The following is a 180,784-nucleotide window of genomic DNA, read 5'->3' on the forward strand; positions in this document are numbered from 1 at the left end:
AGCTCCAGCATCTCCTCAATCGCTTCCGCCGGCACCCGACGCGTCGAAAGCTTGCCCAAGCGCCGATCCAGCAACCCTGCTTCCCCAGCCTCTTCGTACCGGTCGCGGTAGCGTCGGAATTGCCGCTCCGACATGCCAAGCAACTCCCCTGCCTCCATCATCGAAAGATCGCCGCCATTCCAGCGGCTCAATACGTCCCGAAACTTTTGCATTCTCCGGTCCTGTAGCCATGCCGTCCGCTTCATCCCCAGCCTCCATCCGCTGGCGATAAAACCGGACAACTCACGTGCTACCTAATCCGGACAACTCATCTGCTAACGACACCCCCGTCGACTTCCTCTTGGCAATGGGCCGGCCGGCTTGTATAGAGCCCGCCACTCCCAATCCAACCAGACAAGGACGACCCAATGGCGCTCGAACGCACCTTTTCCATGATCAAGCCGGACGCAACGCGGCGCAATCTCACCGGCGCCATCACCAAGATGCTGGAAGATGCCGGTCTGCGCGTCATCGCTTCGCGCCGCGTTTGGATGAGCCGCCGTGAGGCGGAAGGTTTTTACGCCGTCCACAAGGATCGTCCGTTCTTCGGCGAGCTGGTGGAATTCATGTCGTCGGCGCCGACGATCGTGCAGGTGCTGGAAGGCGAGAACGCCATTGCCAGGAACCGTGAGGTGATGGGCGCCACCAACCCGGCCAACGCCGCCGAAGGCACCATCCGCAAGGTGCATGCGCTGTCGATCGGCGAGAATTCGGTGCACGGTTCGGACGCGCCGGAAACCGCCGCGCAGGAGATCAAGTACTGGTTCTCCGACACCGAGATCGTCGGCTGAGCCGACCCTGGCATTGTGACCGAAAAAGGCCGGCGGATTGCCGGCCTTTTTCATTGAAACGGATCGATCCGGCACTGCCGTTGAACCCTTGCCCGCGCTAAAGTCGGTCAGGCACAGGGAGCCGGCGAAGCATGACCAGCACCATTCCCGGCTTCTTCCAGGGCACCGAGATGCCATCGAGCGGCTGGTGGGAGGTGCTGTGGCCCGACCCCGGTGCCGTGCTTTCGTCAACGGGACTGAAGCCGGGCATGGAGGTGGCCGACCTCTGCTGTGGCGACGGCTGGTTTACGTTGCCCATCGCCAGGGTCGCCCGCCATGTCGTCGGCATCGATATCGATACCGACCTGCTCGACGTCACCCGTCGCCGGCTCAATGAAAACGGCACGAGGAATTTCGATCTCGTAGCGGGCGATGCCTATGAACTCGCGAGCCTGATATCCCGCCCCGTCGATTTCATCTTCATGGCAAACGCCTTCCACGGCGTGCCGGACCGGCCACGGCTGGCGCGAGCCGTTAGCGAAGCGCTCGTCCCTGCCGGACGCTTTGTTGTCGACAACTGGCATCAGCAGCCGCGTGAACAAACCAGGGTGCTCGGCGAGCCCCGCGGACCGAAGACCGAATTGAGGATATCGCCGGAACAGACCATCACGGCCGTCGAGGCGGCCGGCCTCAAATTCATCGAGCTGGTCGAGGTGCCGCCCTACCATTATGGCGCCGTGTTCGAAAAAGTGGGCGGCTGACCTCCGTCGACAGCCGTTTCATGGCATCAGCTCGCGGCGCTGAAACGCAGGATCTCGCGGCCGTTCCCGTCGGCCATGGTCAACTTGCCGGCATCGACTTTATACGAAGCCGCCTTTGCCAGAGCCTCGAACAGCGCCTTTTCCTCCGCCATCACCTCGGGCGCGCAGGCCTTGTAGGTCGAGCCGATGTCGCTGATCGCGATCTTCTGGCCATCGAGGTTGGCGGTGGCAAAATAGCTGTTGCAGGGACCGTTGCCGCCGGCCTTGCCTGCTTCACTCACTCGGAATGTCGCTTGCGGCGCGGTGATGGCTACGCCGTCGACATAGTCGAGCAGCCAAAGCTGATCGAGAACGGAAGCAGTGGGCTCGGGGCTTGGCGTCACCATCTTGAGCATGATGGTTTGCGGCGCATCGGTCAGCGGATCGACTTGATGGCGCTCATCCGAGATGAACAGGAGCCTGTCGCCGACGGTGATGCGGGCCTGCAACGCATAGGTCATCCGCCGCTGGATCCGGGACGGATCGAATTTGACCGCAAAGCTGATCGGCACCTGGCCTGCCGGCGTCAGCTTCTGTTCGCCGACGATTTTGGCGGGCGCGTCGGCCAACGAGACATCGGCAAGCTGGACCGAGAGCACGGCATTGGGCGGCAAGGCGATGCGCTCGCGGTAGGTCACCTCGCCTTTCAGGGCTTTTTCGGCGGCCACGGAGAGTTCCGGCACGGCCAGTATACCGACGACCAGAGGCACGAAACCGAAGACGAAGAACTCCGCTATCCTGTCCAGCACGACCATCTCCCTTCCCCGGGCTGGCCACAGCCCAGGCTGACCAACAGCGAATTGGCCAAAGGATTGCGGTCAATGCGTGGCTGATGCAAAATTATTCGGACGGTGGCCTTTTCCAGCGCCCTGCCGCCTGCTCGTCTTTCTCCTTGGCCTCGACCCAGCCGCCATCGGAGCCGTCGGCATGATGCTCCTTTTTCCAGAAGGGAGCCTGCGACTTCAGATAATCCATGAGGAAATTCGCCGCCTCGAACGCGGCTTGCCGATGCACGGAGGCCGCCACCACCAGCACGATGTTCTCGCCTGGCCGGATCTTGCCATGACGGTGGATGGCGGTGATGCCCTGCAGCGGCCAGCGCAGAACCGCTTCGGCCGCGATGCGAGTGATTTCGGCCTCGGCCATGCCCGGATAATGCTCGAGCTCAAGGGCCGAAAGCGTTCCCTGTTCGTCGCGGCACAGGCCTGAGAAGGTGACCACTGCGCCGATGTCGGCGCGGCCTCGCGTCAGGCTGGCGATTTCGGCGGCAACGTCAAAATCTCGGCGCTGAACGCGCACGACGGGTACGACCGCGCCGGCCATCTCAGCCCCCGGTCATCGGCGGAAACAGCGCGATCTCGCGCGCGCCTGCTATCTTCTCGCCGTGCTCGACATGTTCCTGGTTGATGGCGACGCGGATCACGTCGGGATATTGCAGCGCATGCTCGTATTCCTCGCCGCGCGACTTCAGCCAGCGCAACAGGTCCGCGACCGTCTCGACGCCATGCGGCAAGTCCACGTCTTCGTCCGGCTTGCCGATTCGCTCCCGCACCCAGGCGAAGTAGATGAGCTTCGTCATCCTATTCGTCCATGATGTGCTTGAGGCCGGCACGGAAATAGTCATAGCCGGTGTAAAGCGTAACCAGGGCGGCGATCCACAACAGCACCAGGCCGGTCTGTGTGGTCAGCGGAAAAATCTTGTCGCCGGCCGGACCGGCGAGCAGGAAGGCGATGGCGACCATCTGGATCGTGGTCTTCCATTTGGCAAGCTGCGTCACCGGCACGGAGACCTTGAGCGCCGCCAGATATTCGCGCAGGCCCGAAACCAGGATTTCGCGGCACAGGATGATGATCGCCGCCCACAGCGACCAGCCGGCAATGCCGGCATGGCGGTCGGTGTCAGCGGCAAGCAGCAGCAGGCATGTCGCGACCAGCAGCTTGTCGGCAATGGGGTCGAGCATCTTGCCGATGTTCGAGGTCTGCTTCCAGGCGCGGGCGAAATAGCCGTCGAAATAGTCGGTGATGGACGCCAGCAGGAAAATGATCAGCGCCGACCAGCGGGCGAAGTCGCTCGACTTCAGATGCCCCTCGAGGAAGAAGCACAGCACCACCAGCGGCACCGCGATAATGCGGGCGTAGGTGAGGATGTTCGGGAGGTTGAACGCGCGCTGAGCCATATCCGGGGGAACTCTTTCTGCCTGCGTACTCAAATCAGAAGCTGATGTAGGGGGTCAACAGGCCAAAATCGATTGGCCAGCAAAAATAGGCCAATCTTGTCATCTCGCGGGCTACGCCGCGCCGCTCCTTGCTTCGCCCGGGAGCCGACGGTCGCTTTCGGGCGACATGCATCAGTTCTCGTGAAAATGGTTGTAAACCAGTCTGGCCACCTGCTCGGAAATGCCGTCGACCTTTACCAGGTCCTCGATTGCCGCGCGACCGACCGCCTTGGCGGTGCCGAAATGCATCAGCAGCGCCCGTTTGCGGCTGGGGCCGATGCCGCCGATCTCGTCGAGCGGGCTCTTGACCATCTCCTTCTTGCGGCGGGCCCGGTGCGAGCCGATGGCGAAACGGTGAACCTCGTCGCGTAGGCGCTGGACAAAATAGAGCACCGGGTCGCGTACCGGCAGCGAAAACGAGTCCCTGCCCTTGACGAAGAAGCGCTCGCGGCCCGCGTCGCGGTCCTGGCCCTTGGCGATGCCGATGGCCACGACCCGGTCCTCGATGCCGAGATCGGCGAGGATCTTGCGCACGGCGCTCATCTGGCCCTGGCCGCCATCGATCAGGATGACGTCGGGCCAGGCAGGGAAGCCGCCCGACATGTCGCCCTCATCGCTGTCCGCCTCGCCTGCCGCGGCATCATTGGGTGTCACATCGCCATGCTCCTTGAGCAATCGTGAAAACCGCCGCTCCATCACTTCGCGCATCATGCCGAAATCGTCGCCGGGCGTGATCTCGGTCGAGCGGATATTGAATTTCCGGTACTGGTTCTTCACAAAACCTTCCGGCCCGGCGACGACCATGGCGCCGACGGCGTTGGTGCCCATGATGTGCGAATTGTCGTAGACCTCGATGCGCACCGGCGGCTTTTCGAGCCCGAAGGTCTCGGCGAAGCCGGCGAGCAACCTGGCCTGCGTCGAGGTTTCGGCCAGCCGACGGCCGAGCGCCTCGCGGGCATTTTGCAACGCGTTGTCGGTCAGGTCCTTCTTCTCGCCGCGCTGCGGCACCGAGATCAACACCTTGCGGCCGGCGCGGGTCGAGAGCGCCTCGGCCAACAGTTCCTGGTCCTCCACGGCGTGCGACAGCAGAACGGCGCGCGGCGTCGGCTTGTCGTCATAGAACTGCGCCAGGAACGAGCCCAGCACCTCGGCCCCTTCCAGCGCCGGATCGGCCTTCGGAAAATAGGCGCGGTTGCCCCAGTTCTGGCCGGTGCGGAAGAAGAACACCTGGATGCAGACCTGGCCGCCCTCCTGATGGATTGCGAAGACATCGGCCTCGTCGACGGTCTGCGGATTGATGCCCTGGTGGCTCTGCACGTGCGAGAGTGCCGCCAGCCGGTCTCGATAGATGGCGGCGCGCTCGAAATCGAGGTCTTGCGAGGCCTGCTGCATGGCGGCCGAAATCTCGGTCTTCACCTTCTGGCTGCGGCCGGAAAGAAAATCCTTCGCCTCGGCAACCAGCTCGGCATAGTCGCTATGCGAAATCTCGCCGGTGCACGGACCGGCGCAGCGCTTGATCTGATAGAGCAGGCAAGGCCGCGTGCGGTTCTCGTAGAAGGAGTTGGTGCAACTCCTCAGGAGGAAGGCGCGCTGCAAGGAATTGATGGTGCGGCCGACCGCGCCCGCGGAAGCGAAGGGGCCGAAATAATCACCTTTGCGCGAACGCGCGCCGCGATGCTTGTAGATGCCGGGCGAGACATGGTCGCCGGTCAAGAGGATGTAGGGAAACGACTTGTCGTCGCGCATCAGCACGTTGAAACGTGGCCGCAGCCGCTTGATGAGGTTGGCCTCCAACAGCAGCGCCTCGATCTCGGTGCGGGTGACGACGAACTCCATCGTCGCGGTCTCGCGCACCATGCGGCCGATGCGGTTGGTGTGGAAGCGGCCTTGCGCGTAATTGGTGACGCGCTTCTTCAGGCTGCGGGCCTTGCCGACATAGAGCACGTCGCCATTGGCATTCATCATGCGGTAGACGCCCGGCGCATTGGGCAGCCGCTTGACCAGCGTCTGGATCACTTCGGCGCCGACCATGCCGTCGGCATCGCCGGCATGCGGCGTCCAGTCGATGGCGGTGAAGGCGACGTCCGGGCCGGCCGGTTCGACGATCTCCTCCGCCGCCTCGTCCTCGAGGTCGATTTCGGGTGGCAGATCGTCGGCGCCGCCACGCATCTTGTGTTTCTGCTCTGCGGGACTCATTCCGTCATGCCTGTCACATCAGGTGTGCGCCATGCAAGATGCTGGCCGCCATCAAGCGCGATCATCTGCCCGGTAACCGAGCGGGCTTCCCAGAGATAGCGGATTGTGGCGCCGAATTCCGGCAATTGCGGGCCGCGTTTCAAAATGAGACCGGCGAGTTGCGCGGCAAAGTCACTGTCGTCCTGGTGCGCGTTCTTCAAGGTCGGGCCAGGACCGATGGCGTTGACGCGGATGCGCGGGCCGAGCGCCTGCGCCATCATCTGGGTTGCCGTCCACAAGGCGGACTTCGACAGCGCATAGGAGAAGTAGCGCGGCGTCGGCCGCCAGACACGCTGGTCGATCATGTTGACGATCAGCCCCTCCTGCCCGTCCGGCAGGGCCCGGGCAAAGTTCTGCGTCAACAGTGCCGGGGTCTTCACATGAATGGCGAAGTGGCGGTCCCAGCCCTGCCAGTCGAAATCAAGAACCGAATCGTCCTCGAACAGCGAAGCGTTGTTGACCAGCAGCGAGATCGGCCCGAGCGCGGCTTCGGCGCGGCCGACCAGGTCGCCGACCTCGGCCATATCGGTCAGATCGGCGGCGACGACGGCGGCGTGGCCGCCGGCGCGGTTGATCCGCTGGGCAAGCGCATCCGCGTCGTCGCGCGAGCGGTTGCAGTGAATGGCGACGGCAAAACCGTGGGCGGCGAGATCCTCGACAATCGCGCTACCGATCCGTTTTGCCCCGCCCGTCACCAGCGCCGCGGTGGCTTTGCTCATCTGTTGTCAATCCTCGGTTTCGGCGCGAAGGAGGGCGCCGGCAAAATATGGCCCGCCACCCGTTAAATGGCGTTCGCAGCTGCGGCAACATTGTGGCGAAACGGCCGGTTCGGCATCTCGAGCCGGCCGGCAATGAGCCGGCCTCAACACAATATAGGGGGCTGGACTCCTTGCACCAAGCCACCTGCGGTGCAGCACGGCCAATCTGCTGACATTTCGCTGTTGCGAAGATGCAACGCCAAATTTCTGCCTCATTCGCGCCGGGGAATGACCCAAGTTCAGGTTCGCTTCAGCCGTATTTCGACACGACATTTGGAACCGACGAACGCCAGATCCGTTTCACCCCCCGGACGGGTTGATGGGCGATCGTAAGAACAAGCCTGTGTCCTGTGGCTTAAGGAGTAAACAACAATGCAAGCCAATCTCAAATTCGCACGGCCGCTGGCCGTAGCGCTCGGGCTCTTCGCCCTCGGTGGAACTGCCTATGCCGCCGATGTGGTCCAGGAAGAGCCGCCGGCGCCTGCCCCGGTCGCCGAACTGCCCGTCGCGTCCTGGGCCGGCCCCTATGCCGGTCTTAATCTTGGCTATGGCTTCAGCGGCCGTACCAAGGAAAAGGATTTCGACGTTGAAACCGATACCAAGGGCTTCATCGGCAGCGTCTTCGGCGGCTATCAGTGGCAGCAGGAGAACTTCGTCTACGGCGGTGAAGCCGAACTCGGCTACAACGGCGTCAAGGGCGACGACAATGGCATCGATTCCAAGGCCGGCTTCGAAGGCTCGCTGCGTGCCCGTCTCGGCTACGCTGTGACCCCGGAAATCCTGCTCTACGGCACCGGTGGTCTCGCCGGCAGGAGCCTGAAGGTGGAGGACAGCGTCCTCGGCGCCAGCGACCGCGCCACCATGATCGGCTGGACCGCCGGTCTTGGTACCGACATCAAGCTGACCGACAATGTGTTCGGCCGCGTCGAATACCGCTACACCGACTTCGGCAGCAAGGACTTCGATGGCATTGGCAAGGTCAAGGCCACCGACAACCGCGTCACCTTCGGCGTCGGTATGAAGTTCTAAGTCGTTCAAGCCACGACACGAAGAAGCCGGGCCTTGCGCCCGGCTTTTTTATTGTCGGCCGCTCACGCGGGAACGCAGGGTTTCAGGTCAGGGAATTTCTCATCGAAGCGCGCGGCCCAGCGGACCAGCCGGTTGCGGCCTTTTTCCCATTTCCCGGCGAAACGCAGCGCCAGGTAGCCAAGGCAGGCGCGCAGCGCCATCTGGCCGGCGGTGATCTTCTTCGGCAGTTTCGGCGGATTGGCGTTGAGTAGATCGAGCGCGGCGGTGATCTTCGCCCACTGGCGATCGAGCCAGGGCTGGTAGACCATCTCCTCGGGCCGCGTGCGGCGCTCATAAACCATCGACAGCGCACAGTCGCAGATGCCGTCCGCCAACGCTTCCAGCACTTCCGCTTCCAGCCGCTTGTCGGGATTGCGCGGAAACAGCGCGCTCTTCGACATCCGGTTGAGCTGCTGGGTGATGGCTCGGCTGTCGTGGATCGAGCGGCCGTCGTCGAGCACCAGCACGGGGATCTTGCCCAGCGGATTGGCGCCGATCAGTTCGGCCGGCTTGTCTTCGGTTTTGACAGGCGCCAGGTCGACCGCGATGCCGGCATAAAGGGCCGCCATTCGTACCTTGGAACTATAGGGGGACGTGGAGGCGTAAAGCAGCTTCGGCATGATCGGGTTCCTGTTGGCAGCCCGTCACTGTTGACCGGGCGCCCTTCCCCGCGCAACAGCCAGAAGCGGAAAAACCAGCCGCCAGCAGCCGGCGACCACTCCTGCATGCCCTGGTCTCTTGTACGCCTTGATCAGGATGCGCCACATGGTGACGGCGGCAACACTCCGACAGGCCGGACAAGACCAACGATCGTTCCGCCGCCGCACGATAGCGCGCAACAAAAAGCCCACCGGACTTCGCCCTGCGGCGAAGTCCTGGGAGCTGCGAAAGATATCTGACGTCCGCCCCTCTCGTTGCGCCCCAATGCCAGAGCAGAGGGCGCGAGGCCTCAACGGCACCTGCCCTCATTTCTGCCGACACGGTCCCCGGCGCGAAGAAACGTGACTACTTCTTCGCGGCCTTCACTGGCGCTGCTTTCTTGGCGGCTGGCGCCGCCTTCTTCACCGGTGCCGAAGACTTCGCCGCGGCAGCCTTGGCCGGAGCCTTGGCAGGGGCTGCCTTCTTGGCAGCGGGCTTGGTCGCGGCCTTGGCAGCCGGCTTCCTGGCCGGAGCGGCTTTCTTTGCCGGAGCGGCCTTCTTGGCCGGTGCAGCCTTCTTTGCGGATGCGGCGCTGGCCTTGGCGGGCGCTGCCTTCTTCGCCGCCGGTTTCGCGGCGGCCTTGGCTGCCGGCTTCTTGGCCGGTGCCGCCTTTGCCTTCGGCGCTGCCGCCTTCGGCTTGGCAGCGGGTGCTGCTTTCTTGACCGCGGTCGCGGCTTTCGCCGCCGCCGCTTTTACAGGTGCTTTCTTTGCCGGTGCCTTGGATGCCGGCGCTTTTGATGACTGCTTAGCCATGCGATGCCCCTTGCGTTATGCCGACGACCGTTAATGGCCCGGCGTGTCATGCTTATCTGACTCGCGCCTCGCTAGCCAGCGAAGCAATGATATGATTTTCTCAGCTTAAATTTTCGTTGCGATCGACACATGATCACACTCATCATCGCAAAAATATGGCGTTATCTTCCGATATCGCCAGCAATTTGGCATCGACATTCTCGATGCGCTGCGTGGGCGCGCCTGCCATGAAGCTGCAAAGATCAGGAAGCAGCTTCGCGCATTGATCTTCGGCCGCGAATATCATGAGCTGCGGCTTATAGAGAATGATCATCTTTTGCAGGCGACCGGTCCCTTCGGATTACAAGTGCAATGCGATGCGCCGATCTGGCGATCACCTTGTCAAGCCTGGCTTCATCACTGAATTGACAGATTACTCTGCATGCCAGAGTATTCTGACAAGTGTGTTCGATGTCTTTCACAAAGGCGAATGGTTAGTACTGCCCGAGCTGCAGAGCCGTAGGGTGACAGCTCAAGGTCCGCAGCATTGGAGCCAATTGATGAGTGCCGACGACATCATCCATCAGAGTACGCGTCTCAGGATCATGGCCGCCCTGAACACGCTGGAAAGACGCGAGGCGCTGGAGTTCACGCAGCTGAAGGCTATGATCGAAACCACCGACGGAAATCTCGGCGCGCATCTCGACACGCTGGCCAAAGCGGGCTACGTCGATGTTGAAAAGCTTTTCGTCGGGCGGCGGCCGCGGACACGGATCAGAGCAACGACGATCGGGCGGCGCGCTTTTCGCGGTCACGTTGCCTTTCTTCGAAAGATCATCGGTGAAGCCGAGGCGACGCGAGGCAGGAAATAGCACTGCGATTGGCAAACATTGTCGGCGCGTGCCGCGCGGCACATATTTTCGTCAGGGCCGATACCCCGAGTCGCAGAAAAGGCCCGCGGCTTAGGCCGCAGGCACCAACGAAATCGACTGGAAACCGCCCGCTAGCGCAGGATGCGGCAGCGGCCGTTGTAGACCATCCAGCGGTCGAAGCCCGAGACGCAGAATTCGACATTGTCGCCGATCGAGGCAAAGCCCTGGCCTTCCTCGATCAGGTACCAGATGGCGCGGTCGCGGCCATCCGACAGGGCGACCGTGGCGCCGCAATAGCGACGGCCGATCGGCCATTCCTCGCTGGCCGGCAAGTAGCGGTGCTGGTGGATGCGGTGGAAATCGGTGATCGCGACATCCGGCAGGTGCGGGACGTGCCGCACCTGATAGGAGAAGCGGCTGGTGATCTTGTTCAGCACCCAGGCTTCGCCGCAAATGCCGCTGTCCTCGTCAGAATAGACGGCAAGATCGGCGGCTTGCGCCGCCTGGGTGAAGCCAAGCGATGTGCCAAACGGCGTGCAGAGCGAGATCAGGGCGGCAAGGGCGGAGCGGGCGAAGCGAGTCATGGCAGCCTCTCAAGGTCGATTGCGCGCACTGTGCGGGATTCGCCGGGCGGCGGTCAAGCGATTGCATTGACAATGGTTTCCAGGGCGTGGCCGCCGGCCATCAGCCGGGGCGCGCCGCCAGCAGCAGCCCGCCGATAACGGCGATGTTGACCAGGAAGGCGGACCTCAGCGCCTGCCTTTCCGGCCCGTGATGGCGCCAGAAGGGCAGGACGAGCAGATTCGCCGCCACCGTGAACAGGATGAGCGCGCCGGCGGCATAGGGCACCGCGGCGCCGATGGCGAGGCAGAAGCCGGCCACCAAATCCAGCGGAGCGGAGCCGGGCCGGCCGCAGACCCGCTTTAACTGTTTGTCTTGGCGCATCTGTAAGGACGCCGCTCGCAGCCTGCATCCCGCTGCTACTCCCCTGCCAGCCAGTTCAGCGTCCAGTGCGCCGGCTTTTCCAAGACCAGCAATTTGTGCAGGGCCGGCAGGAGAATGCGCAATTCACCTTCCAGCGTGAAAGGCGGGTTGGCCACGACCAGGCCGCTGCCGTCGAGGCTGGGCTCTTGCGACGCGGGCCGGATTTCGAATTCGATGTCGAGCAATTTCGGAACGCCGGTTTCCTTCAGTGCCTTGCGGAAGCCAATCACCGCCTTGCGGTCCTTGATCGGATACCACAGCGCATAGATGCCGCCCGGCCAGCGCTTGTGCGCCTTCGCCAGCCCGTCGACGAGGCGGCCGAACTCGCCCTCTTCCTCGAATGGCGGATCGATCAGCACCAGTCCGCGCTTTTCCTTCGGCGGCAGGTGTGCGCCGAGCGCCAGCCAGCCGTCGAGCTCGATCACCCTTGTCTGGAAATCGCCGGCGAATTCCGTCTTCAGCTTCGCGACATCCTTCGGGTGCAGCTCGATCGCCGATAGCCGGTCCTGCTTACGCAGAAGGTGCCGCGCGACCAGCGGCGAGCCCGGATATTTTTTCAATGGACCGTCTGCGTTGCACGCACGCACCGCGTCGAGATAGGGCGCGAGCAGCATTGCGGCCTGGGCTTCGGGCGCGGCATCGACCAGCCGGCCGATGCCGCCTTGCCATTCGCCGGTCTTCTGCGCCTCGGGCGAGGACAGATCGTAGCGGCCGATGCCTGCATGAGTGTCGATGACGCGGAACGCCTTGTCCTTCTGCTTCAGATATTCAAGCAGCCGCGTCAGCACGACGTGCTTGAGGACGTCGGCAAAATTTCCGGCGTGATAGGCGTGGCGATAGTTCATGTGGAACCCCTGCCCCAACGTGGCGGCGGTGGCTGTGAATTCGGATTTTGCGGCCGGCCGCCGGCAGAACGCAAGGACAGCAGGAAGCCGATCAAGCCGATCGCCATCAGCGCGAAGCCAACCGGTCGCGCACGGCTGTCGGTCTCGCCCACACCGGAGCGCAAGACAAGATCGACCGCGCGTATCGGGATGTCGTCGGCGTCGCCGGGACCGACGGTGAAGACATAGGGGCCGGGGCCGACGGTCCGGATCACGCCAGCCTCATCGCGGAAGATCTTGTCGGGCAGTTGCGGGCTCGCCTGACGCGGATTGTCGGAATGATTGAACTGAAGCGTCGAGGCAAGCACCGTGCGGCCGCCGGAGGCGGCTGTCAGCGTCAGCACCGTGCGCTGCTGCGAAACGATGCGCTCGGCCCTCGCGGTCAAGTCGACCAGCACCCTGACCGGCGCATCGCGCGCGGCAAGCGGCACTGTGACCTGCCTGAAGCGGCCGCCCTCATAGACCCGCCAGCTGCCGATCTGGTGACCGGAGAAATTAGTCATCGCCCATGGATAGATGGCGCCGACGCCGATGCCGGCGAGCAGGATCAACAGGAACAGAAAGCGCATTCAGGGAATCACCTTGTAATCGGACGTTGCCGGACAATTAGGCTGCATTGGCGCTGTCGCGCAGGCGCTCCATTTCGTCCAATAGCATGTCGAGGCCGAGTTCGAATGTCTTGTCGAAACCGCCGGTGTCGAAATAGGTCCCGGCCGCCATGACACTGGGGAAATCCTTCGCCAGTTGCTCGTCGTCGACGGTGGTCACCGCCGACGGGCCCTTGGCGTAGCCCGCGGTCTCGTCGAGGATCGCGCCCATGAGATAATAGCTGGCGGTGCGAAACAGCCTGGCGCTGAGTTCCGGGCCGAAACCGCCAGCCTCGAACAGGCCGATGACGCCGTTCAGCATCGCAAGGCAAGGCGGCGAATTCATCCGGTAGACGACAAGGAATGGCGCAAAGGCCGGGTGCTCCCTCGCAACACGGCGAAACTCATGCATGACCATCCGAATCCTGTCGCGCCACGGCATGCTGTCGTCGGGGATAACCATCCCGCTGACCTGGCGATCGACCAACGCCTCATAGAGGTGCGCTTGCGAGGGGAAGTGATGATAAATGCTCATCGCCTCGCAGCCGAGCACGGCGGCGAGCTTGCGCATCGAAAAACCGGAAAGGCCCTCCTTCTCGATCACCTCGAAAGCGGCATCCTCGATCATCTCGCGGGACAGCCGTCCGCGTGCTCGCTTTTTTTTGATCGATGAGTCCATGGCCGCGCTTGACAACTTACAGCGTAAGGTTCATTTTTCACTTCACCTTACACAGTAAGGCTAACAAAGACCAGAGGAGGAAAACATGTCACACCATCGCATTGCCAAATCCGTGCATTCGTCCCTCCATCGTGCGTTGGCTCTAACCGCCGTGGCCTGCGTCCTCGCCGCGGCCCCTGCCTATGCCGACGACTACGATGCAACCATAAAGGACATCCAGTCGACCATGGGCGGCGTGCCGAGCTTTGTGAAGCAACTTCCCAAAGCCGGTCTGCCCGGCGCCTGGGCCGAGGTCAAGGCCATCGAACTCAGCGACAAGACGGCGCTGCCGCCAAAGGTAAAGTCATTGATCTCGCTGGCAGTGGCGGCGCAGATCCCGTGCAACTACTGCATCTGGTCGGACACGCAAAACGCCAAGCGCGCCGGCGCTACCGATGAGGAAATCCAGGAGGCGGTGGCGATGGCGGCGCTGACCCGCCATTGGAGCACCATCTTCAATGGCATGCAGGTCGATTTCGACACGTTCAAGAAGGAAATGGGCGGGCAGTGAAACGACACCCGCGGTGGTCCGCGCCTGCGGGCCACCGCAGAACTGCCCTCATCCGACAGCCATCATCTTCGCCTTCGATTGTCATCCAGCGGGAAATGCCGCATTGAAAGTGCAATCGCAAAGCATGGACGAGGCCGCAAATGGCGCCGGTCAAGGTCGACCCCGACAAGGTGCACGAATTCGAGGACGCCGAGAGCTTTTATACTTGGCTCGGTGAACATCATGACAGGGAAACCGAGGTCTGGATCACAATCCACAAGACCGGCTCGGGACTGAAGTCGATCTCGGCAAAGGAGGCGATCGAGGTCGTGCTGTGCTGGGGCTGGATCGACGCGGTGCGCAAGGGGCTCGACGACAAGAGCTTCCTGCAGCGTTACACGCCGAGGACGAAGAAAAGCATCTGGAGCCAGATCAACATCGACAATGTCGCCCGGCTAATCGACGACGGCCGGATGACGCGGCATGGGCTCGCCGAGGTCGAAGCCGCCAAGGCCGATGGCCGCTGGGCGCGTGCCTATGCCAGCGGCAAGGACATGAAAATTCCCGATGACCTGCAGGCCGCGATCAATGCCGAGCCAGAGGCTCGGCAAATGCTCGAAAAACTCAGCGCGCAGAACCGCTTCGCGCTCGCCTTCCGTATCCACAACATGAAGACGGAAGCCGGGCGCAGGAAGAAGATCGAGACTTTTGTCGAGATGCTCAAGCGCGGCGAGACGATCCATCCGCAGGGGAAGAAATAAGGCTGCTCATGTACGAGCGACAGGTTTCTTCCGGCTCGATGATCGCGACCCCACATACCAGCAGGGTAGCGATCAGCCACCGGTGACGTCCCTTAGGCTTTGCGCTCCCAGCGGCGGTCGGGCGTCTGCTGCCAATACGTCACCGCGTGGCCGGCGTCTTTCATCGTCTTCCAGTGCCCGCGGGCGGCCTCGACCTGGGCCGCATCGTGGCCGTCGAACAGGAACACGGCGCGCTCGTAGCCGCCAAGGTCCGGCGGCGCAGCGCCGTCCACCAGGAAGCGTATCTGCGCCGCGTTCGGGTTGCCTTCGCCGGTGGTCAAAAGGATCGGCTGTTCAGCGGGATGAGCTTCGCGATCAGTGGCGTGCGCGAGGAAGGAATCGTCACGGAACGTCCACAGATGCTGGTCGAGCGCGTCGCGCCGCTCCTCGGTGCCTGTCTGCACCACGGCGCGCCAGCCGCGATCGACGCTGCGCTCAAGTAGGCCGGGCAGCGCATCCTCCAGCGTCGATTCGGTCAGGTGATAAAACAGCACGTCGGCCATGGGTCCCGATCAGCTCTCGTAGTGGTCGCGCACGAGCCGGTCGAGCAGCCGCACGCCAAAGCCGGAACCCCAGGACTGGTTGATTTCGTTCGACAGCGCCCCCATGGCGGTGCCTGCGATGTCGAGATGCGCCCAGGGCGTGTCCTTGACGAAGCGCTGCAAGAACTGCGCGGCGATGATGGCGCCGCCATAGCGGCCGCCGATGTTTTTCATATCGGCATTCTTGGAATCGATCAGCTTGTCATATTCAGGACCGAGCGGCATGCGCCACAGCCGCTCCTGCGTCGACTGCCCGGCTGTCGCCAGGCGTTCCGCCAGTTCGTCATTGTTGGAGAACAGGCCGGCATAGTGCTGGCCGAGCGCGACCATGATCGCGCCGGTCAACGTCGCCAGATTGACCATGAACTTCGGCTGGAAGCGGTCATTGCAGTACCAGAGCGCATCGGCCAGCACCAGGCGCCCCTCCGCATCGGTGTTGAGCACCTCGATGGTCTGGCCCGACATCGAGGTAACGATGTCGCCGGGACGCTGCGCATGGCCGTCGACGGCGTTTTCCACAAGCCCGATGATGCCGACGACATTGGCCTTCGCCTTGCGGCCAGCGAGCGCATGCATCAGTCCGGTCACCGCCGCGGCCCCGCCCATGTCGCCCTTCATGTCCTCCATGCCAGATGCCGGTTTCATCGAATTGCCGCCGGTGTCGAAGGTGACGCCCTTGCCGATGAAGGCGACCGGGCTGTCCTTGGCCTTGCCGCCGTTCCACTGCATGACGGCCATGCGGGCGCCGCGCGGCGAGCCTTGCGCAACGCCGAGCAGCGACCCCATGCCGAGTTTCTTCATTTCCTTCTCGGCCAGTATCTCGACCTTGACGCCGAGGGCCTCCAGTTCCTTGGCGCGGGCGGCAAACTCGACCGGTCCCAGGACGTTTGCCGGCTCGTTGACGAGGTCACGTGCCAAAAGCACGCCGTCGATCACAGCCTCGGTCTCGGCGAAGGCCTTCTTCGCACCCGCCGGATCGGCGGTGTGGATGGTTATCTTGGCCGGCTTTTTCGGCTCGGCCTTGTCGCCTTGGCCATCGTCCTTGTCTTTCCTGGTCTTGTACTTGTCGAAGGAATAGCTGCGCAGAAGAATACCCGCGGCAAGGCTGGCCGCCTGCGCACCGCTTGACGAGGCGCCGACCACGTCGAGCACCACCGCCACGTCCGTCGCCTTGCGTAGCGACCCCGCGATGGTGCCTCCAAGCTTCGTCCAGGCGTATTCGTCGAGCCCGGATACCTTGCCGGCGCCGATCGCGACCAGCCTGTCGAGCGAGCTTGCCTGTGGCGTCAGCACTTCCACCACGCTGGCGAACTTGGCCGTGAATTCGGCCACAGGGAAGGCCCGTTCCAGCGTCTTGCCGGGATCATACGCCGCGGCGGTTTCGCTCAGGCCGCCATCATCCGCCGCCAGCACGAAGACCGTCCCCTTCCTGTTCGCGGCGGTCTGCGGCGCAGCGAATTTTGCGAAGGCGATCGAGGGTCTCTGGTTCATCATGTCCTGCTTTCGGGGAATGCGCGGCTCGCGCGAAGCGGTTGGAAGCGATCCGCGACATTTGGTCGTTTTCCGGCATTTGGCAAGACTTTGCCAAACGTGCTCCCCATATGGCACATGAATCAACGGCGATTCGTCGCGGCACGGCTCCGCTTTTTGGCCGCAACCTGTTGTTAACCATCGATGTTCGCCCTTTCTTATCCAATCCCGCCGACACTCCGGCCCAACGTGGCGCGCGATGTGGGACGGGAACCGGATCGTCTGCCTGACAGAGCCCGACGCAGCCAGTTGTGCGGGCGTCGCCGGACGGCTACCCTTATCCGGTGGCATGATGCCGTTCGAGAAAATTGAGAAAAGCCTTCATGAAGGTCGTTGAACGCTACATCATGCGCCGCGCTTTCGTGGTTTTTATTGCAGCGCTGGCCTGGACGCTGGCCATTGTCTGGACGACGCAGGTGCTGGCCAAGATCGACCTCGTCACCGACAGCGGCCAGTCGGCGCTGACCTTCTTCGAGGTTGCGGCCCTCATTCTTCCCTCGATCATTCCGATCGTGGTGCCCTTCGCGCTCGTGGTGGCGGTTGCCCAGACGCTCAGCGTCATGAATTCGGATTCGGAGCTCGCCGTCGTCAACGCAGCGGGCGCCTCGCGCTGGACCATCGTGCGGCCGATCATGATTCTCGCGGCCGCGGCCAGCGTCTTTTCCTTCGCCGTCGACAACGGCATCGACCCTTACGCGCGCCAGAAGAACCGGATGCTGGTGGCGGAGTCACGCGCGGATCTTCTGTCGCTGATCATCCAGGAGGGCACATTCCGCAAGATCGATGATGGGCTGTTCCTGCAGATAGGCGAGCGGCTTCCCGACAACCGGCTGGGCGGCATCTTCGTCGCGGATTCGCGCGAGGAAGGCGTCAACCTCGTCTACTATGCCAAGACGGGCAGCATCATCGAACGCGGCGGCGAAAAGGTGCTGATGATGAATGACGGCGTCATCCATCGAAAGACACTGACCGGCGACCTCTCGGTCATCCGCTTCACCTCCTATGCCTTCGACATGTCGGCCTTCATGGCGGCAGCGTCGGAGGTGACGCTGATGCCAAAAGACCAGACGACCCAGTACCTGCTCAACCCGAGTGCCAACGACAAGGTCTACCAGCAGCGCCCGAACGAATACCGGGCGGAGGTCGACCAGCGGTTCTCGGAATGGCTCTATTCCATGGTTTTCGCCTTGATCGCACTCGCGGTCGCCGGAGACGCACGCTCGCATCGCGAGGCGCGCGTCAATCCGCTGATCACGGCCATCGCGATATCGCTGTTCGTGCGCTGGCTGGGCTTCTTCGCCGCCAGCAAGGCCGACGAGGTCCCGCAATATGCGTATATGGTCTACGGCGTGCCCATCGTGTCGTCGGCGGTGGCAATTTGGTTCATCGCATCCAACCGGACGATGGAACTGCCAGTGGCCTGGGCAGATTGGCTGACGAATCTCGCCAGCCGGATGGCTGACGCCTGGAATGCCGTCAAGCTGCGCCTGTCCAGGCGCAGCGCCTCGGGCCAGAGGGTCAGCTGATGGGCTGGACGCTGGGACGCTACTTCTTCTTCCGCTATGTCACGATCACCGTGTGGTTCTTCATCGGCCTGCTTGCGCTGGTGTTCCTGATCGATTTCACCGAGCTTTCCGGCCGCACGACCGGCCTGCCCGGCTTCACCTATGGAACGGCGCTGGCCATTTCCGGACTCAGGATGCCGATGATCATGCTGCAGACCGTGCCGTTTGTCGGTCTCTTCTCGGCGATGGCGACGCTGGTCTCGCTCAACCGCAGGTATGAACTGGTCATAGCGCGCTCAGCCGGCGTTTCGGCCTGGCAGTTCCTTTTGCCGTGCTGCATCGGAGCGCTGTTGTTCGGCGTCCTGTCGGTCGGTCTCATCAACCCGCTCGCAGCGCACGCCTTCTCCTGGTCCGAACAGATCGAAACCCAGTTGCGCTCGGGCAAGTCGAATACGGTGTCGGCCGACGCCGCGCCCTGGATCCGGCAGAAAACCAGCTCCGGAGACACCATCATCGGAGCGCGCGCCATCCTCAACCAAGGCCTGGAGATGGCTGACGCTGTCTTTTTCATCCTCGACCCGCAAGGCGATATCGTCGAGCGCAAGGATGCCGCGCGCGCCTACCTGCGGGACGGCTACTGGGAATTGCAGGACGTTAAGACCTTCAGGAACGGCACCATCCAGCCTGCGGCAAACGATCGCGTGCCAACCAATCTGAAGCCCGAATTCGTGCAGGAGCGGCTGGCGCGCCCGGAGACCATTCCATTCTACGATCTGCCGGGAAAAATCGAGGTTGCCCGTTCCTTCGGCCTCAAGGCAAATGCCTTCGCCATGCAGTTCGATTCGCTGGTGGCGTTGCCGTTCCTGCTCGTCGCCATGACGCTGATTGCGGCAACAGTTTCAATGCGATTTGCGAGGATGGGGCAATCGGCAACGATGATTCTGGGTGGCGTCGTTGCCGGGTTTCTGCTTTATGTCGTTTCGGTGCTGGTGAAGGCATTCGGCGTGGCGGGGTTCGTGCCGACTGTCGTAGCTGCCTGGGTGCCGGTCGTGGTAGCTATGTTCTTCGGGGTGACTTTCCTGCTATACAAGGAAGACGGCTAGTGAGGGAGGCCTTTTTGCCCAGTAACAGGCAGGCCGGTTTGGCGCGCCTTTATGCGGCGACCGCCTTGGCATGCCTGTTTGCATGCGCGGTTCCGCTGCCTGCGATCGCGCAGGATGTCGGCGACATGGCGACCAAGGTGCCGTCCGGCTCGCAGATGCTGCTGGCGGCCGATACGCTGGTCTATAACAACGACAATCAGACCGTGACCGCCGTCGGCGGCGTGCAGATCGACTATGGCGGCAACCGACTTGTCGCGCAGAAGGTCGAGTACAACCGCAACACCAAGCGCATGGTCGCAAGCGGCAATGTCGAGGTGATCAACAGCGACGGCACCAAGATCAATTCGGATCATATCGACATCACCGACGACTTCGCCGACGGTTTCGTCAACGCGCTCCGCGTCGAAACCATCGACAAGGCCTATTTCGCCGCCGAAAGCGCCGAACGCATGGGCGGCGTGCTGACCACCTTCCACAATGGCGTCTACACTGCCTGCGAACCGTGCGAGGACAAGCCCGACAAGGCGCCGACCTGGCGTGTGAAGGCCAGGAAGATCATCTGGAACGGCGAAAAGAAGACGGTCCGCTTCGAGAACGCGAATTTCGAATTCTTCGGCTTCCCGCTAGCCTACCTGCCGGCGTTCGAGATCGCCGACCCGACGGTGAAGCGCAAGAGCGGCTTCCTGATCCCCGGCATCGTCTTCAAAAGCGATCTGGGCGTGGGGGTGAAGGTCCCCTATTATTTCGCGCTCTCGCCGACCTACGACCTGACCGTCACCGGCACCGGCTTTACCAAGCAGGGCTTTCTCGGTGAGGCCGAGTGGCGCCAGCGCTTCAACAATGGCGAATACAGCCTGAAGATCGCGGGGATTCAGCAGCGAGACCCCGACGCCTTCATCGACGCCGCCGGCCGCAATATCGATTCGGGCGAGGCTGGCGATCCCAACAAATTCCGCGGCATGATGGGCACACAAGGCCAGTTCGCCATCAATTCGCGCTGGAATTTCGGCTGGGACGTGCTGCTGCAGACCGACAAGAACTTCTCGAATACCTACGCCATCGACAAATACAACGGGTACGTTCACCAGTCGTCGGTTTACCTGACGGGGCTCGACGGCCGTAATTATTTCGACCTGCGCGCCATGCATTTCGAGGTGCAGGAAAACACGCTCGACAGCAGCATCGCTGCGCGAAGCGGCCAGCAGCCCTGGGTGCTGCCCTCGCTTGACTATGCCTACATTCCGGATACATCGGTCGCAGGCGGCCAGCTGTCGTTCAACGTCAATTCGCGCGTCATCCGCCGCGATGACCTCGACGAGACCTATTTCACTCCCTACTTCCCCCCTTCAGGCACCCAACGTGTGCGCGGCATCGAGGGCGAATCCGGCCGGCTCACCGCCCAAGCCGAATGGAAGCGGTCATTTGTCACCGATGACGGGTTGGTGCTGACACCCTTGCTGGCGCTGCAGGGCGACGTCGACTATGTCAACGCGTCATCAGCTTCACTCGCAGCCGTCAACCAGATGGCGACGAATTTGGGCGAGCAGGATGACATGCGCTCGTCTTTCGCCCGCTATATGGCAACCGCCGGACTCGAGATGAGCTGGCCGCTGCTGTTTTCGATGGCCAGCGGCTCCAGTCATGTGTTCGAGCCGATGGCGCAGGTCTTCCTGCGCCCGAACGAACAATATGTCGGCGGCCTTGCCGTCCCGAACGAAGATGCGCAGAGCATGGTTTTCGACGCGAGCACCCTGTTCGAGCGCGACAAGTTCTCCGGCTATGACCGCATCGAAGGCGGCTCGCGCGCCAATGTGGGCCTTCGCTATTCCGGTTCCTACATCAACGGCTGGGGCACCAACGCCATCTTCGGCCAGTCCTACCAGATCGGCGGCGAGAACTCCTTCGACGCGCCGGACCTGGTCAATGTCGGCGCCTATTCGGGCCTCGAAAACACCAAGTCGGACTATGTCGGCCTGTTTGGCGTCAGCAGCCCGAACGGGTTCGCCGCCTCGGTCAGCGGCCGTTTCGACGAGCAGAGCTTCGAGGTTCGCCGCGCCGAGGTAAAGGCCGCCTATTCCGGCCTACCGGTGTCGCTGAGCGCCAAATACGCCTTCATCCAGGCTCAGCCGCTCTATGGCTTCACCACCGACCGCCACGAGGTCACGCTCGGCGCGTCCACGCATCTTGCCGAGAACTGGCGCGTGTTCGGGACGGGAACCTATGACCTCGAGGAAAGCCTGCTGGTCAAGGACGGGGTCGGTTTCGCCTACAATGATTCCTGCTTCACCTATCTGATGACGTACTCGCAGTCGCGCGACCTGAACACCAGGGAGGTGACGCAGAGCATCGGCTTCAACCTGTCGTTCCGCACCCTCGGCGATTTCGGATCGTCGAGCAGCGCCTTCGATACCACCCAGTAGCCCGCGACATCGTTTCGCCGCATAGGGCTGGCAGGGACTTCACAAACCCCGAAGAAGGATGAAGTTGGGCGGGACCGGGATAGAATTGGGATGTTTGCGATGAGGAAATACCTCTTTTCAGCAGGGTTGGCGCTGCTTGTGGCGGCGACATCCGTGTCGATGACCGTCATCACGCCGCCGGCTTTCGCCAGCGAGATCAAGTACGTCGTCAACGACATACCGATCACCAGCGGCGACATCGCGCATCGCGCCGCCTTCCTCAAGCTGCAGCGCAAGAAGGGCGACGCCGGCCAGGAAATGATCGATCAGACCTTGCGCATGGCCGAAGCCAGACGGCTTGGGATTCACATCAGCGACGCGCAGGTCGAGGCCGCGTACCAGCGCTTTGCCTCGAGCAACAAGATGCAGCTCAGCCAGCTCGACGGCGTCATGGAAAAGTCTGGAGTCAGCAAGGGCCATTTCAAGGAGTTCATCCGCGCCCAGATGGCCTGGAATCAGGCCTTGAGCGCGCGGTACCGTTCCGGCGAGGGCGGCAGCGTGACCGAGCAGGACGCCGTCAGGCGCATGCTCGACAAGGGCGGCTCCAAGCCGAGCGCCACTGAATACATGCTCCAGCAGGTCATCTTCGTCGTGCCGGCCGCCGAACGCAGCGCGACGCTGGGCAAGCGCAAGCGCGAAGCCGACGCCATGCGTGCCCGCTTCAACGGCTGCAACACGACGCGCCAGTTCGCCAAGGGCCTGATCGACGTCACGGTTCGCGATCTCGGCCGGGTGCTGGCGCCGCAACTGCCGCCGGACTGGGCCGAGCAGATCAAGGCCACCAAGGTTGGCGGCGCCACGCCTACCCGCCAAACGGAGCGCGGTGTCGAGTTCATCGGCATCTGTTCGTCGCGCGAGGTGTCCGACGACAAGGTCGCCCAGATGGTGTTCCAGAGCGAAGGCTCCAACGACAAGGCGGCCGACGATCTCAGCAAGAAATATGTCGACGAGCTGAAGGCAAAAGCCCGCATCGTCAAGCGCTGAGGTGGAAAGGGCGATGCGCGCGCTGGCGTTGAGCGTCGGCGATCCATCCGGCATTGGGCCGGAAATCGCGATTGCCGCGTTTCTGGCGCGTACAGCCGCAGCCCTTCCGCCCTTCTATCTCCTCGCCGATCCCGCGCTGATCGCCTCGCGGGCGCGCCGCCTCGGCGTTTCGCTGCCTATCGAGGAAACGACGCCAGCGCAGGCAACCGAGGTCTTTGGCCACGCACTGCCGGTCGTTACGCTGGCTGCCCGCTTCATCGACAGCCCCGGCCAGCCGGACCCGACCAATGCGGCGGGCATCATCGAAGCGATCGATCGGGCGGTGGCCGCCAGCCTCGCCGGCGACGCCGCGGCCGTCGTCACCTGCCCGATCGCCAAGAAGCCGCTCTACGACGCCGGCTTCCGCTTTCCCGGCCACACCGAATATCTGGCGTATCTGGCGGCGCGCCACAGCGGCGTGGAAGCGATGCCGGTGATGATGCTGGCAGGCCCCGACCTGCGCACCGTTCCCGTCACCATTCACATCGCGCTGGCCGAAGTGCCGAAGGCGCTGACCACAGACCTGATCCTCGCTACGACGCGGGTCACCGCCGCCGACCTCAGGGACCGCTTTGGCATCGCCAACCCACGGCTCGCCATCGCCGGCCTCAACCCGCATGCGGGCGAGGATGGCTCCATGGGCCTGGAGGACCAGCGCATCATCCGACCGGCAATCGAGATCCTGCGAGCCGAAGGCATCGACGCGTTCGGGCCGTTGCCCGCGGATACCTTGTTCCATGCCCGGGCCCGGGCCGGCTACGACGTGGCGCTGTGCATGTATCACGACCAGGCGCTGATACCGGCCAAGGCGCTGGCCTTCGACGAAGCGGTCAACGTCACGCTCGGCCTGCCCTTCATCCGCACGTCGCCCGACCACGGCACCGCCTTCGATATCGCCGGCAAGGGCATCGCCCGGCCCGACAGCCTGATGGCGGCGCTGCGGCTTGCACGGCAGCTGGCCGACACCGACGCCAAATTTGTCACGCAATGAGGCTCAACTCATGAGCATGGATGGGCTGCCGCCGCTGCGCGAGGTCATCGAGCGCCACGGTTTGCAGGCAAAGAAGGCACTGGGCCAGAATTTTCTGTTCGACCTCAACCTGACCGGCAAGATAGCGCGCGCCGCCGGCAGCCTGGCGGAGACGACCGTAATCGAGGTCGGCCCCGGCCCTGGCGGGTTGACAAGGGCCCTGCTTTTCAACGGCGCGCGCAAGGTCGTCGCCATCGAGCGCGACGAACGCTGCCTGGCGGCCCTCGCCGAGATATCGGCCCATTATCCCGGTCGGCTGGAGGTCGTTTCCGGCGACGCTCTGAAGATCGACTTCCCGACGCTTGCCGCGACCGCCGGTGACGGCGGGCCGATCAGGATCGTGGCCAACCTGCCCTACAATATCGGCACGGAACTGCTGGTCCGCTGGCTGACCGTCGCGGAGTGGCCTCCCTTCTATGCCTCGATGACCCTGATGTTCCAGCGCGAGGTGGCCCAGCGTATCGTCGCCGCGCCTGGCAGCGAGGCCTATGGCAGGCTCGGCGTGCTGGCGGGGTGGCGCACGCAGGCCAGGATAGCGTTCGACGTGCCGCCCCAGGCGTTCACACCGCCGCCCAAGGTGACCTCCTCCGTCGTGCATCTCGAGCCGCGCGCGACACCGCTATGCGCCGACGTGAAAAAACTCGGCCGCGTCACGGAAGCCGCCTTCGGCCAGCGCCGAAAGATGCTGCGGCAGAGCGTTAAGAGCCTCGGCGGCGAGGCCCTGCTCGAACGCGCCGGGATCGACCCGACCCGGCGCGCCGAGACGCTCGATGTCGAGGAGTTCGTGCGGCTGACCAATGCGGTGTAATGCCGCCGGCCGTGGAAGCGCAGCGCAATCCGATCCTTGTCGGGCGCATGCTTCGAACTACACGCCCAACACCGCCTTAACGCGCTCGTGCGTGTAGGGCAGGTCATAAATGCGTTTTCCCGCCGCATGGCGGAAGGCGTTGGCGATCGCGCCGGCGGTCGGGCCTTGCGCTGCTTCCGCGACGCCGAGATAGGGCGTGCCGGGATTGTCGACGACATGCACTTCCACGCTGTCGGGAACGGCGCTGAAGCGCAGGATCGGATAGGCCGACCAATCCGCGCTCAGGATGCGGGTGTCGTCGAAATGGACGGCCTCGTAGAGCGTCCAGCTCATTGACTGCAGGATTCCGCCTTCGGTCTGGTTGACGATCGAATCCGGCGCCACCGCTTCGCCGCAGTCGACTGCCGAGACCACATGCGAGATGGCGATGGCACCGCTGTCGCGATCGACCTCCGCTTCAAGCGCGACCGCGAGATAGGCGGCGTGGTTCTTGTACTTGGCGAAGGCGAACCCCCGGCCGCGGCCCTCCGGCATAGGATCATTGCTCCAGCCGAATTTTTGCGCCGCAACCTCGATCACCTTCCTGGCGCGCGGGTCCTTCATGTGCCTCAGCCGGTATTCCACGGGGTCGGCGCCGGCCGCGAGGGCCAGCTCGTCCATGAAGCTTTCGATCGAGAAGACGTTGCAGTAGGCGCCGAGACCGCGCAGGGACGAGACGCGCACCGGCATGTCGGCGACGAAATGCCAGTTCACCCGCTGGTTCGGCACATCGTATAGCGGGATGGCGTTGCGGTCGCCATTGCCGAGCGGCGAGATCTGCAGCTTGGCCGGATCGGGCGGGAAATGCTTCGCCACCAGCCGGCCGGCGATCAGCGAACCTGCCGTTCCCGGCCGCGTGCCGTGACTGTTGCTCCACAGATCATAGTGCCAGTTGACGATCTTGCCGCCGGCGTCGAGCGTTGCGCTGGCGCGCGTCAGCATGCCAGGGCCATAGGGCTCCCACAAATGCTCCTGATCGCGCATCCACTGCACGCGCACCGGCGTGCCGGGCAGCGCCTGCGCGATCAGCGCGGCGTCGGCCGCCGCGTCGTCGGCGCCATTGTGGCCGTAGCAGCCTGATCCCTCGGTGTGGATGCAGCGCACCTTTTCCGGTCCGACGCCGAGCATCTCGGCGATCGCCTTGCGGTCTGGATAAACGCCTTGAGTGTGCGTCCACACCGTGATGAGACCCTTGTCCGACAGGGCAACGGCAGCGGAGGGGCCGATCGACCCATGCATCTGGTAGGCGCGGGTGAACTGCGCCTGCAGCGTCTTTGCGCCGGCTGCCGTGTCCGCGCCGACCGAAGTCACGGTGCCGACCTCGGCGACCGAGCGTTCGAGGAAGGCGGGGATATTGTCCTGGTCCGGCAAGGCCGGCTGCTCCTGCCACTTCGCCTTGGCGGCCATGGCGCGCATGGCCTGGACCGCCTGGAATTCCTGCCTGGCCACCACGGCCAGGAAGTCGCCGTCGCGGATCACCGCCACCACGCCCGGCATCGTCTTGATGGCGGCCTCGTCGACGCTGACGAGCTTGGCCAAATAGCTTGGTGGGCGAACGACGCGGGCATGCACCATGCCGGGAAGCCGCATGTCCTGGACGTAGGCCTCGCCGCCCGTCACCTTTGCCGGAATATCGACGCGGGCGAACGGCTTGCCGATCGCGTGATAGCTGTCCGGCGATTTCAGCGCCGTGTCGGCCGATGCGTCCACATGCAGCAAATCCGCTACCACGAGTTCGCCATAGCCCACGGACTTCCCGTCCGGCCCGGCGATCCTGCCGCTTGCCGCCTTGAGCTGGTCGGCCGGAACACCGAGCTTCTCGCTGGCCTTGGCGACCAGGATCTGGCGCACCTGCGCCGAGGCGTAGCGTATGGCGGTGCCGCTGTTCTGGATCGTCTGGCTGCCGGCGGTATAGCCCTCGTTCGGCGTCAGCGCGGTATCGGCGGTGATGAGCTTGATGGCCGCCGGCTCGACCTCCAGTTCTTCGGCGGCGATCTGGCGCAGCGACGTCCTGGTGCCTTGGCCGAGCTCGGCCTTGCCGGTGAAGACGGTGATCGAACCGTCGGCATCCAACCTGATCCAGGCGTCGAGCGAGGGGGTATCGGCAAGGCTGCCCGGCAGTTTCTTGGCCGGGGCCGGCGTCGCGGGCGTCTGTGCCGAGGGCGCCGCCTCCTGAGCCTGCACGGGAATGGTGAAGGACACGACCAGCGCGCCGGTCCCGGCGAGAAAGCCGCGTCGTGTCAGGTCGGGAAAGGTCGGCGCGTTCATCATGCCCTCCCTGCGGCCGCGGCCGGCGCGAGGCCGGCCGATTTCGATTTCATCAGGTCGCGCGCGCGACTCACTGCCCGCAGGATGCGCATATGCGTGCCACAGCGGCAGAGGTTGGGCTCCAGCGCCTGCCTGATATCGGCCTCACCGGCATCGGGTTTGGCCTCGAGCAGCGCTTGCGCCCGCATCATCATGCCGGCGATGCAATAACCGCATTGCGCCGCCTGCTCCTCGATGAACGCTTTCTGCATCGGACCCGGGTTCTCGATCGTGCCCAAGCCCTCGACGGTCTTGACCTCGCGGCCCTCCACCAGCATCGCTGGCGTCAGGCAGGAGAAGACGGGCTTGCCGTCCACCATCACCGTGCAGGCGCCGCATTGGCCAAGGCCGCAGCCGAACTTGGCGCCGTTCAGCTTCAAATCGTTGCGCAGCACGTAAAGCAGCGGCGTCGCGGGATCGACGTCGACGTGGTGGGAGATGCCGTTGACGTTGAGATTGATCATCTGTCCTTCGCTCCTACATTGTCCGGGCCGCGCTCGATGCCGTCCGAGGGCCGGACGCTGACTTGGTATTTTCCGCTCCTGGTGTCGGCGATCCTGGCGGCCGCATCCTGCCAGGCCGGCTTGCCGGCAAAGGCATCCCGCAGATAGGCCAGCAGGTTATTCACCTGGTCGTCCTTCAGCGTCGCTGCGAATCCCGGCATGATGGCGCTCGGGCGCCCACTCGCCGCCGGCAGGCCAAACAGCACCGTGTTGATGACGTTCTGCGGATCTGGCGCGTTGACCGCGCTCGACAGATGGAAATTGATACCGCCGAAAGGCGGCGGACGGCTGCCGTCGTGGCAGGTGGCGCATGCCGCCTGGTAGATGACGGCTCCACGCGCCGCCGGCGTATCGGCGGATGTCGGCGCCACGCCGGCGGTCGACGCCGGGTCGGCCGCGGCGCGGCCGCGGATGGCCCGCGCGGCGGCCGTCCGTTCGGCGGATGGTTCGCCCATGAGCGACATGACGTAAGTGGCCATGGCGTCGATGTCGGCATCGGGAAGCCGGCCGAGATTGCCCGTCACTTCGCCCATCGGGCCATTGGCGACGCCGTGGTCGGCATGCCAGCCTTGCCTGAGATAGGCAAACAGGCTGTCATGCGTCCACGGTATCGGCGCCGGTGAAGTGCCCTCGAGCGCAAAGGCCGTCCAGCCTTCGGCCTCGCCGCCGGCCATGTGCGACCCCTTCTCTTCCGCGCCGAACCGATTGCGCGGCGTGTGGCAGGCGCCGCAATGACCGAGCCCATCGACCAGATAGGCGCCGCGGTTCCACTGCGTGCTTTGCGACGCATCGTTTTGATAGGCGCCCCTGTCGAAGAACAGCAGCTTCCAGCCGGCCAGCACCAGGCGCATATCGAGCGGGAAAGGCAACTCGTTCGGAGGCGGCGGGTTGTTCACCGGCTGGCGCGTCATCAGATAGGCGTAGAGCGCGCGGTTGTCCTCATCGGAGACACGCGTGAAATGATCGAATGGGAAGGCCGGGTAGAGATGCCTGCCCTCGCGGTCGACGCCTTCGCGCATGGCGCGGTTGAAGGCTGCCTGCGACCAACGGCCTATGCCGGTCTGCGGATCTGGCGTGATGTTGGTCGAATAGATGGTGCCGAACGGCGTCGGCACGGCGAGCCCGCCGGCATAGGACTTTTCACCGGGCCTGGTGTGGCAGGAGGTGCAATTGCCGACCGAGGCCAGCACAGCGCCTTTCTCGATCAACGCCGGGTCGAACGACGATCGTTGCGGCGGCTCGACAGGATCGATTGCCGGCTTCCAGGCATAGGCGAAAAATCCGGCGCCGCAGACAATGATGATGGCAAGAACGCCCAGCCAGAAGCGTTTCAAGATCTGCTCTCCCTCATGGCGGTACGCTGAAACGCTGCCGCCCCGGCCGTTACCGGCGCCGCGGACGCGTTCGTGCGGGAGAAACTAGGGGCGCTGCCCTCTTCGTCAATTGTCTGATTTATGGCGCCGAAAAGCGCATCTTGCAGGCGCGACCTGCCCGGGCACATCGTTTGGTGCTGCCGGCCTTCGGCTTGTCCGCCGGCCCATCTTCGTGGGCAAAGGAAAGGCTAGCTCGTCTTCTCGTCCAAAAGTCCCGAGACGAAGTCGAACAAGCCGGGCCGACGATCGCGCCGCAACCGCTCGGCGACAACGATGCCGCGCACTTCGGCGAAGGCGCGATCGAGATCATCGTTGACGATGACGAAATCATACTCCTTCCAGTGCTCGATCTCGTTGCGCGCGTTCTTCAGCCGCGTCTCGATCACCGCTTCCTGATCCTCGGCGCGGCGCTTCAGCCTTGCCTTCAACTCCTTCATCGACGGCGGCAGGATGAAGATCGAGACGATGTCGGCGCGCATCTTCTCCTTGAGCTGCTGGGCGCCTTGCCAATCGATGTCGAACAGCATGTCGCGCCCTTGAGCGAGCGCAAGTTCCGCCGGTTCGCGCGGTGTCGCGTAGCAATTGCCATGCACCTCCGCCCATTCGAGCAGGGCGTCCGAATCGCGCAGCCGCTCGAACTCGCGCATGGTGCGGAAATGATAGTGAACGCCTTCGATCTCCGAGCCGCGGCGCGGCCTGGTGGTGACGGAGACCGACAGTTCGAGGCTGGAATCGCTCTCCAGAAGGTTGCGCGCAATTGTCGACTTGCCGGCGCCCGACGGCGACGACAGCACGAGCATCAGGCCCCGGCGGCGAATGCGGGACCCTAAATCCCTGGCGACCATCGGCTACTCCAGATTCTGGACCTGTTCACGGAACTGATCGACCACGGCCTTCAGTTCCAGTCCAATGGCGGTGACCGCGGCAGCGTTCGACTTTGAGCACAGCGTATTCGATTCGCGGTTAAATTCCTGTGCCAGAAAATCGAGCTTGCGTCCGATGGCGCCGCCGCCGGAAAGCAATGCACGACCGGACGTCACATGCGTCTTCAAGCGGTCGATCTCCTCGCGAATATCGGCCTTGGTGGCGAGGAAGGCGGCTTCCTGGTGCAAGCGGCCGACATCGAGGTTGGCCGAAGCATCCATCAAGAGCCGCACCTGTTCGGCGAGGCGCTCGCGGATGGCCGCCGGTTCGCGCGACGGATCCGCTTCAGCGCCCAGCGTCAGCGCCTCGATGGCGTCGATGTGGCCCAGCAGAAGCGTGCGAAGTGCCGCGCCCTCACCCTGGCGGGACCGCTCCAGCCCCTCCAGCGCCACCTCGAGTGCCGCCATGACGGCGTTGTCGAGCGCCGTGCGCACATCCTCGGTTTCGGTGGTCTCGGGAATATCGAGCACGCCGCGCAGCGACAACAATCCGTCGGCGGTCGCAGGAGCAACACCAAATTGTTCCGCGATCCGCTTGGCGAGCCCGGCCAGGTCCTTGAGGAAGGCCTCGTTGACAACGGGCTGGGACTGCATTCCGGCGGCGCGCGTGATGGTCAGCGTCGCCTGAAAATTGCCGCGCGCGAAACGTTTCTGAAGCGTCTGCCTGATGGCCGGCTCCAGCCGCTCGAAGCCCTGCGGCAGCCGCAGCCGCACCTCGACGCTCTTGCCGTTGACGGATTTGACCTCCCAGGCAATCGAGGTGCCGTCATGCTCGGCGACAGCACGCGCAAACCCGGTCATGCTCTGCAAATTCATGGTGCCTGCATACCCCCTGGCGCGTATTACGGATACTGCTTGATCCGGCCTCGCGCACCTTCAGAAAGCCGAAATGCCCGCCTGCCAATCGGCTTACGAGGCGCCCCGATAAATCCAAACGCTCCTGTCTTCAACCGATAGCGTGGACGAGCTGGAAAAACCGTGCGCCGCTACTGGGCCGCCCCCGCGTCGCCGTCAATGGGCGCGTCGGTCTGCCCCTCCACCTTGGCATCAGCCTTGGCCGCGTCGTCGACTTGCTTCTTCTGCTGGGCTCGATAGCGCGCAACGTTCTCATTGTGCTCGTTAAGCGTGGCGGCGAAGACGTGTCCGCCAGTGCCGTCGGCAACGAAATAGAGGTCGTCGGTCTTTGATGGATTGGCTACCGCCTCCAGCGCCGCGCGGCCGGGATTGGCGATAGGGGTCGGCGGCAGGCCGTTGATCACATAGGTGTTGTAGGGCGTCGGCTTCTGGATGTCCGACTGATAGATCGGCCGGTCGGCGGGTTTGCCCTTGCCGCCGAACAGACCGTAGATGATGGTCGGATCGGATTGCAGGCGCATGCCCTTGGCCAGCCGGTTCAGGAAGACCGCGGCGACGCGCGAGCGCTCATCGCCCTTGCCTGTTTCCTTCTCGACTATCGAGGCCAGCGTGACGAACTCGTCAATGCTGGCGAGCGGCAGGTCGGCGGCGCGCCGCTGCCAGACCTCCTCCACCAGCTTCTTCTGGTCGGCCAGCAGCTTGTCGATCATCTGCTGGCGCGTGGCGCCGCGCGTGAAGCGCAGCGTATCGGTGGCGAGACTGCCCTCTGGAGGCACGGTGGCCGGCATGTCGCCGCTCAAGGCGGGCTCGCCTGCGATGCGCGCCAGCGCCTGCTCGACTGTCAGCCCTTCGGGAATGGTCAGCGAGTACATGACCGACTTGCCGCTCTTCAGCAATTCCATGATGTCGCGCATGGACGCCCGGGGCTTGATCTCGTATTCGCCGGCCTTCAGCGCCGAATCATTGCCGAAGGCCCTAACGCCAAGACGGAATATGCGGGCGTCGCTGATCAGGCCGCGCCGCTCGAGCTGGTCGGCGATATCCTGGACGCCGGTGTTCGGCTTGACCAGGAAGGTGTCGCCATTGGCCGATGGGCCGGGCTCGGTGAATTCCTGCTTGCCGAAGTAAAGCGCGATACCCGCCGCCAGAACCATCAGCATCACCAAGGAGATGACGAAGTTCATGAACACGACGACCTGACTGCGCGAAGCACGCGAGCGCTTCGGCGGCGGCGTGCCGGCCTCCGGCCGCAAGGCTTCGGCGGCTGTCTTCGGTACGATCGGCCCCGATGTCGCCTGCCCTTGCCCGAACTCTCCGTTGCCGGCCGGATTTGTGTTCATTTCGCCCTACCGTTTGATCTCTCAACGAATCCCCTGCGGCAGAGTAGGGGCGAATATGGCAAAATTGACGACACGCCGAAGCGCCGTCCGGCAGGCGGACGGTCAGCCATTGTAGCGCTGGAAGACCAGTGAAGCGTTGGTGCCGCCGAAGCCGAAGGAATTGGACAACGCCACGTCGATCTGGCGGGCACGCGGCTTGTTCGGCACCAGGTCGATCGCGGTCTCACGCTCCGGATTGTCAAGGTTGATGGTCGCCGGCGCGATGTTGTCGCGGATGGCGAGGATCGAAAAGATCGCTTCGGCAGCCCCTGCCGCGCCGAGGAGATGGCCGATCGACGACTTGGTCGACGACATCGAAATCTTCGATGCGGCATTGCCGACCAGCCGCTCGACAGCGCCGAGCTCGATCGTGTCGGCCATGGTCGAAGTGCCGTGCGCGTTGATGTAATCGACATCGGCGGGCGTCAGCTTTGCCCGGTTCAACGCCGCCGTCATGCAACGGAATGCGCCGTCGCCATCTTCAGCCGGTGCGGTGATGTGATAGGCGTCGCCGGTCAGGCCGTAGCCGGTCACTTCCGCATAGATCTTCGCGCCGCGCGCCTTGGCATGCTCGAGTTCCTCAAGCACGACGACGCCGGCGCCCTCGCCCATGACGAAGCCGTCGCGATCGCGGTCATAGGGCCGCGAAGCCGTTTGCGGCGCGTCGTTGCGCTCGGTCGACAGCGCACGGCAGGCAGCGAAGCCAGCGATCGACAGTCGCGTCACCGGCGCTTCCGCGCCGCCGGCGACCATGACGTCGGCATCGCCCCAGATGATCAGCCGGGCAGCATCGCCAATCGCATGCGCGCCGGTCGAGCAAGCGGTGACGACGGCATGGTTGGGACCTTTCAGCCCATGCCGGATCGAAACCTGGCCGGAGACGAGATTGATGATCTGGCCGGGGATGAAGAAGGGGCTGATGCGGCGCGGGCCGCGCTCCTTCAGGATCATCGCGTTCTCGGCGATGCCTTCGATGCCGCCAATGCCCGAACCGATCAGAACGCCGGTGGCGCACTGCTCGGCATGGGTCTTCGGCTGCCAGCCGGAATCCTTCAGCGCCTCGTCGGCGGCTGCGATCCCGTACAGGATGAAGTCGCCGATCTTGCGCAGTTCCTTCGGCTCGAGCACCGCCTCGGGATTGAAGGTGGCGTTGCTGCCGTCACCACGCGGAACGACATGGGCGATCTTGCAGGCAAGATCCTCCACCTCGAACTCGGTGATGCGCTTGGCGGCGCTGCGGCCGATCAGAAGTTCCTTCCAGCTGTGCTCGAAGCCCATGCCGAACGGCGACAGCAACCCAAGGCCCGTGACGACGACACGCCTCATCGCAGGTCCTCCCCGGTGATGACTGCGGAAAGCGTCAGGCCGAAGCCTTGTCGATGTACTTCACGGCATCGCCCACCGTCAGGATGGTTTCAGCCGCGTCATCGGGGATCTCGACGCCGAATTCTTCTTCAAACGCCATGACGAGTTCGACCGTGTCGAGACTGTCGGCGCCCAGATCGTCGATGAAGCTCGCCTGCTCCGTCACCTTGTCGGCATCGACGCCCAGGTGCTCGATGACAATCTTCTTGACGCGCTCTGCGGTGTCACTCATTTGGGGCATCCTCGTCTTTTGGTTGTCTGTCTTCGTTAGCGGGCGGAATGCCGCTAATCAAGCTGAAAGATGGTCCCGCCGGAAACGCAATGGCCGCAGACCGGTTTTTGCCCGAACCGCCGGGTTGCGGGCCGCATTACACGAAAAATCGTGGGCGTCCAAGCCGAAATGGTCGCTTTTCACAGCCCGCCCAGGCGTTGCCTGTCGCCGTCTCAAAGCCACCGCGAATGCCCGGGCCCGGCCCGAAATGCATGCTTTGGCCGACCCGATCAGATCATCGCCATGCCGCCGTTCACATGGATGGTTTGGCCGGTGACGTAGCCGGCCTCGTTGGAGGCAAGATAAGCGACGGCGGACGCCACTTCGGCGCTGGTGCCCATGCGGCGCGTCGGGATAGCGGCCATGATCGCCTCCTTCTGCTTGTCGTTGAGCTTGTCGGTCATCGCCGATTCGATGAAGCCCGGGGCGACACAGTTGACGGTTATGCTGCGGGTGGCGATCTCCTGCGCCAGCGATTTGGAAAAGCCGATCATGCCGGCCTTGGAGGCGCAGTAGTTGGTCTGGCCGGGATTGCCGGTGACGCCGACCACCGAGGTAATGTTGATGATGCGGCCGTGGCGACGGCGCATCATCGGATGGGTCAGCTCACGCGTCAGCCTGAACACGGCCGTCAGATTGACTTCGAGCACGCTGTCCCAGTCGGCGTCCGACATCCGCACGAACAGCCCGTCCTTGGTGATGCCGGCATTGTTGACCAGGATGTCGACGCCCTCGAGATCGGCCTCCGCTTTCTGGCCGAGCGCCTTGACCTCATCGCGGTTCGACAGGTCGGCCGGAAACAGCTTCACCCGGTCGCCCAGGTCGGCGGCCAGCGCCTCCAGTCTCTCGACGCGCGTGCCGTGCAGGCCGACGATGGCGCCTTGCGCATGCAGCACCCTGGCGATCGCCTCGCCGATGCCTCCCGACGCGCCGGTGACAAGTGCCTTGCGGCCGGTCAGTTCGAACATGTGTTTTCCTCTTTGGTTTCGGAAGCTCAGCGAGCAACCTTATCTGTATACGTCTCGCGGGTATCCGATTGCCATCACCAACGGAATATCTTCAGCGATACAAGCCGCGCCATCAAATTCACACGCGGCGCCTCACCCGAGCGCCGCCAGTGCGGTTTCGACCTCGGCCGCGGAACCGACCGATGCCGTGGCGATTTCGCGGTTGATGCGCCGGGCCAGCCCTGAAAGCACTTTTCCCGCGCCGACTTCATAGAGCGTGGTGACGCCGTTCGCGCCGAACCACTCCACCGTCTCGCGCCAGCGCACGCGGCCGATCACCTGTTCGAACAGACGGCGCGCAATGATTTCGGGATCGCTGGTCGGAGTGACCGTGACATTGGAGACGAGCGGCACGACAGGCGCGTTCTTGGTTACCCCGGCCAGCGCCTCGCGCATGATCTCGGCGGCGGGCGCCATCAGCGCCGAATGGAAGGGCGCGGAGACCTGCAGCATCAGCGCTCGCTTGGCGCCTTTTTCCGTGCACAGTTTGGCAGCCAGTTCGACCGCTGCCTTGGCGCCGGAAATCACCAGCTGGCCACCGCCATTGTCGTTGGCGATCTGGCAGACCGATCCTTTGGCAGCCTCGGCGCAGGCGGCTTCGACATCGGCCTGCTCCAGTCCGATGATCGCCGCCATGGCGCCTTCGCCGGCGGGCACCGCCGCTTGCATGGCATTGCCGCGGATGCGCAGCAGCCTGGCGGCATCGGCAACCGAGACGAAGCCGGCGGCGGCAAGCGCCGAATATTCGCCCAGCGAATGGCCGGCGACGTAGGTAATCTTGTCCTTCAGCGAGAAGCCGCCCGCTTCCAAGGCCCTGATCGCGGCCAGCGATACGGCCATCAGCGCCGGCTGCGCGTTGGCGGTGAGCGTCAGCGTCTCTTCCGGCCCTTCCCAGATCAGCTTCGACAGGTTTTCGCCGAGCGCGTCGTCGACTTCGCTAAAAACCCTACGCGCCTCGGGGAAGGCATCGGCGAGGTCCTTGCCCATGCCGACAGCCTGGCTGCCTTGTCCCGGAAAGGTGAATGCAACGGCCATGTGTGGGCTCCCAAAGCTCGGTTCTGCTTGCCTGATACACGAATTTTCCTGCCTCTGACGCAACGCGGCCTGCCAAGTCAAGCCCGGTTCGACCCGGCCCCTTGGCAGCTTTGCCGGCCGAGTGCCTGTTCCAAAAGGCTTTTTGGCGATCACTCCTGATGAAAACCGCTCACGAATCGTTTGCTGGCTCTTCTTATTTCCGCCACAGGCGCTAGCTTTGCGTGACAATTCCATGACAATCGAGTGACGGGTCTGTCGCTGGGTGGGGAAGTTAAAGTGGCTAGGATTTCGAAAGGCGCAGGCAAAGCCGCGCCACAGTTTCTGGAAGACGATCCTTCCACCGGCTACCTGCCGGGACGGAAGTGGCCGACCATACGCTATGGGCTGACCAGCCTGCTGATCGCGGCCGTCCTGGTGTTCGCCATCGAATTGATCGTGCGCGGCGACTTCGCCGGCACGGTTTCCTTCTTCCTGCAGCCGCTCAAGCCGGGCTGGACCACGATCGTGGTGTTCGCACTGGTTCTGGTCGGCCTCGATGCCGTTTTCGGCCGCAGCTATCAAAGCCTGATGATCGTCGCGCCGCTGACGCTCTCGCTGGCTTTCATCGGTCATCAGAAATCGCATTATCTCGGCGATCCCCTCTACCCGACCGATTTCCTCTACTCCCGCCAGATCGTGGCGCTGCTGCCGCTTCTGGTGCGTGACCGCCCGATGACTGCGCTTGCCATGGTTGTCGGCATCGTCGCCGGCCTGTCGCTGCTCATCTATGGCTGGCGGGTCTGGCGTCGAAAGGTGCCGATACTCAGCCGCAAGGGCCGTCTCGCCCGGCTGACGCTGGCGGTGCCGCTGCTCGCCTTCTTCGTCTCGATCATGGACTATGCCACCTTCTCGTGGACCCGGGACCGGCTGCAGATCATCCCGATCATGTGGGACCAGAAGGAAAATTACGCCTCCAACGGCTTTGCGCTCGCCTTCGCGCTGAACGTGCCGATGGCGCATGTCTCGGCGCCGCCAGGCTATTCGGAAAAGGCGATCGCGGCCATCGACAGGCCGCAGGTGACCGCCTCGGTGCCCCAGGAAAAGCCCGACATCATCGTCGTCATGAGCGAATCCTTCTGGGATCCGACCAAGCTGCCCGGGGTCACCATCACGCCCGATCCGATCCCCAATGTGCGGGCGCTGCGTTCGGGCTCCATGTTCTCACCCGAATTCGGCGGCATGACCGCCAATATCGAGTTCGAAGCACTGACCGGCTTCTCCAACGCCTTCCTGCCGGCCGGCAGCATCCCCTACCAGCAATATGTGCGCACGCCGACGCCGTCGCTGGCGACCTTCCTGAAGAGGGAGGGCTACAGGGCGCGCGCCATCCATCCGGGCACCAACTGGTTCTGGAACCGCGGCGCGGTCTATGCCGATTTCGGCTTCGACGACTTCAGATCGGAAGAGACGTTGCCGCCGATGCAAAAGCGCGGGCCGCTGGCATCCGACGCGGCGATGACGGACGAGATCATCAGCGAGGCCGATGCCAGCGATGCCCCGGTGTTCTTCTTTGCCGTCAGCCTGCAGAACCACGGCCCTTACGAGCCGAACCGCTACTACAACCCGACCCACACCGTGCAGGCGCCGATCAGCCAATGGGCGCGTGAATCGCTGCTGAGTTACACCGAGGGCTCGGCCGACGCGGACCGCGGTCTCGAACGCCTGATCGAATGGGCAAAGAAACGCTCTCGCCCCACCGTCATCGCCTTCTTCGGCGACCATCTGCCGCCGCTTGGGCCGGTCTATGTAGAGACCGGGTTCATGAAGGACAATGTCGCGCCGCGCAAGGAGGCTTCCGCCGAGGCGGCGCTGGAGCATCATCAGACGCCACTGGTCATCTGGTCGAACCGCACAGGCCCTGCCAAGGACATGGGCGCCGTCAGCCCCGCCTTCCTGCCCTATCACATCCTGAAAACGGCCGGCATCACCCACCCCTACTATACCGGCTTCCTGGGCGAGATGCGCGAACGCTACCGCGTGGTCGACCGCAATCTGCTGCTGACGCCGGCGGGAGAAGCCACGCCCGATTGGGCGCGGCAAAAGCAGATCGACCCGGCGATCCGCGACTTCCGGCTGCTGCAATACGACATGATGTTCGGCAAACGCCACGCGGCGCCCGACTTCTTCCCCGAAACGGTGGACAAGGTCGTCGCCCATATGAGCTGAAATTCGCGGCATCCTTCCAGGATGCCGCCCAGCGGGGTCGAGCGTTCAATTCGTCAGTTGCAATTTCGAGAATTTGTTGGCGATCTGCTGGAACACGTTCGGCAATTTGTTTGGATCGTTGACGGCGTAGTAGTCGCTGGGATCCGAGGCGCAGGCGCTGTAAAGCGTGCGGTTGGCGGCGGTATCGGATTGCAGCACCATCGTGTAGATTTCGGCGCCCTGCTTCTTCAACTGCGTGCAGACGCTTTTGGTCCATCCGTCGACATTGCGCGCGGCGGTGGTCTGATTGTCCGATCCAAGCCGACCGGCAGCGCCATAGGTTGAGCCCGCGAGAAAACCATAGGACGTGTAGTCTGACTTGGTCGTCTCGTTGCTGGCGCCGTAGACGACATTCTCGCCGTCGGTGAGCAACATGACGATCTTGCTCACCCCAGGCGTCTTCCAAGGCGTACCCTCGGCGTATGGCGCACCCGGCGACAACACCCGCTGGCCCCAGGCCAGGCCCTCGGAAACATTGGTGCCGGACCCCGCCCATGCAAGCATCTTGGCGGCCTCGTTGCGAAGTTTTGTAAAGTCTTCGGTCAAGGGGACGATTGGCGAGGGGCAGGACCGGTTTGGCCCCACCGTCAATTGCAAGGCGTTTGGATCGTTTGTGACCGCGGTGGCAATGGCGGTGTTCTGCGGCGCCACATATTTGGCGACTGTTTCAAGATCACCCCGCAAAAGCCCGGCAGCACTTCCAAGCAAGCCGCTCAGGTCTATTCCGAGAATATTCAGTCCGCCATTCCGAGCAAGTTTGGCCTCATCAGGGGCGTCGTCGATAAAGGAATTGTTGTAGTGATAGGCATCGTTTGAATAGCCGCTGGAAGGTCTCGTCCCCTTTCCCGGACTGTCCGGCGCGAAATAAGGCACGAACAGAGTGTCAGGGTAACGTGGATCAGGCGGCGTATCGGCGATATTAAGGACACCAGGCCGCGCCTCGACGCAGCCTTTCCAACCCGTATCCTCCCCCTTGCCGTCCTTCCACCCCGTCAATTTGGCGGCAGAGGCCGGATCTTTCATCAACTGCCTGAACAGCGCCATATGATTGGGACGCTTGTCGTTGATGACGGGGAAATTGATTCCATTGGTGGATGACTTGCCGTCCATGTCGATCCAGGACGGGTCGAACCCGTCGCCGTTGACATTGACAGCCGTGACGAAGGGTACCAGCGCCACGCGGACCTTGCGCGTCGGTGATTGCGCCGCTTCCAGATATTTGAGCAGATTGTCCGTCGCTGTCTTGAGGGCAGCAATTTTGGCGCCGGCCATCGAGCCGGTGTTGTCCAGAACCAGCACGACTTCGAGCTGGTTGTTCGATTCGACCGCCGAGGCATCGACCACGATGTGCCTGCTCTCACCGAGCAGGAAGGCGAAGTTCAAATCGACGTCAGCCGAGGCGACGGCCTTCGTCTTGACGAAGTTGACGCCCCTGTCGACCGTCAACGTGGCCCGCGCATTTGTGAGTTCGCCATGTCCGGCTACGTTGGCCTGGAAATAGCGGTTGAAGGCGTCGGTGCGGGTGATGTCCAGATCGCCGAGATGCGAGGAGGCGAGATTTGCCGCGTCGAGCGCATTCTGCAGGTTGCTCTTGGCCCGCATGATGGTGGAGACATCGGCTGCGAAGGCCACCGCCGACAGGATGGCCGGCAAGCCGATCCCGAGCAAAAGCGCGAAGTTGCCGCTTTTCGAGCGCCAGAATTTCTTGAGAAGCATCCTTACCCCCGGAAATGCCTAGCCCGTTGCTGACAGCGGGATGCCGCTTTTTGCGCCAGACATGATGAATCGGCGGTTGATGCCGGGGCCGCAACCCCATACAACCTGTCATGGTGGTTAAGGCCTGGTTTCCGGGAACCACGGAGTCCTATCGCCGCACATGCCGGTTTTCCGGCCCTGCGACATCCGGGATTGCCGCCTGCTCTTGCCTTCCACGTGAATTGCTATATAGACGCCGCCAATCTGCCGGTCCCAGCTGGGGGCTGAACGGAGGGCCGGAGGTTTTCGAAAACCTTCGCGTGAAGCCAGAAGCGCTTCCGCCTCCCGTGTCTCCGCTCTCGACCGTCTCGTCATGCTCCTTTCTTCCCGCTCCTGGCGGGTCAGAGAAGTTGCAGAGGCTTTTGCCGCCGGGAACCGGGAGAGAAACGAAGAAAGGCGAAAAGACATAATGGCTCTTTACGAACATGTGTTTCTTGCCCGGCAGGACCTCTCGCAGCAGCAGGTCGATGCGCTTGTCGAACAGTACAAGGGCGTCATCTCCGCCAATGGCGGGTCCGTCGGCCGGGTCGAGAACTGGGGACTGAAGTCCCTCACCTACCGGGTCAACAAGAACCGGAAGGCATACTACACGCTGATGGATCTTGACTGCCCGCCGGCAGCGCTCAACGAAATGGAGCGCCAGATGGGCCTGTCCGAGGACGTGCTGCGTTTCCTGACCATCAAGGTCGATGCGCATGAGGAAGGTCCCTCCGCCATGATGCAGAAGCGCGAAGAGCGCTCGGAACGCGGCGGCTTCGGCGACCGCGACCGCGGCGACCGTGGTCCGCGCTCGTTCGGCGACCGTGATCGCGGCGATCGTCCGCCACGCAGCTTCGGCGGCGACGCTGGTGGCGATCGTGGTCCGCGCCGTCCGCGCGAAGGCTTTGAAGGGGGTGCAGAATAATGGTCGACATTAACCAGATCCCGACCCGGCGCCCGTTCCATCGCCGCCGCAAGACCTGCCCGTTCTCGGGCGCCAACGCGCCCAAGATCGATTACAAGGACGTGCGCCTCCTGCAGCGCTACATTTCCGAGCGCGGCAAGATCGTGCCGTCGCGCATCACCGCCGTCAGCCAGAAGAAGCAGCGCGAGCTCGCCAAGGCGATCAAGCGCGCCCGCTTCCTCGGCCTGCTGCCCTACGTGGTTCGCTAATCCTTGACGCGGGCGGCTCCGCCGCCCGCTTCTCTTCCACGGCGACGGGCGCCGCTGGGTTGCGCATCAAATCCCGAGTTGAGGCCAAAAGCCTCTAACTGCCGCGACAGGCAGGACAGCGACACCGGCGGCAACGCCCTTTTGCTTCCTGACCTGTTCCAAAGAATTTCGCACCGATCCCGTGATTGGCGCCCTAACCAAAAGGAACAAAACCATGGAAGTCATTCTTCTCGAACGCGTTTCCCGCCTCGGCCAAATGGGCGACACCGTCAAGGTCAAGGACGGCTTTGCCCGCAATTTCCTGTTGCCGCAGGGCAAGGCGCTGCGCGCCAACGAAGCCAACAAGAAGAAGTTCGAAGGCCAGCGCGCGCAGCTCGAAGCCCGCAACCTCGAGCGGAAGTCCGAAGCCTCGCAGGTCGCCGAACAGCTCGACGGCAAGAGCTTCATCGCCGTTCGCTCGGCCGGCGAGACCGGCCAGCTCTACGGCTCGGTGTCGACGCGCGATATCGCCGACCTGCTGACGGCAGAGGGCTTTTCGGTCAACCGCAACCAGATCCAGCTCAACCAGCCGATCAAGACCATCGGCGTGACCAATGTGGCGATCGCGCTGCATCCGGAAGTCGAGGTCACGATCACGCTCAACATCGCCCGCACGGCCGACGAAGCCGAGCGGCAGGCCAAGGGCGAGACGCTGACCACCGCCGAGGCCATCTATGGCGAGGACATCAACGACAATGCCCGGCCGGAGAACTTCTTCGACCCGAACGCCGAGTTCGAGGGCGGCGAAGAGAACGCCTGACATCGGCGCGGCGCGCCTGCCGGCGCGCCGCATTCGGCTTCGGCCTCAATCAGTTCAATCAGACTGGCAGCTCCAATCAGACTGGCAGTTCAAGCCAGACTGGACCAATGCCCGGGTTCACCACCTGGGCATTTTTGTGCCAAAAGGAACTTTTCGAAACCCTATATATTGATGCAGAGTAGGACAGCCTGTCTGACCGAGAGGGGACATTTGGGTCATGAATATTCTGTTGAAACGCGTTCTCGACCGCCTGGTGCGCACAGGCAATCTCAAGGTGACCGGCCCACAGGGCACGACATTCGTGTTCGGTGACGGCAGCGGCGAGCCGGTGCATCTGCACATCAAGACCAGGCACGCCGAGCGCGCCATTACCTTCGATCCGATGCTGGCCGTGCCGGAAGCCTACATGGATGGCGAACTCGACATCCTCGAGGGCGGCGTCCTTGGCCTGATGCGCATCGCTTTCCAGAACATGGGCAGCGGCGGCATCGACGCGACGTGGTCGAAAGCCATCGAAGGCCTGCGCCACGCTTTCCGCCGCCTGCAGCAGATCAACACCGCGTCGCGTTCGCGCCGCAACGTGCAGCGCCACTATGATCTGTCGGGTGACCTTTACCGGCTCTTCCTCGATGAGGACATGCAGTATTCCTGCGCCTATTTCGAGCAGCCGGACATGACGCTGGACGAGGCGCAGGCAGCCAAGAAGCGCCACATCGCCGCCAAGCTCAGGCTGAAGGCCGGGCAGACGGTGCTCGACATCGGCTCCGGCTGGGGCGGGCTAGGCCTCTACCTTGCCAAGGCCTTCGACGTCGACGTACAGGGCGTGACACTGTCGACCGAGCAGCACGGCGTCGCCACCGACCGGGCGCATGCCCAGGGCCTGGAAAACCACGTTCACTTCGAGCTGAAGGATTACCGCGAACTCAACGAACGCTTCGACCGCATCGTTTCGGTCGGCATGTTCGAACATGTCGGGGTCAATCACTACCGCACTTTCTTCGACAAGAGCGCGACGTTGCTGAAGCCTGATGGCGTCATGCTCCTGCACACGATCGGCCGCTCCGGCGTGCCGTGGGCGACCAGCGCCTTCATCCGCAAATACATCTTCCCGGGCGGCTACATTCCCGCGCTTTCCGAAGTCATGCCGGCGATCGAGAAGTCAGGCCTCGTCGTCACGGACATCGAAATCCTGCGGCTCCATTATGCCGACACGTTGAAGCATTGGGGCCAGCGCTTCGCCGCCAACCGCGACAAGGCCAAGGCGATCTATGACGAACGCTTCTGCCGCATGTGGGAATTCTATCTGGCAGCCTCGGAAGCCGCCTTCCGCTGGCAGGATCTGGTCATCTTCCAGATCCAGCTTGCCAGGAAGAACGACACCCTGCCGATGGCGCGCGACTATATGGTCAAATGTGAAAAGGCGCTCGAAATGCGCGACATGGGCCATCGCGAAGCGGCTCCGGTCGAAGAGGCCGCCAAGCCCGCCCGGCGCCGCAAGGTGGCGGAATAGGAACAGACCGCTTTGCCGCATTGGCGCTTGCCATTCCCGGCTCGTGCCCTGAAAAAGGCCTCGTGATCGTCGCGAGGCCTTTTTCATGACCTACCTCCTCTATGCAGCCGCGGCGCTCGCCGAGATCGCTGGCTGTTTTTCGGTGTGGGCGTGGTGGCGGCTGGAGAAATCGCCGCTGTGGCTGCTGCCAGGTTTCGTTTCGCTCGTTCTCTTCGCCTGGCTTCTGGCCCTGGTCGACACCAGCGCGGCCGGCCGCGCCTATGCCGCCTATGGCGGCATCTACATCGCGGCGTCGCTGGCCTGGCTTTGGTTGGTGGAAAGCGTGCGTCCCGACCGGTGGGACCTTGCGGGGGCGGCGCTCTGCATAGTGGGCGCCTCTGTCATCCTGCTCGCACCACGAGGGGCATGAGCCGTGGAACTGCCTGCCCCGCTTCGACAGGCTGTCGATCGTGCCCTCGAAAACGTGCCGCTGCCGGTGCTCAGGCAGGCGGCGAAAACCCTGTCGGACCGTTACCGCGCCGAGATGCGCGACGGTCGCCTGCATATGGCGCAGGATATGGCGGTCAAGGCTTATCTGGCGACGCGGCTGCCGGCGACCTATGCCGCCGTCCGCGCCAGTCTCGACGCGGTGAACGAAGCGCAGCCGGAATTCGCGCCGGAAACCCTGCTCGATGTCGGCGCCGGCCCGGGCACGGTGCTTTGGGCGACGGCGGACCTGTGGCCCGGTCTTCAACAGGCGGTTTTGCTGGAAGCCAGTGCTGCGGTGCGCAAGGTCGGCGAGGCGCTTGCCGCCGATGCGATCGCTGCCCGGATCGCCTGGCAGGCCGGCGACGTGACCATCGACCTTGACGGTTTGCAGCCGGCGGACCTGATCACCTGCGCCTATGTGCTGGACGAGATCGCACCGGCATCCCTGCCCAAAATGGTCGATCGGCTGTGGCAGCTCACGACAGACACGCTGCTGATCGTGGAGCCGGGCACGCCGGCGGGCTGGCAGCGTGTTCTCGCGGTTCGCCGGCAACTGATAGAAGCGGGCGCGCATGTGCTGGCACCTTGCCCGCACGAAGCCCCCTGCCCGCTCATCGCGCCCGACTGGTGCCACTTTTCGCGGCGCGTCGCCCGCTCGCGCCTGCACCGGCTGGCCAAGGACGCCGAAGTGCCATGGGAGGACGAGAAGTTCATCTATGTCGCGGCTTCGAGGCAGCCGGCGCCAGTCCGCGCGGCGCGGGTGATCGCGCCACCGAAAACCGGCTCGGGCAAGGCGGCGCTCAAGCTTTGCCGGCCGGACGGCAGTGCCGGAGAGACGCTTTTCAGCAAGCGTGACGGTGAACTGTTCAAGGCGGCACGGCGGTCGGACTGGGGCGATGTGCTCGATACAGCGTAGGGATTCGGGTGACGATCGTTCTTGCTTTGTTCCAAACCGTTGCGTAGAATCAGCACCTTGTCGAGTCAATCGGAATCAGGGCACGGGAATACTGTCCTGTGGACGGTTTTTTGTTTCTGTGAACAGTGGGCATCAAATCTGCTTGGGTGATAACTGTTGCAGATAAGTCAGCACTCAATTTTCCGATTCTGATATCGAGAGACCGGGATCGAAATCGGGGACATCATGGCAGAGGCAGCGCGGAAATTCGGCGTGGCGGAGCAACCGCTCTATCGCGAGGCGCCGAACAACATCGAGGCGGAACAGGCGCTGCTCGGCGCGATCCTGGTCAACAACGATGCCTTCTATCGCGTCTCCGACTTCCTGAAGGCCAGCCACTTTTACGAACCCCTGCATCGCAAGATCTTCGAGATCGCGGCAGAGCTCATTCGCATGGGCAAGGTGGCGACGCCGATCACGCTGAAGACCTTCCTGCCGGCCGACGAGAAGGTCGGCGACATGACGGTGGCACAATATGTCGTGCGCCTGGCGGTCGAAGCCGTCACGGTCGTCAACGCCGCAGATTACGGCCGCGCCATCTATGACCTTGCGACGCGTCGCGCCCTGATCACCGTCGGCGAGGACATGGTCAACATCGCCTATGACGCGCCGGTCGACATGTCGCCGTCCGAGCAGATCGAGGATGCCGAACGGCGCCTGTTCGAGCTGGCCGAAACCGGACGCTATGACGGCGGCTTCGAGAGCTTCACCGACGCGGTCAAGACCGCGGTCGACATGGCCAACGCCGCCTACATGCGCGACGGCCACCTGTCGGGGCTGGCCACCGGCATGCGCGACCTCGACCGCCGCATGGGCGGCCTGCAATCGTCCGATCTGATCGTCCTTGCCGGCCGTCCGGGCATGGGCAAGACGTCGCTCGCCACCAACATCGCTTTCAACGTCGCCGAGGCCTATGTGCCGGCGCAGCAGGCCGACGGGTCGTTCAAGGCGGCGAATGGCGGTGTCGTCGGCTTCTTCTCGCTCGAAATGTCGTCGGAGCAGCTCGCGACCCGTATCATCTCCGAACAGACGGAAATTTCCTCGTCGAAGATCCGCCGCGGCGAGATTACCGAAATGGACTTCGAAAAGCTGGTCGCCTGTTCGCAGACCATGCAGAAGATTCCGCTGTTCATCGACCAGACCGGCGGCATCTCGATCGCCCAGCTCTCGGCCCGCGCCCGGCGCCTGAAGCGCCAGCGCGGCCTCGACCTCATCGTCATCGACTATATCCAGCTGATGCAGGGCTCCAGCGCCAGGGCCTCGCAGAACCGCGTGCAGGAAATCACCGAGATCACCACGGGCCTCAAGGCACTGGCCAAGGAGCTCGCGGTGCCGATCATCGCGCTGTCGCAGCTCTCGCGCCAGGTTGAAAGCCGCGACGACAAGCGCCCGCAGCTCTCGGACTTGCGCGAATCCGGCTCGATCGAGCAGGACGCCGACGTCGTGATCTTCGTCTACCGCGAGGAATACTACCTCAAGAACCGCGAGCCGAAGCTCGGCACCGACGAGTACATCAAGTGGGAAAACGAGATGAACGAGATGCGCGGCAAGGCCGAGGTGATCGTGGCCAAGCAGCGTCACGGACCGACGGGCACGGTCACGCTAGCCTTCCACGGCGAATTTACCCGCTTCTCGGATCTGGCGGAGGAACATCATATCGCGGAAAGGTTTGAGTAGCTTTTTTGACTCACCGTCACGCTCCGTCACACCCCCCTCTGTCCCGCCCACCTATCCAGCATCGGCGATCCCGAAGCAGGCCTCGCTAATGGCTAAATCCCGCGTCCAGTTCATCTGCCAGAACTGCGGATCGGTGCATCAGCGCTGGGCCGGCAAATGCGACGCCTGCGGCGAATGGAACACGCTGGTCGAGGAAGGTACGTCCGGCGGCATCGGTTCCGGGCCGGCCAATACGCGCAACGCCCGCAAGGGCCGCGCGGTGGTGCTGACCACGCTTTCCGGCGATATCGAGGACGCGCCGCGCATCGTGTCGGGCATCGGTGAGCTCGACCGCGCCACGGGCGGCGGCTTCGTGCGCGGCTCGGCGCTGCTGGTCGGCGGCGATCCCGGTATCGGCAAGTCGACGCTGCTCACCCAGGCTGCTGCTGCCCTTGCCTCGAGGGGCCACCGCATCGTCTATGTCTCGGGTGAGGAGGCGGTCGCCCAGATCAGGCTGCGCGCGCAGCGCCTCGGCGTCGCTTCCTCGCCGGTCGAGCTCGCGGCCGAGACCAATGTCGAGGATATTCTTGCCACCATCGCCGACGGCAAGCGGCCGGACCTGGTGATTCTCGATTCCATCCAGACGCTGTGGACCGACCTCGCCGATTCGGCGCCCGGCACCGTTACCCAGGTGCGTGCCGCCGCCCAGGCGATGATCCGCTATGCTAAATCCACAGGCGCTGCGATCGTGCTTGTCGGCCATGTCACCAAGGAAGGCCAGATCGCCGGCCCGCGCGTCGTCGAGCACATGGTCGACGCCGTGCTCTATTTCGAAGGCGAAGGCGGACATCACTACCGTATCCTGCGCACCGTCAAGAACCGTTTCGGCCCGACCGACGAGATCGGCGTCTTCGAAATGTCGGACAAGGGCCTGCGCGAGGTTGCCAATCCTTCCGAGCTGTTCCTCGGCGAGCGCCATGCGAAATCGCCGGGAGCGGCGGTTTTCGCCGGCATGGAGGGCACAAGGCCGGTGCTGGTCGAAATCCAGGCGCTGGTCGCGTCCTCCTCGCTCGGCACGCCACGCCGCGCCGTCGTTGGCTGGGACGGCGCCCGGCTGTCGATGATCCTGGCGGTGCTCGAGGCACATTGCGGCGTGCGCTTCGGCCAACAGGACGTCTATCTGAACGTAGCCGGCGGCTACCGCATTTCCGAGCCCGCGGCCGATGTGGCGGTGGCGGCCGCACTGGTTTCGTCGCTCACCGGTCTTGCCCTTCCCGCCGATTGCGTCTATTTCGGCGAAATCAGCCTTTCTGGCGCCGTGAGGCCGGTTGCGCATGCGCAGCAGCGTCTCAAGGAGGCCGAAAAGCTGGGTTTCGCAAGCGCGGTTCTGCCCTTGGGCAGCGAGGAACTTGCCGGAGGAATCGGGGCCGGCGCTTTCCAGCCCACCGAGCTCGCCGACCTCGTGGCGCGCATAGCCGGCTCACGGCGCAGCCGCGCCAACGACGAAGAATGACGGGCTCACCTGGTGGTGAGCGACAGGGAGTGGGGCGACAAAGATGCCGATAACGCTGCTTGACGGAATTCTCGTCGGCTTCACCCTGGTCTCGGCGATGCTCGCCATGGTTCGCGGCTTTTCACGCGAGGTCCTGTCCATCGTGTCCTGGGCGGCGGCGGCCGCGGCGGCATTCTTTTTCTACAAGCCCGTCCTGCCCTATCTGAAGCCCTACATCGACAATGAAAAGATCGCCATGGCGGCCTCCGCCGGCGTCGTCTTCATCATCGCTTTGATCGTCGTCAGCGTCATCACCATGAAGCTCGCCGACTGGATCATCGATTCCCGCATCGGCGCGCTCGACCGCACGCTCGGCTTCCTCTATGGCGCCGCCCGCGGCATTCTGGTGGTCGCCGTGGCCCTGCTGTTCTTCAATTGGCTGGCCGGCGCCAAGGCACCGGCCTGGGTCACGGAAGCCAAGTCGCGGCCGCTGCTGGAGCAGATCGGCGCCAAGCTCGAAAGCCTGCTGCCTGAGGATCCGGAAAACGCCATCCTCAAGAAGCTCAATCCGAATCAGCCGGCCGCCGAAACGCCCGCCGCACCGGACGCACCGGCGACGGATGCCCCGGCGGGAGGGGACGATGCCAATGCGCCGGCTCCTGACGACAGCGATGCCGGAACGCCTCCCGCGGACAACGCGCCGGCCAATCCGGCCCCGGCGGCGCCGGCGAATTGATGAGTGATCGGGCGCCGCAGAACAGGCGCCCGAGACTGGCGGTGATCGTGAACCATCGCCGGGCGCGTTGCTTTTACGGCGCTGTCGCCTTATATGGCGATTTTAGCGGAGCTTGAGCCCCATGGCAGACGCAGACCACGTGCTTTCCGCGGAAGCTGACGATCACTTCCACGACGAATGCGGCGTGTTCGGCATTTTCGGCCGGCAGGACGCGGCGGCCATCGTCACGCTCGGCCTGCACGCGCTGCAGCATCGCGGCCAGGAAGCGGCCGGCATCGTCTCCTACGACGGCTCCCAGTTCCATGTCGAACGCCATGTCGGCCTGATCGGCGACACCTTCACCAAGCAGCGCGTCATCGACAGCCTGCAAGGCAATCGCGCCATCGGCCACACGCGCTACGCCACGACCGGCGGGGCCGGCATGCGCAACATCCAGCCCTTCTTCGCCGAACTGGCCGATGGCGGTTTTGCCGTGGCCCATAACGGCAATCTGACCAACGCCATGACCGTGCAGCGCGCGCTGCAGAAGCAAGGCGCGATCTTCTCCTCGACCTCCGACACCGAGACGCTTCTGCACCTCGTCGCCACCAGCAAGGAGCGCGATCTCAACTCGCGCTTCATCGATGCGGTGCGCCAGGTCGAGGGCGCCTTTTCGCTGGTGGCGATGACGGCCAAGAAGATGATCGGTTGCCGTGACCCGCTCGGCATCCGCCCGCTGGTACTGGGTGACCTCGACGGTGCCTGGATCCTGGCCTCCGAAACCTGCGCGCTGGACATCATCGGCGCGCGTTTCGTGCGCGACCTGAAGCCAGGCGAGATGGTCGTCGTTACCTCCAAGGGCATCGAGAGCCTGTTCCCGTTCGAGCCGCAGAAGACCCGCTTCTGCATTTTCGAATATGTCTATTTCGCACGCCCGGACTCTTCGGTCGAAGGCCGCAACGTCTACGAGGTGCGCAAGCGCATCGGCGCGGAACTCGCGCAGGAAAATCCCGTCGAGGCCGACATCGTCGTGCCGGTGCCGGATTCCGGCACGCCGGCGGCAATCGGCTTTTCGCAAGCCGCGGGCATCCCCTTCGAGCTCGGCATCATCCGCAACCACTATGTCGGCCGCACCTTCATCCAGCCCGGCGATTCGATCCGCCACATGGGCGTCAAGCTGAAGCACAACGCCAACCGCCGCATGATCGAGGGCAAGCGCGTCGTGCTGGTCGACGATTCCATCGTGCGCGGCACCACCAGCCAGAAGATCGTGCAGATGGTGCGAGACGCCGGCGCCAAGGAAGTGCATATGCGCATCGCCTCGCCGCCGACCAGCGCCTCCTGCTTCTACGGCGTCGATACGCCGGAAAAATCGAAGCTTTTGGCATCACGTATGTCGATCGAGGAGATGGCCGAATTCATCCGCGTCGATTCGCTCGGCTTCCTGTCGATCGACGGACTCTATCGCGCCGTCGGCGAGGCCAACCGCGACAACGAGCAGCCGCAATTCTGCGACGCCTGCTTCACCGGCCAGTATCCGACCCGCCTGCTCGACTTCGAAGGCCACGACAATGTGCGCACGCTGTCGCTGCTGGCGACGAGCGGCGCATAGGATTGCCGCACTGCCAGTTGCCATAGCCATATTTCCGGAATCTATCGCATGACCTTCGACCTTTCCGGCCGCGTTGCGGTCGTCACCGGCGCCTCGCGCGGCATCGGTTACTTCATCGCCAGGGAACTGGCTGCCGCCGGCGCCCACGTCATTGCCGTGGCGCGCACCGTGGGCGGGCTGGAAGAACTCGACGACCAGATCAAGGCCGAGCGCGCCAAAACCGGCAAGGGCGAAGCGACGCTGGTGCCGCTCGACCTTGCCGACATGGTCGGCATCGACCGCCTGGGCGGCGCCATCCATGAGCGGTGGGGCAAGCTCGACATTCTCGTCGCCAATGCGGGCGTGCTCGGCGTGATCTCGCCGATCGGCCATGTCGAGGCGAAAACCTTCGAGAAGGTGATGACCATCAACGTCACCTCGACCTGGCGGCTGATCCGCTCGGTCGACCCACTGCTGCGGCTCTCCGACGCCGGCCGGGCCATCATCCTGTCGTCCAACGCTGCTCACTCGGCGCGCGCCTTCTGGGCGCCCTACGCGGCTTCCAAGGCGGCGGTCGAGACGATGATGCGCTCCTGGGCACATGAGACGCAGAGCCTGCCGTTGCGCGTCAATGCCGCCGACCCCGGCGCCACCCGTACCGTGATGCGCGCGCAAGCCGTGCCCGGCGAGGACCCGGAAACGCTGCCGCATCCTTCCGAGATCGCCAAACGCATCGTGCCGCTGGCAAGCCCTGACCTGAAAGAGACAGGACTGATCTTCCAGGCCAAGCACAACCGTTTCGTCGCCTACCGACAGCCGGAATAGCCGCATCTTTTTTGTCGGAAGAATTCGGCTCCGGGCGGCGTTCCTCGAATGTACATTCGAAGCTCAAACCCGGAGGACCGACATGCGCAGACTTATTCTCATCGCCGCCACCGCCACTATCTCCGCCTTGGCCGCCGGCACAGCCTTGTCACAAGATGCCAAGATGAGTTTCTTCGTCACCAGCGTCGGCTCGGGCAAGGGGGCCGACCTCGGCGGCCTGAAGGGCGCCGACGCGCATTGCGCCTCGCTGGCGGAAGCAGCCGGCGTCACCAGCAAGACCTGGGCCGCATATCTGTCGACCAGCACCGAGGATGCGCGCGACCGCATCGGCAAGGGACCGTGGGTGAATGCCAAGGGCGTCAAGATAGCCGACGACGTCGCCTCGCTGCACGGCGATGCCAACGGCATCACCAAGCAGACGGCGCTCAACGAAAAAGGCGAGATGGTGAACGGCCGCGGCGACACGCCGAACCGCCACGACATGCTGACCGGCTCGAAGCCCGACGGCACCAGGATCGCCGACCAGACCTGCGGTGACTGGACCCTGAGCGGCGCGGAAGGCGCTGCCATGATGGGCCATCACGACCGCACCGGGCTCGACGATTCGGCTGCCGCCAAATCCTGGAACTCTTCGCATGCTTCGCGCGGCGGCTGCGGCCAGGAGGCGCTGAAAGGCACCGGCGGCGACGGCTTGTTCTATTGTTTCGCAACGAATTGACCAGACCCCGCCCGCCCGCTACATCACGCGGCTGTGATGTGGCGGCGGAAAGCTGAGTCGCGGTCATGCTTTCGTCATTTCCGCAGAGTTGATAGGATCGCATAGATTCCCACAACAAGCCCGGCTGGGCAGAGCAAGGAAATTCCCATGGCTTCGAGCGTAGCGTTGGTCTGGTACCTAGTAATCGCCGGCCCGCAAGGCGGCATGGTCGTGTTGCCCAGCACGTTCGACAAGCGCGAACAATGCACCGCCGCCATCACCGAATACCAGAAGCAGCCGGCTCCGACCGGCTGGTCGCTGCAATGCGTGCCGAGCGCGTCACCCTTCACCGACGAGGGCGACGCGGAGGAACCGGCAGCGCAGTAAGGCGCGGTGCGGCGTCAGCGCCGTGCGCTGACCGTCAGTTCCGGCTTCTGGTTGATGGTCTGGAACACCACGCAATAGCGTTCGGTCAGTTTCAGCAAGGAATCGATGCGCTCCTGCGGCTCATCGGTGTCGAGACTGAAATTCAGCCTGATGGCGCGAAAACCGACCGGCGCATCCTTGGCAACGCCAAGCGTGCCGCGAAAATCAAGGTCGCCTTCGGCCTCGACCGTGGCGGCGCCGAGCTTGAATTCGAGCGCCGTCGCCACCGCCTTGAGCGTCACGCCGGCGCAGGCCACAAGTGCCTCCAGCAGCATGTCGCCCGAGCAAAGCTCGAGCCCCGAGCCGCCGGTTGCGGGATGCAGACCGGCAATCGCGAGAGCCCTGCCCGTCTCGACCTTGCAGGCGATCGACTGGTCATCGAGACTGCCTCTGGCCCTGAGCGTGATGAGCGCGCGCGAAGCATCATCGCGATAGGTCTCTTTCAGCGGCGCCTGCATGGCCTTCAGTGCGGTGGCGTCCATTTCGCTGCCCCTTTCGACGATCGTTTCTGGCGCTGGCATGCGTCAACCCACCGAGATTTGACCCGATCACACCGGAAAGCAAACATAATCATCGCGTTGGGACACAGGCGCGCAATCACTATCCCAAATGGACATTGACGGACGAGGTCTCAAAGACCGTCTGAGCCGTGCGAGTGCCGTCGTCCCATTTTCTGGTGACTGACTCGGGTCAACAAGGGCTGGCGATGGGCAGTCGGGTGTGCCAACGGTTTCTCCTGATAGGAATTTTTTCTTGACAGGGTGAAGGCAGCTATGGTACATTTCTGGTTATGGTGCTGAGTTGCGCCAGGAACCCGCCGTACAGGCGGTTTTTTTCATTCAATGCTCTCTCAATAGCGCGTCGAGAAGGCTTGCACGGAACCCGCTGACCCGGATTCGTTGCTTGATGGCGGGCGATCCGTCTTCAGCCGGACAAGCCTTTCCTTTGACTTCGATCGCATCGGCTATAGCTATGCGACAAGCGTTCTCGCGGAGGCGTCATGCCGTTCAAGTTGAAACTGATCTCTCTCATCCTGCTGATGCTTGCTGCCTTCGCACAGCCTGTCCTGGCTGAAACGCCGGAGAGGCCGGCGCCGACCGGCGGTGTGCTGTCGCTGCTGCCGCCGCCGCAGGTCACCAGCCATTCGATCACGGTTGCCGGACGCAAGCTGGACTATCAGGCCAAGACCGGCACGCTGTCGCTGCTTTCAGGCAAGGCCGACGTCACGGCGGAGATCTTTTATGTCGCCTATACGCTGCGGCCACCGGCTGACGCGGCAAAAACGGCACCACGCCCCATTACCTTCGTCTTCAATGGCGGCCCCGGGGCGGCTTCCGCCTATCTGCATCTCGGTGCGCTCGGTCCGCGCATCATCACGACCGGAGCCGATGGCGAATTCCTGCCGCCGCCGCAAAAGATCATCGACAATCCGGACAGCTGGCTCGACATGACCGACCTCGTCTTTGTCGATCCGGTCGGCACCGGCTACAGCCGCGAGGCTCCCGGGCAGAACACCCACGACTTCTGGGGCGTCAACCAGGACGCCAGCTCGATCGGCGCCTTCATCCGGCTCTATCTGGCGCAGAACGGCCGCAGCAGCTCGCCGCTTTTCCTGGCCGGAGAAAGCTATGGCGGGTTTCGCGCGGCGCTGCTCGCCAGGACTTTGCAGGAAGATGTCGGCCTTAGCCCGAGCGGCATCGTGCTGATCTCGCCGGCGCTGGAATTCATGCTGGTGCAACCCGACGAATTCGAGCCGCTGCACTGGGCTCTCGAACTCCCCTCGCTGGCGTCGGTGCGGCTCAGTGCCGACGGCGTTACCGGCGAGGCGCTGCGGGCGCAGTTGGCCGCGGTCGAGCGCTATGCGCTTGGCGACTACCTCACGGCGCTGGCCAGCGGGCTGGAGCAAGGCGGGCGGCTGGCGAGCCAGCGGGTGGCCGAGATCACCGGCCTGCCCCTCGACCTCGTGCAGCGGAATTTCGCGCGTATACCGACCAGCCTTTTCGCGAGGGAGTTTGCCCGCTCGAAAAGCAAGGTGCTCAGCCCCTATGACGCCATGATCGGCACGGCCGACATCGCTCCTGAAAGCGCTCGCACCGCCGGACCCGATCCGGTGCTCGACCGCAGCGTTCCAGCATTGACCTCGGCTTTTGTCGGCTATGCCCGGGACGAATTGAACTACCACACCGATGTCAGCTACCGGCTGCTCAATGGCGAGATCAGCCGCAATTGGGACTACGGCACATCGCGGCAAGGCTATGCCGGCGTGATGAACGATCTGCAGCGGGCGCGCTCGCTCAATCCCGCGCTCGGCGTCGTCATCGTCAACGGCTACACCGACCTCGTCACGCCCTATCTGGCATCTCGCTATCTGGTGAACCAGGTACCGACGCTCGCCGGTGCAAAGCCCATCCGCGTCGATGTGCTGGACGGAGGACACATGATGTATTTCAGGCCGGACGGAAGGCGGGCGCTCAAGGCAGCGGCGGCGGAGCTTTACCAAGCGACGCAGTAAGCGTCGCTTGGTAGCACCGGAGTGACGGGCAGTCCGCGATACGCTGGCGGGACAGTTCGCTCCTCTGTCCTCCAGGCAAAGGAGCCGCGAAGGACATCGCAGTTCATCTTGGCCGCCGGCTGCCTTCAACCGGCCTGCGGCGCCGAAGCGATCTCACACCCGTGGCTGTGACTTCACATGGGCAATGTAGCCGCGCACGTCGCTGGCCGGGTCTGCATAGGCCTTGCCGAGCTTCTTCTCCATCGCGGCCATGTAGTCGCTGGCCCATTCGGGCAGGGCATAGTCGATGACGGCGAGAAATTCGAGTGTCGCCGCCAGGCGGATATCGGCGATAGACGGGTTCTTGCCTCCAATGAAGGGCTTGCCGTCCCTGAAGAAGGAGTGGAACACCTCCAGCGGTTCGGAGATGGCGGCGATCGCCGCCTTCTGCGCCTCGGCCTTCCTGTCGGGATGAGCGTCGCTGTGGCCGACCTCTCCGGCGTATTGCGGGAAACCGAGCGCCGGATAGGTGGCGCGCGCCACATAGGGATAGAGCGTGCCGATCAGGTAGAACATGGCGCTGTCGATCATCGCCCGCTTGGCAGGCGCCTTGGGGTAGAATTTCTCCAGCCCGTGCTTGTTGGCGAGATACTGCATGATGGCGCAGCTTTCCCAAAGCACCCCTCGCGGCAGGCCCTTGTCCTCGATCATCGGAGTCAGATGGGCCGGGTTGCGCGCCATGAATTCGGGCGAACGCGTGCTGCCCCAGGCGTCGGCCTCGGCATGGTCCAGCCCGGCGGCGCGGGCAAACACCCGAACCGTCATGTTGTTGACGCTCGGCTTCAGCATGCTGATCATCAGGGCGGGTTTCTTCGCCGACTTCCCCTTGGTCCTGGACGCGGCTTTGCCGGCGGTTGCTGCTTTTGACGTCGCCTTGGCCGAAGGCTTTGCCGATATTTTTGGTGCCGGCTTGGTTGAAGCTTTTGCTGCTGGTTTTGCCATAGCCTTTGGTGTGCCCTTAGCTGCCGGCTTCCTCGCACCCTTCGTCGCTGTCTTTGCCATGTGTTCCTCCCTTTGCTTATTCAAAAATCAATACGGATTGCGCGGCGTCCTGTCGGCCGACAAACTCGCGCGCGAGCGCTCGACCAGCGCCTGGATGGCGTCGGCCAGATGCGCCTCGGCGATGTTGTAGTCGCCACGCGCGACGCGGAGCTTGTGCGCTTCCATCAGCACGTCGGCATGGCCAAAGCCGGCCGGCGGCTCGAAACGGTAGGAAGCAAGTTCGATCAGCAGGCCAAGCGGATCCTCGAAATAGATCGAATCCATGAAGCCGCGGTCCTTGACGCCACTGTGCTTGATGGCGCGCTCGTCAAGCCGGGCGACCGCCTGCAGGAAGGTCACGCGCGACACGGCAAAGGCGATGTGGTGGACGCAGCCGGTATCGGTCGGGGTGCGGCGCTTTGCCGGCGTGCGGGTCTCGTCGGTAAAGATGGTGATCAGCCGCCCGTCGCCCGGATCGAAATAGAGATGGCTTTCGGCTGCCTTGTCGAGGTTGGGTTGCTCGAAAATGAAAGGCATGCCCAGCACGCCTTCCCAGAAATCGATCGATGTCTGGCGACCGGCGCCGACCAGCGTGATGTGATGGACGCCTTGCGATTGCAGTTTCTGCATTGCGTTCTCCCCCTGATGTCGGCGTTTCGATATCCGTAAGTGCCAGCTGTCAGGCCCACCGCGCATGATGCGAATGGCGTCTCTTATGCGAGCGCTGGCTTCCTGATCCGCACCGTTCCCTTGGCTCGCCGAACCTTACGCGCCGGCTTTGTGAGACGATGCTAAACCAATCAGTCGCGCCGCGCCAGAAGCCGCATCGGGATCGGCCCTGCCCCAACGCAAGCACGGCGCTGGAGCAGCGCCATGCAAGGTTTCGCCCCTATAGCTGGCGGGAGCGGAGCCGACAGGGGCCGGAGCCGTTTTCACACAAGGCCGCTTGTCGCATGGCCGATGTCGCCATTCTCGAAACACGCGAAAGGGTTCTCGCCGGTATCCTCCTGACCGGCGCCGCCTATTTGCTTTTTTCGACGCAGGACGCTTCGATCAAGCTGCTGGTAGCCGGCATGAGTGTCTGGCAGATCCTGTTCTTCCGCAGCATCACCATACTGACCGCCTGCGCGGCGATCGGCGGACGGCATCTCTATGCGGAGACGGCGCGGTCGCCGATCGTGTGGCCGATGCTGTTGCGCAGCGTCTTCACCCTGGCGGCGTGGCTTTGTTATTACAATGCCGCGCGCAGCCTGCAGCTCGCCGAACTGACCACCGTCTATTACGCGGCCCCGATCATCGTCATCGTGCTTTCGGTGGTGATGCTTGGCGAAAAGTGCCCATGCTACGCTGGCTGGCGGTGGCGATCGGCTTCGCCGGCGTCTTTGTCGCCTGCGACCCTGCCCATCTCGGCCTGTCCGTGCCGGTGCTGCTGGTGCTGGCCGCCGCTTTCCTGTGGGGCGTCGCCATCGTGCTGTTGCGCAAGACAGCACTTGCCGAGCGCTCGATGATCCAGCTCATGCTCAACAATTTCTATTTCCTGATATTCTCGGCGGTGCCCGCGCTGGTTTGGTGGCAGACGCCCGGCTGGAGCGAGCTGCTTCTGCTTGCCAGCGTCGGCGCGCTCGGCGGCTTGGCGCAGTATCTTCTCTTCGAAGGCATGAAACGGACGCCGGCCTCGATCATCGCGCCGCTGGAATACACTTCGCTGTTGTGGGCCTTCGCGCTCGGCTTCGCCATCTGGGGCGACGTGCCGCGTCGCGAAGTGTTTTTCGGCGCTGCTCTCATCATCACCGCAGGGCTGCTGATCGTCGGCGGCGAGCATTTCCGCAAACGGCTGTGACGGGCCAGATTTCTGACACTACGATGTCAGGACAGAACCACGTAAATTGGCTTTCATGACCGATGTAGCAGCCGCCACCGACACCGCAGAACGGACACTTGGCATCATCCTGGTGTCGTCGTCGGCGGCGGTGTTCGGATTGACCGGCGTGCTGACCAAATCGATCCATGCCGATCCGCTGACCATCACCTGCTGGCGCGGTTTCGTCGGCTCGATCCTGATCAGCCTCTATGTGCTGTGGCGCCGCCACCGCTCCGGCAACCGCGAAACGCTGCGGCTCGGCTGGCGCGGCTGGCTGCTGGCGGTGGAAGGCGCGCTGGCCAGCATCGCCTTCATCTGCGCCTTCAAATTCACCTTCGTCGCCAATGTCACGGTCATCTACGCGACGTCGCCTTTCATTGCCGCGCTGCTCGCCTTCCTGCTGGTGCGCGAACCCTTCCGCCTGCAGACGATGTTAGCCGCCGCCCTCTCGCTTTGCGGCGTCGCGGTCATGGTCTGGTCGAGCTTCGGCACTGGCAATCTGTTCGGAGACGGGCTGGCGCTGCTGATGACGATCGGCAGCGCGCTCTACATGATCATGGTGCGCGCCTTCCGCGACACGCCGGCGGTCTGGGCAGGCGCGGTCTCGGCCCTGCTGTTGTTCATACTCGGCTGGTTCGTCACCGACCCGCTTGCCGTCTCGGCAAGGGATGCCGTGCTGCTCGTCGCCTTCGGCTCGAGCTTCGCACTCTCCTCGATCCTGTGGACGGAAGGCGCGCGGCTCATCCCGGCGGCTGAATCCGGCCTGCTCGGCTCTGCCGAAGTGCCGTTCGCGATCCTGTTTGCGTTCCTTTTCCTGGCCGAGATACCGCCCATGGCCAGCATGATCGGCGGCGCGATCGTGCTTTGCGCGGTCTTTGCCCATGCCGGCCGCGACTGGCTGTCGGCAAAGCAGCAACAAGCGCCAGGGCCGTTGTGAAAGCCGAGCCAAAAAAAATTTGCGCAGTCACGGAACCATCATCCCGTTCAGGCATTGTTGAGCCGACGGACCACCCCCCGAGTCCCCCCAAACCCCTCGGTCCGTCCTACTCCAAGCCGACCGCAAGGTCGGCTTTTTCTTTGGCCCGCGCGGGACGACAGGCGGCCGTCAGCCAAAAAGTCCTGGCACAGCCAGGCCGGTGCCGAGCAGTGCGGCCAGATCCCGCGCCGGGTTCTCGGCATCGGCGCGCAGCCGGATGGCGAATTCGGCAACGGGCACGGGCGGCAGGTCGAACGTGCGCGGTGCTTCGACGATGCCGGAATGGGCAAAGCGCGCGGTGCGCAGCGTCAGCGCAATGCCGGCCTTGACCGCCGTGCGCAGGCCGGCCAAGCTCGCGCTGCTGGCCGCGATGCGATAGCGCCGGCCGGCCGAATCGAGCGCCGAGATCGCCGCTTCGCGGAAGCCGCAATGCGGATCGAGCAGCGCAAGCGGCAATTCGTCCTGTCGCGCAGCCAGCCCTTTTTGCGAACAGAGCCACATCATCGGCTCGCGCAACATGCCGATTTCGTCCGGCGTCGCCGCCTGCCGCATAACGACCGCCAGATCCAGGCTACCGCCCTGAAGGGCTTGCGCCAGCTCGGCGGAGCGGCCGACGCGCAGCTCGATCCTGACACGCGGATGGCTTTCGGCGAAAGCACGCAGCAGATCGGGCAAGCCGCTGTCGGCGAAATCCTGCGTCGTGCCGATCGCGATGCGTCCGTCGGCCTTTGCGCCCTTCAGGCCGAGCCAGGCTTCACGATGCGCTGCAAGGATACGCCGGGCATGGCCGACAAGCTCCTCACCGGTCGGCGTCAGGCTGCGGCCCCTGCCCTGCGGTGCCAGCAGCGGTTCGCCGACAGCCTCTTCCAGCCGCTGCATCTGCGCCGTCACAGCCGACGGTGAACGGCCGACGATAGAGGCCGCCTGCGCCAGCGAGCCGCCGTCGGCGAAGGCGAGGAATGTCCTCAAGAGGTCGGGATCGAGCGTTTTCATAATTCGATATTATCGAAGTATTCTCTGAAAACAATTCGATTTTCATGTTTCCTGGTTGGTGACAGAGTTGCGTCATCGGCTGACAGAGGCCGCCAGAACCAAGGAGAAGGACAATGCCCATCATCAACGTCAGCGTCACCGGGAAGCCCGACGCGACGCTGTCCGCCAGGATCGCCAAGGAGGCGACCGAACTCACCGCCACGCACCTTCGCAAGGATCCGACCATAACGGCGGTTGCCGTCTCTTATCTCGATCCGCAGCACTGGTTCGCCGGCGGCACGTCGCTGGCCGAGCATGGGACCAATACGTTCTGGCTCGACATCAAGGTGGTCGACGGCACCAACACCAAGCTCGAGCTGGAAGCCTATCTCAAGGCGATCTTCGCCGCCTTCGGGCGCCTGCTCGGGTCCGTGCACGAAGAAAGCTACGCCTTCGTCCACGAAGTGCCGGCCGCCGCCTACGGTTTTGGCGGCAAAACGCAGGAATTCCGCTTCATCAGCGGGAGACTGAAGGCGGCGTAAAGGATGCCGCTTTTGCCTTCCCTTCGTGAGAGGCGGCAAGAGGCCCTTGCGCATTGACCTTGCCCGCACATCGTCTAGGTTCTTGCCGAAGCGGCCGCAGAGCCGAGGTGCAAGGAACGTTGGGAGAGACGCGGCATGATCCTGACACTGGCGCTGCTTGCGGGTCTGGTCGTGGCCTGGCTGCTGATCGGGGTAGTGGAAAAGTTCCGCCTCGGCCTGAGCTTTGCCCAGGCGCTGCTCTACGTGCCGTTCAAGCTCGCCTACCGGATCAGCGACAGCCGCATCGCAATCGCGCGCGATGCGGCGGCGCCAGTCATCTATGTCATCTCACATCAGTCGCACTTCGAACCGGCGCTGATGCTGTCGCTGCTGCCTGACGACACGCTGCACATCCTCGACGGAGCCTCGGCCAGGGCACCATGGCTGGAGCCGTGGCGCGAGCTTGGCCGCACCATCGCCTTCAACGCCGAACACGTCTTCGTCAGCCGCAGGCTGGTGCGCGTGCTGAAGGGCAAGGGCCGGCTTGCCGTCTACCTGCCGGACGCGGTCGAGCCCGACGTCAAGTCGTTCCGGCTGTTTCGCGCTGTCACCCGCATCGCCATGCAGGCCGATGCCCGCATCGTGCCGATCTTCGTCGGCGGCGCCCGCGACCTTCCGGTCTCGTTGACGCCGGCCAGCATCGTGCCCCGGCGCTGGTTCCCGCGCCTGTCGATCAGCGCATTGGAACCAATGACCATCGCCGAGCTGGTGGCGCGCATTCGCGAGCAGGCCTCGAACACCAACGCGCTGTTCGACCGCTTCGCCGAGGCGCGCTTCGCAGCCGCCGATCTCGATCGCGGCCTGTTCTTGGCCATGCGTGATGCCGCAACCAGGGTCGGCGCATCCCATCCGATCATCGAGGACGTCGTCTCGGGCGCGCTCAGCTATCGAAAACTGTTCATCGGCGCGCGCGTGCTGGGCAGGCGTTTCGAGGCGGTGACGGCGCCCGGCGAAGCGGTCGGCCTGCTCCTGCCCAACGCCAATGGCGTGGTGCTGTCCTTGGTCGGGCTGCTCTCGGCCGGGCGGGTGGCCGCGATGATCAACTACACCGCTGGTCCGGCCAGCGTCACCGCCGCCATCCGCACGGCGGTGATCCGCACGGTCGTCTCCTCCCGCGCCTTCATCGAGAAGGCCGACCTCGGCGATATCGTGACGGCGGTCGAAAAGGGCGGCGCGAAATTTCTCTGGCTGGAGGATACACGCGCAAGCGTGACGGCGCTGGAAAAGCTTACCGCCGCCTTGCTGTGGCGCTGGCCGCTGCAGCGCCAGGACGCAGCCAAACCCGCGGTCATCCTGTTCACCTCCGGTTCGGAAGGCACGCCGAAGGCGGTGGTGCTGTCGCACAAGAACCTTTACGCCAACGCCATGCAGGCGGAAGCCCGTATCACCATCTCGCCGGCCGATATCCTGCTCAACGTATTGCCTGTGTTCCACTCCTTCGGGCTGACGGGCGGCACCATCCTGCCGCTGGTTACAGGCGTAAAGCTGTTCCTTTACCCTTCGCCTCTCCATTACAAGATCATCCCCGAGATCGCCCGTAAGGTGAAGCCGACGGTCATGTTCGGCACCGACACTTTCCTCGCCAATTACGCGCGCACCGCCAAGGACGGCGATTTTTCCAGCCTGCGCTTCGTCGTCGCCGGCGCCGAAGCGGTGAAGCCGGAAACCCGCCGCACCTATCGCGAGCGTTTCCAGGCCGAGATCATCGAAGGCTTTGGGCTGACCGAGGCCGCGCCCGTGGTTGCCGTCAACACCGCCATCCATAGCCGCGACGGCACCGTCGGGCGGCTGCTGCCGGCCATCCGCATGAAGCTCGAACCCGTCGACGGCATCGATGGCGCCGGCCGTCTGTGGCTCGACGGCCCGAATATGATGATGGGCTACATGACCGCCGACCGACCGGGCGAATTGCAGCGGCTCGAGGGCTGGCACGACACCGGCGACATCGTCTCGGTCGACCGCGAGGGCTTCATCACCATTCGCGGCCGGGCCAAGCGTTTCGCCAAGATCGCCGGCGAGATGGTGTCGCTGGGTGCGGTCGAGATGCTGGTGCAGTCGCTGTGGCCGGAAGAGCGCCATGCCGCCGTGGCGGTGCCCGACAAACGGCGCGGCGAGCGCATCGTGCTGGTGACCACCGCCGACGATGCGAGTGCCGAGGAACTGCGCCAATTCGGCAAGAAGGCCGGGGCGGCCGAACTGATGGTGCCCAACGACATCGTCAAGGTGGAAGAGATCCCGGCGCTGGGCTCGGGCAAGACCGACTACGTGTCGGCCCGCAGACTGGCCATCGATCGTCTGGGGCTGAGTGCGGCGGCGTAGGCGAACGGCCTGAAGGGTCGTCTCGCCTAAATCGCAGGGCCCGGGCGCAAAGCGCTGGCCTTCAATGCACCCTCTGTCGCCTTCAAAGAGGGATAACAGCGTTATCCTATATCCGAAGGCGGCACCTGCTCGCCTTCCAGCCTGGCGCGCTTCGAATAGGCACGCACGCTGAACGGCAGGAAGAGGAGATAACCGGCGACGGAGGCCGTCAGCGTGTACCAGGGATAGGTCATCAAGAGCAGGATGTAGAGCACGACCCCCAGGATGACCGGCAATACCTTGTCACCCGGCACCTTGACGCTCTTACCCGAATAGACCGGCAAACGGCTGACCAGCAGGAAGGCGACCAGTACGGTGAAGCCGGTGGCGATGAAGGCGGCCGGGCGGCCGGGCTCCAGCCCAAGCCGCAGGAAATACAGATAAAGCGGCAGCATCACCAGCACGGCGCCCGCCGGCGCCGGTACCCCAACGAAATATTCGGTCTGCCATGCCGGCCGCTCGGCCTTTTCCTCGTCAAGAACATTGAAGCGGGCGAGCCGCATGCCGCAGGCGATGGTGAACAAAAGGGCGGCAATCCAACCCGGCGATCCCGCGCGGTCGAGCAGGAAAGCGTAAAGCACCAGCGCGGGCGCGACGCCGAAATTGACGATGTCGGCCAGCGAATCCATCTGCGCGCCGAATTTCGACGTTGCCTTCAGCATTCGCGCCAACCGGCCGTCTATGCCGTCGAGGAACGCGGCGAGCAGCACCATGACCACCGCGGGCTCGAAGCGGTTCTCGAAAGCGAAGCGGATGCCGGACAAGCCGGCACAGATGGCGAGCACCGTAACCAGATTGGGCAGCACCATGCGCATCGGGATTTCGCGGATGCGCGGGCCGCCGCTGGCATGCGCCTCGAATTTCTTGAACGGCGCGCCCACCGGTCAGGAGATCCGCACGAGAGGCGTGGCGGCGATACCGCCGAATTCCGCCAGCACCGTTTCGCCGGCGACGGCCGTCTGGCCGACGGCCACCCGTGGGGTCGCCGCCTCCGGCAGGAAGACATCGACGCGCGAACCGAAGCGGATCAGGCCGAAACGCTCGCCGATGGCGATCGAGCCGCCGGTCTCGGCCCAGCAGACGATGCGCCGCGCCACGAGGCCGGCGATCTGCACCGCCGCGACGGTGCCGTTGGGGCTGTCGATGACCAGCCCGTTGCGCTCGTTCTCGGTGCTTGCCTTGTCGAGTTCGGCATTGAGGAATTTTCCGGGCCGATGCTCGATGCGGGAAATCTTGCCGCGCACCGGGGCGCGGTTCACGTGGCAGGAAAAGACGTTCATGAACACCGATATCCGGGTCATTTCGGTATTGCCGAGGCCAAGCTCGCGCGGCGGCACGGCCGGGCCGACCGCCGAGATGACGCCGTCGGCGGGGCTCACCACCAGACGGTCGTCGACCGGCGTCACCCGCTCGGGATCGCGGAAGAAATAGGCGCACCAGGCGGTGAGGATGAGCCCGATCCAGAACAGGATCGAGGAGAAATAGCCGAGGAAAAGCGTGCCCGCGCCGAACGCGGCGATGAACGGATAGCCCTCGCGATGGATCGGTACGAACGCGTTCTTGACCGTATCGACAAGGCTCATGGGATGGGGCAGTCCCTGTTTCAGGTCCGGCCTCAATAACCGAAACACCCTCTGCCCGCAACGCGACAATGGGAAAGGAGGGTGGACGAGCTAGCCCGCAGCAGCGGAACGATCAAAGTGCTCGGCGAGTTCCGGGATTGTAGCGTCGGCAAGCTTTTCGTTATCTTTGCCACGCAAGAGCACACTACCATTCCACGAAGACAGCAAGAGGAAGGCCCGGTCAGACGCCAACACCACCCAGTTCACGACCACGCCTTCCGCCGTTTGCACGATTGAGTTCGCTGAAACGATGGCGTCCGTCGGGTCGAATCCGGCTTTGCGCAGTAGAAGGTCGACAGCAGCCGGGGCATGATACTGCTCAGCCAATTCGACAACCATTTTGATTTCCGAGCCTTCAGCGTGGCCAAGTCGGTTGCCTACTCGCGGAGCGATGGCTCCCAAAGAATTCTCACCCGGGCGTATGACCGGTGGGTCTTCCGCCGCGATGTATTCGTAGATATCGGCGTGCGTCTCAGTTGCAACGCATAGCCGAGGCTCCTTCGCACTGGTACGCAGTTGGAAAACCATCTGCATCTCACCCCCGACATCCAGCATTCTTGCCATGCCAAAGCCCAATCTGACCTCAGGCGGAGACACCTTGGCGCAGGCGAGACCGGCCCCAACGTCGCGCCAGCCGATCATCTGGCGCACCAGCTTGCTAATCGAACGATGAAGAAGCCTGGCTTCGCGTTGCGGGTTGGCCATCACCAGACCGTGTATAACATCGCTGTAATCGTCATCTTCGACAATCTGTAGATCAGGCCACGAGACGATCCAGCGCGCCAAGAAACCCTGCATCGGTGCAGCCTCATCTGCGTGGTAGAACTCACCGTCAAGCGCATCCAGAAAATCGTCGCAACCACCCTCGAAGCCCGTTTGTTCGGCCGCCTCATCGGGATGCTCGGCAATCCAGGAGGACATCTTTTCCAAAGTCGCCAATTGGCCGCTCGCACCGCTAGCAGCGAGTCCAACTCGGGCGTTCGTAATCATGGCGTTGGTTTCCTCTGCGCCATTGTAGATGAATTGACTGTGCCCGCCATTCTTCACCTCAGCCGAGTACGAGTTTGCGTGGGAAACCTGCATCGCCCTCGGGCTGATCTCCGGATATCGGTAGAGCCCTTCATAAGTCATGGTTTGGATGAAAATCTCAACGGCGAAGACGAGCTCCGAGGGGCTATCGATTGCCTGTTCTACTGTTGAACGGCGCACAAAAACCGGCAGCGGCAGCCTGACCTGTGGCCACCTGGCAGCATTCGACGCGAGTTTTTCAGACGTTTTTCTGGACTTGCGAAAGAAAAATCCGAACATCGAAAATGCTTTCATAGACCGCAAAGCAACCGCGGCTGGTTGTTCCCGAGGTGACAATATCACCTGTTCTTAGATTTGAAAGAGACCCAGGTATGTGCAGATTTGGCGGGGTCACCATCGCGCAGTAGCCTTTTAGAATTGTCGGCCGCCATGTCGGCAAGCCATACGCTCGCCCGTCCTTGGCAGGACAGTGCCCCGCGACGCCTTCGGAACGGTGACGTGGGTCACGCAGCCAAGGAGCCAGCCAATGTCATCCGTTGCCGAGAACGCCAAGATTATCGCCAAGGGCCTCGCTTTCGGGGAATCGCCGCGTTGGCATGAGGGACGCCTGTGGCTCTGCAACTGGGGTACCGGAGAGATCGTCGCCGTGAGCGACGAGGGCAAGAGCAGGGTGATGCTCACCGTGCCAGCGGTCCTGCCCTACTCCATCGACTGGCTGCCGGATGGCAGGTTGCTCGTGATTTCAGGCCGCGAAGGCCTGCTGCTAAGGCAGGAGGTGGATGGCAGGCTCGTCACCCATGCCGATCTGCGCGACCTTTCGAAAAGCCCCTGGAACGAGATCGTCGTCGATGGGCGCGGCAATATCTATGTCAATGGCGGCGGCCCGGCGCCGGCACCCGGCCAGCATTTCGGCCCGGGCACGATCGTGCTGATCACGCCGGACGGGACGGCCATGCAAGTGGCTGGGAATATCGCGTTTGCCAATGGCATGGCTGTGACCCCGGACAACAGGACGCTGATCATTGCCGAGTCCCACTCCAACCGGCTGACCGCCTTCGACATAGCCGCCGACGGCACTCTGGCTAATCGGCGGGTGTGGGCCGATGTCGACGGCTATCCCGATGGCATCTGCCTAGATGCCGAAGGGACGGTCTGGTACGCGGATGTTCCCAACAAGCGCTGTGCGCAGGTACGCGAAGGCGGTGAGCTGCTGCAGACCGTGACCGCCGATCGCGGCTGCTTCGCCTGCATGCTGGGCGGTGTCGACGGCAGGGCGCTGTTCATCACCGCAGCCGAGTGGCGCGGCTTCGACCACATGTCGAGCGACGCCCGCACTGGTCAGGTGCTGGGCGTCGCTGTTTCCTCGCCTGGCGCGGGATGGCCGTCTTACATTTCGGGCACACGCTGATTGGCGAAAGCGACGGAGATAGCCAACGCCGCTACGACAGCTCCGACGTGCGCCTGCGCACCACCACACCCAGTTCGTCGCTTTCGCGGGCGATGCGCAGACGCTCCTCGGCTTCGGTCGCCTCGCGCTGGCGGTCCCACATCGAGGCGTAAAGCCCGTGCTTGCGCATCAGATCGGCATGTGTACCGCGTTCGGCGATCTGGCCGTCCTTGAGCACGATGATTTCGTCGGCCGTGATCACCGTCGACAGCCGGTGGGCGATGACGATGGTGGTGCGGCCCCGGCTGACCAGGTCGAGCGCGGCCTGGATTTCCTGTTCGGTATGGCTGTCCAGCGCCGAAGTCGCCTCATCGAGCATCAGGATTGGCGGCGCCTTGAGGATGGTGCGGGCAATCGCCACGCGCTGCTTCTCGCCGCCGGAAAGCTTCAGCCCGCGCTCGCCGACCATCGAGCGGTAACCCTCGGGCAGCCGCTCGATGAAGGGGCCGATCTGGGCGAGTTCGGCCGCCTTGCGCACCTCCTCCTCGCTGGCGCCGATGCGGCCGTAGCGGATGTTGTAGGCGATGGTGTCGTTGAACAGCACGGTGTCCTGAGGCACCATGCCGATCGCCGCGCGCAGGCTCTCCTGCGTCACCTCCCTGACATCCTGGCCGTCGATCAGCACCTGGCCCGACTGGATGTCGTAGAAGCGGAACAGCAGCCGCGAGATGGTCGACTTGCCCGCGCCCGAAGGACCGACGATGGCGACGGTCTTGCCGGCCGGCACCTCGAAGCTGATGCCTTTCAGGATCTTGCGGTTCGGGTCGTAGGAGAAATGCACGTCACGGAATTCGACCTTGCCGGCCTCGATCGCGAGCGGCCTGGCATCAGATTTGTCGACGATCTCCTGCGGCACGTCGAGCAGGTCGAACATCTGCTCGATATCGGTGAGGCCCTGGCGAATCTCGCGGTAGATGAAGCCGATGAAATTGAGCGGCACCGAGAGCTGCATCAGCATGGCGTTGATGAAGACGAAATCACCGACGGTCTGCGTGCCACGTTGCACTTCGAGCGCGGACATGCACATCACGATGACCGTGCCCAGCCCATAGATGACGCCCTGGCCGAAATTCAGCCAGCCGAGCGACGTCCAGATTCTCGTCGCCGACATCTCGTAGCGCGCCATGGAGCGGTCGAAGCGCTCGGCCTCCATGGCCTCGTTGTTGAAATATTTGACCGTCTCGAAATTGAGCAGAGAGTCGATCGCCTTGGTGTTGGCGTCGGTGTCGCTGTCGTTCATGTCGCGGCGGATCGAAATGCGCCAGTCGCTGGCGCGAACCGTGAACCAGACATAGAGCCAGACGGTGACCGCCACCACGGCTACGTATTTCCAGCCATAGGTGTAGGCGAAGATGCCCGTGGTCAGCGCGAATTCGAGGATGGTCGGCGCCGTGTTGAGCATGATGAAGCGCACGATCGTCTCGATGCCCTTGGTGCCGCGCTCGATGATGCGCGACAAGCCGCCGGTGCGCCGTTCGAGATGGAAGCGCAGGGACGACTGGTGCATGTGGACGAAGGTGCGGAAGGCAAGCTGGCGCACCGCGTACTGGCCGACGCGGGCAAACAGCGCGTCGCGCAACTGGTTGAAGCCGAGTTGCACGAGCCGCACCACATTGTAGGCGACAACCAACATGACCGGGGCGAGCAGGAAGGCGGGCAGCGGCGGCGTCGATCTGCCGTCACCGGCCAAGGCGTCGGTCGCCCATTTGAAGAAATAGGGTCCCGCGACCAATGTCAGCTTGGCAACCACCAGCAGAATTGTCGCCCAGGTGACGCGCGCCCGCAGATCGGCACGATCCGCCGGCCACATATAGGGCCAGAGGTTAAGCAGCGTCTTGAAGGTCGGGGAATCGGCGGAGACGGTTTTTTCGGCCACTTTTCTTGCCTTTTGGGTGAGAGGGTCAGCGGCTGGTCGAGCAGGAAACGACGAGCGCGCTCAGCGAAGCCGACACGCCGGCAAGCGCGGCTTGGTCCACCTCGTAGCGCGAGCGCTGGCGGTCAGGCGCGAAGCGCACCAGCCCCGCCTCGACCAGGATCTTCAGATGCTGCGAGACGGTCGACTGGGCGAGATCGAGATGGTCGACAACGTCCCGACAGCAGCAGAAACCGCTGGCGGACAGGCGTTTCAGGATCTCGATGCGCGCAGGGTGCGAGAGCGCGGCGAAGCGGGCCGCGATGGAGTGGCTGTCGGTGGTGCAAGAGGTTGGCGCGCTCGTCGCGCGGTCCGGTTCAGGCAGGGATTCGGTCATCGTTCATCGGCGATAGACGATGAACGATGACGAGGCAAGCTGGCCGGATGGGGAGATTGCAGGCGGAGGGCTGCGAAGGATCGGCTTCGGAACGGCTTGCAGCCGCCCCGCTGACGCTTGCCTACTCCGTCTTCGCCGAATGCGTCGTCATCTGGTCACCCATCGCTTTGAGGTCGGCGGCCTCGCCTTCCTTAGACCGTGGCGGGACCTTGAACACCTGTCCCGGCCAGATGCGGTCGGGATTGCGGATCTGGTCCTGGTTGGCGAGATAGATGGTCGAGTAGCGCATGCCATAACCGTAAACGCGCCGCGAAATCCGCCACAGCGTGTCATGACGGCGGATGATCACGGCGCCATTGGCATGTTCGAGCTTGGGTGAAACGGTCTCGGCCACATCGGAAGGCGGCGTGGCCACTGCATCGGCCGGAGCCGGTTCCGCCGGATTGGCGGGCGCTTCAGCGGCAGCCGACGGTTCGGCAGGCTTTGCATCGGCCGCCTTGGATCCAGCAGGCGCCACGGCGGCGACCGCCTCGCCCGGTTCGCGCTCGAACGGTACGGCGGCGCGGGCCACCACCTTCACCCCGTCGGCATCGAGGCCATCGACACGGATGGTGTAACTGCCGACCGGTACGTCGCGCCTCGCCTCAACCAGGAAATGGCCATTCGGCGATGTCTGCGCTTCGCCAAGCAGGATGTCGTTGGCATAGGCGCGCACCTTGCGGCCCGGGTCGGCGAGGCCGGCGACAAAAATCTTGCTGCCGTCAATCTCGACCGCTTCGACGACGATCTTGGGTTCGGCCACGGATGGCGCGGGCGGCGTTGTCGGCGCCGCAGGAGCAGGCGTTGCTTCGATGGCGGCGGACGCGCCTGGCGCCGGAGCCGCGGCTGCAGGCGCTTCCGGTGTTGTCTGCGGCTGGGGCACGGTCAGCAGTTCGGCCGGCTTGCCCGGTTCCTCGACCATGGCCAGCACCTGACCGCTCGCATTGGCGGGAATGGAGACGACGGCCGTCTGGGCCGAAGCGGTCACCACATCGCCGGCGGTGGAGCGCAAGGCAATCGTATAGTCACCGGGCTTCAGCGGATCATCGAGCACGATGACGAAGGCGCCATCCGGACCAGCGACCGTCGAGCCGATCACGGTCGAACCGTTGAGGATCTCGACCTTTGAATTGGGCGCGGCATTGCCGGCGACGACGATCGAACCATCGCCTTCAACGCGCACCACGTCGAAGGTCGGGGCGATCGGACCCGCGACGGCAGGCGCGGTTGCCTCAGAGGTGGGAGCGGACGGTGCCGCAGCCTGCGGCAGCCGCGCTTCCGTGCCCGGATTGGCCGGCTTCGGCGCCACAGGCGGAGCCTGCGCCGCGACGTCCGCCGGCGGCGTGCGATTGAAATATGGGGCGAGCGCGCCCGACACATAGGCGGTTCCCGCGACCGCAACGGTCCCACCCGCCGCGAACAGAAACGCCTTCAACGGATTGATCGCCATCTACTTCCCTGCCCCTTAGCCACCTAACGCCGGTCTAGCCTGTTTTACCATCACCGACAAGAAAAAGCCCGGACTTCTCGGCCCTTAGGGCTTGACCGCGCTTTCAGACCCAATCACCAATCATCGGCATGAATACGATTCGATCCGTCTGCGTGTATTGCGGCTCGTCTCCGGGCCGTGATGAAACCTATGTCAAGGCTGGTCACCTGCTCGGGCGATCGCTTGCGCGCTCCGGCCTCAGGCTGATCTATGGCGGCGGCACCAAAGGCATCATGGGCGCCGTCGCTGAAGGCGCGCTCAAGGCCGGCGGCAAGGTCACCGGCATTATTCCCCGCTTCCTGATCAACAGGGAAGCAACCGAAACCGCGCTAGACCGGCTCGACGAGCTCGTGATCACCGAAAACATGCACGAGCGCAAACATAAGATGTTCGAGAAATCCGACGCCTTTGTGGCGCTGCCGGGCGGCATCGGCACAGTCGAGGAGATCGTCGAGGTCATGACCTGGGCGCAACTTGGCCATCACCGCAAGCCGATCGTCTTCGGCAATGTCGGCGGATTCTGGGATCCGATGCTGGCGCTTATCGACCATATGGCAACCGAAGGCTTCATTCACACCGCACAGCGGGTCAAGCCGCTGGTCGTCAATGACCCGGAGGCAATCGTCGCCGCCATCATGGTGGCAGGCTCCTCGGTCGATGCGCCGACGGAGGGCGTGCAGTCGGTGATAGATAAGATGTAGGGGAGTAAGGGAGTAAGGGAGTAGGGGAGTAAGGCAGTAGCGGAAGACAGAACCTACTGCCCTACTGCCCTACTGCCCTACTGCCCTACTGCCCTACTGCCCTACTGCCCTACTGCCCTACTGCCCTACTGCCGGCCAGCCGCAGATCATCGATTACCGCCCGCCGATCTTGGCGCCGCCAGGCGAAATGGATCGAGACCTTGCGCTCGAACCATGGCAGGTCCCGAAACAGGATCCCGGGCGGCGCGGCGATGCGCAGGCTCGACTGGACGGTGGCAAGGCCGAGGCCGGCGCTGACAAGGCCGAGCGAGGTCAACGGGTCCGCCGTCTCATAGGCGATATCGGGCAGGAAACCCGCCTTGGCGCAGGCGGCCAGGAACTGGCCGCGATTGGTGTCGTCGGGCTGGCGCACGACGGTGATCCAGACGCGGCCGTCGAGATGGTGCGGCTGGATATCGGCCACTTCGGCGAGCGGATCGCCTTCGGGCATCGCCAGCGCCAGCGGCTCGTGGCGCAGCGGCATGCTGGCGACATCGGGATCGTCCGCGGCGGGCGGCGAATAGACCAGGCCCAGATCCAGCGACCGCTGCCGCAGCTCCTCGATCTGCGCCGCCGAGCGCAGGCTTCTCAACTGGAGATGAAAATCCGGCCGGTCGCGGCGGAATTGGCGCAGCATCGCGGCGACAAGCCCGGCGTGCACGGCGCCTTCGACATAGCCGATGGCAAGACGCCCGACAGACCCGCTGGCAAGGTTTCGACCAAGTTCCTCCAGCCGGCGCGCGTTCGACAGCAGCGCGCGGGCCTCGGCGAGAAAGGCGCGGCCCTCGGCATTGAGATGGACGCGCTGTTTTACCCGTTCGAACAGGGTTACGCCAAGCTGCTGTTCAAGCTGCATGATCTGCCGGCTCAGCGGCGACTGCGAAATATGCAGCAGCTCGGCGGCGCGACCGACATTGCCGGTTTCCGCGACGGCGACGAAATATCGGATCTGGCGCAAGTCGAACATTTTTTGCTCCGCGCGGCATCAAGTCTTCAAAAGTCTCAACTTTAGCCTAATCAGTCTTGGACAGTCTGACCATCCAGCGCGATACCTGCCGTCACCTACCGCTGACAAACAGGAGACCGACATGCAGTTCTTTGCCCTCCTCACCCGCAACACCGAAAAATTCACCGATGCCGATTTCGCGCCGCTGCTGCCCGGCGAGGCCGAGCAGCGGCGCACGCTCTACGCCCAGGGCGCGGTTCGCCAGGTCTGGAACCGTGGCGACATTCCCGGGAGCGGCATGATGTTCGAGGCGGCCAGCGATGCCGACGTGCGCAGTCATCTCGGCAGCTTGCCGCTGGTCAAGGCCGGCATGATGGACATTGCCGCAATCGTGCCGCTGAACCCTTATCCCGGTTTCGGTCCGAAGCGCTAAGTGTGGCAGTCGCAATGCGGTGGCGGCGAAAGGCGCCGCCGCACTGACGCGGCCGCTCGAGAGAGTGTGATCGGCTGTCAAGGAACCGTCACACGAAACCCCGCCGCCCATGCTAGATGTTGCAATCACGCGCCGCCAAGCGGTGCGATGCTCGAAATATGCATCCGGCACTACACCATGGATACTGCTCTCGCCCCGGAAGGCACCGACCTGTCGCCCTACCTGCCAGACGAGCATGGGCTGTTCTTCATCTATCATTTCACCGCCGACGGCCTGCGCACCAAGGATGCCGCCGGCGCGCAATGGACGTGGCGCAGCTACCAGCTTTCCGACATGCGCGCACGCCACGAGATCGCCGCCGAACAGGCCCTGCCGGCGCCAGTGCGCGAGGCCTTCCTGTCCGCCAGCCATGGCTGCCACATCGACCTCGAGGATGACTGGCTCTACGGCGACCTGCCGGACCTGCGTCACGACTATTCGGCGGAAGCCGGCGGGCTTGGCCATTTCCGTTTCGCCCTCAACGACACCATGCTGGTCGGCGCCCGCAAGCAGCCCTTGCAGTCGGTCGACAATATCCGCAAGGCGATCGAGAACGGCTCGCGCAAGTTTCGCTCGCCGGCCGAGCTGATCGAGGCGGTCGTGGGCCAGTCGTTCGACGGCATGGCGGTGGAACTCGCTGCACTTGGCGACAGTCTCGACGGCATCGAGGACCGCATCGTCTGCGACGCATGGCACAATGAGCGGCAGGCGCTCGTCGATGCGCGCCGGCACCTGGTGGTGATTCACCGGCAGATGGCGACCCTGACCAATCTGTTTCGCCATCTCGACCATTCGCACCGCAACGACCTGCCCGATTCGATCAACGACATGGCAGCACGGCTTTCGCACCGCGCGCAGACGCTGCACTATGATGGCGAGCAGTTGCAGGCGCGCGCCAGGCTGTTGCAGGACGAGCTGATGGCCAAGCTGACGACGCAGTCGAACCGGCTGCTCTACGTGCTGTCGGTGATGACCGCGGTGCTGTTGCCAATGACGATCATCTCGGGCCTGTTCGGCATGAATGTCGGCGGCTTGCCGCTGGTCAACACGCCGATAGGCTTCTGGGTGGTGACTGCGGTTTCGATGCTGATCGCCGGAGCGACCTATCTCTTCGTCAGGCGGCTCGGGCAGATGTAGCCCGGCGCGCCGTCGCCAGCATCGACCAGGAATACATGGCCAGCGCCGCCCAGATCAGGGCAAAGGCGACAGCCTGGGTGGTGTCGAACGGCTCTTTGAAGATCAGCACGGCGATCAGGAACACAATGGTCGGCGCAATATATTGCATGATACCTATGGTGGAGAGACGCAAAAGCCTGGCGCCGAATGCGAACAGCAGCAGCGGCACCGCGGTCACCGGCCCGCAACCGGCCAGCAACGCCGCATCGACGCCGTTGCCGGAAACGAAATGGTCCTGTCCGGTGGCGATCAGCCAGGCGATATAACCCAAGGCCGGCACCGACAACAGAAGCACTTCGAGCAGAAAACCCTGGCTGGGGCCGATCGGCAGCGTCTTGCGGAAAAAACCGTAGGCGGCGAAGGAAAAGGCCAGCGCCAGCGATACCCATGGCAACTTGCCAGCCTCGATCGTCAGCACGGCGACCGCGATCGCCGCAAGCACCACGGCCGCGATCTGCAGCCGATCGAGCCGCTCGCCGAGCAGCAGGGCGCCGACCACGACGCTGACCAGGGGATTGATGTAATAGCCAAGGGCGGTTTCTACGGTGCGGTCGACGGCGATCGCCCAGACGTAGACGCCCCAATTGACCGAGATCAGCGCCGCCGTCAGCGCCGCCATGGCGATCGTGCGGGGCGAACGGATTGCCGCCTTGAAATCCGCCGTGCGGCCGGCCCAGACCAGAACCGCGGCGGCGATCGGCACCGACCAGACGATGCGGTGGGCAATCACCTCGGCAAGCGGCAGGTGCGCAACCGCTTTCATGTAGAAAGGCAGCAAACCCCACAAGAAATAGGCACCCAGCGCCAGCAGGAAGCCGCGGCGGGCTTTTGAAACTGCGTCCTGGGTAATTGCTTCAGCGGCCATGGCCCAACGCTATGGCCCAGTAACCTTGGCAAGACCATCGCAAAGTTCTGATGGATCAATGGACTTTCGCTGATGGTTCAAACTTACTCCGCCGCCACCAGACCCGCCATGTCCCGGTTCTTCATCAGCTTGTAGATGATGGAATCCATCAGCGCCTGGAACGAGGCGTCGATGATGTTTTCGGAAACGCCGACCGTCCACCAGCGGGCACCTGTCGCATCATGCGATTCGATCAGAACGCGAGTGATCGCCTCGGTGCCGCCATTGAGGATACGCACCTTGAAGTCGGCGAGTTCCAGATCGGCGATTTCGCCCTGGTATTTGCCGAGATCCTTGCGCAGTGCGATGTCGAGCGCATTGACGGGGCCGTGCCCCTCGGCCACCGACATCTTCTCCTCGCCCTCGACCAGCACCTTGACCACCGCTTCCGACACCGTCTTCAACTGGCCATTGGCATCGAAGCGGCGTTCGATCATGCAACGGAACGAGGTGACGTGGAAGAACTCGGGCAAGCCGTGCAGCACCTTGCGCGCCAGGAGCTCGAAGGAGGCGTCGGCGCCCTCATAGGCATAGCCGGAGGCCTCACGCTCCTTGACCACCGATATCAATGCGTCGAGCCGGTGATCGTCCTTCGGCACATCGATGCCGCGCCGCTTCAGCTCGGCCAGGAAATTGGCCTTGCCGCCCTGGTCGGAAACCATGACGCGGCGGCGGTTGCCAACCGCTTCCGGCGGCACATGCTCGTAGGTCGCAGGTTCCTTGGCGAGCGCCGAAGCGTGGATGCCGGCCTTGGTGGCGAAGGCGGAAGCGCCGACATAGGGCGCCTGCGCCTCCGGAGCGCGGTTCAAGAGTTCGTCGAAGGCGCGCGACAAGCGCGAAATGCCGGTAAGCGCCTCGGCGGAAATCCCCGTCTCGAAACGGTCGGCGAAGGCCGGCTTCAACGCCAGCGTCGGCACGATGGAGATCAGATTGGCGTTGCCGCAGCGTTCGCCAATGCCGTTCAGCGTGCCCTGGATCTGGCGCACGCCCGCTTCGACCGCGGCCAGCGAATTCGCCACCGCCTGACCGGTGTCGTCATGGGCATGGATGCCGAGATGGTCGCCGGGAATGCCCGCGGCGACGACCCTTTCGACGGTTGCGCGTAGTTCCGAGGGCTGCGTGCCGCCATTGGTGTCGCACAGCACCACCCAGCGCGCGCCGGCATCATAAGCGGTCTTGGCGCACGCCAGCGCATAATCCGGATTGGCCTTGAACCCGTCGAAGAAATGCTCGCAATCGACCATCGCCTCCTTCCCCGCGGCAATGGCGGCTTCCACCGAGGCCTTGATGGACTCCAGATTCTCCTCATTGGTGCAGCCGAGCGCCACACGGACATGATAGTCCCAGCTCTTGGCGACAAAGCAGATGGCGTCCGACCGCGACTGGACGAGTGCGGCAAGCCCGGGATCGTTGGAAGCCGACACCCCCGCCCGCTTGGTCATGCCGAAGGCGACGAACTTTGCCTGCGCGGTGCGCTTCTCCCTAAAGAAGGCCGTGTCGGTCGGGTTGGCGCCGGGGTAACCGCCCTCGACATAGTCGAGGCCGAATTCGTCGAGCAGCTTGGCGATGGCGATCTTGTCCTCGACCGAGAAGTCGATACCGGGCGTCTGCTGGCCATCGCGAAGTGTTGTGTCGAAGAGGTAGAGGCGTTGCTTTTTCATCGTCCTGTGGGCGCTTGAACGCCCCCCTCTGGCCTGCCGGACATCTCCCCCTCAAGGGGGGAGATCGGCAGTTCGAATGTCCCGCCATCACCTGCGGCGCTGAAAATTTGCGAAACCCCAGGTGATGGCCAATCTCCCCCCTTGAGGGGGAGATGGCCGGCAGGCCAGAGGGGGGTGAGCGCCGACATCAGTTTTTCCCCACAAACCGATCCGTCGCCCGGATCAGCCGGTCCAATATCCCTGGCTCGGAATAGGCATGGCCGGCACCCTCGATCAGGTGAAAATCCGCCTTCGGCCAGGCCTTGTGCAGCGCCCAGGCGTAGCGTGCCGGGCACGGCATGTCGTAGCGGCCGTGGACGATGGTGCCGGGAATGTCCTTCAACTTCCAGGCATCGCGCAGCAACTGTCCCTCCTCCAGCCAACCGGCATGGACGAAGTAGTGGTTCTCTATGCAGGCGAAGGCGACGGCGTAGTCGTCCTCACCAAACGGTCCGCTGGTCTCCGGCTCGGGCAAAAGCGTGATCGTCTCGCCTTCCCACAGGCTCCAGGCGCGGGCCGCCTCGATCTGCGCGTTTCTGTCGGACCCCACCAGCCGCTTGCGATAGGCGGCCATCAGGTCGCCGCGCTCGGCCTCGGGGATCGGCGCCAGGAAGCGCTCCCACTTGTCGGGAAACATCTCGGAGACGCCGAACTGATAGTACCATTCGAGTTCGGGGCGGGTCACCGTATAGATGCCCCGTACGACGAGCTCACTGACGCGTTGCGGGTGCGTCTCGGCGTAGGCGAGCGCCAGCGTCGAACCCCAGGAACCGCCGAAGACCAGCCATTTGTCGAAGCCGGCCATTTCGCGCAGGCGCTCGATATCGGCGACCAGGTGCCACGTGGTGTTGGCCTCCAGCGAGGCATTCGGCGTCGACTTGCCGCAACCGCGCTGGTCGAACAGGATGACGTCGTAGAGATCGGGATCGAACAGCCGCCGATGCTTTGGCGAGATGGTGCCGCCCGGCCCGCCATGCAGGAATACCGCCGGCTTGGCGCCTTTGGTGCCGGAGCGTTCCCAATAGACCTGGTGGCCGTCGCCGACGTCGAGCATACCGCTCTCGAAAGCTTCGATCTCGGGATAAAGCGTGCGCAGTTCAGAGCTCATAGTTGCAAACCTTTGGACGGCCAGTCCGTCGTTTCATGGTCGGGATGCTGGAAGGAGATGATCTCCTCCTGCCTTGCGTAATAGTCTGGATCCTGGTGGACGGGCTGTTCGAAGATCGTCTCCACCCAAGGCAGCCGCCCGGCGTAATTGACCTGGATCTGCGGCGCCAGGTCGGAGCGATCGTCGAAGGCGCCGATGGCGATCTCCAGGCCGCCGGGCTGGCGGTAGGTCAGCGGCGTGCCGCAGCGGGCGCAGAAACCGCGATCGATGTTGACCGAGGACTGGAAATAGCTCGGCTCCTCACGGGTCCATTCGACGCCGTCCTTCGGCGCTGTCACCAGGGCGCCGAAAAAGGAACCGAACTGTTTCTGGCACATGCGACAGTGGCAGATGGACGGGCGTCCAAGCTTGCCTTTGATGCGGAAGCGCACGGCGCCGCACTGGCAGCCGCCGGTTCGAATGGTCTCGCTCATGATGTTTTCTCCGGCGGCCATTGCTCGGTGTCGTGGTCGGGATGCTGGTAGGAGACAAGCTCTGCCAGATAGGGGGCCGAACCCATATCCGCCATCGTATCCTCGCCCGGCAATTCTGGAATGGAATCGACGTAAGGCAGCTTTGCCTCGGTGCCCCATTGGATGGTCGGCGCGATATCAGCCGGAGCGTCGAAGGCGGCAATCGCCAGCGCCATGCCGTCCGGCGCCTCGAAAGTCAGCGGCGTTCCGCATTCGGCGCAGAACCCACGCCAGGCAGCGTTCGACGAGCGGAAGCGCTTGGGCTCGCCGCGCGTCCAGTCCACCTTGGCGCCGCGCACCGAGACCAGCGGAAGGTAGAAATTGCCGCTCGCCTTCTGGCACATGCGGCAATGGCAGACCGAGGCATCGCCGAGTGCGCCCTCGACGCGAAAGCGCACGGCGCCGCACTGGCAGCCGCCGGTGTAGATCGGCCGGTTGTCGAGGCTCATGGCAGGTCACTCCGCATCATGGCAGACGGCCTCGACATTGTTGCCGTCGGGATCGAACACGAAGGCGCCATAGTAGTCCGCATGATAGTGCGGGCGCAGGCCCGGCCCGCCATTGTCCTTGCCGCCGGCGGCGAGAGCGGCAGCATGGAAAGCATCAACCTCGGCGCGGCTGCGCGCGGTGAAGGCAACGTGCTGGCGGGCCTTTTGGCCCTCCTTGCCTTCCTGGAGCCAGAACACCGGCCGATCGCGGCCGTAGCCACCGACCTTGGCGCCGCCGGTGTATTCCAGCGGCACCATATGGAGCAGCGAGGCCCCAAGCGGCGCCATCGCCTTGTCATAGAAAGCCTTCGAAGCGTCAAAGTCAGCAACGTCGATGCCGAGATGGTCGATCATGGAACGAACTCCTCCGTTGCTGGTTCCGGCATTTCCGCGCCAGCCAGGCCGGCCGCAATCACGATGTGCTGACAGACATTGTCGATATCCCGGATCACGTCATCATTCCAGAAGCGCAGGGCGGTCCAGCCGCTGGATGTCAAGTAGGCGGTCCGTGCCTCGTCGCGTTCCGCGTGCTCAGCGTCTGCATGCTGGCTGCCGTCGACTTCGACGATGAGGCGATGAGCTGAACAAGCAAAGTCCACGATATAGGGGCCGATCGGCACCTGCCGGCGAAAGCTTAGCCCCATCAGCCGATGAGCGCGAAGTTCATTCCATAGCTTTAATTCGGCGTCGGTCATGACGCGACGCATGGACTTTGCGTTCTTGCGCTGGCGTGCGGGAACGAGGTCGTGCCCCATGGCTAGACAACACCACGCTGAAGATTAGCGAAACCGCTGATAGCCGTCATCAAAGCCTCCGCCAACTTTGAAACGATGCTCTGCAGCGCCCTCACCGCTTCACCTCCCACGTTGTCACACGCGCGCCCGTGACCGGGTCCTTGCCGTCCTTCAGTTGCACGCCTTGCGCCAACAACTCGTCGCGGATGCGGTCGGCTTCGGCCCAGTTCCTGGCGGCGATCAATTCCAGGCGCCTGGCGATCGCCTTGGCGAGCGCGGCCTCGTCGACCTTGGCCGCCCCGACATCGAAACCCAGGAAGGCAAGCGCACCCTTCAGCGAGGCCGCTGCGGCGTTTTCGCCATCGCCGCTGAAGTCGACCGCCTCGCCGGCCAACTGGGTCAAAACCTGGAAGGCGGCGTAGGTGGCGAGATCATCCGACAACGCCTGCACGACCTCGTCCGGCAATTGCCCGACCGCCGGCGCCAGATCGGCCGCGCGTTTCCACTTGCGCAGCGTGTTCTCCGCTTCCTCGAGCTTGCGCACGGAAAAGTCGATCGGTTCGCGATAATGGGTCATCAGCATAGCCAGCCTGAGCACCTCGCCGGGCCATTTGCGGCCGCCGAACGTTTCGGTCTCCAGCAGCTCGTTGATCGAGTAAAAATTGCCGAGGCTCTTCGACATCTTCTGCCCTTCGACCTGCAGGAAGCCGTTGTGCATCCAGATGTTGGCCATCACATCGGTGCCGTGCGCGCAGCGTGACTGGGCGATCTCGTTCTCGTGGTGCGGGAAGATCAGGTCGAGACCGCCGCCATGAATATCGAAGACCTCGCCCAGATAGGCGGCGGACATGGCCGAGCATTCGATGTGCCAGCCCGGCCGGCCCCTGCCCCATGGGCTCTGCCAGCCCGGCTCCTCCGGGGACGACAACTTCCACAGCACGAAGTCGCCAGGATTCTTCTTGTGCGCGTCGACTGCAACGCGAGCACCGGCCTGCTGCTCGTCGAGATTTCGCTTCGACAACTGGCCGTAGTCGGGCATCGAAGCGGTGTCGAACAGCACTTCGCCTGCGGCAACATAGGCATGGCCGCGTTTGATCAGGCTTTGAATCAAGGTGATCATGTCTGCCTTGCCGTCGGCACGGGGCTCGACGAACTCGGTGGCGCGCGGCTCGACTGTTGGCTCCAGGCAGCCGAGCGTCGCGACGTCCTTGTGGAATTGGCCCGCGGTCTTCTCCGTCACCCGCCTTATCGCCTCGTTAAGCGACAGTCCGCCGGCTGATATCTCGCCGCCGAAATCGCGCAGCGCGCGTGCATTGATCTTGTCGTCGACATCCGTGATGTTGCGCACATAGGTGACGTGCGTCTCGCCATAGAGATGGCGCAGCAGCCGGAACAGCACGTCGAAGACGATTACGGGCCTGGCATTGCCGATATGGGCGAAGTCGTAGACGGTCGGACCGCAGACATACATGCGCACGTTCAGCGCGTCGATCGGGACGAAATCCTGCTTCGCGCGCGTCAGCGTGTTGTAGAGGCGCAGGCCCTTCGGTGCGTCAGACATTTCATGCCTTTCCGGTTCAGAACTTTTGCCTGGATGAAGCCAGCTCCGCGCCGAGGCGCAAAACGGACTCCAGCCTGCTGGCCGGGGCGTTTGTCCAATCTAGGGGAAGATGAGGCGAAAACGTCCGGACCAGCCCGAAGCTAGCCAATAATGCAAATGCCACAAATGGCGAAAGACGTTTTCATAGGCGGCTTTATCGCCTTGGCCAGTGTTGCCGTCAAGTCGCTTATCCCGAGAAAAACGACGCCAGAACTGGCAAATGCGTCGCCCGATCACACGGAATCAGCCACTGAAACATTTTATTAAACATGTCGGCACAGTCATGAAACATACGCCGGCTAGATCAACCTGCGTCACGATTTGGTCGGATTCGGCCGCCAAACGCAGACACGGAAACGTTATCTGGGAAGAGACACATGCCTCGAAGCAAGCAGGAAGCCAACCGCGCCAAGCAACCAGCGCTGGCAAACCATTATCGCGCAATCGGCCCGGCCGCGATCGTCGCCGCCCTGCTCCACACTGCGAAGAAGAAAAAGCCGGTGCAGAAAATCGTATCGCCCCGCGCTGCCTGAAGCAGTGCGCGATCGGCCCAAGGGTCGGAACGAGGCGCCAAACCGCACCTCGAACAGAGTTCCTGCTAAAACAGCGTCATCTGACTGTCGTCCGCGCCGGGTTTCCGGCGCTTGACCTTCTCGGGCTCGGGCCCGATCTCCCCCTTCTCCTGAATCTCCGGCCCGGTGTTGGCGACCTTGTTGACGAGGTCGGAGACCGGAATCGCTTCGAAGAAGTCGCGTTGCGCCGGCCGCAACAGGTCGGCGACGTCGCGCGGCTCAAGTCCGCGGCAATCGAGCCAGCGGGTGAAGTCTTCAGGTGCGATCACCACGGGCATGCGGTCATGGATATGCGCGATGTCGGCATTGGCCTCGACCGTCAGAATGGCGCCGGTGTCCAACTCCGAGCCGCCCGGTTCCGCATAGGTTTCAACCAGCCCGGCAAAGGCGACCAACTCGCCATGCCGCGGCCTGATCCAGTAAGGCTGCCCCTTCCTGCCGCCCGCCTCTCCGGGCCGCGCCTGGCGCCATTCGTAAAAACCTGATGCCGGCACCAGCGCCCGGCGATGGCGCATGGCGGCTTTGAACGAGGCCTTTTCGATCACGCCTTCGGAGCGTGCGTTGAACAGCAGCGGAAATTCGCCGACATCCTTTACCCAGGCGGGGATCAGGCCCCAGCGCACCAGCATCGGCCGGCGGTCCGGCAGGTTGGAACCCGGCGCCCGCGGCGGGCCTGAGATCGCCATCAGCACCGGCTGCGTCGGCGCTATATTGTAGCGCGTAGGAAACTGCTCCACCTCCGCCAGCCCGAGGAAAGCGGCTGTCTGGTCCGGTGTCGCGGTCAAGGCAAAACGTCCGCACATGTCTATTGGTCCTGATGTCCGGTTTCGAAAGTGGCGATGGAACAGCTGCACTGCAACCGTTAAAGCTGTCCGGCGTCGGCCGGTCCACAACAGGCTGCCGTAAATCAGGGCGATCGGATATCCATGGACGAAGTGCGAAAAGTCATTCCCGCGGTCTCGGTCGCCGTTGTGCGCGGCGACGCCGTGCTTCTGGTCAAGCGGGCGCGACAACCCTCGCAAGGGTTCTATGCATTCCCGGGCGGCAAGGTCGAAGCCGGTGAGACGCTGGAACAGGCGGCACGGCGCGAATTGCTGGAGGAGACGCAATTGCAGGCCGAAAACTACCGACGGCTGCGCGAAATCCTCATCGACGGCACGCTCGACGGGCATCCGGTCGATTACCTGCTGACGGTATTCGGTGCGGCCCATGCCGGCGGCGAGGCCGTGGCCAGCGACGACGCCGAGACCGCCGCCTTCTACACGCTGGCCGAAATGGCTGATCTGCCGCTTGCCGGTTCGGTGCTCGCGGTCGCCGAGGAACTGCTCGGACGGCCGTCGCAAACCCCTGAGCGACCCTGAAATCCGGAATTCGCCCGGCACAATCGCCTTGCAGGCGGCAAATTGTTTGGCCAGATTGACTTATGCGTTGCCTTCCTCTCCTTCTCGCGACATGCCTTGCCGTCAGCCCTGTGGCGGCACGACCGGCGTTCAGCGCCGAGGCACCCTTCGAACCGGGGCTGATGCGGCTGGCGGAGGTTCTGGGGTCGCTGCATTTCCTGCGCAATCTGTGCGGCGAAAAGGGCGACCAGTGGCGCGGCGAGATGCAGAAGCTGCTCGAATCGGAGAACCCGGATCCGCAACGGCGCGCCCGCTTCATCGCCAGCTTCAATCGCGGCTACCGCTCATTCGGCGGCACCTACACGCAATGCACCGCGTCGGCGACCGAAGCCATCGGCCGCTACATGAAGGAAGGCGAGACCCTGTCGCGCGACATCGCCTCGCGCTACGGCAACTAGCGCATATCGCCCAAAGTGCCCTCGCAAGAGCGCATCCGGCCTTCATCAACAGATATCCGGTCCATTGGCGACGACTGCGGGCATATCCAGCTTGTGTCGAGAACTGTCATGGTGCAATCCTTTTGTTGCGCTTATGCAACAGCGTTAATGAAACGTTAGCGCGCGGATGTGGAATTAACTCAAACTGAAGGTTTTCACCCCGCAGGCACGCCTAATCGGCTAAGTTTGACCAGGATTGAATGCAGCTTCGCAAGCGCAACCGGCCTCCTGTAAAGAACGATCAAAAAAATGTCGTATTTACAAAGACTTATTTGCGGCTGCGTGTAAACGGAACAGATCAAGCCTGATCCATCGACGGATCGCTGCTTGCAAGGGTGGACATCGCTTATGGAACATGGTGTCAACGACATCGACGCGCTGGTCAGGGAAGAAAAGCGCCTGACCGCGGTGGAGAGCCACAGCGAGGCCTGGGCCGAAGGTCTTTCGGCAGGCATAGAACCCGAGATCATCGCCGAAGCGGCGCTTGAAACCGCGTTCGGCGAAATGCTGCGCGCCAACGGCGAGACATCGGCCCTTGCCCTGCTCGACCGCATGCGTGAAAAGGTCATTGCTGGCGCCTTCGAACCCGAACGGCTGCGGCACTGAACCGACGTCCGGTTCTTTGACGGCAAATGCCGCTCGGGCATCATGCCCGGAAGCAGGGAGAAACGGGCAGTGGATTTTTCGATGTCAGGCAAGCCGCGCGGCTTGGTCCTTTGCATCTGTTTCGCCGCGTGCAGTGCCGCAATTCCCTTGGTTGCGTGTCTGACAAGCAGCCCCGCTTATGCGCTGAGCGAGATCAAGCGCGAAGAATTCCCGTCGCCGGTCCAACCGATGGTGGACGACGACGTGTCGTCGCCGGGAAGCACCGTGCCGATACCCGATCCGGTCGGAACGCCATCTTCGACCAGCCAGCCAACCACTCCGGACAAGGCCGAGCCGGTCACCCCGCCGAACGGCGACGGTGCCACCAACAGGCCGCGCGTCGATCCCGACGCGCCCACGCCGGAGGTCGTCTACGACCTCGGCAAGCTGCCTGAACCGGTGCGGCGCATGCATGACCTGATCATCGAAGCCTGCGAGAGCGGCGACGTCGAAAGACTGAGGCCTTTGATCGGCAAGGGCGACGGCATGACCCAATTGTCACTGACCGACATAGATGGCGACGCCATTACCTTCCTCAAGGGGCTCTCCGGCGACCAGGATGGCCAGGAGATTCTTGCCATACTGGAGGAGGTGCTCAATGCCGGCTATGTCCATGTCGATGCCGGCACGCCACAAGAGCTCTATGTCTGGCCGTATTTCTTCGCTCTACCCCTGGACAAGCTCGACGCCAGGCAACGGGTCGAGCTGTTCAAGATCGTCACCGCGAGTGACTTCGACGACATGAAGCAGTTCGGCGCCTACATCTTCTACCGCGTCGGCATCACGCCCGCTGGGCAATGGACGTTTTTCGTCGCAGGGGATTGAAACTCGGACACGCGAGTGCCTATTCGTGCGGATCGTCTCGGCGAATGCCTGCATCGGGCCATAGGCGGATAGCTTCATCCCGAAGAGCCGAGATCGCCTTTGTGGCCATGTCGGGATTCATTTGCAGGACTTCGGCAGCGTTGCGTAGCTCGTCCTGGTCCTGAAGCTTGTTTGCGACCCAGGCAACCTTGTTCTGGATATCAGGGCCGTAGGCGGTCTGCGCCTTGACGCGAGCCTGCGCCGGGATGCGTCCATAGATGCCAATCAAGATCCCAAGATCGATGGCATCGCGATATGCGGTCGCGCGATCCTGACACCGATCGGCATTGGCCAGCAGCTTCTCGGCAAACATGTCCGCTGCAACGAGGACGGGCACCTTTAGATCATTGTCGACATGACCTTGAAGTTGGATGCGCCCTTCGCGGATCACTTCGAATTTGATCGGTTGGCCCTGCAATCTTACGATTGTCCTCAAACCATACTGATCGATCTGGAAATCTCGGACGGCTTCGACGGGTTCGGGGAAAAATGCCCTGATCCCTCGTTGGACCGCATGGGTCCGCAATTCACGATAACCATCGGCATCGGCACACAGGAAATCAACATCCAGGGATCGTCGGTACTCGCCGAATTTCATGACAATCGCCGTCCCACCCCCAAACCAGCATTTGTTCGCGGTCAGGAGATGGTGGTCCATCAAGCCGAGAGCCTCAGCGATGATCCGGTGTTCGGGCTTCTTGAATTCCTTCATGATTTCCGCTCGCGTATGTTCTTGTGAATATTCCAGTTGCGGAGAAATCAGGAAGGAAACGAAACTTCAGCCAGTGGTCAAAAGAATGCCCTGGCCGAATTTTTCCGCCAGGTTCTGGATAAGCAGCCTTTCAGATGTTGTAAGGCGCTCTTGATCGACAAACCGCCAGTTGCGCTCGTAGATGGCGAAAGCTTCCTCGGCAGGAATCGGGCGCGTTGCATCGCGGCTCCAGACGAGTGCGTGTAGCTCCGGAAACTCAGCGGGGACAATCATTGGCGTGATATCTGTGCGCATAACCACTCAATTTAGTAGATCGTGCCTAAGAAATCCAATGATGTGAAATAGCTACGCGGAGGGCGCTTCGGAGAACTCCACTGCCCTGCCCTGGCCCGGCGTCACGATCTCGCCCTCCCACATGATGCGCTGGCCTCGAATGACAGTGCCGACCGGCCAGCCGGTGACTTCCTTGCCGTCATAAGGCGTCCAGCCGGCCTTCGAGCCGGCTTGTGCATTGGTGATGGTCTCGCGCCGCTTCATGTCGACAATTGTAAAATCGGCATCATAGCCGGCGGCGATACGGCCTTTCCTGGCCATGCCGAAGATGCGCTGCGGGCCGTGGCTTGAAAGATCGACGAAGCGCTGCAAGGTCAGCCTGCCGGCGTTGACGTGGTCAAGCATGATCGGCACCAGCGTCTGCACCCCGGTCATGCCCGAGGGCGATGCCGGATATGGTTTTGCTTTTTCGGCCAATGTGTGCGGGGCATGGTCGGAACCGAGTACGTCGACAATGCCTTGCGCGATTCCGTGCCAGACGCCGTCGCGATGGCGCGGGGCACGGACGGGCGGGTTCATCTGGATCAGCGTGCCGAGCCGTTTGTAGTCGTCCGCCGACAGTGTCAAATGGTGCGGTGTCGCCTCGCAGGTGGCGACATCCTTGTGCTGTTCGAGGAACAATATCTCCTCGGCCGTGGAGATGTGCAGGACGTGGATGCGGGCACGGGCGGCCCGCGCGACGCGCACCAGCCGCTCGGTGCAGCGCAAGGCGGCGATCTCGTCGCGCCAGACCGGATGCGATGAAGGATCGCCCCCGATGCGCTCGCCAAGGCGTTCGCGCAGCCGGAACTCGTCTTCCGAATGGAAAGCGGCGCGGCGGCGGGTGTTCCTGAGGATCGAGGCGACGCCTTCATCGTCCTCGACCAGCAGGTCGCCGGTGGACGAGCCCATGAAAACCTTTATCCCGGCCGCGCCCGGCAGGCGCTCGAGCTCGGCGACATCGTTGGCGTTGTCGCGGGTGCCGCCGACCCAGAAGGCGAAGTCGCAGTGCATACGGCCGGTGCCGCGTCGGACCTTGTCGGCAAGCGTTTCTTCGCTGGTGGTCAATGGATTGGTGTTGGGCATTTCGAACACGGCGGTGACGCCACCGAGCACCGCCGCCCGAGATCCAGTCTCCAGATCCTCCTTGTGCTCCAGTCCCGGCTCGCGGAAATGCACCTGGCTGTCGACGACGCCCGGAAGGATATGCAGGCCCCGGCAGTCGATCGTCTCGCCGGCCGAGGCTTGGCGCAGATCGCCGATGGCGGCGATGCGCCCATTCTTCACGCCGACATCGCGTTGCCCCTCGCCGTCATGGTTGACCATCATGCCGCCTGTCAGGATGAGGTCGTAGGTGTTGGCCATGCTGATCGATCTCTTGCGGGGGGAGTGTCAGCGGCTTACGTAATGGCCAACCGTTTTGCAAGATCAGGCTTTTATTCGCCCCATGCCCTTTGCCCTGCTGAAAGACCGCGCGCTCATCTCCATCTCCGGCCCTGATGCCGAACACTTCCTGCAGAACATCCTGACCACCGACCTCGACGCGCTCGGCGCCGGCGAGGCAAAACCGGGCGCGCTTTTGACACCGCAAGGCAAGATCCTGTTTGACTTCCTGATCTCACGGGCCGGCGAAAACGCGTTCCGCCTCGAATGCCGCGCCGACATCGCTGACGATTTCGTACGCCGGCTGATGCTGTACAAGTTGCGCGCCAAGGTCGAGATTGCCAAATCCGAACAGACGCTTGTCTCCATTGCCTGGGGAAATGAGTCAGCTCCCTCACAAAAGGATTCAACCGTGCTGGCCGACCGGCGCTTTCGCGATGAAAGCGTCACCCGCTCCTATGGCAGCGCTCAAGAGACTGACGACGGTGCCGCATGGCAGGCCTTGCGCATCGCGCATGGCATTGCCGAGAGCGGCACCGACTACCAGCTCGGCGACGCCTTCCCGCATGACGTGCTGCTCGACGAGACCGGTGGCGTCGGCTTCAGGAAAGGCTGCTATGTCGGCCAGGAGGTCGTCTCGCGCATGCAGCATCGTGGCACGGCAAGGCGGCGGGTGCTGATCGTCAGGGCCGAACGGGCCTTGCCTGAGGCCGGCGCCGAATTGACCGTCGACGGGCGATCGGTGGGCACTCTCGGCTCGAATGCCGGCACGATCGGCCTCGGCATCGCCCGTATCGACAGGGTCAAGACAGCGCTCGACGCCGGCCAGCCGATCCTGGCCGGAGACGTGCCGGTTACGGTTGCCATTCCACCTTTCGCCAAATTCAGCTTTCCCCAGGAAGCCGCCGGCACGGAGGAGGCCTGATGGCGGCCGACCGCATCGGTGCGCCGCCACGCGCCTGGCAGCGCATGCTGTCCGGCCGCCGGCTCGACTTGCTCGACCCCTCACCCCTCGATATCGAGATTTCGGACATCGCCCACGGGCTCGCCCGCGTCGCGCGCTGGAACGGCCAGACCCGCGGCGAGCACGCCTTCTCGGTCGCCCAGCATTCGTTGCTGGTGGAAGCGCTGTTTTGCGACCTGATGCCCGATGCGCCGGCGGACGCCCGGCTTGTGGCATTGCTGCACGATGCGCCCGAATATGTAATCGGCGACATGATCTCGCCGTTCAAATCGGTGATGGGCGGCAGTTATAAGGACTGTGAACTGCGCTTGCAGCGCGCCATCCATCTGCGCTTCTCGCTACCGCCGGAACCAGGCGCCGGCCTGCGCAAGGAGATCAAGCGCGCGGACCAGATCGCCGCCTATTTCGAGGCAACGCTGCTCGCCGGCTTTTCGACCGCGGAGGCGACCGAGTTCTTCGGTCGTCCACGCGGCTTCAGTGCCGAGCGCTTCGATTTCACGCCGCGCTCGGTAACCTGGGCACAGAATGCCTTCCTGAAGCGTTTTTCCGCGATCGAGAAGTCGCGGCGCAAGGTTGCTACGGCGGTAGGGTAGAAAACGCTAAATTAACCGGAACAGCCGACAGTGCGGTGTTCGATCACGAGCCGCAGGCACGCCTCATGCCCGTCGTTGACGACAAGGATGGTTCGACCGTCCCTGAACAGGGGGCCGAAGGCGTGGATCGTCGTGATATGGAAGACGAACTGCGCGAACAAAACGAACGCTTTTCGGCCGCCGTCGAGAACATGTCGCATGGTCTTTGCATGTTCGACGCCGACGAGCGCATGATCATCTGCAACGGCAACTATATCAACATCTTCTGCCTCGACGCCAACGTGGCGCAGCCGGGCATCCATTTCATCGACATCCTGCGGCACAGCGTCGATGTCGGCATCGCCTCGCAAAGCGCCGAAGAACTTTACGCCATCCGCAAGCCCTATATCGATGGAGCGAAACCCTCGACCTATGAGGAGGCGCTCTCTGATGGACGCATCATCAGCATCTCGCACCGGCCATTGGCATCGGGCGGCTGGGTTTCGATCTACGAAGACATCACCGAGCAGCGGCGCGCCGAACAGGATCTCAAGGAACAGCATCGCCGCTTCGACGCGGCGCTCGAGAACATGTCGCAGGGCCTGCTGATGTATGACGCCGGCGGCAGGCTGATCGTACGCAATCAGCGCATCCTGGAGCTTTATGGTGTGACCGAGATGGATCTGCCGCTCGGCATGACTCACCGCGAACTCCTCGAACGGCTGGTGCGCCTTGGGGTCTATGCGCCCATAGATGTCGAGGACGAAGTTTCGAGGACCGAGGCTCGCGTGCTGGCCGGCCAGACGCGGTCGACCCCCCGCCGGCTCGCCGACGGACGAACGCTGATGGTTGCCCGCCGGCCGATGAGCGGCGGCGGCTGGGTCGCCACTTTCGATGACGTGACCGAGAGCAGGCTTGCCGAGGAGCGCATGACCCATCTTGCGCATCACGACGTGCTGACCGGGTTGCCCAATCGCTCGGTGTTTCGCGACCGGCTCGACCGGGCACTGGAGGATGCGGCCGCGGGACCGCTGGCAATCTTCTCGCTCGACCTCGACCGCTTCAAGGTCGTCAACGATACGCTGGGACATCCGGCTGGCGACCGGCTGCTGAAAGGCGTGGCCGCAAGACTGCTGCGCTGCGTGGACAACGACGCAGATATCGTCGCCCGTTTTGGCGGCGACGAGTTCGTGATCGTCCAATTCAACGTCGAGGGCCTGGCGAGCGCGGAAAAACTGGCGAAACGCATTGTCGAGGCCATCGCCAAACCATTTCATGACAAGAGCCGGGACATGCATGTTGGCGTCAGCGTTGGCATCGCGCTTTCTCCCGGCGATGGCAGGGACGCCGATACATTGCTGACAAACGCCGACATGGCGCTCTACCGGGCAAAAAGCGAAGGGCGCAACCTGTACCGTTTCTTCGAGCCCGGCATGGATGCCACGGTGCGCGCGCGCCGGGCGCTCGAAGCCGATCTCGATACGGCGCTGCCGAGCCGGGAATTCGATCTCGATTTCCAACCGATCATGGCCATAGCTTCGGGCGAGATTGTCGGCGCCGAGGCCCTGATGCGCTGGCATTCGCCGTCGCGCGGCACTGTGGCGCCGGACGAATTCATTCCGGTCGCCGAGGAAACCGGGCTGATCGTGCCGCTTGGCGAATGGGCGCTGAGAAAGGCCTGTGCGACGGCGGCAGCCTGGCCACCTGGCCTGCGCATTGCGGTCAATGTCTCCGCCGTGCAGCTCAAAAGCGGCGGCTTTGCTCGCAGCGTCATCTCCGCCCTGGCCTTTTCAGGCGTGCCGGCCGGACGACTGGAACTGGAGATCACCGAAACCGTGCTGATGGACGAGAGCAAAGCCGTCCTGAAGACGCTGCGACAGTTGCGTGAACTCGGCATCCGCATCGCGCTCGACGACTTTGGCACCGGCTATTCCTCACTCGGCTATCTCAGGCGCTTTCCCGTCGACAAGATCAAGATCGATCGTTCCTTCATCTCCGACATCGGCAATCTCGACACCGCAGCGATCGTGCGCACCATCATCGGACTGGGCGCCGAACTGGGCATCACCGTCACCGCCGAAGGCGTAGAAACCGAAGCACAGCTCGACATGCTGCGCCGAAACGGCTGCGTGGAGGCGCAAGGCTATCTGATCGGCGTGCCGTCAAAGGCGGCGGAGATTCAGCACCTGTTGAAATCGAGCGCGGTGCGCAGCCAGACCGGCTGACGCCATAAATCAGCGCAGCGTCTCGATGTATTTTTCATGGAAGCCGATATAACCCGGCTCGACAACCTTCAGATGCCGCTCGATCAGCGCATGAAACTCCGGCAACCGGTGGAAGGGCACGCCCGGATAGGCGTGATGCTCGGCATGGAAGGGCATGTTCCAGGCAAGCTTGCGCACAGCCCAGTTGGTCAGCGTCGTCCTGGTATTCTCCAGCATGTTTGCGACGAAGGGGCAGCGGCCATGCTCGGCCAGCAGATAGAGCCGCAGGAACGGCTGGCCGAGCAGCGCGGGAAAGATCCAGACATGGAGCAGCACCTTCGCCTTGAACCACAGCGCGAGCATCAGCACGACGGCGTAGAAGGCAATCATCGCGCGCGCCTCGGCGCGTACCTTCGGACGCCCCTTGGGGGGCACGTAGCTGTCCTGGCAACGTCCCACAGCATTGGCGTAGAGCGTCTTCAAATGCCCCAACCACACTGGAAGTCCGGAAACGTGGACCAGGTACTGCCGCCAGGTTTCCGGCTTCGGGAAAGCCAGTTCCGGATCGCGTTCGGGATCCTGTGTGAAACGGTGATGGGCGAAATGGAAATAGCGGAACCAGTCGGCCGGCAGCGCGATCGCCAGGCTGCAGACACGCGCGACTGCGTCGTTCAGCCATTGCCTTTCGAAAGCCGTGCGATGCACCGTCTCATGCAGCAGCGTGAACAGGAACACGATCAGTATGCCTTGCGGCAGCATCAGCAGCGGCCAGAACGGCACCTTGGCGGCGATCAACGATCCGAGGAGCAGGATCGCGCCGAGGTGGAAAGCGAGCTGAACAAGGCCGGGCCCATCCGACTTGCCGGTTAGCCGGCTGCGCTCCTCATTCGTCAGCGAGGCGATCACGTCACGATGATCCATAGGGGCATTCCGGCTGATTGAATTCATTCGGTCAGCATACCCCAGCAAGAAACCTTTCTAACAACGAGGATTTCTGCAATATAGATAAGCTGAGCTTATCTTTTTGGTCACCGCCATGGTTGCACTGCCATCGTTGCGAGGTCTTCAGGCCTTCGAGGCGGCTGCGCGCACCGGCAGCTTCGCCGCGGCGGCGGAAGAGCTATCGGTCTCGGCCGCCGCAGTCAGCCAGCTCATCCGCATCGTCGAGGAGCAAGTTGGCCGCAAGCTCTTCCACCGCGCCAACCGGCGTGTCGTCCTGAGCGAGGCTGGCGTCGAGATGCTGCCTCGATTGACCATGGCCTTCCAGGAAATCGGCAGCGTCTCGCGCCAGCTTGCAGGCGATGCGTTCCGCCCGCGGCTCGTTGTCTCGGTCCCTCCGTCCATGGCCATGGGCTGGCTTTCCGAGCGCCTTGCCGGCTTCATCGCCATCCACGGTGCCGTCGACATATCTCTCAGGGGCGATGACGACCCGGTGTCGTTCGACCGCGACCTGATCGACGTCAGGCTCTCCTACGGTCCGCACTATCGTGAGCACCCGATCGAGGACATTGTCCAGGACGCGGTCTATCCCGTCTGCGCGCCAAAGCTTGCCAGCGTGCTGAAGGCGGATGGCGGTCCGCTCGCCGGGCTGCCCCTGATCCACACCGACTGGGGACCGACCGGCGCATCCTTTCCCTCATGGCGCAGCTGGTTCGAGGCGGCCGGCATCGCGCCTGGGCGCGGCATTCAGCGCGGCCTATCGGCAAACTCCTCGCGCGCGGCGCTCGACCTCGCCATTTCGGGACTGGGCGTGGCGCTGGCGCAAGGGATCTATTGCGCCGAGGCCGTGGAGGACGGCCGGCTGGTCCGGCCTGTCGCCAAGGCGATTGCGCTGCGCCAGCCCTATTGCCTGACGATTCCGCAGCGGAGCGCAAGAAGGGACGTCGTGGCGGCGTTCCGTGACTGGCTGGTCGATGAATGCCAGCGCGCGGTGGGCTCGCCGGCGCTCCGCTGAGCCGGCAAGCGGCGATGGTCAGAGGTGCCCGCTCAATGCCTCGACCATGTCCTTGTTCGCCGCCACGGCACGATCTCGAACTCCACCAGATCCGCCCACTCGATCACCCAGCGCTGCAGCAGCGTGACGTCGTCGGTCTCCACCAGCAGGAAACAGCGGCTCATGTCCGCCGCGATCCAGCTATGGTGCACCAGAAGCTCCTCGGGGTTCAGGCGACCGTAATCGCGGAAGCGGCGGTAGATCTCCTTGCGGTCGCAGCCGCGAAAATCCTCGGTCACCAAAAACAGCATCTCTGCCCCAATCGGATAATTATCGGCCCGGCCGCTCCAAACGTTCCAGGAACCATTGCGTCAGCCGTACCCAGACCTCGTCCTTCTCGCCGGAGTCCTCCCAGCCATGATCGAGGTTGGGATTGTCGTTGACCTCGATGACGAAGACGCCGTCCTTGGTCTCCTTGAGGTCGACGCCGTAGAGGCCGTCGCCGATGCAGCGCGCCGCCTTGACTGCCGTCTCGACGACATGGGGCGGCGTCTCCTTCAGCGTGAAGGTCTTGATGCCGCCCTGGTCGGGCTTGCCGCTGGCCTTGTGGTTGACGATCTGCCAGTGCTTCTTGGCCATTAGGTAATGTACGGCAAACAGCGGTTGGCCGCCGAGCACGCCGACACGCCAGTCATATTCGGTCGGGATGAATTTCTGCGCGATCAGAAGATCGGAATCCTCCAGCCATTCGGTGGCGAGTGTCTTCAATTCCTCGAAATTGGCGCATTTCTTGACGCCGCGCGAGAAGGAGGAATCCGGGATTTTCAGCACCAGCGGAAAACCCAGCGTCTGCGCCGCGAGTTCAAGGTCGGAAGTGCCGGCTATCATCACGGTCGGCGGAACCGGCACCTTGTTGTAGGCCATCAGCTCGTTGAGATAGACCTTGTTGGTGCAGCGGATCATCGACAGCGGGTCGTCGATGACCGGCATGCCTTCCTGCTGGGCGCGGCGCGCGAAACGATAGGTATGGTTGGAGATCGAGGTGGTTTCGCGGATGAACAGCGCGTCGTAATTGGCGAGCTTGGCGAGGTCCCTCTTGGTGATCGGCTCGATTTCGACGCCCATCTTTTCGGCGATCCTGGCCCAGTAGCGCAGCGAGGAGATTTCCGAGGGCGGCAATTCCTCATGCGGATCGACCAGCGTGGCGAAAGTGTAGCGCGCCGGCGTGCGGCCCTTGGTGTCGCGCCATTCGCGATTGGTATAGGTGTCCAGGCATTGCAGGAAGAAGCTCTCCTCCTCCTCGGTCATGCGCGCCAGGGGATGAAAGCCGATCTTGCGGATCGAGGCCCATTCGGCACTATCCTTGATGTGGACCTCGAGCGCCGGCGCGCGGAACCAGTCGAACAGGAGCTTGGCGAATCGGTCCCACACCTTGGACGGGCCAATGCCGAAGAAGATGCAGACCTTCGCCGGAAAAGCGCCGCCAAGATCCTTACGGCACTTGTTGAGCGCCAGTTCCAGTTCGGGCAGCGCATGTTCGTAAAGCTTGCGCTCCGACAGATCGATCATGGTTTCGACGGTCGGGATGACCTTGTGGCCGCGCGAACCCGCCAGCAGAGAGGCATAATAGCCGCGGCTCTGGTAGCCGTAATTGTTCGACAGGTTGATGACTTTGGGACGCTGGCCGCGAAACAGCGCCGGATGCGCGAGATAGTCGCGGTTCGTGATAATCTTGTGCGGTGTCGCCACCTGGTCGAGATCGCTCTGCCGGCCAGTTAAGATAACCCAGGTCATTGTTATCAGCGCTTCCCCAGAGTGATGGCGGCGCGCAGTCCGTCGCGGCCGAACTGCGCCATGTTCATAAAGATGCCGTAAGGCACGGGAATGTTGGCGGCATCAAGGATGGTCTCCTGCCTCTCGTCCTCAACCCAGGGATCGTGGATCAGGATATGGTCGCCGTCGTCGCCGATGGCCAACACCCAGTGCGGCACCTTCTTGCCGAACATCAGGAAGCCGCTGATCAGCACCAGCACCAATTTTCCTTTCGCGATCGCGGCGCGAATGTCGTCGATGGTGAATGAACGGTAATTCACCGGGATGCCGTAAAGTTCCGCGCGTCGGCGAAAGTCGACCTGGGCCAGTTCCATCACCCGGCGCTTGTCCGCGCTGCGCACCGACTGGAGGAACAACGCGCCGTAGAAAGACACGTAAATCTCGGCCGCAAGGCCGCTCTCATAGCCGGCGACCGCAAGGCCGAACGGCTCGCAGCCACCCGGGCCCGACATCATGAAGACGGTCGTCGCTTCGCGCCAAAGACGAATTTCCCTGACCGGGTCCGGTACGAAGTCGTGATCGAAATTGCCCATGGCCATCATCAGGCAGCAGGGACCGCAAGTGAATTCGCAGGTCTGCTGGTAGAACGGCACGCTGGTGGCGGCCGGAAGTTCGCCGCGCAAAGTCTTCTCGTAGCGCAGCGCCGTGGCGCCGTCCTCGTAGTAATCGGGTTCGCGACCGATCTTGCGGTAGCCGGCCCGCTCGTAGATGCTGATGGCGCGGGCATTATCCTCCCGCACTTCTAGGCGCAGCATCATGCGGTCGTGTTCGAAGGCCGCCTCCTCCGCCGCCGTTAGCAACCGGCGGCCGATGCCGAGGGCGCCAAAAAAGGGACTGGTGGCGATCGAATAAAGGCGCGCCACGCCGCTGCCCTTGCGAAACAGCACAATCGCATAACCGGCGACGCGGCCATCTCTTTCGGCGACCAGCGTCTCGGCGGTCTCGCGCTCGATGAACTGTCGGAAGGAGCGACGGGAAATGCGGTCGCTGGAGAAAACAGCTTTCTCGATGGCGGCGAGATCATCGACGTCAGTCGCGCGGGCCGTGCGGATCTCGGCAGGCATGCGGGCTTGGAAAACCTCGATTGGGTTGTGATGAAGGCCCTATTCGAAACGTCCAGACACCAGCCCAGAACGGCAGCGCCCATCCAGCGCTATCGCACCTCGATTAGGGCCGAATTGTGACAGATTCGGCGCCAGCCCGGGAGGACAAAGGCTTTGAACCAGGTCACCGTTTTCGAGTAGGCGGCGCCGCCAAAAAAACGATGCTGTTCAACTCGCCAGGCCGGCCAGAAGCTGGCTGTAGGCGCTCTTGGCCACGATGGCCAATTGCTCGCGCGGCACTGAGCCGACGACAGCGCAGCCATAGCCCTTGTCCAGCCAGTAGACCGCCTGTGGGCCGGCTTGCGCCGAAGCGTAGGTCCCCCTGGCGTTCTCCACCGATTCGGCCGTTACAAAGAGCGATATGCGCTCGCCCTTGTCGTCTTCATAGAGCAGCATTGCCGCCTTGCTCTCGCCAGCCGGCAGCAACCTGCCGCCGACCAGTTGGAACCCGCTGCCGGTCAAGTCCGGCGCAACCAGCTTCAATCCGACCCGGTTGGACAGCCAGGTCAGCAGATGGTCCCTGTCGCTTGCCGGCACTTCCACCGCATGCCGCTTCTCGGCGGCATAGATGACATGCGCGGCGATCGCCTGCTCGGCCAACTGATCCTCGGCCTGATCTTCCCGGCCAATACCGTCGCTGCCGGCAAAGTAGCCGCCAAACCCGCCCGCGGTCAGTAGACCGGCAGCGGCGGCAGCAAGCCACCAGCGCGAGCGTGGCATTGGCGTCCTGGCTGGCGTCTCGCCAAGCACCACCTTGCGCAACCGCACCGGCACCGGCTCGTCGATCACGCCAGCGAAGGCATCTCGCAATGCCGTCCTGTCGGCGATGAAACGGGCGCTTTTCGCCTTCATCTCGGGAGTGGCGTCGAGCCATGCGTCATAGGCGGCGCGCTCATCGGCCGGCAACTCGCCGTCGAGTGCCATGTGGATGTCGCGTTCGGAGAAATCGCGGCGGATCATTTCTAGACGATCCTTATCGAACGGCGGCGTGCCGTGTCGTCCAGCAGCCCGCGCAACTCCTCGCGCCCGCGCGCGATGCGCGACATCAGCGTTCCGGCCGGCACGCCCAGGATGTTGGCGGCCTCGGCATAGGAAAAGCCTTCGATCGCGACCATAACGAGCGCTGCACGGCGGTCGGGGCTGATCGCCTGCAATGCGTCAACGATCTCGCGCGAGGCGATGCTTTCCACCTGCTCGGCCGGCTGTGCAACCGCCTCGCCCGCTTCCAGCGACAGCATCGCGGCTTCGCCGCGCCGGTTCACTTTGCGCATCTGGTCAATGAACAAATGATGCATGATCGTAAACAGCCACCTCCTGGGGCTTTCTCCCGTCTGCCAGTTGTCGAGCCGCATGAGGGCCCGTTCGAGACAGTCCTGGACGAGATCGTCGGCGGCATCGCGGTCGCGCAACAACGAGCGTGCGTAGCGGCGCAGGCGCGGTATTTCGCCGAGGATTGCTGCCTTCTTTTCGTCCATGACCGCTGGTTTTCGGAATTGCCCTATTCATCAGATTGAACGCGCCTTCGCGGCGCGACGCAAGCAGCCAGTGCGAAGCGGTCCACCGCCCCGGTCACCCAAGCAATGATGTAACGATGGGAGCGGCGGGTTTATTCCCGCAATCAACAGGAGGCCAACTACGCCAAATCGGTCTTGAGAAAGTCATTGCCTTTAAAGAGCAACGGAACATCAAGAGCCTTGGCGCAGGCGTAGGAAAAGCAATCACCAAAATTAAGGTCGGCCGGATGACCGACCGCTTTGCTGTACCGGATGCTGGCATCAATGGCGCGCCCACCGATATCCTCGTTGATGGTTACATTGCGAGCGTCGATCTCAACAATGAACGCATCGACCAGATTGCGCGCCGCAGACAGCATTCCGGGAGTCGGCTTTTTGGCACCGGCATTCACTCGCCCGAGGGCAAGCGTAGCTTCGAGCCGAACAAGCGCTGAAATGTACAGCTGACCGTCGACGTCGGCGATCCGCTTCAGCAATTCCTCCCAACCCGATTCCTTGGCGAGAATTGCAACGACAACCGATGCGTCGACAAACATCAGTCTTCCCACATCTCGTCCATGAATGCCTTCATATCGAAGGTGGTGTCGGACGGCCCCAACGCCGCTGCTTGCGCTTGAAGAACGGCAATCCTCTCCCGCAGCGGTTTGCGGGCGCGGCTTCGTTCAAGTTCGTGCAAAAGCGCGGTTCGCACGGCTTCCGTTTTGCTCGGCGCATTCGTCTCGCGCTGCAATTTCGTCGCCAGCGCATCTACCTCATCGTCGCGGATATAGAGCGGCATATGAATATCTCCGTGAATATTCATATATTCCATTTTGAATATTCAAACAATCCTAACCCTCACGCCCCTTCGCCACCCTGGTCAAAAGCCGCTGGTAAAACAGGCCGATGCCAATCAGCACGGCGCCAAGGCCGATGAAGGACAGCGCGCGAAGCACACCCTCCAGCTCCGACATGTCGAAGAGGAACACCTTCAGTACGGCGACCGCAATCAATGCGGCCGAGGCGATGCGCAGCACCTGCGATTTCAGCCAGACGCCGGCGGTCAGCAGCGCCACGCCGATGATCAGCCAGAGTGCCGAATAGGTGTAGGTTTCCAACTGGCCAAGGCCGCTCCACAAGCCGATGAACTCACCCTTGAACAGGCGCCGCACCGACAACGTGGCATAGGCGAAGGCAAGCAGGGCCGCCACCAGCGCCAGCATGGCGGCATACCATTTCGGCCGCTTGTTGCGGGCATAGAGCGCAAGCCCTCCGGCCGCGACCGCCGGCAGCAGATAGGCGAGGAACAACAGGTTGAAGACCGGGATCTGCCCGGTCGACTCGTCGGTGAAAAGCGGGTTCAGCACCAGGAAATGCTGCACGACGATGAAGGCGACCGAGATCACGCCCGCCGCCATGGACCCGTAGCGCAGCACGGAACTTGGCGAGCGCCTGTCGATGGCCACGAGTATGGCGCCGGCGCCGATCGCGATCAGCGTGTAGATGGCCTGTTCGGCAAGTGTGGGCGCATCGCTGTTGAGGACACCGCCATGCATGGCGTGGCGCACCAGCATGGCAAGCGTCAGCAGTGCAAACAGCGCCGCCGAAACTTCCATGGCCAGGCGCGGCCGGCCGTCGGTGGTGCGGGCCAGTTGCCAGGCGGCGAAAGCGAAGGCGAGCGCCGGCACGCCATAGCCCGGCAGCAGCCAGTTGAAAACCGGGGTCGTCGACAGGAACTCGGGGCCAACGACGGTCGGATCGAAGATGACACGTCCAAGCACCGCCGCGACCGCGCCGACCGAAATCCAGCCGAGCACCGGATAGGAACGCCAGCGCGTGGCCAGCGCCGGCACGATTGCGGCCGCACCAAGCAGGATGGTTGTCCAGCCGGAACTGAAGGCCATATGCAGCATCAGCAGGCCTGCGAGCGCGGCTCCGCCGAGCGCGAAGGATACGGCGGCCCTGCCCTGCAACGGCGGTTGCTCGCCGCGCGCGATCCACTCGCCCACGGCAGCGAAAACCACGACCAGCAGCGCCGCCACGGCGGCGTAGGCAAGATCGCGGTCGAGATTGCCGAACGTGAACCAGAGTGCCAGCAGGACGACCAACGGCACGATGACGCCCCACGCCGCCCATGACGCAGCGCGGAAGTGGGGCGCGGCGGCAAATTTGCGGGCGGCCCAGAAACCGGCGCCGATGAAGACAAGGCCAAGCGCAACACCGATGCGCAAGGTCAGTGCGTTCGATGTCGCCAGGGGCACGGCGTCGATACCCAAGACGTCGCCGGAAAAATCGGAAGCGATCGAAGTCGGCGGGATGATGCCGAGATAGATCAGCACCGTCACCAGTCCCGCCGCATAGAGCAGTGGCAGCGCCGGGGGGCGGTAGAGCGCGACGGCCACCATCGCGGCGAGCACGACGGCTCCCGGCAAGGCATCGCCGGCAGCGACGAAGGCCGCATCGACCGAAAGGTCCAGCGCCGAGAGGGCAACAAACAAGCCCGGCGCGACGGAGGGCCAGTCGAAAGCCCTGCCTGATCCGCTTTCGTCGCTGCGGCGGCCGAGCCAGACGAAGGCGAGCACGGCCAGCGTGACGGTGTTCACGAACAGGATCACGGATAAATTCGCGCCCGGCGCATCGGTCATGTAGAGGATCGTCCAGATGCCGGTACCGACAAAGGCCGCCGTCATCAGCAACTTCCAATCGCGCATGCGGGCAATGACGCCGCTGGCGGCAAGCACGATCGCCAGATAGCCGAACAGGGCCCAGGGATTGGGCGCCCGAGAAGCGATCAGCATCGGCGTCCCCATGGCGCCGACGAGGCCAATACCAGCCAGCGCCTGGCCGTGGACAAGGGCGGCGGCAATCGTCGCTATGCCGATGGCGCCGAGCAGCGTGAAGGCGAGCGCCGGCCCGATAAATCCGTAGATGCCATGTGCGGCATAGACGGCGCCAAACAGGATGAAGGCGCCCGCCGCAGTCAGGATCGCCGGGATGTAGGCGCCTGCGGCGCCTTGCACGGGCACCCTGAAGCCGGTGCGGCGAATGAATTCGCCGGCTGCAATCAGCACAAGGCCGAGCAGCCCGGCCATGGTCAGCCGCACACCGGGGCCGAAAATTCCGGCTTCGATCGTGTAGCGGATGAGAAACAGGCCGCCCAGCGCCAGTGCCAAACCGCCGACCCAGACCGCCCAGCGGGTGCCGAGCGCCGTTTCGATATCGGGTTTGCCGGGCGCTTTCACCGCTGCGACAGGCTCGGATTCTGCTACCTTGGGCGCCGCCTCGCCTGGTGTCCATGGTCCCGGCTTGACCTCGTCCGTCGCGGCGTCGGTTTCCAGAGCCGGCAGCGCCTGCCCGGTGGCTGCCTCGCTGGCCGTTGGCGAAACGACCACGGCCGCAACAACAACGGCTTCGGCCGGCTGGCCCTCGGTCGCCGCCGGTTCGGACTGCTTGGCGAGAGGCGGCACGGCGCCGGAAAGGACGAGGCTCCGCAGTGCGCCTAGCTCACGCTCGATCAGTCCGATGCGGCTCTGCTGGCGCGAAATGATGACGAACAGCGCGATGATGGCGACAAGGCCGATCAGGCTTTCAAACATGGCGGCTCCCCCAAACCAGACCAGTTGCTACTGACAATCAAATGTGGCCTGCAAACGACCAGCCAACGGCCGTCGGATCGGCGGCTGGAAAGATCGAGCATGTTTCGGCGTCGAAAGCCAGCGGCTTGCGCCCATTGGCCCTCGGCATCGCTTGCGAATGGCCGGTTTCCGGAACATTGCCTGCCAAACCCGCAGCCGATGGCCTATGATACCTTGGCCGCAAAGGGTTCTCCAAGCGATGTCATGGGAATACGTATGCCGCAACGAAGCGCAGGACTGCTGATCTACCGGCGAAACGCCGGGGCCCTCCAGTTCCTGCTCGTCCATCCGGGTGGACCGTTCTGGGCAAGAAAAGACGAGGGGGCATGGTCTATCCCCAAAGGGCTCGTCGACGAAGGCGAGGACGAGTTGAAAGCCGCCCAACGTGAGGCGGAAGAAGAACTCGGCGTCGCCATCAACGGCGACTTCCAGCCTGTCGGCAGTTATCGGCAGCCTGGCGGCAAGATCGTGAGTGCGTGGAGCGTCGAGGCCGACGTCGACACCGATGCCATCAAAAGCAACATGTTCACCATGGAGTGGCCACCACGGTCGGGATCCATGAAGGCATTTCCCGAAGTGGACCGGGCCGGTTGGTTTTCAGAGTTGGAGGCCGGTCTCAAGATACTCAAAGGCCAGCGCGCGATCCTGGACGATTTCGTGGAACGGCAAAATGCCGGATAACATCCGCTGTTATCACCGCTCGCCCAGTGCGCCTTAGGACGATTCCTATCGTGCCGCCAGATTGGAGGCCGGGAAGATCGAGCATGTCTCGGTGCCGAAAGCCAGCAGCTTGCCGCCGGCGTCCTTCAGCGTCGCTTCCGAAACGGCCAGCGTGCGGCCCTTGTGAATGACCTTGCCCTCACAGACCACCTCTCCGGTCCTGGGCGTGATCGGCCGCGTCAGGTTCACCTTGAATTCCGCCGTCGTATAGGCCTCGCCTTTTGCGAGCAGCGTCTGCACGGCGCAGGCAAGCGCCGAATCGAGCAGTGTCGCCGCCCAGCCGCCATGCACGCCCCCCAACGGGTTCAGGTGGCGCTCGTTCGGCACACCCCGAAACACGGCACGGCCTTCCGAGACTTCGGTCAGCGCGAAGCTGAGCTGGAAGGAAATCGGCGGCGCCGGATATTTGCCATCGATGATGCGCTGCAAAAGTTCCAGGCCGGTGTAGGCAAGCATGTCGGCATGCGGAATGGTGCCGAGGCCGAGCGGCGAGACCCGGCCTGGATAAAGTTCCACTTCGCTCATGTGATGATTTCTCTCGCGGCGGTTTCTCCCGACAGGCCTTTTGTCGTGTGGTGCTTGCGCAGCGCGGCGAGGAAGCCGGAGCGCGCGTCCGGCTGCTCGATGCCGCGCGGCTCGTAAACGTGACGGGTGAAGAAGAAGCCGGTGAGCCGGAAGGCATCCTGGATCGCCGCCGGATCGGCGCGCAGGCCGGAGCCACGCAGGAAGGCCGGCAGCGCCAGCATCTTGTCGCGCCAGGGCGCGCCGGCTTCCCGCGACACCGCTCGGCCCGATTTCGGCGAGACATAGGCAAGATCCTGCCGCGTGCCGGTCGCGGCGCACTGGCTGAGATCGAGACCGAAACCCAGTTCGTCGAGGATCAGGAGCTCGAAACGGGCCACCAGTTCGCCGGCCGCATCGACGTCATCGAGATGCACGATCATCACCGACAGCGCCTCGTAGAGGCCGCCATGGGCGTCGCGCTCGGGCAACAGGCGCAGATGCGCGGCCATGGTCTGCAGGCCATACACGGCGACCGCACTCTCCATCAACCTGGCCGCATTCATCTCGATCGCTTCGGCCTGGAACGTGCCGAGGTGCTCATCAAGGCGCGCCCGCCAAAGCAGGTCGACACGGTTGCCGGGCTGGAGAACAGGCTGCTGCTTGCGCGAGCGCCCGCCACGCACGAGGCCGAGATGGCGGCCATGCGCACGCGTCATCACCTCGAGGATGGCGCTGGTTTCGCCATGCTTGCGGGTGCCGAGAATGATTCCCTCGTCGCGCCATTCCATGCCTGGAGCATTTCACCGATCGGGTGGCGAAATCAAGGTACGGGCTTGGTGCCTGGGCTGGCTCTCGCAAGGGTGCATAAAAAGCCGCCCGCAGCATAGCTGCGGGCGGTCTGGTGGGGTCAGTCGATCCGTTAGAACGAGCGCTGGAAGCGGAGGATGCCGCCGACGCTGCTCTTCTTGTCGGCCTTGGTCCAGTTGTTGAAGTCGGCGTCGTCGAATTTTCCTGCATTGAGGTAATCGACTTCAGCCGTGATCGTGTAACCGGGCACAATCGTGTATGCGACGTTGGCAGCGACGCCGAGGTTCTTCCAGTCGTCATAGGAGATCTGGGCGTTGAACGAGGTCTTGTCGTTGAACTTGTAGGTGCCGCCACCCCAGATCGCCCAGTTTCCACCCCACGGCTTGTATTGGGTGCGGCCCGTGCCGAAGTCGTTGATGTTGTCGTTGGTGCCGTAGCCGCCCATGACGAACAGCGTCAGTTCCTTGCCGACATTGACGTCCAAGCGAACCTTGCCGGCCACTTCCTCGTAATTGCTGTCATAGGCGACGACGCCGGTGACCGCACCCCAGTCGCCCTTGTACTTCAAGCCGCCGACGACATGCGGAACATAGCTGTCGATCGTGTTGACGCCGGTACCTTCTTCGAGCGAGACCACGGCCGAGAAGCCGCTGCCAGCGTCGAAATAGTACTGCACGACGTTGGTATCCTTGATACCGTACGGGATGATCGTGTCCTGGATGACGTTGCCGGCATAGCCGATAAACGAATCGTATGCCGTTTCATCCTTACCGACGCGCAGACCGCCGAGCTGAATCCAGGCGAAGTTGAGGGTCGTCGCCTTGTTGCCGGCCTGCCAGCCAGTGCCGCCAGTCTCATAGTCGCCGCTGCTGTTGCCAAATTGAAAGCGAGTCTCGGTGTAGGTCTTCAACGTACCGAGCTCGGTTTCCTGGCCGGTCCAGGTCTTCAGCGCGAAGCGCATGTTCTTGTAGTAGGTGTCGTGGCTATCGCCGTCCATGTGATCGGCAACGTTGTTGACGCCATCCAGCGTGCCGCTGTCGCCGACGCCTATGTCATAGCGGAGATAGCCGCCGATGCGCAGGCAGGTCTCGGTGCCGGGGATATAGAAGTAGCCGGCGCCGTAGACGTCGCAGATCCTGACGTATTCAGCGGGTTCTGGCTCGGCGACGACGACAGCGTCGGCGGCGCGAGCGCCGGAGACCGCGATCAGTGCCGCGGCTGAGCCGAGAAGAAGGCTCTTGATGTTCATTTTCTGACCTCTCCAGTCAAAGTTAAAAATGGCTTCGGATTTTGGTTGGCGGATATATTTTCCCGCCTCACCCACAACGAAAAAGGCCCGCACCGCGTCCCCTTTTCGCGGCGAACATACCCATCAATCTTCCGCCTTCAATGACAATTCCACAAACATTCGGGATTGATGACATAGATTAAATCTGTGTTGCAGAAATAGCACTGGAGAATTCACTTCAAATTACGGCACTGCACAAGTGGAACATTGTCATATTTCCGTAATAATTCCCTGTATGTTCCAATTTTATGATGATATTCTACGAACACCAATTGTTTGAGAAACTTCGCGTAAATAAACCCACTTCCATGGTCGTTTCTACCTAGCCATTCCCCAGCCACGTGAAACCGAAGCCGATCCCCTCGAAGGAGTCTTTTCAGCGGGTCACGGGCACGCCGGAACGGACCACAGGCCATGATGGGAAGATCAATCCGACGTCGGCGGACTCGTCTGCAAGAATCCGCGCTGGCCAACTGAGAAGTCGACCCAACGGAACCTCGGGGTCCCTGGTCGATAGCCACCAGCCAACGGTTTGGGTCATTATTACCGGCGCTTGTGGTCGGCCAGCACCGCGTCGATCACGCGCCAGGATTGTTCGATCTCGGCCGAGTTGACGTCTATCTCGCCGGCGGCGGTGATCAGCGCCTTCCACAGTGCCCAGCCGCGGCCGCGCGCCCAGGTCGCGTCGTCGACGCCGAGGCCAGCGCGGAAGGCCCCCCTGCTCTTTCCCTCGAACAATGTCCAGGCAATCGCCAGATCGCATGAGGGCTCGCCGATGCCGGAGGTGCCGAAGTCGATCACCGCGCTTAGCCTGCCGTGTTCAACCAGAAGATTGCCCCAGCTGACATCGCCGTGGAACCAGACGGGCGGGCCTTGCCAAGGGGCGGCAAGAGCCGTTTCCCAGACAGCGCTTGCCGCGCCGGCGTCGATACGGGTGTCGAGCGCCGCGATCGCTTGTCTCGTCTCCCCGTCATAGACGTTCAGCGGCCCGCCGCGAAAGAAATTGTGTTGGCCCGGCCCCGGTCCGCCAGCCGGGTCGATCCGCTTCAGCGCAACCAGAAAGCCGGCCAGGTCCGCCGCGAATTCCGACAGGTTGGCGATACGCTCGCGCTTTGCAGTCTCACCTTCGATCCACCTGTAGACGGACCAATGCCACGGATAGCCTTCGGCCGGGGCTCCCATCGCCAGCGGTATAGGGATGGGCAGCGGCAACAGCGGCGCCAGCCTCGGCAGCCAGCGATGTTCCTTCTCCACTTGCAGGGAATAGGCGGCGGCACTGGGCAACCGAACGGTCATCTCGTCGCCGAGACGAAAGCTTCTGTTGTCCCATCCGCCAGGTTCAATCGGCCGAACCGCAAGATCCCTCCAGCGAGGAAACTGCGCCGCGATCAACCGGCTGACTAAAGCTGCGTCGATATTCGACTTGCTATCCATCCATCCTAGTGCGGAAACTCGAGCCCCATCTCACGGTAGCGTTCGGGATCGTCGCCCCAGTTCTCGCGCACCTTGACGAACAGGAACAGATGCACCTTTTGCTCGAGGATGCCGGCGATTTCCATACGCGCCGCCTGGCCGATGGCGCGGATGGTCTCGCCCTTGTGGCCGAGCACGATCTTCTTCTGGCTGTCGCGTTCGACATAGATGACCTGCTCGATGCGCACCGAGCCGTCCTTCTTCTCTTCCCATTTCTCGGTTTCGATGTGCGAGGAATAGGGCAGTTCCTGATGCAGCCTGAGATAGAGCTTCTCGCGAGTGATCTCGGCGGCGAGCTGGCGCATCGGCAGATCGGAGATCTGGTCTTCCGGATAATACCAGGGCCCCACCGGGAGCGCCTCGGCAAGGTAATCGAGAAGGTCCTTGCAGCCGGAGCCGGTCAGCGCCGAAACCATGAAGGTGCGCTTGAACGGCACTCTTTCGTTCGCTGCTGCCGCCAGCGCCAACAACGCCTCCGGCTTGACGCGGTCGACCTTGTTGAGGATCAGCGCCATCGGCTGGCGCACATCCTTCAGGCGTTCGAGAATGGCATCGGCATCACCTCTAATGCCACGCTCGGCATCGATCAGGAGCAGCACGATATCGGCATCCTTGGCGCCGCCCCAGGCTGTCGTCACCATTGCCGTGTCGAGACGCCGCTTCGGCTTGAAGATGCCCGGCGTATCGACGAAGACGATCTGCGCGTTGTCGTGCGTGGCGATGCCTCTGACGATGGCACGCGTCGTCTGCACCTTGTGGGTGACGATTGACACCTTGGCGCCGACAAGCTGGTTGACCAGCGTCGACTTGCCGGCATTGGGCGCACCGATCAGCGCTACGAAGCCGGAATGCGTAACGGCCGCAGGCGCGGCCGGAACCGTGTCTTCCGTGGCTGTCATGCCGCGTCTCCCTGATCGATCCAGACACCTTCACGAATGAGAAGGGCGGCGGCGGCGGCCTGCTCGGCCTCGCGTTTGGAGCGGCCGCTGCCGACAGCCGGCTGAAACCCACCAACCATGACACTGACGGTGAACAGCGGATCGTGATCCGGCCCCTCGCGGCTATCGATGCGGTAGACGGGCACGGCGCTTGCCGCCTGATGCGCCCATTCCTGCAACTCGGTCTTGGCGTCGCGTCGGCCGGCGCCCGACGCCTGCGAGCGCGGCTGCCAATATTTGTGGATGAAAGCGCGCGCCGCTTCCAGCCCTCCGTCGAGGTAGAGCACGGCGATCAGTGATTCCAGCGCGTCGGCGCGCAGATTGACGCGCTTGCGTCCCTCGAGCCCTTGAACGTCGGATCCGGCGCGGATCAGCTCCGGCAGACCAATATGTTCGGCGATCTCCGACAGCGCCTCGGCATTGACCAGCGCGTTGAACCGCAGCGACAATTCGCCTTCCGCCGCATCGGGAAACGCGGCCAGCAGCATATCGGCCACCACGAGGCCGAGAACCCGGTCGCCCAGGAACTCAAAGCGCTCATAGTCGGTGCCGGCATTGGCGCCGCGGGCGCTGGCATGGGTCAAGGCACGCTGCAGGCGCCGGCGGTCGGCAAAGGCATGGCCCGTGCGCTCCACCAGCGCTTCGGCGAGCGCGTCGGCGGTCAGCCGTCTTGTCGCCGCCATGACCCTAATTAACGAAGTGGAAGAGGCGCGAAGCACGCATAAGCGACGGCCACTTCCAGATTTCGAGCGGGCTCGCCTTGCCGGCGATCGAGAAGAAAACAAGGTTGGCCCGGCCAACCAGGTTTTCGGCCGGAACGTAGCCGACGGAGAATCGGCTGTCGGCGGAGTTGTCCCTGTTGTCGCCCATCATGAAATAGTGACCGGGCGGAACATCGAACTCGCGCGTGTTGTCGCCGATCGAGTTCGGCGACAGATCCAGCGTGTCGTAGCTGACGCCGTTGGGCAGCGTCTCACGATAGACGTCGATCGGATAATCCTTTTCGGTGATGTCGGGATTGTCGATCTGTCCGGTCTTCACGCGCGGCACGCCGACGCCGTTGATGAACAGCTGGCCGTCCTTCACCTGGATCTTGTCGCCAGGCAGGCCCACCACACGTTTGATATAGTCGACGGACGGGTCTGGCGGGAACTTGAACACAGCCACATCGCCGCGCTTCGGCTCGGAGCCCCAGATGCGGCCCGAGAAGATGTCCGGGCCGAAGGGCAGCGAATAACGGGAATAGCCGTAGGACCATTTGGTGACGAAGAGATAGTCGCCCTCGAGCAGCGTCGGCCGCATCGAACCCGACGGGATGGAAAAGGGTTGGAACAAGAGCGTGCGAATGACCAAGGCAAGCAAGAGCGCCTGGACGATGACGCTGACGGTTTCGCCAAGCCCGCCGGATTTCTTCTGGGGTTTTTCAGCCACGCTCATGTCGTCCTCGATTGTGCGTTGGATGGTATAGAGTCTCGGCGCGCGCTGGGCAACGTCATGCCGGTGGTCAGATGCAATCAATGTGGCGCTTGTTCGACGGGCAACGCTTCGATGATCACAAAGGCTTGAGCAAGCGGAAAATCATCCGTGATGGTGAGATGGATCATCGCCCGATGGCCCTTTGGCAGAATCGCGTTCAGCCGCGCCTCGGCGCCACCGGTCAGTGCCATGGTGGGCGCGCCGCTCGGAAGATTGACGACACCCATGTCGCGCCAGAACACGCCCTGCGCCAGGCCGGTGCCCAGTGCCTTGGCGCAGGCCTCCTTGGCTGCGAAGCGCTTGGCGTAGGAGGCCGCCCGCGCCCGACGGTTTTCGGAGCGGGCTTGCTCGACCTCGGTGTAGATTCTCTGGATAAAGCGCTGGCCATGGCGCTCCAAGGACTTTTCAATGCGTCTGATATCGATCAGATCGCTGCCGATGCCGATGATCATCGCGCGGTGGAACCGATGCTTGCGTTTGGGTGAGACGATTGCTCATGGCGGGCCGCGCGCTCTGCCAGCCGTTTGCGCCGCTGCTCGCGAAAGGCGTTCATGCCCCAGCGCGTGATGGCGTAGAACAGAACCCCAAAGGCCAGTCCAAGCGGTAGCGCACCGATCAGCATCGGCTTCAGCACCGGGGCCCACAATTGCGCGAAGGAAAGGTTGTGCAGCATCTCGCCCAGATGTGCTGGCGGGCCGTGCGCCGGCAGGCGGCTGTGCAGGATCAGCTTGCCGGTCTCCCAGGAGGCGCCCCACAGCAGCGGGAACGTCAGTGGATTGCCGAAGAATACGGCGCCAAGTGCGGCCGCCACCAGATTGCCGGCTATGAGCCAGCACAGCACCGCGGCAATGGCGAAATGGAAACCCACCGGAAAGAACGAAGCAAAGACGCCAGCGGCGACGCCGGCCGCCACCGCATGCGGCGTGGCCTTCAGCCGCAGGATGCGCTTGGAGAAGTACTGCAGCGAGCGCGAAAACGACCGGCGCGGCCATAGATAGGTACGCACCCGCTCCAAGAGGCCATCAGGCTCGCGGCGTCGAAAAAGCACTCTATTCCAATTCCTGATCTACCAATACCCGCCGTCCTGCCACCCAAGCCAGGTCACAGCAACTTATCTTGCGCTTCCGGGGCGCAGAAAGGCAACAACGACTTTGATATAGCGACAGGCTGCCTTCGGAACAACGAAACGCTGCCGCGATGGTCTGCCGCAGGGGGTAACAAGATCGCCATTGAGGCGAAACTGAGGAAAAGAAGGACGGCCGGCATGGCCACCATTCGACCAGCGCGCGACGACGAGGCGAAAGAGTTGCCCGATATCGAGCAATCCGCCGGGCTGGCGTTTCGTTCCATACCGGACCTCGCCTGGATCGCCGAAGACGGCAATATGAGCGTCGAGCGGCACCGCGCGCTGACCACGGAGGGCACATGCTGGGTCGCCACGGACAAGCGCGACCGCGCCATCGCCTTCTTGAGCGCCAGCGTTGAGGACGATGCATTGCATATCCTGGAATTCGACGTTCGTTTTGAGTGGCAAGGCTCGGGCATCGGCCGAGCCCTGCTGGAGACCGTCATCGAGGAGTCCAGGCGGCGCGGCCTTGCAACGATCACGCTGACGACATTTCGCGATGTTGCTCGGAACGTGCCGTTCTACCGAAAGTTCGGATTCCGCGTCCTGGAGGATGCGCAGATCGATGCGCGGCTCGCCGGGTGGCTGAGACAGGAAGCCGCGCACGGCATGCCGGTGAGCCGGCGCTGCGCAATGCCGCTCGATCTCGCGCGGATTTAACGGCGGCTATTCCAGATATTCACTGACCTCGATCAGATTGTCGTCGGGATCGCGGAAATAGACAGACATCATGCGGCCGCGTGCGCCGATCCGCTCTACTGGTCCAAGTTCCATCGCCACACGATCGGCTTCGAGACTGGCGAGGAGTTCGCCGAGCGGCCGATCGGTGATCAGGCAGAAATCACCGGCTCCGGGCGTCGGCGACTTCGCCTTCGGCTCGAAGGTGCGGCCGACCTCGTGGACATTGATCTTTTGGTTGCCGAAAGCCAGGGCTGTCGGCAGGCCCGGCGTATCGATGCGCTTAAAGCCCAGAACGCGCTGGTAAAAGGCGCAGGTCGCCTCGAGTGAGGCCACCGTCAGCACGAAATGATCGATACTGATGATCATCCCGCCCCTCTCAGATATTGCGACTGCCCGGCTTGATCGCCGGTATGGCGGCGAGTTCCGGCGGCAGCCGATCGGCCGGATAGGCCGGCACCTCGTACTCGGCGAGGGCGATCAGCGGCACGCCGACATCGGTCTTGCCCGCCGAGCGGTCGATGATGCAGGCCGCCGCCGTGACCTCGGCGCCAAGTTCGCGCAGGCAGTCGATGGTCTCGCGGATAGACAATCCAGTGGTGACGATGTCCTCGACAATGACGACACGCGCGCCGAGCGCGATCTCGAAGCGGCGCAGCCGGAACTCGCCCCCTTCCCGCTCGACCCAGATCGCCGGCACGCCAAGATGGCGCGAAGTCTCGTAGGCCGGGATCAGCCCGCCGATGGCCGGGCCGACGACATAGTCGATTTTACCCGGCACGGCGGCGCGGATCTTTTCGGCCAGCGCCTTGCACAGCCGCTCGGTCTTATCGGCATGCATGAACACGCGCGCCTTCTGCAGGAAGACAGGGCTGCGCAGACCCGACGTCAGGATGAAATGCCCCTCCAGGACAGCACCAGCCTGGCGAAAAATATCCAGCACTTCGTCCGTATTCATCCGTCTATCCCCGTGTAGATCAGCCGAGTTAGCCATTGACACGCCGTGCATCGCTGACGCTCGAATTGTCCTTGAGCTGCGACAGCAGCCGGTTGAGATGCTTCAGATCCCAGACTTCGAGATCGATCAGCATTTCGGTGAAATCGGGCGCGGTGCGCACCATTGACAGCGTATGGATGTTGGCATCGTTCGAGGCAACGACCTGAGCGATGTCGGCGAGCGATCCCGGTGCATTGATGGCGGTGACGGAAACACGCGCGGGGAAGCGTTCCTTGGTGCGCTCGTCGATGTCCCAGCGCACGTCAATCCAGCGCTCGGGCTGGTCGTCGAAAGCCTGCAGCGCCGGCGACTGGATCGGATAGATGGTAATGCCGGTGCCCGGCTGCACGATGCCGACGATGCGGTCGCCAGGCACCGCCCCTTCCGGCGCGAAACGCACCGGCAGGTCACCGCGCACGCCACGGATCGGCACCGCGCCGTCGCGCGGCTGGTCCTTGTCCTTGCGCGCGGCACGGCCCGGGATCTGGAACAGCATGCCGGCGGCGTTGCGGATCTTCGACCAGCCTTCCTCGCGCTGCTTGGGCGCCGCCGGCGTGACGCGCTCGTCCTTGTAATCTGGGAAGACGGCTTTCATGACGTCGGTGGACGCCAATTCGCCGCGGCCGACGGACGCCAGCACGTCCTCGATGTCCTTGCGCGCCAGCCGGTGCAGGACGGGCTTCAGGTTTTCCTTGGTGAAATTCTTGCCGGCCCGCTCGAAAGCCCGTTCGAGAATGCGCGCGCCGAGACCCGAATACTGCTTGCGGATGGCGTTCTTGGTGGCGCGGCGAATGGCGGCGCGCGCCTTGCCAGTGACGACGACGGATTCCCACGCGGCCGGCGGCACCTGCGCCTTGGAGCGGATGATCTCCACCTCGTCGCCATTCTTCAGCTCCGTCATCAGCGGCATGATGCGGCCGTTGACCTTGGCGCCGACGCAGGTGTCGCCGACATCGGTGTGAACCGCATAGGCGAAGTCGATCGGCGTGGCACCTTTCGGCAGCGCGATCAGCATGCCCTTGGGGGTGAAGCAGAACACCTGATCCTGGAACAGTTCCAGCTTGGTGTTCTCGAGAAAATCCTCGGGATTGTCGCCCTCGGCGAGTTGTTCGATCGTGCGCCTCAGCCAGGCATAGGCATTGGTTTCCTTCGAGATCGAATGGGCCGTGCCGTTCGCCTTGCCGCCGGTATCCTTGTAGATCGAATGGGCGGCGACGCCATATTCGGCGATCTTGTTCATCTCGCGGGTGCGGATCTGAAGCTCGACGCGCTGACGCGACGGCCCGACGATGGTGGTGTGGATCGAGCGGTAATCGTTCTGCTTCGGTGTTGAGATGTAGTCCTTGAAACGGCCGGGCACCATCGACCAGGCGGTGTGGATGGCGCCAAGCGCGCGATAGCAGTCCTCGACATTGTCGACGACGACGCGAAAGCCGAAAATGTCGGACAATTGCTCGAAGGAGAGCGCCTTGGCCTCCATCTTGCGGAACACCGACCACGGCTTCTTCTGCCGGCTTTTGACGCCTGCATTGATCGCATGCTTCTCGAACAGCGCCGACAGCGCTTTCTCGATCTCGGACAGCACACCCTTGTTGCGCTCGAAAATCTCGGCGAGCCTGGCGGTGACGGCGCGATAGGCTTCCGGATTGATGTAGCGGAAGGCGATCTCTTCCAGTTCCTCGCGCATGCCCTGCATGCCCATGCGCCCGGCCAGCGGCGCATAAATATCCATCGTCTCCTCGGCGATGCGCAGGCGCTTGGCTTCCGGCACATGGTCGAGGGTGCGCATGTTGTGCAAGCGGTCCGCGAGCTTGACCAGAAGCACGCGCACGTCTTCCGAGATCGCCAGCAGAAGCTTGCGCAGGTTCTCGGCCTGCTCGGCCTTCTTGGAGACGAGGTCGAGTTTCTTCAGCTTGGTCAGGCCCTCGACCAGCTTGCCCATCTCGGGCCCGAACAGTTCGTCGATCTCGGCCCTGGTCGCCGTGGTGTCCTCGATCGTGTCATGCAGCAGGGCAACGGCGATCGTCGCCTCGTCCATGTGCATCTCGGTGAGGATGGCGGCGACTTCGAGCGGATGCGAGAAATAGGGGTCGCCGGAAGCGCGCTTCTGGTGGCCATGCTTCTGCATGGCATAGACATAGGCCTTGTTGAGCAACGCCTCGTTGACGTCAGGCTTGTAGCGCTGGACGCGCTCGACAAGCTCATACTGACGCATCATGGGCGGAATCTCTCGGCAATGAAATGAATCATGCGCCGCACTGCTGCACGGCGCATGTCATAGATAGCCACGAAACTGCCGGGACGGAAGTGCCGGAAGATTGTTCCAGGCGCCTCCGCAAAGCAGTCTTAGTAGTCGTCGCTCTTTTCCGGCGGCACCAGGCCTTCGATGCCGGCCAGCAGGTCTTCCTCGGTCATGCGATCGAAGGCGATGTTGTCCTCCGCATCATCGGTATCGGCGGCCGTGACGGCTGCGCCGGTCTGATCGGCGATCGCCTCGCCATCGGCTTCGGGCTCGTCGACCTCGACATGCTTCTGCAGCGAATGGATCAGGTCTTCCTTGAGGTCGTCGGGCGACAATGTCTCGTCGGCGATCTCGCGCAGTGCGATGACCGGGTTCTTGTCATTGTCGCGCGGGACGGTGATCTGCGCGCCTTGGCTGATCTGACGAGCACGGTGGCCGGCCAGAAGCACCAGCTCGAAGCGGTTGTCGACCTTGTCGATGCAATCTTCAACGGTTACGCGGGCCATGGATTGCCCCTTTCATGCCTGGATTTAATGGAAAACAGGCGCGGTCAATAACCCGAACGCCGCCGAAATACAAGCATTATGGAATGCCGGGGCCGGAGAACGCAGGATCTGTCATTGCTTTGTCGGATTTCCCCCAAAACCGGTTTCAGTCGAGCTCCGGTGCGCCCGGTACCAAGCCGGCGATCACAATTGCTTGCAGTGCGGCAACGCACCCTTGGATTGCCACAAAACTGGCGTTATTTCGAAAAGCGTAAGGTCAGCCGGTTTATTGCGAACCCTACTGATAGTCGCATTTCGTTTTGACGGCCGCTTATTTCGAAAAGGAATTTTTCCATGTTCGACCCCCGTGAAAAGATCGCCCTGTTCATCGACGGCGCCAATCTCTACGCCACGTCGCGCGCGCTCGGTTTCGACATCGATTATCGCAAGCTCCTGTCGAGCTTCCAGAAACGCGGTTACCTGCTGCGCGCCTACTATTACACCGCCCTGGTCGAGGATCAGGAATATTCCTCGATCCGGCCGCTGATCGACTGGCTCGACTATAACGGCTTCAAGGTCGTCACCAAGCCGGCCAAGGAATTCACCGACTCGACCGGCCGCCGCAAGATCAAGGGCAACATGGACATCGAATTGACCGTCGATGCGCTGGAACTGGCCGATGTCGTCGACCACTATGTCATCTTCTCCGGGGACGGCGATTTCCGCACGCTGGTCGAGGCGCTGCAACGGCGCGGGCGCAAGGTGTCGATCGTCTCGACCATGGCCTCGCAGCCGCCGATGATCTCCGACGATCTGCGTCGCCAGGCCGACCATTTCATCGACCTGATGACGTTGAAGAACGAGGTGGGCCGCGATCCCTCCGAAAGGCCGGTGCGCCGACCCGAACCGGCCGAGACGGAAGAGGACGAGTACTGAGGGCGGCTGCGTTGGCCGCACATCTGGCCGCCTCCCCGGAACCCGATCGCGATTGCCCGCTCTGTCCGCGGCTGCATGGTTTCATTGCCGAGTGGCGGCAACGCGAGCCATCGTGGTTCAACGCGCCGGTTCCGACCTTCCTGCCGCCCGAAGGCGACGATTCGGTCCGGCTGCTGATCGTCGGGCTTGCGCCCGGCCTGCGCGGAGCGAACCGCACGGGCCGGCCTTTCACGGGCGACTATGCCGGCGACCTGCTCTACGGCACGTTGATCGCGCACGGCCTGGCGCGCGGCGAGTTCAAGGCGCGGCCTGACGATGGGTTGGAGCTCGTTGGAACGGCAATCACCAACGCCGTCCGCTGCGTGCCTCCCGAGAACAAGCCTGTGGGCGCCGAGATCGCCACCTGCCGGACTTTCCTTGTGCCGACGATCACACGGTTTCCCAATTTGCGGGCCGTGCTGACACTTGGTTCGATCGCGCACCAGTCGACCGTGCGGGCACTGGGCCAGCGCGTCGCCGCCTATCCCTTCAAGCATGGCGGGCGGCAGGAGGCCGGGGGCATCACGCTGTTTTCCAGCTATCACTGCTCGCGCTACAACACCAACACCGGCGTGCTGACCGAAGCGATGTTCGTCAGCGTTTTCAGGGAAATTGCGGCGTTCCTGGATTCGTAGGGTCTGGAATTGGCTTACAACGCCGGCGCGAACAATGCGGACAGTTTCTCCTGACCGCCTTGCAGGACGTTCAGGTCGACGTCACCGACGATGCCCTCGACGCGGCCCCTGTTGTGGTACTGCCAGTAGACCCAATCGTCGCGACCCGGCTCGAGCAGCAGTGAGCGAAGCCAGAGCGGACGGGCGGCGATCTGTCCTGCATAGGCCGTTGCTGCATCGTCGGTCAGATAGATGATGGCTTTCTTGCCAAAGGCGGCTTCAACGGGACCGAGGAAGGCCTGGAGTTCGGTGTCGAGTTGTTCGGGCGAAGGACGCTGCGGGCAATTGCCGCCGAACTCGATGTCGACAACCGGCGGCAGCAAAGGCTGGTCGTGCGGCACCACGGCGATGAAATTCTTCGCCTGGTCGGCGCCCGGCCGGCAGAAGGTGAAAAAGTGATAGGCGCCGACAGCGAGCCCGGCAGCACGAGCCTCGCGCAGATTGATGGCAAAGGCATCGTCGACATGATCGCCGCCCTCGGTCGCCTTGATGACCGCAAAGGCGACATCGGCGGCGGCAACGCGTCGCCAGTCGATCCGGCCCTGATGATGCGAAACGTCGATGCCCCTGACAGGATATTTGCCGCGATCCGGAGAAAACGCATGGAAATAGAAGAAGCCGCCAGCGACCATGAGCATTGCAAAAACCAGGCTGACCGATCCCCAGAGGATGATCCGGTTCTTCAAGACTGTCCCCTCCGGTATTCTGGCTCCTTGGCTAGAACCCTGAAAGCCAAACACTTATCCGCTTGGCTACCGCCTGGTGGCGGTCACCCGCGCTCTTTCAAGAGCCTGCCCTTCTCACGCGACCAGTCGCGCTGCTTTTCCGTCTCGCGCTTGTCATGCAGCTTCTTGCCGCGACCGACGGCGAGCAGCAGCTTGGCCCGGCCCTGGTCGTTGAAATAGATCTTCAGCGGCACCAGGGTCATGCCTTCGCGGTCGACGCTCTGCGACAGCCTGGCCATCTCGCGCTTGTTGAGCAGCAGTTTGCGGCGCCGGCGCGGCTCGTGGTTGAAGCGGTTGGCCTGCAGATATTCCGGTAGATAGGAGTTGATCAGCCAAATCTCGCCGCCCTCGACCGAGGCATAGCTGTCCTGGATGTTGGCCTGGCCCTGGCGCAGCGACTTGACCTCGGTGCCGGTCAGCACCAGGCCGGCCTCGATCGTGTCGAGCACCTCATAGGAAAACCGCGCCTTGCGGTTTTCCGCAACGGTCTTGTTGTTGGGATCGGCTTTTCTGACTTGATTCATAATGCGGAGAGGTGGCGCCTCATCCCTAATTTATCAAGCCGGCGTGCTTCATCGCCGCGTCGATCTTTTCGGCCGTCGACTGTTCGACCGTGACCAGCGGCGAACGCAGCACGTTCTCGACCTTGCCGAGCTTCGAAAGCGCATATTTGGCGCCGGATACGCCGGGTTCGATAAAGATCGCCTTGTGCAGCGGTAGCAAGCGATCCTGCAATTCCAGCGCCTTGGCGCTGTCGCCGGACAGCGTCGCCTCCTGGAATTCAGCACAAAGCCGCGGCGCGACGTTGGCCGTCACCGAGATACAGCCGACACCGCCATGCGCGTTGAAGCCGAGCGCGGATGCATCTTCGCCGGAAAGCTGGATGAAATCCTTGCCGCAGGTCATACGCTGCTCGGAAACCCGTTCGACCTTGCCGGTCGCGTCCTTGACGCCGACGATATTCTTGAAGTCGTGCGCCAGCCGGCCCATCGTCTCCGGCATCATGTCGATGACCGAGCGCGGCGGGATGTTGTAGATGATGATCGGCAGCTTGGTTGCCCTGGCGACGGCGGCGAAGTGCTCATAGAGGCCGCGCTGCGTCGGCTTGTTGTAGTAGGGAGTGACGACAAGTGCAGCATCGGCGCCTGCCTGTTCGGCATATTGGACCAGGCCGATCGCTTCCGCGGTGTTGTTGGAGCCGGCGCCGGCGACGACCGGGGCGCGGCCCCTGGCCGCCTCGATGCAGACCTTGACCACCTGACGATGCTCGTCATGCGACAGCGTCGGCGACTCGCCGGTGGTGCCAACGGGAACAAGGGCTGTCGTGCCCTCCGCAAGTTGCCAGTCGACAAAGGCTCGAAAGGCTTTCTCGTCGAAACGCCCGCTCTTTTCGAACGGTGTCACGAGCGCGGTCAGCGAGCCTCTCAGCATGTTCGTCCAACTCCTTGGGACTTCTTGTTCACGCATATCGTTATCCCAAACCGGTAGTCACTTTTGGGCGATAGGCATGGGTGTTTTCGTCTCTGGTCTTAATGTCGCGCCTTCTAACCGAAAGCGAGGCGGCGCACCATAGTCTCGACATGGTTGCGCGGCAAGCATTGCCATGCTGCCAGCAAACGCAATTCGAACGGCCTCGATAACCTTTTGTTAACTGGCCCTTCATGACCTAAGTTTACGGTCTGGTCCAGGTCGCGAAGCTTCCGCGCCTGCTGGTGATGTGTAAAGGCTGAACGATGCCGACTAGGCGGCCTCATCTTTTCGCGCTCCTGGGCGCGGTCGTCGCGCTGATGCCCGAGATGGCGATCGGCGGCAGCGTCGACGTGCAGTTGACATCGGCCATTCCGATACCCGGCATGCAAGGCTCGCAAGATGCGGGTCCAGGCGATACGGCCCCCTCTGCCAGCATCGTGCAGTTGAAGAGCGGTCTGGACGCACTGGCGGCGGGCGACATTCCCGGTGCCCGCGCCGCACGCGATGCCCTTCCCGCCCGTTCGCTCGACCAGCACATCCTTGCCTGGGCAATCGCGCTTTATGGCGGCGACAAGGTGCCGAGCGGCGACATTGCGGCCGCAGCGAAAATGCTGCCCAACTGGCCAGGGACAACCGCGCTGCGCAAGAACAGCGAACGCGCACTCTATCGCGAGAACCCCGCCCCCGACATCGTTGTGCAGGCGTTCGACGGCAGCCAGCCGCAGACATTCGAAGGCGTGATGCTTCTTGCCCGCGCCTATATGGCGCTGGGCAAGGCAGAGGCGGCGCGTTCGGTGCTGGTGCCGTTCTGGCGCACCGCGATCCTGGAGGCCAAGGACGAGACAGCGCTGATCAAGGAGTTCGGCGGGCTGATCCCGGCCGCCGATCACCGATTCCGCATGGAGCGCATGTTCTACGTCGACCGGGTCGGCGCGGCGCAGCGCGTCGCCGGCCCGGCGCAAGCGCAGCAACTGGCCACCGCCTGGGCGGCGGCCGACAAGGGCGACAAGAACACCCCCAAGCTGCTCAAGGCGGTGCCGGCTTCACAGCGTTCGGCCGGCTATTTCTTCGCGCAAGCCGAATATCTGCGCAAGCAAGACAATATTGCCGACGCCGCCGCCATCGTGATGAAGGCGCCGACGGATCGCGAAGCGCTGGTCGACCCGGATGCCTGGTGGGTGGAGCGCCGGGTACTGTCGCGCGAGCTGGTCGACAAGGGTGACATGAAAGCCGCCTACAGGATCGTCGCCATGCATGCGGCCGAAAGCACAGCGAACGCCGCCGAAGCCGAATTCCATGCCGGCTGGTACGCGCTGCGCGGTCTGAACGATCCCAGGCTTGCCGCAACACATTTCGCGCGCATCGCCGACCTTGCGCAGGGGCCGATGACATTGTCGCGCGCCTATTACTGGCTCGGCCGCGCCGCCGAAGTTGGTGGTCCAGGTAACGCAAAGGACTATTTTGCGCGCGCGGCGGCCTATGGCACGACATTCTACGGCCAGCTCGCCGCCGAGCGCATTGGTCGCCCGGCGCTGAACATCGTCTATCCCACACCGAGTGCCGCCGACCGCCAGAGTTTTGCCGGTCGCGAAGCCGTCGCTGCCATCAAGCGGCTGCAGGAGGCGGGCTACGACCGTTATGCCGAAACGCTCTATCGTGACCTTGCAGGACAGTTGACCAGCCCGGGCGAACTGGCGCTCCTGGCCGTGCTGGCGGAAAAGCAGGGCAACCACTTCATGTCGCTCAAGATCGGCAAGATCGCCGGCGCGCGTGGCATCGATGTCGGCGCGCTGTCGCATCCTTTGGGGGTCATCCCCGATAGCGCCGATATTTCAGGTTCGGGCAAGGCGCTGGCCTATGCCATCGCCCGCCAGGAAAGCGAATTCAACATCGGCGCCATATCGAGCGCCGGCGCGCGCGGGCTGCTGCAGCTGATGCCGGCAACCGCCAAGCAACTGGCGAAGACGGCCGGGCTGCAATTCTCTCAGGCACGCCTGACCACCGATGCCGGCTACAATGCAACGCTGGGCTCGGCCTTCCTCGGCCAGCAGCTCGACCGCTTCAACGGCTCCTATGTGCTGACCTTCGCCGGCTACAATGCCGGCCCCAGCCGCGCTGCCCAATGGGTGGCGAAATACGGCGATCCGCGCGGCAAGGACATCGACGCTGTCGTCGACTGGATCGAACGGATTCCTTACACGGAAACAAGAAGTTACGTACAGCGCGTGATGGAGAACTACGAGGTCTACAAGATGCGCATTTCCGGCAAGTATGACATTGTGGGAGATCTTGTGAACGGGCGGAGTTGACGGCTTTCATTCCTCCCTACGAGAGGAGTTGGCCTCGCGCGGATCCGCCCGCCTTGGCTGAGTGAAGGGCCTAGCCACCTTCGGCCCGCAAGAGGAGAAGTAACTGCCCCATTTGACCATCCCTTCCCTCGCCTGTAGCAGACGGACCATCCGGCGAGAGCAAGGGCAGCATTCCAATGGCGAGCGAAGGTTTCTCCGATTTCTTCTACGCGGGACCCGATGGGCTGAAGCTCCATGCCCGGATCTATGGCGACGCAAATTCGCGACATTGGCCAGTCGTCTGTCTGCCCGGGCTCACCCGCAATGCACGCGACTTCCACGAACTCGCGCTCTATTTGGCCGGCAAAGCGGGAAGCCCGCGCAAGGTCGTCGCCTTTGACTATCGCGGCCGCGGGCAGTCCGATTATGATCCCGATGTCAGCCGTTATAATGTCGGCGTCGAAGCCGGCGACACTCTTGCCGGACTGGCGGCCTTGGGAATCGAGGAAGCCGCCTTCATCGGCACCTCGCGCGGCGGCCTGATCATTCATGTCCTGGGTGCGCTGCGGCCGGCCATATTGAAAGCGATCGTGCTGAACGATATCGGACCGGTGATCGAGCCGGCCGGCCTTGCCCACATCCAGTCGTATCTCGAACGCAAACCGAAGCCGAAGACCTTCGCCGAAGCAGTGGCAGCCCAGCGCCGCGTTCACGGCCGGGATTTTTCAGCGCTCGCCGATGTGGACTGGGAGCGCATGGTGCTGGCGCTCTACCGCGAAACGGATCAGGGCCTGCTGCCGGATTTCGACCCGAAGCTGGTCGACACGGTTGCAAATCTCGACCTGACGCAGCCGCTGCCGGCGCTGTGGCCGCAATTCGACGCCCTGTCGGCCCTTCCCATGCTCGCCTTACGCGGCGCCAATTCGAGTTTGCTGTCGGTGGACACACAGCGGCAGATGCGGGAGCGCCATCCGGCAATGCAGACGATCACCGTCGAAGGCCAGGGTCACGCCCCTTTTCTCGAAACCGGAACCTTGCCGGGCGACATCGCCGCTTTCCTCGACAGAGCCGAGCGGCTGCCGACTCGCCTTTAAAAACCGTTGCCGGCGAGGCAAACGACAGCAGGGCGACCAAGGTAGGTTCCGAAGCCGGAATAGCATGCCTGAAATAACCCGCAGATCGGGGGATCCACGGAATTGGTTGTCCACAGCGTCTTCAAAGCGTGAACTTATCGGGACTTTGAGGCCTTCTTCATTGCCTTAGCCGTGGTCTTCACGGCTGCCGGCTGGTCTGCCGCACCGCGCGCGGCAGCGCGCGGGGACGGTTCGGGCGCTGCCTTCACGCTGTCGGCGCCGCCAGACCGGGGTACTTCCAGCACGGTGACGCAGCCGTCGAGGTCATTGGTGGCCAGATGCGCATAGCGCATCGTCATCGACAGGGTCTGGTGGCCGAGCCACATCTGCACGCGCCTGATGTCGATACCGCCCTGAACAAGACGCGAGGCGCAGGTATGGCGCAGAATGTGCGGCACCACCTGGTCGTCGGCGGCCAGACCGACTTCGGCCTTCGCATCGTTCCAGATGGCACGGTATTGAGCCTGGCTGAATGTGGTGAACGGGCCTTTCGGCCGACGGCCTTCGCCGGGAGGCAGCTTGATCACTTCCTTGACACGCTCGGTCATCGGAATGGTGCGGCTTCGGCCGGACTTGGTGATCCAGAAGGAGACGCGATGCTCCTGGATGTCGTTCCAGATCAGCCCGAGCGCCTCGCCAAGGCGGCAGCCAGTGTCGACCAGGAAGACGGAAAGCCGGTAGGCATCCTCGCTGCGGCTCCTGATGGCAGCAAACAGCCTGGCCTCCTCGTCCCTTTCAAGGAAACGAATCCGTCCCGACCGCTCCTTCTGGCGGCGGAACTCGGGCAGGCTGTGGATATCTCCCATCTTGTAGGCCTTGCGCAGCAGTTTGCTGAGGGCAGCCATCTTCCGATTGATGGTTGCGTTGCTGTTGCCGCGCTGGCGCAAGGTGCCGATAAGGTTGTCCAGGGTACTCTGGTCAAAGGCGCTGAAACGCTCCCCGAGCAGAATCTCGTCTATCTCGCCGATGAACGAGCTGACATTGTATTTATGTCGCCCATCATCCCACAATATATCTCGATATGCTGAAAAAAGATCTCCAACCCTATGCGATTTTACTTCTCGTATCCTATTGTAGGTGTAGTTAAACTTTGAGTTCTGAGAAGAAAACATCGAAAAATGATCGGAGGGCTCGCCCTCTTGAATCGCTTCGGTCGTCATCATTTGCCACACCCCCGAGTGGGATAGATTCAGCCCTATCCGCTTGGGAGCGTCCTTTCAAGAGATTTGAATCACGCAGTTGTGATTTCATCCGCCATCAGCGGATCCCACGAAACCATCCCACGGACTCTATTCAGCTACCGTTACCCCCTGTTCCTTCTGTTTGCCTTGATCCAGTCACGAAACAAAAACAGCCCGGGCGTTGATGCGCCCGGGCTGGATTTCACCTGTATGGAACCAGCCCTTAGAACGAGCGCTGGAAGCGGAGGATACCGCCGATGCTGCTCTTCTTGTCGGCGCCGGTCCAGTTCGAGAAGTCGGCGTCGTCGAACCTGCCTGCATTGAGGTAGTCGACTTCGGCAGTGACCGTGAAGCCCGGGACGACGTCGTAGGCGATGTTCGCCGCGATGCCCAGGTTCTTCCAATCGTCATACGACACCTGCGCGTTGAACGAGGTCTTCTCGTTGAACTTGTAGGTACCGCCGCCCCAGACTGCCCAGTTGCCGCCCCACTGCTTGTAGAAACCGCGACCATGGGCGTCGACAAAATTGCCGGCGTCGTCGTTGAGGTTGTCATCGGTGCCGTAACCGCCCATGACCCACAGCGACAGTGCGTCGTTGACGTTCACGTCCAAGCGAACCTTGCCGGCAACTTCTTCGTAGTTGCTGTCATAAGCGACGACACCGCTGATGGCGCCCCAGCCCTGCGTCCACTTCAGACCGCCGACGACATGCGGAACGTAGCTGTCGATCGTGCCGACAACGCCCGCGCCTTCTTCGAGCGAGACCACGGCCGAGAAGCCGTTGCCAGCGTCGAAGTAGTACTGAACGACGTTGGTGTCGAAGTCACCATAAGGAACCAGCGTATCCTGGATCACGTTGCCGGCGTAGCCGACGAACGTATCGAAGGCCGATTCGTCCTTACCAACGCGGAGACCACCGAGCTGGATCCAGGCGAAGTTCAGCGAGACGTCCTTGTTATGGGCGGTGTTGAACGGCTCGATTGCGTTGTCGTTGCCGAAGTTGAAGCGGGTCTCGGTGTAGGTCTTCAACGTGCCGAGTTCGGTTTCCTGGCCGGTCCAGGTCTTCAGCGTGAAGCGGGCATTTTTGTGCCAGGCATCATTTACCGAGCCGTCCTGGTGGTCCGCAGTCTTCGAACCGTTGAACGTGCCGACGTCGCCGCCGCCGATGTCATAACGGATGTAGCCGCCGATGCGCAGGCAGGTCTCGGTGCCGGGGATGTAGAAGTAGCCAGCGCCGTAGACGTCACAAATCTTGACGTATTCAGCGGGCTCCGGCTCGGCGACGACGACGGCGTCGGCGGCGCGCGCACCGGAAACTGCGATCAGGGCCGCAGCGGAGCCGAGAAGAAGGCTCTTGATGTTCATTTTCTGACCTCCAGTCAAAAGTTAAAAAACGGGTCTGGGTATTCTTTGCTGAAGGACAGCGTTCCCTGCCCCATCCCCACTACCGAAAAAGATGCGCACCGCGCCGCTCCTTCGAAATCGACATTACCCATGAGCAGACGGGGTTCAACCACGATCGTACCGGCGAAAGGGCTGTGCGGCTGCTATCCCCCATCGTTGTTGCACAAATGACACGATTTGGCCTCACTCAGAAAGCTCTCATTAACCTTCGGCCCGCCCCAGCCCCTTGTTTACGGGCGAATCCGGCGATCGGCTGACGGAATCATGGCGAGGCCTTGAGCCACCAGCCAGGGAATCGCCGCAGAACCGCCGCATCGCGGAAAGCCGCAGGCCGGTGCGTTCTTATTTTTCCGTATAATGGCTTCTTTTTCCGAGATATTGGCTGGGGCTTGTTGATTGTGCCGGCGCTTTTCTTTATCCAGCGGCGCAACGGAGAGGTGGCCGAGTGGTCGAAGGCGCTCCCCTGCTAAGGGAGTAGAGGTCAAAAGCTTCTCGTGGGTTCGAATCCCATCCTCTCCGCCATCCTGCTTCGCTCTTCGAGCTTCGCAGGACAAGCCCAGACCTCAGCGCGAAGCAGGATGCCCTCCGAAGCCTCGGCGAAGGAGGGCCGGTCGTGTGGTATGTATACCTGCTGGAAAGTAAGACTGCCGACGGTGAGCGTTATGTCGGCATCACGTCCGACCTGAAGCGAGGGCTTGCCGAGCACAATGACGGAAAATCCAGTCATACATCCAAGTTCCTGCCATGGCAGATCGTCACCTATGTGGCGTTCTCGAATCAAGCCAAGGCGACTTCATTTGAGCGTTATCTCAAATCCGGTTCCGGGCACGCCTTCGCCAGCAAACGTCTGTGGTGAATGCCCCTTCCTTTGTGAAAAATCCAGGGATTCCCGGAAAAACGCAGCAATACCAATTGTTTGCTGCAAAAACACGCACCACCAAAACGGTTGTTTCGTTCGATTCTGACTGGAGGTCAGAAAATGAACATCAAGAGCCTTCTTCTCGGCTCCGCTGCGGCCCTGATCGCAGTTTCCGGTGCGCGCGCCGCCGACGCCGTCGTCGTCGCCGAGCCGGAGCCCGCTGAATACGTCAAGATTTGCGACGTCTACGGCGCTGGCTACTTCTACATCCCCGGCACCGAGACCTGCCTGCGCGTCGGCGGCTATGTCCGTTACGACATCGGCGTGGGCGACACCGGCTCGTTCGATGGTGCGAAGGCTGCGGATCACCAGGACGGTGACGACCACAACACCTACTACAAGAACACGCGCTTCACGCTGAAGACCTGGACCGGCCAGGAAACCGAACTCGGCACGTTGAAGACCTACACCGAGACCCGCTTCAACTTCGGCGACGACAATGCCTTCGACGAGCCGATCAACGCCGCCCACAACCGGGACGTCTCGCTGAACTTCGCCTGGATCCAGCTCGGTGGCCTGCGCGTCGGTAAGGACGAATCGGCCTTCGATACGTTCGTCGGCTACGCCGGCAACGTCATCCAGGATACGCTGGTTCCTTATGGTGACTTCGACACCAACGTCGTCCAGTACTACTTCGATGCCGGCAACGGCTTCTCGGCCGTGGTCTCGCTCGAAGAAGGCACCGGTACCGACACGATCGACAGCTATGTTCCGCATGTCGTCGGCGGCGTGAAGTACACGCAGGGCTGGGGCGCCATCACCGGCGTCGTCGCTTATGACAGCAATTACGAAGAAGTTGCCGGCAAGGTTCGCTTGGACGTCAATGTCAGCGACGCACTGTCGCTGTTCATCATGGGCGGCTACGGCACCGATGACAACCTCAACGACGACGCCGGCAATTTTGTCGACGCCCATGGTCGCGGCTTCTACAAGGCGTGGGGCGGCAACTGGGCAGTCTGGGGCGGCGGCACCTACAAGTTCAACGAGAAGACCTCGTTCAACCTTCAAGTGTCTGCTGACGACTGGAAGAACGTCGGCGTTGCGGCGAACGTTGCTTATGACGTCGTTCCCGGCTTCACCGTCACGGCCGAAGTCGACTACCTCCATGCCGGCCGGTTTGACGATGCTGGCTTCGTCAACCCGTCGTTTACACCTGCCGATAAGAAGAACAGCGTCGGCGGCATGCTCCGCTTCCAGCGCTCGTTCTAACAGCTATCGCTTCGAATATCGAAACCCGGCGGGCAACCGCCGGGTTTTTCATTGGGGTTATGATCGAGCGGCAAACGATTGTTCATTGCGCCTCGCTAAAGAATGAAAAATCCAGCATCGCGGACGCGGGCTCGCGCAACTTGCACCCGCCTACTGACCGCGCTAGCAAGAAGCCCCTTCCCTCACGCGAGCTTTTGCCATGCGTCTGCGCCCTCCCCTTATGCCGCTCGTTGCAGCGCTTCCGTCGACCGTGCCGTTTGTCGGCCCCGAAGCGCAGGAGCGCGAGCGCGGGCGTGCATTCCGCGCCCGCATCGGCGCCAATGAGAGCAGCTTCGGACCCTCGCCGCGCGTCATCGCCCGGATGGCCGAGATCGCGCGCGACATGTGGATGTATTGCGATCCGGACAATCACGACCTGAAGGTGGCCGCGGCCGCGCATCATAATCTGAAGGTCGAGAACGTCGTGGTCGGCGAAGGCATCGATGGCCTGCTTGGTCTGGTGGCGCGCATGTATGTGGCGCCTGGCGATGCGGTGGTCACCTCGCTCGGCGCCTATCCCACCTTCAACTTCCACATTGCCGGTGTCGGCGGACGGCTTGTCACCGTGCCCTATGCGAACGACCACGAGGATTTGGAAGGGCTGCTGGCTGCGGCCGCCAGAGAGAAAGCGCCGCTGGTCTATCTGTCCAATCCGGACAACCCCATGGGGAGCTGGTGGGAAGCGGCCGAGCTGACGCGCTTCATCGAAGCGCTGCCGGAAACCACCATGCTCGTGCTCGATGAAGCCTATGGAGAATTGGGGCCGGCCTCCGCACTGCCGCCCATCGACGTCTCGCGGCCGAACGTCATCCGCATGCGCACCTTTTCGAAAGCTTACGGGCTTGCCGGCATACGCTGCGGCTATGCGGTCGCCGAGGCCCAGGTGATCAGCGATTTCGAGAAGATCCGCAACCACTACGGCGTCAGCCGCATGGCGCAGGTGGCGGGCGTCGAGGCGCTCGCCGACCAGGATTATCTGGATTCAGTGGTGGCGCGGGTGGCGGCAGGGCGCCGGCGCATCGCGCAGATAGCCGAACAGAACGGGCTGACGCCGCTGCCGTCGGCGACCAATTTCGTCACCATCGATTGCGGCCGCGACGGTGCTTTCGCGCTGAAGATCCTGCAAGGCTTGTTGTCGCGCGACGTCTTCATCCGCAAGCCGATGGCGCCGGGGCTCGATCGTTGCATCCGCGTCAGCGTCGGACTGGACCACGAGCTCGACATTTTTGCTGAGGAACTGCCCGGCGCACTGGCCGCCGCCCGTGGAAACTGAACGAGCGTTGCCATAGCGGCGACACTTGCCGGCCCGTTAGAGATCGAGCTCCCAGTTCTGGCCGGTGAGTTCCTTGCCGAAACTGTGATGGCGCTCCTGTGAGACCAGTCTGAACCCGGCGCGCTCATAAATCGCGCGGGCGGCGACCAGAATGTCATTCGTCCACAGAACGAGCTTGATGTAGCCGCAGGCGCGCGCCTGGTTCACGCATTCCGCAACCAGGCGCTTGCCGATGCCCAACCCGCGCGCCGCAGCCTCGACATGCAGCAGCCGCAGTTTCGCGACCTCGTCGTCCTGGTGAACCAGAAACACCGCGCCAAGCGGGAGGCCGGCGCGTTCGGCGATCCAGCAGAAATCGCGCCCTGGCTTGAAATTGCGGATGAAGTCGGCTCCGATTTCGGCAACCAAGGCTTCGAACTCGATGCTCCAGCCATATTCCTCGGCATAGAGCTGGGCCTGACGCTGAACCACCCAGCCAATGTCGCCGACGCGATGCGGACGCAACGTCACGACGGGGGGCGCCGCCTGGCCTTCAGCCGCCGGATCGCCCAGCAGCTCCGCTGCCTTGCGCAAGGCGTCGCCGAGTTCGGCCAAGCTGTGGTCGGGCAGGTTCTCGATAAGCCGGGAAGTGTCGCGGTCCGCCGCAGCCTGCAAACCGGCAAGGGCGGCCCGTCCCCTTGCCGTCAGCGACAGAATACGCCTTCGCCGGTCGACCGGATCGTTCCGGGTTTCGGTCAGGCCTTCGCCGGCGAATTTTCGCAGGATCCGCGTCAGATAGGCCGCGTCGAGACGCAGTTGCCTGGCGATGTCGGAGGCGGCCGGGCCGACATCGATGTCGAATGTCTCCGAAAGGAAGCCTCGCTCGCCGGCGATTTCCGCCGCCGCCGGGCGATCCCGATAACCAAGCTCGAACAGGACGCGCGCCTCGGTGAGCGTGAACGGGCTCTGCGTCAAGGTCTCGTCGAGAAGGCCGACAGTGCGGGTGTAGAAACGGTTGAAGTGCCTGATATCGGCCACCAAAGCACTGCGTTGGTCCAGCATCTGCGTTCAGCCCTGGATTTATGATTGTCGCAGTGTGAGAAATTTAGTGGACTGAGTCAATTAAATTCGAGTTCGACTCGGGCCCCCTCCATCCTCGTTCGACCGGCCTGTTGCATTCCCCGTCGCCTGCGCCAGATTCCAGCAGACGAGCCTCGGGAGAGACGCAATGGCTGACGATCGCAAGGCAGTGCGTGTGCGGGCCCACGGCAAGGTGCAAGGCGTCGGCTACAGGATCTGGGTCCGAAGCCAGGCCGCCAGCCTTGGGCTTGCTGGCTGGGTGCGCAATGAAGCGGATGGCTCGGTGACCGCTGAGATTGCCGGCACAGGCGAAGCCGTCTCGACCATGATCGGCCGGCTTTGGAGAGGACCGCCGGGAGCGTCCGTTTCCGGGGTTGACGTCGAGGATGCGGTATCCAGCAATCCTGTTACCGGCTTCCGGATCGATGCCTGATGCGGCTTCGGCATACCTCTTGAATTAATTGAACGTTCGTTTTATTAATTCGCAACAAGGGAGGCTCTTTTGGCGCGCACGACAGGATCCGATGGCGGGAAGACCGAGGCGGCAGCCCGCGAGGCGGCGGTCAACCTGATCGCGCGGCTCGGCTATGAGGCGATGTCGATGCGCCAGCTGGCATCCGAAGTAGGCGTGCAGGCAGCCGCGCTTTATCGCTATTTCCCGACCAAGGAGGATTTGCTGTTCACGCTGATGCGCGAGCATATGGAAGAGCTGATCGCAGCCTGGAACGCCGCACGGCCCGCCGATGCCGATCCGGCAAGCCGGCTTTCGGCCTATGTCGAGAACCACATCGCCTTCCACATCGCCCGCCGCCATGCGACGCATGTTTCGAACATGGAGCTGCGCAGCCTGTCGCCCGAAAGACTGACCCAGATACTGCGGATGCGCACGGCCTATGAGAAGGAACTGCGCGCCATTCTGCGTGACGGCGCCGAGGCAGGCGTGTTCGTCGTCGAAGACACCGGCCTCACCGCCATGGCGCTGATCCAGATGATGACCGGTGTCATCGTCTGGTTCCGGCCGGGCGAGCGGCTGTCGATCGCAGAAGTCACAGCGACATATCTTTCGATGACGATGCGGCTCGTCGGCGCGACGATCGACACCTACAGCGCCGCACATCCGTTTGGACGCGCAAACGACGCCGTGGGATTTTAGTTTCGCGCATGATCTTTTCCGAAAATCCAAGTCGATTTTCGGGGGTCATGCGGCAGGAGGAACCGGATGTACACGAACACGCTCAGCTTCGGGCATGACGAGGATGTCGAGGCATTGCGCGAGCTGGTGCGGCGCTTCGCCCAGGACAGGATCGCGCCGATCGCGGCGGAAATCGACCGCTCGAACGAATTCCCGGCGCATCTGTGGGCGGAACTCGGCAATCTCGGCCTCCTCGGCATCACCGCCGATCCGGAGTTCGGCGGCAGTGGCATGGGCTATCTCGCGCACGTGATCGCCGTTGAGGAGATATCAAGGGCCTCGGCCTCGGTCGGCCTGTCCTACGGCGCCCACTCCAATCTCTGCGTCAACCAGATCAACCGCTGGGCAACGCCGGCGCAGAAGGAGAAATTCCTGCCGCCGCTTTGCTCGGGCGAGCGCGTCGGCGCGCTGGCCATGTCGGAGCCCGGCGCCGGCTCCGACGTCGTCTCGCTCAGGCTGCGCGCCGAAAAGCGCAACGACCGGTACGTGCTCAACGGCACCAAGATGTGGATCACCAACGGCCCGGACGCCGAGACGCTGGTGGTCTATGCCAAGACCGATCCGGAGCGCCATGCCCGCGGTATCACCGCCTTCATCGTCGAAAAGGCCTTTGCCGGATTTTCGGTCGCGCAAAAGCTCGACAAGCTCGGCATGCGCGGCTCCAACACCGGCGAACTGGTTTTCGATAATGTGGAGGTGCCGTTCGACAACGTGCTGCACGAGGAAGGGTGTGGCGTCGAGGTGCTGATGTCTGGTCTCGACTATGAGCGCACGGTGCTGGCCGGTGGCCCGATCGGCCTGATGGCCGCGTGTCTCGACGTCGCAGTGCCCTATGTGCATGAGCGCAAGCAGTTCGGCCAGGCGATCGGGGAATTCCAGTTGGTGCAAGGCAAGCTCGCCGACATGTACACGACGATGAACGCCGCGCGCGCCTATGTCTACGCGGTCGCCGCCGCCTGCGACCGCGGCCAGACCACCCGCAAGGACGCCGCAGGCTGCATTCTGTTTGCCGCCGAAAAAGCAACGCAGATGACGCTTGACGCACTCCAGCTTCTGGGTGGCAACGGATACATCAACGACTATCCGACCGGCCGGCTGCTACGCGACGCCAAGCTCTACGAAATCGGTGCCGGCACCAGCGAAATCCGGCGATGGCTGATCGGCCGCGAGATCATGGCGGAGGGGGTATAGCATGGCCGTCCTCCGGACCCAGATCTCCCCTTCCTCCGATACCTTCCACACCAATGCCGAACGCATGCGGGCGCTGGTCGGCGATATCGCCGAAAAGGCCGCGAGCGTCGAGCGCGGTGGCTCGGAAGAGGCGCGCGAGCGACACGTCGAGCGCGGCAAGCTGCTGCCGCGCGAGCGGCTGGCGCAATTGCTCGACACCGGGTCGCCCTTTCTCGAGATCGGCCAGTTCGCCGCATGGTCGATGTATGGCGAGGACATTCCCTCCGCCGGCATCATCGCCGGTATCGGGCGCGTCGAAGGCACGGAAGTGATGGTCGTCGTCAATGACGCCACGGTGAAGGGCGGCACCTATTACCCGCTGACGGTGAAGAAGCATCTGCGCGCGCAGGAGATCGCGCTGCAGAACAATCTGCCTTGCGTCTACCTGGTCGACAGCGGCGGCGCCAACCTGCCCAACCAGGACGAGGTGTTTCCCGACCGCGAGCATTTCGGGCGCATATTCTACAACCAGGCCAACATGTCCGCCTCAGGCATCCCGCAGATCGCCTGCGTCATGGGTTCGTGCACGGCGGGCGGCGCCTATGTGCCGGCAATGTCGGACGAGACGATCATGGTGCGCAACCAGGCGACCATCTTCCTCGGCGGTCCCCCGCTGGTGAAGGCCGCCACCGGCGAGGACGTCAGCGCCGAGGATCTCGGCGGCGCCGACGTCCATACACGGCTCTCCGGCGTCGCCGACCACTACGCGCTCGACGACGAGCATGCGCTGGCCATCTGCCGGCGCATCATCAAGAACCTCAATCGGAACAAGACCGTAAGCCTTGCCGTCCAGAAACCGATTCCGCCGCTTCATCCGGCAGATGAGATCTACGGCATCGTGCCGACGGATCTGCGCCAGCCCTATGACGTGCGCGAGGTGATCGCGCGCCTCGTCGACGGTTCGGAGTTCGATGAGTTCAAGCAGAATTACGGCACCACGCTCGTCACCGGCTTTGCCCATCTCCACGGCATGCCGGTCGGCATCATCGCCAACAATGGCGTGCTGTTTTCCGAAAGCGCGCTGAAGGGCGCGCATTTCATCGAACTGTGCTGCCAACGCAAGATTCCACTGGTGTTCCTGCAGAACATCACCGGCTTCATGGTGGGGCGCAAATATGAGGCAGGCGGCATCGCCAAGGACGGCGCCAAGCTGGTGATGGCAGTCGCCACCGCCCGCGTGCCCAAGGTCACCGTGATCATCGGCGGCTCGTTCGGCGCCGGCAACTACGGCATGTGCGGGCGCGCCTACTCGCCCCGCTTCCTGTGGATGTGGCCGAACGCCCGCATTTCGGTGATGGGCGGCGAGCAGGCGGCGACGGTGCTGGCCATGGTCAAGCGCGAGGGTATCGAGCGCAAGGGCGGCGAATGGAGCGCTGAGGAAGAAGCGAAGTTCAGGAAGCCGATCCTGATGAAATACGAGCATGAAGGCCACCCGCTCTATTCCTCCGCAAGGTTATGGGACGACGGCATCATCGATCCGGCCAAGACGCGCGAGGTGCTGGCGCTCAGCCTCTCGGCCGCGCTCAACGCGGAGATCGAGGAAACGCGCTTCGGCGTGTTCAGGATGTGAAATGGGCGAGGTGCAGGACAGGATCCGCATTAACGTCGGCGACATCACCAAGTTGGATGTCGACGCCATTGTCAACGCGGCCAATTCCTCGCTGCTCGGCGGCGGCGGGGTCGACGGCGCCATTCACCGGGCGGCGGGGCCGGAACTCCTCGCCGAATGCCGCACGCTCAACGGCTGCAAGACCGGCGATGCAAAGTTGACCAAGGGCTATCGGCTGCCGGCCCGCTACGTCATCCATACGGTCGGTCCAGTCTGGCAGGGCGGCGGCAAGGGCGAGGCGGAGTTGCTCGCCTCCTGCTATCGGCGTTCGCTCGAAATCGCCGCCGAGAAGGAATGCCGCTCGGTCGCCTTTCCGGCGATCTCGACGGGCATCTACCGCTATCCGAGGGATGAGGCGGCAGCAATTGCAGTCGGCGCCGTAAATAGCTTCTTGAGCGGAAATACGACGCCGCAGACCGTCGTCTTCTGCTGCTTCGACGAACAAATGGCCGAACTATACCGTGAGGCCGTTGCTTCCTCGAGGCGAACGCAGTCTACGGAGGTTTCATGTTCACAAAGATCCTGATCGCCAACCGAGGCGAGATCGCATGCCGGGTGATCCGCACGGCGCGCAGGATGGGGGTGCGCACGGTTGCCGTCTATTCCGATGGCGATGCGAAATCCCTGCATGTCGAGATGGCCGACGAGGCGGTACATATCGGTGCCTCGCCTGTCAGCGACAGCTATCTGCGCGGCGACAAGATCGTCGCGGCCGCCTTGGCGACAGGCTCGCAAGCCGTTCATCCCGGCTATGGCTTCCTGTCGGAAAATCCTGATTTCGTCGACCAGGTGGCGGCCGCGGGGCTCACCTTCATCGGCCCGTCGGCGGCCTCTATCCGCGCCATGGGGCTGAAGGATGCCGCCAAACGGCTGATGGAAAAGGCCGGCGTGCCCGTCGTGCCGGGCTACCATGGCGAGGCACAGGAGATCGTGGTCCTGGCCTCTAAGGCACGCGAAATCGGCTACCCCGTGCTGATCAAGGCGCGGGCCGGCGGCGGTGGCAAGGGCATGCGCCGGGTCGAGCACCCCGACGAGTTTTCCGAAGCGCTGTCGAGCGCACGACGCGAGGCGAAATCCGCTTTTGGCGACGACCGTGTACTGGTGGAAAAATATATCGACAAACCGCGCCACATCGAGGTGCAGGTTTTCGGCGACAATTTCGGCAATGCCGTCCATCTGTTCGAACGCGACTGCTCGGTGCAGCGACGCCATCAGAAGGTTATCGAGGAAGCCCCCGCCCCCGGCATGACGGAGGCGTTACGCAAGGCGATGACCGAGGCGGCGGTGAAGGCCGCCAAGGCGATCAGCTACTGCGGTGCCGGGACCATCGAATTCATCGTCGATGCCTCGCAAGGCCTGACGCCTGACCGCTTCTGGTTCATGGAGATGAACACGAGGTTGCAGGTCGAGCACCCGGTCACCGAGATGGTCACCGGCACTGATCTGGTAGAATGGCAGTTGCGGGTCGCATCCGGCGAGAAGCTGCCGAAAACGCAAGGCGAGATAAAGCTAGCCGGCCACGCCTTCGAGGCGCGCCTCTATGCCGAGGATGCCGCAAGGGAGTTTCTGCCTGCGACCGGCACGCTGCATCATCTGAAATTTCCCGACATGGTTCCCCAAGGGGCCGCCATGCGTGTCGAAACCGGGGTGCGGGCCGGCGACGCCATTTCTCCCTATTATGATCCGATGATCGCCAAGCTGGTGGTGCATGGCGGGGACAGGCCGGCTGCGCTGGAGGCACTCGGCGCGGCGCTTGCGCGAACCGAAGTCGCCGGTTCGATCGTCAATACCGCCTTCCTCGCCGCGCTGGTGACCGATCCGGACTTTTCGGCGGGCGACGTCGATACCGGCCTGATAGGCCTCCACCAGCAGGCGCTGACCGAGATTGCGCCGCCGAGCGGCGAAACGGTCGCGGCCGCGGCCATAGCGGCCTCCGGGGCGGGCGCGCTGCCGGCATCGGATGATCCATGGTCGTCACTTGCCGGCTACACGCATTTCCATGGCATGGCACGACAGATCCGGCTGAAGTTTGGCGAGGACGATATTCTGGCGAGGGTTTCGGTACGACCAGACCGGCGTTCCCAGGTGACGCTCCATGCACCCTATGACAGCGCCAATTCGCATGACCTTCGCGCCGTTCCTCGCCTCGCCCGCTGGCCAGGCCACATCACGATATTCGAAGGCGCGGCCGGCTATACGTTCGCGGTGCCGGACCCGTTGGCCAGAGGCGATGATGCGGCGGCGGCGTCAGGCAGTTTGCGCGCGCCGATGCCGGGACTGGTCAAGCTTGTGCGGGCGACAAAGGGCGATACGGTGATGAAGGGGCAACCGCTGCTTATTCTCGAGGCGATGAAGATGGAGCACACCATCGCCGCGCCCCATGATGGCGTGATCGCCGAGATCGCCACCGAGGGCGCGCAGGTTACCGACGGCACCGTGCTGGTGCGGTTCGAGGATATGCAAGGCTGACAGCCTCGCTGCCGGACGCCAAGCGTCCCTGTCCTGCCGGACAGAGAGAGGCGCCGTAGAATGTCGACCGCCGTTATATGTCCATGGCAAGACACACAGGCAGAAATGAAATGGCCGGGACGAGCCCGGCCATTTCATCGATATAGGCAGCGATTACGGCTGGATCGGCGCATACTTGCCGTCGTGCCACTGGTTGATGTCGTAGCTGGCGTTCTTGAGGTCGCCCTTCTCGTCGAAGGTGACATTGCCGACAACCGTGCTGATTGGCTGCCCGTTCTTCAGCGCCTCGGCGACCTTGGCCGGATCATCGCTGCCGGCACGCTTGATGCCTTCCGCAAAGGCCTGGATCGTGGCGTAGGAGAATAGCGTGAAGCCTTCCGGCACGAAACCGCCGGCTTTGATCTTCTCGACGGCTGCCTTGGCTTCCGGCTTTGCCTGAGGATCCGACGGGAAGACGAACATGGTCCCTTCGCCGGCCGGGCCGGCAACCTGCCAGAATTCCGGCGAGGCTATCGAATCGGGCATGATCAGCTGGAACTTGATGCCCTGTTCCGCCGACTGGCGCAGGATCAGGCCAGCCTCCGGGTGGTAACCGCCGAAATAGACAACGTCGGCCTTGAGGTCCTTGAGCTTGGTGACGAGCGCCGAATAGTCCTTTTCGCCGGCATTGATGCCTTCATAGTCCACTTCCTTCAGGCCGCCGGCATTCATCGTGGCCTTGACCGCATCGGCAACGCCCTGACCGTAGGCACTCTTGTCATGCAGGATGACGACGTTCTTGCCGGCATACTTCTTCGCGATCCAGGGGCCGATGAAGGCACCCTGCGCATCGTCACGCGTATAGAGGCGCATGATCGTCGGCCAGCCGGCCTTCGCTGCGGCGTCGGTCAGCACCGGGTTCGAGGAGGCCGGGCTCATCATCAGGGCACCGGCTTCGGCATAGACGGCGGAAGCCGGAATGCTCGAACCCGAGCAAGCGTGGCCGTCGATGAACTTGACGCCATTGGCGACGATACGGTTGGCGACCGAAACCGCCTGCTTCGGGTCGCACTGGTCATCCTCGATATCGAGCTTGATCTGGCGACCGTCGACACCGCCGGCAGCATTGATCGCGTCGGCGGCAGCCTGCGCGCCCTGCTTGAACTGATCGCCAATGGTGGCGAGCTGTCCGGTCATCGGACCGACCACCGAAAAGGTGATGTCGTCGGCATAGGCGACCGGCGCGCTCATCATCAGGCCGAAAATGGCCGCGTTCAAAATACTTAATTTTTTCATTGCGGTATGACTCCTCCACTCACGCGCGGCCGCCCCGGCCACGCTTCTTCCAGAGAGGCCGGACAATTTCATCCTTCGTGTGGCCTGTCTAGGCGCATTGGCGGCGCTCGATTAGGCCTGCGGAGCATCTCTGGAGCAAAAAGGCAAAAGCCGCGCCGGCCTTGTTCCGGCCGGTCGCGGCTTTGCCTGTCGAGCTGTTTCTCAAGCGCCCCCGCACTCGAACCCAACTCGCCTTCCCTGTCTTCCTGCTGGCCCTGATCTTTCCGAAACCGGATCATGGCCGCCGCGCCGCTGGCCCTGTCGGGCGTGCCGCGTTCTTGGTTTTGTCACGTGGCCGTCTTACCGCGGCCTTGTCCTTGCCTGGCGGACCAGAAGGCCGCCCTGCCTTATCTCTAAATTCAGTGCATCGTCATCCATTCGCGGGCTTCGCGCAGCGCCTTGGCGATCTCGACCTTCGACATCGCAGCCGACAGTTCCGAACGCAATTCCGCAGCGCGGGCCGAACCCTTGATCGCGGCGATGTTGAACCATTTGTGGGCGGCGACGACATCGGTCTCGCAATCGCGGCCCGTCGCATACATCATCCCCAGTTCGAAAAGAATGTCGGCCTGGGCAGTTGCCCCCATGGCGCCGAAGCCTGCTTCAAGCATTTCAAAACGTGCCATTTTTCAATCCTCTCTTCCGGCCCTGTCTGGCTCCCGAGAGCTGCCTCCGTTTGTCTGCCCGGGCCGCTCTTTCGATGCTTTCGAGAATGCCGCTCAGGCTTGAATCCGTCGTTAAATGGCGTGCTTAATTTGAGGAAAACAAAGCTAAAACAATAGGTAAACGTGGAAATTCGTTAAGGATACAAAGCCAGCGATTCAGCCGGATAGCGCCAAATTTGACGACAATTTTCGCGGGCGGAATCAACACTCTGCTAACCACGCGAAACAAACGCCGCGCATGCATGCATTCATTTCCCTGCCGACATTGCTTCCGTCGGCGCATCTGAATTGCCAAAGCTTCCGCTGCGGCACCGCTTTTGTTTTGCGGGGAGCTGGATTAGCTTACGTTTGCGTAAGCGGCAGACCGGCGAGGCGGAGCCTCCTGCCGGGTATCCAAGGGAGGAAAGATGTTTCGAAAAGCAAGCCTGGCCCTGGCGGCCACTTTGATCCTGACCGGTGTGGCCTGGGCCGATCCGATCGAGGGAAACTGGAAGACGCAGGCCGGCGATACCGCGGCCATCGGGGGCTCGGGTTCATTTTCCATCACGCTGAAGTCCGGCAAATATGCCGGCAAGACCATCGGTTCGCTCAAGGCGTCCGGCGACAACAAATACGCCGGCAGCATAACCGACCCGGCAAACGACAAGACCTACTCCGGCAAGGCGACACTGTCGGGCACCTCGCTGAAAATGAGCGGCTGCGTGCTCGGCGGGCTGATCTGCAAGAGCCAGACCTGGCACAAGCTCTGATCGACCCAATCCTTGCGACATGAAAACGGGGCCGGCAGGCCCCGTTTTCGTTTCATGATCCTGGCGTGCTGTGCCGGCGGCCATGCTCCTTATGGCCAGCGCCGCCTCAAAACCCATCAACCAATTTGAACGGCAGATGAACGCCGGCATCAGAGCCGGTTCAGTCGTGCCCGGGCATTCTCCTGCGTGTTGAAGGAGACACGACCAATGCTCGCCCGCCGCTTCACCATCGTCTGCCTGCTGGTGAGCCTGTTTGGAATGTTCTTCGCCATCCTCGTCGCCGAAGCGGGCCGTTCGGCCCGTTCCTGGGACGAGGCCAGTTCCAGAACCTGCCGCCTCGCCTGCCCGACCACCCTTCGCCCCTGAGACAGAAACCAAAGACCTGACCAACCACAAGACCTCGAAAGAAAAGCAAAGACCATGAACCGCATCGCCGCCAACCTCTTCAAAACCGTTCGGCTTCTGCCGCGGGCGGCGCTCATCCTGGCGTTTCTTGCCGCGCCGGTCCTGGCCGTGCCGATGATGCGTGCCGATGCCGGTTCCACGATCGACGCGCCAGCACTGAAGAAATCCGGCGTCGGTTTCGTGCTGCTGGTCAGCCTGCAGCGCGGATAAATTGCGCCTTCGATCGGGACACCCCTCCCAACCGCCTTTCCAAATCTCTATATTGAGCCATGGAAAAGCGAATCTATCCCCAAGCCATCGAATCTGTCGTCATGCCCGAGCCTTTTGGCCGGCAGAGCTTCGACACCGCAGAAAAGGCCGTCGCGGCGCTGCAAGCCCTTTATGGCCGCAACACCAAGTTCCTGCGCGACTCCTTCGCGGCGCTTGCCGCCGGCGGCGACAGCAGCAAGCGCTACCGCGCCTTCTACCCGGAGATCGGTGTCACGACCAACTCGTTCACCCAGATCGATTCACGCCAAGCCTATGGCCACATGCCGACGCCGGGGCATTTTTCCACCACCATCACCCAGCCGAGCCTGTTCGAAAGCTATCTGGTCGAGCAATTGCGTCTGATCATGCGCAATCACGGGGTCGCGGTCACGGTCTCGGAATCGACAACGCCGATCCCGCTGCATTTCGCCTTCCTCGAAGGCACCCATGTCGACGGAACGGCGGCCGAGCGTATCCAGCGGCCTATCCGAGACCTGTTCGACGTGCCAGATCTCGACGGTACAGATGACCAGATCGCCAACGGCACGTTCGAAGTGGCGTTCGGAGAACCAAGGCCGCTGGCGCCCTTCACCGCGCAGCGGATCGACTATTCGCTCCACCGCCTGTCGCACTATACCGCGACCACGCCGCAGCATTTCCAGAATTTCGTGCTGTTCACCAACTATCAGTTCTATATCGACGAGTTCGTGGCGCGCGCCCGTGACCTGATGGAGAATGGCGGCGGCGGATATGCCGAATTCATCGAACCGGGCAACGTGGTCACCAAAGCCGGGCAGAGCGCCCCGAGCGAAGGGGTGGCGCCGCAGCGCCTGCCGCAGATGCCGGCCTACCACTTGAAGAAGCCAAACCATGGCGGCATCACCATGGTCAATATCGGTGTCGGACCCTCCAACGCCAAGACGATCACCGACCACATCGCGGTGCTGAGGCCACATGCCTGGGTGATGCTCGGCCACTGCGCGGGCCTGCGCAATACGCAGGCGCTGGGCGATTATGTGCTGGCGCATGCCTATGTGCGCGAGGATCACGTGCTGGACGACGACCTGCCGGTCTGGGTGCCGATCCCGCCATTGGCCGAAATCCAGGTGGCATTGCAGGAAGCGGTGGCCGAAGTCACCGGCCTGTCGGGGTACGATCTCAAGCGCATCATGCGCACCGGCACTGTAGCCACCATTGACAACCGCAACTGGGAACTGCGCGACCAGCGCGGACCGGTGCAGCGGCTTTCGCAGTCAAGGGCGATCGCACTTGACATGGAATCGGCAACGATCGCGGCCAATGGCTTCCGCTTCCGCGTGCCTTACGGCACGCTCTTGTGTGTCTCCGACAAGCCGCTGCATGGCGAGTTGAAGCTGCCCGGCATGGCGACCGAGTTCTACAAGCGACAGGTGGCGCAGCACCTGACCATCGGCATCCGGGCGATGGAAAAGCTTTCGGAAATGCCGATGGAGCGGCTGCATTCGCGCAAGCTCAGAAGTTTTTCGGAAACGGCCTTCCAGTAGCCGATCTGCGCGCCGCCAGAGCTATTCGCCGTCTTGCCGGCGATTCGCCATCTTGCCCGCAATTCGCTATCTTGATTGAGCCGCATTTTTGCCGATAACCGGGCGAGGACCATCGCTGGCAACTCATGCAGATCTGATCCGATGAAACGCAGTCGAGACATGGCGGCTTCACTGGTATTCATCGTGATGATGACGCTCTCGGTCGCGCTGGTGGCCGGCTTCTTAGGCGCGTTGCACCCGGCGCTCGATTCCTTTTCGCATTTCCGCATTCACCTCGCCGTGCTGATGGCGCTTTGCGCGCTGCCGCTGCTGGCGACATCGTTTCGCCTGCAAGCGGCCGCGGCCCTGGTTTTTGCCGTGGCCGCTCTTGCCACCGCTTCGACCGCCTTGCCCCGGCCGTGGCCGGTTCAGGCGGTCGCCAAACCCACCGACCAGGTAGTCTACAGCCTGCTGCAGATGAATCTGCGCTACGACAACCCGACGCCGAAAAAAGTGCTGTCACTGATCGGCCGGACCAATCCCGACGTCATCACCCTGGACGAGGTGTCGGCGATGTGGGCGACGGAGCTTGGCTACATCGCCAGCGCCTATCCATACCGGATCCTCTGTCCCTATCCCAACGGCGTATTCGGCGTCGCGCTGCTCTCGCGGCGGCCCTTTCTCGCCGGCACCGCGCCACATTGCGAGCGCCGGGGCGCAATGGCCGTTGCGACCATCGATTTCGGCGGCAGGAGCGCCGACGTCGCCGCCATCCATCTCAGCTGGCCGTGGCCGCGGGAACAGTATTGGCAGATCGGCGAACTCTCGGAGCAGCTTTCATCGCTCGGCCAAACCGCCATCATGGCCGGCGATTGCAACGCGGTGCCATGGAGCGCCGCGGTGCGGCGCGTCGCCGCTCTCGGCGGACTGACGGTCATGCCGTCGGCCGGGTCGACCTGGATTCACCGGAAGCTGCCCGACTTCCTGCGCCGCTATGCAGGCCTCCCGATCGACCAGGCGTTCAGCAAGGGCGGCGTGACCATTCTGTCGTCAACGCGACTGGAAGATACCGGCTCCGACCATCTTCCCGTACTCGTGGAGTTCTCGCTTCGCCCCGACGACAGGCTGCCCCATGACGAGCATGAGAGCGCGCTCGCGGCGAGCGACCTTGAAAACAATCCGCGCGGTTGATGCTTCGGCATTCTCAGGGTTTGGTCAACGCTTCGACAAGGTGCTCGACAGGCCCGCCGCCGCGATGCTCGCGCGCATCGAAAGCGTTCTGCCTGGCTTCGTATTCGACATAGATGGCCTTGATCCGGCGCCGCGCCTCGAGATGCGTGGCGGTGCAGAACCAGTTGTCCGGGCGCCGCAGGCCGGCAAGCGCGGCCTCGGTGGCCCGCATCATACGCCTCGCGATACCGCCATGCGTCTGCTCGTGCTTGCGAACGCCGATCATGAAACGGTCCCAACGTTCGCGCAGGACAGGGCTTGCCGACGAGAGCCGCGGGAAAGTGTAGGTCAGGTTCAGCGTCCCGTTGGCCTGCCGCAGATGGCAGGCACCATCCTTCCGGACAATATCGAGATCCCAATGCACGGCGTAACCGGTTTCGGCGATGGCACGCGCCATATAGCCGTGCTTGGGTCCCAGCCGGTCCATTGCCTCGACAAGGGCGGCTCCGGTATTTCCAACGACATCATAGGTGCGGATGTGAACGGTGAGCTTTGTGCCCGCCGACGCGGCTGATGCGCAAAGCAGCATGAAGGCCATGGCGAGCATCGTGGGGCTGGTCAGGCGCATGTCCGCCTCCTTTGTCGGAGCCGAGCAGACCACACTCGGCGGAAGGCTTCAACGGGCTTGATCGAGGCAGGCGGTCGCCGGCGACAGACAAGTCCGCCGCCGCTCGCATGTTCTTCGTGACGGCTTGGCCGGGCACGCTCACATGTTCTGATAGACCGGGCCTTCGCCACCTTGCGGCGGCACCCAGTCGATATTCTGGTTCGGATCCTTGATGTCGCAGGTCTTGCAGTGGACGCAGTTCTGCGCGTTGATGACGAAGCGCACGTCCTTGGCCGCCGGATCGGCAGCGGCATTGCCGTCCTTGTCGACCCATTCGTAGACGCCTGCAGGGCAGTAGCGCGTCGAAGGTCCGGCAAAGACGTCATGCTCGGAACGCTTCTGCAGCTCCATGTCCGCCACCAGCAGATGCACCGGCTCGTTTTCCTCGTGGTTGGTGTTGGACAGGAACACCGAGGACAAGCGGTCGAAGGTCAGCACGCCATCGGCCTTGGGATAGTCTATTTTCTTGTGCTTCGCGGCGGGCTCTAGCGTGGCGTAGTCGGCCTTGCCATGCTTCAGCGTGCCGAAGGGCGAGAAGCCGAACAAAGTGTTCAGCCACATGTCCAGGCCGCCGATGGCGACGCCGGCGATGGTGCCGAAGCGCGACCACAGCGGCTTGACGTTGCGCACCTTCTTCAGATCCTTGCCGATGTCTGTCGCCCGCCACGCGGCTTCGTAAGCGGAGAGCTCGTCATTGGCGCGGCCGGCGGCGATTGCCTCGGCGACATGCTCGGCCGCCAGCATTCCCGACAACACGGCATTGTGCGAGCCCTTGATGCGCGGGACGTTTACGAGGCCGGCGGCGCAGCCCATCAACGCGCCACCCGGGAAGCACAGTTTCGGCACCGACTGCCAGCCGCCTTCGGTAATCGCGCGCGCGCCATAGCCCAACCGCCTGGCGCCCTCGAAAGTACCGCTGATCGCCGGGTGGGTCTTGAAGCGCTGGAACTCCTCGAACGGCGACAGCCAGGGGTTCTTGTAATTGAGGTGGACGACGAAGCCCACCGCCACCTGATTGTCGTCCAGATGATAGAGGAAAGAGCCGCCGCCGGTCTTGAGATCGAGCGGCCAGCCGAAGGAGTGCTGGACGAGACCCGGCCTGTGCTTCTCCGGCTTGACCTGCCACAGTTCCTTGAGGCCGATGCCGTATTTGCCCGGCTCGCGGCCCTCGGAAAGCCTGAACCTGGCGATCAACTGCTTGGCGAGCGAGCCGCGCGCGCCCTCTCCGATCAGCACATATTTGCCCATCAGCGCCATGCCCGGCGCGAAACCCGGGCCGTGTGTGCCATCCTTTTCGACGCCCATGTCGCCGGTGACAACACCGGTGACGGCGCCTTCCTCGTTATAGAGCAGGCCGGCCGCGGCGAACCCCGGATAGATTTCCACGCCGAGCGCCTCGGCCTTGGCGGCCAGCCAGCGGCAGACATTGCCAAGCGAGACGATGTAGTTGCCGTGATTGTTCATCAGAGGCGGCATCATCATGTTGGGCAGGCGGAAAGAGCCGGCGGGGCCAAGCACCAGGAAATGGTCCGCCGTGACCGGCGTTTTGAATGGATGGTCTTGTTCGTCGCGCCAGCCCGGCAGCAACCGGTCGATGCCGATTGGATCGACGACGGCTCCTGACAAGATGTGGGCGCCAACCTCACCGCCCTTTTCCAGCACGACCACGGAAAGCTCGGGATTGACTTGCTTCAGGCGGATGGCGGCGGCGAGGCCGGCCGGGCCCGCACCGACGATCACCACGTCGAATTCCATGCTTTCGCGTTCGATATCGCTCATCAACCCCTCCGCACTGGCTTGTCGCTATTGCGCGTATCTTGCTGGCTCATGCGCTGCATAGCGCATCAAGTCGCGACAGGAAACCGGCGCGTCTGTGACAACGCGGATTTGGCCAAAAAGTCGCGCATCGTGCCGAAGGACACCCGTTTTGCGCCGGCCTGCCCGCAACGCGTACGTTTTTAATTGTTCGACGGCTTGCTTATCGGCCATACTTCGCACCATGCGCATTCCTGGGCCAGGCGGCTTCTCATCAACGCGCTTCCCATCGACGCCCGGCAGGGCCTGCCGGGCGTTCCTTTCGGCCCTCCCCCTGCTGGCGCCGGTCCATGCCTTTGCAGACGAGGTGAAGGTCTGGGCCACCGGTGCCTACTCCTTCTCCGACGAGCTTGGCGGGTTCGAAATCACCGGCGCTTCCGGCACCGGCACCAAGGACGATCCGCTCGTCATCACCGAAGAGCTGAATTCAGCGACGCCGGTGACGTTGACCATCCGTGCAACCAAGCCGATCCAGGCGTTCGGCAAGGCGGGCGAGTTCGCCAACGGCATCATGTATTTGCGCTTGGACGTGCTCAACAACAGCGGCCAGGCCTGGATCGAATTCCAGTTCGAGCTTCAGGAGGTCCTGAATCAGCCGAGCGTCTTCGGCGACGGGCTTTCGTTCGACCAGCGCAACAAGACGCCTGACAATATCTGGTCGAGCAATTTTGCCGATTTCGACCGCGATTTTGAACCGTATGACCGTCTGCTGTTCAAGAACGGCAAGGTCGACCCGCTAAAGACCGCCAGGTTCGAATTCCTGATCACCGACTATACGCCGCGCTGGACCTTTTATCTGGTGCAGGACCCGCGCATACCGACGGGTTAGGTTGCGGTGAGCGTATGACGCTGCCACAGACAGGCCGTCATTGCCCGGTTGTGCCAATGTCCCCAATCACCAACTTGCAATATGCGACCAGTCGAACGATGGTGGCGCCATGACTGCCGCTTCCCCAAACAGCCGACCTGATATCGCCGAGCTGCTCGCCTTCTATGCCAGCGCGGGCGTCGACGAGGCGTTGGAGGACGCGCCGGTGAACCGCTTCGCGGAAGCCGCGCCCAAGCCGGCGGAGCGGATGCCGGCTGCCGCGCCGAGCGATAGCAGAGCACCGGAGCGGCCCGCCCAACCGCGTCTCGATGCGAGCGCCGTGCCTAACGCTCCGCCGGCGCGCCCGCCCATTTCGGCGGTACCCGACGAGGCGCAGGCGGCGCTGGCGCGTGAATTGGCCTCGGCTGCCTCGACGCTGGACGAGCTTCGCCAGCACATGTCGACTTTTGACGGCTGCAACCTGAAGTTCACCGCCAAGAACCTGGTCTTTGCCGACGGCAACCCGGATGCATCGGTGATGCTGGTCGGCGAGGCGCCCGGCCGTGACGAGGATATAGAAGGCCTGCCCTTCGTCGGCCGCTCCGGCCGGCTGCTAGACCGCATGTTGGCCGCGATCGGGCTAGACCGGACATCCGTCTACATCGCCAATGTCATCCCCTGGCGGCCGCCGGGAAACCGCACGCCGACGCCGCACGAAACCGAGATCTGCCGGCCGTTCATCGAAAGGCAGATCGAACTGGTCAAGCCGAAGGTGCTGGTCAATCTCGGCGGGCCCTCGGCCAAAACCCTTCTGAATACGAGCGAAGGCATCTTGCGGCTGCGCGGCAACTGGCGCGCCCACACGACAGCGTCCGGCGTCGTTATTCCGGCGATGCCGACGCTGCACCCGGCCTATCTACTGAGGACGCCGACGCACAAGAAGCTGGCTTGGCGGGATTTTCTCGAGGTGAAGGCGAAGCTAAGAGCGCTCACCTCTCCATGACCTCGCGGGTAATTGAAATGCGCCTGCCGTCGCCCTAACCATGCCCTCATGATATCTCCTCAAACCTCCGCCGGCAGCCTCATCCGTGAATGGCGCACGCGACGCCGGATGAGCCAGCTCGACCTCGCCACGGAAGCCGATATCTCGCAGCGGCATCTGAGCTTCGTCGAGAGCGGGCGGGCCGCGCCGTCGCGCGACATGGTGCTACACCTGGCCGAGCAGCTTTCGATCCCGCTTCGCCAGCGCAACCAGCTCTTGCTGGCGGCGGGCTTTGCGCCGAGCTTCAGCGAAAGGCCGCTGACCGACATTTCGCTGGCACCGGCCATGGCGGCGGTCGAGACGGTGCTTCGAGGGCACGAGCCGTTCCCGGCGCTCGCGGTGGACCGGCACTGGAACCTCGTTTCGGCAAACGCTGCCATTGGGCCGTTCCTGGCCGACGTTTCCGAGCCCTCGCTGCTCAAGCCGCCAGTCAACGTGCTGCGGCTCAGCCTGCACCCTGGAGGTGTCGCGCCGCGCATCGTCAATCTCGCGGAGTGGCGGGCGCACCTGCTGGAACGCCTGAAGCACCAGAACGACGCGTCAGGCGATCCGGTGCTGATCGAACTGGAGCGTGAGTTGCGCGGTTATCCCTCCGGCCTGAAGAGTGGGCGGCCGGCGCGGGTCGAGCCGAGCGGCATCGTGCATCCGCTGCGGCTTGCCCATGGGGATCAGGTGCTGTCGTTCATCAGCACCATCACCGTGTTCGGCACGCCGCTGGACGTGACGCTGTCGGAGCTGGCGATCGAGTCCTTCTTTCCGGCCGACGAGCAGACGCGGACGGCGCTGGTAAGATTGGCGAAAGAGCGGGCCTAACGGTGCTGATCACCCCTGCGGCGGGGCGGCCTTGCGCGTGCGGGTGCGTTCCAGGCCGAGTTGACGTTCGCGCCAGATGATGAAGATGCCGGCGGCAACGACGATCAGACCGCCGGTCAGCGTGTTCAGCGTGGCGACATCGCCGAAGACGAGATAGCCGACCAAGACGCCGAGGATCATCGAGGTGTATTCGAACGGCGCCACCACCGATGCCTCGGCATGGCGGTAAGCCGAGGTCATCAGGATCTGGCCAAGGCCGCCGCAGAAGCCGGCGGCGACAAGAAGGACCGCCTGCCCCGGCGTCAGCGCCTGCCACCCAAACGGCAGCGACAGCAGCGCCATGACGCTCGCGGTGACCGAAAACCAAAGCACGATCGTGGCGGTGCGCTCGCTTTGCACGAGATTGCGCACGAGCAGCATGGCGACGGCCGAAATCGCCGCCGCTATCAATGCGGCGATGACGCCGAGCACCTCCTGGTCGTCGAGCGCCTCGCCGGAACTCAGGAGCGTCAGCTCCGGCCAGGAGATGATCAGCACACCGACGAGGCCGACGGCGACCGCGCTCCAGCGATAGACACGAATGGCTTCGCCGAGGAAAATCGAGCTGAACACCACCACCAACAGTGGCTGGGCGTAATTCAGCGTGATTGCTTCCGGCAGCGGCAACCGCGTCAGCGCGAAGAAGCCGAGCCCCATGGCGCAGACGCCGACGACGCCGCGCGCGATGTGGTTGAACGGACGGCTTGTACTGAAAGCCGTGCCGAGATTTCCCTTGAAAGCCAGAAAGGCAATGATCGGAAAGATAGCGAAGAAGGAGCGGAAGAAGACGATCTGTCCCGCCGGCACAGTGCCCGCCGCCTTGATGCAGGTCGACATGCCGACGAAGACCGCCACCGAGACGATCTTCAGCATAATGCCAGTGAGCGTGTTGTGCCCTACGGTATTGTCACTGTTGTCGCGGCCTGCTGTCACGCTCCCGCCGCTTCCCGCGTGGTTGCCCAGGTGCGCGCCGGCGTTGCCGGGCTCTCGATATGCCTGACGTCGTAGACGGCGGCCATGACTGCCTCGCGATGCTGGAAAGGAGGGTCTGAATAGACCTTGTCGCAGTTTTGTCGAGGCGCCGGTTCGTGTAAAGAGCGCGGACTTCAAATTTTTGGACGGGCAGGACAGGCCCGGAAAGACAGGAACCACGGAATGCGCACCGACACTGGCCAGGTCTTCAAACTCGAAGACTATCGCCCCAGCGACTATCTCATTCCGGAAACGAACCTTGAATTCCGTCTTTCGCCAGGCGCGACGATCGTCACGGCAATTTTGACCGTCGAGCGCCGGGATGGCGTCGCGGCCTCTACGCCGCTTGTGCTGGATGGCGACGGGCTGACGCTCAGGCGCGTCGAGATCGACGGCAGGAAAGCCAAGCCGACGGATTTTGCCGTGACGCCCGACCGACTGACCATCCTCAGGCCCCCGGCGGCGCGTCGCTTTCGGCTGTCGATCGAGACCGAGCTGGCGCCGTCGGGCAATGAAGCGCTGATGGGCCTCTACCGCTCAAGCAACGTCTATTGCACGCAATGCGAAGCAGAGGGCTTCCGCCGCATCACCTATTTCCTCGACCGCCCCGACATCCTTTCCGTCTACACCGTGCGGATCGAAGCCCGCCGCGACGAGGCGCCGCTGCTTCTGTCCAACGGAAACCGGGTCGACAAGGGCGATCTCGGCGATGGCTGGCACTATGCCATTTGGCACGATCCCTTCCCCAAGCCATCGTATCTGTTCGCGCTGGTCGCCGGCAATCTCGGCCGGGTCGCCGACAGTTTCGTCACCATGTCCGGCCGCACGGTCGAGCTCGGCATCTATGTCGAGCCCGGCAAGGAGAAGCTCGCCGGCTACGCCATGGATGCCTTGAAGCGATCGATGCAATGGGACGAGGAGGCATTCGGCCGCGAATACGACCTCGATGTCTTCAACATCGTCGCCGTGTCCGACTTCAACATGGGGGCGATGGAGAACAAAGGCCTCAACGTCTTCAACGACAAATATGTGCTGGCCGACCGGGAGACCGCGACGGACGCCGATTTCGCCAATATCGAGGCGATCATCGCGCATGAGTATTTCCACAATTGGACAGGCAACAGAATCACTTGCCGCGACTGGTTCCAGCTTTGCCTGAAGGAAGGGCTGACCGTTTATCGCGACCACGAATTCTCCGCCGACCAACGTTCGCGTGCGGTCAAGCGCATCGCCGAGGTACGCACGCTGCGCGCGCATCAATTCCCCGAGGACCAGGGGCCGCTGGCGCATCCGGTCAGGCCGCGCCGCTATCGCGAGATCAATAATTTCTACACGGCGACCGTCTACGAAAAAGGCTCGGAGGTGGTGCGCATGATCCGTACCATCCTCGGGCCTGATAGCTTTCGCGCCGGCATGGACCTCTATTTCGAGCGGCACGACGGCACGGCGGCGACGATCGAGGATTTCCTGACAGTGTTCGAGGAGGTGTCCGGCCGCGACTTGTCGCAATTCGCGCTCTGGTACCATCAGGCCGGCACCCCTAACCTGGCGGTGAGCTCGACCTATAACCGGGCGGAGCGGGAATTCACTCTGGAAATCGAGCAATCGGTGCCGCCGACCCCGTCGGAAAGCCGCAAACGACTGATGCACATACCGCTCGCCTTCGGTCTGATTGGCGCCGGCGGCGAGCCGGTCGCCTATGACGCGGTCGACGGCGCCAGCGTCGAGGACGGCATCATCCACATCCGCAAGCGCCGGCATGTGGTGCGCTTCTCAGGCGTCGCCGAGCGTCCGGCGGTTTCGCTGAACCGTGGCTTCTCGGCGCCGATAACGCTTGCCGTCGAGCAGAAGACCGATGACCAATTCTTCCTTGCCGGCCACGACAGCGACAGCTTCTCGCGCTGGCAGACCTTCAACACGCTGCTTACGGATGCATTGATCTTGGCCTTCCGCCAGATTCTCGACGGCGCCGAGCCTGGCTTCACCGCGCGGCTGACCGAGCTTGCCGGCAGGATCGCGAGCGACGAGACGCTGGAGCCGGCCTACCGGGCGCTGGCGCTTTCGCTTCCGGGCGAGACCGACATAGCGCGCGACATCGGCAAAAACATCGAACCCAACGCCATCTTCGCTGCGCGCGAGGCGCTGGCGCTGGCAATCGCCAGGGCTAACCGCGACGCGTTCGCCGGCCTCTACGAGCGGCTTGCCGACGCCGGCCCGTTCAGCCCGGACGCAGCTTCCGCCGGACGGCGGGCGCTGCGCAACGTCATGCTCGATTATCTCTCGCTGCTGTCAGATGGCGCCGGGCTTGCGGCGGAGCACTTCCGGTCGGCCACCAATATGACTGACCGCGCCGCGGCACTGACCGTGCTCGCGCACCGCCACCATGGTTCGCCGGAGGCAAACAAGGCACTGGCGGCTTTCGAAGATACATATGCGTCCGACCCGCTTGTGATGGACAAATGGTTCCAGATTCAGGCCAGCGTACCCGGTCCGCAGGCGGTGGAGACGGTTCGCGCCCTGACCACGCATCCGGCCTTCTCGATGGCCAATCCGAACCGGGTGCGCTCGTTAATCGGCACATTCTCCAGTGCCAACCAGACCGGATTCCACCGCGCCGACGGCGAAGGCTACCGATTCTTCACGCAGACCGTGCTCGAGGTCGAAAAACGCAATCCGCAGGTGGCGGCAAGATTGGCAACGGCGCTCCGGTCGTGGCGTTCGCTCGAACCTGGCAGGCAGGCCAAGGCCAGGGAAGCGCTGCTTTCGATCGCCAATGCCGAAAACCTGTCGGCGGATTTAAGCGATATCGTCGAGCGTACGCTGGCGTGAGCCAGACCCAAGCGACCACCATGGTGGTCGGCGGCAATGCCAAGGCAACGCCACCGGCCCGTCAGGCTGTGCTTCTGCTGCTCGAACGGATTCCCGCCTCCCTACGCGGGTATCAACATGGCGATGCGATGCACGCCGACCTCGGCGCTCGTATTCGTCGCCTCGTCGGTCTTGCCCTTGGCGCAAGTGTATATGTCGCCTTCCTTGAGCTTGAACTCCTTGTCGGCCTTCTTGATCGTGAATTCGCCCGCAGTGATGGTGCATACCATGTCGTTGTCCATCACCATCGCCGGCGCATGTGTGCCGGGCTGAAACACGACATCGACGATTGAGATGCTTTTGTAGGCAGGAATGTCTGAGTTTCCCGTGCCTACCTCCACCACTCTGATGCCGGGCGCAATCTCCTTGCCCTCCTTCGGGCCGTATGTCCTCGTTTTTACCGACGCCGCCAGGGCGAACAAAGGCGTTACCGCTGCCGCTGACACGCCGAGAGCAATTGCAGATCTGCGATTCATGCTTTCCTCCCAATGTGCAATCCCGCACGGAACATGCGTGATTTCTAATATTATGCCCTTTCCACGGTAATCGCCATCGCATGCCTCTGCTCGGTTGGCGGAAAAGCCGCTATTTTAGTCGATTTTTAATCTTTTTTCGCCGGACCACTGGACAAGGCGAATCACCTTTGATTCTTTAATGGCGATTCGGAAGTGCGGCGTTTGCCGGATCATCAAGCATAGGCAAATCGGGGAGTGCCATTTATGGCGAAGGCGGACGCGTGGGGCGCGCCCGGAGGGATAGCTTTTGCGCGTCGCGAGACGCCGCGAGGCGACGGCCTTGCCGGGAATACGCGGCTCATCGCCGAACCGGCCTACAAGCGGCTTCTGGCGGCGGAGCCATTGCTGCGCCGATCGATACCGGCTCTCATCGTCATCTTCCTGATCGCGATCGCGGCGCTGCGCGTCCTGTCGCTGATGAACGAACGCGACGATATCGAGCGCAACGCCAAGGCGATCCTGATGCTGGCGTCCGGTCAACTGGCGAGTTCGCTGGCCACCACGTCCGACACCGCGCCGGGCGCCATCCAGGACCTGTTGGAAACGACCAGCCGCCAGGGCGCGATGAGCCGCGGCCACGTTCTTGTCATCACCGACAGCGCCTTCAAGATCACCGCGGTGACGCCGCGCTCGATGTCCTGGCAAGGCCGTTCGCTGGATAGCCTCGCCCAGGGCGGCCAGCCTCTGTTCATGTTCGGCGACCGCGCCGGAGTGATGGAGGTCGATATTGGCGGGCAGGACTGGTATGCAGCGGTCAGCCTGACGAACGGTCGCAAAGGCGCGGCAGCGGCGCTGGTGCCGCAGGACGCGGTTTTCGACGCCTGGCGCAAGACAGTCTCGCTGAATGTGACGCTGTTCGTACTGACGGCCGGCGTGCTGATCATCATCCTCTATGCCTATTTCGGCCAGGCGGCGCGCGCGCAGGCGGCCGACCGCATCTATCTCGAAGCGCATCAACGCATCGACATGGCGCTGGTACGCGGCCGCTGCGGCTTGTGGGACTGGGACATGGTGCGCGGCAAGATGTATTGGTCGCGCTCGATGTACGACATGCTGGGCTACGAGCCATGCGACACGATGCTGTCCTTCGGCGAGGTCGACGAGATCATCCATCCCGATGATGGCGACTTGTTCCAGCTCGCCAACAAGATCGTCGCGCGCGAGATCGATCATATCGATCAGGTGTTCCGGATGCGGCATGCCGACGGGCAGTGGGTATGGATGCGCGCAAGGGCGCAGGTCATGGATCCGGAAGCACCCGAAATCCAGTTGATCGGCATCGCCGTCGACGTCACCGAGCAGCGTCACCTGGCGCTTCGTTCCGAGGCAGCCGATTTGCGCCTGAGGACGGCGATCGAGAACATCAACGAGTCCTTCGTGCTGTGGGATGCCGCCGAGCGGCTGATCATGTGCAATTCCAAATACCAGAAGGACAATGGCCTTTCGGACCGTGACGTGATGCCAGGCGCCGTGCGCGCCACGCTGGAAGAGCGCATGCTCGCTTTCGCTTCCGATCGGCGGCTTGCCAACAGCAATGGACCGCAGGGCGGCGCGACGTTCGAACGGCAGCTGGCCGACGGCCGCTGGTTGCAGGTCAACGAACTCAGAACCCGCGACGGCGGCATTGTCTCGGTCGGATCCGACATCACCCAGATCAAGCTGCATCAAGAAAAGCTGGTCGACAGCGAGCGCCGGCTGATGGCGACCATACACGATCTCAGCCTCGCCCGCCGGGCCGAAGAGGAGCGCGCGCGCGAACTGGTCGAGCTCAACCGCAAATACATGAAGGAAACCGAGCGCGCCGAAGCGGCGAACCGGGCCAAGTCCGAATTCCTGGCCAACATGTCGCATGAACTGCGCACGCCCTTGAACGCGATCATCGGCTTCTCCGAGCTGATGGAACAGGGGCTGTTCGGCCCGCTGGGATCGGAGCGCTACGAGGAATACGCCACCGACATCAACAGCAGTGGCAAATATCTCCTGGGCGTCATCAACGACATTCTCGACATGTCGAAAATCGAGGCCGGCCAATTCTCGCTCGACCGCGAAGAGATCGATCTCGGCCCGCTGATCAGCGAGACGGTCAGGGTCGTCTCGCTGCAGGCCGCACAGAAGGCGATCACCGTGGAGACCCGCATCGCCGACGCGCTGACGCTGTTTGCCGACCGCCGAGCGATCAAGCAGATCGTCATAAACCTTTTGTCCAACGCAGTGAAATTCACCGGCCAAGGCGGCCACATATCGGTCAGGGCCCGCAATACCTCAGGGGCGCTGGTGCTGACTATCGAGGATAATGGCTGCGGCATCCCGAAGGAGGCGCTCGGCAAGCTCGGACGGCCTTTCGAACAGGTGCAGAACCAGTTCTCCAAGAGCCATGCCGGGTCCGGCCTCGGCCTCGCCATCTCGCGCTCTCTGGCCGAACTGCAAGGCGGTGCCCTGAAAATCCGCTCAACCGAAGGTGTCGGCACGATCGTGTCGGTGCGCATTCCGGTGAAGAAGGCGACGCCCGTGGTCAAGGTCGCGGCTTGAGCAACGGGCTCCGGCGATGTCGCCGAAGCCCGTGCCGGAAGGCGTTATTGCATGCTGTCATCGTCGCCTTCGTCATCCCGCTGAGGGTGCAGGCCAAAGCGGCCGCCCTTTGGCAGTTCGCCCTTCTTGATCTTTCCGTCGTTGTTCTTGTCGAGCAGGGCAAAGAGCTTCTTGTCGCGACCGGCGATGTCGTCCGTCGTCAGCGTACCGTCGCCCTTGGTGTCGTAACGCGCGATGATGCGCTTGGCCATGCGCTCGTAGCGGGCCTTTTCCAGTGCGGCGGCGAGCTGCTCCACCGTGAGCTTGCCACCATTGTCGGCAACCAGCTTCTTCAACCGCGAATCCATGACGCTTGAGAACTGGTCGAAGCTGATAGTGCCGTCATTATCCTTGATCGCCTTGTTGAGGCGCATCATCGTGCGCTCACGCATGTTTGCGCTGTCGATGTTCTCGGCATAGGCCGCAGTGCCGACGGCTCCTGCCAACGCGATGAAGGCGAATGCGAGCTTGGTTGTCTTTCTCATGGTCTTCTCCTGTTGCATCGTCACCCCCGATGCGATCCGCACGGCCATTGATCACGGCCGCCCGGCACGAAGCAGAAGGTCGAAATCCTTCCTGACCTTCCGCGACGTCTCCTTGAGATGTGCTTCCAGCACACCGAAATCCGGCAAGTCGGTGACCGCCAGAAGCAGATCCGAAAGTCCCGGCGGCACATCGTGCCGCTCGAACTGGCCGGTGAGGCAAAGCCTGATCATCTGGGTCAGCGCCAGATAGAGGCGGTAGGCCTCGCCAAGCTCGTCCCTGACATCGGCGGCTGCGAATTGTGGCGCAAGGCGCGACAATACCTCCGCGGTTGCCGTGACCCTGCGGCCGGACTCGACATTGCCCGTGACGACGGCCACCTGGGCGATGAATTCGAGATCGATCAGGCCGCCGGCAATGAGTTTGATGTCCCAGAGGTCGCGCGGCGGCTTTTCCTTTTCGATCATGGCGCGCATGTCGGACGCTTCCGCTTTCACCTTTGCTGCGTCGCGCGATTGCCCGAGCACCGCCGCAACGTCGGCTTCGACCTCGGCACAGAGCCTGGCATCTCCGGCAATGGCGCGCGCCCGCGACAGCGCCATGTGCTCCCAGGTCCAGGCCTCCTGGCGCTGGTATTTCTTGAAGGCGTCGACGTGGGTGGCCACCGGCCCCTTGTTGCCGGACGGCCGCAGCCGCAGGTCGAGTTCATAGAGCACGCCTTCCGCGGTCGGCGCGGAAACGGCCGAGATGAGGCGCTGCGTCATCCTGGTGTAGTAATGCGAGGGCGCCAGCGGTTTTTCACCGTCGGATTCCTCGGCGTCCGCATCGTGATCGTAGAGCAGGATGAGGTCGACATCCGACCCCGCCGTCAATTCACGGCTGCCGAGCTTGCCCATGCCGAGCAGCGAAACCACGCCACCGGCGATTGTGCCATGGCGCGCCTCGAATTCGGCCATAACAGCGCGCAACGCGGCCTCGATGGTGAGGTCGGCCAGGTCAGAAAAGGCGCGGCCTGCGCGGGCCGGATCGATCGAGCCGGCGAGCAGCCGCACGCCGATCAGGAATTTCTGCTCGGAGGCAAAGATGCGCAAACGATCGAGAACGTCCTCATAGGCGCGGTCGCCTTCGAGGAAAGCGGTAAGCCGTGCCGATAGATAGCCACGATCCGGCAATTCGGTGAGAAGAGCGGGATCGAGCAGGCCATCGAACACATGTGGCCGGCGCGTGATGATCGCGGCCAGTCGTGGCGCGGCGCCCATGATCGTCGCCATAAGCTTCAGCAGCGCCGGATTGGACTGGAGCAGCGAGAAGAGCTGGATGCCTGCAGGCAGGCCGGCGAGGAACTCGTCGAAACGGATCAACGCCTCATCGGCCCGACGCGTCTGGCCGAAAGCCTTGAGCAGCGCCGGCGTCAGTTCCGTCAGCCGTTCGCGCGCCTCAGCCGACTGGGTGACGCGGTAGCGACCGAAATGCCAGCCACGGATCACGCGGCAGATGTCGCTCGTTCGCTGGAAGCCGAGACCGTGCAACGTCTGCAGCGTATCGGGGTCGTCGACGTCGCCGGTGAAGACCAGATTGCCGATGCCTGCCGAAAGCTCCGGCGCGGTTTCGAACAGCGCCGCGTAGTGACGTTCGACCTGCTGCAGCGAGGCGCGGAAGCCCAGGGAAAAAGCAGCCGCATCGGCAAAGCCCAGCATGCGCGCGATTCGCTCCAGCTCTTCATCATCCTCCGGCAGGGTGTGCGTCTGCTCGTCGGCCACCATCTGGATGGCATGCTCGACCCTGCGCAGGAACCAATATTGCCGGGCCAGTGCGTCGCGTGCCTCGGCGGTGATCCAGCCGCGCGCGGCCAGTTGGCCGAGCATCGGCACGGTCTCGCGGCCTCGCAGTTCCGGGAAGCGGCCGCCGGCGATGAGCTGCTGCGTCTGGACGAAGAACTCGATCTCGCGGATGCCGCCGCGCCCGAGCTTGACGTTGTGGCCCTTGACCGCGATTTCGCCATGCCCCTTGTGGGCGTGGATCTGGCGTTTGATCGAGTGGACGTCGGCGATCGCGGCATAGTCCATGTATTTGCGCCAGATGTAAGGTTGGAGCTCCTTGAGGAAAGCGGTGCCGGCGTCCAGATCGCCGGCCACAGGACGCGCCTTGATCATGGCAGCGCGCTCCCAGTTCTGGCCGCGCGCCTCGTAGTAGCGCAGCGCCGCCTCGACCGGGATCGCCAGCGGGGTCGAACCGGGATCGGGACGCAGCCTGAGGTCGGTGCGGAAGACATAACCATGTTCGGTGCGGTCCTGCAGGATGCGCACCAGACGGCGCGTCAGCCGCGAAAACAGCTCCGTCGCATCGAGCGGATCGACGACGGCCGACGCTTCCGGGTCGAAGAAGACCACGAGGTCGATATCGGAGGAAAAATTGAGCTCATGCGCGCCAAGCTTGCCCATGCCGAGCAGGATCCAGCCCGACCGGTTCGAGGGATTGGCGGGATCCGGCAACTTCAGCTTGCCCTGGCCATGCGCGTCGCGCAGCAGAAAATCGACGGCGGCGCGCGTGCACGCATCGGCAAGGTCGCTCAACCGCCGCACCGTAAGCGAGGTCTCGGCCTCGGCGGCCAGATCGGCCAGCGCGATCAGGAAATGCGCATCGGCCTTCCATTGCCGCAGTTCCATCATCAATCTGGATTCGGAGATCGTCTCGGAGAACGATGCCCGGTCGATCGCCACGATGATCGCCTTCAGCCGGGCCTCGACCGGCTGGTCGAAAAGCCCATCCAATATCTGCGGCCGGCGACGCGCCATGTCACGCAGGAACGGCGACAGGTCGAAGACAGCGGCCAGGAAGTCCTGCGCCTCACCCGTTCCAGCCAGGAATTTCGCCAGCCGTGTCAATCCTTCTTCGCGTGCCAAGGTGGCGATCTCGGCCAGCTCCTGCCGGGCCCGGCTGTCGTCCAGAGGAGCAAGCCTTGCCGCGGGCTTCAACAGCCAGTCCTTCGCCGTCCGCTTTGCAGCCGCCGCCATCAATGATCCTCCCGCGCGGGAAAACTCATGACCACGGATAATCCGGGATTACCAGGCAACAGATCAAGCCGGCCATAGTGGAATGTCATGACCGCCTTTGCGAGGCTGAGGCCAAGCCCGGAACCTGGCTGGGAACGGCTCTTCTCGAGCCGCACGAACCGTTCGGTCGCCCGGGCGCGATCGGCATCGTCCGGAATGCCCTGGCCATTGTCGGCGACGACAAGCCTGATTTCGCCATGCGTGCGTTCGAGCGTCACGCGGACAGTCGGCTTGGAGGTGGAATCGGTCGAGTACTTGATCGCATTGTCGACGATGTTAGACAGCGCCTGGCCGATCAGCTCGCGGTTGCCGTCGACAAGGAATGCGCCATTGACCGCGGCTTCGAGCGAAACGCCAGCCTCTTCCGCCACCGGCTCGTAGAGTTCGACGACATCGCGCACGGCTGCGGCCAGATCGACGCGACTGGTGCTTTCGGAGGAATAACCCGCCTCCAGCCGGGAGATCATCAGGATGGCGTTGAAGGTCTTAATGAGCTGGTCGGACTCGGCGATGGTGCCTTCCAGCGCCTGGCGGTAGTTCGACGTCTTGTGCTTGCCCGAAAGCGTCGCCTCGGCGCGGTTGCGCAGCCGGGTCAGCGGCGTCTTCAGATCATGCGCGATGTTGTCGGAAACCTGCTTCAGCCCCTCGTTGAGCATGGCGATCCTGGCCAGCATGGCATTGAGGTTCTCGGAAAGCCGGTCGAATTCGTCACCGGCGCCGGTCACCGGCAGCCGGCCCGAAAGATCGCCGCCCATGATGCGGCGGCTGGCTTCCGAAACGCCATCGATGCGCTTCAGCGCGGCGCGGCCGACGAAAAACCAGATCAACAGCCCGCCCAGCCCCATCATGCCGAGCGCCAGCATCAGGGAGCGGCGGATGACGGCGCGGAACCGCTCAGGTTCGCCCAGATCGCGGCCGACCAGCATGATCATCTGGTTCGGCAGGCGCAGCACCAGGGCGATCGCATTGTGGCCCTTCTCGCCTTCGGATCGGACCGCCGTATCGCCGGCTTGGGGCGTGGTCTGATCGGAAGGTGTGCTGCGCTGCCGGTCGAGCTCGCCTTCGCCGAAACGACGGTAGGAGAACGGCTCGGTCGTCCAGCCTTCGGTTTCGATCACCCCCGGCTCCAGGCTCTGGACATTGCCGGTCAGGATCTGGCCGTTGGCGTCGGCGATCAAATAGAGATTGGCGCCGGGCTGGCGCGAGCGCTGCTCCACCACGCGCACCAGGACAGGCAGGCCGCCGCGCTGGTAGGCGCGGGCAAGGCCGAGCACTTCGTCGTTGATGGTCTCCTGCGTCTGCGCGGTCAGCATGCGCGCTGAAAGCGAGGTCATGTAGAGGACAAGCAGTACGGCGCAGAGCGCGAAGAGCAGGAGATAGAGCGCCGAGAGCCGCGCAGCCGTCGTCTTCATGATGGCAGGCACGGAAAGGGCCATGCCGTCGCCTAACCGGCCCTAAGCATGTAACCGGCGCCGCGAATCGTATGCAGGATGGGCTTGTCGAAGCCTTTTTCGATCTTGCCGCGCAGTCGCGAGACATGGACGTCGATGACGTTGGTCTGCGGATCGAAATGATAATCCCAGACATTTTCGAGCAGCATGGTGCGCGTCACCACCTGACCGGCATGGCGCATCAGATATTCAAGCAGGCGGAACTCGCGTGGCTGCAGCGTGATCTCGCGTCCGGCGCGCCTGACCGAATGCGAAAGCCGGTCAAGTTCGAGATCGCCGACGCGGTAGACGGTTTCGGCTTCCTTGGCGCTGGCCCGGCGGTTCAGCACCTCGACGCGGGCGAGCAGCTCGGAAAAGGCATAGGGCTTGGTCAGATAATCGTCGCCGCCGGCGCGTAGGCCGGTGACCCGATCGTCGACCTCGCCCAGCGCCGACAGGATCAGCACCGGCGTGGCGTTCCCCCTGGAGCGCAGGCCGGCGATGACCGAAAGGCCGTCGCGGCGCGGCATCATCCGGTCGATGACCATCACGTCGTAGTCGCCGGCATCGGCGAGCGCGAAGCCGGTCTCGCCGTCACCCGCGACATGCGCGGTGTGCCCGGCCTCGGTAAAGGCTTTCTGCAGATAATCCGCAGCCTCGCGATCGTCTTCTATGACGAGAATCTTCATAGGACCGTTATACGCGATTTCGCTGGAAGATTGAGTAGCCGGCATCTGCATTTTAGCCTTCGCCAAAGCGCATCGCGATCAAGATGATCCAGGCCGCGCGCGATAAAGTCTTGGTTCTCTGGTGTTACTTTCCCAGCATGCTGCCGGCATGCCGTTGCCACCAAAGCGCTCCGCTTGTTCGCTCAGCCTGAGCGCATGGTCCGCGGGGTGAGTGCGGCAGCGGGCGATGGGAAGCCCGCTGCCGCCGGAGGGGAGCACGATGACTGACTAACGTGCTCGGCTCCATACTTCCCGTGCGGCGGCTCGGGGGTGTTTGAAACCGCCGCACTGGAAAAGTCGTTCTCAGCCCTTGGCGACGGGCAGCGCCACAAAGCGGTTGTTGTCGTCGCGGGTGATCTGCATCAGGACAGCCTTGCGCCCGGATTTCACCGCTTCGTCCATGGCCTTGGTGACGTCGTCGGTGCCGTTGACTTCCATCGAATTGACCGCGGTGATGATGTCGCCCGGCTGGATGCCACGGTCGGCGGCATCGCTGTCGGGATCGACATCGGTCACCACCAAACCCTTGCCGTTCTCGGATTTGGTGACGGTCAGACCGAGATCGGCGAGCGTATCGGCCTTAGCCGGAGCCGCAGGCTTGTCGTCGGCCGAGGCCTGCTTGTCGCTTGAAGGCAGCTTGCCGAGCTCCACCTTGACGCTCTGGCTCTTGCCGTCGCGCCAGACCGTGACGTCAACCGACTTGCCCGGCGAATAGGCGCCAATCAGGCGGGCGAGTTCCTTCGGCGAAGCAACATCCTTGCCGTCGACCTGGGTGATCACGTCACCGGCGGTGATGCCGCTCTTCTTGCCGGGGCCGTCGTCCTGTGCGCTGGATACCAGTGCGCCGTTGTTGGACTTCAGGCCGAGCGATTCGGCGATGTCTGATGTGACCGGCTGGATCTCGACGCCGAGCCAGCCGCGCTGCACGGCACCGCTCTTCATCAGATCCTCGACGACCTGCTTGGCGGTCGAGGCAGGAATGTCGAAGGCGATGCCGACGCTGCCGCCGGAAGGCGAGAAGATAGCGGTGTTGATGCCGACCACCTGACCGCTGAGGTTGAAGGTCGGGCCGCCAGAATTGCCGCGGTTGACCGAGGCGTCGATCTGGATGAAATCATCATAGGGACCGGCGCCGATGTCACGGCCCCGCGCCGAGACAATGCCGGCGGTGACGGTGCCGCCGAGACCGAAGGGGTTGCCGACGGCCACGACCCAATCGCCGACCCGAACCTTGGAGTCGTCGGCGAAGTCGACATAGGTAAATTTGCCGCCACCCTCGACCTTGAGCACCGCGAGGTCGGTGCGCGGGTCGGTACCGACCAGCTTGGCGTCGAGTTCCTTGCCGTCATTGGTCACCACGGTGAAGGCGGTGCCCTCTTCGACGACATGGTTGTTGGTGACGAGATAGCCATCCTCGGAGATGAAGAAGCCCGACCCTTGAGCCACCGGGCGCGGCTCGCCATTACCGCGGTCACGATGCCCGAACCGGCGGTGGCCATCGTCGTTCTGGCCGCCCTGATCGCCAAAGCCGCGGAATTCCTTGAAAAAGCGGCGCAGCTGCGGATTGTTGGGCAAATTGTCGAAACCGTCCTGGTCGTCGGAGCCGTCATCGGCGGTGGGCTGGACCTTGGCCTTAACCTTGACGCTGACAACGGCGGGCGAAACGCGCTCGACGACATCGGCGAAGCTGGGGACCTGCGGCGCCTCGACGCGCACGGCATCGGCCAGAACGGGGCTGGTTCCGCTGGTCAACGCGCCAACGCCGATCGCGCCGGCAACGGCGACGGAAGCGACGGCAGCCAGGAGACGCTTGCGGGTGCGGGAATATGAATTGGGGGCAATATTCATGGGGTCTCGTATCCTCTTTTCGAAGGGACGCGCCTTGTCGGCATCCTGTGGAAGAGAATTAGAGCGGCGTACATTACGACGCCATTTCCGACGCATGAAATTTTGGTAATGTTGGCGAACGATCGCCGCCTGCACTCAATCGCGGCGCAGGATCGCCTCCAGTGCCGCCCGCTCGTCGGCGGAGAGGGATTTTGTCGCCAGTGTCCGGCGCGATCTCGCGCTGAGCACGACGAACAGGCCACCGGCCAAAAGCAGGATCACCGGCGTGCCCCAAAGCAGAGCGTTGCGCAGGTCGAAGCGCGGCTTCAGCAGCACGAACTCGCCGTAGCGCGAAACCACATAGTCCATCACCTGCTTGTCGGTATCGCCAGCGACCAGGCGCTGGCGCACCAGAACGCGCAGGTCACGGGCAAGATCGGCATCGGATTCGTCGATCGACTGGTTCTGGCAGACCATGCAGCGCAGCCCTTCCGACAGCGCTCGCGCTCTCGCTTCCAGCGTCGGATCGGCAAGCATCTCGTCGGGCTTCACCGCCAGCGCCGTGCCGGCAAAGGACAGCGCCAGCACCATCACGAGCGACGCGATGGACAACTTCGCCTTCATGGCAGGCCCGCGGGGCTCATGGCGCCGGCCTGCTTGCGGCGGCGCGAGGGTGCGCCGACGCGCAGGCGCCTGTCCATCAGCGACATGGCCGCACCAACCATCATGACCAGGCCGCCGCCCCAGATCAGCGTCACCAGCGGTTTCCACCACAGGCGCACCACGACCGATCCGTCATTGCCCTCGTCGCCGAGCGAAATGTAAAGCTGCGAAAGGCCCATCGTCCTGATGCCTGATTCCGTCGTCGTCGTCTGGCGTACCGGATAGAAGCGCTTGGCCGAGCTGATTTCGCCAACCGGACTGCCGCCGACACCGATCAGTTGGAAGCGACCGCGATCCTCGCTGTAATTCGGTCCCTGCGCCGGATGGAGCCCGACGAAACGCAGAGTGTGGCCGGACAATTCGACGGTTTGCCCGGCATGCATCGACAGGATCTTCTCGGTGCCGAAGCAAAGCGTGCCGACGATGCCAAGCGTGGTCAGGCCAAGACCGAGGTGGGCAAGCGCTGTGCCGAAGACCGAGCGCGGCAGGCCGAGCAGGCGCCTGACCATGACCCTCGCAGCCACATTGCCGAACCCCGCCTTGACAGCGAGGTCGGTGAGAGCGCCGAGGATCAGCCAGACGGCAAGACCCACGCCAAGGGCTGCGAATACCGAAGCGCCGTTGATGAACAGGGCGGTGACCAGCGTTGCCAGAAGCGCCGCCGCGAAAGCTGCCATCAGGCGCTGCGCGACGGCGAAGACGTCGCCGCGCTTCCAGGCCAGCAGCGGCCCGAACGGAACCATGGCCAGCAACGGCACCATGAGCGGTCCGAAGGTGAGGTCGAAGAACGGCGCGCCGACCGAAATCTTGTCGGCCGAAAGGGCCTCGACGGCCAACGGATAGAGCGTACCGACGAGTACGGTGGCGGTGGCCGTGGTCAGGAACAAATTATTCAGCACCAGCGCGCCTTCGCGCGAAACCGGATGAAAGAGGCCGCCGGCCGTCAGCCTCGAGGCACGCAGTGCAAACAGCGTCAATGATCCACCGATGAACAACGTCAGTATGCACAGGATGAAGATGCCGCGCGTCGGATCGGTGGCGAAGGCATGCACCGAGGTCAGGACGCCCGAACGCACCAGGAAGGTGCCGAGCAACGACAGTGAAAAGGTCAGGATGGCGAGCAGCAGCGTCCAGATCTTCAGTGCCGAACGCTTTTCCATGACGATGGCCGAATGGAGCAGCGCGGTGCCCGCCAGCCACGGCATGAAGGAGGCGTTCTCGACCGGATCCCAGAACCAGAAGCCGCCCCAGCCGAGCTCGTAATAAGCCCAGTACGAGCCCATGGCGATGCCGCCGGTCAGGAACATCCAGGCCACCAGGGTCCACGGCCGTACCCATCGCGCCCAGGACGCATCGATGCGTCCGTCGATGAGCGCGGCTACCGAGAACGAGAAACAGATCGAAAAGCCGACATAGCCGAGATAGAGCAGTGGCGGGTGCACTGCGAGGCCGAGATCCTGCAAAATGGGATTGAGATCGCGCCCTTCGATGGGCGCCGGCGAAAGCCTGGCGAAGGGATTGGACGTTGCCAGGATAAACAGGAAGAATGTCGCGCCGATCGCACCCTGCACGGCAAGCACGTTGGCGCGTAGCGTCGCCGGCAGGTTGGAGCCGAAGGCGGCGACCAGCGCACCGAAGAAGGTCAGGATCAACACCCAGAGCAGCATCGAGCCTTCGTGATTGCCCCAGGTTCCAGTGATCTTATAGATCATCGGCTGCAGCGAATGGGAATTTTCCCAGACGCTGGCGACCGAGAAATCGGAGCTCGCATAGGCGCTGACCAGTGCGGCGAAGGACAGCGCCGTCAGGGCAAAGCCGGTGATCGCGACGGGAGCGCCGACCGCCATCAGGCGCTGATTGTTGGTGCGGGCGCCAAACAGCGGCACCACCGTCTGCACCAGCGCCAGCGCGAAGGCCAGGACCAGCGCGAAATGTCCGGTCTCAACCATGATCGCCAACCCGGCTATATCGAGCCTGCCTATTCACTCTTGCTCTCCTGCCAAACGCCCTTGGCCTTCAGCCCATCGGCCACTTCCTTGGGCATGTAGCGCTCGTCGTGCTTGGCCAGAACGCTGTCGGCCACAAAGACGCCATCCGGGCCGAACGTGCCCTCGGTGATGACCCCCTGCTCCTCGCGAAATAGGTCAGGCAGGATGCCTGTATAGGTGACCTTGACCGATTTATGGGTATCGGTCACCGAGAACGCCACTGTCGCCCCCTGCCCGCGCTGGATCGTGCCTTTTTCCACCAGGCCGCCCAGCCTGATGCGCTGGCCCGGCTGCACCGTCGCCGTGGCCAGATCGGCGGGCATGTAGAAATAGGACGCCTTCTGGCCGAGCGCATAGAATGTCAGGCCGGTGGCGGCGCCGAGGAAGGCCAGGCCGCCCGCGATCACCGACAATCGTTTCTGTTTGCGTGTCATTGTCCGGTCCAGCCCTATTGCGTCGCCGTCAGGCCGAGCGAAGCGGCAAAAGCGGTGAATTTCCTGGCTTCGTCACTGTCGGCTCCAAAGACGGCAATAGCTCGGCTCAGCGCCTCGCGCGCCTGGTCGGCCTTGCCCAGCACGATGTAGGAACGAACGAGCCGCATCCATCCTTCCGGGTCGCGCGGATTCTGCCGCAGCTTCTCGTCGAGCCCGGCGACCATGGTGTTGATCATGGCTTCCCTGTCCTGCGGCGACATCGATGAAGCGGCATCGATATCGCCCGCGGTCGGTCCGTTTGCCGGCTCGCTCGAAGCGATGCCTGCATTGCCGGCGCCGGAACTATCGGACTTGGCCAGCGCCTGCTCGATCGCGCCGCGCCATGGCGAATCCTTCGGCAGCGTGCCCAGCATCGCCTGCCAGGCCGCGGCCGCCTCCTTGCTGCGGCCCTCCTGCGCCAAGGCCATAGCCAGGTAGAAGCCGGCCTTGGCATTGGCCGGGTCAAGTTTCAGGGCCGCCTCGAAGGCCTCCTGGGCATCCGCCGAAACGATGCCGCCGGCCGCGCTGGCGATCGCCTCGCCGAGACCGGCCCGGCGAACAGCGCTGTCGCCGTCGAGGCGAATGGCGTTGCGATAGGCGGCGACCGCGTCGGAAAAGCGCTGCATGCGCAGATAGACCGGCGCCAGCACGTCCCATCCTCTGCCGTCGGACGGATTGGCGGCAAGATGGGCTTCGGCGCGAGCCACAAGTTCGTCGACCGAGCTGTCGGCCGGATTCTTGGCCAGCCGCTCGCTGAGCGGCTGCGAGGGCAGATCGGGCGAGCCTATGTTGATGTAGAGGCCCCAACTGACCAGCGGCACCGCCAGCACGGCCGCGGTGGCGACAAGCCGCGTCGCGACGGATGTACGTCCGACGGATGCGCTGCCGGTCTGGTCCGCATTGTCGAGACGAAGGATGCGCCGGGCGATCTCGGCGCGCGCCTCATCGGCTTCGGCAGGCTTGATCAGGCCACGGGCGGCGTCGCGGTCGAGTTCGGACAGTTGGTCGCGATAAACTTCCAGATCGTGCTCGCCGCTCGAAGACGCGCTTCTGGCGCCACCGGCCAGCGGCAGCAGCACCGCCAGGCTGGCGCCCAGCGTTAGGATTGCGGCTATGACCCAGAACAGCATGGTTCTTCCAATAACGGCAGAGCCTTGCCCTGCCAACACAAGCATACTGCGACGCTTTGACGGCGGGCGCGCCGCATATCCTTCATCGACATCAACCGGCCGGGTCCGAAATGGACCGGCTAGCCTGTCAGGTGAGCGGCGTCCAACTGCCATCGGCGTTGCGGCAAGCCGTTCCACGCGCCGTGACCCCTGCCCCGCCGGTAAAGACGGTCTGCGTGTACTGGCGGCAGTCCTGTGAGCCGACGCGGTAGGGCTGAGCCGGAACCACTTCGCCATAACGGGACGCCTGGGTGCCCTTCCACGTCACCTTCTGGCCGCTCGTGGTGTATTCGAGCGCCTTGTATTCAGCCTCGAGCGCGCTGCGCTTTTCGGCGTCGCTAAGCCCGCTGCCGATCGACCCGCCAATGAGGCCGCCGCCCATCGCAGAGATAATCGTCGTGGCGACTTTGCCGCCGCCGGATGGCGTCGAGGCCGGCGTCGCAGCGATGGTGGGAGCCTTGCCGCCCGAGGTGGTGCAGCCAGAAACGGCCATCAATGCGGAAACAAGCGCGACGCGAATCTTCATGCCAACAACCGGTTTTCTTGAGCTGGAGCCTGTCATGGATGAGCCGGGGGCCGCGTCATCGGAGAAGTCGGCGAGCCTATAATGTTGATATTTGTCGGAAATTTGGCCGTTGGGCCCGCTACGGAGCCAATCGGTGCCCCGCCATAACATGCCCAGCCCGTCAATGTCGATCGGCCGGGGAAAGGCATCACTGAAGGCTCCGCAATCGCACTACCGCCTTCAATCCGCCCATGCCGGACCGTTCGAGCAGCAGTATGCCTCCATACTCGTTGACGAGGTCGGCGACAATGGCCAAGCCGAGACCCGTGCCCGGCTTGGTCTCGTCCAGGCGTCGTCCGCGTTTCAACGCTTCGCGCGCTTTTTCCTCGGGTATGCCCGGTCCGTCGTCTTCGATGGCGATCTCGAACATGTTGTCGTCCTTGTCACCCACGGGAACGACGGAAATCGAAACCGCGCTCTTCGCCCATTTCATCGCGTTTTCGAGCAGATTGCCGAGCAACTCCTCGAGGTCCTCGCGCTCGCCGGCAAAGACGATCTCGATCGGCGGCAGCGACAACGACAGGTTGGTCTGCGGATTGAGCTTCTGCAAGACCCTGACCATGCGCTGCACCAACGGCGCTATCGGCGTGCGATAGACGACGCTGTCGCGCTGCGCCGCGACGCGGGCGCGCTGGAGATAGTGATCGACCTGCTTCTGCATGGAAGCGGCCTGTTCGGCGATCAGTTGCCCCTTGGCGCCACCAAGCGCCCGCCCCTCGTTGAGCAGCACCGCCAGCGGTGTCTTCAGGGAATGGGCGAGATTGCCGACCTGAGTCCGCGAGCGCTCGACGATACGCCGGTTGTTCTCGATCAAGGCATTGGTTTCGTTGGCAAGCGGTTCAATCTCGGCTGGAAACTGGCCGTCAAGTCTTTGCGCGGTGCCTTCGCGCACCATGGCGAGCGCGTTCCTGACCCTTCGCAGCGGTTGCAGGCCGAGCAGGATGGCGATGGCGTTGATGGCGATCATGCCGACGCCGAACAGGGAAAGGTAGGTCAGGAGGCGGCGCTGGAAGGTGGCGATCTCCTGTTCCAGTTCGGTCTTGTTGCCCATGACGCGAAAGCGGGCGGCGCGGTTCTTGGCATCGAGAACGAATTCGCTCTCGAACACGACCAACTCCTCGCCATCGATGCCTTGCGCCGCGTAGCTGCGCTGGAAATTGGCGTTGAAGGGAACGTCCGCCACATCGGGCGACGGGATCGTCTTGGTCATCGACGATGAGTGGAGATTGCCGTGCACCCCTTCCGAGGCGGGTTCGACGGACCAGTACCAGCCCGAATTCGGTTCCGAGAAGCGGAGGTCGCCGAGATCCGGAGCGCCGGTGAGCGCGCCGGTGTCGGAAATGCCGATGGAGCCGATCAGGTTGAACAGATGCGCAGAAAGCAGGCTGTCGAAACCGCGCTCGCTGGCCTGGCGGTAGAGCGTGGTAATGAGGGTGAAAATGACGATGAGGGTCAGGATCGCCCAGACCGTGGAAAAGGCGATGACGCGGAACGTCAGCGAGCGCGGCCACAAGCGCAGCGAGAGCCGCTTGCTCACGGTTGGGTTGGTAGGGAGCGGTTCCGCCTTACGCCTCCGGCTCACGCATGCGATAACCCATGCCGCGCACGGTTTCGATCATGTCGATGCCCATTTTCTTGCGGAGCCGTCCGACAAACACCTCGATCGTGTTGGAATCGCGGTCGAAATCCTGGTCGTAGAGATGCTCTACCAGTTCGGTCCGCGAGACGACCTCGCCCATGTGATGCATCAGGTAGGCAAGCAGGCGGAACTCATGCGATGTCAGCTTCAACGGCACGCCGGCGACATCGGCCTTCGAGGCCTTGGTGTCGAGGCGTAGCGGCCCGCAGGTCAGTTCGGATGAGGCGTGGCCGGCGGCGCGGCGGATCAGCGCCCTGACCCGCGCCAGGACCTCCTCGATGTGGAACGGCTTGGTGACATAGTCGTCCGCGCCGGCGTCGATGCCGGAGACCTTGTCGCTCCAGCGGTCGCGGGCGGTCAGGATCAGCACCGGCATCTTGCGGCCGCCGCGCCGCCAGCGCTCGACCACGCTGATGCCGTCCATTTGCGGCAGGCCGATGTCGAGCACGACCGCGTCGTAGGGCTCGGTGTCACCGAGAAAATGGCCCTCCTCGCCGTCATATGCCCGGTCGACGACATAGCCGGCGTCGACCAGCGCATCCGATATCTGCCGGTTGAGATCCTTGTCATCCTCGACGACCAGTACGCGCATGCGAAGACCACTGCCTGTTGACCGATTGCTTCAGCTATAGGCCGATTCCGCCGGCCTGGGAAACGACGGGGGTCAGTTCTGCGGGACGACGATCTCGGAGCGGCGCGGACGCTGCCCGTTCTTGCCCGGAACGAGCACGACGATGACGCAGACCGGCTGCCCGCCTCGCGTCGACTGCGAGGCCTTGGCAAGCGTCCCGCCATTCTGCTCGGCCACCTGCTGGCCGATCGCGTAGCAGTCGGCCGCCGCCACGACAATCGATTCATCCTGCGCGGCTGCCGGCGCCACGCTTGCCGGCACCGCAAGCAGCCCGGCGCAGAGCGCCAGGGTCGCGGTTCGGAAATGGGAGCGAAGCGTTCTCATGGCCAGCGTTGTAACGCATCGGCGCTGAACGTGAAATGAACGGTGATCGCCGCTGAAACCATGCTCAGCCACCCCTGCAATGCGAGACAAACAAATTGAGATTTCACCGCCCAACCCGATGAAACCCATGAAGTTCCAGTCTAGACTCCGTTTCGTTCATATTGAAAGCGCGCGTCAGGCGTTTTCCTGGGTCAGCGCCCGAAAACGCAGCAGGCCGTGATGGACAAGCAGTTCCTCGTCATAGCGCGCCTCGCTGAATTCGAGCGACAGGCGTGTCTGGCCGCGAGCACCGACCTCCAGCACCGCGTCGGCAAGGCGCGCCTCGATGGCATCCATGATGGCGCGCGTTTCGGCTTCGCCATGGGCCTTCGACCAGACATGCAGCGTAATAAGTTGATCGTCGCGGTTCTCGGCGCCAGTGTCCCAGTCAAAGGCGCAAGTCTGGCCGCATGTGACATAGGGAAAGGCGACGTTGTCGGTTGGTTGTTCGCGCAGTCCGGCGCCGCCCAGCAGAGCCGACAGGGACGGATCGCTTTTTAGCCTCAGAAACAGTGCCTGTTGCAAATCGCCGGGCGCCGTCATCGTTTCTCCCTCACCCGGTGCGCTATCGACCCTGCTCGCCAGAAGCTCTTCCGCACTCCAGACGCTTTGCCATATAAAGCCATTTACCGAACGAACACGATTGCCGATTCGTTGTCACGATGATGAATGTCGATGATCTCGAAAATACGACTTCCCGACAATCTCGTCAGCGACGATGAATAGCGGGTATCCTTTGCGCACCGCAAGCATCAGCAACACCCGGCAGCGCCGCATTTCCTAATTTCAGGAGCTGACCATGCTCGATCCAGAAAAGGCCAGGGCCGCGTCGCGCCTCCTGGTAGGCCATTGGGACAAGGGCACCCGCCTCGACGCCATACCCGAGGAATTGCGGCCGAAGACGCGGGCCGAAGGCTACGCCATCCAGTCGCACGTCATGGATCGCTCAGTGGCTCCGCTCTTCGGCTGGAAGATCGCGGCAACCAGCCTGGCCGGCCAGCGGCATATCAACGTCGACGGCCCGATGGCCGGGCGCCTCCTCGCCGAGAAGGCGGTCGAGGTCGGTGGCTCCGTTTCCCTGGCGACAAGCAAGATGCGTGTCGCCGAGATCGAATTCGCCTTCCGGTTCAGCCGTCAGTTGCCGCCTCGCCCGGGGCCTTATGAAATCGGTGATGTAATGGACGCCGTGGCGAGTTTGCATCCGGCGATCGAAATACCGGACTCCCGCTATGACGATTTCTGCGCTGTCGGCGCGCCGCAGCTCATCGCCGACAATGCTTGTGCCAATCTGTTCGTCATCGGCGAGGCGGCGGAAGACGATTGGCGTGACGTAGATTTCGCGAAGCACCCGGTGGCCGCTTCTGTCTCTGGAAGGTCGCAGCATACCGGATCAGGAGCAGCCGTGTTGGGCGATCCGCGTGTTGCGCTGACCTGGATCGTCAACGAACTGTCGGGGCTGGGCATAACGCTCCAGCCGGGGCAAGTGGTGATAACCGGCACCTGCGTGACGCCGATAAATGTCGAGGCCGGCGACGAAGTCATCGGCGATTTGGGCAGGTTCGGCCGGGTCTCGGTGCGCTTCTGCTAGCAGTTTTACCCCTGTGACAATCCCCTGAGGCAGACAGGCCCCCGGTCATTGTCCTCCACGCAGCCGCACCACAACGCTGCGCACTGCAAGCACCAGCACGGTGATGACGATCAGGATCACTGAAAGTGCCGCGATCGCCGGGTCGATATTGTCGCGCAGACCCATCCACATCAACCTGGGCAGCGTGATGGCGTTGACCGAGGTGATGAACAGCGTGACGCCGATTTCCTCCCAGGAGAGCACGAAGGACAGCAGTGCCGCGGTGACGATGCCGAATTTGATGTTGGGCATGATGATGCGCGTGGCGCGCTCCCAAACGCTGGCGCCAAGGCCACGCGCTGCGAGGTCGATACGGCGGTCAAGCTGGCTGAGGGAGACCAGGATCAGCACCGTGGCGAAGGGCACCGTCATCACCGAATGCGCCATGGCCACACCCAGCCACGTGTCGTAGCCGAAAAAGGAACTGACGCCGGAGATCGAGGTGAGCAGGAAATAGAGCGTCACCGCCGAGACCACCGGCGGCACCACCATTGGCAACAGCACGAAGCCGACCAGAGCCGCGGTGAAGCGCGGCTGGAACATCCACACGCCAAGGCTGAAGCACAGTGCCAGCACCGTCGAGATAACACTGCTGACGATGCCGATCCTGATCGAGAGCAGGATGGACTGAAGCCAGCGCGGATCCTCGACCAGCGAGCGGTAGTGGCGCAGCGACAACTCGCCCGTTGGCATCGCCAGCATCCGGCTGGGCGTCAGCGAGACCGGGATCACGGCCAGCAGCGGCAGGAGCAGGAACAGCGCCACCATGACGGCGAGGGCAAGCGAGACGGGACCGGGGCGATAGGTCGGCATAGGCTACACCAATTGCTTCGGTCTGACGTAGCGGAAGAGCAGCGCCATCAGGATGCCGACGAACAACACCAGCACCACGCTGATGGCAGCACCCAGCCCCCAGTCCGGGCTCTGGAAGATGCGGAGATAGATCAATTCGGCGATCATGACGCTGCGGCCACCGCCAAGGATCGCCGGCGTAACGAAGAAGCCGAGCGAGAAGACGAAGACGATCAGCGCGGAGCCGATGATGCCGGAGCGCGTCATCGGCACGAACACCGTCCAGAAGGTGCGCATGCGGCTGGAACCCAGCCCGCGCGCGGCGAGCAGCACACGCTCGTCGAGGCTGCGCATGGAAGACGCCAGCGGAAAGACGGCGAAAGGAATGAGGAAGTGCGTCATGCCGACGATGACGCCGAATTCGTTGCGCACCAGCGTCAGCGGTTCGCTAATGAAGCCGATCGACTGCAGCCAGGTGTTGATCAGGCCGCGGTTGGAGAGAAGCGCCACCCAGCCGAAGGCGCGCGTCAGCACCGATATCCAGAACGGCACCAGGATGCAGAATTCGGCCAGCACCCGCTGCGCCGGGCTGCCGCGCACCCAGACCACGGTGATGGCGTAGGCAGCGGCAACCGACACAACGGTGACGATCGCCGCGATGCGCAGCGTGCGGACGAACACCGACTGTACCAGCGGGTCGGTTATCAGCGCGCCGTACTGGCCAAGCCCCGGCGTCGGCAGTGTGAAGCTCCACTTCACCACGCCGAGGAACGGCCAGGCATAGGCGAGGCCAAGGAACAGGAGCAGCGGCGCCATCAGCAGCGCCGCGCCCATCCTATCCGAGAGAACGCCTCTCATGTCAGCCCAGCGCCGGTCAGGCGGAGATGATCTTGGTATATTCGTCCAGCGCCGCCCCGTAATTCTTGGCGTACCAGTCCATGTCGAGCGGGATCTGCTTCTTCATGTTCTCGGGATCGACCGGGTTGATGCGCTTCTTGTCGGCGGGAACCAGAGCGTCGGCAGCCGGGTTGGCCGGGCCCTGACCGAGCTTGTCGAACATGACAAGCTGCTTTGCAGGGTCCTGCGCGCTGGCGATGAACTTCATCGCCGCGTCCTTGCCGCCGGGGTTGTTCTTCAACACGGCCAGTGCGCCGGGCGAAATCAGGCCCTGGTCCCAGATGAACTTGATCTGACCGCCCGAATCCTGCTCGATCAGCGAGGCTCGCGTCGACCAGACGATCGCCATCGAGGCTTCGCCGTTGAGCAACACGCTCTGGCTTTCCGCGCCGCCGCCCCAATAGGCGACGACGTTCTCCTTGAACGCGGCGATCTTGTCATGCGCGCGCTTGAGGTCGAGCGGATAGAGCGACGCCGGCGCGATGCCGTCGGCGAGAAGAGCCGCCTCCCAGCTCGACACGCCCCATTTGTAGAGGGAGCGCTTGCCGGGGAATTTCTTCACGTCGAAGAAATCGGCCATGCCGGTCGGGGCATTGCTGCCGTATTTCTGCGAATCGTAGGCGATCACATAGGAGAAGAAATAGGTCGAGGCGGCGTAATCCCAGCCGAAACCCGGCCGCATCTTCTTCTTGTCGACTATTGTGTAGTCGATCGGCTCGAGCATGCCTTGCGCGCCAAGCGTGATGGCCGAGAACGGGTCGACGTCGACAAGATCCCAGGTCGGCGCACCGCTTTTAAATTGTGCCGCGATGGCCCCTTCGGTCGGGCCGGAGCCATCCATCTTGACGGTGATGCCGGTGTCCTTGGTGAAAGCCTGGCCATAGGCGGCGTCGTAAGCCGTGATGGCGTCGCCGCCCCAGTTGACCAGCACCAGTTCCTTCGCGGCGGCGAAGGACTTGGTCGAGCGCAGCAGCAGCGGCGTGCCGGCAAGCACGAGGCCTGCAAGTTGCGTGAATTGCCGGCGCGAGATCTCACCGCGCCTTGTCCTTTCGGAGAGCGTTTCGATGGCCTGTTTCTTGGTATCGTTCATGTTAGTTCCCCTTTGTTTTCGTTGATCGAATCCGGAATCCGGTGCGGCGAATTCAGGCCGCGCCGGTGCTCATTGCCCTCCGTCCGGAAGGAGGAAACCCTTTTCCGCCGGCCAGGTCAGCCAGACGGAATTGCCTTTGCTGAGTGCCGCGGCCGCGACCTCGTTCGGCACAGAGACGGTCACCTTCGCACCTTGGCGTGTCGTAAGGTCGAGTTTGGTCGCCGCGCCCAGATAGGTCGATCCGATCGCGGTGGCAGCTATGCCGTTCTCGCCTGCCGCCGCCTCGCGCGCTATCGACATATGTTCTGGCCGGATCGCCAGGATGGCATTGCCATCCACTGCTTCGGCGTTGCCGCGCAGCTTGATTGCCCGGTCTTCGCAGAGCGCGGTCGCGCCATGGTCGGCGACGCGCACGCCCTTCAGCGGCAGCATATTGATCTCGCCCAGGAACTCGGCGACGAAGCGGTTGGCGGGCCGGTCATAGACCTCGTCAGGCGCTCCGACCTGCAACAATTTGCCATGGTTGAAGATGGCGACACGCGAGGACAGCGCCAGCGCCTCGCTCTGGTCGTGGGTGACGAAGACGAAGGTGGTGCCGGTCTCCTGGTGCAGGCGCTTCATCTCGGCCTGCATCTGGCCGCGCAGGCTCTTGTCCAGCGCCGAGAACGGCTCGTCGAGCAAAAGCACGCCCGGCTCGAACACCAGCGCGCGGGCCAGCGCCACGCGTTGTTGCTGGCCGCCGGAAAGCTGCGCCGGCAGCTTCTTCTCGTGGCCGAGCAGACCGACGCGCTCTATCATCTCGCCGACGCTACGCTTGATCTCGGCGGCAGATTTCTTGCGCACCTTGAGGGGAAAGGCGATGTTTTGCTCGACGCTCATATGCGGGAAGAGCGCATAGCCCTGGAACACCATGCCGGCGGCGCGCTGCTCGGCCGGCCGGTCGGTAATATCGACGCCGTCGCTGAACAGGCGGCCCTCGCTGGGCTGCAGGAAGCCGGCCAGGATCATCAGGAAGGTGGTCTTGCCGGAGCCGGAGGGGCCGAGCAGCGTCAAAAACTCGCCGCGGCCGATATTGAGCGTCAGATTGTCCAGCGCACGGAACGAGCCGAAGCTCTTGCCGATCCCGTTCGCCTTGATCTCTGCGGCCCGGCCGGGTTGCTGCATCCTGCCTCTTCCTTGGTGGCTGGGGAAATCGTAGGCAGCGCGAAGGCTCACCGCAACCGAATAGTTTTCGCCTGATCGGCAAATTTGATTCATCTATGGCGAATGCCGGCGACGCTGGAGCCGCGAAATTCACCTCTCCTGGGGGAGATCAGTTGATCTCAATATGTCCGCAACCTGTTCTCCGATAGCTTCGACCTCAACCATCCCCCAAACGCCTCCAGCACAGGGTGACCCGCCTTGGCGTGCTCGGAAACCAGGAAATAGGAACGCGGCGACGGGATCGAGGTCTCGAACGGCTTGACCAGCCGGCCCTCACTCAGCGCCCGGCGGCTGGTCAGCTCGTCCCCCATGGCGATGCCCTGGCCGGCAATCGCCGCCGAGAAAACGAGGTTCATGTCGGAAAAGAAGATGCCGCCCTCGGTGTCGGGGTTCTCGACCTTGGCCAGCGCCAGCCAGCGCGCCCAGTCCTCCGTGTCGCCAAGATGCAGCAGGTTGGCGCGCAGGACGTCGGCGGGCTTGGAAAAGCCGCCCACTTTGTTGAGTAGCGTCGGGCTGCAGAGCGGCGTGAACGAGATTTCGCACAGCAGTTCCACCACGCGGTTCGGCCAGTTGCCGACGCCAAAGGCAATGAAGGCGTCGGCGTCCGGATTGCTGACGTCGTCGAGCCGCCGGGGCGTCAGTATGCTCAGCGCCACGTCCGGATACATCTGCCGGAACTCGCCGATATGGGTGCACAAGAACAGCGAGGCGAAGCCTGGTGTGCATGAGACTGCGAAGGAGCCGCCGACCCCGGTGCCGGCGTTTTGCGCCACCGCGTCGCCGAGCACGGTCAGCGCCTTGCGCACGTCCGCGGCATAGCGCTGGCCGCGCGGCGTCAGCGCCACGCCCTTGCCGATGCGCTCCAGCAGATCGAAGCCGAGGTCGCGTTCGAGCAAGCGCAATTGATGGCTGACCGCGCTGCGGGTGAGGTGCAATTCGTCGGCGGCGCGCCAGACGCTGCCATGACGGGCGAAACTGTCGAGGGCGCGCAGCGCCTGCGTCGATGGAATTCTCAAGAGGTGAACCGAATTTGCACGAACCGGGAAAACATATCACTTTTTGGCAAGCCGCTTCACTGCTTTCTTTAGCGTATGGAGAAACCGGTAACGACATCGGCGCAAGAAACCGCTCTTGCCTGCCTCGACGGCATCCAGCCGCTGCTGTCGGCCTGGACGCGCACCATCTTCGACTTCGGCGAGACCGCCTGGCGCGAGTACCAGTCGGCAGATTGGTATGTCGATCGGCTGAAGCGCGAGGGGTTTGCGGTCGAGGAAGGCTCCGCGGGCATGCCGACGGCCTTCTGCGCCCACTGGACCAATGGAGACGGTCCGACCATCGGCATGTATGCCGAATATGACGCCGTGCCCGGCAACTGCCAGGACGCTGCCACGGTGAAGCGGCCCCGCCCAGGGCTCGGCTCCGAAGCCGGCGGCCATACCGATCCGCACTCGGGCCTGGGCATGGCCAGCCTGGGCGGTCTGCTCGCCACAAAGGCCGCCATGCAGCGCCACGGCATTGCAGGCACGCTGCGCTTCACCGGCGAGCCGGCGGAGAAGGTGCGCGGCTCGAAACCGATCCATGCAGCCAAAGGCTATTATGACGGCCTTGCCGGCATGATCTCCTTCCATCCCTTCTACATGCTGCCGCTCTGCAACACTGCGCGCTGGGACACCCATTGCGGCGCTGCCTACGCGATGATCTATCGCTTCATCTGCGATGAGCCCGAGAATTGGGCACGCGCCGCCGGCGACGGCGCCCCGATCCCGCAGGCACATTCGGCGGTTCGCGCGCCCGGCGCCAACGACGCGCTGATGACGATGTACATAGCCTCCAAGGCGCTGCGCGATTCCATGCTGCCGCACCAGGGCGGCTGGTCGATCAGCGAGGCGATCCTGACGGCGGGCCAGGCCACCGCCGACAATCTGCCGGCAGGCCTTGCCGAGATCCAGTACATGATCCGTGTTCCGACCATCGCCATGGCCGAGCAGGTCACCGCCGTGCTCGACCGAAACGCCTCGGCCGCCGCCGCGATCAGCGGCTGCCGCTACGAACGGTACTGGGTTTCGAAGTCGCGGCCGGGGCTGGCCAATCATGCCATGGCCGGGATCGCCTATGAGGCGTTGGCGAGCGTCGGCCCGCCCCGCTGGGACGAGGCGGCGAAGAAGATCGCCCGCGAGATCCAGGTCAATGCCGGTGGGGTGGCGAGCGAAAACCCCTTCATCGACGAGCTGGAGCGGCTGATTGCACCACAGGAGGCAGAGGCGATCCTGCGCCGCGACCTGCCGCCGTCGCAGGTGAACTCGACCTCGGACGACTACACCGATATGAGCTGGCACGCGCCGACGGCGCGTTTCTATGTCGCCCGCCCTGCCCTGCGTTCGGCAAACGGTCATGTTTTTCCAGCTTGGGCGATGAACGCGCTGGGTGGCATCCCGGCGACCATCGACCCGATGGTCATCTGCGCGGCGAAGACCGTCGCGCTATCCGCCCTTCGCCTGCTGGAAGACAAGGCCGCGCGCGACATGGCGATGGACGAGTTCGTCACCCGAACCGGCGGCGGCATTGGCGGTTCGACCTGGATCGCCCCGCTCTGCGACTACGATCCGCCCATCAACTTCCGCTGGCCGGAATATGTCACCACGCCGCGCGGCCGCGACTGGTGGATACCAAGCAAGCAATGACCGCAAACGCCCATACGAGGAGAACCGCATGACCGTTCATGACCGCATCATCGCCGAGCCGTTTTCGCTGCAGCGCCGCAACCCGGCCGGCGGCACCAAGCCGCTGACATCATGGGGTTTCGCCAACGAGACCGACGTCTTGACCGACGTGCTGCTCGGCTCGCCCAATTTCCTGCGCCATCTCTCGACCAGCTCCCTGTCGCGCAAGCACCTGCGCGAGGCGCCCTGCAACATCCAGATCGCGCAGGCACAACACAAGGATCTGGTCGCGGCCTACGAGCATTTCGGCGTCAACATCCACTGGCACGAGCCGACGCCGGAGCTGCCGATGCAGGTCTACTCCCGCGATTCCAGCGTAATGACGCCGTACGGCGCCATCATCACCGCCATGGCCAATTGGTGGCGGCGCGGCGAGAATTACGCCGCCATCCGCACCTATGAAAAACTCGGCATCCCGATCTACGACATGGTCACCGCAGGCACCTTCGAGGGCGGCGATTTCAACGTCATCGAGGACGGCGTGGTGCTGATCGGCTGCGGCGGGGCCCGCACGCAGGAAGAAGGCGCCCGCCAGGTACAGGCGTGGTTCGAGAAGGAGGGCTGGGAAACACGTATCGCCTTCATCGACGAGTACTATGTCCATATCGACCTGATGGTGGTGCCGATCGCCGAAAAACTCACCGCCGTCTGCCTCGCCTGCACCGAGCCGGGGATCGTCGACTGGCTGAAGGGCAAAGGGCACGAGATCATCGACGTGCCGTTCCAGGACACGATGGCGCTCGGTTGCAACTTCATGTCGCTGGGCAAGGACAGGGTGATCGCGCCGACATCCAGCCAGTCGCTGATCGGTCAACTCAAGGCGCGCGGCTTCGAGGTGGCGGCCGTCGACATGAGCGAGATCTCCAAGACCGGCGGCGGCATCCACTGCATGGCGCAGGCGCTGAAGCGCGAGGCGGCCTGAGCCCGGAACGGCAACCCCCATCTTCGCCGGCCTGATCAGCGTCAGGCGGGTGAATGGCAGTTTGTAACCGCCCCCATCAACAAACCCCGCAGGTGTGTCCTCGCCACCCTTGTGGGCGTCCGCAAATGGATGAATAGTCAGGGCGGCGTCGCCCTGAAACTGCCCGCTTGGTTTTCAGGCCGTGCCATAGCCGTCCGGGTTTTTGAATGGTCAGTCCTGAACCACGCAAGAGAAGAGGTGCGATCGCCGCTCGGCTGCTGGCGCTCGACGCATGGATCGATTCCTCTCTCTACGAGATCGGGTTCAAGGCGCGCCAGTTCTGGGAGGGCGCGACGATTTTCTCGCGGCGCTTTCGCGTCAACGGCTGGCGCCGTGGCATCGTCGAGCTGTTGAGCGAAGGTTTCACGCTTGGCGCCGGCGGCATCGTCGTCATGCTGGCGCTGGCTATTCCCGCCTTCCAGGACACGGCCGGCGACTGGCGCGCCCAGGGCGACTTCGCCGTTACCTTCCTCGACCGTTATGGCAACGAGATCGGCCAACGCGGCATCATCCAGCGCGATTCCGTGCCGGTCGACGAAATGCCCGATCATGTCATCAAGGCGGTGCTTGCCACCGAGGACCGGCGTTTCTTCGACCATTACGGCATCGACGTTCTCGGCCTGTCGCGCGCAATCTTCGAAAATGTGCGGGCAAACTCCGTCGTCCAGGGCGGCTCCAGCATCACGCAGCAGCTGGCCAAGAACCTGTTCCTGACCAATGAGCGCACCTTCGAGCGCAAGATCAAGGAAGCCTTCCTGTCGCTGTGGCTCGAAGCCAATCTGTCGAAGAAGGAAATCTTGCAGCTCTATCTCGACCGCGCCTATATGGGCGGCGGCACGTTCGGCATCGAGGCGGCGGCGGACTTCTATTTCGGCAAGAGCGTCAAGGACCTCAATCTCGCCGAGGCGGCGATGCTTGCAGGCCTGTTCAAGGCGCCGACCAAATACGCGCCGCACATCAACCTGCCGGCGGCGCGCGCGCGCGCCAATGTGGTGCTGTCCAATCTCGTCGATTCCGGCTTCATGACCGAGGGCCAGGTGCTGCAGGCAAGGCTGCATCCGGCCGATGTCGTCGACCGCGGCGAACAGAAGAGCCCCGACTATTTCCTCGACTGGGCCTTCGACGAGGTTAAGAAGATCGCCAAGCCCGGGCAGCACTCGCTGGTGGCGCACACCACCTTCGACGCCAACATCCAGAAGGCGGCAGAAGAGTCGGTGGAGTTCCACCTGCGCCAGTTCGGCAAGGAGTACAACGTCACCGAAGGGGCCGTGGTGGTCATCGAGACCAACGGCGCGGTGCGCGCGATCGTCGGCGGCCGCGACTATGGCGCCAGCCAGTTCAACCGCGCCACCAAGGCGCTGCGCCAGACCGGTTCCTCCTTCAAGCCCTATGTCTATGCAACGGCTATGGAGCACGGCTTTACGCCGAATTCGATCGTATCAGGCGGGCCGATCAGCTGGGGCAGCTGGTCGCCGCACAATTACGGCGGCGAGTCGGCGGGCAAGGTTCCGCTCATCGTGGCCATGGCCAAGTCGATCAATACCGTGCCCGTGCGGCTTGCCAAGGATTATCTCGGTATCGGGCCGATCAAGGCGATGGCGGAATCATTCGGCGTGGAATCGCCGCTCGAAGCGCACAAGACCATGGTGCTCGGCACCTCGGGCATGACCGTGATGGACCAGGCGACGGGCTACAGCGTGTTCGCGCAGAACGGCTTCGTCGGCTCCAGGCATGGCATCACGCAGCTCGTCACCCGCACCGGCGAGGTGGTCTACGATTTCGCCAAGGATGCGCCGCCGCCGCACCGCGTGCTGTCCGAGCAGGCGCTGAAATCGATGAACACCATGCTTGTCGCGGTACCGGCGATGGGTACCGCCAGGCGCGCGCAGATCCCCAACATCGTCGTCGCCGGCAAGACCGGCACGACGCAATCCTACCGCGATGCCTGGTTCGTCGGCTTCACCGGCAACTACACGGCGGCCGTCTGGCTGGGCAATGACGATTTCACCCCGACCAAGAACATGACAGGCGGCTCGCTGCCGGCGATGGTGTGGCAGCGGCTCATGGTCTATGCGCATCAGAACATCGACCTCAAGCCTATCCCCGGCATCGACAAGCCCTTCGTCGACGAGGAGATCGCGGCCAAGGCCGCGGAAGCGCAGAAGAAGAGCGAGGAACAGGCAGCGGCCGATGCCGCCGCCGAACGGCCGCCGGTGCTGTCCAGCCGGACGACACAGACGCTCAGGGACATGACCCACCTGTTCGAAACGGCGCGCAGGCTCGGTGCATCTGCTCCGCCCGAAACGCTGTCGGCGCTGTGATCGCGGCGCCTCTTCCCTTCTGTCTTCGGGAAGATGGAAAAGCCGCACCTTGCGAATCCGCGTCCTGCGGCTTGCCACACGACCCCGCGCCGCGATATCCCCGAGCGGCAATTCTTCATGCGCCCGGCCTTTCATGCTCAAGAACGCCTTCCTGACGCTGCTTTCGCTTGCCATAGCCATCGGCGGCGGCGGCGCCAGCGTCTGGTATGCGCTGAAAATGCAGGACGGCGTCGGGGCGATCAGAATCGGCCAGTGGACCGCCTTTCCCGACATCGGCACACCCGCAGCCGACCCCTATTCCAAGGCCCGCGTGGCGCGCGAGGGCGTGCTCGCGCTTGGCCGCGCCGAAGGGCTGTCCTTTGTCGCCGAGGACGACGCAGCTGGCGGAGAGCTCAGGCGCGAATGTACCTACACGATCGAAGGCGGATTTCCGACCGCCCGATTCTGGACCCTCTATGCCGCCGACCAATCGCTCGGCGTGCTCGAGACCGGCAAATCGCGGCTTGCCGCACTTCAATCCTATGGCGTGCTGCGCCAATCCGACAATTCGGTGCTCATTTCCGTCGGCCATCAACCGATGCCCGGCAATTGGCTGCTGACCGACGGTTCCGGCAGGATGTATTTCGTCTTGACATTCTACGACACGCCGATCGCCAGCAGCACCGGCCTGTCGGATGTTTCGCTGCCCAAGATCACCAAGGTCGGCTGCGATGCGTAGTGTCTACGCCGCGACGCGCAGACTTGTGCATGCCGTCCTTCTCGGCCTCGTCGGTGCCGGTATCGTGCATATCGTCGTGCTGCTTCTGGTGCCTGAATTCTCGGAACGCGATGCCTGGTCGCGGCTGTCGATGGCATCGGATCTGTACCGGATGACCCGGCTCGATGCCGAGGCGGGCGGCGCGCCGGTGGTGAAATCGGTCGACCCGCTGTTTTATGCGACGGCTTGCCGGTTCGACCTCGAGGAGGGAATGGTGAGGATCAGAGCGCCGGGCAATGTGCCCTTCTGGTCGGTGTCGGTCTATGACCGCAACGGCCACAACATCTATTCATTCAACGACCACACGGCGACCGGGAGCAAGCTGGATGCCGTGGTGCTGACGCCGGCGCAGATGATCGACATACGCAGGGACCTTCCCGAGGAGCTTCAGGGAGCGATCTTCGTCGAAGCGCCGATCGACGAGGGCATATTCGTCATCCGCAGCTTCGTGCCGGACGACAGCTGGAAGTCGATCGTGTCGCGCTTTCTGGAGCAGAGTTCGTGCGAGCTGCAAGACTTTTAGACCGCGGCCCGGACAATCGCATCAGAACAATCAAGGGCGGTGCCGCAGGGATGATTCGCGCCTCGGCCTCAAGAACGTTCAGTGGTGCGGCACTGGCGCGCGTGGCGATCCCGGCTTGTCAGGGCCGGCGGGCCGCGCTTCCCCCGCGGCGGACCGCTCATAGCGGATGCCGGGAAAGATGATCACCGCCGCCGGTATTTCGGTGGTTTGCTTTGCTCGATTGGTTGGTGCCGTTCTCGGCACGAAAGACAGTACCATGCCCATGGTTCGCGTATTCCTCTCGGTTGCCCCGGAGCACAACGCAACGCCTCCAAATATCATTAAGGCCGGCAGAGGGTTAACGGAGCGTTAAAATAATGGGTTGATTTTTCAGCTAAATTCGCTGGCAGTGCCTAAACGTTTTGCCCGAAACCTAAAACGCCCGCGCCCGGTCTGGTCGGTCTCTGTATCAACCAGACCGTTTTGCTTTTAGAGCGGAATGAATTGAGGCTGAATCGGGTGGGATTCCCTAAGGCTTGCAAATCTGATTCAACATGCTGGCTGGG

The 180,784-nt window shown here is 63.2% G+C and carries 179 protein-coding genes, 1 tRNA gene and 1 pseudogene; 77 read left to right on the plus strand and 104 right to left on the minus strand.

Annotated features, from left to right (window positions below; translation table 11 throughout):
• The coding region (locus FJ940_RS21930; protein ID WP_140657898.1) for a helix-turn-helix domain-containing protein at nt 1-245 on the minus strand (245 nt) is incomplete at its 3' end.
• Between the two features lie 162 nt (nt 246-407).
• Here FJ940_RS21930 and ndk point away from each other — a divergent pair.
• Nucleotides 408-830 (plus strand): nucleoside-diphosphate kinase, encoded by a 423-nt coding sequence (ndk, locus tag FJ940_RS21935; protein ID WP_010915217.1) that lies wholly within the window; start codon nt 408-410, stop codon nt 828-830.
• A 131-nt stretch (nt 831-961) separates the two neighbouring features.
• Nucleotides 962-1,570: a class I SAM-dependent methyltransferase gene (locus FJ940_RS21940; protein WP_140657900.1), complete on the plus strand. Its 609-nt coding sequence runs from the start codon at nt 962-964 to the stop codon at nt 1,568-1,570.
• A gap of 26 nt (nt 1,571-1,596) precedes the next feature.
• Here FJ940_RS21940 and FJ940_RS21945 read toward each other — a convergent pair whose 3' ends face one another.
• The 6 genes from FJ940_RS21945 to FJ940_RS21970 all read right to left on the minus strand — a co-directional run bounded on the left by FJ940_RS21945 (nt 1,597) and on the right by FJ940_RS21970 (nt 6,779).
• Nucleotides 1,597-2,358 (minus strand): YbaY family lipoprotein, encoded by a 762-nt coding sequence (locus FJ940_RS21945; RefSeq protein WP_140657902.1) that lies wholly within the window; start codon nt 2,356-2,358, stop codon nt 1,597-1,599.
• 91 nt (nt 2,359-2,449) lie between these two features.
• A complete protein-coding gene (locus FJ940_RS21950; protein WP_140657904.1) occupies nt 2,450-2,932 on the minus strand; it encodes a molybdenum cofactor biosynthesis protein MoaE in 483 nt (160 codons plus the stop codon).
• 1 nt (nt 2,933) lies between these two features.
• Complete coding sequence (moaD, locus tag FJ940_RS21955; protein ID WP_140657906.1) at nt 2,934-3,188, minus strand: molybdopterin converting factor subunit 1; 255 nt, start codon at nt 3,186-3,188, stop codon at nt 2,934-2,936.
• Between the two features lies 1 nt (nt 3,189).
• Nucleotides 3,190-3,786 carry a CDP-diacylglycerol--glycerol-3-phosphate 3-phosphatidyltransferase gene (pgsA, locus tag FJ940_RS21960; protein ID WP_140494400.1) on the minus strand — a complete coding sequence of 199 codons (597 nt, stop codon included), beginning with the start codon at nt 3,784-3,786 and terminating at the stop codon, nt 3,190-3,192.
• A 171-nt stretch (nt 3,787-3,957) separates the two neighbouring features.
• Nucleotides 3,958-6,021 carry an excinuclease ABC subunit UvrC gene (gene uvrC / locus FJ940_RS21965; protein WP_140657908.1) on the minus strand — a complete coding sequence of 688 codons (2,064 nt, stop codon included), beginning with the start codon at nt 6,019-6,021 and terminating at the stop codon, nt 3,958-3,960.
• Nucleotides 6,018-6,779 carry an SDR family oxidoreductase gene (locus FJ940_RS21970; RefSeq protein WP_140520633.1) on the minus strand — a complete coding sequence of 254 codons (762 nt, stop codon included), beginning with the start codon at nt 6,777-6,779 and terminating at the stop codon, nt 6,018-6,020. Before FJ940_RS21970 ends, uvrC begins: the two co-directional genes overlap by 4 nt.
• A gap of 411 nt (nt 6,780-7,190) precedes the next feature.
• Between FJ940_RS21970 and FJ940_RS21975 the strand changes: the two genes are divergently transcribed.
• Entirely contained in the window at nt 7,191-7,847 is a 657-nt protein-coding gene (locus FJ940_RS21975) for an outer membrane protein (RefSeq protein ID WP_140494406.1), read from the plus strand.
• 62 nt (nt 7,848-7,909) lie between these two features.
• On the opposite strand, the gene FJ940_RS21980 is transcribed toward FJ940_RS21975, so the two are convergent.
• The 3 genes from FJ940_RS21980 to FJ940_RS28545 form a co-directional block, all read right to left on the minus strand.
• Complete coding sequence (locus FJ940_RS21980; RefSeq protein WP_140494408.1) at nt 7,910-8,506, minus strand: glutathione S-transferase family protein; 597 nt, start codon at nt 8,504-8,506, stop codon at nt 7,910-7,912.
• Between the two features lie 385 nt (nt 8,507-8,891).
• Nucleotides 8,892-9,338 carry a histone gene (locus FJ940_RS21985; RefSeq protein ID WP_140657910.1) on the minus strand — a complete coding sequence of 149 codons (447 nt, stop codon included), beginning with the start codon at nt 9,336-9,338 and terminating at the stop codon, nt 8,892-8,894.
• Between the two features lie 142 nt (nt 9,339-9,480).
• Nucleotides 9,481-9,651: a hypothetical protein gene (locus tag FJ940_RS28545; RefSeq protein WP_181171800.1), complete on the minus strand. Its 171-nt coding sequence runs from the start codon at nt 9,649-9,651 to the stop codon at nt 9,481-9,483.
• 226 nt (nt 9,652-9,877) lie between these two features.
• Here FJ940_RS28545 and FJ940_RS21990 point away from each other — a divergent pair, with 226 nt between their 5' ends.
• Nucleotides 9,878-10,189 (plus strand): transcriptional regulator, encoded by a 312-nt coding sequence (locus FJ940_RS21990; RefSeq protein ID WP_140633446.1) that lies wholly within the window; start codon nt 9,878-9,880, stop codon nt 10,187-10,189.
• Nucleotides 10,190-10,320: 131 nt separating this feature from the next.
• Here FJ940_RS21990 and FJ940_RS21995 read toward each other — a convergent pair whose 3' ends face one another.
• From FJ940_RS21995 to FJ940_RS22015, 5 genes are all read right to left on the minus strand, one after another.
• On the minus strand, nt 10,321-10,773 hold the full coding sequence (locus FJ940_RS21995) for a hypothetical protein (RefSeq protein WP_140494414.1): 453 nt from the start codon (nt 10,771-10,773) through the stop codon (nt 10,321-10,323).
• 100 nt (nt 10,774-10,873) lie between these two features.
• Nucleotides 10,874-11,134: a hypothetical protein gene (locus FJ940_RS22000; protein WP_181171801.1), complete on the minus strand. Its 261-nt coding sequence runs from the start codon at nt 11,132-11,134 to the stop codon at nt 10,874-10,876.
• A 35-nt stretch (nt 11,135-11,169) separates the two neighbouring features.
• The gene (locus tag FJ940_RS22005; protein ID WP_140584457.1) at nt 11,170-12,018 is read right to left on the minus strand and encodes a 23S rRNA (adenine(2030)-N(6))-methyltransferase RlmJ; all 849 of its coding nucleotides are present in this window, start codon (nt 12,016-12,018) and stop codon (nt 11,170-11,172) included.
• Entirely contained in the window at nt 12,015-12,626 is a 612-nt protein-coding gene (locus tag FJ940_RS22010) for a hypothetical protein (protein WP_140555734.1), read from the minus strand. The genes FJ940_RS22005 and FJ940_RS22010 overlap by 4 nt, the downstream gene beginning before the upstream one ends.
• Before the next feature lie 37 nt (nt 12,627-12,663).
• Nucleotides 12,664-13,323: a TetR/AcrR family transcriptional regulator gene (locus FJ940_RS22015; RefSeq protein ID WP_140633440.1), complete on the minus strand. Its 660-nt coding sequence runs from the start codon at nt 13,321-13,323 to the stop codon at nt 12,664-12,666.
• A gap of 85 nt (nt 13,324-13,408) precedes the next feature.
• Between FJ940_RS22015 and FJ940_RS22020 the strand changes: the two genes are divergently transcribed.
• On the plus strand, nt 13,409-13,873 hold the full coding sequence (locus FJ940_RS22020) for a carboxymuconolactone decarboxylase family protein (RefSeq protein WP_140494422.1): 465 nt from the start codon (nt 13,409-13,411) through the stop codon (nt 13,871-13,873).
• 140 nt (nt 13,874-14,013) lie between these two features.
• Nucleotides 14,014-14,613 carry a YdeI/OmpD-associated family protein gene (locus FJ940_RS22025; protein WP_140657912.1) on the plus strand — a complete coding sequence of 200 codons (600 nt, stop codon included), beginning with the start codon at nt 14,014-14,016 and terminating at the stop codon, nt 14,611-14,613.
• 92 nt (nt 14,614-14,705) lie between these two features.
• On the opposite strand, the gene FJ940_RS22030 is transcribed toward FJ940_RS22025, so the two are convergent.
• Together FJ940_RS22030 and FJ940_RS22035 are read right to left on the minus strand one after the other, a co-directional pair.
• The gene (locus FJ940_RS22030; RefSeq protein WP_140494426.1) at nt 14,706-15,155 is read right to left on the minus strand and encodes a DNA polymerase III subunit chi; all 450 of its coding nucleotides are present in this window, start codon (nt 15,153-15,155) and stop codon (nt 14,706-14,708) included.
• 9 nt (nt 15,156-15,164) lie between these two features.
• Entirely contained in the window at nt 15,165-16,685 is a 1,521-nt protein-coding gene (locus FJ940_RS22035; RefSeq protein ID WP_140517857.1) for a leucyl aminopeptidase, read from the minus strand.
• 362 nt (nt 16,686-17,047) lie between these two features.
• Between FJ940_RS22035 and lptF the strand changes: the two genes are divergently transcribed.
• The 6 genes from lptF (at nt 17,048) to rsmA (ending at nt 24,652) form a co-directional block, all read left to right on the plus strand.
• On the plus strand, nt 17,048-18,250 hold the full coding sequence (gene lptF, locus FJ940_RS22040; RefSeq protein WP_140657914.1) for an LPS export ABC transporter permease LptF: 1,203 nt from the start codon (nt 17,048-17,050) through the stop codon (nt 18,248-18,250).
• Nucleotides 18,247-19,332, plus strand: coding sequence for an LPS export ABC transporter permease LptG (lptG, locus tag FJ940_RS22045; RefSeq protein ID WP_181165175.1), 1,086 nt, complete (start codon nt 18,247-18,249; stop codon nt 19,330-19,332). Before lptF ends, lptG begins: the two co-directional genes overlap by 4 nt.
• A complete protein-coding gene (locus FJ940_RS22050; protein ID WP_181171802.1) occupies nt 19,332-21,752 on the plus strand; it encodes an LPS-assembly protein LptD in 2,421 nt (806 codons plus the stop codon). The genes lptG and FJ940_RS22050 overlap by 1 nt, the downstream gene beginning before the upstream one ends.
• Before the next feature lie 90 nt (nt 21,753-21,842).
• On the plus strand, nt 21,843-22,775 hold the full coding sequence (locus tag FJ940_RS22055) for a peptidylprolyl isomerase (protein WP_181167198.1): 933 nt from the start codon (nt 21,843-21,845) through the stop codon (nt 22,773-22,775).
• A 13-nt stretch (nt 22,776-22,788) separates the two neighbouring features.
• Entirely contained in the window at nt 22,789-23,805 is a 1,017-nt protein-coding gene (pdxA, locus tag FJ940_RS22060; RefSeq protein ID WP_181171803.1) for a 4-hydroxythreonine-4-phosphate dehydrogenase PdxA, read from the plus strand.
• Between the two features lie 10 nt (nt 23,806-23,815).
• A complete protein-coding gene (gene rsmA / locus FJ940_RS22065; protein WP_140657919.1) occupies nt 23,816-24,652 on the plus strand; it encodes a 16S rRNA (adenine(1518)-N(6)/adenine(1519)-N(6))-dimethyltransferase RsmA in 837 nt (278 codons plus the stop codon).
• Nucleotides 24,653-24,709: 57 nt separating this feature from the next.
• Here the strand turns inward: rsmA and FJ940_RS22070 are convergent, their stop codons facing one another.
• From FJ940_RS22070 to fabD, 10 genes are all read right to left on the minus strand, one after another.
• On the minus strand, nt 24,710-26,959 hold the full coding sequence (locus tag FJ940_RS22070) for a molybdopterin cofactor-binding domain-containing protein (protein WP_140657921.1): 2,250 nt from the start codon (nt 26,957-26,959) through the stop codon (nt 24,710-24,712).
• On the minus strand, nt 26,959-27,462 hold the full coding sequence (locus FJ940_RS22075) for a (2Fe-2S)-binding protein (protein WP_140555748.1): 504 nt from the start codon (nt 27,460-27,462) through the stop codon (nt 26,959-26,961). The genes FJ940_RS22070 and FJ940_RS22075 overlap by 1 nt, the downstream gene beginning before the upstream one ends.
• Entirely contained in the window at nt 27,459-28,835 is a 1,377-nt protein-coding gene (locus FJ940_RS22080) for a c-type cytochrome (RefSeq protein WP_140555750.1), read from the minus strand. Before FJ940_RS22080 ends, FJ940_RS22075 begins: the two co-directional genes overlap by 4 nt.
• A 227-nt stretch (nt 28,836-29,062) precedes the next feature.
• Nucleotides 29,063-29,719 (minus strand): guanylate kinase, encoded by a 657-nt coding sequence (gene gmk / locus FJ940_RS22085; protein WP_140494448.1) that lies wholly within the window; start codon nt 29,717-29,719, stop codon nt 29,063-29,065.
• A gap of 3 nt (nt 29,720-29,722) precedes the next feature.
• On the minus strand, nt 29,723-30,613 hold the full coding sequence (locus tag FJ940_RS22090; protein WP_140657923.1) for a YicC/YloC family endoribonuclease: 891 nt from the start codon (nt 30,611-30,613) through the stop codon (nt 29,723-29,725).
• 170 nt (nt 30,614-30,783) lie between these two features.
• Nucleotides 30,784-31,992, minus strand: a complete 1,209-nt coding sequence (gene mltG / locus FJ940_RS22095; RefSeq protein WP_140494453.1) for an endolytic transglycosylase MltG — start codon at nt 31,990-31,992, stop codon at nt 30,784-30,786.
• A gap of 102 nt (nt 31,993-32,094) precedes the next feature.
• Nucleotides 32,095-33,357: a beta-ketoacyl-ACP synthase II gene (gene fabF, locus FJ940_RS22100; RefSeq protein ID WP_140657925.1), complete on the minus strand. Its 1,263-nt coding sequence runs from the start codon at nt 33,355-33,357 to the stop codon at nt 32,095-32,097.
• 34 nt (nt 33,358-33,391) lie between these two features.
• Nucleotides 33,392-33,628, minus strand: a complete 237-nt coding sequence (locus tag FJ940_RS22105) for an acyl carrier protein (protein ID WP_006203723.1) — start codon at nt 33,626-33,628, stop codon at nt 33,392-33,394.
• A 269-nt stretch (nt 33,629-33,897) separates the two neighbouring features.
• A complete protein-coding gene (gene fabG, locus FJ940_RS22110; protein ID WP_140494457.1) occupies nt 33,898-34,635 on the minus strand; it encodes a 3-oxoacyl-[acyl-carrier-protein] reductase in 738 nt (245 codons plus the stop codon).
• Between the two features lie 132 nt (nt 34,636-34,767).
• Entirely contained in the window at nt 34,768-35,709 is a 942-nt protein-coding gene (gene fabD / locus FJ940_RS22115; RefSeq protein ID WP_140520652.1) for an ACP S-malonyltransferase, read from the minus strand.
• A 276-nt stretch (nt 35,710-35,985) separates the two neighbouring features.
• Here fabD and FJ940_RS22120 point away from each other — a divergent pair, with 276 nt between their 5' ends.
• Nucleotides 35,986-37,914, plus strand: coding sequence for an LTA synthase family protein (locus FJ940_RS22120; RefSeq protein WP_224617543.1), 1,929 nt, complete (start codon nt 35,986-35,988; stop codon nt 37,912-37,914).
• A gap of 45 nt (nt 37,915-37,959) precedes the next feature.
• Here FJ940_RS22120 and FJ940_RS22125 read toward each other — a convergent pair whose 3' ends face one another.
• Nucleotides 37,960-39,669: a pilus assembly protein gene (locus FJ940_RS22125; protein WP_140517845.1), complete on the minus strand. Its 1,710-nt coding sequence runs from the start codon at nt 39,667-39,669 to the stop codon at nt 37,960-37,962.
• A gap of 448 nt (nt 39,670-40,117) precedes the next feature.
• Between FJ940_RS22125 and rpsF the strand changes: the two genes are divergently transcribed.
• The 13 genes from rpsF to FJ940_RS22190 all read left to right on the plus strand — a co-directional run bounded on the left by rpsF (nt 40,118) and on the right by FJ940_RS22190 (nt 51,955).
• On the plus strand, nt 40,118-40,612 hold the full coding sequence (rpsF, locus tag FJ940_RS22130) for a 30S ribosomal protein S6 (RefSeq protein WP_140494463.1): 495 nt from the start codon (nt 40,118-40,120) through the stop codon (nt 40,610-40,612).
• Entirely contained in the window at nt 40,612-40,860 is a 249-nt protein-coding gene (gene rpsR / locus FJ940_RS22135; RefSeq protein WP_006203718.1) for a 30S ribosomal protein S18, read from the plus strand. The genes rpsF and rpsR overlap by 1 nt, the downstream gene beginning before the upstream one ends.
• Nucleotides 40,861-41,074: 214 nt before the next feature.
• Nucleotides 41,075-41,659 carry a 50S ribosomal protein L9 gene (gene rplI / locus FJ940_RS22140; RefSeq protein ID WP_140494465.1) on the plus strand — a complete coding sequence of 195 codons (585 nt, stop codon included), beginning with the start codon at nt 41,075-41,077 and terminating at the stop codon, nt 41,657-41,659.
• A 217-nt stretch (nt 41,660-41,876) separates the two neighbouring features.
• The gene (locus tag FJ940_RS22145; RefSeq protein WP_140517844.1) at nt 41,877-43,169 is read left to right on the plus strand and encodes a cyclopropane-fatty-acyl-phospholipid synthase family protein; all 1,293 of its coding nucleotides are present in this window, start codon (nt 41,877-41,879) and stop codon (nt 43,167-43,169) included.
• An 85-nt stretch (nt 43,170-43,254) separates the two neighbouring features.
• A complete protein-coding gene (locus FJ940_RS22150) occupies nt 43,255-43,578 on the plus strand; it encodes a YnfA family protein (protein ID WP_140657927.1) in 324 nt (107 codons plus the stop codon).
• Nucleotides 43,579-43,581: 3 nt separating this feature from the next.
• Complete coding sequence (locus FJ940_RS22155) at nt 43,582-44,553, plus strand: small ribosomal subunit Rsm22 family protein (RefSeq protein WP_140657929.1); 972 nt, start codon at nt 43,582-43,584, stop codon at nt 44,551-44,553.
• Between the two features lie 225 nt (nt 44,554-44,778).
• Nucleotides 44,779-46,269 (plus strand): replicative DNA helicase, encoded by a 1,491-nt coding sequence (locus tag FJ940_RS22160; protein WP_140494474.1) that lies wholly within the window; start codon nt 44,779-44,781, stop codon nt 46,267-46,269.
• Between the two features lie 88 nt (nt 46,270-46,357).
• The gene (radA, locus tag FJ940_RS22165) at nt 46,358-47,761 is read left to right on the plus strand and encodes a DNA repair protein RadA (protein ID WP_140657931.1); all 1,404 of its coding nucleotides are present in this window, start codon (nt 46,358-46,360) and stop codon (nt 47,759-47,761) included.
• A gap of 43 nt (nt 47,762-47,804) precedes the next feature.
• Nucleotides 47,805-48,476 carry a CvpA family protein gene (locus FJ940_RS22170; RefSeq protein ID WP_140494478.1) on the plus strand — a complete coding sequence of 224 codons (672 nt, stop codon included), beginning with the start codon at nt 47,805-47,807 and terminating at the stop codon, nt 48,474-48,476.
• A gap of 121 nt (nt 48,477-48,597) precedes the next feature.
• A complete protein-coding gene (purF, locus tag FJ940_RS22175; RefSeq protein ID WP_140657933.1) occupies nt 48,598-50,067 on the plus strand; it encodes an amidophosphoribosyltransferase in 1,470 nt (489 codons plus the stop codon).
• Nucleotides 50,068-50,115: 48 nt separating this feature from the next.
• Complete coding sequence (locus tag FJ940_RS22180; RefSeq protein WP_140517841.1) at nt 50,116-50,871, plus strand: SDR family NAD(P)-dependent oxidoreductase; 756 nt, start codon at nt 50,116-50,118, stop codon at nt 50,869-50,871.
• A gap of 82 nt (nt 50,872-50,953) precedes the next feature.
• Nucleotides 50,954-51,589 carry a hypothetical protein gene (locus tag FJ940_RS22185; protein WP_140657935.1) on the plus strand — a complete coding sequence of 212 codons (636 nt, stop codon included), beginning with the start codon at nt 50,954-50,956 and terminating at the stop codon, nt 51,587-51,589.
• Between the two features lie 147 nt (nt 51,590-51,736).
• Nucleotides 51,737-51,955 carry a hypothetical protein gene (locus FJ940_RS22190; protein WP_140494486.1) on the plus strand — a complete coding sequence of 73 codons (219 nt, stop codon included), beginning with the start codon at nt 51,737-51,739 and terminating at the stop codon, nt 51,953-51,955.
• 14 nt (nt 51,956-51,969) lie between these two features.
• On the opposite strand, the gene FJ940_RS22195 is transcribed toward FJ940_RS22190, so the two are convergent.
• Nucleotides 51,970-52,476, minus strand: coding sequence for an OsmC family protein (locus FJ940_RS22195; protein WP_140494488.1), 507 nt, complete (start codon nt 52,474-52,476; stop codon nt 51,970-51,972).
• Between the two features lie 518 nt (nt 52,477-52,994).
• Here FJ940_RS22195 and FJ940_RS22200 point away from each other — a divergent pair.
• Complete coding sequence (locus FJ940_RS22200; protein ID WP_140517839.1) at nt 52,995-54,506, plus strand: peptidase S10; 1,512 nt, start codon at nt 52,995-52,997, stop codon at nt 54,504-54,506.
• A 153-nt stretch (nt 54,507-54,659) separates the two neighbouring features.
• Here FJ940_RS22200 and FJ940_RS22205 read toward each other — a convergent pair whose 3' ends face one another.
• Nucleotides 54,660-55,442, minus strand: coding sequence for a glutathione S-transferase family protein (locus FJ940_RS22205; RefSeq protein ID WP_246672560.1), 783 nt, complete (start codon nt 55,440-55,442; stop codon nt 54,660-54,662).
• On the opposite strand from FJ940_RS22205, the gene FJ940_RS28885 reads away from it, so the two are divergent.
• Nucleotides 55,333-55,677 (plus strand): hypothetical protein, encoded by a 345-nt coding sequence (locus tag FJ940_RS28885; RefSeq protein WP_246672561.1) that lies wholly within the window; start codon nt 55,333-55,335, stop codon nt 55,675-55,677. The genes FJ940_RS22205 and FJ940_RS28885 overlap by 110 nt on opposite strands.
• On the opposite strand, the gene FJ940_RS22210 is transcribed toward FJ940_RS28885, so the two are convergent.
• Complete coding sequence (locus tag FJ940_RS22210; protein ID WP_140517837.1) at nt 55,575-56,156, minus strand: VOC family protein; 582 nt, start codon at nt 56,154-56,156, stop codon at nt 55,575-55,577. The genes FJ940_RS28885 and FJ940_RS22210 overlap by 103 nt on opposite strands.
• 323 nt (nt 56,157-56,479) lie before the next feature.
• Here FJ940_RS22210 and FJ940_RS22215 point away from each other — a divergent pair.
• A pseudogene (locus FJ940_RS22215) lies at nt 56,480-57,366 on the plus strand (DMT family transporter).
• A 55-nt stretch (nt 57,367-57,421) separates the two neighbouring features.
• Nucleotides 57,422-58,324, plus strand: a complete 903-nt coding sequence (locus FJ940_RS22220) for a DMT family transporter (RefSeq protein WP_140657937.1) — start codon at nt 57,422-57,424, stop codon at nt 58,322-58,324.
• Between the two features lie 168 nt (nt 58,325-58,492).
• Here FJ940_RS22220 and FJ940_RS22225 read toward each other — a convergent pair whose 3' ends face one another.
• Entirely contained in the window at nt 58,493-59,356 is an 864-nt protein-coding gene (locus FJ940_RS22225; RefSeq protein ID WP_140657939.1) for a LysR substrate-binding domain-containing protein, read from the minus strand.
• A gap of 113 nt (nt 59,357-59,469) precedes the next feature.
• Here FJ940_RS22225 and FJ940_RS22230 point away from each other — a divergent pair, with 113 nt between their 5' ends.
• Entirely contained in the window at nt 59,470-59,877 is a 408-nt protein-coding gene (locus tag FJ940_RS22230) for a 4-oxalocrotonate tautomerase family protein (protein ID WP_140657941.1), read from the plus strand.
• 135 nt (nt 59,878-60,012) lie between these two features.
• Entirely contained in the window at nt 60,013-62,235 is a 2,223-nt protein-coding gene (locus FJ940_RS22235) for an AMP-binding protein (protein WP_140657943.1), read from the plus strand.
• Between the two features lie 101 nt (nt 62,236-62,336).
• Here FJ940_RS22235 and FJ940_RS22240 read toward each other — a convergent pair whose 3' ends face one another.
• From FJ940_RS22240 to FJ940_RS22250, 3 genes are all read right to left on the minus strand, one after another.
• Entirely contained in the window at nt 62,337-63,155 is an 819-nt protein-coding gene (locus FJ940_RS22240; RefSeq protein WP_140494505.1) for a phosphatidylcholine/phosphatidylserine synthase, read from the minus strand.
• Between the two features lie 3 nt (nt 63,156-63,158).
• Nucleotides 63,159-63,857: a phosphatidylserine decarboxylase gene (locus FJ940_RS22245; RefSeq protein WP_140494507.1), complete on the minus strand. Its 699-nt coding sequence runs from the start codon at nt 63,855-63,857 to the stop codon at nt 63,159-63,161.
• 90 nt (nt 63,858-63,947) lie between these two features.
• Nucleotides 63,948-65,219, minus strand: coding sequence for a DUF4375 domain-containing protein (locus tag FJ940_RS22250; RefSeq protein WP_140555769.1), 1,272 nt, complete (start codon nt 65,217-65,219; stop codon nt 63,948-63,950).
• A gap of 232 nt (nt 65,220-65,451) precedes the next feature.
• Here FJ940_RS22250 and FJ940_RS22255 point away from each other — a divergent pair, with 232 nt between their 5' ends.
• Complete coding sequence (locus tag FJ940_RS22255) at nt 65,452-66,333, plus strand: SMP-30/gluconolactonase/LRE family protein (protein WP_140657945.1); 882 nt, start codon at nt 65,452-65,454, stop codon at nt 66,331-66,333.
• 31 nt (nt 66,334-66,364) lie between these two features.
• Here FJ940_RS22255 and FJ940_RS22260 read toward each other — a convergent pair whose 3' ends face one another.
• The 3 genes from FJ940_RS22260 to FJ940_RS22270 all read right to left on the minus strand — a co-directional run bounded on the left by FJ940_RS22260 (nt 66,365) and on the right by FJ940_RS22270 (nt 70,110).
• Nucleotides 66,365-68,248, minus strand: a complete 1,884-nt coding sequence (locus FJ940_RS22260) for an ABC transporter ATP-binding protein/permease (RefSeq protein ID WP_140657947.1) — start codon at nt 68,246-68,248, stop codon at nt 66,365-66,367.
• Between the two features lie 25 nt (nt 68,249-68,273).
• A complete protein-coding gene (locus tag FJ940_RS22265; RefSeq protein WP_140494514.1) occupies nt 68,274-68,621 on the minus strand; it encodes a metalloregulator ArsR/SmtB family transcription factor in 348 nt (115 codons plus the stop codon).
• A gap of 121 nt (nt 68,622-68,742) precedes the next feature.
• Nucleotides 68,743-70,110 (minus strand): LysM peptidoglycan-binding domain-containing protein, encoded by a 1,368-nt coding sequence (locus tag FJ940_RS22270; RefSeq protein WP_140657949.1) that lies wholly within the window; start codon nt 70,108-70,110, stop codon nt 68,743-68,745.
• Nucleotides 70,111-70,238: 128 nt separating this feature from the next.
• On the opposite strand from FJ940_RS22270, the gene FJ940_RS22275 reads away from it, so the two are divergent.
• The gene (locus FJ940_RS22275; protein WP_140517827.1) at nt 70,239-70,850 is read left to right on the plus strand and encodes a TIGR00730 family Rossman fold protein; all 612 of its coding nucleotides are present in this window, start codon (nt 70,239-70,241) and stop codon (nt 70,848-70,850) included.
• Nucleotides 70,851-70,959: 109 nt separating this feature from the next.
• Here FJ940_RS22275 and FJ940_RS22280 read toward each other — a convergent pair whose 3' ends face one another.
• Nucleotides 70,960-71,856 carry a LysR substrate-binding domain-containing protein gene (locus tag FJ940_RS22280; protein ID WP_140555774.1) on the minus strand — a complete coding sequence of 299 codons (897 nt, stop codon included), beginning with the start codon at nt 71,854-71,856 and terminating at the stop codon, nt 70,960-70,962.
• 121 nt (nt 71,857-71,977) lie between these two features.
• Here FJ940_RS22280 and FJ940_RS22285 point away from each other — a divergent pair, with 121 nt between their 5' ends.
• Nucleotides 71,978-72,268 (plus strand): muconolactone Delta-isomerase family protein, encoded by a 291-nt coding sequence (locus FJ940_RS22285; RefSeq protein WP_140555775.1) that lies wholly within the window; start codon nt 71,978-71,980, stop codon nt 72,266-72,268.
• Between the two features lie 177 nt (nt 72,269-72,445).
• Nucleotides 72,446-73,444 carry a transporter gene (locus tag FJ940_RS22290; RefSeq protein ID WP_140555777.1) on the plus strand — a complete coding sequence of 333 codons (999 nt, stop codon included), beginning with the start codon at nt 72,446-72,448 and terminating at the stop codon, nt 73,442-73,444.
• Here FJ940_RS22290 and rarD read toward each other — a convergent pair.
• The 8 genes from rarD to cysS all read right to left on the minus strand — a co-directional run bounded on the left by rarD (nt 73,422) and on the right by cysS (nt 80,490).
• Nucleotides 73,422-74,348: an EamA family transporter RarD gene (rarD, locus tag FJ940_RS22295; RefSeq protein WP_140494526.1), complete on the minus strand. Its 927-nt coding sequence runs from the start codon at nt 74,346-74,348 to the stop codon at nt 73,422-73,424. The genes FJ940_RS22290 and rarD overlap by 23 nt on opposite strands.
• Nucleotides 74,349-74,431: 83 nt before the next feature.
• Nucleotides 74,432-76,048, minus strand: coding sequence for a citramalate synthase (gene cimA / locus FJ940_RS22300; protein ID WP_140657951.1), 1,617 nt, complete (start codon nt 76,046-76,048; stop codon nt 74,432-74,434).
• 187 nt (nt 76,049-76,235) lie between these two features.
• Entirely contained in the window at nt 76,236-77,195 is a 960-nt protein-coding gene (pip, locus tag FJ940_RS22310; protein ID WP_140559468.1) for a prolyl aminopeptidase, read from the minus strand.
• Nucleotides 77,192-77,668, minus strand: a complete 477-nt coding sequence (locus tag FJ940_RS22315) for a GFA family protein (protein WP_140559467.1) — start codon at nt 77,666-77,668, stop codon at nt 77,192-77,194. Before FJ940_RS22315 ends, pip begins: the two co-directional genes overlap by 4 nt.
• A complete protein-coding gene (locus FJ940_RS22320; protein ID WP_140494536.1) occupies nt 77,665-78,156 on the minus strand; it encodes a GFA family protein in 492 nt (163 codons plus the stop codon). Before FJ940_RS22320 ends, FJ940_RS22315 begins: the two co-directional genes overlap by 4 nt.
• A gap of 6 nt (nt 78,157-78,162) precedes the next feature.
• Nucleotides 78,163-78,549: a VOC family protein gene (locus FJ940_RS22325; protein ID WP_140580914.1), complete on the minus strand. Its 387-nt coding sequence runs from the start codon at nt 78,547-78,549 to the stop codon at nt 78,163-78,165.
• A complete protein-coding gene (locus FJ940_RS22330) occupies nt 78,546-78,950 on the minus strand; it encodes an endonuclease domain-containing protein (RefSeq protein WP_140624536.1) in 405 nt (134 codons plus the stop codon). Before FJ940_RS22330 ends, FJ940_RS22325 begins: the two co-directional genes overlap by 4 nt.
• Nucleotides 78,951-79,041: 91 nt before the next feature.
• A complete protein-coding gene (cysS, locus tag FJ940_RS22335; protein ID WP_140657953.1) occupies nt 79,042-80,490 on the minus strand; it encodes a cysteine--tRNA ligase in 1,449 nt (482 codons plus the stop codon).
• A gap of 416 nt (nt 80,491-80,906) precedes the next feature.
• On the opposite strand from cysS, the gene FJ940_RS22340 reads away from it, so the two are divergent.
• The gene (locus tag FJ940_RS22340; protein WP_140494544.1) at nt 80,907-81,062 is read left to right on the plus strand and encodes a hypothetical protein; all 156 of its coding nucleotides are present in this window, start codon (nt 80,907-80,909) and stop codon (nt 81,060-81,062) included.
• 65 nt (nt 81,063-81,127) lie between these two features.
• Here the strand turns inward: FJ940_RS22340 and FJ940_RS22345 are convergent, their stop codons facing one another.
• On the minus strand, nt 81,128-81,904 hold the full coding sequence (locus FJ940_RS22345) for an SOS response-associated peptidase (protein WP_140565025.1): 777 nt from the start codon (nt 81,902-81,904) through the stop codon (nt 81,128-81,130).
• A gap of 123 nt (nt 81,905-82,027) precedes the next feature.
• Between FJ940_RS22345 and FJ940_RS22350 the strand changes: the two genes are divergently transcribed.
• The 4 genes from FJ940_RS22350 to FJ940_RS22365 all read left to right on the plus strand — a co-directional run bounded on the left by FJ940_RS22350 (nt 82,028) and on the right by FJ940_RS22365 (nt 84,408).
• The gene (locus FJ940_RS22350) at nt 82,028-82,462 is read left to right on the plus strand and encodes an NUDIX domain-containing protein (RefSeq protein ID WP_140494548.1); all 435 of its coding nucleotides are present in this window, start codon (nt 82,028-82,030) and stop codon (nt 82,460-82,462) included.
• Nucleotides 82,463-82,524: 62 nt separating this feature from the next.
• The gene (locus FJ940_RS22355; protein WP_140494550.1) at nt 82,525-82,899 is read left to right on the plus strand and encodes a TIGR02301 family protein; all 375 of its coding nucleotides are present in this window, start codon (nt 82,525-82,527) and stop codon (nt 82,897-82,899) included.
• 387 nt (nt 82,900-83,286) lie between these two features.
• Entirely contained in the window at nt 83,287-83,544 is a 258-nt protein-coding gene (locus FJ940_RS22360) for a hypothetical protein (protein ID WP_008874920.1), read from the plus strand.
• Nucleotides 83,545-83,613: 69 nt separating this feature from the next.
• A complete protein-coding gene (locus FJ940_RS22365; protein ID WP_181165139.1) occupies nt 83,614-84,408 on the plus strand; it encodes a hypothetical protein in 795 nt (264 codons plus the stop codon).
• A 19-nt stretch (nt 84,409-84,427) separates the two neighbouring features.
• Here FJ940_RS22365 and FJ940_RS22370 read toward each other — a convergent pair whose 3' ends face one another.
• The 3 genes from FJ940_RS22370 to FJ940_RS22380 all read right to left on the minus strand — a co-directional run bounded on the left by FJ940_RS22370 (nt 84,428) and on the right by FJ940_RS22380 (nt 86,836).
• Nucleotides 84,428-85,159, minus strand: a complete 732-nt coding sequence (locus FJ940_RS22370) for a nucleotidyl transferase AbiEii/AbiGii toxin family protein (protein WP_140633375.1) — start codon at nt 85,157-85,159, stop codon at nt 84,428-84,430.
• Nucleotides 85,160-85,225: 66 nt separating this feature from the next.
• Nucleotides 85,226-85,453 (minus strand): hypothetical protein, encoded by a 228-nt coding sequence (locus tag FJ940_RS22375; RefSeq protein ID WP_140580909.1) that lies wholly within the window; start codon nt 85,451-85,453, stop codon nt 85,226-85,228.
• Nucleotides 85,454-85,504: 51 nt separating this feature from the next.
• Nucleotides 85,505-86,836 carry a dihydroorotase gene (locus FJ940_RS22380; RefSeq protein ID WP_140657955.1) on the minus strand — a complete coding sequence of 444 codons (1,332 nt, stop codon included), beginning with the start codon at nt 86,834-86,836 and terminating at the stop codon, nt 85,505-85,507.
• Between the two features lie 82 nt (nt 86,837-86,918).
• On the opposite strand from FJ940_RS22380, the gene FJ940_RS22385 reads away from it, so the two are divergent.
• The 3 genes from FJ940_RS22385 (at nt 86,919) to FJ940_RS22395 (ending at nt 90,615) form a co-directional block, all read left to right on the plus strand.
• Nucleotides 86,919-87,779 (plus strand): folate-binding protein YgfZ, encoded by an 861-nt coding sequence (locus FJ940_RS22385; RefSeq protein ID WP_140624531.1) that lies wholly within the window; start codon nt 86,919-86,921, stop codon nt 87,777-87,779.
• Nucleotides 87,779-88,411: an HD family hydrolase gene (locus FJ940_RS22390; RefSeq protein ID WP_140624530.1), complete on the plus strand. Its 633-nt coding sequence runs from the start codon at nt 87,779-87,781 to the stop codon at nt 88,409-88,411. Before FJ940_RS22385 ends, FJ940_RS22390 begins: the two co-directional genes overlap by 1 nt.
• Nucleotides 88,412-88,476: 65 nt before the next feature.
• Nucleotides 88,477-90,615 (plus strand): EAL domain-containing protein, encoded by a 2,139-nt coding sequence (locus FJ940_RS22395; RefSeq protein ID WP_140657957.1) that lies wholly within the window; start codon nt 88,477-88,479, stop codon nt 90,613-90,615.
• Nucleotides 90,616-90,624: 9 nt separating this feature from the next.
• Here the strand turns inward: FJ940_RS22395 and FJ940_RS22400 are convergent, their stop codons facing one another.
• Nucleotides 90,625-91,515: a fatty acid desaturase family protein gene (locus tag FJ940_RS22400; RefSeq protein ID WP_140520680.1), complete on the minus strand. Its 891-nt coding sequence runs from the start codon at nt 91,513-91,515 to the stop codon at nt 90,625-90,627.
• Nucleotides 91,516-91,630: 115 nt separating this feature from the next.
• On the opposite strand from FJ940_RS22400, the gene FJ940_RS22405 reads away from it, so the two are divergent.
• Entirely contained in the window at nt 91,631-92,548 is a 918-nt protein-coding gene (locus FJ940_RS22405) for a LysR substrate-binding domain-containing protein (protein ID WP_140520681.1), read from the plus strand.
• Nucleotides 92,549-92,580: 32 nt separating this feature from the next.
• On the opposite strand, the gene FJ940_RS22410 is transcribed toward FJ940_RS22405, so the two are convergent.
• The 8 genes from FJ940_RS22410 to FJ940_RS22445 form a co-directional block, all read right to left on the minus strand.
• Nucleotides 92,581-92,838 carry a DUF3303 family protein gene (locus FJ940_RS22410; RefSeq protein ID WP_246671087.1) on the minus strand — a complete coding sequence of 86 codons (258 nt, stop codon included), beginning with the start codon at nt 92,836-92,838 and terminating at the stop codon, nt 92,581-92,583.
• A gap of 19 nt (nt 92,839-92,857) precedes the next feature.
• Complete coding sequence (locus tag FJ940_RS22415; protein WP_140494569.1) at nt 92,858-94,321, minus strand: RimK family protein; 1,464 nt, start codon at nt 94,319-94,321, stop codon at nt 92,858-92,860.
• A 5-nt stretch (nt 94,322-94,326) separates the two neighbouring features.
• Entirely contained in the window at nt 94,327-95,424 is a 1,098-nt protein-coding gene (locus tag FJ940_RS22420) for a GNAT family N-acetyltransferase/peptidase C39 family protein (RefSeq protein WP_140657959.1), read from the minus strand.
• Nucleotides 95,425-95,631: 207 nt separating this feature from the next.
• Nucleotides 95,632-96,423, minus strand: coding sequence for an anti-sigma factor (locus FJ940_RS22425; RefSeq protein WP_140657961.1), 792 nt, complete (start codon nt 96,421-96,423; stop codon nt 95,632-95,634).
• Nucleotides 96,424-96,425: 2 nt separating this feature from the next.
• The gene (locus FJ940_RS22430; protein WP_140494575.1) at nt 96,426-96,938 is read right to left on the minus strand and encodes an RNA polymerase sigma factor; all 513 of its coding nucleotides are present in this window, start codon (nt 96,936-96,938) and stop codon (nt 96,426-96,428) included.
• Between the two features lie 158 nt (nt 96,939-97,096).
• Entirely contained in the window at nt 97,097-97,513 is a 417-nt protein-coding gene (locus tag FJ940_RS22435; protein WP_140520684.1) for a type II toxin-antitoxin system VapC family toxin, read from the minus strand.
• On the minus strand, nt 97,513-97,755 hold the full coding sequence (locus tag FJ940_RS22440) for a type II toxin-antitoxin system VapB family antitoxin (protein ID WP_140520954.1): 243 nt from the start codon (nt 97,753-97,755) through the stop codon (nt 97,513-97,515). The genes FJ940_RS22435 and FJ940_RS22440 overlap by 1 nt, the downstream gene beginning before the upstream one ends.
• Before the next feature lie 52 nt (nt 97,756-97,807).
• A complete protein-coding gene (locus FJ940_RS22445; protein WP_140657963.1) occupies nt 97,808-100,552 on the minus strand; it encodes a DUF2339 domain-containing protein in 2,745 nt (914 codons plus the stop codon).
• A 255-nt stretch (nt 100,553-100,807) separates the two neighbouring features.
• On the opposite strand from FJ940_RS22445, the gene FJ940_RS22450 reads away from it, so the two are divergent.
• The gene (locus FJ940_RS22450) at nt 100,808-101,272 is read left to right on the plus strand and encodes an NUDIX domain-containing protein (protein WP_140580886.1); all 465 of its coding nucleotides are present in this window, start codon (nt 100,808-100,810) and stop codon (nt 101,270-101,272) included.
• Between the two features lie 45 nt (nt 101,273-101,317).
• Here FJ940_RS22450 and FJ940_RS22455 read toward each other — a convergent pair whose 3' ends face one another.
• The 9 genes from FJ940_RS22455 to FJ940_RS22495 form a co-directional block, all read right to left on the minus strand.
• Nucleotides 101,318-101,836 carry a PaaI family thioesterase gene (locus tag FJ940_RS22455; protein WP_140555803.1) on the minus strand — a complete coding sequence of 173 codons (519 nt, stop codon included), beginning with the start codon at nt 101,834-101,836 and terminating at the stop codon, nt 101,318-101,320.
• On the minus strand, nt 101,833-102,603 hold the full coding sequence (recO, locus tag FJ940_RS22460; protein ID WP_140494585.1) for a DNA repair protein RecO: 771 nt from the start codon (nt 102,601-102,603) through the stop codon (nt 101,833-101,835). Before recO ends, FJ940_RS22455 begins: the two co-directional genes overlap by 4 nt.
• 131 nt (nt 102,604-102,734) lie before the next feature.
• The gene (locus FJ940_RS22465; protein WP_140517808.1) at nt 102,735-103,871 is read right to left on the minus strand and encodes a porin; all 1,137 of its coding nucleotides are present in this window, start codon (nt 103,869-103,871) and stop codon (nt 102,735-102,737) included.
• 582 nt (nt 103,872-104,453) lie between these two features.
• Nucleotides 104,454-105,344, minus strand: coding sequence for an aminoglycoside phosphotransferase family protein (locus FJ940_RS22470; RefSeq protein ID WP_140624524.1), 891 nt, complete (start codon nt 105,342-105,344; stop codon nt 104,454-104,456).
• A gap of 5 nt (nt 105,345-105,349) precedes the next feature.
• A complete protein-coding gene (gene era / locus FJ940_RS22475) occupies nt 105,350-106,282 on the minus strand; it encodes a GTPase Era (protein WP_140494591.1) in 933 nt (310 codons plus the stop codon).
• Entirely contained in the window at nt 106,279-107,004 is a 726-nt protein-coding gene (rnc, locus tag FJ940_RS22480; protein ID WP_140494593.1) for a ribonuclease III, read from the minus strand. The genes era and rnc overlap by 4 nt, the downstream gene beginning before the upstream one ends.
• A gap of 4 nt (nt 107,005-107,008) precedes the next feature.
• Nucleotides 107,009-107,758, minus strand: a complete 750-nt coding sequence (gene lepB / locus FJ940_RS22485; protein WP_140494595.1) for a signal peptidase I — start codon at nt 107,756-107,758, stop codon at nt 107,009-107,011.
• Nucleotides 107,759-107,835: 77 nt separating this feature from the next.
• Nucleotides 107,836-108,249 carry a holo-ACP synthase gene (gene acpS, locus FJ940_RS22490; RefSeq protein ID WP_140494597.1) on the minus strand — a complete coding sequence of 138 codons (414 nt, stop codon included), beginning with the start codon at nt 108,247-108,249 and terminating at the stop codon, nt 107,836-107,838.
• On the minus strand, nt 108,246-108,845 hold the full coding sequence (locus FJ940_RS22495; RefSeq protein ID WP_140657965.1) for a DUF2062 domain-containing protein: 600 nt from the start codon (nt 108,843-108,845) through the stop codon (nt 108,246-108,248). The genes acpS and FJ940_RS22495 overlap by 4 nt, the downstream gene beginning before the upstream one ends.
• Nucleotides 108,846-109,061: 216 nt before the next feature.
• Here FJ940_RS22495 and FJ940_RS22500 point away from each other — a divergent pair, with 216 nt between their 5' ends.
• Nucleotides 109,062-109,583 (plus strand): GNAT family N-acetyltransferase, encoded by a 522-nt coding sequence (locus FJ940_RS22500; RefSeq protein WP_140657967.1) that lies wholly within the window; start codon nt 109,062-109,064, stop codon nt 109,581-109,583.
• A 6-nt stretch (nt 109,584-109,589) separates the two neighbouring features.
• Here the strand turns inward: FJ940_RS22500 and FJ940_RS22505 are convergent, their stop codons facing one another.
• The 4 genes from FJ940_RS22505 to rpoZ all read right to left on the minus strand — a co-directional run bounded on the left by FJ940_RS22505 (nt 109,590) and on the right by rpoZ (nt 113,346).
• A complete protein-coding gene (locus FJ940_RS22505) occupies nt 109,590-109,970 on the minus strand; it encodes a VOC family protein (RefSeq protein ID WP_140657969.1) in 381 nt (126 codons plus the stop codon).
• A 10-nt stretch (nt 109,971-109,980) separates the two neighbouring features.
• On the minus strand, nt 109,981-110,559 hold the full coding sequence (gene pyrE / locus FJ940_RS22510; RefSeq protein ID WP_140520690.1) for an orotate phosphoribosyltransferase: 579 nt from the start codon (nt 110,557-110,559) through the stop codon (nt 109,981-109,983).
• 28 nt (nt 110,560-110,587) lie between these two features.
• The gene (locus FJ940_RS22515; protein ID WP_140517800.1) at nt 110,588-112,816 is read right to left on the minus strand and encodes a bifunctional (p)ppGpp synthetase/guanosine-3',5'-bis(diphosphate) 3'-pyrophosphohydrolase; all 2,229 of its coding nucleotides are present in this window, start codon (nt 112,814-112,816) and stop codon (nt 110,588-110,590) included.
• 128 nt (nt 112,817-112,944) lie between these two features.
• Nucleotides 112,945-113,346 carry a DNA-directed RNA polymerase subunit omega gene (gene rpoZ, locus FJ940_RS22520; RefSeq protein WP_140494610.1) on the minus strand — a complete coding sequence of 134 codons (402 nt, stop codon included), beginning with the start codon at nt 113,344-113,346 and terminating at the stop codon, nt 112,945-112,947.
• A 333-nt stretch (nt 113,347-113,679) separates the two neighbouring features.
• Between rpoZ and FJ940_RS22525 the strand changes: the two genes are divergently transcribed.
• On the plus strand, nt 113,680-114,261 hold the full coding sequence (locus FJ940_RS22525; RefSeq protein ID WP_140494612.1) for an NYN domain-containing protein: 582 nt from the start codon (nt 113,680-113,682) through the stop codon (nt 114,259-114,261).
• Nucleotides 114,262-114,272: 11 nt separating this feature from the next.
• A complete protein-coding gene (locus tag FJ940_RS22530; protein ID WP_224646739.1) occupies nt 114,273-114,935 on the plus strand; it encodes a uracil-DNA glycosylase in 663 nt (220 codons plus the stop codon).
• A gap of 14 nt (nt 114,936-114,949) precedes the next feature.
• Here the strand turns inward: FJ940_RS22530 and FJ940_RS22535 are convergent, their stop codons facing one another.
• From FJ940_RS22535 to dapA, 3 genes are all read right to left on the minus strand, one after another.
• On the minus strand, nt 114,950-115,660 hold the full coding sequence (locus FJ940_RS22535) for a GH25 family lysozyme (protein WP_140494614.1): 711 nt from the start codon (nt 115,658-115,660) through the stop codon (nt 114,950-114,952).
• An 83-nt stretch (nt 115,661-115,743) separates the two neighbouring features.
• Complete coding sequence (smpB, locus tag FJ940_RS22540; protein WP_140494616.1) at nt 115,744-116,223, minus strand: SsrA-binding protein SmpB; 480 nt, start codon at nt 116,221-116,223, stop codon at nt 115,744-115,746.
• A 25-nt stretch (nt 116,224-116,248) separates the two neighbouring features.
• Nucleotides 116,249-117,130 (minus strand): 4-hydroxy-tetrahydrodipicolinate synthase, encoded by an 882-nt coding sequence (gene dapA / locus FJ940_RS22545; protein WP_140517797.1) that lies wholly within the window; start codon nt 117,128-117,130, stop codon nt 116,249-116,251.
• A 302-nt stretch (nt 117,131-117,432) separates the two neighbouring features.
• Here dapA and FJ940_RS22550 point away from each other — a divergent pair, with 302 nt between their 5' ends.
• Together FJ940_RS22550 and FJ940_RS22555 are read left to right on the plus strand one after the other, a co-directional pair.
• The gene (locus FJ940_RS22550; protein ID WP_140657971.1) at nt 117,433-119,478 is read left to right on the plus strand and encodes a lytic transglycosylase domain-containing protein; all 2,046 of its coding nucleotides are present in this window, start codon (nt 117,433-117,435) and stop codon (nt 119,476-119,478) included.
• Nucleotides 119,479-119,654: 176 nt separating this feature from the next.
• Nucleotides 119,655-120,551, plus strand: coding sequence for an alpha/beta hydrolase (locus FJ940_RS22555; RefSeq protein ID WP_140657973.1), 897 nt, complete (start codon nt 119,655-119,657; stop codon nt 120,549-120,551).
• A gap of 134 nt (nt 120,552-120,685) precedes the next feature.
• Here FJ940_RS22555 and FJ940_RS22560 read toward each other — a convergent pair whose 3' ends face one another.
• Nucleotides 120,686-121,753, minus strand: a complete 1,068-nt coding sequence (locus FJ940_RS22560) for a site-specific integrase (RefSeq protein WP_140559454.1) — start codon at nt 121,751-121,753, stop codon at nt 120,686-120,688.
• A gap of 241 nt (nt 121,754-121,994) precedes the next feature.
• Nucleotides 121,995-123,137 carry a porin gene (locus FJ940_RS22565; RefSeq protein ID WP_140494624.1) on the minus strand — a complete coding sequence of 381 codons (1,143 nt, stop codon included), beginning with the start codon at nt 123,135-123,137 and terminating at the stop codon, nt 121,995-121,997.
• 470 nt (nt 123,138-123,607) lie between these two features.
• Here FJ940_RS22565 and FJ940_RS22570 point away from each other — a divergent pair.
• The 4 genes from FJ940_RS22570 to FJ940_RS22585 all read left to right on the plus strand — a co-directional run bounded on the left by FJ940_RS22570 (nt 123,608) and on the right by FJ940_RS22585 (nt 126,616).
• A tRNA-Ser gene (locus FJ940_RS22570) sits at nt 123,608-123,698 on the plus strand.
• Between the two features lie 91 nt (nt 123,699-123,789).
• A complete protein-coding gene (locus FJ940_RS22575) occupies nt 123,790-124,032 on the plus strand; it encodes a GIY-YIG nuclease family protein (protein ID WP_140657975.1) in 243 nt (80 codons plus the stop codon).
• Between the two features lie 123 nt (nt 124,033-124,155).
• Nucleotides 124,156-125,304, plus strand: a complete 1,149-nt coding sequence (locus tag FJ940_RS22580; protein ID WP_140657977.1) for a porin — start codon at nt 124,156-124,158, stop codon at nt 125,302-125,304.
• 199 nt (nt 125,305-125,503) lie between these two features.
• On the plus strand, nt 125,504-126,616 hold the full coding sequence (locus tag FJ940_RS22585) for a pyridoxal phosphate-dependent aminotransferase (RefSeq protein WP_140567731.1): 1,113 nt from the start codon (nt 125,504-125,506) through the stop codon (nt 126,614-126,616).
• 36 nt (nt 126,617-126,652) lie between these two features.
• Here the strand turns inward: FJ940_RS22585 and FJ940_RS22590 are convergent, their stop codons facing one another.
• Nucleotides 126,653-127,657, minus strand: coding sequence for a bifunctional helix-turn-helix transcriptional regulator/GNAT family N-acetyltransferase (locus tag FJ940_RS22590; protein WP_140624519.1), 1,005 nt, complete (start codon nt 127,655-127,657; stop codon nt 126,653-126,655).
• Nucleotides 127,658-127,823: 166 nt separating this feature from the next.
• Between FJ940_RS22590 and FJ940_RS22595 the strand changes: the two genes are divergently transcribed.
• The 6 genes from FJ940_RS22595 to FJ940_RS22620 all read left to right on the plus strand — a co-directional run bounded on the left by FJ940_RS22595 (nt 127,824) and on the right by FJ940_RS22620 (nt 134,175).
• The gene (locus FJ940_RS22595; protein ID WP_140657979.1) at nt 127,824-128,108 is read left to right on the plus strand and encodes an acylphosphatase; all 285 of its coding nucleotides are present in this window, start codon (nt 127,824-127,826) and stop codon (nt 128,106-128,108) included.
• 69 nt (nt 128,109-128,177) lie between these two features.
• Nucleotides 128,178-128,828, plus strand: coding sequence for a TetR/AcrR family transcriptional regulator (locus tag FJ940_RS22600; RefSeq protein ID WP_140567723.1), 651 nt, complete (start codon nt 128,178-128,180; stop codon nt 128,826-128,828).
• 66 nt (nt 128,829-128,894) lie between these two features.
• A complete protein-coding gene (locus tag FJ940_RS22605) occupies nt 128,895-130,058 on the plus strand; it encodes an isovaleryl-CoA dehydrogenase (protein WP_140555818.1) in 1,164 nt (387 codons plus the stop codon).
• 1 nt (nt 130,059) lies between these two features.
• The gene (locus tag FJ940_RS22610) at nt 130,060-131,667 is read left to right on the plus strand and encodes a carboxyl transferase domain-containing protein (RefSeq protein WP_140624518.1); all 1,608 of its coding nucleotides are present in this window, start codon (nt 130,060-130,062) and stop codon (nt 131,665-131,667) included.
• 1 nt (nt 131,668) lies between these two features.
• A complete protein-coding gene (locus FJ940_RS22615) occupies nt 131,669-132,232 on the plus strand; it encodes an O-acetyl-ADP-ribose deacetylase (protein WP_140657981.1) in 564 nt (187 codons plus the stop codon).
• Nucleotides 132,214-134,175, plus strand: coding sequence for an acetyl/propionyl/methylcrotonyl-CoA carboxylase subunit alpha (locus tag FJ940_RS22620; RefSeq protein WP_140657983.1), 1,962 nt, complete (start codon nt 132,214-132,216; stop codon nt 134,173-134,175). The genes FJ940_RS22615 and FJ940_RS22620 overlap by 19 nt, the downstream gene beginning before the upstream one ends.
• Before the next feature lie 153 nt (nt 134,176-134,328).
• Here the strand turns inward: FJ940_RS22620 and FJ940_RS22625 are convergent, their stop codons facing one another.
• On the minus strand, nt 134,329-135,450 hold the full coding sequence (locus tag FJ940_RS22625) for a branched-chain amino acid ABC transporter substrate-binding protein (RefSeq protein WP_140494645.1): 1,122 nt from the start codon (nt 135,448-135,450) through the stop codon (nt 134,329-134,331).
• A gap of 398 nt (nt 135,451-135,848) precedes the next feature.
• The gene (locus FJ940_RS22630; protein WP_010915070.1) at nt 135,849-136,115 is read right to left on the minus strand and encodes a sel1 repeat family protein; all 267 of its coding nucleotides are present in this window, start codon (nt 136,113-136,115) and stop codon (nt 135,849-135,851) included.
• Between the two features lie 446 nt (nt 136,116-136,561).
• Between FJ940_RS22630 and FJ940_RS22635 the strand changes: the two genes are divergently transcribed.
• From FJ940_RS22635 to FJ940_RS22650, 5 genes are all read left to right on the plus strand, one after another.
• Complete coding sequence (locus FJ940_RS22635; RefSeq protein ID WP_140555823.1) at nt 136,562-136,903, plus strand: DUF2147 domain-containing protein; 342 nt, start codon at nt 136,562-136,564, stop codon at nt 136,901-136,903.
• Nucleotides 136,904-137,110: 207 nt separating this feature from the next.
• Nucleotides 137,111-137,269 (plus strand): hypothetical protein, encoded by a 159-nt coding sequence (locus FJ940_RS28550; RefSeq protein ID WP_181165140.1) that lies wholly within the window; start codon nt 137,111-137,113, stop codon nt 137,267-137,269.
• A 54-nt stretch (nt 137,270-137,323) separates the two neighbouring features.
• A complete protein-coding gene (locus FJ940_RS22640; protein WP_140494649.1) occupies nt 137,324-137,518 on the plus strand; it encodes a hypothetical protein in 195 nt (64 codons plus the stop codon).
• 101 nt (nt 137,519-137,619) lie between these two features.
• Nucleotides 137,620-139,080, plus strand: a complete 1,461-nt coding sequence (locus FJ940_RS22645) for an AMP nucleosidase (RefSeq protein ID WP_224684496.1) — start codon at nt 137,620-137,622, stop codon at nt 139,078-139,080.
• Nucleotides 139,081-139,239: 159 nt separating this feature from the next.
• A complete protein-coding gene (locus FJ940_RS22650; RefSeq protein WP_224680932.1) occupies nt 139,240-140,250 on the plus strand; it encodes an endonuclease/exonuclease/phosphatase family protein in 1,011 nt (336 codons plus the stop codon).
• Between the two features lie 13 nt (nt 140,251-140,263).
• On the opposite strand, the gene FJ940_RS22655 is transcribed toward FJ940_RS22650, so the two are convergent.
• On the minus strand, nt 140,264-140,857 hold the full coding sequence (locus tag FJ940_RS22655; protein WP_140657987.1) for a DUF922 domain-containing protein: 594 nt from the start codon (nt 140,855-140,857) through the stop codon (nt 140,264-140,266).
• Nucleotides 140,858-140,995: 138 nt separating this feature from the next.
• The gene (locus FJ940_RS22660; protein ID WP_140657989.1) at nt 140,996-142,675 is read right to left on the minus strand and encodes an electron transfer flavoprotein-ubiquinone oxidoreductase; all 1,680 of its coding nucleotides are present in this window, start codon (nt 142,673-142,675) and stop codon (nt 140,996-140,998) included.
• Nucleotides 142,676-142,895: 220 nt separating this feature from the next.
• On the opposite strand from FJ940_RS22660, the gene FJ940_RS22665 reads away from it, so the two are divergent.
• From FJ940_RS22665 to FJ940_RS22675, 3 genes are all read left to right on the plus strand, one after another.
• Entirely contained in the window at nt 142,896-143,540 is a 645-nt protein-coding gene (locus tag FJ940_RS22665) for a hypothetical protein (protein ID WP_140657991.1), read from the plus strand.
• A gap of 109 nt (nt 143,541-143,649) precedes the next feature.
• Nucleotides 143,650-144,522 carry a uracil-DNA glycosylase gene (locus FJ940_RS22670; protein ID WP_140657993.1) on the plus strand — a complete coding sequence of 291 codons (873 nt, stop codon included), beginning with the start codon at nt 143,650-143,652 and terminating at the stop codon, nt 144,520-144,522.
• A 48-nt stretch (nt 144,523-144,570) separates the two neighbouring features.
• Entirely contained in the window at nt 144,571-145,374 is an 804-nt protein-coding gene (locus FJ940_RS22675) for a helix-turn-helix transcriptional regulator (protein ID WP_140559443.1), read from the plus strand.
• A 9-nt stretch (nt 145,375-145,383) separates the two neighbouring features.
• Here the strand turns inward: FJ940_RS22675 and FJ940_RS22680 are convergent, their stop codons facing one another.
• The gene (locus FJ940_RS22680) at nt 145,384-146,286 is read right to left on the minus strand and encodes a DMT family transporter (protein ID WP_224617863.1); all 903 of its coding nucleotides are present in this window, start codon (nt 146,284-146,286) and stop codon (nt 145,384-145,386) included.
• Between the two features lie 282 nt (nt 146,287-146,568).
• On the opposite strand from FJ940_RS22680, the gene pepN reads away from it, so the two are divergent.
• Complete coding sequence (gene pepN, locus FJ940_RS22685) at nt 146,569-149,214, plus strand: aminopeptidase N (protein ID WP_140657995.1); 2,646 nt, start codon at nt 146,569-146,571, stop codon at nt 149,212-149,214.
• Between the two features lie 101 nt (nt 149,215-149,315).
• Here pepN and FJ940_RS22690 read toward each other — a convergent pair whose 3' ends face one another.
• Nucleotides 149,316-149,729: a hypothetical protein gene (locus FJ940_RS22690; protein WP_140517978.1), complete on the minus strand. Its 414-nt coding sequence runs from the start codon at nt 149,727-149,729 to the stop codon at nt 149,316-149,318.
• 243 nt (nt 149,730-149,972) lie between these two features.
• On the opposite strand from FJ940_RS22690, the gene FJ940_RS22695 reads away from it, so the two are divergent.
• A complete protein-coding gene (locus tag FJ940_RS22695) occupies nt 149,973-152,297 on the plus strand; it encodes a PAS domain-containing sensor histidine kinase (protein WP_140494675.1) in 2,325 nt (774 codons plus the stop codon).
• 44 nt (nt 152,298-152,341) lie between these two features.
• Here FJ940_RS22695 and FJ940_RS22700 read toward each other — a convergent pair whose 3' ends face one another.
• The 14 genes from FJ940_RS22700 to FJ940_RS22765 all read right to left on the minus strand — a co-directional run bounded on the left by FJ940_RS22700 (nt 152,342) and on the right by FJ940_RS22765 (nt 167,891).
• Nucleotides 152,342-152,821 (minus strand): hypothetical protein, encoded by a 480-nt coding sequence (locus FJ940_RS22700; RefSeq protein WP_140657997.1) that lies wholly within the window; start codon nt 152,819-152,821, stop codon nt 152,342-152,344.
• A 51-nt stretch (nt 152,822-152,872) separates the two neighbouring features.
• Nucleotides 152,873-155,833, minus strand: a complete 2,961-nt coding sequence (locus FJ940_RS22705; RefSeq protein ID WP_140657999.1) for a bifunctional [glutamine synthetase] adenylyltransferase/[glutamine synthetase]-adenylyl-L-tyrosine phosphorylase — start codon at nt 155,831-155,833, stop codon at nt 152,873-152,875.
• Nucleotides 155,833-157,308, minus strand: coding sequence for a HAMP domain-containing sensor histidine kinase (locus FJ940_RS22710; protein WP_140580859.1), 1,476 nt, complete (start codon nt 157,306-157,308; stop codon nt 155,833-155,835). Before FJ940_RS22710 ends, FJ940_RS22705 begins: the two co-directional genes overlap by 1 nt.
• Before the next feature lie 8 nt (nt 157,309-157,316).
• Entirely contained in the window at nt 157,317-157,991 is a 675-nt protein-coding gene (locus FJ940_RS22715; protein ID WP_181165141.1) for a response regulator transcription factor, read from the minus strand.
• A 342-nt stretch (nt 157,992-158,333) separates the two neighbouring features.
• Nucleotides 158,334-159,878, minus strand: coding sequence for a Do family serine endopeptidase (locus tag FJ940_RS22720; RefSeq protein ID WP_140494686.1), 1,545 nt, complete (start codon nt 159,876-159,878; stop codon nt 158,334-158,336).
• Between the two features lie 135 nt (nt 159,879-160,013).
• A complete protein-coding gene (locus FJ940_RS22725) occupies nt 160,014-160,481 on the minus strand; it encodes a cytochrome c-type biogenesis protein (protein ID WP_140494688.1) in 468 nt (155 codons plus the stop codon).
• Entirely contained in the window at nt 160,478-162,469 is a 1,992-nt protein-coding gene (locus FJ940_RS22730; RefSeq protein WP_140494690.1) for a heme lyase CcmF/NrfE family subunit, read from the minus strand. Before FJ940_RS22730 ends, FJ940_RS22725 begins: the two co-directional genes overlap by 4 nt.
• Before the next feature lie 29 nt (nt 162,470-162,498).
• Nucleotides 162,499-162,942: a cytochrome c maturation protein CcmE gene (ccmE, locus tag FJ940_RS22735; RefSeq protein ID WP_140494692.1), complete on the minus strand. Its 444-nt coding sequence runs from the start codon at nt 162,940-162,942 to the stop codon at nt 162,499-162,501.
• A gap of 14 nt (nt 162,943-162,956) precedes the next feature.
• A complete protein-coding gene (gene ccmI / locus FJ940_RS22740) occupies nt 162,957-164,111 on the minus strand; it encodes a c-type cytochrome biogenesis protein CcmI (RefSeq protein WP_140555843.1) in 1,155 nt (384 codons plus the stop codon).
• Between the two features lie 127 nt (nt 164,112-164,238).
• A complete protein-coding gene (locus FJ940_RS22745; protein WP_140658001.1) occupies nt 164,239-164,676 on the minus strand; it encodes a hypothetical protein in 438 nt (145 codons plus the stop codon).
• Between the two features lie 187 nt (nt 164,677-164,863).
• Nucleotides 164,864-166,252, minus strand: a complete 1,389-nt coding sequence (locus tag FJ940_RS22750; protein ID WP_281405892.1) for an ATP-binding protein — start codon at nt 166,250-166,252, stop codon at nt 164,864-164,866.
• 28 nt (nt 166,253-166,280) lie between these two features.
• Complete coding sequence (locus FJ940_RS22755) at nt 166,281-166,946, minus strand: response regulator transcription factor (protein WP_140494700.1); 666 nt, start codon at nt 166,944-166,946, stop codon at nt 166,281-166,283.
• 72 nt (nt 166,947-167,018) lie between these two features.
• Nucleotides 167,019-167,309: a hypothetical protein gene (locus FJ940_RS22760; protein WP_140494702.1), complete on the minus strand. Its 291-nt coding sequence runs from the start codon at nt 167,307-167,309 to the stop codon at nt 167,019-167,021.
• Nucleotides 167,310-167,483: 174 nt separating this feature from the next.
• Nucleotides 167,484-167,891, minus strand: coding sequence for a DUF3168 domain-containing protein (locus FJ940_RS22765; RefSeq protein ID WP_140494704.1), 408 nt, complete (start codon nt 167,889-167,891; stop codon nt 167,484-167,486).
• A 256-nt stretch (nt 167,892-168,147) separates the two neighbouring features.
• On the opposite strand from FJ940_RS22765, the gene FJ940_RS22770 reads away from it, so the two are divergent.
• Nucleotides 168,148-168,936: a fumarylacetoacetate hydrolase family protein gene (locus FJ940_RS22770; RefSeq protein ID WP_140580856.1), complete on the plus strand. Its 789-nt coding sequence runs from the start codon at nt 168,148-168,150 to the stop codon at nt 168,934-168,936.
• Between the two features lie 45 nt (nt 168,937-168,981).
• Here the strand turns inward: FJ940_RS22770 and FJ940_RS22775 are convergent, their stop codons facing one another.
• From FJ940_RS22775 to FJ940_RS22795, 5 genes are all read right to left on the minus strand, one after another.
• Nucleotides 168,982-169,788 carry an ABC transporter permease gene (locus FJ940_RS22775; protein WP_140580854.1) on the minus strand — a complete coding sequence of 269 codons (807 nt, stop codon included), beginning with the start codon at nt 169,786-169,788 and terminating at the stop codon, nt 168,982-168,984.
• Nucleotides 169,789-169,791: 3 nt separating this feature from the next.
• On the minus strand, nt 169,792-170,625 hold the full coding sequence (locus FJ940_RS22780) for an ABC transporter permease (protein WP_140559435.1): 834 nt from the start codon (nt 170,623-170,625) through the stop codon (nt 169,792-169,794).
• 16 nt (nt 170,626-170,641) lie between these two features.
• Nucleotides 170,642-171,754, minus strand: coding sequence for an ABC transporter substrate-binding protein (locus FJ940_RS22785; RefSeq protein WP_140494711.1), 1,113 nt, complete (start codon nt 171,752-171,754; stop codon nt 170,642-170,644).
• Between the two features lie 69 nt (nt 171,755-171,823).
• A complete protein-coding gene (locus tag FJ940_RS22790; protein WP_140494713.1) occupies nt 171,824-172,918 on the minus strand; it encodes an ABC transporter ATP-binding protein in 1,095 nt (364 codons plus the stop codon).
• Between the two features lie 158 nt (nt 172,919-173,076).
• A complete protein-coding gene (locus FJ940_RS22795; RefSeq protein ID WP_140553936.1) occupies nt 173,077-173,973 on the minus strand; it encodes a LysR substrate-binding domain-containing protein in 897 nt (298 codons plus the stop codon).
• A gap of 75 nt (nt 173,974-174,048) precedes the next feature.
• Here FJ940_RS22795 and FJ940_RS22800 point away from each other — a divergent pair, with 75 nt between their 5' ends.
• From FJ940_RS22800 to FJ940_RS22820, 5 genes are all read left to right on the plus strand, one after another.
• On the plus strand, nt 174,049-175,638 hold the full coding sequence (locus FJ940_RS22800; RefSeq protein WP_140658003.1) for an amidohydrolase: 1,590 nt from the start codon (nt 174,049-174,051) through the stop codon (nt 175,636-175,638).
• A gap of 28 nt (nt 175,639-175,666) precedes the next feature.
• Nucleotides 175,667-176,599 (plus strand): dimethylarginine dimethylaminohydrolase family protein, encoded by a 933-nt coding sequence (locus FJ940_RS22805; RefSeq protein WP_140517963.1) that lies wholly within the window; start codon nt 175,667-175,669, stop codon nt 176,597-176,599.
• A 206-nt stretch (nt 176,600-176,805) separates the two neighbouring features.
• On the plus strand, nt 176,806-178,959 hold the full coding sequence (locus FJ940_RS22810) for a penicillin-binding protein 1A (protein WP_140520727.1): 2,154 nt from the start codon (nt 176,806-176,808) through the stop codon (nt 178,957-178,959).
• Nucleotides 178,960-179,092: 133 nt separating this feature from the next.
• Entirely contained in the window at nt 179,093-179,677 is a 585-nt protein-coding gene (locus FJ940_RS22815; protein WP_140658005.1) for a DUF1214 domain-containing protein, read from the plus strand.
• Entirely contained in the window at nt 179,670-180,239 is a 570-nt protein-coding gene (locus FJ940_RS22820) for a DUF1254 domain-containing protein (RefSeq protein WP_140658007.1), read from the plus strand. Before FJ940_RS22815 ends, FJ940_RS22820 begins: the two co-directional genes overlap by 8 nt.
• The last annotated feature ends 545 nt before the right edge of the window (nt 180,240-180,784 follow it).

It is taken from the genome of Mesorhizobium sp. B2-3-7 (assembly GCF_006442695.1).
Classification (GTDB): Bacteria; Pseudomonadota; Alphaproteobacteria; order Rhizobiales; family Rhizobiaceae; genus Mesorhizobium.

Bases quoted from the DNA above. Each gene is read 5' to 3' on its own strand.
- rpoZ (WP_140494610.1), bottom strand. From the start codon at position 113,346: ATGGCCCGCGTAACCGTTGAAGATTGCATCGACAAGGTCGACAACCGC.
- gmk (WP_140494448.1), bottom strand. From the start codon at position 29,719: ATGGTCGCCAGGGATTTAGGGTCCCGCATTCGCCGCCGGGGCCTGATG.
- FJ940_RS22455 (WP_140555803.1), bottom strand. From the start codon at position 101,836: ATGAGCGAAGTGGAACTTTATCCAGGCCGGGTCTCGCCGCTCGGCCTC.
- pgsA (WP_140494400.1), bottom strand. From the start codon at position 3,786: ATGGCTCAGCGCGCGTTCAACCTCCCGAACATCCTCACCTACGCCCGC.
- FJ940_RS22145 (WP_140517844.1), top strand. From the start codon at position 41,877: ATGAATATTCTGTTGAAACGCGTTCTCGACCGCCTGGTGCGCACAGGC.
- FJ940_RS21995 (WP_140494414.1), bottom strand. From the start codon at position 10,773: ATGACTCGCTTCGCCCGCTCCGCCCTTGCCGCCCTGATCTCGCTCTGC.
- FJ940_RS22450 (WP_140580886.1), top strand. From the start codon at position 100,808: ATGCCGCAACGAAGCGCAGGACTGCTGATCTACCGGCGAAACGCCGGG.
- FJ940_RS22350 (WP_140494548.1), top strand. From the start codon at position 82,028: ATGGACGAAGTGCGAAAAGTCATTCCCGCGGTCTCGGTCGCCGTTGTG.
- FJ940_RS22015 (WP_140633440.1), bottom strand. From the start codon at position 13,323: ATGGACTCATCGATCAAAAAAAAGCGAGCACGCGGACGGCTGTCCCGC.
- FJ940_RS22020 (WP_140494422.1), top strand. From the start codon at position 13,409: ATGTCACACCATCGCATTGCCAAATCCGTGCATTCGTCCCTCCATCGT.
- FJ940_RS22605 (WP_140555818.1), top strand. From the start codon at position 128,895: ATGTACACGAACACGCTCAGCTTCGGGCATGACGAGGATGTCGAGGCA.
- ndk (WP_010915217.1), top strand. From the start codon at position 408: ATGGCGCTCGAACGCACCTTTTCCATGATCAAGCCGGACGCAACGCGG.
- FJ940_RS22585 (WP_140567731.1), top strand. From the start codon at position 125,504: ATGCGTCTGCGCCCTCCCCTTATGCCGCTCGTTGCAGCGCTTCCGTCG.
- FJ940_RS22610 (WP_140624518.1), top strand. From the start codon at position 130,060: ATGGCCGTCCTCCGGACCCAGATCTCCCCTTCCTCCGATACCTTCCAC.
- rnc (WP_140494593.1), bottom strand. From the start codon at position 107,004: ATGGCGGCGACAAGACGGCTGACCGCCGACGCGCTCGCCGAAGCGCTG.
- FJ940_RS22590 (WP_140624519.1), bottom strand. From the start codon at position 127,657: ATGCTGGACCAACGCAGTGCTTTGGTGGCCGATATCAGGCACTTCAAC.
- FJ940_RS22615 (WP_140657981.1), top strand. From the start codon at position 131,669: ATGGGCGAGGTGCAGGACAGGATCCGCATTAACGTCGGCGACATCACC.
- FJ940_RS22560 (WP_140559454.1), bottom strand. From the start codon at position 121,753: ATGATGACGACCGAAGCGATTCAAGAGGGCGAGCCCTCCGATCATTTT.
- fabD (WP_140520652.1), bottom strand. From the start codon at position 35,709: ATGGCCGTTGCATTCACCTTTCCGGGACAAGGCAGCCAGGCTGTCGGC.
- FJ940_RS22010 (WP_140555734.1), bottom strand. From the start codon at position 12,626: ATGCGCTTTCTGTTCCTGTTGATCCTGCTCGCCGGCATCGGCGTCGGC.
- FJ940_RS22805 (WP_140517963.1), top strand. From the start codon at position 175,667: ATGACCGTTCATGACCGCATCATCGCCGAGCCGTTTTCGCTGCAGCGC.
- FJ940_RS21990 (WP_140633446.1), top strand. From the start codon at position 9,878: ATGAGTGCCGACGACATCATCCATCAGAGTACGCGTCTCAGGATCATG.
- FJ940_RS22690 (WP_140517978.1), bottom strand. From the start codon at position 149,729: ATGAATCGCAGATCTGCAATTGCTCTCGGCGTGTCAGCGGCAGCGGTA.
- FJ940_RS22645 (WP_224684496.1), top strand. From the start codon at position 137,620: ATGCCCGAGCCTTTTGGCCGGCAGAGCTTCGACACCGCAGAAAAGGCC.
- FJ940_RS21985 (WP_140657910.1), bottom strand. From the start codon at position 9,338: ATGGCTAAGCAGTCATCAAAAGCGCCGGCATCCAAGGCACCGGCAAAG.
- FJ940_RS22415 (WP_140494569.1), bottom strand. From the start codon at position 94,321: ATGACCTGGGTTATCTTAACTGGCCGGCAGAGCGATCTCGACCAGGTG.
- rplI (WP_140494465.1), top strand. From the start codon at position 41,075: ATGGAAGTCATTCTTCTCGAACGCGTTTCCCGCCTCGGCCAAATGGGC.
- fabG (WP_140494457.1), bottom strand. From the start codon at position 34,635: ATGTTCGAACTGACCGGCCGCAAGGCACTTGTCACCGGCGCGTCGGGA.
- FJ940_RS22505 (WP_140657969.1), bottom strand. From the start codon at position 109,970: ATGATCATCAGTATCGATCATTTCGTGCTGACGGTGGCCTCACTCGAG.
- FJ940_RS22660 (WP_140657989.1), bottom strand. From the start codon at position 142,675: ATGAGCGATATCGAACGCGAAAGCATGGAATTCGACGTGGTGATCGTC.
- FJ940_RS22410 (WP_246671087.1), bottom strand. From the start codon at position 92,838: ATGCTGTTTTTGGTGACCGAGGATTTTCGCGGCTGCGACCGCAAGGAG.
- FJ940_RS22440 (WP_140520954.1), bottom strand. From the start codon at position 97,755: ATGCCGCTCTATATCCGCGACGATGAGGTAGATGCGCTGGCGACGAAA.
- FJ940_RS22550 (WP_140657971.1), top strand. From the start codon at position 117,433: ATGCCGACTAGGCGGCCTCATCTTTTCGCGCTCCTGGGCGCGGTCGTC.
- FJ940_RS22565 (WP_140494624.1), bottom strand. From the start codon at position 123,137: ATGAACATCAAGAGCCTTCTTCTCGGCTCCGCTGCGGCCCTGATCGCA.
- pdxA (WP_181171803.1), top strand. From the start codon at position 22,789: ATGCGCGCGCTGGCGTTGAGCGTCGGCGATCCATCCGGCATTGGGCCG.
- FJ940_RS22160 (WP_140494474.1), top strand. From the start codon at position 44,779: ATGGCAGAGGCAGCGCGGAAATTCGGCGTGGCGGAGCAACCGCTCTAT.
- FJ940_RS22810 (WP_140520727.1), top strand. From the start codon at position 176,806: ATGGTCAGTCCTGAACCACGCAAGAGAAGAGGTGCGATCGCCGCTCGG.
- FJ940_RS22695 (WP_140494675.1), top strand. From the start codon at position 149,973: ATGGCGAAGGCGGACGCGTGGGGCGCGCCCGGAGGGATAGCTTTTGCG.
- FJ940_RS22790 (WP_140494713.1), bottom strand. From the start codon at position 172,918: ATGCAGCAACCCGGCCGGGCCGCAGAGATCAAGGCGAACGGGATCGGC.
- FJ940_RS22360 (WP_008874920.1), top strand. From the start codon at position 83,287: ATGGAACATGGTGTCAACGACATCGACGCGCTGGTCAGGGAAGAAAAG.
- rpsR (WP_006203718.1), top strand. From the start codon at position 40,612: ATGGTCGACATTAACCAGATCCCGACCCGGCGCCCGTTCCATCGCCGC.
- rarD (WP_140494526.1), bottom strand. From the start codon at position 74,348: ATGGCCGCTGAAGCAATTACCCAGGACGCAGTTTCAAAAGCCCGCCGC.
- FJ940_RS22385 (WP_140624531.1), top strand. From the start codon at position 86,919: ATGCCCTTTGCCCTGCTGAAAGACCGCGCGCTCATCTCCATCTCCGGC.
- FJ940_RS22315 (WP_140559467.1), bottom strand. From the start codon at position 77,668: ATGAGCGAGACCATTCGAACCGGCGGCTGCCAGTGCGGCGCCGTGCGC.
- FJ940_RS22270 (WP_140657949.1), bottom strand. From the start codon at position 70,110: ATGGCGATCAATCCGTTGAAGGCGTTTCTGTTCGCGGCGGGTGGGACC.
- FJ940_RS22210 (WP_140517837.1), bottom strand. From the start codon at position 56,156: ATGCAGAAACTGCAATCGCAAGGCGTCCATCACATCACGCTGGTCGGC.
- FJ940_RS22770 (WP_140580856.1), top strand. From the start codon at position 168,148: ATGCTCGATCCAGAAAAGGCCAGGGCCGCGTCGCGCCTCCTGGTAGGC.
- FJ940_RS22710 (WP_140580859.1), bottom strand. From the start codon at position 157,308: ATGGCCCTTTCCGTGCCTGCCATCATGAAGACGACGGCTGCGCGGCTC.
- FJ940_RS22425 (WP_140657961.1), bottom strand. From the start codon at position 96,423: ATGATCCGCCGCGATTTCTCCGAACGCGACATCCACATGGCACTCGAC.
- FJ940_RS22195 (WP_140494488.1), bottom strand. From the start codon at position 52,476: ATGGACGCCACCGCACTGAAGGCCATGCAGGCGCCGCTGAAAGAGACC.
- fabF (WP_140657925.1), bottom strand. From the start codon at position 33,357: ATGAGGCGTGTCGTCGTCACGGGCCTTGGGTTGCTGTCGCCGTTCGGC.
- FJ940_RS22375 (WP_140580909.1), bottom strand. From the start codon at position 85,453: ATGCGCACAGATATCACGCCAATGATTGTCCCCGCTGAGTTTCCGGAG.
- dapA (WP_140517797.1), bottom strand. From the start codon at position 117,130: ATGCTGAGAGGCTCGCTGACCGCGCTCGTGACACCGTTCGAAAAGAGC.
- FJ940_RS22150 (WP_140657927.1), top strand. From the start codon at position 43,255: ATGACCTACCTCCTCTATGCAGCCGCGGCGCTCGCCGAGATCGCTGGC.
- FJ940_RS22715 (WP_181165141.1), bottom strand. From the start codon at position 157,991: ATGAAGATTCTCGTCATAGAAGACGATCGCGAGGCTGCGGATTATCTG.
- FJ940_RS22235 (WP_140657943.1), top strand. From the start codon at position 60,013: ATGATCCTGACACTGGCGCTGCTTGCGGGTCTGGTCGTGGCCTGGCTG.
- FJ940_RS22705 (WP_140657999.1), bottom strand. From the start codon at position 155,833: ATGGCGGCGGCTGCAAAGCGGACGGCGAAGGACTGGCTGTTGAAGCCC.
- FJ940_RS22290 (WP_140555777.1), top strand. From the start codon at position 72,446: ATGGATACTGCTCTCGCCCCGGAAGGCACCGACCTGTCGCCCTACCTG.
- ccmE (WP_140494692.1), bottom strand. From the start codon at position 162,942: ATGACACGCAAACAGAAACGATTGTCGGTGATCGCGGGCGGCCTGGCC.
- FJ940_RS22725 (WP_140494688.1), bottom strand. From the start codon at position 160,481: ATGAAGGCGAAGTTGTCCATCGCGTCGCTCGTGATGGTGCTGGCGCTG.
- FJ940_RS22435 (WP_140520684.1), bottom strand. From the start codon at position 97,513: ATGTTTGTCGACGCATCGGTTGTCGTTGCAATTCTCGCCAAGGAATCG.
- FJ940_RS22185 (WP_140657935.1), top strand. From the start codon at position 50,954: ATGCGCAGACTTATTCTCATCGCCGCCACCGCCACTATCTCCGCCTTG.
- FJ940_RS22370 (WP_140633375.1), bottom strand. From the start codon at position 85,159: ATGAAGGAATTCAAGAAGCCCGAACACCGGATCATCGCTGAGGCTCTC.
- FJ940_RS22595 (WP_140657979.1), top strand. From the start codon at position 127,824: ATGGCTGACGATCGCAAGGCAGTGCGTGTGCGGGCCCACGGCAAGGTG.
- FJ940_RS22390 (WP_140624530.1), top strand. From the start codon at position 87,779: ATGGCGGCCGACCGCATCGGTGCGCCGCCACGCGCCTGGCAGCGCATG.
- FJ940_RS22000 (WP_181171801.1), bottom strand. From the start codon at position 11,134: ATGCGCCAAGACAAACAGTTAAAGCGGGTCTGCGGCCGGCCCGGCTCC.
- uvrC (WP_140657908.1), bottom strand. From the start codon at position 6,021: ATGAGTCCCGCAGAGCAGAAACACAAGATGCGTGGCGGCGCCGACGAT.
- FJ940_RS22395 (WP_140657957.1), top strand. From the start codon at position 88,477: ATGCCCGTCGTTGACGACAAGGATGGTTCGACCGTCCCTGAACAGGGG.
- lepB (WP_140494595.1), bottom strand. From the start codon at position 107,758: ATGAGCGTGGCTGAAAAACCCCAGAAGAAATCCGGCGGGCTTGGCGAA.
- FJ940_RS22675 (WP_140559443.1), top strand. From the start codon at position 144,571: ATGATATCTCCTCAAACCTCCGCCGGCAGCCTCATCCGTGAATGGCGC.
- smpB (WP_140494616.1), bottom strand. From the start codon at position 116,223: ATGAATCAAGTCAGAAAAGCCGATCCCAACAACAAGACCGTTGCGGAA.
- FJ940_RS22190 (WP_140494486.1), top strand. From the start codon at position 51,737: ATGGCTTCGAGCGTAGCGTTGGTCTGGTACCTAGTAATCGCCGGCCCG.
- FJ940_RS22650 (WP_224680932.1), top strand. From the start codon at position 139,240: ATGGCGGCTTCACTGGTATTCATCGTGATGATGACGCTCTCGGTCGCG.
- FJ940_RS22405 (WP_140520681.1), top strand. From the start codon at position 91,631: ATGGTTGCACTGCCATCGTTGCGAGGTCTTCAGGCCTTCGAGGCGGCT.
- FJ940_RS22180 (WP_140517841.1), top strand. From the start codon at position 50,116: ATGACCTTCGACCTTTCCGGCCGCGTTGCGGTCGTCACCGGCGCCTCG.
- FJ940_RS22680 (WP_224617863.1), bottom strand. From the start codon at position 146,286: ATGCTGAAGATCGTCTCGGTGGCGGTCTTCGTCGGCATGTCGACCTGC.
- FJ940_RS22665 (WP_140657991.1), top strand. From the start codon at position 142,896: ATGCGCATTCCTGGGCCAGGCGGCTTCTCATCAACGCGCTTCCCATCG.
- FJ940_RS21940 (WP_140657900.1), top strand. From the start codon at position 962: ATGACCAGCACCATTCCCGGCTTCTTCCAGGGCACCGAGATGCCATCG.
- mltG (WP_140494453.1), bottom strand. From the start codon at position 31,992: ATGAACACAAATCCGGCCGGCAACGGAGAGTTCGGGCAAGGGCAGGCG.
- FJ940_RS22625 (WP_140494645.1), bottom strand. From the start codon at position 135,450: ATGAAAAAATTAAGTATTTTGAACGCGGCCATTTTCGGCCTGATGATG.
- FJ940_RS28550 (WP_181165140.1), top strand. From the start codon at position 137,111: ATGCTCGCCCGCCGCTTCACCATCGTCTGCCTGCTGGTGAGCCTGTTT.
- FJ940_RS22755 (WP_140494700.1), bottom strand. From the start codon at position 166,946: ATGCGCGTACTGGTCGTCGAGGATGACAAGGATCTCAACCGGCAGATA.
- cysS (WP_140657953.1), bottom strand. From the start codon at position 80,490: ATGTCTGACGCACCGAAGGGCCTGCGCCTCTACAACACGCTGACGCGC.
- FJ940_RS21980 (WP_140494408.1), bottom strand. From the start codon at position 8,506: ATGCCGAAGCTGCTTTACGCCTCCACGTCCCCCTATAGTTCCAAGGTA.
- FJ940_RS28545 (WP_181171800.1), bottom strand. From the start codon at position 9,651: ATGATCATTCTCTATAAGCCGCAGCTCATGATATTCGCGGCCGAAGAT.
- moaD (WP_140657906.1), bottom strand. From the start codon at position 3,188: ATGACGAAGCTCATCTACTTCGCCTGGGTGCGGGAGCGAATCGGCAAG.
- FJ940_RS21970 (WP_140520633.1), bottom strand. From the start codon at position 6,779: ATGAGCAAAGCCACCGCGGCGCTGGTGACGGGCGGGGCAAAACGGATC.
- FJ940_RS22430 (WP_140494575.1), bottom strand. From the start codon at position 96,938: ATGGACGAAAAGAAGGCAGCAATCCTCGGCGAAATACCGCGCCTGCGC.
- FJ940_RS22515 (WP_140517800.1), bottom strand. From the start codon at position 112,816: ATGATGCGTCAGTATGAGCTTGTCGAGCGCGTCCAGCGCTACAAGCCT.
- FJ940_RS22525 (WP_140494612.1), top strand. From the start codon at position 113,680: ATGTTCGACCCCCGTGAAAAGATCGCCCTGTTCATCGACGGCGCCAAT.
- FJ940_RS22700 (WP_140657997.1), bottom strand. From the start codon at position 152,821: ATGAGAAAGACAACCAAGCTCGCATTCGCCTTCATCGCGTTGGCAGGA.
- FJ940_RS22105 (WP_006203723.1), bottom strand. From the start codon at position 33,628: ATGAGTGACACCGCAGAGCGCGTCAAGAAGATTGTCATCGAGCACCTG.
- recO (WP_140494585.1), bottom strand. From the start codon at position 102,603: ATGGAATGGCGCGACGAGGGAATCATTCTCGGCACCCGCAAGCATGGC.
- FJ940_RS22225 (WP_140657939.1), bottom strand. From the start codon at position 59,356: ATGAAAACGCTCGATCCCGACCTCTTGAGGACATTCCTCGCCTTCGCC.
- pepN (WP_140657995.1), top strand. From the start codon at position 146,569: ATGCGCACCGACACTGGCCAGGTCTTCAAACTCGAAGACTATCGCCCC.
- FJ940_RS22220 (WP_140657937.1), top strand. From the start codon at position 57,422: ATGACCGATGTAGCAGCCGCCACCGACACCGCAGAACGGACACTTGGC.
- era (WP_140494591.1), bottom strand. From the start codon at position 106,282: ATGACAGCCACGGAAGACACGGTTCCGGCCGCGCCTGCGGCCGTTACG.
- FJ940_RS22820 (WP_140658007.1), top strand. From the start codon at position 179,670: ATGCGTAGTGTCTACGCCGCGACGCGCAGACTTGTGCATGCCGTCCTT.
- radA (WP_140657931.1), top strand. From the start codon at position 46,358: ATGGCTAAATCCCGCGTCCAGTTCATCTGCCAGAACTGCGGATCGGTG.
- FJ940_RS22775 (WP_140580854.1), bottom strand. From the start codon at position 169,788: ATGCCGACCTATCGCCCCGGTCCCGTCTCGCTTGCCCTCGCCGTCATG.
- FJ940_RS22780 (WP_140559435.1), bottom strand. From the start codon at position 170,625: ATGAGAGGCGTTCTCTCGGATAGGATGGGCGCGGCGCTGCTGATGGCG.
- FJ940_RS22620 (WP_140657983.1), top strand. From the start codon at position 132,214: ATGTTCACAAAGATCCTGATCGCCAACCGAGGCGAGATCGCATGCCGG.
- FJ940_RS22330 (WP_140624536.1), bottom strand. From the start codon at position 78,950: ATGGGGCACGACCTCGTTCCCGCACGCCAGCGCAAGAACGCAAAGTCC.
- FJ940_RS22075 (WP_140555748.1), bottom strand. From the start codon at position 27,462: ATGATCAATCTCAACGTCAACGGCATCTCCCACCACGTCGACGTCGAT.
- ccmI (WP_140555843.1), bottom strand. From the start codon at position 164,111: ATGCTGTTCTGGGTCATAGCCGCAATCCTAACGCTGGGCGCCAGCCTG.
- FJ940_RS22055 (WP_181167198.1), top strand. From the start codon at position 21,843: ATGTTTGCGATGAGGAAATACCTCTTTTCAGCAGGGTTGGCGCTGCTT.
- FJ940_RS22400 (WP_140520680.1), bottom strand. From the start codon at position 91,515: ATGGATCATCGTGACGTGATCGCCTCGCTGACGAATGAGGAGCGCAGC.
- FJ940_RS22030 (WP_140494426.1), bottom strand. From the start codon at position 15,155: ATGGCCGACGTGCTGTTTTATCACCTGACCGAATCGACGCTGGAGGAT.
- FJ940_RS22230 (WP_140657941.1), top strand. From the start codon at position 59,470: ATGCCCATCATCAACGTCAGCGTCACCGGGAAGCCCGACGCGACGCTG.
- purF (WP_140657933.1), top strand. From the start codon at position 48,598: ATGGCAGACGCAGACCACGTGCTTTCCGCGGAAGCTGACGATCACTTC.
- FJ940_RS22630 (WP_010915070.1), bottom strand. From the start codon at position 136,115: ATGGCACGTTTTGAAATGCTTGAAGCAGGCTTCGGCGCCATGGGGGCA.
- FJ940_RS22815 (WP_140658005.1), top strand. From the start codon at position 179,093: ATGCTCAAGAACGCCTTCCTGACGCTGCTTTCGCTTGCCATAGCCATC.
- pyrE (WP_140520690.1), bottom strand. From the start codon at position 110,559: ATGAATACGGACGAAGTGCTGGATATTTTTCGCCAGGCTGGTGCTGTC.
- FJ940_RS22320 (WP_140494536.1), bottom strand. From the start codon at position 78,156: ATGAGCCTCGACAACCGGCCGATCTACACCGGCGGCTGCCAGTGCGGC.
- rsmA (WP_140657919.1), top strand. From the start codon at position 23,816: ATGAGCATGGATGGGCTGCCGCCGCTGCGCGAGGTCATCGAGCGCCAC.
- FJ940_RS22250 (WP_140555769.1), bottom strand. From the start codon at position 65,219: ATGAAAGCATTTTCGATGTTCGGATTTTTCTTTCGCAAGTCCAGAAAA.
- FJ940_RS22800 (WP_140658003.1), top strand. From the start codon at position 174,049: ATGGAGAAACCGGTAACGACATCGGCGCAAGAAACCGCTCTTGCCTGC.
- FJ940_RS22005 (WP_140584457.1), bottom strand. From the start codon at position 12,018: ATGAACTATCGCCACGCCTATCACGCCGGAAATTTTGCCGACGTCCTC.
- FJ940_RS22125 (WP_140517845.1), bottom strand. From the start codon at position 39,669: ATGCTTCTCAAGAAATTCTGGCGCTCGAAAAGCGGCAACTTCGCGCTT.
- FJ940_RS22035 (WP_140517857.1), bottom strand. From the start codon at position 16,685: ATGAACCAGAGACCCTCGATCGCCTTCGCAAAATTCGCTGCGCCGCAG.
- FJ940_RS22170 (WP_140494478.1), top strand. From the start codon at position 47,805: ATGCCGATAACGCTGCTTGACGGAATTCTCGTCGGCTTCACCCTGGTC.
- FJ940_RS22255 (WP_140657945.1), top strand. From the start codon at position 65,452: ATGTCATCCGTTGCCGAGAACGCCAAGATTATCGCCAAGGGCCTCGCT.
- FJ940_RS22245 (WP_140494507.1), bottom strand. From the start codon at position 63,857: ATGAGCCTTGTCGATACGGTCAAGAACGCGTTCGTACCGATCCATCGC.
- FJ940_RS22280 (WP_140555774.1), bottom strand. From the start codon at position 71,856: ATGTTCGACTTGCGCCAGATCCGATATTTCGTCGCCGTCGCGGAAACC.
- FJ940_RS22580 (WP_140657977.1), top strand. From the start codon at position 124,156: ATGAACATCAAGAGCCTTCTTCTCGGCTCCGCTGCGGCCCTGATCGCA.
- pip (WP_140559468.1), bottom strand. From the start codon at position 77,195: ATGAGCTCTGAACTGCGCACGCTTTATCCCGAGATCGAAGCTTTCGAG.
- FJ940_RS22070 (WP_140657921.1), bottom strand. From the start codon at position 26,959: ATGAACGCGCCGACCTTTCCCGACCTGACACGACGCGGCTTTCTCGCC.
- FJ940_RS22090 (WP_140657923.1), bottom strand. From the start codon at position 30,613: ATGAATTTGCAGAGCATGACCGGGTTTGCGCGTGCTGTCGCCGAGCAT.
- FJ940_RS22640 (WP_140494649.1), top strand. From the start codon at position 137,324: ATGAACCGCATCGCCGCCAACCTCTTCAAAACCGTTCGGCTTCTGCCG.
- rpsF (WP_140494463.1), top strand. From the start codon at position 40,118: ATGGCTCTTTACGAACATGTGTTTCTTGCCCGGCAGGACCTCTCGCAG.
- FJ940_RS22355 (WP_140494550.1), top strand. From the start codon at position 82,525: ATGCGTTGCCTTCCTCTCCTTCTCGCGACATGCCTTGCCGTCAGCCCT.
- FJ940_RS22720 (WP_140494686.1), bottom strand. From the start codon at position 159,878: ATGAATATTGCCCCCAATTCATATTCCCGCACCCGCAAGCGTCTCCTG.
- FJ940_RS22380 (WP_140657955.1), bottom strand. From the start codon at position 86,836: ATGGCCAACACCTACGACCTCATCCTGACAGGCGGCATGATGGTCAAC.
- FJ940_RS22285 (WP_140555775.1), top strand. From the start codon at position 71,978: ATGCAGTTCTTTGCCCTCCTCACCCGCAACACCGAAAAATTCACCGAT.
- FJ940_RS21975 (WP_140494406.1), top strand. From the start codon at position 7,191: ATGCAAGCCAATCTCAAATTCGCACGGCCGCTGGCCGTAGCGCTCGGG.
- FJ940_RS22200 (WP_140517839.1), top strand. From the start codon at position 52,995: ATGCCGTTCAAGTTGAAACTGATCTCTCTCATCCTGCTGATGCTTGCT.
- lptF (WP_140657914.1), top strand. From the start codon at position 17,048: ATGAAGGTCGTTGAACGCTACATCATGCGCCGCGCTTTCGTGGTTTTT.
- FJ940_RS22465 (WP_140517808.1), bottom strand. From the start codon at position 103,871: ATGAACATCAAGAGCCTTCTTCTCGGCTCAGCCGCGGCACTGATCGCG.
- FJ940_RS22340 (WP_140494544.1), top strand. From the start codon at position 80,907: ATGCCTCGAAGCAAGCAGGAAGCCAACCGCGCCAAGCAACCAGCGCTG.
- FJ940_RS22730 (WP_140494690.1), bottom strand. From the start codon at position 162,469: ATGGTTGAGACCGGACATTTCGCGCTGGTCCTGGCCTTCGCGCTGGCG.
- cimA (WP_140657951.1), bottom strand. From the start codon at position 76,048: ATGAAAAAGCAACGCCTCTACCTCTTCGACACAACACTTCGCGATGGC.
- FJ940_RS22785 (WP_140494711.1), bottom strand. From the start codon at position 171,754: ATGAACGATACCAAGAAACAGGCCATCGAAACGCTCTCCGAAAGGACA.
- FJ940_RS28885 (WP_246672561.1), top strand. From the start codon at position 55,333: ATGCTGATCATCAGGGCGGGTTTCTTCGCCGACTTCCCCTTGGTCCTG.
- FJ940_RS22745 (WP_140658001.1), bottom strand. From the start codon at position 164,676: ATGAAGATTCGCGTCGCGCTTGTTTCCGCATTGATGGCCGTTTCTGGC.
- FJ940_RS22760 (WP_140494702.1), bottom strand. From the start codon at position 167,309: ATGAGAACGCTTCGCTCCCATTTCCGAACCGCGACCCTGGCGCTCTGC.
- FJ940_RS22470 (WP_140624524.1), bottom strand. From the start codon at position 105,344: ATGGATAGCAAGTCGAATATCGACGCAGCTTTAGTCAGCCGGTTGATC.
- FJ940_RS22635 (WP_140555823.1), top strand. From the start codon at position 136,562: ATGTTTCGAAAAGCAAGCCTGGCCCTGGCGGCCACTTTGATCCTGACC.
- FJ940_RS21950 (WP_140657904.1), bottom strand. From the start codon at position 2,932: ATGGCCGGCGCGGTCGTACCCGTCGTGCGCGTTCAGCGCCGAGATTTT.
- FJ940_RS22265 (WP_140494514.1), bottom strand. From the start codon at position 68,621: ATGACCGAATCCCTGCCTGAACCGGACCGCGCGACGAGCGCGCCAACC.
- FJ940_RS22555 (WP_140657973.1), top strand. From the start codon at position 119,655: ATGGCGAGCGAAGGTTTCTCCGATTTCTTCTACGCGGGACCCGATGGG.
- FJ940_RS22445 (WP_140657963.1), bottom strand. From the start codon at position 100,552: ATGTTTGAAAGCCTGATCGGCCTTGTCGCCATCATCGCGCTGTTCGTC.
- FJ940_RS22345 (WP_140565025.1), bottom strand. From the start codon at position 81,904: ATGTGCGGACGTTTTGCCTTGACCGCGACACCGGACCAGACAGCCGCT.
- FJ940_RS22325 (WP_140580914.1), bottom strand. From the start codon at position 78,549: ATGATCGACCATCTCGGCATCGACGTTGCTGACTTTGACGCTTCGAAG.
- FJ940_RS22275 (WP_140517827.1), top strand. From the start codon at position 70,239: ATGAATACGATTCGATCCGTCTGCGTGTATTGCGGCTCGTCTCCGGGC.
- FJ940_RS22655 (WP_140657987.1), bottom strand. From the start codon at position 140,857: ATGCGCCTGACCAGCCCCACGATGCTCGCCATGGCCTTCATGCTGCTT.
- FJ940_RS22765 (WP_140494704.1), bottom strand. From the start codon at position 167,891: ATGACGGCGCCCGGCGATTTGCAACAGGCACTGTTTCTGAGGCTAAAA.
- FJ940_RS22420 (WP_140657959.1), bottom strand. From the start codon at position 95,424: ATGCCTGCCGAGATCCGCACGGCCCGCGCGACTGACGTCGATGATCTC.
- FJ940_RS22500 (WP_140657967.1), top strand. From the start codon at position 109,062: ATGGCCACCATTCGACCAGCGCGCGACGACGAGGCGAAAGAGTTGCCC.
- FJ940_RS22025 (WP_140657912.1), top strand. From the start codon at position 14,014: ATGGCGCCGGTCAAGGTCGACCCCGACAAGGTGCACGAATTCGAGGAC.
- FJ940_RS22670 (WP_140657993.1), top strand. From the start codon at position 143,650: ATGACTGCCGCTTCCCCAAACAGCCGACCTGATATCGCCGAGCTGCTC.
- acpS (WP_140494597.1), bottom strand. From the start codon at position 108,249: ATGATCATCGGCATCGGCAGCGATCTGATCGATATCAGACGCATTGAA.